Here is a 173,086-nt window from a genome sequence, read left to right as displayed (position 1 = left end):
ATCTTATAATCCATTCCGTCGTCGCCGCTTGCGGCGACCGGGTTTGCCATCAGATCGAATTCCAACGACCGGAGAGATCAATGAAAAAGCTTGCTACCGCCGCTGCAGTCGCTGCCCTCCTGGGTGCCTCCGCTTCCGCTTCTGCCTGGTGGGGGCCGGGCGGTGGTTACGGCCCGGGCTATGGTTCCGGCTTCGGCGACATGTTCAACGACATGTTCGGTGACGGCTGGGGCGACTTCAACATGAACATGAGCGGCGGTGGTCGCGGTTATGGTCGCGGTCGCGGCTATGGTCGTGGTTACGGCTATGGCTACGACAACCCCTACTACGGCGGCTACCCCTACTACGGTTACGGCGCGCCCTACTACGGCGGCCCCTACGCAGCGCCCTACGGCGCACCTTACGGTGCCCCCTATGGCGCTCCCATGCCGGCTCAGCCCGCGCAGCCGGCTCAGCCCGCCTCGAAGTAAGCAGGGTCAAGCCTGATCGCCCCCTTGGCGGGGCGAACGACAGGACGCCGGGCGCAAGCCCGGCGTCCTGTTTTGCGTTCTGGGGGGCGTGAGGCGCGGGCTAGCCGAGCAGCGCCAGGCTGGTGTCGGCGAGCAGCAGGCCGATGCCGGTGGCCACCAGCACGTCGCTCGGGTAGTGCAGCCCGAGGATCACCCGCGAGCCGGCCACCAGCAGGGTGAAGGGCACCAGGATCCAGGCGAGTTGGGGGAAGTAGTGGATCGCCACCATGGTGAAGACCACCGCGTGCAGGGTGTGCCCCGAGGGGAAGCTGTAGCGGTCGAGTGGCGGCACCAGTGCGACGATGTCGCTGGCATGGTTGCAGGGACGCTCGCGGCGAGTGAAACGCTTGAGCGACTTGTAGAGCGCCAGTGCCACCCCGCCGGTGAGCAGCATGTGCAGACTGGTCTGCAGCCCGTAGGCGCCGTGGGTCAGTGGCAGCAGTGCGATCAGGCTGTACCAGAAGATACCGTCGCCGAGCCGGCTGATCAGGGCGAAGCTGCGCTGGATCCACTGCCGCCGGCTCGGGCGGCTGCAGGCTCGGCAGAGCGTCGTCTCCAGGTCGTTCAGGTGTTGTAGCCACATCTGCATGACAAGTCTCCGCTGCGACGCTGTCGATGGATGACTTCGATCAGTCGCTCCTCGAGCCCTTCGAGGACGCGTTCCCAACTCATGCCCTCGGCGTCGTGACGGGCCGCCTCGCCGATCCGGCGCAGTCGCGCGCGATCGCTCGCCGCCTCGCGGGCGGCCCGGAGGTAGTCGTCGCGCTCGCCTAACGGCACTGTAACGCCGTTTCGCCAGGGGTCAATGTATGTGTGTGCGGCGGCATCGTCGTAGGCGATCACCGCCAGGCCGCTGGCCATCGCCTCGGTGACCACGTTGCCGAAGGTCTCGGTCTCGCTGGGGAACAGGAACAGGTCGCCCGAGGCATAGTGCGCCGAGAGCGCCTGGCCGGTCTTTGCCCCGGTGCAGACATAGTCGGGGGCGCTGCGGCGCAGCGGTGCCAGCTCCGGCCCGTCGCCGACGAGCACGAAGCGCGCGCTCGGGTGCTCGGTGCGGATCGCCTCGAAGGCGGCGCAGGCCAGCTCGAGGTTCTTCTCCGCGGCGATCCGTCCGACATAGAGCACCGCCAGGTCGTCCGTCTCGCAGCCCCAGGCGCGGCGCAGCGCCGGGTCGCGCCAGCGCGGCGAGAAGCGCTCGATGTCGACCCCGCGCCCGAACACATGGACATTGGTGAAACCGGAGACGGTGAGCGTCTCGCGCAGCGCCTCGGTGGGCACCAGGGTGGCCTGCGAGCGGTTGTGGAAGCGGCGCAGCGTGGCGACGATCGGGCGGGTGAGCATGCCCAGCCCATAGTGCTGGCTGTATTGGTGGAACTGGGTGTGGAAGCCGGTGACCGTCGCCACCCCGAGTGAGCGCGCCGCGGCGAGCGCGGCGTGTCCGAGTGGTCCCTGGGTGGCGATATAGACCAGGTCCGGGCGGGTGCGGCGCCACAATCGGCGCAGCCGCCAGTAGACCGGCAGACCGAAGCGCAGTCCGCGATAGCCGGGGATCGGCAGTCCGGGGACCACGATCTCGATCGGGGTTGCGCCCGACTCGTCGCGTTGGCGCGGACGCACCACCCTGACCCGGTGACCGCGCGCCGTCAGCCCCTCGGCGAGGTGACGCATGGTGTGCGCCACGCCGTTGATCTCCGGGGGGTAGGTCTCGGTGACGATGGCGACACTCAACACGGTGGGTCGGGGGGCGGTGGTGTTCATGGCTCAGGCGGCTTCGGGCTGCAGGTCCAGTGATCGGGCAATGGCCGTGCGGGTCTGCTCGGCCAGTTCATGACGTCTTGCGCTCGGCGCCGGCGCCAGTGGCGCCAGACACTCGATCCTGACCTGCAGCGCCGGGTGACGCACGATGCGCAGCAGGCTGAGGACCAGGTTGTCGTCGTCGGTGTAGGCGGCGGCGCGCTCGGGGGCCGGGTGGTCGGCGTGCTGGTAGCGGATGGCCACCGGCTGAACCCGGGTGCCGGGGATCTGGGCGAGCGCGAACAGCCGTGGGTGGAAACGGCGCAGTCCCTGGCCGTCGCTGGTGGTGCCCTCGGGGAAGATCACCACCGCGCGACCGCCGCGCAGGTCATCGGCGATGCCCTGCATCACCTGTTCGGTCTGGTGGGCGCCGCGGACGATGAAATGGGTGCCGGCGAGGCGCGCCAGCCAGCCGATCAGCGGCCAGCGCCGCACCTCGGACTTCGACAGGAAGCCCATCTCGCCCTGGGCGCCGAGCACCGGCACGTCGAGCCAGGAGACGTGATTGGCGACCACCAGCGCGCCCGGTGCGACCCGGCCGCTGACCTCCAGGGTGAGGCCGAGCACCCGGCACAGCCGCCGATTCCACCAGCGCACCGCGCGCGCGGTCCAGGCCGGTGGATGGCCGAGGCGATCGAGTAGATGGATCCAAAGACCGATCATGGTTCCGGTGATCAGGTGCTCGATCAGGCGCAGCAGGCGCCAGCCGGTCGTCAGCACGCCGGCCCGCTCAGGATTGCGCGGCGCGTTCGAGGAAGTGTCTGGAGTAGCTTGGGTTGAGTTCATCGACATTGAGCAGCATCAGTACGTCCGCGACGCCGAAGTCGGGGTCGCGACAGGGTTCGCCGCATGCCTTGGCGCCGAGCCTGACATAGGCGCGCAGCAGCGCCGGCAGCGGGGCGTCGAGGTTGTCGTCCGAGGCGTGTTCGGTGTGCAGCGGCGCGCGCGGGGTGACCCGCAGCGTCTCCGGCGCCAGCGCCTGGCGGCGCAGCCGGTTCATGATCGCCGCCGCCTGCAGATCGTGCTCGCCGAGCGGCACGCTGGCGCAGCCGAACAGATAGTCCACCCCATGGAGATGGATGAAGCCGGCCAGTCCCGACCACAACACCGCGATCGCCGGACCCTGGCGATAGGCCGGGTCGATGCAGGTGCGCCCGATCTCGAGCTTGCGCCCGGGCAGCGCCAACACCGGGTCGAGCCGGAACTCGCCCTCGGAGTAGAAGCGTCCGAGCCGGGCCGCCTGGTTGTCGAGCAACAGTCGGGTGCAGCCGATGATGCGTCCGGTGCGCCCCTCGCGGACCAGCAGATGCTGGCAATAGGCATCGAAGGCATCCTCGTCGAGCCCTGGGGTGAGGCTGTCGAGCGTCGCTCCCATCTCGCCGGCGAACACCCGATGACGCAGGGCCAGGGCCTCGCGGACTTCTGGTGTGGACGAGGCCAGTTCGACGTAGAGACGTTCGGTGCGCTTGACGACCGACGCAGACGCGGATGCGACCATTGCAGACCCTCTGCTGTTTCCCTGATTGACTGAGAGGGTGATGGTAGGTCGCGACTGTTGCGGGGCGGTGTGGGTGAGATGACGCCAGCATGAAGACCGCCGGACGACTTTGGTGGGTCAGTCGCGCAGCGAGATCACCGGCCAGCCGCGGGCCTCGGCGGTGGCGCGCAGTTGCGGGTCGGGATCGACCGCGACCGGGTGCTCGACCTGCTCGAGCAGCGGCAGGTCGTTGTGCGAGTCGCTGTAGAAGTGGCTGCCGGCGAGGTCGCGATCGTGCTCGGCGAGCCAGGCGGTGAGTCGCTCGACCTTGCCCTCGCGGAAGGTCGGGGTGCCCTCGACCTCGCCGGTATAGCGCCCGTCGCGCTCGGCCGGCAGGGTGGCGAGCAGGTGCGGGATGTCGAAGCGCGCGGCGATCGGCGCGGTGATGAATGCGTTGGTGGCGGTGATGATCATCGGGGTGTCGCCGGCGTTGCGGTGACGCGCGATCAGCGCATGCGCCTGCTCGAGCATGATCGGGGCGATGCAGGTGTCGAGAAAGTCGGCGCGCAGCGCCTCGAGGCGTTCGCGCGGCAGCTCGCTCAGTGGCCGCAGGGTGAAGCGCAGGAAGGCGTCGATGTCGAGCGTGCCGTTGCGGTAGTCGTGGTAGAAACGGGTATTCTCACGGGCGTAATGCTCGCCGTCGACGATGCCCTGGGAGACCAGGTACTCGCCCCAGAGGTGATCGGAGTCCCCGGCGAGCAGGGTGTTGTCGAGATCGAAGATCGCTAGTGGCATCGGGCGGTGAATCCTGATGGCTGTTGGTGTGGATGGGTTGGGCGGGCTGCGGGAGAGGGGACGCCCCTTGGGCGCGAGCCCGCCGCTCGATGGTCCGGGATTCCCCGGATGCTTGCAAGCACGCACCGCGCCAGTGCCGGGAGGCGGTGCGCGGTATACGGGAAAGCCCTTGGTTTGCAGACGCTTACTCGGGTCTTCGCTTGCCGCTATCAACGGGGTATGGAAGAATGCGAAGGCGCGATCCAGTGGGACAGAGTGACGTGATCGATCACGACGGCTTCAGACCGAACGTAGGCATCATCCTGAGCAATCGGGAGCGCCGTCTATTCTGGGGCCGGCGGATCGGACAGAACGCCTGGCAGTTCCCGCAGGGCGGCATCCGCTCCGACGAGACCCCCGAGCAGGCGATGTTCCGCGAACTCCAGGAGGAGGTCGGGCTCGACCACGACCAGGTCACCATCCTCGGCAGCACCCGCGGCTGGCTGCGCTATCACCTCCCCAAGCGCTATATCCGCCGTCATTGCGGCCCGACCTGCATCGGTCAGAAGCAGGTGTGGTTCATGCTCCGCGTCGACTGCGACGAGGGCGCCTTCCGCCTCGATCACTCCGACAAGCCCGAGTTCGACGCCTGGCGCTGGGTCCGTTACTGGCAGCCGCTCACCGAGGTCGTCTACTTCAAGCGCCACGTCTATCTGCAGGCGCTCGAGGAGCTTGCCCCCGCGCTCTACCCCGAGGGCGCGCCGACCCGCGAGCTGCGTCAGCGACCGCGCCAGTCGGCCGGCGGCGCGCTGCTGCGTCAGCGGCGCCGCTGAGTCGGCCGCGGCATGGCCGGAGGTCTCTGCAACCCCGGCCGACGGGTCTGCCGACCAGGATTCATCCATCCATCTCTCTAGAGTCCAGCTCCCTCTATGCTCGAAGCCCTGCGCCGTATCGTCCAGGAAGTCAACAACGCCCGGGATCTCGAACAGGCGCTGGGGATCATCGTACAGCGGGTCAAGCTGGCCGTCGGGGCCGACGTCTGCTCGGTCTATCTCAACGATTTCGACAAACGCCACCACGTGCTCCAGGCCAGCGACGGGCTGCGCGCCGCGGCGGTCGGTCGGGTGCGCCTGGAGATGGGCCGCGGGCTGATCGGTCTGGTCAGCGAGCGCGCCGAGCCGATCAACCTCGACGACGCCTTCAACCACCCGCGCTATCAGTGCATCACCGATACCGGCGAGACCAGCTATCACGGCTTCCTCGGCGCCCCGATCATCCAGAACCGCAAGGTGCTCGGGGTGCTGGTGCTGCGCCAGCGCGACAAGCGTCACTTCGACGACGCCGAGGTCACCTTCGTCGTCACCCTGGCCTCGCAGCTCGCCGGCGCCATCACCTTCGCCCGCACCAGCGGCGAACTGGCGCGGTTGCAGGACGACGGCATCCCGCAGCGCTTCCTGCCCGGGCTGGCCGCCTCGCCGGGGGTCGGGCTGGGGCAGGCGGTGGTGGTCTATCCACCGGCCGATCTCGACGCCGTGCCCGATCGCGTCCCCGAGGGCGTCGAGGGTGAGATCGACCACTTCCGCGAGGCGCTCGATCAGGTTGCGGCCGATCTCGACCGCTTCGCCAGCCACACCCACAGTCATCTCGGCGCCGAGGATATGGCGCTGTTCGATGCCTGGCGGCTGATGCTCGAGAGCGACACCCTGGTCGACGGCACCATTGGGCGCATCCGCGCCGGCAACTGGGCGCCGGGCGCGCTGCGCGAGACCATCGCCGAGCACACCCGGGTGTTCGACGCCATGGATGACGCCTATCTGCGCGAGCGCGCCTCGGACATCCGCGATCTCGGGCGCTGTATCCTCATGCACCTGCAGAACCGCACCGTCGACCCCTTGCGTTATGCCGAGCAGACCATCCTCGTCGGCGAGGAGATCAGCGCGCTGCAGATCGCCGAGGTGCCGCGCGAGCGCCTCGCCGGCATCGTCTCGACCAAGGGTTCGGGCTCGTCCCACGTCGGCATCCTCGCCCGCAGCATGGGCATCCCGGCGGCGATGGGGGTCTCCGACCTGCCGGTGAGCCGGGTCGAGGGGCGCGAGATGATCGTCGACGGCTATCGCGGTCGCGTCTATGTCTCGCCGACACCGGCGGTGCGCACCGAATACCTGCGTCTGGCCGAGGACGACGTCGCCCTCACCAATGAACTCAAGGCGCTCTGCCACCTCCCGGCCGAGACCACCGACGGTTATCAGGTGCCGCTCTATCTCAACACCGGTCTGGTCTCCGAGAGCCGTCCGCTGGGCATCGAGGAGTCGGCCGGGGTCGGGCTCTACCGCACCGAGCTGCCCTTCCTGGTGCGCGACAGCTTCCCCGGCGAGGCGGCGCAGATGGCCAACTACCGTCAGGTGCTGGAGCTGTTCGCGCCGCGCCCGGTGACCATCCGCACCCTCGACATCGGCGGCGACAAGCCGCTGCCCTATTTCCCGATGCAGGAGAGCAACCCCTTCCTCGGCTGGCGCGGGGTACGCATCACCCTCGATCACCCCGAGATCTTCCTCGCCCAGGTGCGCGCCATCCTGCGCGCCGCCGTGGGGCTCGACAACCTGCAGCTGCTGCTGCCGATGATCAGCACCATCACCGAGCTGGAGGATGCGCTGCAGCTCATCCATCGCGCCCACGACGAGCTGCGCGAGGAGGGCTACCAGGTGCACATGCCGCCGGTGGGGGTGATGATCGAGGTGCCGGCGGCGGTCTATCTGATCGATTCGCTGGCGCGTCGGGTCGACTTCCTTTCGGTCGGCACCAACGACCTCACCCAGTACCTGCTCGCGGTCGATCGCAACAACCCGCACGTGGCCGAGCTGTATGACGAATTCCACCCGGCGGTGCTGCGCGCGCTGATGCAGATCGTCTCCGGTGCGCGGGTGCACGGGCGCGAGGTCAGCGTCTGTGGCGAGATGGCCGGCGACCCGCTGGCGATCTTCCTGCTGCTCGGCATGGGCGTGCACAGCCTGAGCATGGGCGCGGGCAGTCTGTTGCGGGTCAAGCGGGTGATCCGCAGCATCAGTCGCGCCCGCGCGCGCGAGGTGCTGCAGATGACGCTGCAGTGCGAGGACGGCGCCTCGGTGCGCCGACTGCTGCTCGACGAACTCGAATCCATGGGGCTCGGCGCACTGGTGCGTCCGGGTCGGTAGCACGCATCCAAGGGGGAGATCAGATCATGGGGCTGTTGAGTGCCATCACCGGCAATGCCGCCAGTCGCGATGCCGAGGCCGTCGGCGAGGAGCTGGCGCCGATCCTCGCCGACGGGGAGCGGGTCGAGCTGGCCTTCCAGCTGGTGCGCGACCAGTTCGTCTTCACCGACGCGCGGTTGATCCTGATCGACAAGCAGGGACTGACCGGGCGCAAGGTCGAGTATCAGTCGATCCCCTATCGTTCGATCACCCGCTTCGCGGTCGAGACCGCCGGCCACTTCGACCTCGACGCCGAGTTCAAGCTGTGGATCGGCAGCGACCCCACGCCGCTGGTGCGCGAGATCCGCGGCGGCGAGAACGTCGCCGCCATTCAGCGCGCGCTGGCGACCATGGTGCTCGGCGGATGAGCGGCGCGGGCAACCTGCTCGAGGACCTGCGGGTTCCTGCCGAGGGCGAGCGTTTCGAGACCCTGTTCGCCCGTCCCGGCGCGCGTATCGAGCGTATCGTCAGCAGCGCCACCCCGGAGCCGGTCGACTACGATCAGCCGCATGACGAGTGGGTTTGCCTGCTCCAGGGCGAGGCCGTGCTGTGGATCGACGGCGAGCGGGTGCGGCTGCGCGCCGGTGATTATCGGCTGATCCCCGCCCACTCCCCGCACCGGGTCGAGTCCACCTCGACCGAGCCGGTCTGTGTGTGGTTGGCGGTGCATGTCGGGGAGACGGAGAGGGACGGGAGCTGAGACCGCTCCAGCGGTTTTTGGCGGTCTCTTTTCCCTGAAGGAGAGCAACGTGCCCCAGCGCGCGATTTCATCATGCTACAGCAGCAGCGCTGCGCGCTGGGGACGTTTTGTCAAAGGCGGTGATGGTTAGGGCTGTGCCTTAGTCGTTCCCTTCGTTCCCTTCGTTCCCTTCGTTCCCGCTGCTTGCGCCTGCTGCACTACAGCCTCTGGGCTTGAACTTGTTGTCGGTATCTTGGGTATTAGTATATTCGCAGGTCCATTCCCCATCTGCAGACCTTTTCCATGCGATCTCAGCATCGCTGATCTTGGGCGTGCCTTTTAGTGTGCAAGTAATGCTGGCTACACCTGTTTCCGCTGTAAGCGTTGCTTTATTTGCGCACGAGGTTGTCGTTTCCTTTAGACCAATACTAGTGACGTCTGCAAATGTGCGTCCCTCGTTAATGATCATCTCCATCTCGGTCTTCCCGGGCGTGATCTCCGCCAGGCCCGCTGCGACCTGTGACTTGGCGACATAGTTCTGATAGGCCGGGATCGAGATCGAGGCGAGGACGCCAATGATCGCCACGACGATCATCAGCTCGATGAGGGTGAAGCCGGACTGCTGAGGTTTCATCCATGTTCTCCGTTGCATGGGTTGAGAGCGATGTCGGGGCGCGGCCGCCGCGGCGGTCGTGCTCCTGCACCATGCATTACAAGTCTCGGGCCAATTGCACAGCCACTGCTAACCCCTTGATGCGTCGTCCGTCGCCCGCCGCTGTCCCGGTGCTCGGGTACGACAGGGCGTGGATGCGGGTGGGCGTACACGATGCTGGGGTGTGACAGCGCCGCCGCTGTCCTGGGTGATGGCCGTGACGACCGCTTGTGGCCTTGTCCATCGCCTTCCTTGTCGGGGGCATGCCCGACGGCCCTGTCGGCGTGGATGCGTGATGTGGACCGAGGCAGCGCGTCTGTGATGGCCTGGCACGCGGTTCCCTGAGCGGCGGTGCTGGCAATCCATGTCGCTGGATGGCCCTCGTCCTCGTTTATCTCATCAATGCCCTTCGTCGATGATCGATGAATCCGGATGGACTCGATGACTCATGGCGATTAATTGCGGCGCAGGCTGCTTCGTGAGTTGTGGTGCTGTGATTATAAGGTCATTGGTGAATGGGCGACCCGTCTGGGTTCATGGTGTCCATTCTATTGAGTGATTGGCGGTGTGGGTGGTGTCGTCTGGCGCTCATGGTGACCGCTGCGCCCTGGGTTGTCACAGCGCCGAGGTGTGACAGCCGGTCGCTGTCTCGGTGATGGGTTGTGACGCGTGGAATCATTCGCGTTGTTTCGTGATGACGATTTAGACTGATGGACCCTTGGTTTCGATGAAGGATTGGAGGAATTGGTGGCGTCGGTGTGTCTGGATACCGCGAGCGCCGTGACTGGACTGACCAAGCGCACCCTGTGGCGCTATATCCAGGATGGACGCTTGAGTGCGATTCGTGAGGGGCGGGGCAAGCGGACCTCGGTGCCCCTGGCCGAGGTGTTGGCCCTGATCGAGCGTTCGCTCGATGCCGAGGCCCAGGCGCTGGTGCTGGCCGCCGATCGCGGCGATGCCGAGGCGCAGTGCGACCTGGCGCTGCGGCTGCTCGAACTCGAGCGTCTGGGGAGCGCGCGCGACTGGTTCGCCCGCTCGGCGCGTGCCGGATATGCCGATGCGATGTGCTGGCTGGCGCGGGATCTGTTGGTCGGGCGCTGCGGCGAGCGCGATGACGCCGGCGGGGTGCTGTGGCTGAGTCAGGCCGCAGCCTGTGGTTCGCCGCTGGCCGAGGCACTGTTGATCGAGCTGCACGGTGCGGTCTGTCGCAAGGCGCGCGCCGCGGCCGATCTCGAGACCCTGGAGACGCGTCTCGATGCCGTCGAGCGCGAGGTGCTGTTGCGGGTCTTGAACGAGAGCGGCGGCGCGGCGGCCGCAGACGCGGACGGCGAGGGCGACATCGACCGTGTTGCGACCGCACCGATCGAGGAGGTCTGAGCGGTCTCGCTCAGTCGACGGGCGGCAGCCCCTTGTCGGGGTTGAGGATGCCGGCGGGGTCGAAGACCTGCTTGATCTCGCGCATCAGCGCGAGCGCCACCGGGTCGAGCTCGCGGTCGACGAAATCGCGCTTCTCCAGCCCCACCCCGTGCTCGCCCGAGAGGGTGCCGTCGAGCCCGATGACCAGCGCGAAGACCGCGTCCAGACAGGTTGCGGCGCGGGCGACCTCGTCGGGGTCGTCGGGATCGATCAGCAGGTTGACGTGGATGTTGCCGTTGCCGGCGTGGCCGAAGTTGACGATGGTGATGGCGTGCTCGCGCCCGAGCCGGTCGAGCCCGTCGATGAACGCGCCCATGCGCGAGACCGGCACCACCACGTCCTCGTTGATCTTCTTCGGCGCGACATGACGCAGCGCCGGCGACAGCGCCTTGCGCGTCTTCCACAGCGCGGCGACCTCGGCGGCGCTGTTGGCCCGGCGCAGCTCGATCGGCCCGCCCGCGCGCGCGGCCTCGGCCACCGCCGCGAGCGCGGCCTCGATCCCGGCCTCGGGGCCGTCGACCTCGATCATCAGCAGCGCGCCGGCGCCCGCCGGCAGTTCGAGTCCGGCGTAGCGGCTGACCATCTCCAGGGCGCGCGCGTCCATGAACTCCAGCGCGCAGGGCGTGATCGGCTGCGCCATGATCGCCGAGACCGCCGCCGCGGCGCCGTGGATGTCGCCGTAGGTGACGCGCAGGGTGCGCTTGGTCTCGGGCAGCGGGGTGAGACGCAGCGTCGCCTCGGTGATCAGCCCCAGGGTGCCCTCGGAGCCGATCAGCAGCCGGGTGAGGTCGTAGCCGACCACGCCCTTGGTGGTCTTGACCCCGGTGCGCAGCACCCGACCGCGACCGTCGACGGCGCGCAGTCCCAGGGTGTTGTCGCGCGGGGTGCCGTACTTGACCGCGCGCGGTCCGGCGGAGTTGTAGGCGAGGTTGCCGCCGATGGTGCAGGTGGCGGCGCTGGAGGGGTCCGGCGGCCAGAAGAAGCCGGACGCGGCGAGCGCCTGCTGCAGCGCGCCGTTGGTCACCCCGGGCTGGACCACCGCGAGGCGGTTGTCGGGGTCGATGCGCAGGATCTGGTCCATGCGCTCGAACGACAGCACCACGCCGCCATCATCGGGTACCGTGGCCCCGGAGGTGCCGGTGCCGCGCCCGCGCGCGGTCAGCACCGTGCCGGTGTCGTGACAGAGCCGGGCGAGTGCGGCGACCTGGTCCTCGTCGGTGGCGAACACCACCGCCTGGGGCAGGGCGTGGCGGCGGCTGTTGTCGTAGCCGTAGGGCCAGCAGTCGGCCGGGGCGGTGAGCAGGTTGCCGGGACCGGCGATCGCGGCGAGCCGTTCGCGCAGCGCGCGCGGCAGTTCAGTTGCCGGTGGGACGGTATTCAAAGAGCTTCACCACGCGCTTGACCCCGCGCACATAGCGCGCCTTCTCGGTCGCGGCATCGGCCTCGGCGGGGCTGACCAGCCCCATCAGATAGACTACGCCGTCCTCGCTGATCACCTTTACCCGGGTGGCGTCGAAGTCCTTGAGGTCGACCTTGGTCAGCGCCAGCTTGACCCGCGAGGTCAGGTAGGCGTCCTCGGACTTGCGCGCCAGGCTCACCCGCGGGCCGATGGTGATCTCGTCGACCACCCGCTGCACCTTGGCCAGACGACGGACCTTGTCGGCCGCGCGCTGGGCGAGTTCGGCGCGCTCGGCCTGACCGGTGAGCAGCACCGTGTAGTTGTAGCTGGTGACCGAGATGCGGGCGTGGTCCTGCAGCTCCCGGTCCTGCTGGATGGCGCTGATCGCGTTCATCTCGATCTGCTGGTCGTCGATGACCACGTAATAGGGCCGGCGGTCGTAGAGCGCGGCGGCGCCGACGGTGATGCCGCCGACCACCAGGGCACCACAGCCGCCGAGCAGGCTGCTGGCGAGAACGAGCGCTAGGGTTGCCGCGCGCCTCGTGCGCGCGCGCTCAGGCGTCGAGCGAGAAGGCATGTTTCACCCACTGGATCTGGTCCTGGCCGCTGATGGCGACCACATCGAAGCGGCAGCATAGCATGGTCGGATGACGCTGCAGGTAGTGCGCGGCCGCCGCCGCCAGACGGCGTTGCTTGCGCGCGTCGACGGTCGCCGCCGGGCTGCCGTAGCGCTCGCTGCGGCGATAGCGCACCTCGACGAAGACCAGGGTGTCGCCGTCGCGCATCACCAGGTCGATCTCACCGTAGCGGCAGCGATGGTTGCGCGCCTCGGTGGTGAGTCCGCGAGCGCGCAGATAGCGCTCGGCGAGCCGCTCCTTGGCCGCGCCGAGTCTGCCCGGGAGCAGCGCCATCGGGGACTCAGCGCGCCGCGCGCAGGGCCTCGACCTCGACCGGGCGCGGCCCGTCGACGGTGAAGCGCGCGAGGCTGAGACGACGGCGGATCTGTCCCGAGGCGTCGACCGAGAGCCCGCCGGTCTGGCCGGGATAGAGGCTGCCGGGATGACGGGCGAGGTCCTCCATGCGCGGCGCCAGGCGGTAGGCGTCGATGCCCATGGCATAGAGCCTGGCGAGCGGGTCCGGGGTGTTGTCGAGCCCGGCCATCATCCGATAGCGCGACAGCGGTCCCTGGCCGCCGACGCCGAGCATCCAGGGGATGTCGACGAAATAGAGCCCGACCAGGTCGCGGTCGCGCACCCGCTCGAAGCCGCCGGAGTAGACGTGCGAGGTGGCGATCACCGGCAACCGTCCGGCGCTGGCCTTGGTGATGAGCGGGTTGACCAGCCGCGCCAGATCCGGGGTGGCGATCAGGAACACCAGATCGGCGGCGGTGTTTTGGGTCAGCTCGGTGACCTGTCGGGCATAGCCGGCGTCGCTGGCGTCGACGGTGCGCTCGGCGACGAGGATGCCGCCGAGTCCCTGCCACTGATGGCTGAAGGCGCGCGCCAGACGCTCGCCCCAGCGTCCCTCGGGGCGTAGCACCAGGGCGCGTCTGAGACCGGCACCGCGCGCCTTGTGCGCGACCTCGGCGGCCTCGTCGTCGGGCGAGAGCGAGAACTGGTAGAGGCCGCTGGCATGGCCCTCGCGATGGGTGGTCTCGTTGAGCGCGAGGGTCGGCACGCTCAGCCGACCGCCGCGCGAGAGCGCGTCGACGCTCGCCTTCTGCAGCGGGCCGATGACATAGTCGGCGCCGCCCTTGGCGGCGCGGGCATGGAGCCTGCGCACCGCGCCGGGATCTGTGCTGTTGACGAAGCGCAGCGCCGGTCGGCGTCCGCTGGCATCGGCCGCGCGCGCCGCCTCGATGCCGTCGCGCACCGCCGTGGCCGCCCCGGCGAAGCGACCGCCGCGCGGCAGCAGCACGGTCAGCACGTCGTCCTTGGCATAGCCGCTGGCGAGCTGGCTGACGTAGGCGGTGGCCAGCTCGGGCAGTGCCGGGTGCTTGGGGTGCGCGGCGCGCCAGGCGCGGTACTCGCGGGCGAGCGCGGAGGCGTCGTTGCCCCAGCGCTCGCTCAGGCGCAGCACCTCGACCCAGCCGCGCATCCGGCCCTTGCCCTCGCGGGCGAGGGTGTCGAGCCGATCGGGGGCGGCTTGTGACAGGGTCGAGAGCAGCGAGACCTGGTTGACCAGCCGTGCCTGCGGTCGGTCGAGCAGGGTGTCGATCATGTCGAGCGCCCGTGCCGCGGCGATCGGGTGATCGAGCAGCCGCTCGGCCGAGGCCAGGATGCCGTAGTACTGCAGCTGCAGCGCCTCGGGCAGGGCACGGTGACGGACCCGTTCGAGCCGGGCGACGGCCTCGCGCGGTCGGCCCTCGAGCAGCTCCAGGTCGGCCTCGGTGAGCAGCAACAGCTCGCGCTGGGCGGCGCTCAGCTCGCTCTGGCGGATGGCTGCGAGCGCCTTGCGCGCGGCGCCGGTGTCGCCGGCGGCGAGGAGGATGCGCGCGGCCTTGAGACGCAGCTGGGCGCGGGCCGGCGGCTCGGACTCGGCGGCCAGCGCCAGATAGCGTTCGGCGGCCTGCGCCGAGCGCCCCGAGGCGGCCAGCGCCTTGGCCTGGCCGAGCTCGGTGGCGCTGACCTCGGAGAGCGTCTGCCCCTCTTCCCAGATCGGATCGACTGCACAGGCGGTGAGCAACAGTGGCAAGATCAGGAGGGTCAGGAAGCCAGGGGTGGACAGCAGGGAGGGGTGGGCGCGATTCTTGTTCTTTTGCATGATTCCGTTGCGCTCGGTGGCCGGCGGAGGTGGGGGGATATGGAACGAGGTCGCGGAGTACTATACGTGGTGGCGACGCCGATCGGCAATCTTGCCGACATCTCGGAGCGTGCGCGTAACACCTTGAATGCGGTCGATTTGATCGCCGCTGAGGATACCCGGGAGAGCGGGCGGCTGCTCGCTCATCTGGGGATCTCGGCACGCCTGGTGTCCTGTCACGAGCACAACGCCGAGGGCTGCTGCGCGCGGGTGCTCGAGGCCCTCGGCGAGGGCCGCGATGTCGCACTGGTCTCGGATGCTGGGACCCCATTGGTGAGCGATCCGGGCTACGAGCTGGTGAATGCGGCACGCGCGGCCGACTTCACGGTGGTGCCGGTGCCGGGACCGAGCGCACTGATCTGCGCGCTCTCGGCCGCCGGGCTGCCGAGCGATCGCTTCCTCTTCCTCGGTTTCCCGCCGCGTGGTCAGTCGCAGCGCGTGGCGCTGTTCGAGTCGCTCCTCGCCGAGCCCGGCACCCTGATCCTCTACGAGAGCGGCAAGCGCGCGGTGGCGACGCTGCGTGACCTGGCCGCGGTGCTCGGCGAGCGCCGGGCGGTGGTCGGGCGCGAGCTGACCAAGCGCTTCGAGACCTTCCTCTCGGCCACCCCGGCGGCCTTGGCCGAGCGTCTGGAGGACGATGCCGAGCAGCGTCTCGGCGAGCTGGTGATCCTGGTCGAGGGCCAGCGCGGCGAGGCCGCCCCGGATCGCGCCGAACAGGAGCGGGTACTGCGCATCCTCGCCGAGGCCCTGCCGCTGCGCCGCGCCGCCGCACTCGCCGCGCAGATCACCGGCGCCAAGACCAACGCCCTCTACCGTCTCGGCGTCGAACTGGAGCTGGGCGGGAAGGGGTAGGGGGCGGCTTTCAGCCGCCAGCCGCCAGCCGCCAGCCAACAGCCAACAGCCAACAGCCAACAGCCAACAGCCAACAGCGGATTGTCTTCGGCCCCCGATGGTGAGGGCAGGCGCCCACTGGGGGCTGGTGACTGATAGCTGGGGGCTGGCGGCTGATCGCTCGATCCCGCGCGACCTAAGGCATGGTTCTCGGGTATACTGCTTGCTTGGGAGTCGGCCAGACAGTCGCTTCCGTCCTGGTGACGGGGGAGGAAAGTCCGGGCTCCATAGGGCAGGGTGCCAGGTAACGCCTGGGGGGCGAGAGTCCACGGAAAGTGCCGCAGAAAAGATACCGCCGATCCCGTCCTCGGACGGGAGGTAAGGGTGAAATGGTGCGGTAAGAGCGCACCGCGCTGGTGGCAACATCAGTGGCAGGGTAAACCCCACCCGGAGCAAGACCAAATAGGGGAACTCGCGGCTTCGACCGCAGCGCGCGGCCCGCGCGTGTTCCCGGGTAGGTCGCTAGAGGCGTGCGGCGACGCGCGTCCCAGATGAATGACTGTCCACGACAGAACCCGGCTTATCGGCCGACTCCCTTCCTTCCATCGATCTACGTCTCCGTCCCCATTCAGTGCTCGCGCTCGACCTGGTCGAAAGGTAAAGCGTGATCTGAAGTTTATTCTCCAGCCTTTTGATATCAAAACCTTTCACCGGGTCTTCGGCGCTGGTCGAGCTTGCCGGCGTAAGTTGCTGACTGTCCAAGAATAAACTCCACCGTTTCCTTGACTGGCCCCAGACCCCTCTCTAACATGGGAGCCAAGTGGGGGGGAGTGGGGAATCAGGGAGCAGGAACCAGGCGGTTCGCCGCGGGGGCGCTCGGTGTTTCGGGGGGTCAGTCTCGTCAATCTCGATGCCAAGGGGCGTCTCGCGGTACCGGCCCGGTACCGTGAACGGCTGCGTGCTGCCTGTGATTCCCATCTGGTCGTGACGGTCGATCGTGACCGCTGTCTGTTGCTCTATCCGGAGCCCGAGTGGGAGACGATCGAGCACAAACTCGCCGCACTCCCCGCCTTCGATGCCACGGCACGCGCCATCCAGCGCCTCTATATCGGGAATGCACAAGACGTGGAAATGGATGCTCAGGGTCGAATCCTGTTGCCCCAGCATTTGCGTGATTTCGCCACGCTCGACAAACGGGTCGCCTTCGTCGGTCAGGGGGCCAAGTTCGAGCTGTGGGACGAGCACGCCTGGAACGCGCGTACCGCTGCGGCACTGAATGACACCGCGATCGACGAGCTGGCCGCCGCGGCCGGACTCGGGTCCTTCACCCTGTGAGCCCTCACATGCCCCTTGCACGCCCTGTCCCCGTGGACTCCCAGACCATTCATCGCTCGGTGCTGCTCGAGGAGGCGGTCAACGCGCTGGTGACCGAACCGGGCGGGCGCTATGTCGACGCCACCTTCGGGCGTGGCGGGCACAGTCGCGCCGTGCTCGCGCGCCTGGCTCCGACGGGTCGGCTGATCGGGCTCGACCGCGATCCCGAGGCGATCGCCGCCGCGCGCGCGCTCGACGACCCACGCTTTCGCATCCTCCACAGCGCCTTTGGCGGGATCGGTGCGGCGCTTGCCGAGGCCGGCGAGAGCGAACCGCTCAACGGCATCCTGCTCGATCTCGGCGTCTCCTCGCCGCAGCTCGATACCGCCGAGCGCGGCTTCAGCTTCAGCGCCGACGGGCCGCTCGACATGCGCATGGACCCGAGCCGGGGCGAGTCGGCCGCGGACTGGCTGATGCGTGCCGAACAGCAGGAGATCGCGCGCGTATTGCGCGAGTTCGGCGAGGAACGCTTCGCCAAGCGGATCGCGCGTGCGATCTGCGAGCGTCGCGCCGAGGCCCCGCTGCGCACCACCGCCGAGCTTGCCGCGCTGGTCGATCGCGCCCAGCCGGGGCGGCGCGAGCCGGGCAAGCACCCGGCCACCCGCACCTTTCAGGCGCTGCGCATCCAGGTCAACGACGAGCTCGGCGAGATCGAGCGCTGTCTCGACCAGGTCTGCGAGCTGCTCGCCCCCGGCGGGCGGCTGGTGGTGATCAGCTTCCACTCGCTGGAGGACCGCATCGTCAAGCACTTCATGCGTCGCGAGTCGCGCGGCGCGGTGTTGCCCAAGGGCGTGCCGGTGACCGGCGCCCCGGCCCCGGGGCGGCTGCGCCTGCTCGGCAAGGCGCAGCGTCCCTCGGCGATCGAGTCCGGGTCCAACCCGCGCGCGCGCAGCGCCATCATGCGGGTGGCCGAGCGGAGCCCAGCCGATGGCGCGAGCTGAGTTCTGGGTCGCCGCGGTGCTGGGGCTCATGGTGGTGGTCTCGGCCATCGCCGTGGTCCATACCAAGTATCTGACCCGGGTGCACTTCGCCCAGCTCCAGGACCTGCGCGCCCAGCGCGACGCCATCGACGTCGAGTGGAACCGGCTGCGACTCGAGGAGGCGGCGCTCTCCACCCATTCGCGGATCGAGCGGATCGTGCGCGAGCAGCTCGGCATGTTCTCGCCGCGCCCCGGCGACGTGCTGTTGCTCGAGGAGACCGGCCATGGCCAACCCTAGCCGTCGCCCCCGCCGCCCGCTCGAACCCGTCAAGCCCCGTCGTCCCGACATCGGGTTGCGCCGTCGGCTGTTGCTGATGGCACTGGTGGGGGCCTTCGTGCTGCTCGGCGCCGGGGTCTTCTATCGTCAGGTGGTCGAGACCGATTTCCTCCAGACCGAGGGCGAGCGGCGCTATCTGCGAGTGGCCGAGATCGCCGCGCGCCGCGGCATGATCAGCGACCGCAACGGCGAGCCGCTGGCCGTCAGCACCCCGGTCGAGACGGTGTGGGCCGATCCGCGCAAGCTCGTCGAGCGGCTCGACGTGCTCCCCGAGCTGGCGGCGTCGCTAGACCTTGATCCGCAGGCATTGCGTGAGCGGGTGCTGGCCAAATCCGATCGCGGTTTCATCTATCTCAAGCGTCGGGTCGACTTCGACGAGGCGCGTGCGGTGCGCGAGCTGATCGCACGCGAGCGTCTCGGCGGTGTCGACTTCGAGACCGAGTACCGGCGTTTCTATCCGGGCGCCGAGGTGTTCGGGCACGTCATCGGCTTCACCGACATCGAGGACCGCGGCCAGGAGGGCATCGAGTTCGCCTATGACGCCCAGCTCCAGTCCGAGCCGGGGCTGCGGCGGGTGATCCGCGACGGGCGCAAGCGCATCGTCCAGGAGGTCGAGCAGCTGCGCCCGCCGCGTCAGGGTACCGATCTGGTGCTGAGTCTCGATCGGCGGCTGCAGTTCCTCGCCTATCGCGAGTTGCTGGCGGCGGTGCGCGAGCACAAGGCCGTCGGCGGCACCCTGGTGGCGCTCGACGTCGACACCGGTGAGGTGCTGGCGATGGTCAATCAGCCCGGCTACAACCCCAATGCGTTGCGCGACGGTGGCAGCGAGCGCCGCCGCAACCGCTGTGTCACCGATGTGATCGAGCCCGGCTCCACGGTCAAGCCGCTGGTGGTGGCTGCGGCGCTCGAGCGCGGGCTGATCACCCCCACCACCGAGATCGACACCGAGCCGGGCTACTTCCGGGTCGGGCGCAACCTGGTGCGCGACGTCCACGACTACGGTCTGCTCGATGTCACCGGGGTGATCGCCAAGTCGAGCAACGTCGGCGTGGTCAAGATCGCGCAGATGATGGAGTACGCCGACCTCTGGAACCTCTACGACCATCTCGGCTTCGGTCGTGTCACTGGGGTCGGTTTCCCCGGCGAGAGCCCCGGCAACCTGCGCCACTACTCCGACTGGCGGGTCTTCGAGCACGCCACGCTCGCCTTCGGCTACGGCCTGTCGGTGACCACGCTGCAGCTGGCCCAGGCCTATGCCGCACTCGCCGCCGACGGCATCAAGCGCCCGGTCACCCTGCTCAGACGCGAGCCCGGAGCGGCGGTGCCGGGGACCCGGGTGCTCAGTGCCGAGACCGCGCGCATGGTGCGCGCGATGATGGAACAGGTGGTGTCCGAGAAGGGGACCGCCCGGCGCGCGGCGATCGCCGGCTATCGCGTGGCGGGCAAGACCGGGACGGCGAAGAAGGCCGGTCCCAACGGCTATGCGGGTCGGCGCTATCAGGCGGTGTTCGCCGGTTTCGCCCCGGTGGACCGACCAAGACTGGTGATGGTGGTGATGATCGATGAACCGGGCGGCAAGTCCTACTACGGTGGGGTCGTCGCCGCCCCGGTGTTCCAGAAGGTGATGGAGGGTGCGCTGCGGCTGTTCAACGTGCCGCCGGATAATCCGCCTCCATCGATGTTGCTGAGTGGACGAGGAGGGCTGGGGCTGTGATCGCGCTCTCCTCGACGGCCTGCGCCTGGCGCCTGGGTGATCTCATCGACGGGTTTGCCGAGGCCGGTGATGCCGCCGATCGCCCGGTGTGCTCGATCGCCCTCGACAGCCGGTTGCTGTCGCAGGGCGGGCTCTTCCTCGCCTGCCAGGGTGGCAGCCTGCACGGGCTGGCCTTCGCCCAGGAGGCCAAGCATCGTGGTGCGACGGCGATCCTCGCCGAGGTCTCGGCCGACTGGCCGGTCGATGCCATCCTCGATCTCGGCGCCTGTCTCGGCTTGCCGGTGATCCCGGTCGAGGGGCTCGCGGCGCGCGCCAGCGCGCTGGCCGCGCGTTTCTACGGTGCGCCCAGCGAGCGTCTCGAACTGTTCGGCGTCACCGGCACCAACGGCAAGACCAGCGTCAGCCACTTCCTCGCCCAGGCGCTCGCTCCGGAGCTCGACTGTGCGGTGATCGGCACCCTCGGCAACGGCTTCCCGGGGGCGCTGCGCTCGCCGACCCACACCACCCCGGATGCGATCTCGCTGCAGGCGCTGCTCGAGTCGCTGCGCGCCCAGGGCGCGCGTGCGGTGGCGATGGAGGTCTCCTCGCACGCGCTCGCTCAGGGGCGCACCAGCGCCGCGCGTTTCAGCCATGCCGTCTTCACCAACCTCAGTCGCGACCATCTCGACTATCACGGCGACATGACCGCCTATGGCGAGGCCAAGCGCCGGCTCTTCCTCAGCCCGGGGCTGCAGTGGGCGGTGCTCAATCTCGACGATCCGTTCAGCGCACGTCTGCTCGAGACCCTGGCCCCGCAGGTCCAGGTCGCCGGTTACGGCACCGACCCCGAGGGTCCGACCCCGTCGCGCTGTGCGCTGCGGCTGCGCGCCCTGGCCATCGAGCCGCGTCCGCACAGCCTCTATCTGCATGTCGAGTCGCGCACCACCCGACGCACCGAGCGCGCCGAGCTCGAGGTCGGGCTGATCGGTCGCTTCAACGCCGCCAACCTCCTTGCGGTGCTGGCGGTGATGTGCTCGCGCGGGCTGCCGCTGGAGCGCGCGGTGCGCGAGCTGGCGCGCATCCGCGGGGTGCCGGGGCGGATGGAGTGCTTCGGCGGCGGGGATGCGCCGCTGGTGGTGGTCGACTACGCCCATACCCCGGACGCGCTCGAGAAGGCGTTGGTCAACGTCCGCGAACACATCAGTGGTCGGCTGATCACGGTGTTTGGTTGCGGCGGCGATCGCGATCGCGGCAAGCGCCCGCTGATGGGGTCGATCGCCGAGAGTCTCAGCGACGGCCTGATCCTCACCGATGACAATCCGCGCACCGAGTCGCCCGAGGCCATCGTCGCCGACATCCTCGAGGGCGTTGGCGAGCGCGAGCGGGTGCGCGTCGAGCACCAGCGAGGGTTGGCGATCCGGCTGGCGATCGCGCTCGCCGGTCGCGGCGACGCGGTGCTGGTCGCGGGCAAGGGACACGAGACCTATCAGGACATGGGTGACTTGAAGAGACGATTCAGCGATCGCGCACAGGCCGTCGAGGCGTTGCGCGAGTGGCGGGAGGGACATCACTGATGTGGACGCTAGGCGAGGCCGTGGCCAAGGCCGGGGGCCGACTCCAGGGCGCTGACTGCCGTTTCGACGGGGTTGGGACCGATAGCCGGGTCGACTGCAGCGGCCAGCTGTTCGTGGCCCTGCGCGGGCCGCGCTTCGACGGTCATGAACACGTCGAGGCGGCGCGTCGTGCCGGCGCGGTGGCGGCGCTGGTCGATCATCCGGTGGCGGTCGATCTGCCGCAGTGGGTGGTCGACGACACCCGCCTCGGGCTGGGCCGGCTGGCGCATGCCTGGCGGGCGCGGTTGCGCGCCCGGGTGGTGGCGATCACCGGCAGCAACGGCAAGACCACCGCCAAGGAGATGGTCGCGGCGATCCTCGGCCAGGCCGGGCGGGTGCACGCCACCCGCGGCAACCTCAACAACGACATCGGCATGCCGCTGACCCTGCTCGGGGCGCGCGACGAGGATTTCCTGGTGCTCGAGATGGGCGCCAATCACCCCGGCGAGATCGGTTACATGACCGATCTCGCTCGCCCCGACGTGGCGCTGATCACCAATGCCGGTCGCGCCCATCTCGAGGGTTTCGGCTCGCTCGAGGGGGTCGCCCGCGCCAAGGGCGAGATCGCCCGCGGGCTGCTCCCGCACGGCATCCTGGTGGTGCCCGAGGACTCGCCCTACACCGGGTTGTGGCGTGAGCTGGCGTTTGCCCAGCGGGTCTCGACCTTCGCCATCGACGACGGACCGCGTACCGCGGCGACGGTGCGCCCGGCGCTTCGCGCCGAGCGTCCCGAGATCACCGCCGAATGGGACGCGCGGGGATTCCGCACCCGCTTCGTCGCGCACTACGGTGGCGAGAGGCATGCACTCGCGCTGCCGCTCGCCGGCGAGCACAACGTGCGCAATGCCCTGGCGGCGATCGCCGTGGCGCTCGCCCTCGGGGTCGAGGGCGAGGCGATCCGCGACGGGCTGGCCGCGCTGCGCCCGGTCCCCGGCCGACTCTGCCCGCGGCTGTGCGGGGCGGGGCGGTTGCATCTGATCGACGACACCTACAACGCCAACCCCGACTCGATTGCCGCGGCGATCGCGGTGCTGAGGGCCTTTGCCGGACGGCGCTGGCTGGTGCTCGGGGATCTCGGCGAGCTCGGTCCCGAGGCCGAGTCGCTGCACCGCGAGATCGGCGAGCAGGCGCGCGCCGCCGGCATCGAGCGCCTCGCCGCGGTGGGCCCGCTGAGCGCCGCGGCGGTCGACGGCTTCGGCGCCGGGGGCGAGCACTTCGCCGATCAGGCGGCGCTGATCGCCGCGTTGCGCGCCGAGTTGGGGGAGGATGACCGGGTCTTGATCAAGGGTTCGCGCACCGCGCGAATGGAATGCATCGTAGAGGCGCTCTGCGCCGCTGGAGGAGACGAGTTTGCTGCTGTATCTGACTGACTGGCTCGCCGGGCTCGATAGCGGGTTCAGCGTATTCCGCTATCTCACCCTGCGCGCCATCCTCGGGGTGTTGACCGCGCTGGCGATCGCCTTGCTGGTGGGGCGGCCGATGATCCGTCGGCTGCGCGCCTACAAGATCGGCCAGACGGTGCGCGACGACGGCCCGCAGAGCCATCTGTCGAAGTCCGGCACCCCGACCATGGGCGGCGCGCTGATCCTGGTGGCGGTGGCCATCAGCACCCTGCTGTGGGCCGATCTCGGCAACCACTACGTCTGGATCGTGCTGCTCACCACCCTGGCCTTCGGCGCCATCGGCCTGGTCGACGACTACAAGAAGCTGGTGCAGCGCGACCCGCGCGGGCTGCCGGCGCGCTGGAAGTATCTGTGGCAGACGGTGTTCGGCTTCATCGCCGCCGTCGCCCTCTATGTCAGCGCCGCCACCCCGGCCGAGACTGCGTTGCTGATCCCCTATCTCAAGAACGTCTCGATCCAGCTCGGTCCCTGGTTCATCCTGCTGACCTATTTCGTCATCGTCGGCTCGAGCAACGCGGTCAACCTCACCGACGGGCTCGACGGGCTGGCGATCATGCCGACGGTGCTGGTGGCCGGGGCGCTGGGTCTCTTCGTCTACGCCAGTGGTCATGCCGAGATCGCCGACTATCTGCTGATCCCCTATGTCGCCGACGTCGGCGAGCTGGTGATCTTCTGCGCCGCGCTGGTCGGCGCCGGGCTCGGTTTCCTCTGGTTCAACGCCTATCCGGCCCAGGTGTTCATGGGGGATGTCGGCGCGCTCGCGCTCGGCGCCGCGCTCGGCACCGTGGCGGTGGCGGTGCGTCAGGAGCTGGTGCTGTTCGTGATGGGCGGGGTGTTCGTGGTCGAGACCATCTCGGTGATGCTCCAGGTGATGTCGTTCAAGCTCACCGGCAAGCGCATCTTCCGCATGGCGCCGCTGCACCATCACTTCGAGCTGCAGGGCTGGCCCGAGCCGCGGGTGATCGTGCGCTTCTGGATCGTCACCGTGGTGCTGGTGCTGATCGGACTGGCGAGCCTGAAGATCCGTTGACATGACTGAGCGACTCACCCAGCCCCCAGCCCCCAAGACCCTGGTCGTCGGCCTCGGCAAGACCGGGCTGTCCTGCGCGCGCTACCTGCATGCCCAGGGCGTGCCGACGGCGGTGACCGACTCGCGCGCCCAGCCCCCCGGGCTCGATGCGCTGCGCGAGTCGCTGCCGGAGCTGGCGGTGTTCGTCGGCGGTTTCGAGCGCGAGGTGTTCGAGGCCGCCGAGCAGCTGGTGGTCAGCCCCGGGGTGGCGCTCGCCGAGCCGCTGATCGCCGCGGCGATCGCCCGCGGGGTCGAGGTGGTCGGCGACATCGAACTGTTCGCCCGCGCCGCGCGCGCGCCGATCTGCGCCATCACCGGCTCCAACGGCAAGAGCACGGTGACCTCGCTGGTCGGGCTGATGGCGCGGCTGGCCGGGCGGCGCGCGGCGGCCGGCGGCAACCTCGGCGAGCCGGCGCTGGAGCTGCTCGATGCGCGCGCCGAGCTCTATGTGCTCGAACTCTCGAGCTTCCAGCTCGAGACCACCCACAGCCTTGGCGCCGAGGTCGCGGTGGTGCTCAACCTCTCGCCCGATCACATGGACCGCTACCCGGATCTCGCCGGCTATGCCGCGGCCAAGGCGCGGATCTACCGCGGCGCGCGGGTGGCGGTGGTCAACCGCGACGACCCCGAGGTGATGGCGATGGTCGCCGCCGAGCCGGCGCGCGCGCTGATCGGCTTCACCCTCGGCGAGCCCGGTGCGGACGACTACGGGGTGCGCCGTCATCGCGGCGAGGACTGGATCTGTCGCGGCGACACGCCACTGCTCGAGTGCGCGCGCCTCGCCCTGGCCGGACGCCACAACCTCGCCAACGCGCTCGCCGCGCTGGCGCTCGCCGAGGCCTGCGGGCTGCCGCGCGAGGCCTGCTGCAAGGCGCTGACCAACTTCCCCGGGCTGGCGCACCGCTGCGAACTGGTGCGCGAGCGTGACGGGGTGCGCTGGTACGACGATTCCAAGGGCACCAACCCGGGCGCCACCGTGGCCGCGCTCGACGGGCTGGTCGGCGCGGGTGACCCCGCTCGGGTGGTGCTGATTGCCGGCGGCGACGGCAAGGGTGCGGACTTCACGCCGCTGCGCCCGGCGGTGGCGCGCGCCGCGCGCGCGGCGGTGCTGCTCGGGCGCGACGCGCCGCTGATCGAGACGGTGCTCGCCGGCGTGGTGCCGGTGTGCCATGCCGCCGACATGGCCGAGGCGGTGCGACTGGCCGCCGAGCTGGCGCAGCCGGGGGATCGGGTGCTGCTCTCGCCGGCCTGTGCGAGCTTCGACATGTTCGAGGGCTATGCCCATCGTGGCCGGGTCTTCGCCGCGGCGGTGCGGGGGTTGTCGCAATGAGCGTCGCCGCCCGTCCAGTGCGCAACCCGCGTCGTCGCCGCGAGCGGCTGCCCGCATTCGACCACGCGTTGCTGATCTGCGTGCTCGCGCTGCTCGGCTTCGGTCTGGTGATGGTCGCCTCGGCGTCGATGTCGATCGCCGAGAGCTGCTGCGGCACGCCCTTCTATTACGTGATCCGTCACACCATCGCGCTCGTGCTCGGGCTGATCGGCGGGGTCGCCGCCTATCGCCTGCCGCTGCTGTGGTGGGAGCGCTACGGGGTCTGGCTGTTCCTGTTCGGCATGGCCTCGCTGATGTTGGTCCTGTTGCCGGGGATCGGCTACTCGGTCAATGGTGCGACGCGCTGGATCCCGCTCGGTCCCTTCAATCTCCAGCCCTCCGAGTTCATGAAACTGTTCGCGGTGGTCTATGTCGCCGGCTATCTGGTGCGTCACGCCGATGCCGTGGCCAACCGGATCTCGGGCTTCATCCATCCGATGATCCTGGTCGGGGTGGCCGGTGCGATGATCCTGATGCAGCCCGACTTCGGCACCACTGCGGTGATGCTCGCCACGGTGATGGGGATGCTCTTCCTCGGCGGGGTGAGCGTGCTGCCCTTCGTGCTGCTGATCGCGGTGGTCGGTGCCGGGCTGATCACCCTGGTGCTCGTCTCCCCCTATCGGATGCAGCGCGTCACCTCCTTCCTCGATCCTTTCGATGACCCCTTCAACAGCGGCTACCAGCTCAGCCAGGCGTTGATCGCCTTCGGTCGCGGCGAGTGGCTGGGGGTCGGCCTCGGCAACGGCATCCAGAAGCAGTTCTTCCTGCCCGAGGCGCACACCGACTTCCTCGCCTCGGTGATCGGCGAGGAGTTCGGTCTGCTCGGCACCCTGCTGCTGGTGGCCGCCTTTGCCTTCGTCACCTGGCGCGCCTTCGCCATCGGCGCCCGCGCCCAGGCGCTGGGCAAGGCCTTTGCCGCTCATGCCGCGCAGGGCATCGGGTTGTGGATCGGGATGCAGGCATTCGTCAACATCGGGGTCAATGTGGGGCTGCTCCCGACCAAGGGGCTGACCCTGCCGTTTCTCAGTTACGGCAGCAACAGCCTGATCGTCGCCTGTATGGCGGTGGGGCTGCTGCTGCGCATCGATGCCACGGTGCGTCAGACGCAGTCCGAGGCGGGACCAAGACGGGGGTTGAAATGGGTCCGTGCATAGGCGTCATGGCCGGCGGTACCGGTGGGCACGTGTTTCCCGCGCTGGCGGTGGCCGAGCGGCTGCGCGCCGAGGGCGCGCGGGTGTTCTGGATCGGTACCCGGCGCGGCATGGAGTCGCGGCTGGTGCCCGAGCACGGCTTCGAGATCGAGTGGCTCGGCATCGAGGGGGTGCGCGGCAAGGGCTGGCGCTCCCGCGTGCTCGCCCCCTGGCGGCTGGCGCGGGCCTCGTGGCAGGCCGCGCGCATCCTGCGCCGGCGGCGCCCGGCGCTGGTGCTCGGCATGGGCGGCTTCGTCTCGGGTCCCGGCGGGGTGATGGCGCGCGTGCTCGGCATCCCGTTGGTGGTACAGGAGCAGAACCGGGTGCCGGGGCTGACCAACCAGTGGTTGTCGCGGATCGCGCGCCGGGTCTTTGAGGGCTTCCCGGGGAGCTTCGCCCCCGGTCGCGCCGAGGTCAGTGGCAATCCGGTGCGCGCCGAGATCGCCGCGCTGCCGACCCCGGCCGCGCGCTGGCGCGAGCGTGACGGCGCGGCGCGGCTGCTGGTGCTTGGCGGTTCGCTCGGGGCGCTCGCGCTCAATCGCACGCTGGCCCCGGCGCTCGCCCGGCTCGCCCCCGAGACGCGTCCGCTGGTCCGCCATCAGGCCGGCGCGCGCACCCTGGAGGAGGCGCGCGCGGCCTATCGCGAGGCCGGTGTCGAGGCCGAGGTGGTGCCCTTCATCGACGACATGGCCGCGGCCTATGCCTGGGCCGACCTGGTGGTCTGTCGCGCCGGCGCGCTGACCGTCTCGGAGCTCGCCGCCGCCGGCGTGGGCGCGGTGCTGGTGCCCTATCCGCACGCCGTCGACGACCACCAGCGGGCCAATGCCGGTTATCTGGTCGAGGCCGGCGCGGCGCGGCTGCTGCCGCAGACCGAGCTCACCGCTGAACGCCTCGGCGAGCTGCTCGCCGAGCTGCTCGGTGATCGCGCCGCGCTGCTGGCGATGGCCGAGGCCGCGCGCGAGCACGCCCGACCGGAGGCGGCGGCGCGGATCGCCGCCCGGTGTCTCGAGGAGATCGGTCGATGAACGCACATCTGCAACATACCGCCGCTAACATGGGGCGGGTCCGGCGTCTGCACTTCATCGGTATCGGTGGGGCGGGGATGAGCGGGATCGCCGAGCTGATGGCCAACCTCGGCTACGAGGTCAGCGGCTCGGACCTGCGCGAGAGCGAGGTCACCCGCCGGCTCGCCGGGCTCGGCGTCGAGATCCATGTCGGCCATCGCGCCGAGCAGGTCGTCGACGTCGACGCGGTGGTGGTCTCGACGGCGATCGATGAGGACAACCCCGAGATCCGCGCCGCCCGTGCCGCGCGCATCCCGATCGTGCGCCGTGCCGAGATGCTCGCCGAGCTGATGCGCTTCTACTACGGCGTGGCGGTGGCCGGGACCCACGGCAAGACCACCACCACCAGTCTGGTGGCGAGCATCCTCGCCGAGGGCGGGCTCGACCCGACCTTCGTCATCGGCGGGCGGCTCAACAGCGCCGGGGCCAACGCCAAGCTCGGCACCACCAAGTATCTGGTGGCCGAGGCCGACGAGAGTGACGCATCCTTCCTGTATCTGCAGCCGATGGTGTCGATCGTCACCAATATCGACGCCGATCACATGCACACCTACGGTAACGACTTCTCGCGGCTGCGCAGCACCTTCGTCGAGTTCCTCCATCACCTGCCCTTCTACGGTCTGGCGGTGCTCTGTATCGACGACCCGGTGGTACGCGAGCTGGTCTCGACCATCCCTCGGCCGGTGCGGACCTATGGCACCCACCCCGAGGCCGATGTGCGCGCCAGCGCGCTGCGCCAGTGCGGCATGCGCACCAGCTTCCGCGTCGAGAGCGACGCGCTCGACGGACCGCTCGAGCTGACCCTCAACCTGCCGGGCAGACACAATGTGCTCAACGCCCTGGCGGCGATCACCGTGGCGCTCGAGCTCGGCGTCGAGGAGCCGGCGATCGCGCGCGCGCTGTCGCGCTTCGAGGGGGTGGGGCGGCGCTTCGTCTCCCACGAGCTGCGCGACGCCTGGGGGCGCGACCTGCTGGTGGTCGACGACTATGGCCATCACCCGCGCGAACTCGCCGCGACCCTGGAGGCGGCGCGTGCGGGCTGGCCGGGGCGGCGGCTGGTGCTGGTGTTCCAGCCGCATCGCTATTCACGGACCCAGGAGCAGTTCGATGATTTCGTTGCGGTGCTCTCGGGGGTCGATGCCCTGGTGCTCTGCGAGGTCTATCCGGCCGGCGAGCAGCCGATCCCCGGTGCCGACGGGCGTGCACTGAGCCGCGCCATCCGTACCCGGGGCGAGTGCGACCCGGTGTTCGTCGAGGGCCCCGAGGCCGTGCCCGAGCTGCTGCCCAACCTGCTCGAGGACGGCGATATCGTGCTGGTGGCCGGGGCCGGCGACATCGGTCGGCTGGCCGCGCGACTGCCGCAGCTGCTGGAGCAGGGCCGATGAGCGAGACGACGACACCCTGGCGCGGCACCCTGCTCGAACACGAGCCGCTGGCCCGCTACACCAGCTGGCGGGTCGGCGGTCCGGCGCGAAGGCTCTACCGTCCCGCCGATCTCGACGACCTCGCCGTCTTCCTCGCCGCGCTCGACCCCGACGAGCCGCTGCTGTGGCTGGGGCTGGGGAGCAATGTGTTGATCGACGATGCCGGGTTCCCCGGCACCGTGATCCACACCCTGGGCTGTCTCGACGGGCTCGAGCGTCTCGGCGAGCACGGCCTGCGGGTCGGCGCCGGGGTCGCCTGCGCCAAGCTCGCCCGCGTCGCCGCGCGCGCCGACCTGGTCGGGATCGAGTTCCTCGCCGGTATCCCCGGCACCCTCGGCGGCGCCCTGGCGATGAACGCCGGGGCCTGGGGCGGCGAGACCTGGCCGTGGGTGGCGCGCGTGCGCACCATCGATCGCCGGGGGCGGGTCCGCGAGCGCCCGGCGAGCGACTTCACCCCGGGCTATCGCGAGGTGCGCGGGCCGGCGGGCGAGTGGTTCGTCGGCGCCGATCTGGCGCTCGAACCCGGCGACGGCGCCGCGGCGATGGCGCGGATTCGCGCCCTGCTCGATCGTCGCGCCGCCACCCAGCCGATCGGTCAGCCGAGCTGCGGCTCGGTGTTCCGCAATCCGCCGGGGGACCATGCCGCGCGACTGATCGAGGCCAACGGGCTCAAGGGGCGACGACTCGGCGGGGCCCAGGTCTCGGAGCGTCACGCCAACTTCATCATCAACACGGGCGATGCCACCGCCCGGGACATCGCCGAGCTGATCGCGCTGGTGCAGACCACGGTCGAACGCGCCAGCGGGGTCCGGCTGATGCCCGAGGTGCGGCGGGTCGTCGGGGGGGAGTCATGACCAGGCATCGGGTTCAGGACGCGGCCGAGTTCGGCCGGGTCGCGGTGTTGCTCGGTGGCGAGGCGGCCGAGCGCGAGATCTCGCTGAGGAGCGGGCGTGCGGTGCTCGAGGCGCTGCGCCGTCAGGGCGTCGACGCCGAGCCGCTCGACCCCGGCGCCGACGTGCTCGAGCGCTTGCGGGTCGGGGGCTTCGCGCGCGCCTTCGTGGTGCTCCACGGACGTGGCGGCGAGGACGGCCAGATCCAGGGCGCGCTCGAGCGCATCGGCATGCCCTACACCGGCTCCGGGGTGCTCGGTTCGGCGCTGGGCATGGACAAGCATCGCTGCAAGCTGCTGTGGTCGGGGGGCGGTCTGCCCACCGCAGACGCCGTGCTGCTGCGCGACGAGGACGACCTGCCGGCGGCCGCGGCGCTCGGTTTCCCGTTGATGGTCAAGCCGGTGCACGAGGGTTCGAGCATCGGCATGGCCAAGGTCGAGGACGTCGCCGGGCTCGCCGCCGCCTGGCGTGCGGCGAGTGCCTTCGACGCCCTGGTGCTCGCCGAGCGCTGGATCGCCGGGGCGGAGTACACCTGTGCCATCCTCGGCGAGGAGGCGCTGCCGCTGATCCGGCTGGAGACGCCCAACGTCTTCTACGACTACGAGGCCAAGTACAGCGCCGACACCACCCGCTATTTCTGCCCCTGCGGACTGGAGCCGGCGCGCGAGCACGCGCTGCAGTCGCTCGCGCTCGACGCCTTCGAACAGGCCGGGGCGAGCGGTTGGGGGCGGGTCGACCTGATGCTCGACGCCGCAGGAGACCCCTTCCTGCTGGAGATCAATACGGTGCCGGGGATGACCGATCACAGCCTGGTGCCGATGGCGGCGCGGGCGGCGGGGATGGACTTCGATCGGCTGGTGTGGCGCATCCTGGAGACGAGTTTCGACCGTGGCTGAACGACGCCGTCGCGGGGCTACCAGGAAGCGTCCGCTGTCGCAGCGGCTGGGGCGCTCGCGCTGGCGCACGCTGCTCGGGGTGTTGTTGCTGCTGGCGATGCCGGTCGGCGGCTGGCTGTTCCTGCGCTGGGAGCCCTTTCTGCTGCCGGTGCGGGTGGTCGAGGTCGAGGGCGAGCTGCACCATCACTCCTCGGCGCTGCTCAGCCAGACCCTGACCGAGCGGCTCGACGGCGGCATCCTGACCGCCAACCTGGTCGAGCTCAAGCGCGCGGCCGAGTCGCTGGCCTGGGTCGGTCACGCCAGTCTGCGTCGGGTGTGGCCCGATCGGTTGCTGGTGCTGGTCGAGGAGCATCGACCGATCGCGCGCTGGAACGACGACGGTCTGGTGACCGCCGAGGGGGTGGTGTTCCGGCCGCGTGCCGCGACCCTGCCGGCGGGGTTGCCGGTGCTCGTGGGTGAGGAGGCGCGTGCCGCCGAGCTGGCGAGTCGCTATCAGGATTGGCGCGACCGGCTGATGCTGGTCGGTCATCTGATCCAGACCCTGGCGGTCGATCCGCGCGGCGACTGGCGCGTCGAGCTGGTCATGGGCACCGAGCTGCGGCTCGGTTCCGAGCAGGTCGAGGAGCGGCTCGCCCGTTTCATCGCCAACGCCCCGCAGCTCGAGGCGGTTGGACAACTGTTGGTCGTGGATCTGCGCTACAGCAACGGGTTCGCCGTGCGCTGGGCGGACGAGAGACAGGCGCAGGTCCGCGCGAACTCGGGTCGCCCGGAGTGGCCCGACAATCGAGGATAGAACCGGATGTCGCGACGTAACGACAAGAATCTTTTGGTGGGCCTGGACATCGGGACCTCTAAGGTCGCCGCCCTGATCGGCGAGCTCAAGGATGATGACCAGATCGAGATCATCGGTATCGGCGCCCATCCCTCGCGCGGACTCAAGCGCGGGGTGGTGGTCGATATCGAATCGACGGTGCAGTCGATCCAGCGTGCGGTGGAGGAGGCCGAGCTGATGGCCGGCTGCGAGATCCACTCGGTGCACGCCGGGATCGCCGGCAGCCATGTGCGCAGCTTCAACTCCGACGGTGTCGCCAAGGTCAACGAGGGCGAGGTCACCCAGGCCGATGTCGATCAGGTGATCGACTCGGCGCGCGCGGTGGCGATCCCGGCCGATCAGAAGACCCTGCACATCCTGCCGCAGGAGTTCATCATCGACGAGCAGGGCGGGGTGCGCGAGCCGATCGGCATGTGCGGGGTGCGGCTCGAGGCCAAGGTGCATATCGTCACCGGCGCGGCGAGCGCGGCGCAGAATCTCACCCGATGCATCCGCCGCTGCGGACTCGATGTCGACGATCTGGTGCTCTCGCAGCTGAGCTCGAGCTACTCGGTGCTCGGCGAGGACGAGAAGGAGCTCGGCGTCTGTCTGGTCGACATCGGTGCCGGCACGACCGATATGGCGGTGTTCACCAATGGCGCCATCCGTCACACCTCGGTGATCCCGATCGCCGGCGACCAGGTCACCAACGACATCGCCGTGGCCCTGCGCACGCCCACCCAGTACGCCGAGCAGATCAAGGTCGAGCATGCCTGCGCGCTTGCCCAGCTCGCCACCGACAGCGAGGCGATCGAGGTGCCGAGCATCGGCGATCGGCCGCCGCGCCGGCTCTCGCGGCAGATGCTCGCCGAGGTCGCCGAGCCGCGTTACGAGGAGCTGCTGACCCTGCTGAAGAACGAGCTGCGGCGCAGCGGGCTGGAAGAGGTGGTCGCCGGCGGCGTGGTGCTCACCGGCGGCGGGGCCAAGATGGAGGGCCTGGTCGAGCTGGCCGAGTCGGTGTTCGACATGCCGGTGCGTCTCGGTGTGCCGCAGCACGTCGTCGGCATGCCCGAGGTGGTCGACAACCCGGCCTATGCGACCGGGGTGGGGCTGCTGATGTATGCGCGCCAGCACCGCTTCGCCCGTGCCCCCGAGATGGCCGAGGGGCCGGGGTTGCAGGGGATGTGGTCGCGCATGCGCGGCTGGTTCCAGGGCACGTTCTAGAGGGACGATGCCGCCGCTTCGGTCGCTCCGGGGCGGTGGTGTCGGCAGGGCGGTGTCGCGAGCGGCACCGTAGTCGGGATGGACCGCGGCCTGCGGTCTCAGGGCCCGGTGTCCGGAGGACGCCGGGGATGTCGGGGGGCGGTGCCGCCTGGAGCGCGGCACCGACGAGGTTTCAGGTTTTTGCGCACTGCAACAAGAGAGGAGATTTCACATGTTCGAACTGATGGACACCCATAGCCAGAACGCGGTCATCAAGGTCATCGGCGTCGGCGGTGGCGGCGGCAACGCGGTCAACCACATGGTCGCCTCGACCATCGAGGGGGTTGACTTCATCTGCGCCAACACCGACGCCCAGGCGCTGAAGAATTCCAACGTCAAGACCATCCTGCAGCTCGGCGCGGGCATCACCAAGGGGCTGGGTGCGGGCGCCGACCCCGAGGTCGGGCGCAACGCCGCGATGGAGGACCGTGATCGCATCCAGGACGCGCTCGAGGGCGCCGACATGGTCTTCATCACCGCCGGCATGGGCGGCGGTACCGGTACCGGCGCCGCGCCGGTGGTCGCCCAGGTGGCCAAGGAGCTGGGCATCCTCACCGTCGCCGTGGTCACCAAGCCCTTCCCCTTCGAGGGCGGCAAGCGCAGTCGCGTGGCCGAGGCGGGCATCGCCGAGCTGGCGACCAATGTCGATTCGCTGATCACCATCCCCAACGAGAAGCTGCTGGCGGTGCTCGGTAAGGAGATGAGCCTGCTCGATGCCTTCCGTGCAGCCAACGACGTGCTGTTCAACGCCACCCAGGGCATCGCCGAGCTGATCACCCGTCCGGGGCTGATCAACGTCGACTTCGCCGACGTCAAGACGGTGATGTCGGAGATGGGCGTGGCGATGATGGGCACCGGCGCGGCCCAGGGCGAGAACCGCGCCCGCGAGGCGGCCGAGGCGGCGATCCGCAGCCCGCTGCTGGAGGACATCGATCTCGCCGGCGCTCGCGGCATCCTGGTCAACATCACCGCTGGGATGAGCCTCACCATCGGCGAGTTCGACGAGGTCGGCAGCACGGTGCGCGAGTTCGCCGACGATGACGCCACCGTGGTGGTCGGGACCGTGGTCGACCCCGAGCTTGAGGACGAGCTGCGGGTGACCGTGGTCGCTACCGGACTCGGCGGCAATCGCGCCAAGGCCCGCCGCCCCGGGCTGCAGGAGCCGGCGATGCGTCTGGTCAGCGGTGACGGCGGTGAGGGTGCGCCCGACTATCGCGAGCTCGATCGCCGTCCGGCGGTTGCGCGCAAGGCGGGTGCCCAGGCGGCCTCGGAGTCGGTCGGGGAGAGCGACCTGGACTATCTCGACATCCCCGCGTTCCTGCGTCGTCAGGCCGACTGATCAGGGGTTTCCCTGTATCTGAAAGGCGTTTTAAAACAGGGGGGTCGTGTCTTGTCGCGTGCGAAACTTGATAAATCTTCGGGAAAACCCTAAGCTATCCGAAACCGCACCCGTCGTGATGACGCGCGTGCACATGAATCGAGCACAGGACGAACGGCGCGGGATCGGTTGAACCGGTCCCGCGCGGTACTCGAACGGCAACCGGCAGGGATCGCCGTCGGCCGCCGTGGATAGCGAGGGGTAACCCGGGCGATGATCAAGCAACGCACCTTGAAGACCGTGATCCAGACCACCGGCGTGGGACTCCACACCGGTGAGAAGGTCGCGCTCACCCTGCGTCCGGCCGCCCCGGATACCGGTATCGTGTTCCGGCGGGTGGATCTCGACACCCCGGTCGAGATCCAGGCCACGCCCTTCAATGTCGGCGACACCCGGCTCTCCACCACCCTGGTGCGCGGCGACGTGCGGGTCTCCACCGTCGAGCATCTGCTCGCCGCCTTCGCCGGCTTCGGCATCGACAACGCCTATGTCGACCTCGGTGCCGCCGAGGTACCGATCATGGACGGCAGCGCCGCGCCCTTCGTCTTCCTCATCCAGTCGGCCGGTGTCGAGGAGCAGCCCAGGGCCAAGCGCTTCATCCGCATCAAGCGCCCGGTCGAGGTGCGTGACGGTGACAAGTTCGCCCGCTTCACGCCTTATCACGGCTTCCGGGTCGATTTCTCCATCGATTTCGATCATCCGGCCTTCCACGCCCGGGTCAATCGCGCCAGTATCGACCTCTCGACCCACTCCTTCGTGCGCGAGGTCAGCCGCGCCCGGACCTTCGGTTTCCTCAAGGAGATCGAGGCGCTGCGTCAGCAGAATCTCGCCCTCGGCGGCAGTCTCGACAACGCCGTGGTGGTCGACGAGTACCGGGTGCTCAACGAGGAAGGCCTGCGCTACGACGACGAGTTCGTGCGTCACAAGATGCTCGACGCCATCGGTGACCTGTACCTGCTCGGCCACTCGCTGGTCGGCGCCTTCTGCGGTCACAAGTCCGGACACGCACTCAACAACATGCTGGTCCGCGCCCTGGTTGCCGACACCGCCGCCTGGGAGGAGGTCAGCTTCGAGGACGGTGAGTGCGCTCCCATCGGTTATGGTCAGCCGGTGGCCGCGATCTGAGTCGCCGGGTCGGGGCGGGGCGACGATGATGACCGTGCCCCGCCCAAGCCAATCCACTGCAGCAACGACCGATCGATGCCGAGGCATCGATCGGTCGTTTGCGTGCGCCCGTGCCCCTGCGCTCAGTCGCTCGAGGTGTCGTCCTCGGCATGATGCTCGGCGAGCCGTCTGAGCGTGGCGGCGAGCTCGGGGTCGTCGAGGTGTTCGGCGGCGGTGCGCAGGTGTTCGACGGTTGCCGCTGAGAGTCGACGCGGAGTACCGACCTGGGCCTTGGGAGCGTGCTGGCGCTGAGGTTGCGGCGGCCGGGTCTGGATGCGCACCGCGGTGAGGTCGCGCGCGGCCAGCGCGGCGCCGAGATCGCGGGCGAGAAAGCGCGCGCGGGTGGCCCACGCCGGCGAGTCGAGTACCAGCACCAGGGTGGTGTCCTCGAGGTGGGCGTCGATGCAGTGACGCTGCAACCCACCGGGGACGCGTTGACGAGCGGCCTCGAGCAGCTCGAGCTCACGCTGTCGCCGGGCGAGCCGGTCGCGCACCATGGGGTTGTTCCAGAGCAGGTCGTGGATCGTCTTGGGCCGGTCGGGCATCACTGCGGGCTGTCGCTGTGTCGAGGATGAGGCGTGCACTGGTGCCCGATGATATCCATGAGGCGTAGGTATTCAATCATCGGGCGTTTCCGGTCGATCGCCAATGGGGCCGTCTCGGCAAAGCCATGATCAAATCACGTCGCCATAGTATAAACTCGCGCCCTCTGGCGTGAGCCCAACCGTAGAGAGAAGCGATGCATCATCTCGATCGAAGCAAGGCCCTGCGCGGCCAGGTGATCCTGCTGGCCCTCGGGGCCTGCGCCCTCGGTGGCGGCGGGATCGGATTCCTGACCGGTCAGTCCCTCACCCGCATCGAGCCGCCTGCTCCACCGCCCGCCTCCGCATCCACCCTCTCGATCCCCGCCAACCCCTCCACCGATGAAATCAACGCGCTCGCCGCCCGTCTCGGTGAGATGCAGGCCGAACTGCTGCGACTCAATGCGCTCGGCGCGCGGCTGGTGCAGATGTCCGGGCTCGACGCCGAGGAGTTCGACTTCGATCGACCGCCGCCGCAGGGTGGACCCGCCGAGGGACCGGTGCGCGACTACACCATCAAGGAGCTGGTCAGCGAACTCGGCAGCGTCGCCAGCCTCATCGATGATCGCCAGCGCAAGCTCGGGGTGATCGAGGGCGTGGTGATGGAGCAGGGGCTCAAGGCGCAGGCGTTGCCGACCAACTGGCCGGTCGCCTCCGGTTATATCACCTCCAACTTCGGCTATCGCATCCATCCGACACGCAAGGTGCGGTTGTTCCACAGCGGTGTCGACTTCGCCAGTCCGCGCGGCACCCCGATCGCTGCGGCTGCCGATGGCGTGGTCGAGTTCAGCGGCCGGCGCAATGGCTACGGTTGGGTGGTCGATATCCGTCACATGGACGGGCTGATCACCCGCTACGCCCATAACAGCAAGAACCTGGTCGAGGTCGGGCAGATGGTGCGCCGGGGCCAGAAGATCGCCACCGTCGGCTCGTCGGGCGTCGCTACCGGTCCGCACGTGCACTTCGAGGTGCTCAAGGACGGCGAGCCGGTCGACCCCATGGCCTATCTCGGCAAGACGCCCAAGCGCACCCTGGCCGACGCCGGTGCCGATCAGTCGGGCGGCTGAGCGTCGTCTGCAGCTTCACCGGGGCGTGTCACGCGTCCCTCGTCATGCCGTGCGCCCTGCGGGGGCCTCGTTCGCTCCGCCCCCGGCGGTCCCGCAAGGGTCAAGTAAATCCGGTACAATTTCCCGATTTTCCCAGGACAGGTTTCAGTCAATTCGATGGTCACTCAACTGCTCAAGAAGGTCTTCGGCAGCCGCAACGATCGCCTGGTCAAGTCGCTGCTGAAATCGGTCGCGAAGATCAATGCACTCGAACCCGAACTCGAGCGGTTGTCGGACGAGGCGCTCGCGGCCAAGACGCCCGAGTTTCGCCAGCGGCTGGCCGGCGGCGAAGCCCTCGAGGCGCTGCTCCCCGAGGCCTTCGCGGTGGTGCGCGAGGCCGGACGACGGGTGCTCGGCATGCGTCACTTCGACGTCCAGATGGTCGGCGCCATGGTGCTCAACGACGGCAAGATCGCCGAGATGCGCACCGGTGAGGGCAAGACCCTGGTCGCGACCCTCGCCGCCTATCTCAATGCGCTGCCCGGCAAGGGCGTGCACGTGGTGACCGTCAACGACTATCTGGCGCGTCGCGACGCGGCCTGGATGGGACGTCTCTATCACTTCCTCGGGCTCTCGGTCGGCGTCATCAACTCCTCCGGCGGCATGGGGCCGGACGCCGCCTCCTACCGCTTCGATCCCGACTACGTGCCCAGCGGGGACGCCGGCTACCGTCACCTGCGCCCGGTCACCCGGCGCGAGACCTATGCCGCCGACATCACCTACGGCACCAACAACGAATACGGCTTCGACTACCTGCGCGACAACATGGCCTTCTCGGCCGAGCAGCGGGTGCAGCGCGATCCCTTCTACGCCATCGTCGACGAGGTCGACTCGATCCTCATCGACGAGGCGCGCACGCCGCTGATCATCTCCGGTCCCTCGGACGGCAACACCGAGCTCTACAACCAGGTCAACGCGCTGATCCCGCGGCTGACCCGTCAGGAGCCGACCACCAACGAGGACGGTCAGCCCGATTTCGGTCCCGGTGATTACTCGGTCGACGAGAAGATGCGCCAGGTCTATCTCAGCGAGGAGGGCCACGAGCGCGTCGAGCAGATGCTGCTCGAGGCCGGACTGCTCGAGGCCGGCGCGAGCCTCTACGACCCCGGCAACATCGCGCTGATGCACCATGTCTACGCGGCGCTGCGTGCGCACGCCCTGTTCCAGAAGAACGTCGACTATATCGTGCGTGACGGTCAGGTGATCATCGTCGACGAGTTCACCGGCCGTACCATGCCGGGGCGGCGCTGGTCGGAGGGGCTGCATCAGGCGGTCGAGGCGAAGGAGGGCGTGGACATCCAGCCCGAAAACCAGACGATGGCCTCGATCACCTTCCAGAACCTGTTCCGGCTCTACCCCAAGCTCTCGGGCATGACCGGCACCGCCGACACCGAGGCCTACGAGTTCCAGCAGATCTATGGCCTCGAGGTGGTGGTGATCCCCACCAACCAGCCGATGATCCGCGACGACCGTGGCGACCTGGTCTATCTCACCCAGGACGAGAAGTATCAGGCGATCATCGAGGACGTGCGTGACTGCGTTGCGCGCGGTCAGCCGGTGCTGGTCGGCACCGCCTCGATCGAGACCTCCGAGCTGGTCGACCGGCTGCTCACCAAGGAGGGACTCGGCCACGAGGTGCTCAACGCCAAGCAGCACGAGCGCGAGGCCGGCATCATCGCCCAGGCCGGTCGCCCCGGCGCGGTGACCATCGCCACCAACATGGCCGGTCGAGGGACCGACATCGTCCTCGGCGGCAACCTCGAGGCCGAACTCGAGGCCGCCGGCCCCGATGCCGACGTCGAGGCGCTGCGCGCCGACTGGGAGCAGCGCCATGCGGCGGTGCGCGAGGCCGGCGGTCTGCACGTGATCGGCACCGAGCGTCACGAGTCGCGGCGCATCGACAACCAGCTGCGCGGCCGCTCCGGGCGTCAGGGCGATCCGGGCTCGACCCGCTTCTATCTCTCGCTCGAAGACAATCTGATGCGCATCTTCGCCTCCGAGCGGGTCGGCGCGCTGATGAAGCGCCTCGGCATGCAGAAGGGCGAGGCGATCGAGCACCCCTGGGTGACCCGCGCGATCGAGAACGCCCAGCGCAAGGTCGAGGGACGCAACTTCGACATCCGCAAGCAGCTGCTCGAGTACGACGACGTCGCCAACGATCAGCGCAAGGTGATCTATCGCCAGCGTCGCGAGCTGATGGACGTCAACGACGTCAGCGCGACCGTCGCCGCGATGCGCGCCGACGTCCTCACCGAGGTGATCAACGGCTACATCCCGCCGGAGAGCTTCGAGGAGCAGTGGGACCTGCCCGGTCTCGAGGAGGCCCTGGCCGAGCACTTCGGCGGTGATTGGCCGCTGCGCCGTTGGCTCGAGGAGGACGACTCGCTCCATGAGGAGACGCTGCGCGCGCGCATCGCCCAGACCCTGGAGACGCGCAACGGCGAGAAGGAGCAGCTCATCGGCGCCGACAACATGCGCCAGCTCGAGAAGGCGGTGATGCTGCAGACGCTCGACGCGCAGTGGAAGGACCACCTCGCCGCGATGGACTATCTGCGCCAGGGCATCCATCTGCGCGGCTATGCGCAGAAGAACCCCAAGCAGGAGTACAAGCGCGAGGCCTTCGAGATGTTCTCGGCGATGCTCGAGGCGATCAAGCAGGAGGTGATCGGCACCCTCGCCAAGCTGCAGATCCAGACCGCCGCCGACCTGCCCGAGCGCCAGTCCGCGCCGAGCGCCGACTTCGAGTTCAAGCACGAGACCTTCACCGGACTCGACACCGACCAGGCCGAGCCCAAGCCCGACGCCGACCCGGCGGCACGCGCCGCGCAACCCGAGGGTGATGCGCCCTATGTCCGCGACGGTCGCAAGATCGGGCGCAACGAGCCCTGTCCCTGTGGCTCGGGCAAGAAATACAAGCAGTGTCACGGCAAGGCGAACTGAGACCATGACCAGCACCGACACGATCGACTTCCTGCCGGTCTCCGGCATCCGTCTCGGCGCCTGTGCCGCCGGTATCCGCTACCAGGGGCGTGACGACCTGGTGGCGATGGAACTGGCCGAGGGGACGACCTGCGCCGCGGTGTTCACCCGCAACGCCTTCTGTGCCGCACCGGTGACCCTGGCGCGCCGCCATCTCGCGAGCGCCGCGCCGCGCTATCTGCTGATCAACGCCGGCAATGCCAACGCCGGCACCGGTCGACAGGGGCTGGAGGCGGCGCAGGCGAGCTGCAGCGCGCTGGCCGGCCTGGCCGGCTGCGCTTCGGAGCAGGTGCTGCCCTTCTCCACCGGGGTGATCGGCGAGCACCTGCCGGTCGAGCGCTTCAGCGCCGCGCTGCCGGGGCTGCTGCCGGTGCTCGCCGCCGACGCCTGGCCGGCGGCGGCACGCGCGATCATGACCACCGACACCTTCCCCAAGCTCGCCTCGCGTCGCTTCCAGTGCGGCGGACAGACCGCGACCCTCACCGGGATGGCCAAGGGCTCGGGGATGATCTGCCCCGACATGGCGACCATGCTCGCCTTTATCGCCACCGACGCCGCCATCGCCCCCGAGGTGCTGCAGCAGGCGTTGCAGACGGCCAGTGATCGCTCCTTCAATGCCGTCAGCGTCGACGGCGACACCTCGACCAACGACGCCTGCGTGCTCGCCGCCACCGGCGCGCTCGGCAATGCGCCGGTCAGCGATCCGGCGAGCGCCGACGCGACGGCCCTGCAGGAGGCGCTGGAGTCGCTCTGCACCGAGCTGGCGCGGGCCATCGTCAAGGACGGCGAGGGCGCGACCAAACTGGTCACCATCGCCGTCGAGGGCGCGCGCGACTGGCACGAGGCGCGTCGGGTCGGCTATACCATCGCCCACTCGCCGCTGGTCAAGACCGCGCTCTTCGCCTCCGATCCCAACTGGGGCCGGATCCTCGCCGCGATCGGTCGCGCCGGGGTCGAGTCGCTCGACATCGACCGGGTGCAGGTGTGGCTCGGTGATGTGGCGATCGTGCGCGACGGCGGGCGTGCCGCCGACTACGAGGAGGCCGCCGGCGCTGCGGTGATGGCCGAGTCCGAGATCCTCATCCGTGTCGATCTCGGCCGCGGTGAGGCCGAGGCCCAGGTACTCACCTGCGATCTGTCCTACGACTATGTCCGCATCAACGCCGAATACCGCAGCTGATCGCGATCCCGCCGAGATCCATGTCATGGTCGGCGCCATCGCCGACCACGAGGGCCGGATCCTCATCGCCCGCCGTCCCGAGGGCGTGCACCAGGGCGGGCTGTGGGAGTTCCCCGGCGGCAAGCTCGAGACGGGCGAGTCGCCCATCGCCGGGCTCGCCCGTGAACTCGACGAGGAACTCGGTATCCGTGTCGAGCACAGCCGACCGCTGATCCGGGTGCGTCATCACTACGGCGACCGGCGGGTGCTGCTCGACGTCCACCGGGTCGAGCGCTATGCCGGCACGCCCGAGGGGCGCGAGGGCCAACCGCTCGACTGGGTACACCCCGAGACGATGGACCCCGACGACTTCCCCGCCGCCGACCGGCCGATCATCACCGCGCTGCGCCTGCCCCCGCTGATGCTGATCACCGGGGCCGATCCCGAGCACACCGGGCAGTTCCTGCGCCGGCTCGAGCGCGCCCTGGAGGACGGGGTGCGACTGGTGCAGCTGCGCGCGCATGCGCTCGGCGCCGCCGCCTATCGCGCGCTGGCCGAGCAGGCGTTCGAGCGCTGCGAGCGTCATGGTGCCAGGCTGCTCCTCAATCGCGCCCCGGAGGAGGTCGTCGGGGTGCCGCGTCACGGGCTGCACCTGGGCTCGAGCCTGCTCGCGCGGCTGGGCGCGCGTCCCGGCGCGCCCGGCGAGCTGGTCGGCGCCGCCTGTCACGATGCCGCCGAGCTCGATCGTATCGCCACCCTCGGGCTCGACTACGCGCTGCTCTCACCGGTCAAGACGACCGCCACCCACCCCGGCGCCGCGGCCCTCGGCTGGTCGCGTTTCGCCGCCATCGCCGCCACCGCCAATGTTCCGGTCTACGCCCTCGGCGGCATGACCCGCGACGACCTCGACACCGCCTGGGACCTCGGCGCCCAGGGCATCGCCGCCATCCGCGGGCTGTGGCCCGGCGACTAGCTTTCAGCGGCCAGCCGCCAGCCATCAGCTACCGGCCACCAGCCACTTGCCGCCAGCGTCGTAGGATGGGCAAAGCGCAGCGTGCCCATCGAGGCGCACGCAGGCGCCGGGCACGCTGCGCTTTGCCCGGGACGGGTCGCTGTTGGCCGGGAATCGACCGTCATCCACGCCCAAAACCCCTTCGTGTCCTTGGTGTCTTCGCGGTTCGAGTCAGCTTCCAGCGACCAGCCGCCAGCGGGTTGAACCGCAAAGCCGCAAAGGGCGCGAAGAGAAGAAGGGCTTCCAGCTGCCAGCCTCCAGTGAGGAGGCTGGATCGTCTTGTGCGCCGCAGTTGACTGCAAACCTAGACTTCAGGCCGCTCGCTGAAGGTCGGTCAGTGTCTTTGCGTCCTTGGCGGCTTTGCGGTTCAATCCCGCTGGCCGCTGGCCGCTGGCCGCTGGCCGCTGGCCGCTGGCCGCTGGCCTGGGCCGACTCAATGCTCCGGCGATGTCTGCTGGGGCGGGATCTCGGGGTCGGTCGGTTCGCTGATGCGGTGGTTCTCGTTGAACCACTCGCCGAGGTCGATGAGGCGGCAGCGCTCGCTGCAGAAGGGGCGCCAGGGCGAGTGCTCGCTCCATTCGACGGGGGCGGCGCAGTTGGGGCAGGGGACGGTGATGGACATGGATCAGAAAAGACAGCAGGTCAGTCGGAAGGGGATGTCGTCGCTGGTCTGGGCCGGGCGCTCTTCACTCTCGATGGTCATGAAGCGGATGCTGAAGCGGTTCTTGTGACCGCTGACCTCGGGGTAGAGTCCGCTGTTGGCATCGACGCCGATGCGCACCAGTTGTGGCGGCACCTGGGTCTCCAGCGCCTCCTGATAGAAGCCCGCCTCGGCCATGGCCTGACGCGGCGGGGCGCTGGCGCGTACCAGCGAGAGTGTCAGCGCGATCGCCTGGTGGGCCGGGCGCAGGTCCTCGAGCCAGTCGGCCAGACGCTGTTGACGCTGTTCGGGCGGTTGCAGCAGCCAGTGGTGGAGTTGCGGCAGATCGAAGCTGCAGCTGCCGCCGGGGATGCTGTTGCGCTGGGCGACGCCCTTGAGGAAGTCGTCCTCGCGGGCGATCTGGCCGATTGGAACATCGATGGCGAGGATGGCGTTACGCGAGCGCTCCAGGTCGCTGAGCACGCGCTCCAGGGCGCCGGGGTCGACGCCGGGCCGCGAGGCGATGCGGCGCAGGGTCTCGAGCGTGCGTTCGAGTTCCTTGAGCAGCTCGTTGCGCACATCGGCGCGGGCGGTGATGGCGACGATCTCGATCAGGCTCTCGAGCGCGGCGCGCGTCGCCCAATCCTCGGGCTGGGGCGCGAAGTGATCGAAGCGCTCGAACAGGTGTTCGAGCCGGAGGAAGGTCCGGGTGCGCTCGTTGAGCGGATGTTCGAAGGTCAGGACTGTCGGCACGGCGGATGTCTCGGGATCAATTCGACCCTTGGCTCTCGGTGGCTGGCGCGGTGCGCGGCCCCCGGCTGACATTGACCGCCGACGCCCGACGGGCGTCGGCCCCTCGCTCGATTGTGCGGCTTTTGTTCACAGAAGTCACGGGGGGATCGGGCTATGGCCGCCAGCCGCCAGCCGCCAGCCGCCAGCCGCCAGCCGCCAGCTGCCAGCTGCCAGCCGCCAGTCACCAGCTACCAGCCACCAGTCACCAACTACCAGCGGGCGTGTGCATTCAGCCGCAGCGATGAGTGAAGGCCGACCTTTCCCTACTGGAGGCTGACCGCTGGTGGCTGACCGCTGATCCCCCTTTCTCAACCCAGCCGCAACGCCTGCTTGTAGAACCTGGGCACGGCGTCGGGGTCGCTGGTCATGAGGATGTCGTCGAGCAGCCAGTGCGGCATCCGGCCCTGGTCGGCCATGTGCGCGAGCTGGGTCTGCAGGCCCTCCCAGTAGAAGCCGTCGCCGCAGCCGTCGAAGAACACCAGGGGGCCGGACTCGATCACCCCGAGCTTCATGTCGGTGAGGGTCAGGCCGATCTCCTCGAGGGTGCCGACGCCGCCGGTGAGGAAGATGTGGAAGCTGGCGATCTCGAACCAGCGCTGGCGCGACTGTCGGCTGCGGCTCTGGAAGGTCTGGTAGAAGTCGGCGCTGTCGTTGGGCTTCTGATCGATGGTCTCGATGAAGCTCGAGCCGACCATCAGCCCCATCTCGTGGGCCACGTCGGTGACCTGCTGCATGGCCCCGGGGCCGCCGCCGGTGAGGATGCTGATGTCGTTGCCGAAGAGTCCGCGCAGGTTGGTGAGCAGGCGCTCGACCTGGGCGATGCCGTGGTCGTTGAGCGGTCTGGTCGAGCCGTAGATGGCGAACACCAGGGTGTCGTGGAAGCGCGAGACGTTCTCCGGTGCGGTGAAGTAGCCGCGCAGCCCGCGGAAGACGTGCTTGACCACGTGCCCCCGTGCGTCGTTGCACCAGAACACCTCGATCCCCAGTCCCTCGTAGTCGGCCAGCCGGCCATGATCGCGTGCCGAGAGGAAGTGTCCGTGCTCGAACGAGGCGCGGCGGAAGATGATCCGGCCGATGCGTTGCTGCAGCGCGGCGGCGCAGATCTCGGTGTGCTCGACCAGGTTGGGGAAGTAGCCCAGCAGCAGGGTGGCGCGCGCGCCGTCGGGGAGTTCGGAGAGCACCGAGGTGCCGCACTCGGGGCGGGTGTCGAGCCTCAGTCCCTCGGCCACCAGCCCGGCGGCGAGCTCGGTGCCGCGACGCGGATCCGGCGGGGTCTGCGGCTGGGTCCAGATGTGCTCGGGCTCGTCGCCGACGCGCAGTCGCGCGGGGGCGTGGCTGATCGCCATCATCCGGTGGGAGTAGTGGTCGCGGTTGGCGCCGCTCTCGAGCCGGTCGAACACCGCCTTGAGGGTCTCGAACTCCGGGTCGGGCTGGTTGCCCGGCTCGCCCTGACGCTCGGGGCCGCCGTGCCAGTAGCGACGACGGGGTTCGAGTGCGATCGCCTCGTGGACGGTGGCGGCGACGCTGGGGTTGATGATGAGCTGGTCGGAGCGGTTGATGAACTCGAGATAGATGTTGGTGCCTCGGGTGGTGATCGGATCGAGCACCGTGGCCTGCAGGTGCAGCCCCAGCGCCTCGTCGAGGTTGCGCAGCACCACGTAGTGACGATGGAGGAACATCGAGCAGGCGGTGACCAGCCCGTCGCGCGGGGGCAGCTCGATGTGCTCGACCGGCTCGCGGATCTGCAACCGGTTGAGCAGGTCCTTGCCGTCGGCATGAGTGGCGATGGCGGTGACCTGCTCGATACCGAGCGGCTGGGCGAAATGGAAGATCTGGCGCTGCGGGCGCAGGATCAGATAGCCGTTGCTGTCGATCGAGAAGCCGGAGGGTACCTGGATGGCGTTGTCGCGGATCAGTCGGTGGATCTCGGTCGAGTCGAGTCGGGTGTCCTCGGGACAGAACACCAGTCGCCCGACGCGCAGTCCGGGGACGACGATGCGCTCGAGATGCTCGCCGATGCCGTAGGAGGCGATGGCGGCGACGATCTGCAGGCGCAGGTCGCAATAGGTGTGGTCGAAGGTCGGGGCCGGCGCGGCGGGGACGATGTTGATCCCCAGTCGCGCCAGTCGGCTGCGCGCGGCGAACAGCAGCTCGGACTCACGCCCGGCGACGCGGGAGCGGAACTCGGGGCCGAGTGCGAAACGGGCCTCGACCAGGAATCCCTCGTCGGTGCGCTCGACGACCTTGGTGATCCAGCCGTCGCTGGTCTGTGGAGTGGCGTACATGGCAGCATCCTGAAACGATGGTGTCAGGGAAGGCGACCCGATCGATGGTACGCCTCCATCCCCGCTCGCGCGACCAGGGGGTGTTGGCCTGGGCGTGACGATTGCGTGACCGGTCTGCGGCGTGGCTCAGGCCGCGGGCTGCTCCAGTGTCTCCATGAACTGGGGGCCGAACAGTCGGCGCAGCTCCTCGCGACTGGTCTGACCGGTGCGCAGTCGCTGCAGCGCGACCTCGCGCATCGCCACATAGCGTCCGGGTCGCTCCAGCATCTCCACGCCGCCGCGCGGTGCGCCCTCGCCGATCCAGTGCGCCAGGGTCTCGTCGATCAGCAGGAGTTCATAGACCAGCACCCGGCCGTGATAGCCGGTGTGGCGGCACCGTGGGCAGCCGACGCCGCGATACAGCGGCTCGCCGCGCTCGGCCAGGTCGCGGGCGAGGTCGTCGCCGAGGTCGGGCTGGCGACAGTGCTCGCAGAGCCGTCGGGCGAGACGTTGGTTGACCACGCCGATCAGTGCCTCGGCGATGGTCGCGGCGGGGATCTTGAGGGTGCGCAGCCGGTTGACCACCGCAAACACGCCGTTGACGTGCAGGGTGGAGAGCACCAGGTGGCCGGTCTCGGCCGCGCGCATCGCCGCCTCGGCCGTCTCGCCGTCGCGGATCTCGCCGACCAGCATGATGTCGGGGTCGTGGCGCAGGAAATGGGTGATGGCCTGGTCGAAGCCGTAGCCGGCGCGGCGGTTGACCTGGGTCTGGGTGGCGAAGGGCAGGGAGTACTCGATCGGGTCCTCGACGGTGATGATGTTCTTGCCCGTGAGCCCCTGGGCGCGCAGTCCGGCATAGAGGGTGGTGGTCTTGCCCGAGCCGGTGGGACCGGTCATCAGGATGATGCCGTGGGGTTGTTCGAAGAGCGCCTGGAGCAGCGGCAGGTGCGCGGGCAGGAAGCCGAGTTCGTCGAGCCCGCTGATATAGGCCCCGGTGGGCAGCAGACGCAGCACCACGTTCTCGCCGTGCGGGGTGACCACGGTGGAGACGCGGACGTCGTAGGTGTCGTCATTGACGGTGGTGGTGAAGCGACCGTCCTGCGGCAGCAGGCTGTCGGCGATGTCCATGCCGGCACGCACCTTGATCGCGGCGGTCAGCCGCGCCAGCACCGGCTCCATGCAGTAGACCGGCAGCAGTACCCCGTCGATGCGGAAGGAGAGATGGATCGAGCGCGACTCGGGCTGGATGTGGATGTCGGTGGCGCGTTCGGCCACGGCATAGTGGAGGATGCGCGCGAGCAGGGTGTCGGTCGAGAGGGTGTTCTGCTGGTCGAGCCGGAGCTTCTCGTACTCCTGCACGAAGGCGCGCTCGAGGGCGCTCGACTCGTCCCCGCCGAGCTGTGCGATCAGCTTGGGGACGGCGGAGAACTCGGTCTGCAGCAGCCGGACCCGCATCCCGGTGCGCCGGTCGATCAACGCCATCAGTCGCTGCGGGTCGGCGTTGCCCATCGCCACCCGCAGCTCGCCGTCGACCACGTCGATGGGACACATCCCGTGGTTGATGCAGAGCTCGCGACGGAACAGCTCGCGGACCTCCTCGTGTGGTGGCGGCAACTGCTCGAAGGGGCAGTAGGGCAGGTCGTACTGCACCGCCAGACAGCGCGCCACCTCCTGCTCGGTGACCAGCCCGAGCCGGATCAGCAGGGCGCCGAGCGGCTCACCGCTGACGCGCTGTTTCTGCAGCGCATAGACGATCTGCGAGCGGTTGACCGCGCCGCTGGCGAGGAGCTGCTCGCCGAGCAGCGGACGCTTGTGCTGGATGGGGCCTGGCGGGGTGCTGGGGGCGATATCGGCGGGCATGATGCGGGCTCGGCTCTCGTACGGTTCGGGTTCGGGGCGGGTCAGTTGCAGTCCATCGAGACATGGACGGTGAGCACGTCGATCTGCGACTCGTCGGTCGCCGCGCCGCCGCCCCAGGCCTGTGCGTTGGTCATGCTCCACGTCCGGCTGCTGGTGATGTCGGCGCGGTCGGCGTACTGCTCTTCGCGTACGCAGCCGAAACGGGCATCGACCAGTCCATCCTTCTGGGCGTCGATCATCCGTGCCAGGTCGGGGGTGACCCGTGTCAGGATCATCACGTTGTGCGTGTCCTTGCGATAGCTGCCGATCGCGCCGTCGGGGACGGCCCAGTCGAGGGCCTGGAAGCAGACCTCCATGTCCTGCGGGTTGCCGTTGCTGTCCTGATAGCCGTAGTGGGTCTCGAACCCGACCCCCCGCCCCGAGGGCAGGCTGACGCCGGCGGCGAGCATGGCGTTGACCAGGTCATTGTCGCAGACCGCGTTCTCTTCCTTTCTCTCGCCCTTGCCCTCGTTGACCAGCCCGGTGGGGCTGGCCGGGTTGTCGAGCAGCACGTGGCCCTGGCCGACGGTGTAGCTGCCGTAGGCGTTGTGCCAGCCGCCGATGAAGATGAAGTCGTTGATCAGCTTGACATAGGTCGACTGGCGCATCAGATCGCCGCCGACCTTGGCCATGCTGATCAGCATGCCGATCACGATCAGCGCGATCGACAGCTCGAGCAGGGTGAAGCCGGCGGCGCGGCGTGGCGGGGTGGTTGGTCGGTTCATCGCGGGGTCACGGGTGCTGGTCATCGAAGACGCCCAGTGCGTCCTGGGCGCGGACATTGTTCCTGACGGAGTCGTAGAGCGGGTCGAGCTGGTTGTCGATGAGATCGTCGAGCTCGTCGAGCCGGCCCTTGACCTCGTCCTCGATCTCGACCTTCTCGACCAGCGCCAGGGCGGCGAACACCGCCCCGCCGGCGGCGGCGGCGACGCCGCTGGTGGCCACCACGACGGCGCCCGACTTGGCGCCGTAGCTGTTCATGGTGGCGGCGATGGCCACGGTCAGCGAGGCGCTGGCGCTGGCGATCCCGGAGGCGGCGGCGGCGACGTCGGAGGCGCCGCCGAGGACGTCGGCGCTGGCCATCTCCTTGACCACCTTGAGCTGCTCGCGATAGTCGCGTGCGGCCTGGCGGAAGATCGCCAGCGTGGTCTCGACGTTGGGGTGAGCGTGTCCGCTCGCCGCGATCACCCCGGTGCAGCCCATGCGCTCGCGCAGCTCGTTGAAATAGCGCACGTGTACCCGGTCGTCGTTGCTCGCCGAGATCGGGCTGGTGGGGTGCTCGAAGGCGGTGCGGGTGGCGGTGTTGGGCGAGTTGCGCCCGTCGAACAGCGAGCCGTCGGCGTCGCGATCGGCGGTCCCGGGGTCGACCAGCAGATAGGCGACGTGCTCCTGCGCCGTACTCGAGGCGATGTGCACATGGTCGGTCGAGAAGGTCTGGTCCTGTGCGGTGCCGAGCGCCTGACAGAGATCGAGGCTGTTGGCCACGCCGAGCGCGCGCGGCGCGCCGGTCGGCGGCAGGCCCGCGGCGAGATAGGGGTGGAGGCGGTCGCGCCGGACGGTCAGCGCGGTATCGAGGCGCGGGTCGGCGCTGTCCGGGCGGACATAGACGGCATAGAGGAAGTCGTAGTCGCTGGCATTGCGCAGCGGCGCGCCGAGCCCGAGATCGACATAGGGCAGCAGGCCGATGACGGTGTCCTCGTCCTCGTGACCGTCGCCGTCGGCGTCCGCCCAGGGCAGACGGGCATGAACGAAGGCGAAGCCCTCGAGCGCGGCATGGGTGCTGACGACGCGTGGCGCGACCTCGGACTCGCGCACCGCCTCGCGGGTTGCCGGCAGCAGCTTGACCGCGAGCATCGCCACCGCGCCGAGCGCGAGCATCGCCACCGACAGCTCGATCAGGCTCAGGCCCTTTTGTTGATAAGCGTTCATTGGTACCAGCCGCGTCGTTCCAGGGTCATGGTGTTGTTGACCCGTGTGTTGCGATCGTCGATCACCTCCAGCAGGTTGTCGCGCGCGTTGCGCGCCTGCTCCAGCGCGGTCGCCTTCTCCTCCTTCTTCTCCTCGATGTCCTGCGCGCCGGTGGTGATCGAGTAGGCGGCCATGCCCATCGCATAGGCACTCAACGCGATCGCGCCGCCCTTGGCCGCGGCGCCGGTGGCCGTGGCCAAGGCATCACCGGTGCCGATGAGGTTGCCGACGACGTCGAACACCGCGCTGCCGATGGCGTGCTCCTGTGCCGTCTCGGCGTGGTCGAGGTTGTCGTGACGGATCTCGTAACCGAGGCGGCGGAAGTCCTCGAACCATTGCTGGGCGCGGGCGAGGTCGTCGGCGGCATAGGCGTCGCGCGCCGAGGCGTTGACCCGTGCGATCAGTCGGGGGCAGTCGAGCAGCGCGGCCAGCGTGGTGAAGCCGAGCGCCTCGACGCGGTCGTCGTAGACCGGCGGGGCGTCGCGTTCGCGCCGTCCGGGCGAGGCGAATGGCGTGGCCCGGTTGTCGCTGTCGACCACTCCGTCGGCGCCGGGGTCGACCAGCACCACCGCCATCCGCACCCGGGTGTCGGGCCGGTCGAGGGCGCGCACCGCGAGCATCTCCGCCGGCGTCTCGCGGGCGCCCTCGACCAGCGCCACGCAGAGATCGAGACCGTTGATCCCCGGCGTCGGCGGGCTGTAGGTCGGTGGCGCGCTGCCCGAGGGCTGGGTGATCCCGCTTTCGTTGGTGCTCGGGTTCCACGGGCCGGGGGCGGTCCAGCCGGCGGCGGCGGGGAGTTGCGGGTGGAAGTGTTCGGTCGGCTCGGTGAGCAGGCCGGCGACGGCGTAGCGCAACGCGAAGCCCTGGGGGTTGCGCGGCGGTTCGGTCAGCCCGAGGGTGCGATAGGGCACGAACCCGCTCGCCACCTCGCCGCCACAGGCGGCTGCGGCCTCGCCGCTGGCCGCGCTCGTCGCCGGACAGGGCAGTCGGTCGTGACTGACGAGATGGCCGATCAGCGCCTCACGCACCCGCTCGAGATCGCCCCCCGGGCGCTCGGCGCGATTGAGTTCGCCGAGCGCCTCGAGCAGTGGCGGCATGGCCATGAAGGTCAGTCCGCCGACCAGCAGTGCCACCGACATCTCGACCAGGGTGAAGCCGCGCTGCTTGGTGTTCATCGTCCCGTCCCCAGTTCGTCGGCGGTGCCCAGGATCTCGAGTCCGGCCTCTTGCTCGAAGCGATCGGGCAGCGCGCTGGGGGCCTCGACGTCGTCGAACTCGTCGGGCAGGTCCGGGTTGGGGTCGGCGCCGATCGCGCCCGGGTCCGGCTCGACCCGGGCGATGCACTGGCCGCTGTCCGGGTCGTACTGCTTGCCCTGCTCGCCGCAGCGATAGCCCTCGATCTCCTGCTCCAGGTTGGTGACCTCGTCGGTCAGGCGATCGACCTCGATCTGTGCCTGGCTCAGCTCGATCTGGGCATTGCCGAGCGCGAGATAGCGGTCGTAGAGGGTCTGGATGTGCTGCGCGAGGTCACAGGGCTGGGCGTCGTCGCACATGCCGCCGTCGCCGAAGCCGTCGGTCTTCGGCGGCTCGAGCGCGAGACCGGCGCTCTTGAGTGCGTTGAGCGCGCTGATCCAGGTCTGCTGGGTGGTGCTGGCGTTGGGCCGGAGCGCGGCGGCGTCCTTGACCTTCTGACAGTCGCCGCAGGCGCCCTTGAGGTTGGTGAGCGCGGTGCCGATGGCGGTGTAGTCGGTGCTCTCGGGCGCGGCGTTGATCTGGTTGCGCAGGGTGTCGCAGTCGGTGCTCGAGGCGCCGCTGCAGATACCGCTGTCGGCGAGCACCGTCTGGATCGCCGTGTTCAGCGCGGCGCGGGCGGTGAAGTGGGGCTGACGCGCGGCGTACTCGGCGATCAGCGCGGCGTCATAGGTCTTGAATTTGTCGGCCTCCTGCTCGAGCCAGGTCTTCTGGGCATCGGCCTGGGCGAGCGTCTCGGTCTGCTGGGCGCGGGCGTCGGCCCTGGCGTCGCGTCCGGCGGCAAGCGTCGAGCAGAAGCTGTCGCGGGCGTCGCTGTCGAGCGTCGCGCCATTGGCCTTGCCGGTGTCGCACGGCTCCTGGCTGATGTCGATCATGCGCTGGGCGCTGATCTCGGCCTCCAGCGCCGTGACATGGCCGTTGAGCGCGATGACCATGCCCGGCTCGCCGGGGTTCTCCTCCAGGCTGATGCCGCAGGCGGCGCGGGCGTCCTCCAGCGTGGCGCCGCCCTCGATCTGTTGCTGCATGCAGGCCTCGACGGCGGGGTCGGCGCCGAGGTCGGGGTCGAGGTCGCCGAGGCGTTCGAGCCAGGGCGCCATCTGCTCGGGGATGCGCGCGTTCATGGCGTCGAGCTTGGGCTGGATCGCGGCGGTGGCCGCGTCCCACTCGCCCTGTCGTTCGGTCACCCTGGCCTGTGCGGCATCGCGGGGGATGCGCGCCGCGGCGAGGTCGGCGCGCGCCTGGACGAGGTCGTCACCGAGCTCGGCGATCTTGTCGCTGAAGTCGGGCGCAGGGGCCTCCGGCGGGTTGAAGTCGGCATCGCAGCCGGCCTTGATCTTGTCGTAGATGAGCCCGTACTGGACGGTGTAGACGCCCGCCGCAGCGGTGGTGACCGAGGACAGACCCAGCGCGACCGAGGCCAGGCCGGTCCCGGTCGAGGCGAGCACCAGGGCGGCGGTGTGGATCGGCAGGGTGACGCAGCCGGGCAGCACGAAGGGCGGGATGCAGGTCGCCGCCGAGCGGGCGATCTGCACGCCGGACTCGGTGACCTGTTCGGTGGCCGCGCCGATCCCGGTCCCGGTGGAGTAGATGTCGACGGCGCTGCGCGCGGTGCCGACACCGGCGAGGATGGTGCCGAGGAAGGCCGATTCGACGTTCGAGTTGGTGAAGTCGCAGACCTCCTGCTGGACGGCGAGCGCGTCGGCCATCAGGTTGAGGCTGCGGCGCACGATGTCGCAGGTGAGCACCCCCTCGACCTCGGCGAAGCCGCGCACCAGGGTCGAGTCGTCGTAGCGGTTGCGGGTGAGCGGGGTACCGGGGGCGTGGAACACCGGGCGGTCGAGAGCCTGGTTGAGCCCGTCGTAGAGCCCGAGGGTGCCGCTGCCCTGGCCGTCGGCGTTGAGCCGGCCGGGGACGGCGAGCGCATAGGCGACGTTGTGTTGCGCCCCGTCGCTTGCCTCGGTGTGCAGCAGCGCGGTGTCGAGCGCCTTGCCGGCGGCGGTGTCGAGCGCCATGCAGTAGTCGAGCAGATTGATGTGCCCGGCGCCGTCGGTGAAAGGGTACTCGGTGCCGTCGCTGTTGCGCGGGTGGAAGAAGTGATCGTGACGGGTGAGGTCGATGCCGGCGCTGTCGCGATAGACGCCGTAGAGCAGCGGCACCTCGCCGGCGGAGTAGGTGCCGGCGGCCATCCCCAGGGTGCGGTAGGGCAGATAGCCCTTGTCGACGGCGCAGTCCTCGTGGCCGTCGCCGTCGCCGTCGGGACAGGGCAGGCGGCGTTCGCGCACCATGAACTGCAGCAATTGACGATCGGCCAGCTCGAGCAGCGCCTGCCCCTTGATCTCGGCGTTGCGGTCGCGGGTCTGCTGGGTGAGATACATCACCCCCCAGATGGCGCTGGCGGTGAAGGTCAGGATCAGCAGCATCTCGATCAGCCCGAAGCCGCGCTCGGGTGGTCGCGGTCGGGGAGGTTGGGGGCTGGGGTGCGAGTGTGCTGGGATCATGGTGCGGCCTGGGGCGAGACTCAGTACATGGTGGTCTGCGAGATCAACTGGTAGACCGGGAGCAGGAACACGGCCACCACGAAGATGAAGAAGACGCCGGCGATCGAGATCATCAGCGGCTTGAGGATCTCGGCCAGGGAGTCGACGGTGTGATGCAGCCGGCGGCGGTACTCGACGGCGAGATAGTCGAGCTGCTCGTCGAGGTTGCCCGACTGCTCGCCGACGCTCACCAGACGGATCATCAGCCGCGGGAAGACGCCGGTAGCCTGGAGTTCGTCGCTGAGCCGGCTGCCGTTGCGGATGCCCTCGCGTACCCGCTGCAGGTGGCCGCGATAGTGCGGGTTGCGCATCGCCTCCTCGAGCACCGCCAGCGCCTCGCTGAGGTTGACCCCGGCGCGGATCAGCAGGCTCAGGTATTCGGTCATGAAGGCCAGCGCCGAGTCGCGGATCAGCCGCCCCGAGATCGGCAACCGCCACAGCAGCGCGTAGAGCCGCTGGCGCAGCCAGGTGGTGCGGGTGATGAGCAGGATGGTCAGCGCCAGGCCCGCGAGCAGCGCCCAGAACCAGTCCTCGATCAGCCGCTGCAGCCAGCCGGCGACCGCCATCGCCTTGATCGTCAGTGGTGGCAGATGGGCGTTCATCTGCAGGAACATCTGCTGGATGTTGGGCAGCACGTAGTCGATCCAGAACAGCGCCGCGAGCAGCACCACCAGGGTGACGAAGACCGGATAGATCAGCGCCTTCTGCACGTCCTGACGGATGCCGCGCACCCGGTTGAGGTGCGCCGCGCCGTCGAGCAGCACCCGGTCGAGGTTGCCCGACTGCTCGCCGATGGCGATCAGCGACAGCACGGTGCCGGGGATGATCTCGCGATGGCGCTCCATCACCGCGCTCAGCGCGCTGCCGCCGCTGACCCCGATGTGGAGTTCGTTGATCACCCGCGCCATCGGGCTGCGTCGGTTCTCCTCGCGCAGCTCGACCAGCGCCTGGTCGATCGGCAGGCCGCAGCGCAGCATCACCCCGAGGTTGTGGAGGAACTCGGCGAGCACCTCGGTGGGCACCGGGCGGCGGGTCAGGCCGATCATCAGGTCGATCAGTCCGCTGGCCGGCCCGGGCAGGCGCCACAGCCGCAGCACGGTGTCGTCGTGACGCTGCTCGATCATCGCGCGCGCGGTCAGGGTGTCGCTGAACTGGAACTTCTCCAGCCGCCATCCGGGGCGGCCGAGGTCGTCGGCATAGCGATAGAGGAAATAATGCATGGCGCGACTCAGGGTGAGGGACAGCTCAGCCGGTACCGGGTCGGCGGATCGACCACCCCGCTCGCGGCCAGGCCCTGCGCGGACTGGAAGGCGCGCAGCGCCGCCAGGGTCGAGCTGCCCATGATGCCGTCGACGGCGTCGGGCGCGAGGTGGCCGAGCGCGGCGAGCCGCTCCTGGAGCAGGCGCGCGGCGTGCGAGCGCTCGCCGAAGGTCGGCTGGGTGGCGGCAATCGCGGTGCGATAGAAGGACAGCCGCTCGCCCTCGCCGAGATCGAGCGCGGGCCGTCCCTGACAGTTCTCGGTGATCGTCTCGCGGCTGCGCCAGGCGACCCACATCGCCCCGTCGTCAGGCTCATCGGTGGCGCCGTCGTCGAGACCGAACAGCCTCGGGTAGGCGGCCATCAGGGTCGCGAGGTCGGCGCCCGTCGCGCCGGCGCCGGCGGGCGCGCTCGGCGGTGCGCCGCTGTCGGCGGGGCTGGTCGGAGGTTCGCGCATGCTCATTGGGGCGTCGGCGTCGGCGTCGGCGTCGGCCGTCGGTCTCGCGTCGGTCGTGGCGCTCTGTTGCGCCGTCGCCTCGGTGTCTGCGCTGGGCTGGTGCGCGCCGAGCGCCGCGAGCTGTGTCTCCAGCCAGGGACGGAGTTGTTGCTGACGGCTCCAGCCGAGGCTGACGAGCGCGGCGAGCAGCAGTGTCAGCAGCAGCGCGAGACGCCAGCGCGGCGCGCTGGTGGTGCGCGTCGGCAGGGTCCGCAGCCCGGTATCGGCCTCGGCGACGGCCAGCCGCATCAGTCGTTGGTCGATGCGCAGACGCGGCTGGTGGAGCAGACCGTAGAGACAGCGATCCATGATCAGGTTGATGCGTCTGGGCAGACCACCGCTGGCCCGGTGCAGCAGGCGCAGCGCCGCGCGATCGAGACCGATGCGCTGGGCCGCGCCGGCCTGATCGAGCCGATTGAGCACATAGCCCCGGGTCTCGGCGCGGCTGAGCGGGGCGAGATGGACGTGCAGGGTGATGCGGCTGTTGAGCGGTCGCATCTCGAAGCGTCCGAGCAGGCCGAGGATCTCGGGCTGGGCGACCAGTACCACCTGCACCAGCTTGGTGTCGCTGGTCTCGAGGTTGGAGAGCTGGCGCACCAGCTCGAGGGTCGCGGCGTCGAGGTTCTGGGCGTCGTCGAGGATCAGCACGCAGTTGCGCCCGGCCGCCTGCTCGGCGCGGAAGAAGTGGTGCAGGGCCTCGAAGTAGGGCTGGATACCGAGCTGCGGCGGCGGCAGCTCGGCGAGCCCGAAGCCGCGGTGGATCGCGGCGATCAGCTCGCGCTCCTGGGGGACGCCGTGGAGGATCAGCGCGACCCGCTCGCCGGCGGCCTCGAGCTCGCGCATCAGCCGCCGCATCAGCGTGGTCTTGCCGATCCCGACCTCGCCGGTGACCAGCATGAAGCCCTTGCGTCGCTCGATCAGGTGCAGCAGCTCGCGATAGCCCTGATAGGTCCGCCGGCTGGGGAAGAAGCGGGTCTCGGTCGGCGTCACCGGGAAGGGGTCGCGACTCAGTCCCAGCTCGTCGAGATAGGGCGGCGCGCCGCCGGGGACGGTATCGCGCTCAGTGGCTGTAGGCATCGTGGTGCTGTCTGACATCGGGGTTGTTCGGGTGGCGGCTGTAGAGACGCGCGACCCGCTGTCTCGCCTCGGCGAGCGCGCCCTCGCGCCAGTCGATGGCGGCGAGGTTGAGGTTGGCCTCGAGGTCGTCGGCGTCGTAGCCGAGCACCTCCTGGTAGGCCTGACGCGCGGCCTCCAGCTCGCCGCGGCGCAGCTGCAGGAAGGCGCGCATGCGCACCACCGCCAGGCTGTCCGGGCCGATCATCGCCTCGGCCTGGGCGAGCAGCTGGTCGGCCTCGTCGAGCCGATCGGCCGCGCAGGCGCGCGCGAAGTCGGCGGCGATCTGGCGCATCGCCAGCAGCGCCGGATCGGGCGCGTCGAACAGCGGTGACTCGATCGTCCCGCTGTCCGGCGTCGGCACGGGGTCGATCGCCGGCGTCTGCTCGGGCGCCGCCAGGGGGGCGGGGGACGGTCCGCGCGGCGCGCGCGTCTCCGTCGACGGTGCCGGCGCCGGGGTCGCGATCGCCAGTGACGGCGGTGGCTCGGGGCCTGTCGGTTGGCTGCCGGCCAGTGGCCACAGCAGTACGCCGGCGCCGACCAGCGCTCCGCCGGCGATGCCGAGCGGCCAGCCGTGTCGGCGCCGTGCGGTATCGCCCAGGGCGCTCAGGTGCGGGGCCTCGCGTGCGCGCAGACTGGTGAAGATCAGGCTCACAGCAGGGTGACGCGCAGCGCGATGACCAGCTCGCGGGCGGTGGTGGAGTGACCGCGCCCGCCGAACAGATACTCGACCCCGGGGATCTCGGTGAACGGCGGGATGCCGTCCTTCGAGCGGCTGCCGGTCTCGCTGATCATGCCGCCGAGGATCACCAGATCGCCGTCGCGCATGTTCAGCGAGGTGGTCATGCCCTTGAAGCTGACCTTGGGCAGCGAGATCGACTGGTCGTTGCCGATGTCGACGGGGTCGGTGCTGCCCGGCTCGACCTGGGTCTGCATCGGGTTGATCACCAGGCTGATGGTGCCGTCGTCGGCGATGAAGGGGATGACCCCGAGCAGTACGCCGTCGAAGACGTTGCCGGTCTTGGTCTCCCAGGTGCTCTCGGGGTTGTCGGCGGTGCCCAGCGAGGTGCGCGAGACCTCCTTGAGGAAGCTCGAGTTGCTGCCGACGCTGACCAGCGCCGGCTGGGTGTTCTTGACCCGCAGCGAGGGGTTGGAGAGCACGTGGACGTTGCCGAAGGTGCGCAGCAGGTTGACCGCGACGCTGTAGTTGTCGTTGCCGGCGACCAGTCCCAGCCCCGGGTTGCCGCTGTCGCCGATGCTGGTGCCGGGGATGGTGATGGCGCGTCCGATGCCGCCCTCGTTGGGCAGGGCCGAGTCGATCGAGCCGAGCCCGATGGCCTCGGGGCCGTAGAGCGCGGCGATGTTGCTCTCGAGCTGCGACCAGTTGACGCCGAAGCGGAACTTGTCGCTGAGTTCGACATCGATCAGCTGCGCCTCGATCAGCACCTGACGCTGCATCACCCGCTTGTAGCGCGAGATCAGGTCGTCGATGGCCTCGAGCTGTGAGGGGCGGGCGCGGACGAAGAGCACCCCGGTGTTGCGGTTGAGGGTGTAGTTCGACCCCTGGGCGGTGGCCGGGTCGACGACGCCGGGGGTGGTGCCGAGGATCACCCCGAGCATCGCCTCGATCTGGTCGTAGGGGTCGGCGGTGTTGGTATTGCGCCCGTCGAGCTGGAAGCTGCTGGTGATCCCCGAGGAGCCGCTGCTGCCGCTGTTGCTGCTGCTGCCGATGTCGTTCATGGCGCTGGCGCCGAAGACGTCGCCGCCGGCGTTGAAGCTGGCCGTCGAGACGGTCTGCAGGAAGCCGAGGTGGAACACCCGGCTCTCGTGCTCGTAGACCTCGATCAAGCGGTCGTTGACCCGCGCCGACATGTCGATCTTGTCGAGCACCACCTGCAGCACCTTGGAGGCGGGCATGTCGCGCAGCTCCAGGGTGAGATAGCGCGGCTGGCTGCCGAGCGAGTCGGGCAGCGCCAGGCTGAGCTCGGCCTGGCGCGCCACCGCCTGGAGGATGCTGCGCGCGTCGGTGTCCTCGACCACCAGGGTCACGCGGATGGCGTCGAGCGGGTTGTAGCGCGGTGCGATCGGTTGCGGCGGCGGGGCGACCGAGCGCTCCTCGACCCGCTCCTGCAGCGCACGCTGCAAGGTGCTGAGCTTGCGCGACTCGGCCACCAGGCGCTCCTGCAGCGCGCGCTGGGACTCCTCGTCGATGTCGACGGTGCGGTCGAGGTCGACCTTGGCCGGCCCGGAGCAGCCGGTGAGGAGGATGAGCGCGAGGGCGATCAGGGGCGCCGTGTTGTTGATCATGTGCATGGTTTTCCAGGGCAGAACGATTCGTTGCGGGGTCTCTTGGACCGGGTCAGCGACGCCCCACCGTCAGCAGCTCGCCGGCCAGCCGGTCGAAGCCGATCGCGATCACGGTGTCGTCATAGTGTTCGGTCGTCGGGGTGCCGGGGGCGGCGAAGCAGCGCGAGTTGATGGTCAGCGGGGTGTGCGGGCCGTCGAACAGATCACCGTCGAGGTCGGCGTCGCGCGTCCCGGCGCTGAGCACCAGGAAGGCGACGTTGGGCCGCTTGTTGCCGACACAGTCGAGCGTGCCCAGCGGGCCGTCGTCACCGGTCAGGTAGGGGTTGGTGTCGTCGCGCGGCTGGGCGGCGGCGAGGCGCAGTGCGCGCAGGAAGGCGCCGCGTCCGGCATAGGGGCCGTCGCCGGGGAGCATGCGCGGGGCGGCGTCCTGTTGCCACGACGGCGGCTGGGCGCTGGTCAGGTCGACCGCGCCACTGCGATAGACGGCGTAACGCAGTCGGGTGTAGAGCCGGGTCTCATCGGCGCTGGGGGCATCCAGCCCGAGGGTGCGGAAGGGGACATGGCCGAGCCGGTTGGCGGAGACGTCGCCGCAACCGAGCTCGCCCGCGCCCTCGCGCCCGTCGGGGTCGAGCCCTGCGCCGATGTTGCCATCGGCGCAGGGCAGGCGGTGATAGCGCCGCGCGTATTCAAGCACGGCGTCGAAGACCTCGCGCTGCAGCGCGGCGAGCGCCTGGGCGTCGCTGCCGTCGCGCGGATAGCTCGGCAGCGAGGCGCGCCCGACGCTGATCGCCACCAGCAGACCGGTGATCACCAGCACGAAGGCCATCTCCAGGGTGGAGAGACCGCGGTTGCGGTGCGGGCTAGTCATGGTCCCGGCTCCGTAGCGAGGAGAGATCGACCACCGGGCGGTTGAGCTGTGGGGCCAGGGATTCGAGCTCGCTGGTGTACTGGCGCAGCCGCGCGATGTCGGCCTGCTCGCCGCGGGCCGCCTCGCGTTGGATCAGTCCGTTGAGCTCGACCATGCGCTCGGAGGTGCGCAGTATCCCGGCCAGCGCCGCGAGGTCGAGCACGCTGTCGCGCCCCCGCTCGCGCAGACCGTCGTCGAGCGCCTCGATCATCCCGGCGAGCTCGCCGAGCGCCGGGGGCTCGCCCGAGAGTCCGCGCTGACTGTAGGCGATGAGTTCGTCGCGCAGCCTCGCCACCCGTGTCTCGGTGTCATCGTCCGGCGTTGCGGGGCGCGCGGCGGCAGGCGGTGTGCTCGTCGTCGTGCTCGGCTGTCCGATCGCCGGGTCGGCCGCGAGACTGGCCGCCTGTTGCTGGGTCTGCTGTGCCTGGCGCCCGGCGTCGCTGAGCGCGCGATAGCGCGCCATCAGCGCCTCGAGCTGCGGCGGCGCGTCCTCGGGCAGGGGTGGCGGCGGGGGTGGTTCGGGGATCCGCCTCACCACCGTCTCGGGCGCGCGCGGCGGCACCACCGCGATTGCCGGTGGCGGTGCGCGATGGAGCGCCTCGAGCGCCTCGAGGTCGCGCGGTGGGGTGAAGATCCACCACAGCGCGAGGCCGGTGGCCACACCGAGCACGATCGCCAGTGCCAGTCGGGACCACTGATAGGTACTGTTCATGCGCGCCCCCGGATCGGGCGGCGCGGTGGCCGGTCGATCATCGCACCTCCGCGTCCGGCGCGATCGCCGGGCGGGTCAGCATCTCCTCGGCCAGGCGCAGCTCGATGCGCCGGCGCTGGCCGTCGCGATCGAGCCACACCACCGCCGACTCGATGGCGACGAGCCGCACCCGCGCGTCGACCGCCTCGCCCGGGGCGAGCAGCCGGCCATTGACCAGTGCATGGCTGTTGTGTCGCGCGGCGTAGATCAGCCCGACCTCGTAGTCCAGCCACCAGGGCTCGACATCCTCGGGCAGTGGCGGCGTCATGGTGCGGCTGGCGGGGCGTGCGGTGGTCTCGCTCGTCAGTAGCCTGGAGCGCTCGCTGGTGCCCGCGGCGGCGAGGGTGGCGCTGTCGCCGAGCCGTGGCGCCGGGGGCTGCGATCGCGACCCCGGGCTCGCCAGCAGGGCTTGCGTGGTCGCCGCCGGGGGCGGGGTCAGGCCGGTTGCGGCGAGCCGCGCCTCGAGTTGCTCGAGCAGTCGCAGGTGTGCGGCGAGTTCACGCTCCATGCGCGCGAGCTGCTGCGCCGAGCCGCGCTGGATGAACGCCTGGCGCGAGTGGTCGAGGTGCGGCACGATCGCCGCCACCAGCGCGGCGCCGATCAGCCCGATGAAGACTCGGGTGGTGGGCTTGTTCATGGTCGTGCCCCCGTTGTCGCCGGCGTGTCGTCGCTGTCCTCTCCGCGCGCGCCGCGCCAGATCGCGGCGAGGCTGAAGGTGTTCTCGCCGCTGTTGCCGGCCTGGATCGTCTGGTCGACGACCCGATAGCCACGCTGGCCGAGCGCCTCGACCAGGTGACGCTCCTTCTCCATGGTCGGGTAGAAGGCCGCGCTGCTTCCGGTGAGCACCACCATCGCCACGCCGTCCTCGACCACCACCGAGAGCTCCTGCAGTGCCAGCCCCTCGGGGAGGCTGCGCTGGACATCGCGGACCAGCCGCGGCAGCGGCGGGACGCGATCGCGCAGCGACTGCAGCTCGAGCAGCGCGAGCACGTCGGCGGCCTGCTCGGCGGTGGCGATCGAGCCCTGGTGGGTGCGCTGCAGTCGCGCCTCGACCTCGTCGAGGTCGGCGACGGCGATGCGCTGCTCGGCGAGCCGTTGCTCGAGCGTCCGCGCCTGTTCGCTCCAGCGCGTCCCCTGCCAGGCGAGCGCCGCGGCCAGCACCAGGAAGCTCAGCCCCATCCACGGCAGCAGCGACAGCAGCAACAGTTGCGCGCGCTGCGCCGGGGTGGCATCGGCGATCGCCTCGCTGCTGGTCTCGAGCAGCGCCGGCAGCGCGCTCTGGAAGTCGGGGTCGTGATCGATGGTGCAGGCGGCGCCCAGGCGGCCCCAGTCCATCCCCGGGAAGCGTCGCTGCAGCGCGTCGAGCAGCCGCGTCCCGGTCTCCTCGGTGAATTCGCCGTGACCGATCAGGGTGGCGTGGGGAGGCAGCGGATAGGCGCGACCGAAGCCCTGGTCGTTGAGCTGGCGATAGAGCCGCTCGGCGACCAGGGTCGGGTCGGAGCCGGCGAGCACCGGCATGCGCTCGGCGAGCATCACCTGTTTGTCGATCACCACCATGAAGCTGATGTCGTCGGGCTGGAGCAGCACCAGCAGATGGCTCGCGCGCCCGCGTCTCAGCGCCCAGGCGAGCATCGCCGCGCCCAGCGGGATCAGCACCTGATGCTGGTCGCTGGTCTTGACACGCTTCTGGTAGCGGGTCCAGACATCGAGCGGCACCACGGTGTAGAACACCCGGTAGGCATCGCGCAGACGGGTGCGCTGATGGACGATCACCCGCGAATAGGCGTCGATCTCGCCTTGATCTCGCAGGCGCTTCTCGATGATCGGTGCGATGTCGGCGACCCGGCTGTTGACCAGCATCACCCCGAAGGCGGCGCCCTGGTAGTCGGTGAGCAGCCACAGCGGGGCGGTCGGCGGGGCGTCGAGGTCGAGTGGCTGTGCCCGATCGCCGGCGATGCGCAGTGCGCGGCCACCGAGATCGATTGCCTTGGTCCAGTTGATGACGGCGGACTCCTGGTCGGGGTTAGCGGGAGTAGTAGGTGCCGAGCAGGGTGAACTGCAGCGCCTGGGGGCCGTCGTCGTCCTGATCCTGGGTGAACAGCCCCGGCTCGCCACCATTGGCGCGGATACTCAGCGCGTCGGTGATGAAGAAGCCGTCGGCGTCGGGCGCGGTGCTCAGCAGATAGGCGTCGACCTGCTGGCGTGAGAGCATCCGGCTCTCTACCCGCAACTGGCGCTCGCTCCAGTCGGCGCGGCGCAGTGACTGCGCCTCGATCATCGGGCGCCAGCGCTCGAAGCCGGCAGCCGCCTGCGTCCAGCGCTCCAGCGTGGCCAGTCCGCCGGCGGCGCTGGAGAGTGTCTGGCTTGCGCTCTGGTAATCGTATCTGGCCTGTTGCAGTCGCTGCTGGGCGTCGCTCGCGTACCAGGAGCCGGCTGCCAGCAGCAGGGCCGCGCCGAGGGTGAAGGCGGCCTGGGTGGTGCCGTTGATCGAGCCGCGGATCATTGGTCCATCCGCCAGTGCGCGGTCAGCAGCATCACCGCATCCTCGTCACGGTTCTCGCCGATGTCCTCGGCGGTGGCGTTGAGGCCGCTGTCACGACGGAAGGTGTTGTTGCCGCCCCATTCGTAGCCGGGCTCGCGGACATTGGTCTGGGCATGGTTGCTCAGGGTGGTCTGCTCGCGGAAGCGGCCCTCGCGCGCGTCCGGCGCGCCGTCGATCATCTGGTCGAGGCTGCGCGCCAGATCCGGGGTGAGCCCGCGCAGCACCATCACGTTGCCCGAGCCGCTGGCGGTGGTGTCGGGGTTCCACTGGAAGCAGATCTGCAGCTCCACCGGGTTGCCGTTGCTGTCGGTGTAGAGATAACGATCCTCCTGCCCCTCGGCGCGTCCGGCCGGCATGGCGATGCCGGCGCGCTCCATCAGGTGGTGGAGGTTCTGCTCGGAGAGTGCGGCGGGGTCGCCGAGCCCGACCGAGTTGGCCGGGTAGCCCTGCCCATGACACAGCCGCTGGCCGGTGCGGCTGTAGTTGGCGGGGATACCGGCGACCTGGCCGTAGCGGTTGTTGAGCCGGGCGTCGGCGCCGCTGACCATGTAGGTCGGGGCGATCTGGCTGTCGCCGACCACCACGCCGGTGCGCTGGAAGTGGATGTCGTAGGCGCGCTTCCAGCCGCTGACGAACTGGAAGATGCGTTTCGACTGGGCCTCGCGGACGATGTCCTTGGAGATGGCGATGCCGCCGAGGATCATGCCGATGACCACCAGCACCACGGTCAGCTCGACCAGGGTGAAGCCGCCCTGTGCGCGACGGGCGGCGGGGGTGCGCTGCTGCATTGCGTTACTCCACCGAGGTACGCCGGGACGCGTCACTGGTTCATCTTGTAGTGGGCGACCAGGGTCATCACCTGATCCTCGTCCTCGCGGTCGCCCTCGCTGACCCCGTCGGGGTTCGCGGCGGCGATCTCGAAGGTGTTGTTGCCCTGCCACTCGCTCTGCGGTACCCGCGAGCCGTCAGTGCGTGCGCCGATGTTCTCCTGGCGGAACACCCCTTCGCGGGCGTCGGCCTTGCCGTCGATCATCTGGTCGAGCGCGCGCGCCAGGTCCGGGGTCAGTCCGGTGATCACCATGACGTTGCCCGAGGGCTCGCCGCTGGCGGCACCGGGCGGGTTCCACTGGAAGCAGACCTGGATCTCCTGCGGGTTGCCGTTGGTGTCGAGATAGACGTAGCGATCCTCGAAGCCCTCGGCACGGCCAGGGGGCAGCTGGATACCGTGGCGCAGCATCTGCTGGTGCAGCGAGACGTTGCTGTCGGCGGCCTGTCCGGCGCCGGCCGCGGCCTGGGTGGTCGGTCGCGCACCCTCGCAGATGGCGCCGGGGGCGGTGACGCCCGACATGTCGCCGCCCGAGATCGTCGAGCCCGAGGTCGCGCCGCTGTTGTAGTTGGCGCCATTGACCATATAGCGCGGCGCGGTCTGGTCGTCGCCGACCACCACCCCGGTGCGCGAGTAGTGGTTGTTGTAGGCCGAGACCCACTGGTCGACGAACTTCTGCTTGATCTTCACGTACTCGGCGCTGCGCTGCATGTCGCGCCCGATGGATACGGCGCCGAGGATCAGCCCGATCACCACCAGCACCAGCGACATCTCCACCAGGGTGAAGCCGCGCATCGAGGATCTGGAACCCGACATCTTCGTTCTCGCTGTCGTTATCGTTGTTGGGAATGGCCGGGGAGACCCGGTCCGGCATCCTTCGGACGGTGCGTCAGTCGTCCGGCAGCAGATGACGTGTACCCGCTGCGGTGACGAGCGGGGCCTTCCTGGCGTTGAGTCGCACGTCTGGCGAGAGACGGGCATGAGGCATGGGAGCGTGGGCTGGGAATGACCCGGCAGGGGAGAACGACGAAGGGTCGTCTGTCTGATTCCGGCGTGCGTGCATCACGTCATCCTGTGGCAAGGATCTGATTGCCCTCGCTCTCTTTGTCGGCAAGCAACGGGTCAGGGCCTCGACCCCGCAAGGTCGTGAGCCATGTCTCGAGCGGAGGCGCATGACCCCGCCGCGCTGGCCGCGGCCAGCTGGTTGCGCGTCCGAGTATAGCTAAGTCAAAAATGTTTTATCGTGCACGATTCGTGCCTGTGTGGCGGGGTGATTCCCGTTCTTCGTGCGGCACTCGAACAGGGCCTCGCAGAGGGGCGCTTAACGTCCGATCGGCGCCGAATGTTAGAATATCGGCCCAGTATTCAGCTTCAGGAGCAACCCAATCGATGGCAGGTCATAGTAAGTGGGCCAATATCAAGCATCGCAAGGCCGCGCAGGACAAGCGTCGCGGCAAGATCTGGACCAAACTGATCCGCGAGGTCACGGTCGCGGCGCGTGAGGGGGGCGGTGATCCGGCGGCCAACCCGCGGCTGCGTCTGGCGATGGACAAGGCCTTCGGCGCCAACATGCCGCGCGACACCGTCGAGCGTGCGATCAAGCGCGGCGCCGGCGGCACCGAGGGCGACAACTACGAGGAGATCCGCTACGAGGGCTATGGCCCGGGCGGCGTGGCGGTGATGGTCGACTGCATGTCCGACAACCGCAACCGCACCGCCTCCGAGGTCCGTCACGCCTTCACCAAGCACGGCGGCAACCTCGGCACCGACGGCTCGGTGGCCTATCTGTTCACCAAGCAGGGGATCATCAGCTTCCAGCCCGGGAGCGACGAGGATGCGGTGATGGAGGCGGCGATCGAGGCCGGCGCCGATGACGTGGTCACCAACGACGACACCTCGCTCGACGTGATCACCACCCCCGAGGCCTTCTCCGAGGTCAAGGACGCGCTGATCGCCGCCGGTTTCGACACCGAGGCCGCCGAGGTCACCTTCAACGCCTCGACCTCCGCCGAACTCGACCGCGACACCGCCGAGAAGCTGTTGAAGATGATCGACGCGCTCGAGGACCTCGACGACGTCCAGGAGGTCTATCACAACGCCGACATCGCCGACGAGATCATGGCGGCGCTCGATGCCTGATCCGGCACGCGTCCGGGGGCGCTGACGCGATGGCCCGTGCCCCCCGCTCGGCCCCGCCACGCCTGGCGCATCGTATCCTCGGTATCGATCCGGGCTCGCGCTTCACCGGCTACGGCATCATCGACACCGACGGTCATCACAGCCGCCGCGTGGCCAGTGGCTGTATCCGCGTCGACAAGGCCCCCTGGCCGGACCGGCTGCGGCTGATCTTCGACGAGGTCGAGCAGCTGGTGCTCGATCACCGTCCGCACGAGCTGGCCGTCGAGCAGCTGATCTTCGCCCGTGACCCCAGCGCCGCGCTCAAGCTCGGTCAGGCGCGCGGTGCGGCGCTGTGCGCGGCGCTGCGCGGCGAGCTGTCGGTGCACGAATACAGCCCCAAGTCGGTCAAGCTGGCGGTGGTCGGCACCGGCGGGGCGCAGAAGTCGCAGGTCCAGCACATGGTGCAGATCCTGCTGACCATGGACACCCCGCCCGGCGAGGACGAGGCCGACGCGCTCGCCATCGCGCTCTGTCACGCCCACTCGATGGGCATCCCCGGGCGCAAGCGCATGGCCGCCTCCTGGCGCGACTGGAGACCCTGAACCCATGATCGGACGTTTGCGTGGACAGCTGGTCCACAAGCAGCCGCCTCGGCTGATGCTCGACGTCGGTGGCGTCGGCTATGAACTCGAGGCGCCGATGTCGACCTTCTACGAGCTGCCGGCGGTGGGCGAGACGGTCACCCTGATCACCCATCTGGCGGTGCGCGAGGACGCCCAGGTGCTCTACGGCTTCATCCGCGAGTCGGACCGTGCACTGTTTCGCAACCTGCTCAAGGTCACCGGGGTGGGCGCGCGGATGGCGCTGGCGATCCTCTCGGGGATGGACGCGGCGCGCTTCGCCCAGTGTGTCGAGTACGAGGACGTCGCCGCCCTCACCAAACTCCCCGGAATCGGCAAGAAGACCGCCCAGCGCCTGGTGGTGGAGATGCGCGATCGGCTCGAGGCGACCCTCACCCCGGCCCTCGCCGGGGCTGCGAGCGAGAGCGCTCCCGGTACCGACCAGGCGCTCGCCGATGCGGTCAGCGCCCTGGTCGCGCTCGGCTTCCGTCCGGCCGATGCGACGCGCATGGCGCGCGCCGCCGACGACGGCGCCAAGACCTCCGAGGAGATCATCCGCCTGGCATTGCGATCGGTGAATCCGGCCTGATCTAAGGGGGCATCGTCGATCGGGTGCGGTCAACGCGCCCGATCCCATCGTCGCTCGTCGCGACGACGACCAGGGATGCGCGAGGCCCCCGGATGAGCCAGGACCTGACCGCCGAGCTGTGCGCCAGCGTGACTGCGGCGATCGCCGCCACCACGCCGCTGTGTCTGCGTGGCGGCGGCACCAAGGACTTTCTCGGTCGGCGCTGCGCGGGCCGTCCGCTCGCGCTCGCCGGGCATCGCGGCATCCTCGACCACCAGCCGCGCGAACTCACCCTCACCGCCCGCGCCGGCACCCCGCTGCGTGAGATCGAGACGGCGCTCGCCGAGGCCGGGCAGTGTCTCCCCTTCGAGCCGCCGCACTTCGGCCCCGGCGCCACCCTCGGCGGCACCATCGCCTGTGGCCTCTCAGGGCCGGCGCGCCCCCATGCCGGGGCGGCGCGCGATCTGGTGCTCGGCGCGCGGGTGCTCACCGGGCGCGGCGAGGTGCTGCGCTTCGGCGGCGCGGTGATGAAGAACGTCGCCGGTTACGACATCGCCCGGCTGATGACCGGCGCCTTCGGCACCCTCGGCATCCTTCTCGACATCAGCCTCAAGGTGCTGCCGCGCCCCGAGGCGGTGCGCACCCAGGTGCTCGACTGCGACGGTGACGAGGCGCTCGCCCGGCTGCGCGCGCTGGCGCGTCGGCCGTTGCCGTTGAGCGCGAGCTGTCACGACGGCGAGCGGCTGTGGCTGCGACTCTCCGGAGCCGAGCGCGCGCTCGCGCCCGCCGCCGCCGGGATCGGTGGCGAGCGCGTCGAGCCGGAGCGGGCCGAGGACTTCTGGGACACGCTGATCCGCGAGCAGCGCCACCCCTTCTTCACCGCGCCGGGCGCGCCGCTGTGGCGGCTCTCGCTGCCGCCGCACGCCCCGGCGCTGGCGCTCGACGCCCCCCAGCTGATCGAGTGGGGTGGGGCGCAGCGCTGGCTGCGCGCGGCCCACCCCGCGGAGGTGGTGCGCGCCGAGGCCGCGCGGCTCGGCGGGCACGCGACCTGTTTCCGCGGCGGCGAGGCGATGCGCTCCCCCTTCACCCCGTTGTCGCCGCCGCTGCTCGCCCTGCATCGCAACCTCAAGCAGGCCTTCGATCCCCACGGCATCCTCAATCCGGGGCGCTTCCATGCCGAGTTCTAGCGGGGCGCCGCCGCCTTGACCCGGAGTCCGCATGCGTACCGATCTGCTCCCCGAGCTGCTCGACACCGCCGCCGGTCGCGAGGCCGACGCCATCCTTCGCGCCTGCGTCCACTGCGGCTTCTGTACCGCCACCTGTCCGACCTATCAGCTGCTCGGCGACGAGCTCGACGGGCCGCGCGGGCGCATCTACCAGATCAAGCGGGTGATGGAGGGTGCGCCGGCCACCGCCGTGGTGCAGCAGCACCTCGATCGCTGTCTCGGCTGTCGCGCCTGCGAGCGCACCTGTCCCTCCGGGGTGCGCTACGCGCGTCTGGCCGAGATCGGTCGCGGTCTGGTCGCTGCCCAGGTGCGCCGCCCCTGGCGCCAGCGCCTGTTGCGGCGGGCGCTGATCCTCGGTCTCTCGGGGGCGGGGCGGGTGCGCGCGCTGCTCGCCCTCGGGCGGCTGGCGCGCCCGTTGTTGCCGGCGCGACTGGCCGCGCGGATCCCGCCGCGGGTCGCGCCGGGTGCGGCGCCGGCCTCGCGCGGCCTGGGGCGGCGGATGCTGGTGCTCGATGGTTGCGTGCAGGGGGGCGCGACCCCGCGCACCAACGCCGCCGCGGCGCGGGTGTTCGCGCGTCTCGGCATCGAGCTGGTGCGCGCGCCCGCGGCGGTCTGTTGCGGTGCGCTGGCGTATCATCTCGACGATCAGGCCGGCGGGCGGGCGCGGATGCGCCGGGCGATCGACGCCTGGTGGCCGGAGATCGAGGCCGGCTGCGAGGCGATCCTGGTGACCGCCAGCGGTTGTGCGAGCATGGTGCGCGAGTACGGTGAGGCGTTGGCCGACGACCCGGACTATGCCGGGCGGGCGGCGCGGGTCGCCGCGCTCGCCCGCGACCCGGCCGAGGTGCTCGCCGCCGCCGACCTGACCGCGTTGGGTCGGCCCGGTGCCGGGCGGCGGGTGGCCTATCACGCGCCCTGCAGCCAACAGCACGTGCTGCGGCTCGACGGCGTGGTCGAGGGCGTGCTCGAGCGTCTCGGCTTCACCCTCACCGCGGTGCCCGAGGCGCACCTGTGCTGCGGTTCGGCCGGGACCTATTCGATCACCCAGCCGGTGCTCTCGCGCCGCCTGCTGGAGAACAAGCTCGGCGCCCTGGAGGGCGGCCGGCCCGCGCTCATCGCCACCGCCAACGTCGGCTGCCAGCTCCAGCTCGCCGCCGGCGCCTCGGTGGCGGTGGTGCACTGGCTGGAGCTGCTCGACCCGGCGCCCCCCGAGGAGACCCCTGAGAGATGACAGAGCGGATTGGATTCATCGGCCTCGGCCTGATGGGTGCGCCGATGGCGCTGAACCTGTTGCGCGCCGGTCACCGGCTGGCGGTGTATGCGCGTCGCGAGACGGCGCTGGCGCCGTTGCGCGAGGCCGGCGTCGAGGTCTGTGCGAGCCCGGCGGCGCTGGCGCGCGCGGTCGACGTGGTGTTCACCATCGTCTCCGACACCGAGGATGTCGAGCAGGTACTGCTCGGCCCCGACGGGGTGATCGAGGGGGCGCGACCGGGGAGCGTGGTGGTCGACATGAGCACCATCTCGGCCTCGGCCACCCGCGCCATCGCCGCGCGGCTGGCCGGGCGCGGGGTGGCGATGCTCGACGCCCCGGTCTCGGGGGGCGACGTCGGCGCGCGCGAGGGGCGGCTGTCGATCATGGTCGGCGGCGACCCGGAGGTGTTCGCGCGGGTGCGCCCGCTGTTCGAGGTGCTGGGCACCAACATCGTCCATATCGGCGAGCATGGCGCCGGACAGGTGTGCAAGGCGTGCAATCAGGTGGTGGTCGGCGGCACCATCGCCGCGGTGGCCGAGGCGCTGCTGCTGGCGCGTGCCTCGGGGGTGGACGCGGCGCGGGTGCGCGAGGCGCTGCTCGGCGGCTTCGCCGCCAGTCGGGTGCTCGAGCTGCACGGCCAGCGCATGCTCGATGGCGACTACCGGCCCGGCTTCAAGGCGCGGCTGCACCGCAAGGACATGCGTCTGGTCGAGGAGGGGGCGCGCGAGCAGGGGCTCGAGCTGCCGCTGGCCGCACAGGTCGCCGCCCATCTCGAGACGCTGCTCGCCGCCGACGGCGGTGAGCTCGACTCGGCGGCGATCCTCAGCGCCCTGGAGCGGATGCAGCAGGGCGCTGGCTGAGTTCGGGGCCGGGGCGGCGCCCCGGCTGTGGGATCATTCGAAGGTGACGAAGCCGTCGATGGCGGTGATATAGGTGGCCACCACCCCGTCGCCCGGGGCGACGCTATCGAGCAGCGCCTGGTCCTCGACGGTGAACGCCAGGGTGCGGTTGGGGCCGCGCACGGTGACGGTCGCGGCCTCGCGGTCGACCGCCTCGATCTTGCCGTAGAGGGTGAGGGTGTCGACGATGGCGCCGGCGGGCTTGGCGCCCGGGTCGCGCGCCACCTCGCGCTCCTTGGTCATGCCGACGGTGCCGGCGTCCGAGCCCTTCTGCAGGTCGATCAGCACCGCCTCGGTCTTGCTGACGTTGAGGGTGTTGCCGATCTTGACCTCGTCGAGCCGGGTCACCTCGTCGGGGACGTGCAGTACCACGAACTCGCCCTCGGGGGTGCGGATGGTGAGCATGCGCTTGTCGAGATTGACCACCTCGACGGTGCCGGTCAGCTCGGTGGTGACCGCGGCGCCGGTCACCGGCACGTCGCGCAGCTCGGCCAGCGCGACCGGAGAGAGGCCGGCGGAGGCGAGTGCAATGGCCGAGGCGAGGGTCAGGCTGGCGGGTCTGATCTTCATCGTGAAGCGATCTCCTTTGGTGTCGGTGAGCATGATCCGGGCGCTGTGTCCCCATGTCCCGGGTGCAGTGCAAGGATTGGTGCGAAACCTCGTCGACGCAAGGGTGGTCGGCATCGGGCGGTCCCCGCCTCTTGCCGCCAGGGCACGCCCTGGGCGGTCTCAAGAGGGGCCGGGCGCTGCTTCCTTAACGATCGTTAATCTTGTCGCAAGGCGCTGGCAAGCCGACCCTGGCGATACTCATCGTCGAACCATCCAGTCTCGTCGGTGAGGTCCCGGTACCTGTTACGGGACGGGCCGGCAGCGGTATTGAGGAGGAGTCGACAGGTATGCGTGCAATCAGCGATCCACAGGTCCCGATCAGACGCGGCGCGCTCGCCGTGGCCTTGAGCATGGCGCTGCTCGGTGGTGGTGGTGCGACGACGCTCGCCGTGACGCCGGCGCTGGCCGGCCCCGCCGCCATGCAGGGCCTGCCGAGCTTTGCCGATGTCGCCGAGCGGGTGGTCCCGGCGGTGGTCAACGTCACCGTGGTCGCCGAAACCGGCACGCGGCTGCAGGGGCTGCCGCAGTGGCCCGAGGAGATGCCGGTGCCGGAGTTCTTCCGGCGCTTCTTCGAGTCCCCCGGGCTCGCCCAGCCGCGCCGGGTGCGCGGTCAGGGCTCGGGTTTCCTGATCGACCCCGAGGGTCATATCGTCACCAACAATCATGTCATCGACGGTGCCACCGAGGTCACCGTGGTGCTCAACGACGGCAGCAGCCACGAGGCCCGGGTGGTGGGGCGCGACGACAAGACCGATCTGGCGCTGCTCAAGATCGAGACCGACGGGCCGCTGCCCCATGTCGAGCTGGGCGATTCGGCGCAGGCGCGCGTCGGCGACTGGGTGCTGGCGGTGGGCAACCCCTTCGGGCTCGGCGGCTCGGTCAATGCCGGGATCATCTCGGCGCGCGGGCGTGATATCCACTCCGGCCCCTATGACGACTATCTGCAGATCGACGCGGCGATCAACCGCGGCAACTCCGGCGGTCCGCTGTTCGATGCCAGTGGCCGGGTGATCGGGGTCAACACCGCGATCTACTCGCCCTCCGGGGGCAACGTCGGCATCGGCTTCGCCATCCCCGCCGAGATGGTGCGTCGAGTGGTCGAGGATCTGCGTGACAAGGGTCATGTCGAGCGCGGCTGGCTCGGGGTGCGGATCCAGGCGGTGACCCCGGAGTTGGCCGCCGCGCTTGGGCGCGCGGCGGACGATGGCGTGCTGGTGGCCGAGGTGCTTGACGGTACGCCGGCGGCGGCGAGCGCGCTGCGCGCCGGCGACCTGATCCTCAGCGCCGGCGGTACGCCGATCACGGACTATCGCGACCTGCCCCGGCTGGTGGCGGCGACCCCGGCGGGCAGCACCCTCGAACTGGAGGTGTGGCGCGAGGGGCGCCGCCAGCGCCTCGATGTCGAGATCGGGCGGATGCCCGCCTCGAACCCGCAGGTGGCCGCGGCCGCGCCGGGCGCGCCGCTCGAACTCGAGCACCTGGGGCTGCGGGTCCGGGCACTGAGCCCGGAGCTGCGCGCCGAGCTCGGCATCGGCCCCGAGCGTGCCGGGGTGGTGGTGAGCGAGGTGGTGCCGGGAGGACCTGCGGCGCGTGCCGGGGTGCGACCCGGGGCCTTGATCTCGATGTTCGGCAACGCGCCGGTCGACTCGCCGGCGGCGCTGCGCGCGGCCCTGGAGACCGCGCTCGAGGCCGGGCGCGAATCGGTGGTGGTGCGCCTCGAGCGCGACGGTGCGGCGCTGTTCGTCGCCCTGCCGGTGGCCGACTGAGCGGCGGGCGCGGGGATGCGGATCCTGCTGATCGAGGATGATGCGCAGATGGCCGATTATCTGCGCAAGGCGCTGGGCGAGATCGGCGCCCTGGTCGACCATGCCGATGATGGTCGCGAGGGGTTGCTGCAGGCGGCCGGCGGCGGCTATGACGCGCTGATCGTCGATCGCATGCTCCCCGGGCTCGACGGACTGGCGATCGTGCGCACCCTGCGCGCCGCCGACGATCACACCCCGGCGCTGATCCTCAGCGCCCTCGGTGAGGTCGACGACCGCGTCGAGGGGCTGCGCGCCGGCGGCGATGACTATCTGACCAAGCCCTTTGCCTTCTCCGAGCTGCACGCCCGGCTCGAGGCGCTGTTGCGGCGCGGTGGCGGCGAGGCGCCGGAGACGCGGCTGCGGGTGGGCGATCTGGAGATGGACCTGCTCGCGCGCGAGGTGACCCGTGGCGGACGCGCGATCGTGCTGCAGCCGCGCGAGTTCCGCCTGCTCGAGTACCTGCTGCGCCATGCCGGTCAGGTGGTGACCCGGACCATGCTGCTCGAGCATGTCTGGGACTATCACTTCGACCCCCAGACCAATGTCATCGACGTCCATGTCAGCCGGCTGCGGGCGAAGATCGACAAGGACTTCCCGACCCCGTTGCTGCACACGGTGCGCGGCGCCGGCTACATGATCCGCGCCGCATGAGCCCGATGCGTCTGGCGCAGGCGACCTGGTCGCGGGCGCGGCGCCGGGTCGGGCGTATCCTCCACAGCTCGATCTTTCGCCTCGCGCTGCTCCACGTCCTGCTCGCCTGCGCCTCGGCGGCGATCCTGCTCGGCTTCATCTACTGGTCGACGGCCGGGTACATGGACCGCCAGACCGACGCCACCATCGCCGCCGAGGTGCGGGGGCTGGCCGAGCAGTACCGCCAGCGCGGGCTGGCCGGTCTGCGCACACTGATCGAGGAGCGCATCCGTCGCGATCCCAGCGGCGCGAGCGTCTATCTGCTGGTCGATGCCCGGCGCCAGTGGATCCTCGGCAACCTCGACCGCTGGCCGGCCGATACCCCGGATGAGTCGGGCTGGGTGCGCTTCCGGCTGCGCGAGCGCGGTCCCGATGATGTCGGTGCGGCGCACGCCGCGCGGGCGCGGGTGTTTCGGCTGCGCGGCGGGCTGCGGCTGCTGGTCGGGCGCGACATCCGCGAGCTGGAGGCGACGCGCACCCTGATCGAGCGGGCGCTCTACTGGGGGGTGGCGATGACCGCCGCGCTGGCGCTGCTCGGCGGCTGGCTGATGAGCGCCGGGGTGGTGCGCCGGCTCGAGGCGATCAACCACACCAGTCGCGAGATCATGGCCGGCGATCTGGCCCGGCGCATCCCGCTCGGCGGCAGCGACGACGATTTCGATCAGCTCGCGCGCAACCTCAACCAGATGCTCGATCGTATCGAGGGGCTGATGGCCGGGGTGCGGCAGGTCTCGGACAACATCGCCCACGACCTGCGCACCCCGCTGACCCGGCTGCGCACCCGGCTGGAGCTGCTCGCCGCCGCGCTCGACGACCCCGAGGCGGCGCGGGCGCTGGCCGAGACCGCGATCGCCGACGCCGACGAGCTGCTGGCGACCTTCAATGCGCTGTTGCGCATCGCCCGGATCGAGTCGGGCGGACGCCGCGCGGCCTTCGCCCCGGTGGCGCTGGCGGCGCTGCTGGAGGATCTGCGCGAGCTCTACGAGCCGGTGGCCGCCGAGCGCGGTCAGCGCCTGACCCTGGAGATCGCCGTCCCGGCGACGCTCGCCGGCGATCGTGACCTGCTGTTCCAGGCGCTCGCCAATCTGGTCGACAACGCCATCAAGTACGGTCCGCCCGAGGGCGCCATCGTGATCCGTCTCGACACCCGCGATGGCGCCCCCTGCATCGGTGTCGCCGACGACGGGCCGGGCATCCCGGAGGCGCTGCGCGAGGCGGTGTTCCGCCGCTTCTTCCGCGCCGACGACAGCCGCTCGACCCTGGGCAGCGGGTTGGGGCTGAGTCTGGTGCGGGCGGTGGCCGAGCTGCATCGGGCGCGGGTGGTGCTCGAGGACAACCGGCCCGGGCTGCGCGCGCTGCTGTACTTCGCCGCGCCGCCCCAGGGTTAGTGGATCAGCGCCCGGTTCCAGGGACGACCGAGGAACAGATAGAGGGCGTCGTTGCCGCCGTCGGCATAGCCGTAGCCGAGATAGAGCGGGCCGATCGGGGTGTCGGCGCCGAGAAACAGGCTGCTGCCCAGACGCAGGCTGTCGGCGCCGATGTCGCCGCGCCGCGCCCAGGTGTTGCCGACCTCGAGCGAGGCGCCGGCATAGGTCGGCACCAGCCCGGTGTCGAAGGCGTGAAGATAGATCGCGCGCGCCAGCCCGAGGTTGGCCCCGGAGAGTTCGAGCTGGTTGAAGCCGGAGAGGTTGAGGAAGCCGCCGAGCCGGTAGTAGGCGTGCAGCGGGGTCTCGCCGCCGAAGTTGCCGGCCAGGGTCAGCGCGGTGATCAGGCGGTGACGACCGCGCCCCAGGGCGTGCACCAGCTCGATCCCGGCCTGGTCGTAGTTGCTGGTGGCGCCGAGTGCGGTGCGCGAGTGTTCGCCGAAGGCGCTCGCGGCCCAGCCGCTGGCGGGGAAGTTGGCGCTGTCGAGGGTGTCGATGTCGAACCTGAACTCGAGTGCGCCGACGTCGAAGTTGTAGCCGCCGAAGCCGGGATCGCCGACGCGCAGGTCGGCGTCGCCGCGATAGTGGGCGTAGCCGAGCGCGATCCGGCCCCAGTCGCCGAGATTGCGCCCGAGCTTGACGTTGGCGCCGAACCGGTTGAGCTGGTACTCGGCGAGCGGCGCGTCCTGGGCGCTGGGGTCGAACAGGGTCAGGCTCTCGGAGAGATAGCCGACGCCCAGCCCGGCGAACCAGCGCTCGGCGGGGTCGAGCGGCAGATAGAGGTTGGAGAGGATGCCCGGCTCCTCGCCGAGCCGGATCTCGGTGCGCCACTCGCCGTTGAGATCGGTGAGCGGGGCCTTGGTATAGGCCGCGCCGAGGTTGAAGCGGGAGTTGCCGCCGCCGCTCGAACTCAGCTCCAGCCCACCCTGCAGCGAGCTAGTGCCCCAGCGCTTCTCGCGCGCGCTGATGTGCAGCGCGGCGCGTTCGTCGTCGCCCGGTTCGGGCTCGATGCGGTAGCGCACCGTCTCGAACACGTCCTGGTCGTAGACCCGCTCGATCTGTTCGGCGAGCGTCTCGGGGTCGAACCGCTCGCCGGGGGTGACCTGGATGCGCCGGGCGAGCACCGCGTCGTCGAGCCCGGAGTCGTTGTCGATGCCGAGCCGAGTGATCACTGGCGCCTGGTAGTCGGCGCGGCGGTGGGCTTGGCGGTAGGCGGCATAGCGCGCCGCGGGCAGGGCGAGGGCGTCGAGCGGCGCCCCGGTGGCGCGCGCGGCCTGCTCGCCGATGGCGATCGCCTCGAGCATCTTGTCGAAGTCGCTGGCCAGCACCCGGCGCCCGAGCGGCGGGGTGAGCAGCAGGTCGCGCGGGCCCAGGGTGGCGATCTCGGCCTGGGTGTTGCGCCAGGTCACCAGGCTGGCGACCTGATCGAGCATCTCCAGCACGTCGGTGATCGACTCGCGATCGCGGCGCGGGCCACCGATGTCGACGGCAATGACGATCTCGGCGCCCATCTCGCGCACCACCCCGATCGGCAGGTTCATCGCCAGCCCGCCGTCGACCAGCAGTCGCTCGCCGATCTCGACCGGGGCGAACACCGCGGGGACGGCCATGCTGGCGCGGATCGCGGTGGCCAGATCACCGCCGCCGAGCACCACCGCCTCGCCGCTGACGACATCGGTGGCGATGGCGCGGAAGGGGATGCGCAGACGGTCGAAGTCGTGAATCGCGGTGGCCGGCAGGGTATACTCGCGCAGCGCCAGTTCCAGCCGCTGGCCCTGGATCAGCGCCGGTACCAGGTTGACCCGCCCGGCCTCCTCGTCGACCCCGGGGCGGCTCTTGATCAGAAAGCTCCGGTCCTCGAGCTTGCGCTGCATCCGTCGCGTGGCACGGGCCGGCTCGTCCTGAAAGATCGCCGTCCAGTCGATGTCCTCGATCGTCCGCTCGATCTCGTCGGGCGACATCCCCATGGCATAGAGTCCACCGACGACCGCGCCCATCGAGGTGCCGGCGATGTAGTCGATGGGGATGCGGCGGCGTTCGAGCTCGCGCAGCACGCCGACATGGGCGGCGCCGCGCGCGCCGCCGCCGGAGAGCGCCAGGCCGATCGCCGGTCGTGTCTCGGCGAGCGCCGGGGCGGCGAGGCCCAGCAGGGTCAGCAGGATGGCGACGGTGGTGCGCACACGGGGCTCCTCCCGGGGTCAGGGGTAGATCAGCAGCGGCTCGATCTGCTCGCGCCAGGCGTGCTCGTCGGCGCTCAGGCGCCGTTCGAGATCGGCGGGGGTGGCCGCGGGGTCGTCGACCCATTCGCGCAGCAGCGGGCCGCCGCAGATCAGGTCGATGGCCAGGCGCTCGTGCTCGTACTCATAGGCGAAGTGACGCCACAGCGGATAGTCGGGGGACTCCAGACGCAGCGCCTTGAACAACAGCGCGATCAGCCGGTAGGGGCGGAACGCGCCGTGATCGTAGCCGGCCTGATCGGTGTGGATCTGCACCCCGGCGCAGCGCGCGCCCTGGTGCTTGTGGAAGGTCGGCTCGAACCAGCAGGGACGCAGCAGTGCGCCGCGGGTCCAGGCCGGGCACAGCGCCTCCATCCGCGCGAGGATGCGGTTGAAGTCGAGGTCCGGGGCGCCGACCAGTTCCAGCGGGGTGGTGGTGCCGCGTCCCTCGGAGAGGGTGGTGCCCTCGAGCATCACGGTGCCGGGATAGCAGCGCGCCATGTTGAGGCTGGCGGCGTTGGGGCTGGGGTTGACCCAGGGGCGCTGGTGCAACGGCCAGCCGAACCCGGGCCCCTGCTCGGGCCGATAGCCCTGCATCTCGACCACCTCGAGCTCGAGGTCGTGCCCGCCGCGCGCGGCGAACCAGCGCGCCAGCTCGCCGAGGGTGAGACCGTGGCGCATGATCAGTGCCCCGGCGCCGACGAAGCTCTCCCAGCCCGGTTCGAGGATGCTGCCCTCGATCGGGCGCCCGGCGGGGTTGGGGCGATCGAGCACCCACAGCGCCTTGCCATGGCGGGCGCAGGCCTCGATCAGATAGGCCAGGGTGGTGATGTAGGTGTAGATGCGGGTGCCGACGTCCTGCAGGTCGACCAGCAGCACGTCGAAACTCTCGAGCATCCGCGCGGTCGGATAGCGCGCCTCGCCATAGAGGCTGTAGACCGGGATGCCGTGGCGCGGATCGCGCTCGTCCGGGGTCTCGACCATGTTGTCCTGCTTGTCGCCGCGCATCCCGTGCTGGGGGCCGAAGGCGGCCACCAGGTCGAGGTCGGGGAGCGCCATCAGGGCGTCGAGGCTGTGCTGGCCGCTGGCGCTCAGCGAGGCGGCGTGGCCGAGCAGGGCGAGGCGCCGGCCGTGCAGTGGGCGGCGCAGCTCGGGCTCGGCGAGCAGGCGGTCGATTCCGTAGCTGATCATCTCGGTGCTGTGATGCCGGTTGCGATGGAGCGGGCATGTTAGACCAGAGTCCGGGCCATCGCCTATGGAGCCTGGTCCGCTTGGTGCTGGATTGATCCCGGCCAAGGACAAGTGCGCGCCGATCGGCGACAATGATCCGTTTTCGTCGCGCCGAGTTCCTGGCGGCGCAGCCCGGTCGCGACCAGACGTCGTGCGCTGACCGCAAGGATGTCGTCGGCCCGATCGGGCGTGACGGCGGTCCCCATGCTTTCGTATTCGTGCGAGATGCCGTGTTCGCGGCGTCTCGTGCCCCTGTTTCCCGGTCGGTGGCTATCCGTCGACCCTCGATCTCTTTTGCACTGTCAAGCGATGCGCCGTTCAGACTTCCATTTCGAGCTTCCCGACGAGTTGATCGCGCAGTATCCGCTTGCCGAGCGTGCCGCCTCGCGCCTGCTGGTGCTCGAGGCCGGGGCCGAGCGGCCGAGTGACCGACGCTTTCTCGACCTGCCCGCACTGCTGCGACCGAACGATCTGCTGGTGTTCAACAACACCCGGGTGATGCGCGCGCGTCTGTTCGCCATCAAGGAGACCGGCGGGCGGGTGGAGCTGCTGATCGAGCGGGTGGTCGAGCCCGGGGTGGCGCTGGCGCATCTGCGCGCGAGCAAGTCGCCCAAGCCCGGCGCCCGGCTCTCGATCGACGGCGTGCCGCGCATCGAGGTGATCGGACGTGATGATGACCTGTTCCGGCTGCGCGCACTCGATGACGACTTCGCGGTATTGATGGAGCGCTTCGGGCACATGCCGCTACCGCCGTATATCACCCGCGCCGACGAGGCCGCCGACGAGTCGCGCTATCAGACCGTCTATGCGCGCAATGCCGGCGCGGTGGCGGCGCCGACGGCCGGGTTGCACTTCGATGAGGCGTTGCTCGATCGGCTCGATGCGCGCGGCGTCGAGCGTGCCGAGATCACCCTGCATGTCGGTGCCGGGACCTTCCGCCCGGTACGGGTCGATGATCTCGACCAGCACCACATGCACTCGGAGTGGTTGGAGGTCGACGAGGCGCTGTGCGCGCGGGTGGCCGAGACCCGCGCCCGTGGCGCTCGGGTGATCGCCGTCGGCACCACCAGTGTGCGAGCGCTGGAGACCGCAGCGGCCGGCGGCGAGCTGCGTCCTTATCGCGGCGAGAGCCGGTTGTTCATTCGTCCGGGTTATCGCTTCCGCGTGGTCGATGCCATGGTCACCAATTTCCATCTGCCCGAGTCGACCCTGCTGATGCTGGTGTGCGCCTTTGCCGGGTATCAGCGGATGATGGCGGCCTACCGTCATGCCGTGGCCGAACGTTATCGCTTCTTCAGCTATGGCGATGCCATGTTTCTTGCCGCCATGCGCGAGGATCCGAGTCGCCAGCCTCCACTCATTGAATGAGTCGGTGTCGTTCGGGGGAGCTGGATGTCTTCTTTCGTGTACGACATCGCCCCGGCGGCATCATCTTTTCCTGCCAAATCAACCCGCCTTTCGTCAATGTGCGATGGCAATCCCCTTGTGAGATTGCCGGGATGCCGCATTTGCTGGAGGAGGGGGTTCTTTATCGTTCACTCTATGGCCGGTTAGGCGCATGAGCGGATGTCGTGGTTGTTTTTTTATAGTTAAAAAGGCCGGTCAATAAAAGGTCTTTGCTTGACTTTTGTAATAAATCGAATAAATTACGCGGTGCGCGCAGATTCTGTCTTTTGCGTCCATCAAAGAAAAACACCCTAACCCCATTGGAGGTAGACCACGTGGAGTACGCTAACCTTAGCGTCGAGGAAATCCGGCGCCAGCTGGAAGAGGCCGAGAGCAAGCAGTCCGAGCTCAAGCGCGCACTCGAGATCCGTCGTCGCGAGGCGAAGAAGGAAGTGGCCCAGGAGGTCCGCGACCTGATTCAGCAGCGCGGCTATGATCTCGCCGAGATCGTCGAGCTGCTCGATGGGAAGAAGCCCCGCCGCACTGGTGCCCGCAAGTCCTCCGGCTCGCGCCAGTACACCGAGTACTTCGACCCGGAGAACCCGGAAAACGTCTATGTCCGTGGCGTGCTGCCGCGCTGGATGAAGGACAAGATGACGGAAAAGGGTCTCGACCACAGCTCCAAGGAAGATCGCGACACCTTCAAAAAGACCTATCTGCAGGTCAAGAACGGTTGATCCATCGCTTCGCCTCCGTCCTTCCGCGCCGCTGGATATCATCCGCGCAGGCCGCGGACGATGCGGAGGCGGGTTCGACGTGTTTTCAGCTCATGGATGAGATCATTGCAATGGATCGCTGGCTTTCGTCTTGCCGAGCGCGTAGACTGCATCCATCGCATCAACCGGTCGATGCGTCGTCTCGCGGCTGAACCGACCTTGCCATCAAGGCCTCACCCTCGAACGTCCTCCCTCTTTTTTGCCTAGACCGGCCCCAGCATTCAAGACTTGGGTTAGGCTGGTTTCAGGAGTCTTCATGTCCTTCGATTCGCTCGGCCTGCGGGCCGATCTGCTGCGTGCCGTGGCAGGTCAGGGCTATGCACGCCCGACCCCGATCCAAGAGCAGGCCATCCCTGCGGTCCTGGCGGGCCATGATCTGCTCGCCGGCGCCCAGACCGGCACCGGCAAGACGGCGGCCTTCGCGCTTCCCGTACTGCAGCTGCTCGCGGCCCGCAAGAGCAATGGTGGACGACGCCTGCCCCGTGCGTTGGTGCTGTCGCCGACTCGCGAACTGGCGGCACAGATCGGCGAGCGCTTCCAGGCCTATGGTCGTGAGGTGTCGCTGCGCTCGACGGTGATCTTCGGTGGTGTCGGCATGCAGCCGCAGGTCGACCGACTGCGGCGCGGCGTCGACATCCTGGTGGCCACGCCGGGGCGACTGCTCGATCATGCCGCGCGCCGCACCCTGGACCTGTCCGCGGTCGAGATCCTGGTCCTCGACGAGGCCGATCGGATGCTCGACATGGGCTTCATCCACGATATCCGCAAGGTGCTCGCGCTGCTGCCCAAGCAACGTCAGAACCTGCTGTTCTCGGCGACCTATTCCGACGAGATCCGGCGCCTCGCCGACGGCATCCTCCATCAGCCCAAGCTGGTCGAGGTCGCCCGGCGCAATACCGCCGCCGAGACCGTGGAGCAGGGTGCGCACCCGGTCGACAAGTCGCGCAAGCGTGAGCTGCTGGCCCATCTCTTCCACCGTGAGGGTTGGGAGCAGGCGCTGGTGTTCACCCGGACCAAGGCCGGTGCCAACCGCTTGGCCGAGTATCTGGGGCGCGAGGGGATTGCCGCAGCGGCGATCCATGGCAACAAGAGTCAGTCGGCGCGCACTCGAGCGCTGAGCGAGTTCAAGCAGGGGCGGGTGCGGGCGCTGGTGGCGACCGACATCGCCGCGCGCGGCATCGACATCGCCAACCTGCCCCAGGTGGTGAACTTCGAGCTGCCCGCCGTTGCCGAAGACTACGTTCACCGCATCGGACGCACGGGTCGCGCCGGTGCCGGTGGTCGGGCGCTGTCGCTGGTCAGCCATGACGAGCGCAAGCTGCTCAATGGCATCCAGCGTCTGATCAAGCGTGAGATCGTGCTCCAGCCGGTTGCCGGTTTCGAGCCCTCGGCCGAGGCGCCGGCGAGCGAGACCCTCGATCATGGTCGGGGCGGTCGTCACCGTCGTTCGGGCGGTCGCAATGGCGGCCGGGGTAACGGCGGCAATGCACAGCGGGAGCGCTCCGGGCGTCCTGCATCCAAGTCGCGGTCCGGTCAGGGCGCCAAGCGCGCCCGGCTCGGCCAAGGCGGCTCGACACGGGCCTGATCGGTCCGTATCGGCGGGTGGTGCGTCCATCCGCCTTGGCCCCAATGCAGCGCTTCCGTGCGCTGCCGTCAGGTCGTCGTCCGTTGATCGGACGCGCCGGACATCGGACGCCGGCCTCGTGACAATCGCTCCGGATCACCATTCCGGATGCCCCGTTGCCGGTACCGAAGACGTGGGCCTGGTCTCCAACGGTGGAGACAAAAACTGTCGAATCAGTTGCGCGTTGATTTTTCGGCTGTTCTCTTTCTCTTCAATGCGCGCTCGTATGGATATCCCGAATATGAATATTTATGTTGGCAATCTCGCTTACGGCGTGACTCAGGAAGAACTTCAGGCCGTGTTCGCCGCCTACGGTGAGATCTCCAGCGTGAACTTGATCACCGACAAGTTCACCGGTGAGTCGAAGGGTTTCGGCTTCGTCGAGATGCCTAACAACTCCGAGGCCGATACCGCCATCAAGGCCCTCAACGACACCCCGCTCAAGGGGCGCAACATGAAGGTCAACCAGGCCAAGCCCCGTGGTGAGCGTCCGTCTCGCGGACCGCGCTGGTAAGGCGTCGCCTCAGGGGGAGGGGCGCTGCCGCCGCTCCCCCGCGGTGTCCTGCCGAGGTGTCGGCGGGACGCCCGGCGGACCATCCCCGGTCCGCCATCAGGCGGGGTCGTCCGACCCCGACCTGCTCCTCCCCAACATGACCCGCTTGCCGAGGCTCCACCTCCACCCGTCAGTCGGGCTGGTGTCACGACGGGCCTCCCCCGGCATCCCGGACGCTGCGTGCACCCTGGGCATCTGCTACCGTAGCGGCGTCTTCATCCGCTGCAATCCTTCGGACCATGCCTGAAACCCGCAATCAACCGGTCGATCTGACCTATCGTGTTCATCCTGTCGACCCCGAGGCCCATCTCTTCGAGGTCGAGTTGTTGCTGTCCCGCGCTGCGCCCGCCATGTTGCGCCTGAGTCTGCCGGCGTGGATCCCGGGCAGCTATATGATCCGCGACTTCGCCCGCAATCTCGTCGAGATCGCCGCCAGCGATGGCGAGGGTGCGCCGCTCGCGCTGGAGAAACACGACAAGCAGACCTGGGTCGCCGACCGGCCGGTCGCCACGGCGCGGGTACGCTATCGGGTCCATGCCTGGGATCGCTCGGTGCGCGGCTGTCATCTCGATGCCACCCATGCCTATTTCAACGGTCCCGGGCTGTTGCTGCGGGTCGACGGCGCCGATGAGCGCCCCTGCGCGCTCGAGCTGCTGCCGCCGCCGGGCGAGGGGCGCGCCGACTGGCGCCTGGCCTGCGCCTGCCGGCCCGAGTCGGTCGATGCGCGCGGCTTCGGGCGCTATCTCGCCGATGACTATGCCGACCTGATCGACCATCCGGTGGAGATGGGGCGGTTTACCGAGATCCCCTTCGATGTCGACGGCGTACCCCATCGCATGGTGCTCAGCGGGCAGCATCGCGCCGACGGTGAGCGGCTGGTCGAGGACCTCGAGCACATCTGCCGCGAGCATGCGGCGCTGTTCGGCGAACTGCCGCTCGACCGCTATCTGTTCCTCACCAGCGTCACCGGCGCCGGTTACGGTGGGCTCGAACACCGCTTCTCGACCAGCCTGATGTGCGCCCGCGCCGATCTGCCGCGACGCGCCGAGCGCGACCGTCCGCCGCGCGAGGGCTATGTCCGCTTCCTCGGGCTGTGCAGTCACGAATACTTCCATCTCTGGAACGTCAAGCGCATCCGTCCCCAGGCGCTGATCGACGGCGGTCTGGAGCACGAGGTCCACACCCGTCTGCTGTGGGCCTTCGAGGGCATCACCTCCTACTACGACGAGCTGGCGCTGGTGCGCAGCGGTCGTATCGACACCGCGACCTATCTCGGCCTGCTCGCCAACGCCATCACCCGCTTGCAGCGCAACCCGGGACGGCATCTGCAGACCCTGGCCGGGTCGAGCTTCGATGCCTGGACCCGCTTCTACAAGCAGGACGAGAGTGCGCCCAACGTCATCGTCAGCTATTACCTCAAGGGCGCGCTGGTGGCGCTGGCGCTCGATCTGACGCTGCGCCAGCGCAGCGCCGGGGCCTGTTCGCTCGATACGGTGATGCGCGCGCTCTGGACCCGCCACGGACGGACTGGGGTCGGTGTCGCCGAGCGCGGTATCGAGGCCCTGGCCGAGGAGGTCAGCGGGCTCGAGCTGGGCGATTTCTTCGCCACCGCGCTCGATTCCACCGACGAGCTCGATCTCGCGCCGCTGTTCGCCTCCCTGGGGATCGAGATGCGGTTGCGCCCGGCGCGCGATGGCAAGGATCTCGGCGGTTGTGTCGAGCGCTTCGACCCGGTCGAGGCCCCGGCCACCCTTGGGGTGCGCCTGGCGCCGGGTGCGCCCGAGGGGGTGGTGCGCCATGTCCTCGCCGGCTCGCCGGGCGAGCGCGCCGGGCTTGCCCCCGGCGACCGGCTGGTCGCGCTCGATGGGCTGCGGGTCGGCGCCGATGACTTCGAGCGCGCGGTGGCCGCGCTCGGTGCGCTGGATGCGCCGGTGTCGCTGCACGTCTTCCGCGACGACGAGCTGCTCGAACTCGCCGTGCGTCCGCAGCCGGCCCCGGCCGACACCTGCGAGCTGCGTCTGCTGCCCGAGGCCGATGCCGCTGCGCAGGCAGCGCGCGCGGCCTGGCTGGCCAGTCATGTCTGAGGGGGCGGGGATGGATCGTCAGATCGCGTTGATCCGGCTGCTCGCCGACGGCGAGGTGCACTCGGGCGAGGCCGTCGCCGCGCACCTCGGCATCACCCGCGCGGCGGTGTGGAAGGCGTTGCGCAAGGCCGCCGAGCGCTTCGGCCTGGCGCTCGAATCGGTGCGCGGGCGCGGCTACCGTCTCGCTCAGCCGCTGGAGCTGCTCGAGCGCGAGCGCCTGCTCGCGGCGATGTCCGAACAGGGGCGCGCGCGGCTCGCCCGGCTCGACATCCATGACCAGATCGACTCGACCAACGCCTGGCTGATGCGCGAGGCCGCCGCCGGGGCGCCCTCGGCGACCCTGTGTCTGGCCGAGCAGCAGAGCGCCGGGCGCGGGCGGCGGGGGCGGACCTGGGTCTCGCCCTTCGGGGTCAATCTCTATGGCTCGTTGCTGTGGCGCTCGCCGCTGGCGCCGGCCGCGCTCGGGGCATCGAGCCTGGTCGCCGGGGTGGTGGTGGCCGAGCAGCTCGCCGCGCTTGGGGTCGAAGGGGTGGCGCTGAAGTGGCCCAACGACGTGCTCTGGCAGCGACGCAAGCTCGCCGGGCTGTTGCTCGAGGTCGCCGGCGAGTCGCAGGGGCCGAGCCATCTGGTGGTCGGCATCGGCATCAATCTGCGTATGGCGGCTGACCAGGGGGCGGCGATCGACCAGCCCTGGGTGACGCTCGCCGAGGCCTTGCCCGCCGAGGTCGAGGGCGTGCGCAATGCGCTGGCCGGGCGGCTCGCCGAGGCCTTGCTCGAGGCCCTGGCAGACTACGAGCGCGTCGGTCTCGCCCCCTTCCTCGCGCGCTGGGGGCGGTTCGACAGCTTGCTCGGCCAGCCGGTGGCGTTGCACCTCGGCGAGCGGGTGATCCGTGGTCGCTATGCCGGGATCGAGAGCGATGGCGCGCTGCGACTGGAGACCGCCGAGGGGGTGCGCCGCTTCCAGGCCGGCGAGGTCAGTCTGCGGCCGGTCGCGGAGGAGGGCCGATGATGTTGCTGCTCGATATCGGCAATACCAATCTGCGCTGGACCCTGGCTGACGAGCAGGGGCTCGGCGAGGTCGGGGTGGTGCGCCACGACGGCGGCATCCCGCTCGATCTGTTGGCGAGTTGGGAGCGGTTGGCGCCGCGCCCCGAGCGCGTGCTGGTGAGCAATGTCGGCGGCGCGGCGGTGGCCGAGGCGCTGAGTCGGGTGAGTCGTGCCTATTGGGCGCTCGAGCCGGAGTTCGTCGCCACGCGCGCGACCTGGGGGCGGCTGCGCATCGCCTATGACGAGCCGAGCCGGCTCGGCGTCGATCGCTGGCTGGGACTGGTCGCGGCCGAGGCCGAGGGGGAGGGCGCCAAGCTCGTTCTCGATGCCGGTACCGCGGTGACCTTCGATCTGCTCGCCGCCGACGGCGAGCATCTCGGCGGGGTGATCCTGCCGGGGATCGAGATGATGCGCGCGAGTCTGCTCGCCGGCACCGCGATCCCGCGGATCACCGCCGAGCCGAGCGGTGAGTCCTGGGCGCGCGATACCGGTGCGGCGGTGGCCGCCGGCAGCCTGCAAGCGGTATTGGGCGTTGCCACCCGGCTCTACGACCAGTTCGTCTCGCAGACCGGCGAGATGCCTCGGCTGTTGCTGACCGGGGGGGATGCGCCGCGGCTCGCCGGGCAGCTCGATCGTCCCTGGGAGGCGGTGCCCGACCTGGTGCTGCGCGGGCTGGCGCGGGTCGGAGCCCGGCAGGCATAGTCGGGCATGGCGGCGCGCGGTCGCAGGCGGCGCGGGCCACGGCCGGGGTGTCGGCGGGGGGCTGGTATACTGGCCGCCGGCGAGATGTCCCGGTGCCTGGGGGATGGTGCCCTCGACAGGATTCGAACCTGTGACCTATCGCTTAGGAGGCGATTGCTCTATCCGGCTGAGCTACGAGGGCGGGTCAGTCGATTATGGTAACTCAGGCGCGACGGAGGGTCACGTCGACCGTGCTCCCGCTGGTATGCCTGGGGTCGCTCACGTACCATCGTCTGAGATGTCCGGGCCCGGGGCGCCCTTGCTGACCCTCGGCGCCCGGTTGCGAATCCCGGTCGTGCGCCGTCGGCGCCGACATCGGGCGGATGTTCGGGGCGGCGGTTCGTCCGCCCAGTCCCGCACCGCCTGCAGGCCCTGCCCCGCCGTCCGTGGCCACGGGCAGGCGCCGAGCACGGAGGTTTACCGTCTGTGAGTGTCAGTTTCTCCGCCTTGACCAGGTTCACGATCGCCGGGTCGGAGGGTCGTGACCCCGAATCACTGCATTCGATCCAGACCATCCAGCCCCATGGTGCCCTGATCAGCGTGCGCGAGCAGGATCTCGAGATCCTGCAGGCGAGCACCAATGCGCGGCGGATGCTGGGGCTCGACGATGCGCTGCCCGGGCACCGGCTCGGCTGGCTGGGGGAGGATCTGGTCGAGCGGTTGCGCCCCCATCTGGACGCGCCGCTCAACCCGGTGGCGCTGGCGCTGCGCTGCCGCCTGGGTGCCGGCGCGACCGAGTTCGACGTGCTGGTACACCGACCGGGCAGCGGTCTGCTGGTGCTCGAACTCGAACCCGCCGGTCCGTCGCTCCAACTCTCCGGGCGGGTCGAGGAGGCGCTGCAGCGGATCATCGCCGCGCCCTCGGTGCGGGCGCTCGGCGAGGAGGTCGTCGCGACCCTCAAGCGGCTCACCGGCTACGACCGGGTGATGCTCTACCGGCTCGACGAGGCCGGTCACGGCGAGGTCTTCGCCGAGGCGCGCGAGCCGGCGCTGCCGGCCTATCTCGGCCAGTGTTATCCCGAGGCCTGCGTGCCGCGGATGGCGCGCCAGCCGGGGCGCCGCCCACGGGTGCGGCTGCTGGTCGATGTCGACAGCGTGCCGGTGCCGCTGCAGCCGATGCATCCTCTGGGTGAGCCGCTCGACCTGTCGCTGTGCACCCTGCGCAGTGTCTCGCCGCTGCACATCCAGATCCTCAAGATGATGGACGTGCGCGCCACCCTGGTCGTCTCCCTGGTGGTGGGCGGACGGCTGTGGGGTCTGATCGCCTGTCACCATCGCACGCCGCGCTTCGTCCACTACGAGATCCGCGCGCTCTGCGAGCTGCTCGCCGAGACCGTGGCCACGCGTATCGCGGCACTGGAGAGCTTCATCCAGGAGCAGGCGGAGCTGGCGGTGCGGCGCCTCGAGCGGGGGATGATCGAGGCGATCTCGTGCAGCGGCGACTGGCGCTCGGCGCTGGTCACCGATGGTGATGCCCTGCTCGCGAGCCTCGAGGCGAGCGGCGCGGCGCTGTTCTGTGACGGTGAGCTGCAGACCCTGGGCCGGGTCCCGGAGCAGGGTGGACTGTTGCGCATCCGCGCCTGGCTCGATCGCCAGCCGCGCGCGGCGGTGATCGCCACCTCCTCGCTGATGCGCGAGGACCCGCGCTTCGCCACGCTCAAGGAGACCGCCAGCGGGGTGCTGGCGGTGCCGCTGTCGAGCGGCTGCGGCGAGTACCTGGTGTGGTTTCGCCCCGAGCGGGTGCGGACCCTGATCCTCGGCGCCAGCCCGCTGCTCTGTGCCGATGGGGCTGAACTCAACCGCGCCCCGGCGCTCGCCGGTGAGCAGCGCGAGGTGCGCGGCCGGGCGGTGCCCTGGAACTCGGGGCAGACGGCCATCGCCCGGTTGCTGGGTGAATCGGTGACCGACGTGCTCCAGCAGTTCCGCTCGGTACGGTTGCTGATCGCCCAGGCGCAGCTCGCCGAGGCCCAGGCGCGGGTGCGGATCTCCGATCAGCCGATGCTGATCACCGACCCCGAGGGGCGGCTGGTACTGGCCACCCGCTCGCTCGAGCGGCTGTTCGGCGCCGGACGTCTGGAGTCTCTCGACGCGTTGCCCGGACTGGTGAGCGATCCTGCAACGGTGCGTGCCGCGCTGGCCGCGCTCCGCGACGACTACCAGCCCTGGCACGCCGAGCTCGAGGTGTGTGGCGCCGATGGGCGCAAGACCCCGGTGCTGTTACGCGCCGACCCGGTGTTCTCGGCGCCGGGGCGGGTGCTCGGCTTCATGTTCCTGTTCACCGACCTCACCGGTATCAAGGCCGCCGAGGATGCCCGCCAGCGGCTCCATGCCGGGATCGCCGCGCGCCAACACCGTACCAGCGCGCCGCTGTGCGGCGGCGACGGCGAACGCTATCGCGAACTGTTCGCCGCGATCATCGGCAACGCCCGACTCGCCGCCGAGGAGGTCGCCGACGGGGTCGATCTGGAGCGTGTGCCTGCGGTGTTCGAGGGCTTCGAGCATTCGGTGAGCCACACCACCACGCTGCTCGAGCGGCTGCTGTGGTATGCCGCCCAGCGCCAGGACGGCGAGGGGCGTGACGAGGGTGACGGGACGCCGGGTCACTGAGACACCGCTCGGGCGCGCTTCAGTGGTCGCGCCAGCGTCGGATCAGATCGAACAGGTGGGCGAACAGCGAGGCGGTCAGCCACAGCCCCACCCAGCCCCACCAGGCATCGGTCAGGGCTGCGCGCAGCGCCAGCATCAGGAAGGCCCCGGAGAGCAGGAAGCCGATCACCTCCGCCGGCGGCAGTCCCTTGCCGGACCAGCGGTGGATGAGCGCGAGCGCGAGCGCCTCGAGCGCGATCAACCCGAGGATCAGGTCGATCACCAATGCGCTGGTGAACAGCGACTCCACGACGCCCGGCCCCTGGTTCAGCGCGGCGAGACGACGCCGAGCAGGTGGGCGAGGTCCTTGAAGAAGATACGGATGTGCGCCGTCGGCTTGGCGCGCACCAGACGCTTGTTCATGTACGCCTCCCAGGTCAGGTACTGCACGTCGGGGTCGGCGCAGATGCTGACGAAGCGCTCGCGGCGCTTGTCGTTGGCGTACCAGAAGCGCTGCATGATGCCGAGGATCCAGAACACCCGGCCGTGATCCTTCATGAAGCGTTTGCGTGCGAGCTTGAGCGCCGAGGCCTTGCCGGTGGCCAGCATCTCCTCGACCGCCTCGCCGGCCAGACGTCCGCCGAGCAGGGCGTAGTAGATGCCCTCGCCGGAGGCCGGTGCGACCACGCCCGCGGCATCGCCGGCGAGCACCACGTCACGACCGTTGTCCCAGCAGCGCAGCGGCTCGAGCGGGATCGGCGCGCCCTCGCAGCGCAGCGTCTCGACCTCGGCCAGTCCGGCGCGCTTGCGCAGCTCGGTGCAGGCCGAGCGCAGCGAGAAACCGCTGATCTCGGTGCCGACGCCGACGCTGATGGTGTCGCCGTGGGGGAAGACCCAGCCGTAGAAGTCGGGGGAGATGTCGCCCTGGTAGTAGACGTCGCAGCGGGTGCCGTCGAAGCCCTCCGGGGTGCGTACGATCTCGTGATAGGCGGCGACGTACTTCATCTTCTCGGCGCCGGGCACGCACTGCTTGGCCACCGCCGAGTGGGCGCCGTCGGCACCGATCACCGCACGCGCGCGCACCTGCAGCGGCTCGCCCGAATCGCGGCCCTGACCGGGGCGGTAGCGCACCAGGGCGGTGCCGTCGGCATCGCGCTCGATCGCCTCGAAGGTGGCGTCGAGACGGGTGGCGCCGTGCTCGGCGGCGCGCTCGCGCAGCCACTCGTCGAAGTCCTTGCGGTCGACCATGCCGACATAGCCGCCGTCGATCGGCATGTCGACGGTGCGGTTGGAGGGCGCGACCATGCGTGCGGAATAGACCCGGGTGGCCAGCTGGGCCTCGGGGATGTCGAATTCGCGCATCGCCTGCGGCGGGATGGCGCCGCCACAGGGCTTGATTCGCCCGGGACGGTCGAGCAGCAGCACGGAACGGCCGCGCTTGGCCAGGTCGGTGGCGGCGGTGGCGCCGGCGGGGCCGCCGCCGATCACCACCACGTCGAAGGTTTCGAGCTCAGTCATGAGGGTCCTACCCTGGTTGGGAGGCGCCTGTGCCCGCCGCTCGCGGTACACCGGCGCCCCGGGTTGAGGTTGCTGCGCGGGGCGGGCGGCGGCGCCGGATCAGCCGGCCAGCGCGCGCACCGCGAAGGCGCTGATCATCATCCCGGTGACATAGACGCTGACACCGAGTCCGCTGAACCAGGTGGCGCGGGCGCGCGGGTCGCCGAGGAAGCGGATCATCAGTCCGACCTGGATCAGCAGCACCACGCCGACGGCGATGGCGTGCGCCGGCTTGTCCCAGGAGAACAGCAGCGCGATCACGATCGCCTGCGGCAGCCCCATGACCACGCAGGCGAGCTGAGCGGCGCGGTCGACGCCGAGCTGTACCGGCAGGGTGCGCACGTTCATCTTGATGTCGCCCTCGATCGCCTTGAAGTCGTTGAGGGTCATGATGCCGTGGGCGCCGATGCTGTAGAGCAGGGCGAGCACGAGGATCTGCCAGTCGGGCATGGCGCCGCCGATCATCACCGCCGCGCCGGTCACCCAGGCCAGTCCCTCGTAGGAGATGCCGACGGCGAGGTTGCCCCACCAGCCGTTCCCCTTGAGGCGGAAGGGCGGGGCGCTGTAGGCCCAGGCCAGGGCCATGCCGACCAGCGAGGCGCCGAACACCCAGGGGCCGAGCGCGTAGGCGAGCAGCAGCGAGGCGGCGGTCCAGATCAGCGACAGATAGAAGCCCCAATTGCCGGGGATGCGCCCGGAGGGGATGGGGCGATCGGGCTCGTTGATGGCGTCGACATGACGGTCGTACCAGTCGTTGACCACCTGGCTGGTGCCGCACATCAGCGGCCCGGCGAGCAGGATACCGGCGAACACCACCAGCAGCTGATCGAGGATCGGCGCGCCGGAGGAGACCACGCCGCAGGCGAAGGCCCACATCGGCGGGAACCAGGTGATGGGGTGAAGGACCTCGAGTACCGCGGGCAAGGCGGGGCGCTTGGGGGTGGCGGACAGCGTCGATTGATTCATGCCGGAAACCTAAAGCCTATCAGGGGGCGCGGCGGCGATCCGGCCGGGGATGCCGCCATGCGGTCGTGGGTGGAACTGGGTGCGCGTCTCGGCCCGGGGCAGGGGTGCAGGCGCCGCCGGGAGGCGCCGACGCTGCGCGCGGTGATGATCGGGTCGGGCTGCATGGGTGTCGAGGTCGGCGCTATTTCTTGTCCGGCGCCGTGGCCTCGGACGCTTGATCGGTGATGCCGTAGCGGTCGATTTTGACGTACAGGCTTTGGCGGCTCAAGCCGAGCAACTCGGCGGCCGAGGCGCGGTTGTCCCCGGTCAGCTTGAGCGCCGCCTCGATGCAGAGTCGCTCGATGGTGTCGGTCGACTCGCGCACCAGCTCCTTGAGCGGCACCCGACCGACGCGTTCGGTGAGTTGCTCGAGCCAGCGTGGCTGTTCCGGGGTGGGGGCCGGCTCGGCGCCGAGTCGGCGACCGACGTCGCGGATGAAAAAGCCGAAATAGGGGCGCTCGCCGTTGCGGATGGCCGCCGCCGAGATCTCGACCTCGGTGGTCGAGCCGTACTCGCCGCACAGGGTGGTGGCGAACAGCCGCACCGTGCCGTGTTGGCGCAGGTTGGCCATCAGCACGTTGAGATCGACACCGGGGCGGCCCAGCCAGCGGTCGAGCGACTCGCCGCGGGCCTGCTGCTCGGTGGCCACCTCGGCGAGATTGAGGAAGGTGCCGTTGGCGGTGAGGATGCGCCCATCGCCATCGGTGATGACGACGCAATCGGGGGCGTTCTCGAGTACCCGCAGATAGCGCGAGCTGGTCTCCGGGTGGGCTGTGCCCGAGCTGCTGTCGGCCGGTAGCGGCGAGAGTCTGACGAGCAGGAAGGAGACGTTCTCCTGGCGCAGCAGCGAGGCCGAGACCAGGAACTCCTGACCGCTGTCGAGCAGCCGGGCGCGCACGTCGTCGGCCCGCCCGGCGGCGCGCACGCCGGCGAGCAGGCCGTTGATGGCCTGGGTGCTGTCGGCGTCGAAGCCCTCGGGGAAGGGGCGACCGATCACCCGTGCGGGCGCCTCGCCGAGCAGCTGGCCCGAGGCCGGGTTGGCCTCGACCACGCGCTGGGTCGGCGCGTCGATGATGAGGATGGCCTCGGAGACCATGCGAAACAGCAGCCGGTAGCGGGTCTCGACCTGGCGGAAGCGCCAGTAGTCGCGCTCGAGCGCCTGCTGGGCGTCGACCAGTTGCTGCTGCAGTGCGGCGATCCCCTGGAGGTTGCGTCCGAGCGCCACCACCGAACCGTCCTCGCCGAGACGCATCGCGCGATACTGCACCGGGATGTCGGTGCCGCGCGCGGTGGGGTGGGTGACCTGGCGCCAGTGGGTGATGGCATCGTGCTCGGCCTCGGCGAGCAGCGCCTCGAGGTTGGGGCGGCTCTCCGGGAGGACGGTCGCCAGCCACGGCTGGCCGATCCACTCGTCGCTGAACTCCGAGGAGAGATCGTCACTCCCGTATGCGATATCGCTCACTACGCCTTGGTCGTCGATCACGATGGCGATGTCCGCTGTGCCTTCGATTAACAGCGCCGCTGTTTCGGCGTTGAGGACGCCCAGGGATTCCCTTGGGTCTCTGAACGGACTCACGGCGACCAGACCCTCCACTGCCTATGGGCGCGTTTAGCAGGTTCCACGTCAGGGCCGCAGTGGCAGGCTCACCGAACGAGATCCCATATGAATCAACAAGCCTCCCGGCACCCCGGGCGCTGAAGCCCGTTTGCCACGCACCGAGACCTCCAGAAGTCGCCCGGCGCGCGCACGCGGGGGGTGACAAATCAGGCCCGGATGCGCGATGCTCGCTGCCGAAATCAGGTGTTTCGACGGAAACCAAGCCAAGGCGCGACGCGCGGGCTCGTCTCCGTATTCGATACTGCGAATGGATCGAGGCCCGCCCTCTCAACTCTCGAGCTCAATGAGGAGGCGGTCGCCGGTCTGGACGGGCCATGCCGAACGTACCGTGCACGCTGATGCCGGGGCATCGCGAGCGGCCTCGTTGGACTCGCAACCCTATTGTGGTGGCTTGTGCCGGGTTGTCAAGTCAGGTTTACGTAAAGTTTGGTTGACGCATCCTGGAAAGCGGACTAGATTCCTCATGCATGACATAACGACTAAGGATCGAAGCGAGCCCGGCCAACGATGAGTCTCCGTCAATCAAAGCAAATCCCGCGCCCGCCGCTTTATACCCCAGAAGAGCGCAGGCGCCGGGACGAATCGCCTTGGACGCTGGTTCAGGGGATTCTTGCGCCCGTTCAATTCGTGGTCTTTCTGGTTAGTCTGTACCTGGTGCTGCGTTACCTGTCAACCGGCGAGGGTGCGCTGGCGGCGACGGTCTCCATCGTTATCAAGACCCTGATCCTCTATACCATCATGATTACCGGCGCGATCTGGGAGAAGGTCGTGTTCGGGCGTTATCTGTTCGCGCGCGCCTTCTTCTGGGAAGACGTCTTCAGCATGCTGGTGCTGGCGCTGCACACCGCCTATCTGGTCGCCCTGGCCACCAACTGGGTCGATGTGACCGGACAGATGTGGATCGCGCTCGCCGCCTATGCCACCTACGTGATCAATGCCGGGCAGTTCCTGATCAAGCTGCGCGCGGCGCGGCTCGAGGGGAATCGTAACGCCAAGCTCGCCGAGGTGGCCGAATGAGCCTGGTCAGCGAACCCAAGCAGGGCGGTTGCGCGCTGCCCGAGATCACCCGCGAGCGTGGTCAGCGCCAGGTCTTCTGCGGTCTGGCCGGTATCGTCTGGCTGCATCGCAAGATCCAGGACGCCTTCTTCCTGGTGGTGGGTTCGCGCACCTGCGCGCACCTGCTGCAGTCGGCCGCCGGGGTGATGATCTTCGCCGAGCCGCGCTTTGCCACCGCCATCCTCCAGGAGCGCGATCTCGCCGGTATGGCCGATTGCAACCAGGAACTCGACCGGGTGGTCGCCGACGTGCTCGAGCGTCGTCCCGACATCAAGACCCTGTTTCTGGTCGGCTCCTGTCCCTCGGAGGTGATCAAGCTCGACCTGGGCAAGGCCGCCGAGCGTCTCTCCGAGCGCTACAGTGACCGCGTCCAGGTCATCGACTACTCGGCCAGCGGCCTCGAGACCACCTTCACCCAGGGTGAGGACGCCTGTCTTGGCGCGCTGGTGCCGCGCCTGCCGGCACTGCCCAGCATCGAGCGTTCGCTGCTGGTGCTCGGCACCCTGCCCGACGTGGTCGAGGACCAGTTTCGCCGGCTGTTCGAGGCCCTCGAGATCGGCCCGGTGCACTTCCTGCCGCCGCGTCAGGCCAGCGAGCTGCCCCCGGTCGGCCCCGGCACCTCGGTGCTGCTCGCCCAGCCCTTCCTCGGCGAGACCGCGCGCGCGCTGCACAAGCGCGGCGCGGCGCTGCTCTCGGCCCCTTATCCCTTCGGCGTCGAGGGGACGCTGGCCTGGCTCAAGGCCGCCGCCGCCGCCTGGGGCGTGACCCCCGAGCGCGTCGACGAGGTTGCCGCGCCGGCGGTGGCCCGTGCCCGCCGCGGGCTCGAGCATTATCGCGAGCAGCTCGCCGGCAAGCGCATCTATTTCATGCCCGACTCCCAGCTCGAGATCCCGCTCGCGCGCTTCCTCCAGCGCGAGCTCGGCATGGAGCTGGTCGAGGTCGCCTCGCCCTTCATCGATCGTCAGCTGATGGAACCCGAGCTGGCGCTGCTGCCCGAGGGCGTGCGGGTCACCGAGGGCCAGGACCTCGAGACCCAGCTCGACCGCGTGCGCGCCGCGCGTCCCGACCTCACCGTCTGTGGACTGGGGCTGGCCAACCCGCTCGAGGCCGAAGGGTTGCGTACCAAGTGGTCGATCGAGCTGGTGTTCTCGCCGGTGCACGGATTCGACCAAGCGGCGGATCTCGCAGAATTGTTCGCGCGCCCGCTCACCCGCGGTGCGCTGTTACAGGTTTGACATCATGCAGCTGACGCTCTGGTCCTACGAGGGGCCGCCTCATATCGGCGCGATGCGCGTCGCCGCCTCGATGAAAGGCGTGCATCTGGTGCTGCACGCGCCCCAGGGAGATACCTATTCCGATCTCCTGTTCACCATGATCGAGCGGCGCGACTCGCGCCCGCCGGTGACCTATACCACCTTCCAGGCCCGCGAACTCGGCGCCGATACCGCCGAGCTGGTCAAGGACACCATCCAGGCCTGCTACGACCGCTTCTCGCCCGAGGTGCTGTTGATCGGCGAGTCCTGCACCGCCGAGCTGATCCAGGATCAGCCCGGCGCGCTCGCCCAGGGCATGGGGCTGCCGATCCCGGTGCTGCCGCTGGAGTTGCCGGCCTATACCCGCAAGGAGTCGTGGGGCGCCAACGAGACCTTCTACCAGTTGGTCCGTGGCCTGCTGCACGAGCGTCGTCCGGCACCCGGTGAGTCGCGTCCGCCGCGCCCCGAGGGGCAGCGCCCGCGCGCCAACCTGCTCGGGCCGATCTCGCTCGGTTTCCGCTGTCGCGACGACGTCACCGAGATCACCCGGCTGCTCGACATGATCGGCGTCGACGTCAACGTGGTCGCGCCGCTCGGCGCTGCGCCGGCCGACCTGCTGCGTCTGCCCGAGGCCGATTTCAACATCTGTCTCTATCCCGAGACCGCGGACCAGACCTGTCTCTGGCTCGAACGCATGTTCGGTCAGCCGACGGTCAAGACGGTGCCGCTCGGCATCGGTGCCACCCGCGACTTCATCGCCGAGGTCGGTCGGGTCGCCGGGATCGATACGGGCAGCATTCCGATGCCCGACTGGTCTAGAATGCCGTGGTACTCACGCTCGGTCGACTCGACCTATCTGACCGGCAAGCGGGTCTTCATCTTCGGCGACGCCACCCATGCGGTGGCCGCGGCGCGGGTGGCCAGCGAGGAACTCGGGTTCACCGTGGTCGGGCTCGGCACCTATGCGCGCGAGTTCGCCCGCGAGGTCCGCGCCGCGGCCAAGCAGTATGGTGTCGAGCCGCTGATCACGGACGATTATCTCGAGGTCGAGGCGCGGGTGGCCGAGGCGCACCCGGAACTGGTGCTCGGCACCCAGATGGAGCGCCATATCGCCAAGCGTCTGGGGGTGCCGTGCGCGGTGATCTCGGCGCCGGTGCACGTGCAGGACTTCCCTGCGCGCTATGCCCCGCAGATGGGCTTCGAGGGCGCGAACGTCCTCTTCGACACTTGGGTCCACCCGCTGATGATGGGTCTCGAGGAGCACCTGATCACCATGTTCAGGGAGGACTTCGAGTTCAACGACGCGTCGACCCCGTCGCATCTGGGACATGGCGCGAGCCCCGGACGGGCCCCTGAAGCCGCCGCGTCCGCACAGCCGGAGGAGACGCCCGCCGCCGCGGCTGGCGACCCCGCTGCAATGGCTTGGGCACCGGAAGCCGAGCAGGAACTGAAAAAGATCCCGTTCTTCGTGCGCGGCAAGGCCAAGCGCAACACCGAGCGCTATGCCACGGAGCGCGGGATCCAGACCATTACTGTGGAGACGCTCTACGATGCCAAAGCGCATTTCGGCCGCTGATCAGCGCGCCAAGAAACCCGATGAGACTCCGGTTCGCGTCGTCATCATCAACCTTGACGGGCATCTGGCGGGAACCACCGAGCGCGCACTGCCGGAGGTGCGGCGCGACCTCCCGGGTCTGGAGCTGAGTCTGCACGCGGCGACCGACTGGGCCGGTGACGCCGAGTCGCTCGAGCGTTGCCACGCCGACATCGCCCGGGGTGACATCATCATGGTCACCATGCTGGTGATGGAGGAGCACTTCCGCCCCATCCTGCCGGCGCTGCAGGCGCGTCGCGACGACTGCGACGCGATGATCGTGTGCATGTCGGCCAGCGAGCTGATGCGCCTGACCAAGCTCGGCGGCTTCACCATGGACGGCAGCGCCCAGGGCGGCCCGATGGCGCTGCTCAAGCGTCTGCGCGGCAACAAGGAGCGCAAGCAGCAGAGCGCCGGCGCCCAGCAGATGTCGATGCTGCGCCGCATCCCCAAGCTGCTGCGCTTCATCCCCGGCACCGCGCAGGACGTGCGCGCCTATTTCCTCACCCTGCAGTACTGGCTCGCCGGCTCCGCCGACAACCTCGGCAACATGATCCGTTTCCTGGTCGACCGCTACGCCGACGGCGAGCGGCGCCATCTGCGCGGCACCCTCAAGGTCGGCGCGCCCATCGAATATCCCGAGGTCGGGCTCTTCCACCCCGCCGTCAAGGGTCGCATCACCGAGCAGCTCGCCCAGCTCCCCAATCCCGGCAAGGGTGGCTTCAAGGGACGTGTCGGCCTGTTGCTGATGCGCTCCTACGTACTCGCCGGCAACTCCGGGCACTATGAGGGCGTGATCAAGGCGATCGAGGCCCACGGTCTGCAGGTGGTCCCGGCCTTCGCCAGTGGGCTCGACGCCCGTCCGGCGATCGAGAAGTTCTTCATGAAGGACGGCAAGGCGACGGTCGATGCGGTGGTCTCGCTTACCGGCTTCTCGCTGGTCGGCGGTCCCGCCTACAACGACTCCAAGGCCGCCGAGGAGATGCTCGAGAAGCTCGACGTGCCCTACATGTCGACCCTCGCCGTGGAGTTCCAGACCCTCGATCAGTGGCAGGACTCCGACCAGGGCCTGATGCCGGTCGAGTCGACCATGATGGTGGCCATCCCCGAGCTCGACGGCGCCACCAACCCGATGGTCTTCGGTGGTCGTACCGGCGACGGCAGCGGCGATGCCAACCGCGACATGAACGCCAAGGACGATCGCGCCGCGATGCTCGCCGCCCGTGTCGCCAAGCTGGTGCGGCTGCGTCGCGCCGAGCGCGCCGAGCGCAAGGTCGCGGTGGTGCTGTTCAACTTCCCGCCGAACGCCGGCAACACCGGTACCGCGGCCTATCTGTCGGTGTTCTCCTCGCTCTATCACACCCTGGTGTCGATGAAGGAGGCCGGCTATGGCGTCGAGCTGCCCGAGAGCGTCGATGACCTGCGCGAGCGTGTGGTCAACGGCAACGCCTCGCGCTTCGGTGCTCACGCCAACGTCCACACCCGCATCGCCACCGACGACCACGTCCGTCGCGAGCCGCATCTCGCCGAGATCGAGGCCCACTGGGGTCCGGCCCCGGGTCGTCAGCAGAGCGACGGCGCCTCGATCTTCGTGCTCGGTGCCCAGTTCGGCAACGTCTTCGTCGGCATCCAGCCCTCGTTCGGCTACGAGGGCGACCCGATGCGCTTGCTGTTCGAGAAGGGCTTCGCCCCGACCCACGCCTTCTCGGCCTTCTATCGCTATATCCGCGAGGACTTCGGCGCTCACGCGGTGTTGCACTTCGGCACCCACGGCGCGCTCGAGTTCATGCCGGGCAAGCAGGCCGGTCTGTCCGGCGCCTGCTGGCCGGATCGTCTCATCAACGATCTGCCCAACGTCTATCTCTACGCCTCCAACAACCCCTCCGAGGGCGTCATCGCCAAGCGTCGCGCGGCCGCGACCCTGGTGAGCTATCTCACCCCGCCGATCGCGCATGCCGGTCTCTACAAGGGGTTGGTCGAGTTGAAGTCGTCGATGGAGCGGTGGCGCTCGCTGCCGCCGAGCGAGACCGACGAGCGCGCTCAGCTCGCCGAGGTGATCCAGGCCCAGGCCGCCGAGCTGGAGCTCGCCGAGCTCGAGCCGCAGTGGGCCGGCACCGAGATCGACTCGCGCATCACCCGCCTCAACGAGGAGGTGCTCGAGCTCGAGTACACCCTGATCCCGCACGGTCTGCACGTGGTCGGCGAGGCGCCGACCGACGAGGAGCGCATCGACACCCTGGTGGCGGTGGCCGAGTCGACCCGCGACATCCGCCCGGAGCGCGACGCGGTCGCGGCACTGGTCGCCGGCAAGTCGCCGGAGAAGGCGCTCAAGGCCGCCAAGATGGCGACCTCCGAGGAGAACGTCGAGCTGTTCCGCGAGCTGGCCAAGATCAACCTGCAGCTGCAGCAGGACACCGAGACCCCGGCGATCCTCGCCGCGCTCGACGGACGCTTCATCCCGCCGGCGCCCGGCGGCGATCTGCTGCGCACCCCGGAGATCCTGCCCACCGGTCGCAACCTGCACGGCTTCGACCCCTTCCGCATGCCCAGCCGCTTCGCCCAGCGCGACGGCGCGCTGCAGGCCAAGCTGCTGATCGAGCGTCACCAGGCCGAGGGCAACGGCTTCCCCGAGAGCATCGCGCTGGTGCTCTGGGGCACCGACAACCTCAAGACCGAGGGTGGCCCGATCGGTCAGGCCCTGGCGCTGATGGGTGCGCGCCCGCGCTTCGACAACTACGGCCGACTGTGCGGCGCCGAGCTGATCCCGCTCGAGGAGCTGGGACGCCCGCGCATCGACGTGGTGATGACCCTCTCGGGCATCTTCCGCGACCTGCTGCCGCTGCAGACCAAGCTCCTCGCCGAGGCCGCCTTCCTCGCCGCCGAGGCCGACGAGCCGGTCGAGCAGAACTTCATCCGCAAGCACGTGCTCGAGTACATGGAAGCGCACGACTGCGACCTCGAGACCGCCGCGCTGCGGGTGTTCAGCAACGCCGACGGGGCCTACGGCGCCAACGTCAACAACCTCATCGACAGCAGCAGCTGGGACGAGGACGGTGAGCTCGCCGAGACCTATACCCGGCGCAAGAGCTTCGCCTACGGCCGCTCCGGCAAGCCGATGCAGCAGACCGAGCTGCTCAAGGACGTGCTCGGCAAGGTGCAGCTGGCCTATCAGAACCTCGACTCGGTCGAGCTCGGCGTCACCACCGTCGACCACTACTTCGACACCCTCGGCGGCATCGCCAAGAGCGTCGGTCAGTTCAAGGGCGACGAGGTGCCGGTCTACATCGGCGACCAGACCCGTGGCGACGGCGTGGTGCGGACCCTGGCCGAGCAGGTCGCGCTCGAGACCCGCACCCGCATGCTTAACCCCAAGTGGTACGAGGGCATGCTCAAGCACGGCTACGAGGGCGTGCGCCAGATCGAGGTCCATGTGACCAACACCATGGGTTGGTCGGCCACCACCGGTCAGGTCGCCCCCTGGGTCTACCAGCAGCTCACCGAGACCTTCGTGCTCGACGATGAGATGCGCAACCGGCTGGCCCAGTTGAACCCCACCGCCTCGGCGAAGGTCGCCAACCGACTGATCGAGGCGCACGAACGTAACTATTGGTCGCCCGACGAGGCGACGCTCGAGGCCCTGCGCAAGGCGGGCGAAGAGCTTGAAGATCGCCTTGAAGGCGTCGTCGAGGAGGCTGCCGCGTGACGAAGTACCTGGACGGAGAGGGCAGCATGCAGGTGCAGCTCGATCCCAACCTGCAGATCGAGTCGGCCAAGGTCTTTGCCGTCTACGGCAAGGGCGGGATCGGCAAGAGCACCACCTCGTCGAACCTGTCGGTCGCCTTCTCGAAGCTCGGCAAGCGGGTGCTGCAGATCGGCTGCGATCCCAAGCACGACTCGACCTTCACCCTGACCAAGTGCCTGGTGCCGACGGTCATCGACGTGCTCGAGTCGGTCGACTTCCACGCCGAGGAGCTGCGCCCCTCCGATTATGTCTACGAGGGCTACAACGGGGTGATGTGCGTCGAGGCCGGCGGCCCGCCCGCCGGCACCGGTTGCGGCGGCTACGTGGTCGGTCAGACGGTGAAGCTGCTCAAGCAGCATCATCTGCTCGAGGACACCGACGTGGTGGTCTTCGACGTGCTCGGCGACGTGGTTTGCGGCGGTTTCGCCGCGCCGCTGCAGCATGCCGATCGCGCGCTGATCGTCACCGCCAACGACTTCGACTCGATCTTCGCGATGAACCGCATCGCCGCGGCCATCCAGGCCAAGGCCAAGCACTACAAGGTGCGTCTCGGCGGCGTGGTGGCCAATCGCAGCCGTCAGACCGACGAGATCGATCGTTTCATCGAGGCCGTCGGTCTCGAGCGTCTGGCACACCTGCCCGACCTCGACATCATCCGTCGCAGCCGACTGAAGAAGTCGACCGTGTTCGAGATGCAGCCGGAGCCGGACTCCGGGCTGGAGGCCGCGCAGCAGCAGTATCTGCAGCTCGCCCAGCAGCTCTGGAACGGGGTCGAGCCGCTGGACGCGCGACCGATGCGCGATCGCGACATCTTCGATTTTCTGGGGTTTGACTGATGACCGAGGGTTCCTATCAACAGCGTCGGAGTCAGATCAAGACCTACTTCGACCGCACCGCCTCCGAGGCCTGGTCGAAGCTGACCTCGGATGCCAAGGTCTCGCGTATCCGCGAGACGGTGCGCGCCGGGCGCGACGACATGCGCAACACCCTGCTCAGCTGGCTGCCGGGCGATCTCGCCGGCAAGCGTCTGCTCGACGCCGGGTGCGGGACCGGGATGCTCTCGGTCGAGGCGGCGCGCCGCGGTGCCGAGGTCTGCGCCATCGATGTGGCGCCGAGTCTGATCGAGGTGGCGCGTGAGCGCCTGCCGGCCGATCTCGGGCCCGGTGTGGTCCACTTCGAGGCCGGTGACATGCTCGACCCGGCCCACGGTCGCTTCGATTACGTGGTGGCCATGGACTCGCTGATCCACTACAGCCCCGAGGATGTGGTGGATGTGCTCGCCGGGATCGCCGAGCGCACCAGCGGATCGATCCTGTTCACCTTTGCGCCACGGACGCCCTTGCTGGCACTGATGCACGCCGTCGGCAAGTGGTTCCCGCGCAGCGATCGCTCGCCGGCGATCGTGCCGGTGAGCCTGGAGCGACTGCAGGCGCTGATCGCCGCCGAGCCCAGGCTCAGTGGCTGGAAGCCAGGGCGCACCCACCGGGTGATGGTCGGCTTCTACACCTCTCAGGCCCTGGAGCTGGTGCCGGCATGAGTGCCTGCCCCAGGGTGCAGTGCGCACTGTCCACGCCGCGCGTGGCTGTGTTCGGGTCGCGCCACGGGGCGGAGAGGGGTCCGGTCGAGACCGGTTTGTCGGCCGGTTATGGAGTTGTCACATCACGCGAGTTCGTTTTTTCATCTGCCACGTTGGTCGTCACTGGTGCGCTTGCGGGTCTGGCCCATCGACCCGGTCCAAGGCGGTCATCGCGCTTCGGTCTGGCCGGTTAGCCGGCTGGCCATTTGTCCTACGGAGGTCACAACATGAATGCTGCCATCACTGAATACATCGATGTCGCCCAGCTCACGATCTGGGCTTTCTGGTTCTTCTTCGCCGGTCTGATCTACTACCTGCGTCAGGAAGACAAGCGCGAGGGTTATCCGCTCGACTCCGATCGCACCGAGCGCTCGGGTGGTCGCGTCAAGGTTGTCGGTTTCCCCGGCATGCCCGCGCCCAAGACCTTCATCCTGCCGCACAACGGCGGTACCGTGCAGGCGCCGAACCCGAAGGCACCGGAGACCAACCTCAAGGCCAAGCCGATCGCGCCCTTCCTCGGTGCCCCGATCGAGCCGATCGGCGATCCGATGACCGCTGGCGTCGGCCCGGGCTCCTCGCCCAACCGTGAGAAGCACCCCGACCTCACCGAGGACGGTCGTCCGAAGATCGTGCCGCTGCGCGTGGCCACCGACTTCTCCATCTCCAGCAAGGATCCCGATCCGCGCGGCATGACCGTGGTCGGTCTCGACGGCGCCAACGGCGGCACCATCACCGACGTCTGGGTCGATCGCTCCGAGCCGCAGATCCGTTACCTCGAGATGAAGACCGCTCAGGGTGGCAAGCAGGTGCTGCTGCCGATCAACTTCTGCCGCTTCAACAAGAAGGAAGGCAAGGTCAAGGTGGTGTCGCTGCGCGGCGAGCACTTCGCCAAGGTGCCGACCCTGGCCAGCCCGGATCAGGTCACCCTCTATGAAGAGGACAAGGTCTGCGCCTTCTATGCCGCGGGCAAACTCTACGCCACCGAAGAGCGTGCAGAGCCCCTGCTGTGAAGGAATACGACTTCGAGCCTATTCGGGGTTTGCCCGAGCAGCTTCCTCCTGGTGAGGAGCTGCTCTGGCAGGGCGCGCCGCGCTGGAACGTCCTGGCGCGGCGCGTCTTCCACGTCAGGAAGATCGCCGTCTACTTCCTGTTGCTGGCAGTGCTGCTGGCATTCGGGTGGGCGGATCAGGGCGGCGTTGCCGCCGTGGTGCAGGGAACGCTGTGGATCGCCATGCTGGCGGCGCTGGCCATCGGCGCCCTCGTGTTGCTGGCCTGGGGGATGGCGCGGACCACCGTCTACACCATCACCTCGCGTCGGGTGGTGATGCGGATCGGTGTGGCGCTGCCGATGATGATGAATCTGCCCTTCGCGCAGATCCGCACCGCTGATCTGCGTCGCTACGCCGATGGCTGTGGCGACATCCCCCTGCTGCTCGCTGAGTCCGCGCGTCCTTCCTACGTGCTCTTCTGGCCCCATGTCCGCCCCTGGACCTTCTCGCCTCCACGCCCGATGCTGCGGGCGATCCCGGACGTCGACCGGGTCGCCGGAATCCTGGCCGATGCCCTCAAGGCCTTCGCCGAGAGCGGCGAGGAGCAGGATTCCGCGAGCGACAGCGAGGCCGAGTCCAGTCCCGCAGCCGCTTCCTGACGAGGTCTCATCTTGAGTGATCCATTTGGTGAACGCCCGTTTCCGCGGGGCGTGCTGATCGCAGTCGCGATCCTGCTCGGCTCGATCATCCTGATGATCAGCATCGCGCGTCTCACCGGCATGTCGCCGGAGCAGATCCCGGTGGCCCCGGCGGTCGAGACCAGGGATCTGCGTTTCGAGTCGCAGCCCGAGGACGTGCTCGCCGTCTACGACGACACCACCGGCGAACTGATCGAGACCTTCGCGCCCGTCGAGGGCGGTTTCGTGCGTGGCGTGCTGCGCAGCATGGGGCGCGAGCGCATGCTGCACCAGGCCGAGGCCGGGGCACCCTTCCAGGTGGCGCGTCGCGCCGACGGTGCGATCACCCTGGAGGATCCGGAAACCGAGATCCTGATCCGGTTGCGCGCCTTTGGCGAGAGCAACGAAGGCGTGTTCGCCGAACTCCTGGACGCCGAGCCGGTCTCCCAGTGAGCCCATTCGTGGCGCGTCCCCGCGGGGACGCGCCTGCTCGCGCGTATCGACCCTGATGCGACCGGGCAGCGGATGGTCTCGGTGATATCGGCGAGCCCTGCGGCTCGCCTCAGCAGCAGAATGGGTCGCATCGCATGACCGACTTCGGTTTCCCAGTCCTCTTCGCGCTCGGGCTGTGGTGGTTGGGCACCGGCGTGGTGCTCTATCTCGACAATCTGCCGCGTCGCACCTTCCGCTGGACCATGCTCGGCGGCATCGTGGTGCTGGCGGTGGCAATCTTCGGTTTCGCCCTGAGCAGCCTGCACGACGGCCGTCTCGCCGCCTATGCCGGTTTCACCTGTGGTCTGGTGATCTGGGGGGTGTTGGAGATGAGCTATTTCACCGGCTTTCTCACCGGTCCGCGCAAGCTTGCCTGCCCCCGGGACTGTCGTGGCTGGCGTCGCTTCTGGCTGGCGGTGCTCACCAGCCTCTATCATGAGCTGGCGATCATCGCCACCGCCGTGTTCCTCATCCTGATTGCCTGGGAGCAGCCCAACCAGGTCGGGGTCTGGACCTTCATGGTGCTGTGGCTGATGCGCTGGAGCGCCAAGCTCAATCTCTTCTTCGGTGTGCCCAACCTCAACGAGGATTGGCTCCCCGAGCATCTGCGCTATCTCAAGAGCTACATGCCCAATCGCGGCATGAACCTGCTCTTCCCGATCTCGATCACCGTCTCCACCGTGGTGGTGGTGCTGATGGTGCTCGAGGCGATTGCGCCACACTCGGCCGGCGCCGCCGCGGTGCGCCTGAGCCTGGCCACCACACTGCTCGCGCTGGCGCTGCTCGAGCACTGGCTGCTGGTGCTGCCGCTGCCCGACGAGGCGCTCTGGTCCTGGGCGTTGCCGAATCGCCAGGATGCGGCCAAGGATGATCAGGGTGGCTCGGGTGCGGACGGTGGCGCGCTGCGCTCGGCGGTTTCGCGCACCCGCCCGCAGGGCGGCGAGGGCGGTGATTATGCCGCCCCCGCCTGTGGCCGACGAACCGGATGGGCCTCCGGGCTCTGAGGGTTTCGGCCTACCTGTGCAAGGTGTCGAGCGGGGTGGTCGGCATCGCGCCGCATGGGTGCCGGGAACTTTTTCGTCGGTCACCGTGACAAGGTAGAGCTTCGTCTGCAGTCGACGTATAATCCTCGGTGCCAGCCATGGCGAGCGCGGCGCGGTCGCATGGAGTCCTGAGCGCAGATCGACGAGACCGTCGGTGTGCTCGATCCATTCGGAAAATCCCGCTTGGACAAGCGCTTGCAAGATGCCTTCGGCGGCCCGACGGGGTGCCGAGACATCCTGAGCCAGGTTCTTCGCGGAGAGATTCATTGAGTCGTGCTGGCCGTCCAGCGCTCGCGCGCCCTCGTCCACGAGGTCCGTGAATCCGCCGGACATTCCGAGTCGGATATGGATGGATTCGAGACTGCGACACTTTGGGGTGGCCACGGCCTGGTCCGTCGCGTCGGTACCCGGATGTTCGCGGCACAACCTGAAGACAGGTTTGACACATGGCGCCTCTCTCTACCAGTGTGCCGTTCGAGTTGCTCGACCGGTATGGCCAATCCTCGAGCGGATGTCCGTTCTCCCCCTCGGGTCTGGTCTCCGACCGATCCTTCTGCGAAACCCTCTACCGAGAAGCACTCGCCGAGCTGGCAAGTGCCCCGGATGATGATCTCGCGCTCTACGTCCACGTGCCCTTCTGTCACGTGCGCTGTCTCTACTGCGCCTGTGATACCACCATCACGCATAGCGAGGAGAAGGTCGACGGCTATCTCGACGCCCTCGAGCGTGAGTTCGGGCGGGTCGCCGAGCTGATCGGGCGGGGACGCCGGGTGGTGCAGCTGCATGTCGGCGGTGGGACCCCCAATCATCTCAACGAGCCCCAGCTCGCCCGGTTGATGGAGATCGTCGAGCATCACTTCACACTCGCCCCCGATGCCTGCACCTCGATCGAGTGCAACCCCCGTCGGGCCTCGGCCGGCCAGCTCGATCTGCTCTACGGGCTCGGCTTCAAGCGCGTCAGCTTCGGGGTGCAGGACCTCAACACCGATGTGCAGCGCGCCATCGGCCGCTTGCAGTCGCTGGGGATGGTGCGCGATGTCTACCATACCGCGCGCGACACCGGCTTCGAGAACATCAGCTTCGACCTGATCTATGGTCTGCCCTTCCAGACCGCCGAGGGTTTCCGCACCACCCTCGATCAGGTGATCGATCTCGCCCCCGACCGCATCTCCTGCTTCAGTTACAATCACGATCCGGTTCGCCGTCCCCACCAGCACGCCATCGACGCCGCGATGCTGCCGAGCGCCGAGCAGAAGCTGGCACTGTTCCGCCAGGCCGTCGAGGCCTTCACCAAGGCCGGTTATCGCTGGGTCGGTCTCGACCTGTTCGTGCGCGAGGGCGATGAGCTGGCCGTCGCCCAGCGTGCTGGTCAGCTTCACCGCACCGCCATCGGCTATACCCCGTTGCCGGCCTCGCGGGTCCTCGCCTTCGGCCCCAGCGGTGTCGGTGAGCTGGGTGAGGTGCTGGTGCAGAACGAGTCCGATCTGCGTGCCTGGCGGGGACGGCTCGATGCCGGTCAACTGCCGGTCGCCGCGGGACGGCGACTGGGTGAGCGGGAGCGTCGGCGCCGTGATGCGCTGGTCTCCCTGATGTGTAACATGCGTCTGCCCGCCGCGTCGGCCGCCGCGCTCAAGGAGGACCAGGATCGTCTGCTGTGCGATGGCGACGGTGGGCTGGTCGAGGTCAGCCAGGATGGTATCCGGGTCACCCCCGAGGGGCGCTATCTGCTCCACGGACTCTGTGTCGAGCGGGGCGGTTCGAGTGGCTGGGGCAGTACGCAGTGGCGATCGATCCTAGTCCAATGAATCAACCAGTCAATACCACCGTCCCGGCCCCGGGGCGAGTCGGTCCCAACGCCATCATTCGCATCGCCGAGGCGCTCGAGTCCTTCGAAGGACGCGAGCGCGTCGAGGCGCTGCTCGAGGCCGCGGGCCTTGCGCACTATCTCGATGCCATGCCCGAGACCATGGTCGACGAGCGCGAGGTGACCCGGCTCCATGTCGCGCTGCGCGAGCTGATCGGGGTCGAGGGCGCCAAGGCGGTCTCGCGCGATGCCGGCGTGCGCACCGGCGACTATCTGCTCGCCCGGCGCATCCCGCGCCCGGCGCAACGTCTGCTCAAGATCCTGCCCGCGCCCCTGGCCAGCCGCGTGCTGATGACCGCGATCCGGCGCAACGCCTGGACCTTCGCCGGCTCCGGTCGGTTCGAGGCGCTGCCGGCTTATCCGCCGCGCTTCATCATCGAGGACGGCCCGATCTGTGCCGGCGCCCGCGCCGAGCATCCCCTCTGCGACTTCTACGCCGGGACCTTCGAGCGTCTCTACCGCAAGCTGGTGCAGCGCGAGGCGCGGGTCACCGAGACCGCCTGCCAGGCCAAGGGCGCAGAGACCTGCGTCTTCGAGGTCCGCTGGTAGACCGATGTCCGATGCACTTTCGCATGCCCCGCGGGGCATGCCGGTGCGCACTCGCTCCCCCGACTTCTCCGCCGCCCCCTGGTGCTCGGGCACCGGGCTGGCGCTGGTCTGTGGTGATCAGCGCTGGGACTACGATCGGCTCGGCGTCGAGGTCGCAGCGCGTGCCCGGCTGCTCCGCGATCAGGGGCTGGCCGCCGGTGAGCTGGTGCTCGCCCCCGATGCCCCGGTGCTCGATCTGCTGCTAATGCAGCACGCCCTGGCGCGGCTCGGTGCCGCGCTCTTCCCCTATCGTGCCGGGCTCGACCGCGAGGCCCGCGCCGACCTGGCGCGGTTGGCCGCGGTCGAGTGGCACTGGGATCCGCTCGGCGCCCGGCTCGAACGGCTCGGCCCGGGGCCCGGGACGCCCCCGGCGCGCCCCCCGGCGCTGCTGATCCGTACCAGCGGCAGCAGCGGTGGGCGCATCAAGGCGGCGATGCTCGGCGCCGATGCCGTGCTCGCCTCGGCGCTCGGCTGCAACCACAGCCTCGGGCTCGGGGGCGGCGATCGCTGGCTGTGCTGTCTGCGCACCAGTCATGTCGGCGGTCTCGCCATCGCCTATCGCTGCGCCCTGGCCGGCGCGACCCTGGTGTTGCACCAGGGGTTCGCCGTCGAGCAGGTGGCGCACGATCTCGATGCGCACGCCATCACCCATCTCTCGCTGGTACCGCCGATGTTGGCGCGTCTGCTCGATCACGGCGTGCGGCCACCGGCCTCGCTGCGGGTGGTGATGGTCGGTGGTCAGGCGTTGAGCCCGGCGCTCGCCGCGCGCGCACTCGAGGCCGGCTGGCCGCTGCACGTCACCTACGGGATGACCGAGACCGGCTCGCAGATCGCCACCTCGGCGCGGCTGCACGCGGCGCCGTCGCCCGGACGGATCGGGCCGCTGCTACCCGGTTGTGCGGCGCGCGGTGGCAAGGCCGAGGCGCCGGCGCGGCTGTGGCTGCGTGGGCCGGTGCTGATGCAGGGTTATGCCAACCCCGACAGGCGCCCCGGCGAGGGGCTGCGCGATGGCTGGTTCGAGACCTCCGACCTCGGCTGGGTCGCCGACGCGGGCGCGCTCTGGGTGCAGGGACGCGCCGATGATCTGCGGGTGATCGCCGGCAACAACGTCTCGCTCGCCCGCGTCGAGGCGGTGCTGGCCGGGGCGCCCGGGGTCACGGCGCTCGCCGTGGTCGCGCTCGAGGACCCGGTGTGGGGGCATCGGCTGGTGGCCGTCTACAGTGGCGAGGCGAGTGCCGATGAGCTGGCGGTGTGGTGCGCGGGGCCGCTGTCGGGCTCGGAGCGTCCGCGGAGCTGGCTGCGGGTGGCGGCGCTGCCGTTGCTCGACTCGGGCAAGTACGATCGGGTGGCGATCGGTTCGCTGGCGCGGACGGGGTCGGGCTGAGTCGGGTGCCGTGGCCGGCGCGCGCCGGCCACGGGGCGCGGATCACTGCGCCGGCGGGTGTCCGGCTGGGGGCGCCATGCCCATGCCGATCTCCTTGAGCTGATAGTCGTCGGGGACGGTGAAGAAGTCGTCGGCGATCGTCTCCTGGCGTACCGCGGTGACCTCGGTCTCGGTCCGCACCTCGGTGCCCATCATGTTCATGGTGCTGATGGTGAGGATCGGGAAGCCCTTGATCTTGTCGAGCTCGGCCATCTGCTCGGCGCCGCCGGGGATGTCGCCGGCGCCGGCCATGCGCATCATCCGGGTGTAGGGACGGACGTCGAGATCGATCTCCTCGGTCGCCCACACCTCCTGCTCGACCTGCATCATGCCCTGCTTGGTGACCGCGTACTTGCGGCACTCCCAGTCGCCGATCTGGCGGGTCTCGCCGGTGTCCTCGACGCTCACCTTGGTCTCGCTGATCATCGCGCGCATCTGCGCCATGCTCGGGTCGGCCATCGCCTTGGCGACGTCGTCGACGTTGATGGTGAAGTACTGCTGCAGACCGTCGTTGAGGAAGGTGATCACCCCGGACTCGGGGTCGAGGATCATGCTGTCGGCGTTCTCGCCGCTGTTGACCACCTTCATCTTGCCCGCGGCGATGTAGGTCTTGGTGAGGCTCTCCTGCGGCCCCTCGGTCATCACCGCCGAGCCGCGATTGACGGTCTCGATATAGTAGCCGTCGCCGGCGACGGCGAGCAGCGGCAGCAGCAGGGCGGCGAGCAGCAGCCCGGCCGGGAGTCGGGTTCGGCGCGCGGTATGGATCATGGTCATGCTCTCTCCTGGGATGTGGCCCTTGGGTCAGTCGTTGAGCCGGCGCTTGTCGAGTACGCGCCGGGCCTTGCCGACGAAACGCTCGATCGATCTCGGCTCGACCAGGTCGACATGGGCACGGATGCCGGCGACGGTCTGGATCTCGCGGCTGATGTGCTCGCACAGCCCCTGCATCCGGTCCATGCGATCGGAGAAGATCTCCGGGCGCATCTCGACCTTGACGTGGACCTCGTCGAGGGTGCCCGGGCGGTCGACCTCGATCAGATAGTGCGGGGTGGTGCCCTCGACGCGCAACAGCGCCTCCTCGATCTGCGAGGGGAAGACGTTGACGCCGCGGATGATCAGCATGTCGTCGGTGCGCCCGGTCACCCGGCTCATCCGCATGGTGGTGCGGCCGCAGGCGCAGGGCTCGCGATAGAGCCGGGCGATGTCGCGGGTGCGGTAGCGGATCAGCGGGGTGGCCTCGCGGGTGAGGTTGGTGATCACCAGCTCGCCCGGCTCGCCCTCGGCGACCGGCTCCAGGGTCTCGGGGTCGAGACACTCGACGATGAAGTGATCCTCCTGGATGTGCATGCCGTCGTGCAGCGGGCACTCGCCGGCGACCCCGGGGCCGAACACCTCCGAGAGCCCGTAGTTGTTGAACGCCTGCAGCCCGAGCTGGTCCTCGATCTCGCGGCGCATGTCCTCGGTCCAGGGCTCGCCGCCGAAGTGGCCGTAGCGCATCGGCAGGGTGGCCGGATCCATGCCGAGTTCGCGCGCGCTATCGGCGATGGTCAGCGCATAGCTCGGGGTGCAGATCAGCACCTCGGGGGTGAGCTCGCGCATGATGTCGATCTGGCGTCGGGTGTTGCCCGCCGCCGCCGGGATCACCGCCGCGCCGACCCGCTCGATGCCGTAGTGCAGGCCGAACCCGCCGGTGAACAGGCCATAGCCGAAGGCGACCTGGGCGGTGTGCGCCGGGCGCAGCCCGCCGGCGACGAGAAAGCGCGCGCACAGCTCCGACCAGGTGCGCAGGTCCTGCGCGGTGTAGGCGACGAAGGTGGGCACGCCGGTGGTGCCCGAGGAGCCGTGGATGCGCGCCAGCTCCTTGCGCGGCACGGCGAGGAAGCCGAGCGGCTGGTGGCGGCGCAGGTCGTCCTTGGTGGTGAAGGGCAGGCGCCGCAGATCGGCCAGCGAGCGGATGCTCTGCGGGCCGATCTCGGCGTGCTTGAACTGATCGCGGTAGAAGGGCACCTGGGCCACGCGCTCGACCATGGCGCGCAGTCGTTCGAGTTGCAGCGCCGCGATCTCCTCGCGCGGGAGGGTCTCGGCGCTGCGGTTCCAGATACGGTTCTCGCTCGACCAGTCGGGGTCTTGGTTGGACATTGGCATTGGGTCTGTGGTTGGCGTCAGCCGACGTGACGCATCAGTTCCTCGGCCTCGACCACGTGCAGCCCGTGCTCGAGCAGGACCTCGATGGCGCGGTCGGGGTCCTCGAAACGGAAGATCAGGATCGCCTTGTCGTCGCGGCGCAGCGAGAAGGCATACATGTACTCGATGTTGAGTTCGGCGGCCTCGAGCACCGCCAGCGCGCCGGCCAGGCCGCCCGGGCGGTCGAGCACGTCGACGGCGACCACCTCGGTCTGCTTCACCACCCAGCCGCCTTGCTCGAAGATCTGCTTGGCCTGCTCCCACTCGCGCACGATCAGACGCAGGATGCCGAACTGGGCGGTGTCGGCGAGCGACAGGGTGAGGATGTTGATGTCCTCGGCCGCGATCGCCTCCAGCGGTGCCCCGAGCTGGCCGGGACGGTTCTCGAGAAAGAGTGACAGTTGTTGCAGTTTCATGGGTTCGACTCCCCTTTGTGCATCTTCCTGGCCGTCGTCACCGACGACGGGGCCGCTCAGTCGTGGCGGCGATCGATCACGCGCTTGGCCTTGCCCTGACTGCGCTCGATGGTGCGCGGCTCGACCAGACGGAGCATGACACGGATGCCGATGATGCGCTCGATCGACTGTGCCAGACGGGCGCGCACCTCCTCGAGTGCGCGCACCTTGTCGCTGAACACCTCGGCGGTGACCTCGACCTCGACAGCCATCTGATCGAGACCGTGATCGCGGGTGAGGATGATCTGGTAGTGCGGCAGGGTGCCCTCGACGGCGAGCAGCGCGGCCTCGACCTGCGAGGGGAAGACGTTGACGCCGCGGATGATGAACATGTCGTCGGAGCGGCGCTCGATGCGGCGCATCCGTCGCAGGGTACGACCGCAGGCGCAGCGCTCGGGGATGATCGAGGTGATGTCGCGGGTGCGATAGCGGATCATCGGCATCGCCCGCTTGCTCAGCGTGGTGATGACCAGCTCTCCCTCCTCGCCGTCGGGTAGCGGCTCGCCGCTCTCGGGGTCGATGATCTCGGGGTAGAAGTGGTCCTCGAACAAGTGCAGGCCGTGCTGTTCGGTACACTCGCTCGCCACCCCGGGGCCGACGATCTCGGAGAGCCCGTAGATGTCGTAGGCGCGGATCCCGGCGGCCTCCTCGATGTGACGGCGCATCGCGTCGCTCCAGGGCTCGGCGCCGAACACGCCGACGCGCAGCGGCGAGGCCGGCAGGTCGACGCCGAGCTCCTCGGCGCGCTCGAGCATGTGGGCGAAGTAGCTCGGCGTGCAGCACAGCGCCGAGACGCCGAAGTCGCGGATCACCATCAGCTGGCGGTCGGTGTTGCCGCCGGAGATCGGCACCACGGTCGCGCCCAGGGTCTCGGCGCCATAGTGCACGCCGAGCCCGCCGGTGAACAGACCGTAGCCGAAGGCGTTCTGGATGATGTCGCCGCGGTGCAGGCCGTAGCAGGCCAGCGCGCGGGCCATCACCTCCGACCACACCTGGATGTCCTCGCGGGTGTAGGAGACCACGATCGGCTTGCCGGTGGTGCCGGAGGAGGCGTGCAGCCGCACCACGTCGCCCATGGGCACGGCGAACAGCCCCGAGGGATAGGTGTCGCGCAGGTCGGCCTTGACGGTGAAGGGCAGCTTGGCGATGTCGGCGAGGCTCTGGACCGATTCCGGGGTGAGACCACGCTCCTCCATCCGACTGCGGAACAGCGCCACGTTCTTGTAGGCATGCTCGACCACGGCGCGCAGTCGGCGCAGCTGCACCTCGCGCAGTGCCTGCTCGGGCAGGTAGTCGGGGGCGCTCGCGGGGTGGAAGCCACCGGCGGCGTCGTTCCAAAGCTCTTTAAACATGGGTGTCCTCTTGATCCGGATCGACCGTGGGCGTGCCCGGTCGACCCATGCTGGCGGATGGCGGGGCGCGGCGCGCCCCTGCCGATCGTTATTGACCGAGGTGGCGCGCCGCGCCCTCGCGACCGAGCGCGAAGGCCTGTTCGTTGATGGCGTGGAGCTTCTCGGCGAGGTTGGCGTGGAGCGCCGCCTCCCAGTGTGCCTGATCGATCTCGAGCGCGGTGGAGAGCGCGCCGAGCAGGGCGACGTTGAGGCTCTTGCGGTTGCGCAGCGCGCCGGGCTCGATGACATCCGGGCCGATCAGCAGTCCGCCGGCGCGCAGGGTGGGGCGGTTGATCTCGACCTGGGTGGCCTCGAGCACCAGCAGCACGTCGGCCTCGCCGGGCGGTACCATCGGGCTGAGCACGCCCTCGCCGTAGCGCACGTCGCTGCTCACCGAGCCGCCGCGCTGGCTCATCCCGTGCAGCTCGCTCTTCTTGACGTCGAAGCCGGCGCGGAAGGCCGCGTCGGCGAGGATGTCGGAGGCCTTGATGACCCCCTGGCCGCCGAGTCCGGCGATCACGATGTTCTTGACCTGTTGCATCGAATCTTCTCGCTCAAGGTGCGGGCGCGTGCCGTGGCGCGCGCCCCGGGTTCGGGGCGGCGTCGGCGCCGGGTGGGCGCCGACGACCGGGTTCAGTCCTGGGTCGCGGCGGCGCACTCGGCCTGTTCGGCCGCGGCCTTCTCGTAGAGCCGGATCTTCGGCGCGGCGAGCACGCAGGGCTGACGGGTGATCACCACCGAGGTCTCGTCGCGGGCGAGCAGCTCCTCGAGCAGCGGGCGCAGCCCGTCGGCGTTGCGGTGCAGGTCGAGCACGTGGACGTTGTCGACGCCCATCGACTCGCACACCGACTCGAAGCTGATGCGCTTGGTCGGGCTGTGGTCGAGCAGGCGACCGGTGCCCGGGTGCTCCTGCTGGCCGGTCATCGCGGTGGTGGCGTTGTCGAGGATCAGCACCACGTGGCCGGTGGCCGGCGGGTTGTAGACCATCTCGGCGATGCCGGTGAGCCCGGAGTGGACGAAGGTCGAGTCGCCGATCACGCTGACCACCCGGCGTGCCTCGTCCTCGGGGAGGACGTGACGCAGCCCGAGCCCGACGCCGACGCTCGCGCCCATGCACACGCAGGTGTCCATGGCGGAGAAGGGCGGCAGTACGCCGAGGGTGTAGCAGCCGATGTCGCCCGAGACGATGCAGTCGAGATCACGCAGGGTCTCGAACACCGCGCGGTGCGAGCAGCCGGGACAGAGCTCCGGCGGCTTGCCCGCCGGCGGCTCGCTCTCGGGGCTGGTGTCGCGGGCGAGGATGCGGCGCACGCGCGCGACATTGAGTTCACCGAAGCGATACTGCTCGGCCTTGCCTTCGGCATCGATGCCGGCGGCGCGCAGGCTGTCGACCAGCACCGGGTCGCCCTCCTCGATCACCACCAGACGGTCGACGCTGGCGGCGAAGGCACGGATGCGCTCGAGCGGCAGCGGGTAGGTCAGGCCGATGGTCAGCTGGCAGGCATCGGGCGCGGCCTCGCGGGCGTGCACGGCGGCCACGCCGGTGGCGACGATGCCGAGTTCACGGTTGCCCCGGTGCTCCTCGATCGGCCCCTCGGCCTCGTTCCAGGCGGTGATCTCGGCGAGCTTCTGGCGCAGCCGACGATGTGCCGGCTTGGCGAAGGCGGGGATCATCACCCGCGCCGGGACGTCGCGGCGGAAACGCAGTGCGCTGTCGTCCTGATGCGGTGCGCGCGGACGCACCACCGTCTTGGCGTGACAGACGCGGGTGGTCAGACGCAGGATCACCGGGATCTTCCAGCGCTCGGAGAGTTCGAGCCCGAGCCAGGTGAAGTCGTAGGCCTGCTGCGAGTCGATCGGCTCGAGCACCGGCGCGGCGGCGGCGCGACCGTAGTGACGGTTGTCCTGCTCGTTCTGGCTCGAGGCCATGCCCGGGTCGTCGGCCGAGACGATCACCAGTCCGCCGTCGACATCGGTGTGGGTGGCGGTGAACAGGGCATCGGCGGCGACGTTGAGGCCGACGTGCTTCATGGTGACGATGGTGCGCGCGCCGGCGAAGGCCGAGCCGCAGGCGACCTCGAGCGCGACCTTCTCGTTGGGCGACCACTGGGCGCGGCCGCCGATGCGATCGAAGGTCTCGAGGATCTCGGTCGAGGGCGTGCCGGGATAGCCGGTGCCCAGCCGCACGCCAGCGTGCAGTGCTCCCAGGGCGACCGCGTCGTCGCCGCTCAACAAAAGCCGTTCTCCAGTCATGGTCTCGGTTTCGCTCTCGTAGTGCAGAAGGATTCTGGTTGCATTATCGGTCCCCTTGTTGCGTCGCAGCAACCAAGGGGACCGCGGCCCCTACCAGCTCAGGGTGAGCTCGGCGCGGACGAAGTAGCCGTTGTCGCGGCGGTGGGCGGCGTAGTAATCGCCCGGTTGCAGGTATTCGGCCATCAGGTGGCCGGCGAGATGGTCATTGAATCGGGTCTTGATCCAGGCGGTGAACAGATGACCGCGGAAGTCGCCCGCGCCGCTGATGTTGGCCAGCTGCGCGGCGCTGCGGGTGCTGTGCTGATCGGCCCAGAGGGCGTGGTAGTCGAGGGTGAGGCGGGTCGAGGGCAGCAGCTGGGCGATCCAGCCGAGGTTGGCGCGGTGCAGGTTGCTCGCCTCGCCCACCCGGGTCTCGAGCGGCCACTGATAGATCATCAGCTCGCTCCACTGCGGCCAGCGTCCCCACAGCGGGTCGAAGGCCTGGTCGCCGGCGCTGTCGGGGTCGTCGCCGGAGAGATACTCGTAGTCGAGATGGAGCTTGCTGTCGAGCCCGCCGCCGAGGTTCAGCGTCAGCCGGCTGTTGAAGCCGAGGGCGTCGAGATCGCGCCCGTTACGGGTGCCCCATTCGTAAACGCCCTCGGCGCGCAGCCGCCAGCGCTCGGCGAGGGGGGTGTCGATGCGCGCGCCGGCGGCATAGACGTCGCCGTGCTCGGTGGGCGAGGTGAAGGGATAGCCGTTGTTGAAGCGCAGGTTGTCGGGCGTCTCGTTGGGGCGTGCGTGCTTGTAGATGAAGTAGCCGTCGAGATCGGCGCCGGGGATCAGCGCGCGGTTGCGGGCATAGAGGATGACGCCGCTCTCGTGTTGCTCGACCTGATCCTCGAGCTCGCCGTTGAGCGCCTGCGGGAAGCGTCCGGTGTCGGCGCTCTGGTCGATGTAGACCAGGTCGAGCTGGGTGTCGCCGGGGAGGTCGAGGGTGGCGCGGGCGGCGTCGAAATAGATCGAGCGCGAGCCGTCGAAGGGGCTGCTCTCGAGCACCAGCCAGCCGTTGCCGAAGATCAGGTCCTGACGACCGAGCTTGAGGGTGAGCGGCAGCCCGCCCGGCTCCTCGAGGGTGAACACCAGCCGGTCGAAGAGCACCCCGCCGCTGTAGTTGCGCTCGAACCCCGGCAACGGCCAGCCGCCCGGGGTCGGCAGCACATAGTGACGCCCCTCCCAGATCAGCCGGGCGTCGAGGCGCACGCCGGGGTCGATCTCATAGCCGCCCCAGAGCCGGGCGCGATAACGCTGGAAGTTGCGTTCGGCGGTGGGGCTGTCGCTGTTGAAGCCGACGTTGCCGATGGAGACATGGCGCAGTCTGAGATCGGCGCCCCAGTCGAAGGCGTCGTCGGCGGCCTGGGTCGGGGCCGCGAGCAGCAGCGCCGAGAGCGCGATGAGGGGACGGGTGAGCCTAGCGCAGCGCATCTTCCACCTGCTGTTCTTCGAGTGCCCAGAGTCGGTCCGCGGCGCTGGGTTCGTCGTCCGCGGTGTTGCGTCGGATCCATCCATAGAGCAGACAGATCAGGGTCACCAGGATGCTGCCGAGATAGGCGAGCCATACCCAGGGGTCTTCGATGCCGAGCATGCGTCTTCTCCTGCTGGGGCCCGGTCGGGCCGGGCGTCGTTGCGTCGTCCGGGGCGCCGGCTGGTGATGGCGACCGGTGTTTCAGTCTCGGGCGGCGCGCTCCGGGAAGCAGCGGGCCAGGTGTTCGGGCTCGGGCGGGCGGGTGATCGCGCTCACTAGGATCAGCGTCAGGGTGGCCGCCGGCAGTGCGATCAGCACCGGGTCGACCATCGGCCAGTTGGGGTGATCGGCCAGCAGGCTGGTCTCGCCGCCGGTGAGGTGCTGTACCAGACCGATGGCGGCGGCCTCCTTGGACTTGATCAGCACCAGCCAGAACAGCGACACGCCCATCCCCACCAGCATCGAGGCGAGCGCCCCGGCGCGGGTGACCCGGCGCGAGAACAGCGCGCCGAAATAGGCCGGCAGGAAGCTCGCCGCGCACAGCCCGAAGAAGATCGCGGTGAAGCGCGCGACCACGTACTCCTGACGCACCGCGTAGCTGATGGTGACGGCGATCAGCAGTCCCAGCATCACCGCCAGACGCATCACCATGAGGCTCGGTTCGCGCTGGCGGCCGCGGCTGATGCGCTCGTAGAGGTCGCGCCCGGCGGCGGTGCCGATGGTGTGGAACTGGCTCGACATGGTGCTCATCGCCGCGGCCAGCAGCGCGAGCAGGAAGACCACGCCGAACCAGCGCGGCAGCGCCGCGCCGATATAGGCCGGGATGATGCGGTCGGCATCGCCGCCGACGGCGGTGATCGCGGTGGAGCGCCCGCCGAGCAGGGTGAAGGTGGCGCCGCTGGCATCGCGTGCGGGATCGCGGCTGGCGACGATCAGCGGCACCGGGCCGCGCGCCGGGTCGACCGACCAGTGGCCGGCGGCGTCCTGCACCATCGGCTGGACCAGGGCGTGGTCGTGCTCGCCGTCGAGCGTCTCGACCAGCTGGCCGTGGATCTCGGGGCCGTTCTTGGCGAACCAGACGTTCGACAGGCTGCCGACCAGATAGGGGGTGCCGACCATCAGCAGGATGAACACCGCGCCGATCGGGACCGCGCGATCGAGCTCGCGGCGGCTGCGTACGGTCATGAAGCGCACCGCCAGCTGCGGTTGGGCGAGCACGCCGATGCTGACCCCGAGGATGATGCCGCTGACCACGATCCACCACAGATCGTATTGGTGCGAACCCCAGCCGAACTCGGGCATCGCCGTCCAACCGCGGTGGCCGATCTCCTGCAGGGGTGCCGGCACCAGGTCGGCCATGTCGGTGAGCGCCTGGTGGGCCTCGCCGATGCCGCCGAGGGAGGAATAGGTGAACACCAGCAGGAATAGCATCGCCCCCATCATCACCAGCCCCTGCAGGGTGTCGGTGTACATCACCGCCTTGAGCCCGCCGGGGATGACATAGGCGGCGGTGATCAGCGCGAAGACCAGCAGCGCGACCTCGAAGTCGATACCGAATTGGGTGGCGGCGAAGACGCTGCCGCCGGTCATCACCGCGGCGGCGTAGAGCGGCATGAAGAGGAAGATCAGCCCGCCGGAGAAGAGCTGGATGGCGCGGCTCTGGTAACGCTTGCCGAGCAGCTCGGGGAAGGTGTGGGCGCCGAGCTGATGGCCGAGTCGACGGGTCGGCTCGCCGAGCAGCGCGAAGGCGAGCAGGATGCCGACGGCGATGTTGGTGAACACCAGCCACAACAGGCTCATGCCGAACAACCCGGCCACTCCGCCGAAACCGACGATGGCGGCGGTGGAGATGAAGGTGGCGCCATAGGAAATGGCCATCACCACCGGATGGGTGCCACGCCCGCCGACGAGGAAATCGGCCGCCGAGCGAGTGCCGCGATAACCGAGCCAGCCGAGATAGGCGGTCGTCAACAGATAGGTCAGAATGACGACGATGTCGATCCAGCCCAGGGCCGCGGTGTCGGGCATGTTTCCCCCTCGATCAGGTCGTTAGCGAATGCGGGGGCGAAAAATACCCAAGTCGTGCGGGGCTTTATATAGATCCAGCGCAGTTAAACGCGGTTTTTTGAAGGTTTTGTTGCATCGAGGGACACTTATGGAAAACTACAAGGTCGTCAGACCCGGACATCTCAACCACTATGGTTATCTGTTCGGTGGTTTCTTGCTGCAGTGGGTCGATGAGATCGGCTGGATCGCCGCCAGTCGCGACAATCCCGGTTGTCGCCTGGTCACCGTCGGGATGGATCGGGTCGAGTTCCATCACAGCGTGCGCGAAGGGGCGGTGCTGCGCTTCGAGGCCGTCGAGTCGTGCCGTGGCACCAGCTCGCTGACCTATGCGGTGAGTGTCTTCGCCGACGACCTCGAGACCGGCGCCGAACAGGAGATCTTCTCGACCTGCATCACCTTCGTGCGGGTCGACGAGGATGGGCACAAATGCCCGTTGCCGGGGCGCTGAGGTCAGTCGTCAGCCGCCAGCCGCCAGCCACCAGCCGCCAGCCACCAGCCACCAGCCACCAGCCTTCGGCTTCCCGCCGCCAGTGGAGGTTTCGGTCGATCACGGCGGTTGAAGGCAAGCCACCGATCCTTCCTTGCTGGGGGCTGATGGCCGGGGGCTGGTGACTCTTCGGCGTCTTTGCAGTTCAATCTCGCTGGCCGCTGGCCGCTGGCCGCTGGCCGCTGGCCGCTGGCCGCTGGCCGCTGGCGTCGCGGGTCCTCACTCGGTCGGCGCGGTGGCGAGGTGGGGTTCGAGGGCCGCGCGCAGTTCGGGGGCGAGGCTGCGCGCGCTCCCCGGCTCCAGGGCGATCTGTACGTGGACCGTGCGCGCCCGCGCGGCGAGGCGGCCGGCGGCGTCGAGGAACCGATAGCCGAGGCTGAAGGCGCGCTGGCGCAGCTCCAGCACCTCGACCTCGACGCAGATCCGCTCGCCGTGCTGCATCGGTTGCAGATAGTCGGCCTCGGCGTGGGTGAGTGGCAGCAGCAGCGTCTGCGCGGCGATCATCGGCGGTAGCGGCTGGCCGATCTCGCGCATCAGCGCCTCGTAGGCGTCGTGTGCATGACGAAACAGATGGGCGAAGAACAGGCGTCCGGCGGCATCGGTGTCGTGTAGCTGGACGGTGAAGCGGTATTCGAAGGGGCGGGGGATCATGACGCGCTCTGGCTGCGGCTGGACCTGGGCGTCGATGATAGCAGCGCGGCGCGACGGGCGGTTACACTCGGAGGTTTCAGCGAGTCGACGCACCTCGTGTCGCGTGCGTCATGGATCGGAGCGTCAGGATGCGCAACCATTTCGAGAGCCCCTTCGCCGGCAAGTCACTGCGCGAGCAGGTCAGCAACCCCAATATCGAGGTCGGCGAATACAGCTACTACTCGGGCTACTATCACCATCACTCCTTCGATGAGTGTGTGCGCTATCTCGATCCCGATCGCGACGATGTCGACCGCCTGATCATCGGGCGCTTCTGCTCGATCGGCAGTGGTGCGGTGTTCATGATGGCCGGCAACCAGGGCCATCGCAGCGACTGGATCAGCACCCATCCCTTCTTCTATCGCGACGACACCCCCTTCGCCGGCGCCCTCGATGGCTATGTCCCGGCCGGCGACACCGTCATCGGCAACGATGTCTGGATCGGCAGCGAGGCGATGCTGATGCCCGGCGTGCGGGTCGGCGACGGGGCCATCGTCGCCAGCCGCGCCCTGGTCAGCCGCGATGTGCCGCCCTATACCGTCGTCGCCGGCAATCCGGCGCGTCCGATCCGGGTCCGCTTCACCGCCGAGGAGATCGAGCGGCTGCTCGAGATCGCCTGGTGGGACTGGGAACCCGAGCAGCTCGAGGCGGCGATGCCGCTGCTCTGCGCCCAGAATGTCGCGGCCCTGCATCGTTTCTGGTTGCAGCATCACCTCCCCGCCTGATCCTTCCGCCTGGTTGAATCCTTGCCCTCTGCGCCCAGTGTCGCGGGTGAGTCGGGAGATTCCGACTCACCCTGACGAGGACATGTCTCGTCTGCAGGTTTGCAACCAGCCGATCAAGGGAGGTCAGAGATGATGTCTGCAACGCATGTGTCTGCCGTGCGCATCCTCGGCGCCGCGCTCCTCGCGCTGCTGTTCGCCATGCCGGTGCCGGCCGAGGAGGGAGAGGCGGTCCCGGCGACCACACCGATGCCGATGGGAGGCCCGGGGCCGATGCCGCCCGCGGGCATGTCCCCGGGTGCGATGGGCATGGGCCCCGGCATGCCGCCGCCGATGATGCGCTCGCGCTGGGAGATGCAGCAGGCGCACATGGAGCGCATGGAGCGTCACATGGCCAATATCGAACGTCTGCTCGAGGCGCTGGTCGAAGCACAGCGTAAGGGCGACTGAGCCCAGGCCGGCGCGCCCACGGGCGCGCCCGTTCCATGCGGCCAGCACCGAGGTCGGTCATGCGGTCTGCCAGCGATGCCGCGACGGGTCTGCGCTGTGGCATGAGCGTTGCCCACGACACGACCCGTGTCCACCGTCATCGCGGCATTGTCCATCGATTCTGCAGCGCCTTTCCGCGCCGATCCGGATCCTCGCCTTCGTCTACAACGCGCTCGGTGTCGCGGTTGCGGCTGGGGTGTTGTATCCGGCCCTTGGCCTGCTGCGCTCGCCGATCGTCGCCGCCGCCGCGATGGGCCTCAGTTCGGTCTCGGTGATCGCCAACGCGCTGCGGCTCAAATCCCTGAAACTCTGACTTCTGGAGCAACGAACGATGCATCATGGCTGGATACCCGGTGGGTTGGGTTGGATCTTCTGGGTCCTGGTGATCCTGGGGGTGGTCTGGGCACTGCGCGCCGGGCGGCGCGATGGGCGCGGCCGCGAGGGATGTGCCAGCGAGGAGGCGCTGCGCATCCTCGAGTCGCGCTATGCGCGCGGCGAGATCGAGCACGATGAGTTCGAGCGTCGACGCGAGGATCTGTTGCGCTGAGCGGTGATGCGGCGCTCAGCGTGGACGACAGCCGCCGCTCTCCGACCAGAGCCCGTCGAGTTCGTCGACGAGTTGCGCGCGCACTCTGGTGAAGGCGGGCGAGTCGTGCTCGGGGTGGGGCGGTGGCGCCGGGGCGAGCGCGCCGATCCGTGCGCTGAGCTGGGCGCTGGCGCCGTGTCCCTGTTGCAGACAGACGAGCACCCCGGCCATGGCGCCGGGGTCGAGCCCGGCGCGTGCGAGCAGCGTCTCGGCGGCCCGGTCGGCGGCGATCTCGCGCTGCAGGTCGAAGTGCTGGACGACGGCGCCGAGATCGATGCGCTGATCGGCCGAGTCGGGGGCGGCGCAGAAGTGACCGAGCCGCTGGTGGGAGATCTCGTGGGCGAGTACCGCGGCGAGCTGGGCCTCGTCGCCGACCAGTGCGATCAGACCGTCGCTGACCAGGAACTGGCCGCCGCCGAGGGCGAAGGCGAGCGGCTCGAGGTTGCGTACCAGGTGGATTCGCACCGCGGTGTCGAGCCCGGCGATCGCGCCGAGTCGGGCGCCGAGGGCCTGGACGTGACGGCGCAGCGGATCGCCCGAGGCGCGCAGCGGCCAGTCGCGCTCGATGCGCTGCATGGTCCGCTCGGCGGTGGCGCAGCCCTGGTCCGCGCCGCCGCCGAACAGCCCACCGAACAGCGCCAGTCCGAGCAGCCAGTGGAGCGGCATCGTCCGGTCGGTGCCGCGCTCAGCCGCGCACCACGAAGGTCGACTCGTCGGTGTCGTAGCTCGACCCGGCCTTGACGCGGTGCTCGATCACATAGGTCCCCGGTGGCACGTCGCTGGGGATGGTGATCTCGGCCTGGGCGGCCCAGCCACCGGCGGAGCGGGTGCTGGTCTTGGCCGGCAGGCGTGCTACCGAGCGGCCATCCTTCTTCAGCGTCCAACTCTCGGTGACCGAGGTGCGCGAGACGCTCGGGGGCAGCATCACCGAGTAGTCGGTGACCAGATCGACCGACTGGCCGCGGCCGACCGTACGCGGCGAGTTGGAGCCGCGGCGGATCTTGACCTGGGTGCGCTCGACCGGTTTGCTCAGACCGTAGACCCGGCTGTCGGCGGCGCTCGAGCGCACCTGACGCGACTGGTACTGATTGAGTGCGACCACGCTCCAGCCGAGCGCGCCACCGATGGCTGCGCCCGCCGCCGCGCCGCGCGCATCACCGGTGACCAGCGCGCCGATGCCGGCGCCGACCAGCGCACCGATGCCGGCGCCGGCAGCCTGATCCTGGGTATCGCCGGTGGTTTGGCAACCGCTCACCGCCACCGTGGTGGCGAGCGCCGCCGCGGTCAGGCCCTTACGATATGGTGCTTTCATCATCTGCTTCCTCGCGATGCTGTCGATTCGGTGTCGGGGTGCCGACCGGCCCGGGGCTGGCCCCGGGCCGGCGCGCCTCACTGCGGCATGCCCGGGGCCGCCTCGGGGGCCGCTGCGGGGTCATCCCAATAGGGGGTCTGACCCGCCGGGAGCTTGGGGATGGCCTGCTCGAACTTGGTGATGGCCGAGCGGATCGCCGGGATCGGCGGCGGCTGGATCGCCTCGAAGCTGGTGTCGTCATAGACGTACTTGCCGCTGCCGCTCGGGTACTCGACGCCGAGCTTGAGGCTGTGGCTCTCGCCGTCGACCGGGATGTAGGAGCGGAAGGTGACCACGTAGTCGCTCTGGAGGATGTTCTGGATCTCCTCGACGATGCGCTGCATGCGTGCGGTGGTCTCGCCGACCAGGTAGTAGACGCCGAAGGAGTTCTTCGACAGCGCCTCGAGGTTCTGGAAGTGGCTCGGGTCGATGCGTGAATAGGCGAGCGAGTAGATCGGGATCGGCACGCTGAGGTTGGAGATACGGGTCATCAGCTCGTTGCGGGTGATCGAGCTGCCCTCGTCCTTGCCGTCGGAGAACACCACCAGCGAGCAGGAGACCACGTAGTTGCCGCCGGCCACCGAGCCCTGGGCGCTCATCGCGCACATCTGCATGCCGGCACCGATGGTGTCGTAGAGCCGGGTCTTCATGCCGTCGGGCTGGATGTCGGCGATGCGCCGGGCGAGCACCCGCTCGTCACGCTCGAACTGCGAGACCAGCTCGTAGCCCTGCTTGGTGTCGCGTACCGCCAGCACCGCGATCTCGTCCTGCGGACGCTTGCTCTCGATATAGCCGATGGCGGCGCGCAGGGTCTCCTCGAAGGGTGCGCCGGACATGGTCTTGCTCGCGTCGATGACCAGCACGCTGCGGGTGGCCTCCTCGCGCTGACGGATCGACTGGATGCCGTACTGACGCTTCATCGGGTTGTAGGGACGGCCCTTGACCATCAGCCCGATGTTGAGCTCGTTGAGGTTGATCAGCGGCTGCATGTCCGAGTCGAAGGTGCGCAGATAGACCTGGACGAAGGGGTAGAGCGTATAGTCGGTGCGGTAGATCTTGAGGCCGTAACCGCCGGGTGCGGCGAAGCCGTAGCCGCTCTGGGCCAGCGCGGCGCCGCTGCCGGTCAGGGCGAGGATCAGGGTGGTGAGGGCCAGGAGCGCGTGGCGCAGCCACGGACGGCGGGTGGTTCGGGGACGAGCTGATTGCATGGGCGATTCCTCGATGTATCACACGATGGGCCGAACGCCACGCCGGGCGTGGCGTCACTCGTGCCGCCGCCCGGTCCCTCGACGCGGGCGACGAACGATCCCTGTCCGGGGCGGGCGAGGTCAGTAGCTGCGCTCCGCCCCCTTGTACTTGAATCCCCACCCCGAGCTACCGCCACTCGATGGGGCTGGCTTGGGCGTGGGCTTGGGCGCGGGCCGGGGCCGCGCCTTGGGCGGTTCGGGTGGTGGCTTGGCGACCACCACCGGTTCGCGCCTGGGTTGCGGCTTGGGCTCGACGGCTGGTGCCGGCTCCTCTGCCGCCTTGGTCTCGGGCTTGGGGGTCGAGACCACCGGCTGCGAGAGGTTGGGCGCGCGCTGCTGCTCGAAGAGGTCCTGCAGCGATCCGGGGCGGCGGGTCGAGGTGCTCGGGGCGTCGGGCTGCTGATCGGAGAAGATGCTCGGCAGCGGGCCGCTGGGGATGCTGGCGGTCTGTGGCGGTGGTGTGGGGCGCTCGCTGCGGGGCGCGACCAGCGCGGCACCCGCGCCGGCCGCTGCTGCGGCCGCAGCAGCGGCCGTTGCCGCGGACCCCTCGCTCGTCGGGGAGGTGGCGGGCTCGGATTGAGCCTCTGTCTTGGTTGACGTGGCGTCCTGTTGTGCGGTGTCCGGGGCGGCCTCGTCCTCGTGGCCGGGCAACCCGTCCAGCACCAGCCAGGTCCCGGCCCCAGCGCCGGCCAGCAGCAGCAGACCGACCACCAGGGCCAGCGGTGATCTGCGGCCCGGCTGCTTGGTCGGGGGGGGCGCGGCTGTGGCGCCGACCTGGCCGGTTGCGGCGGTGGCATGGGTCGGCAGCGGTAAGGAGTGGATCTGCGCACCGGTCTGCGTGGCCGCGGTCGGGTTGAAGCCGCCGGGTGATTGCGGGAGCACGGTGGTGGCGGCCACGGTCGGCGAACTGGTGCCGTTGCCGCCGGCCAGTCGCTCGAAGACCTCGGCGAACTCGGCGATCGACTGCTGGCGCTGGTTGATGTTGAGCTCCAGCGCCTGGAGCACGGCGGCGTCGACCGCCGGCGGGATCTCCGGGAGGAATTGCGACAGCGGTACCAGGGTTGCGCCGGTGACCCGCTCGTAGGCCGCCGCCGGCATCTTGCCGCTGAGCAGGTTGTAGACGATGGCGCCGAGCGCATAGACGTCCGAGCGCTGATCGGTGCCGGTGCCGAGCACCTGTTCGGGGGGGCTGAAGCCCTGGCTGGCGGCGCGCCCGAGGGTACGGGTGGCGGTGTCCGGCGCCGCCTCCTTGGCGATGCCGAAGTCGATCAGCATGATCCGCCCGCTGTCGTCGAGCAGGATGTTGTCGGGCTTGAGGTCGCGATGCACCACCGGCGGGTCCTGGTCGTGCAGATAGCCGATCGCGGCGCACAGCTGGTTGATCCAGGGCAGCAGCACGAACAGCGGGATGCGCCCGCCGCGCTGCTCCTGCTCGCCGCGCAGGGTGCGATCGCCGCCGAACTCCAGTACCAGACAGACCATCTCGCTGTCGGTGAAGCGGTCGGTGATGTCGGGAACGGCGGGGTGGCTGAGACGTCCGAGCAGGCGCGTCTCGTGTTCGTCGAAGAGGATCTCGGGGATCTCCTTCAACGCTCGGTGCTTGCCGTGCAGGCGCAGGTCGTCGACCAGGTAGGTGACGCCGAAGCCGCCCTTGCCGAGCACCGAGTTGACCCGGTAGCGCTCGTTGATGATCTCGCCGGGCTCGCGCAACCAGCGGATGACGCCGCGGATCACCCCCTGCGCCGTGGTATCGAGGTGGGCCAGTTCGAGTCCGCAGTCGCCGCAGCGGTAGTCGCGTCCCGGCAGCTCGGCGGTCAGGTTCTGGGCGCCGCACTTGGGGCAGGTCTTCAGCTCTTGGTCTTCCACGGCGCGTCTCGCTCGTTGCTGGGGGCGTGCGGGGTTATGCGTTGCGTGTTCAGTGCCTCACTCTAACCCCAGGATCCGTGTTCGCCAAGCCTCACAGTCGCCGGTCCTTGAGCTTGAGAGACAGGGTGGTGAGCACGAGGAAGCCGAGCGCCAGGCCGCCGAGCGCGAGCATCGAGTCGTCCCAGCTCGCCTGCACCTCGATCAACGCCCTCTCGCTGCCCGGCAGCGGGGTGCGCAGCGTCTCGTCGAGGGTCGCGCGCATCGCGTCCAGCCCCCAGTAGGCGATCACCGAGAAGCGGGCGACCTGCTCGGTCACCCCGGAGAGCGCGACCACCGAGTTGGAGAGGATGAACTGCGGGATCAGCAGCAGCGGCAGTGCGGCGATCGCCTTGTCGTTGGAGTTGACCAGGGCGCTCACCGCCAGCCCCATGCAGGTGGCCGCGAGTCCGGCGAGGAAGAGGGTGGCGAGACGCTCGAGGAAGGGCCCCTCGAAGCCGAGCATCAGAGTGACGATGGCGAGGAAGCTGGCGCACTGGAGCAGACAGAGCAGCGCCAGCGGCACCAGCTTGCTGGTCAGGTAGGCGGGGATGCGCACCGTCACCGAGCGCTCGCGCAGATAGACCGGCAGCTCCTTGACGATCTCGCGCGCCGAGTTGATACAGCCGAACCAGATCGCCGAGAGCACCAGCACGAAGGTCACCTGCCCCTCGGCGGCGGCGCGCTCGGGCAGGGTGCCGCCGATGTCGAACACCGCCCCCACCACCAGCGCGATCAGGGGCGCTTGCAGCAGCAGCACCAGCAGATTGAGCCGGTCGGAGAGCAGCAGGTCGGCATAACGGGTGGTGAGGGTGAGCATCTGGCGCAGCCCGGCGCGCAGCGAGGTGCCGGGGCGCTTGGCGCGCGCGCTCTTGGCCTGCTGCGGGGCCTCGATCGGGGCCGGGGTGGCGGCGCGGCGCGCGGTGATATAGGTCTGGTAGAGCGGTGAGGCGCGATAGCGCGCGCGCCACTGCTCGGCCTCACCCTGCTCGAGCAGTTCGTAGACGTCGGAGAGACGCTCGACGCCGAAGTAGGCGGCCGCCTCGCCGGGCGGGCCGTAATAGACCAGACAGCCGCGATGGAGCAGGGCGACGAGATTGCAGCAGTCGATGTTCTCGAGCGAGTGGGTGACGCAGACCACCGTCTTGCCGTCGGCGGCGAGGCGCGCGAACAGCCGCATCATCTTCTTGTCGGTGCCGGCGTCGAGCCCGCTGGTGGCCTCGTCGAGGAAGAGGATGTTGGGGTTGGCCACCAGCTCGACGGCGAGACTGACGCGCTTGAGCTGGCCGCCGCTGAGCGGCTCCGGGGTGTCGACGGCGAGCTGGGCCTTCTCGCTGAGACCGACGCGCTCGAGCACCCGTTCGCTGAGCGTGGCGATCTCCTCGCGCGAGGTGTCCGGCGGCAGTCGCAGCCGCGCGGTGTAGCCGAGTGCGCTGATCACCCGGATCTTGCGATGGACGATGTCCTGCTGGGGGACATAGCCGATACCGGAGCGGAACTGGTCGAAGGCGCCGTAGAGGTCGACGCCGTTGTAGGCGACCTGCCCGGAGGTGGCCGGACGGCGACCGTTGAGGGCGTCGAGCAGGGTCGACTTGCCCGAGCCGCTGGTGCCGAAGATGACCACGAACTCGCCGGGGTCGATCACCAGGTCGATCTCGTCGAGCAGGCGCCGCGGGGCGCCGGTGGTGCGGTCCGTGACCTCCTTGGTGAGGGCGTTGACCTCGACCCGCACCATGTTGCCGATCTCGGCCGGCTCGAGCGCGGCGCCGGTGAACACGAACACGAAGCTGGCGAAGGCGACGCGATCGCCGGGGGTGAGGGTGACCGGGCTGCGGATCGGCGCGCCGTTGACCGAGGTGCCGTTGGTGCTGCGCAGGTCCTCGAGCCAGACCTGATCGTCGACGATCGACACCCGGGCGTGATGACGTGAGATCTGGGGCGAGTCGATCACCAGCCCGCAGTCGCCCTGACGTCCGACCAGGATCTCGATGCGCTCGGCGCTCTCGGGCGCCGGCGCCAGTGGCGCGACCGTGTCGGTCGAGAGCTGGACCAGTACCCCGGCGAGCGCGATCCAGTCGCCCTGACCGACCCCGACGGCGCCCTGCACGGGGCGGCCATTGACCATCAGCGGTGCCCCATCGATCGGCTCGGCGAAGAGCGCGCCGCGCTGCATGAACAGACGGGCGTGACGGGGGCGGACCTCGGCGCCCTGGATCTCGACATCGCACTCCGGCGCGCTGCCGAGCACGCAGTCGGCGGTGGGCTGGAGACGCAGCTGTGCGATCACGTGTCGCGCCGTCTTCAGCTCGATCTGCTGCGCCGCCTCTTCCATCGCCCGGTCCTCGTTTCGTGGATGACTGCTGTAGCGAAATCTACCCCATTGTTCGCGTCGATAAAACCGTGTGCGCGGCATGAGGCGGCGCTGGCGGCGGGGCGCGGCACGGTTCTGGTCTATGCTCGAAGCCGGGCCGAGGTGACGCGATGAGCACGGAGACGAGCCATGTGGATGGTGCGGACGATGGTCGGGGTGCTGTTGGTCGGGGCGCTGACCGGCGGCTGCGCCGGCAAGGCGCGCGAGTTGATGCCGACTCCGCTGCTCTATCAGTCGCCAGGGCAGCCGCCAGGGCAGTCGCCAGGGCAGCCGTCAATGCAGCAGGTGCTGTTCACCCGCGCGCCGCGCGACCCTCATGATCTTGAGCTGCTTTATGTCACCGACCGTGCTGGCGGCGATACCGATGCTGCTGTGCCCTATGGTGAGGGACGGTTGCGCGGGCTGGTCTATGGCAGCGCGCGGGTGCGGATCGGCCCCGGACTCGACGGCGATGGGGTGTTGCGCCAGAGCCTGCTGGCGCGGCGCACCCGACCGGTGACCCTGGAGCTGGGGCGGGTCGAGGAGCTCGGGCGCTTTCCCGAGGAGCCCTATGCCATCGTCCGCGACGCCGCCGATCGGGTCCGTCTCGATCCGGCCGGGCTGCGTCGCTTCGCCCGCGCCCGCGCCGATCTCCAGCAGCAGTTGCGGGTGCGTCTGGCCGCCACGCCGCGCAAGGAGCTGCTGCTCTATGTCCACGGCTTCAACGAGACCTTCGCCAGTGCCGCCTACACCGCCGCCGAGCTGTGTCACTTTCTCGGCCGCGAGCCGGTCTGCGCCATCTTCACCTGGCCGGCGGCGGCGAGCGGCAATCTGCTGACCTCCTACACCGCCACCACCGAGTCGGCCGAGTACGCCGTCGAGCACCTCAAGAAGACGCTGCGCATGCTCGCCGCCACCCCGGGGCTCGAGCGCATCCAGCTGCTCGCCCACAGTCGCGGCACCCTGGTGCTGGTCGATGCGTTGCGCGAGCTGGTCGTCGAGGCGCTGATCCAGGGGCAGGATCCGCGCGCACGCTATCGCATCGACAACCTGGTGCTGATGTCACCGGACATCGATATCGATCTGGCCGCGCAGAAGATCACCGGCTTCGTCTCCGATCCCGACCTGCTCGGCGCGCGTGCCGCCCGGCCGCTGCCCCGACTGCTCTCCGGGCGCTTGACCGTCTATGCCTCGCCGCGCGATCGCGCCCTGCTGATCTCGCGCATCCTGTTCCGCAGTCGCGACCGGGTGGGACAGATCGCCCTCGAGGACATCCGCCCGGGCGCGCAGCGTTATCTTGCGACCCTCGGTCGGATCGATCTGGTCAGTTACGAGGGGCGGCGCACCGACTTCTTCGGACACGGCTACTTCACCACCAATCCGCGGGTGAGCGCCGATCTGGTCGCCCTGCTGCGCTATGGCCGGGGGCCGGACGACCCGTTGCGCGCGCTCGAACGTACCGGGCCGGCGACCTGGCGCTTTCCCGACGCCGAGGACGGGGTCAGTCTCCGGTGACCAGGACCCGCGCCATCCCCGGCCCCAGCTCGAAGTCGAAGGGTGTGGGCAGATAGTCCATCGCCCACTGGAAGGAGCAGTCGCGCAGCGGCGCCGGGCGTTCGAGGTGGCGGTAGAGGTCGTCGACGTGCAGCCACTGGCGTTGCTCGATGTCCTTGTTGAGTGCGATCAGCGCCTCGCCGGCGCCGTCCTCGGCGCGCTTGTGCAGCAACAGCACCGCCGGGTTGTCGAGCGGGATGATGCGCACCGGCCCCTCGCCCTGGAACACCGGGTGGGCGTCCTTGATCGCGTTGACGTGGCGGATGAAGTCACCGAGATCGAGGTTGGGCGTCTCCCAGTGCGTCGGCCGGGTGGCGACCACGTCGAGCCGTCGGGCGAAGCCGAACTCGTAGCCGATCGGCATCAGCACCCCGCCGGAGAACAGCGCGGCGAACAGATAGCGCTGTTCTAGGGCGTGAGGGTTGCCGCCGGACTCGGCATAGAGTCGCGCGGTGTCGTGGCTCTCGGGGAAGCCGATCGAGGGCACCAGGGCGCGGGTGGCGTCGTACTGCTCGAGCAGCCAGGGCGAGGCGAGGTCCCACCACTTGCCGCTGTTGAAGATGGCGTCGAAGCCCGCGGCGGCGGTCTCGCGGGTCTGGTCGGGCGAACAGCCGAGGGTCTCGGCGACGAATACCACCTCGGGGTGATCGCGCTGGACGTGCTCGATCAGTCGGTGCCAGACCGCCGCCGGGACCTGATAGGCGGCGTCGCAGCGGAAGCCGCGAAAGCCGAGCGCGATCAGGTGCTCGACCACCTCCAGACAGTAGCCGAACAGCCCCTCGCGATCGCTGGTGTTATGCCAGTCGAACTGCGCCAGATCCTCCCACACCACCCGGGTGCCGTCGGCCTCGATGCAGGCGGCGTTGGCCACTCGCTGTCCCTCGCGCACGAACCACTCCGGGTGATTGCGCACCAGTCTGGAGTCGATCGCGCAGTGGTTGATCACCAGATCGATCATCACCCGCATGCCGAGGTGCTCGGCCTCGCTGATCATGGCGCGGACCTGACGCTTGTGCGGGGTGCGCGAGCCGGGACGGAGGAAGTCGCGGCTGATGGCGAAGTAGTCGGTGATCGAGTAGAGACTGTCGGAGCGGCCGCGTTTCTGGATGGGGTTGACGAACACCCAGTCGAAGCCGAGGTCGGCGGCACGCTCGAGATGGGGCGTCCATTCATCGAGAGGGCCACAGAGCCGGGGGAAGAGGTTGTAGAGCTTCATCGCATGATCCTTACTCGCCACAGGCTGCTGATGGCCGCCGACCTCAGCCGTTACGAATGTAGTCGTAGATGTTGAGATAGTCCTGGCCGGGACGGTTCCAGGAATAGTCGGTACGCATCGCGTTGTGCATCAGCGCGCGGAAGTCACCGGGATAGTCGTGGTAACAGGCGATCGCCCGGCCCAGGGCCGATTCCAGCCCGGCGTGGTCGTAGTCGTTGAACACATAGCCGTTGCGCTCGTGCAGCGGGCGGGCGGCGTGATCCTTGTCGAACACGGTATCGGCCAGTCCGCCGACGGCGCGCACCACCGGGATGGTGCCGTAGCGCAGCGCGATCATCTGGGTCAGCCCGCAGGGCTCGAAGCGGCTGGGCACCAGCATCATGTCGGCGCCGGCATAGATCAGGTGCGCCAACTCCTCGTCGAAGCCGATCTCGAGATGACAGTCGGGGCTGTCGTTGAGCATCCGCTTGAGCCCCCAGAAGTCGGCATTGATCGCCGGGTCCGGACTGGAGCCGAGGAGCACGAACTGGGCGCCGCGCTCGAGGGTGTAGAAGATCGCGTGACGCACCAGCTCGAGCCCCTTCTGCGGGTCGAGCCGGCCGATGAAGGCGACGATCGCCTTCTCGTTGTCGGCGAGCATCAGCCGTTGGCGCAGCGCGCGCTTGTCGTCGTACTTGGTCTCGATGGTCTCGATGCAGTAGCGCGCCGGGATGTGGCGGTCGATCTCGGGGTTCCAGAGGTCGTAGTCGATGCCGTTGACCACCCCGCCGTACTTGATCTGGTGGGCGTGGAGCACGCCTTCGAGACCGAAGCCCTGTCCCTGGTCCTTGGTCTCGAAGGCATAGCGCGGCGAGACCGTGGTGACGAAGTTGGAATAGACGATGCCGCCCTTGAGCAGGTTGAGCATGCCCGGGTAGCGCGGGTCGCCGAGACGGTCGTGGTGATGGAAGCGCGCGGGGTGCTGCAGCCCGGTGGCGCGCAGCAGCTCGCCGTCGACCACGCCCTGATGGGCGAAGTTGTGGATGGTCAAACAGACCCGGGGGTGAGTCATCCCCAGACGCTGATAGAACTCGTAGAGATAGACCGGCAACAGCGCGGTTTGCCAGTCGTGGCAGTGGATCACGTCGGGGTGCTTGCCGCTCTGCCAGAGGAACTCGATGGCCGCGCGCGAGAAGAAGGCATAGCGCAGCACGTCGTCGGGATAGCCGTAGATCGCCGGACGATCGAAGAAGTCGTCGCCCGAGTGCGGCTCGATGAAGAAGCACTTGCGGTCGTGGACGAAGCCGAAATAGACGCTGCAATGGATCGCCCCGTCGTACCAGGGCACCCACAGGTCGCGGTGGACCTCGTGCAGGTCGTAGATCTGGTCGTAGCGCATCGAGGCGTACTTCGGCAGCACGATCTCGACATGGTTGCCGCGGATCGCCAACTCGCGGCTGAGTCCGAAGACCACGTCGGCCAGCCCGCCGACCTTGGCCACGGTGGCCAGCTCCGGGGTGACATGGACCACGAACAGCCCGGGGCGCGCCGGCGCGGCCGGGGGAGGGGGCTCGGACTCGGGATACGGCGCGGGAGCCTCACGGGCTGGCGGCTGCGCCACCACCGGGCTAGCCTCCGGCTGCTCCGGCTGCTCCGGCTGCTCCGGCTGCTCCGGCTCGAGTCTTGATTGCGTGGTGGGACGCTCCTGGGGGACAGGCGCAGCGCTGGCCGTCTCCGACGAGATCGGTGACTCGGTGGTCTGCGGCGTCGGCGGCGGGTTGGTCCCGACCGTGTCCTTGGCCGCGCTGCGGCGCCGCCGGGTGCTGGGCTTGGTTTTCGATCCCGTGGGCTGTTTCGCCATCGACTCGGTTCCTGCTGCTGTCGTTGCGCGCGGTTCGCGACCCTGGGGCGCGACGCATCCAGTGTACCCCTTATCGTCTCGGGTGCGGGTGGCGCCTAACGCCGGGTGTGGCGACCGCGGGTATCGAAGGCCACCGCCCAGCGCTCATCGCCACCGCCGCTCGGCAGTGCGGTCAGCTCCAGGGTGCCGGTCTCGGTCACTGCCGCCTGCAGTCGCACCGCGACCACCTCGCCGGGGCGGTGGCGGTGCGCAGTGAGGGTGACCTGGACCTCCTCGAGTTCGCTCAATTCATCCGGCGACCATTCCTCGAGCAGGTCGCCGACGCGGTCATCGCCTCTGAGGTCGGCGCCGAAGAAGCGAAAGCGCACCGGCTCGCCGACCACCAGGCCGAACTCCTGATCTGGCGCCGCTGCGGGCGAGCCCTCCTCCAGCCCGAGCGGGACCAGACAGAGCGCGGCAAGCTCCGGCTCGATCCCGGGTACCGCCGGGGCCGCGCCCTCGACACCGACATAGTAGGCATGTGAGGTCCCGCCGCGGATCCGCACCCCGCCGTGGCGACGGGCATGGGCGTGGAAGGCGGCGCCACGGGCGACGGCGAGATCGAGATCGGTGGCGGTGAGCTGGCGCGGTGGCGGCGCGCCGGTCGGCGCCAACCAGGCGGCAAGCACGGCCATCACCCGCTCGCGCAACGCCTCGGCCTTGAACACCCCGCCGTTGAACAGCACCGCCGTCGGTCGCGCGAGCGTCGCGGCGGGCGCTGCAGCCTCGCGGTGGCGGGTGAGGAAGGCGGCCAGGTGACGGGTGATCGCCGGGTCCTGCGCATAGGGCAGCCCGACCCGGGTGAGCGCGGCGCGGGCGCGACCCTGGGGGTGGCTGTCGGCCGCGACCTCGGGGAAGAAGCCCTCGACCAGGGTCTCCTCGAGCTCTGCGCGGGTCAGCTCGGTGCGGATGCTGGCGCCGACCAGGCGCGCGCCGCGGCTGGCCAGGACTACCGGCAGGCGCTCCAGCGCGGGGTCGCCGAACAGTGCCTCCTTGGCGTCGCGACAGCCGTGGGTGAGCTGCTGGAGCTGCCAGCGGTCGAGTTCGACCCCGGCGGCGGCGAGCTTGGCGCGCAGCCGGTGGGCGAGCGCGAGGTCCATGTTGTCGCCGCCGAGCAGGATGTGCTCGCCGACCGCGACCCGGGTCAGTTCGAGCGCGCCCTCGCGCGCGTCGACGGCGATCAGCGAGAGATCGGTGGTGCCGCCGCCGACGTCGATCACCAGGATCAGGTCGCCGACCGCGACCTGCTCGCGCCAGCCGCCGGCGCTTGCCGCGATCCAGCTGTAGAGTGCCGCCTGCGGCTCCTCGAGCAGGGTGAAGTCGTCGAGTCCGACGGCGCGCGCCGCGGCGGCGGTGAGCTCGCGCGCGGCCGGATCGAAGGAGGCGGGGACGGTGATGGTCAGCGCCTGGGCGGCGAGCGGGTCCCTGGGGTGGGCGCTGTCCCAGGCCGCCTGCAGATGGGCGAGATACTGCATGGTCGCGGCCAGCGGCGAGATCCGCTCGACCTCGTCCGGGGCCTCGAGCGGCAGGATCGGCGCCTCGCGATCGACCTCGGGGTGACACAACCAGCTCTTCGCGCTCGCCACCAGCCGGATCGGGGTGGCGAGGCCGAGCGCACGGGCCAGCGCGCCGGCGATCGGGCTCGGCGCGGCCGGCCAGGGCAGGGTGAGCGCGCCGGCGGCGAGCTCGTCGCGGTGCGGCAGATAGAGGAAGGCGGGCAGCAGCGCGCCTGCCTCCAGGGTGCCGGGGGCGGTCAGTTGCGGGATCGTCAGCTGGTGCTGCGCGATCCGCTCGCCTTCGCTGTTGTCGGCGTCGATCCAGGAGAGGGCGCAATGGGTGGTGCCGAGATCGATGCCGACGGCATGGCGCGGGGTGCTCACAGCTCCACCTCCGCCGCGGCGATGATGCGTGGGTCGTGACCCGCGACGGGCTCGGGCAGGCGGACTGCGCGCACCTCCCAGCCGGGGTGTATCAGGGTGCCGGTGAAGGGTGGGCTGCCGAGCAGCGCACCGCTCGGGTGCAGCCGGTTGGCGTCGAAGCCGGGCTCGAGGGTGATGCGGGCGCCCTCGGGCGCTTGGCAGATCGGGGCGAGCGGCAGGTGCTCGTCGAGCACTCGGCGACACCCTGTGTGCACGATTCGCGCTGCGGCGCCAAGCGTCGCGTCGTCGCTGGCGGTGATGTCCTGCTGCAGGAAATCGACCAGACGACCCTCGCGCTGGAACAGTGCGAGCAGCTGTAGCGCGGCCTCTTGCGCATCTCGCCGATCGCCTTCATCGTGCTTGCGCTGTGCGTCTGGTTCGGCGACGGGTTGCGAGTCGCCGAGGGTGCGCCAGGCCTGCTTCAGGGCGAGTCGGATGCGACGTGACAGGGAGAGCTTGGGGGCGGCCATGTCGGTCCTCTGCAAGAGTGTGGATGGCGTTATTTGCTTCGTTTCGTGTATGAAGCATCGCGCCGTCACGACGGCGCTGCAAGCGGCTTGGCCCGCCGGTCGTCATCCCGTCGAGACGGTGTCGAGGCAGGATTGTGCCGTGCAGGTGTTACCGAACCGATGCGAGGAGGCATGCGATGCAAGAGGTTGCAGGGGAGGGTGCGGCGCGGAGACGGCGGATGATCGCCGAGGCGGCCTACTATCTGGCCGAGCGGCGCGGGTTCGCGCCGGGTGGTGCCGAGCGCGACTGGCTCGCCGCCGAACGCACGATCGATGTGCTGCTGGTCGGTGCCCGGGTCGATCCCGGCGAGTTGCCGCATGGGCTGCGGTTGCTGGCCGGGCGCGAGACATAAAAAAAGCGCGGCGGTGAGCCGCGCTTCAAATCATTACCACCAAAGGAGGTTGAAGGATGCACCAAAGCCCCAGCTTTAGTACATCATAAGTTTCTTAATTAATGTTTTTCTTGTCAAGGCCGCTCTGGGGCCTAATCTGGCGCCAGCCACGTCTTTTTTGACCGATAGCGAGATGTCGAGGTCAAGCATGCGGTCATGAGGTAGTGGCGGCGCATTGATATCCATCAGTCGGCAACCGACCGGCGGGCAGGGGGCGGTCGCGTTCGGGGTGGCGCCGGCCTTGTCCATCCACCCGGTCGTCGCAATCTCTGGGCCGAGAGCCCGGTCCCTGCCGGGAAGGCTCAACGACATGGCGATCGCCGGAGGAGACAGCATGCAGCACGAGACGGCGACACTGGGAGGCGGTTGCTTCTGGTGTCTGGAGGCGGGATTCGAGCGGCTGCGCGGCGTGGAGACGGTGGTCTCCGGCTATGCCGGCGGTGCGCTGGAGCAACCGAGTTACCGCGATGTCTGTCGTGGCGATACCGGTCATGCGGAGGTGGTGCAGGTGCGATTCGATCCGACGGTGATCGGCTACGAGACCCTGCTCGAGGTGTTCTTCACCCTCCATGACCCGACCACGCGCAACCGTCAGGGCGCCGATGTCGGCACCCAGTACCGCTCGGTGATCTTCCATCACGGCGAGGCGCAGCGCGAGCAGGCCGCGGCGATGATCGCCCGGCTCGATGCCGCCGGACTCTGGCCCAATCCCATCGTCACCGAACTCACCCCGGCGCCGACCTTCCACCCGGCCGAACCCGAGCACCAGGGCTACTTCCGCCGCCACCCCCGGCAGCCCTACTGCCAGGCGGTGATCGACCCCAAGCTCGCCAAGCTGCGTCAACGCCATCGCGCGCTGCTCGCGTAGGGCGTCGCCAGCCGCCAGGAAGTTTGAACCGCAAAGGCCCAAAGGGCGCGAAGAAGAGAAGGGCTTCCAGCCGCCAGCCGCCAGCCGCCAGCCGCCAGCCGCCAGCCGCCAGCCGCCAGCCGCCAGCCGCCAGCCGCCAGCCGCCAGGAAGTTTGAACCGCAAAGGCCCAAAGGGCGCAAAGAGTGAGAAGGGCTTCCAGCGATCAGCCGCCAGCCGCCAGCTGACAGCCTCCAGTGATGCCCCGCGTCGGCGTTGGAGTCTTGCCTATCCAAACCCCTTTGCGCGCTTCGCGCCTTCGCGGTGCAATCTTCTGGCCGCTGGCCGCTGGCCGCTGGCCGCTGGCCGCTGGCCGCTGGCCGCTGGCCGCGGCGTCTGGAGCGCGCTGTCGATTACGGGCACAATGGAGCTTTAGGATCGCCGGTCACCGCATGTCCGTTCCGCCGCTGCGTCTCATCACCCTGGATCTCGACGATACCCTCTGGCCCTGCAAGCCGGTGATCGAGGGGGCCGAGCGCGCGCTCCACGATTGGTTGCGTGCGGTGGCGCCACGCCTGGCCGAGGCCCACGACATCACCGCGCTGCGCCGTCATCGCCAGCGGCTCGCCGAGCGCCTGCCGCATCACGCCCATGATCTCGGCGAGATCCGGTTGCGCTCGCTGCGTCTGCTGCTCGCCCGTCACGGCTATCGGGTGGGGCTGGCCGAGGCCGGACTGCGTCTGTTCCTCGATCATCGCAACCGGGTCACGCCCTATCCCGACGTGATCCCGGCGCTGCGTATGCTCGGACGGCACTATCGGTTGATCTCGTTGACCAACGGCAATGCCGAGGTGCAGGCCACCCCGTTGCGCGGGCTGTTCGCGCACTCGCTCAATGCCGTCGACGTCGGCGCGGCCAAGCCCGATCCGGCGCTCTTCGAGCGTGCTCTGGCGCTTGCCGGCTGTCGTCCCGAGGAGGCGCTGCACCTCGGCGACGACCCCGAGCGCGACGTCGCCGCGGCGCGCGCCTGCGGGCTGCGCGCGGCCTGGATCGATCGCGACCTGCGTCCCTGGCCCGAGGGCCTGGCGCCGCCGGGCTGGCGCGCGACCGATCTGGCCGAGGTGGTGGGCCGGCTCGTCCCCTGACAATCCCGAGGAGAACCTGATGGAATTCGAACTGCTCGCCCGCGACGGGCTGGCGCGGCGTGCCCGGCTGCACTTCCCCCGTGGCACGGTCGAGACCCCGGCGTTCATGCCGGTGGGCACCTATGGCACGGTCAAGGCGATGAGCCCGGAGGAGCTGCGCGAGCTCGGCGCCGAGATCGTGCTCGGCAACACCTTCCACCTGATGCTGCGCCCCGGCACCGAGGTGATCCGCCGTCATGGCGACCTGCACGACTTCATGCACTGGGAGCGACCCATCCTCACCGACTCGGGCGGCTTCCAGGTGTTCAGCCTCGGCGAGCTGCGCAAGATCACCGAGGAGGGGGTGCACTTCCGCTCCCCGGTCGATGGCAGTCGGGTGTTCATGAGCCCTGAGGTGTCGATGCAGGTGCAGCGCGAGCTCGGCTCGGATATCGTGATGATCTTCGACGAGTGCACCCCGTATCCGGCCGACGAGGCCCAGGCGCGCGCCTCGATGGAGCTGTCGCTGCGCTGGGCGGCGCGCTCGCGCGAGGCCCACGGCGACAACCCCGCGGCACTGTTCGGTATCGTCCAGGGCGGCATGCACGAGGGGCCGCGCGCCGACTCGCTCGAAGGCCTGATGCGCATCGGCTTCGACGGCTATGCCATCGGCGGACTGTCGGTCGGCGAGCCCGAGGCCGACCGGCTGCGGGTGCTCGACTTCCTCTCCGACAAGCTGCCGGTCGATCACCCGCGCTATCTGATGGGGGTCGGCACCCCGGAGGATATCGTCGCCGCGGTCTGTCGCGGGGTCGACATGTTCGACTGCGTGATGCCGACACGCAACGCGCGCAACGGCTATCTGTTCACCCGGCACGGCACCATCAAGATCCGCAATGCCGCGCACCGCACCGACGAGCGCCCGCTCGATCCCGAGTGCAGCTGCTACACCTGTCGCCACTACAGTCGCGCCTATCTCCACCATCTCGATCGCTGCAAGGAGATCCTCGGCTCGCGTCTGGCCACGATCCACAATCTGCACTACTACCAGGAGCTGATGGCCGGGCTGCGTGCGGCCATCGCCGCTGGACGGCTGGCCGAGTTCGTCGCCGAATTCAAGGCGCTGCGCGGCCTGGCGGATTGATGGCGTGCCGCGCCATCGTGCACACGCCTCGCCGGTGCGGTCGGTGGCGACGCTGTATCTTGGCCGGCGCTGTGCGATAATCGCGCGCTGGAATTCCCGCGATCGCGCGGTCCAGGCCGCGTCGGTCCGTTTCCACATCCACTGGATCGGGTGAGATCGATCCAAACGCCGAAGGAACCGATATGAGCTTCTTTATCTCCGACGCCTTCGCCCAGGGCGAAGCGGCCGCTGCTGGCGGCGACCCCTTCATGGCCCTGCTGCCTCTGGTGCTGTTCGCCGTCGTCTTCTACTTCCTGCTGATCCGTCCGCAGGCGAAGCGACAGAAGGAACACCGCAAGATGGTCGAGGCCCTGGCCAAGGGCGATGAGATCGTGACCCTCGGCGGCATCGCCGGGCGCATCGCCGATCTCGGCGAGAACTTCATCCTGATCGAGATCGCCGATGGCGTTCAGATCAAGGCGCGTCGCCAGGCCGTCGAGTCGGTGATGCCCAAGGGCACGCTGAAGGATCTCTAAGATCGTGCGGACGCCCGAGGCCGGTCGCGGCCTCGGGCGTCATCGTGTCCGACCCATCTCGCGGATCACACCCCCAGCCCTGGATCGGTGTCCGATCCGCGTCCCCGTTTTTCCGTTGCGCGCAGTGGCATCCCCAATGCCCTTGCACTTGGACATGCAATGAACCGATACCCCCTGTGGAAGAATCTACTGATCCTGGGCGTGGTCCTGCTCGGCCTGTTGTTGGCGATGCCGAACCTGTTCTCCCAGGACCCTTCGATCGAGATCACCGCCGCGCGCGGCGCCGAGGTGACCGAGACGAGCGTCGACGAGGTGCGCGCCGTGCTCGACAACGCCGGGGTGCCCTACAAGGACGTCGAGCTGAGCGAGGACGGTCGGCTGCTCGCGCGCTTCGCCCTCTCCGGTGAACAGCTGGCCGGTCAGGAGGCGATCGAGCGCACCCTCGCCGAGCAGTATCGCACCGCCTTGACCCTCTCGGCCGATCTGCCGGGGTGGATGCGCGCGCTCGGGCTCAACCCGATGTCGCTCGGACTCGACCTGCGTGGCGGTATCCATGTGGTCATCGACGTCGACATGGAGAGCGCGCTCGATCAGGCGCTCGAGCGCTATGTCGGCGATATCCGCGCCCAGTTGCGCGAGCACAAGGTGCGTTACCTGACCGTGCTGCGCGACGGTGGCGAGATCCTCGTCAAGTTCAAGGACGAGGAGGCGCGTGCCGCGGCCGACAAGCTGCTCGGGCGTGAATTCCGCGCCCTCGCGCTCTCCAGCGCCGAGCAGGGCGGCACCTATCTGATCCGTGCCGTGCTGCAGCCGGCCGAGCAGGAGCAGATCAAGGACTTCGCCCTCAAGCAGAACATCACCACCCTGCGCAACCGCGTCAACGCCCTCGGCGTGGCCGAGCCGAGCATCGCCCGTCAGGGCGAGCGGCGCATCGTCGTGCAGCTCCCCGGCGCCCAGGACCCGGGTCGGCTCAAGGAGATCCTCGGCGCCACCGCGACCCTCGAGTACCGTCTGGTCGACACCGAGCACAGCGTCGCCGATGCCGTCTCCGGGCGGGTGCCGGTGGGTAGCCGGCTCTATCGCGATCGCGACGGCGTGCCGATCCTGCTCAAGCGCCGGGTGATCGTCACCGGTGACCAGATCACCGACGCCTCTGCAGGCTTCGACGGTCAGAGCGGCTCCCCGGCGGTGTTCGTCAACCTCGACGGCCAGGGCGCGCGGCGGATGCGCGATGTGACCACCGAGAACGTCGGCAAGCCGATGGCGGTGGTGTTCATCGAGAACCGCACCACCACCGAGATGGTCGACGGCGAGCCGGTCAAGCGCACCCACAAGGTCGAGGAGGTGATCAGCGTCGCCACCATCCGCGAACCCTTCGGGCGCCGCTTCCAGACCACCGGGCTCGACAGCAGCGAGGAGGCGCACAACACCGCGCTGCTGCTGCGCTCGGGCGCGCTGGCCGCGCCGATCCAGATCGTCGAGGAGCGCACCATCGGTCCCAGCCTGGGTCAGGACAACATCGACCAGGGCTTCCGCTCGGTGATGATCGGTCTCGGTCTGGTGGCGCTGTTCATGGCGCTCTACTACCGGGTGTTCGGTCTGGTCGCCGACCTGGTGCTGGTGGTCAACCTGGTGATGATCGTGGCGGTGCTCTCGCTGCTGCAGGCGACCCTGACCCTGCCGGGCATCGCCGGCATCGTGCTCACCGTGGGCATGGCGGTCGATGCCAACGTGCTGATCTTCGAGCGTATCCGCGAGGAGATCCGCAACGGCAGCACGCCGCAGGCGAGCATCCGCGCCGGCTACGACAAGGCGCTCTCGACCATCGTCGATGCCAATGTCACCACCCTGATCGCCGCCGTGGTGCTGTTCAGCTTCGGTACCGGCCCGGTCAAGGGCTTCGCCGTGACCCTGTTCATCGGTATCGTCACCTCGATGTTCACGGCCATCCTCGGCTCGCGCGCCATGATCAACCTGATCTATGGCCGTCGTAACGTCAAGAAACTGGCCATCTGAGGAGATCGGCATGCGCAACAAGGCTATGGCCAAGACCCTGAACATCGACTTCATGGGCATGCGGCGTGCAGCCGCGATCGTCTCCGGCGCGGTGCTGGTGATCGCACTGCTGTCGATGCTGCTACGCGGCTTCGACTTCGGGCTGGACTTCACCGGCGGTACCGTGATCGAGGTCGGCTACGAGACCCCGACCGAACTCGCTGAGGTCACCGGGGCGCTCGAGGCCGGCGGTTTCGTCGGCGCCACGGTGCAGCACTTCGGCTCGCGTCAGGACGTGCTGATCCGGCTCGCGCCGGGGAGCGACGACGAGGGGACGAGCGCCCAACTCAGCGATCGCGTCTTCCAGGCGTTGAGCGCCGCCGCCGCAGGCGAAGTGGATCTGCGACGGGTGGAGTTCGTCGGACCCCAGGTCGGCGAGGAGCTGCGCGAGCAGGGTGGACTGGCGGTGCTGTTCTCGCTGATCGGCATCCTCATCTATGTCGCGCTGCGTTTCGAGTGGCGCTTCGCCGTCGGCTCGGTGGTGGCGCTGGTGCACGATGTGATCGTCGTGCTCGGCGTGTTCTCGCTGTTCCAGATCAGCTTCGACCTGACGGTGCTGGCGGCGGTGCTGGCGGTGATCGGCTACTCGCTCAACGACACCATCGTGGTCTTCGACCGGGTGCGCGAGAACTTCCGCAAGATGCGCAAGGGCACGGTGACCGAGATCATCAACGCCTCGATCGGTCAGACGCTCTCGCGCACCGTGGTCACCTCCTGCACCACGCTGCTGGTGCTGGTCGCGCTCTACATGCTCGGTGGCGAGGTGATCAGCGGCTTCTCGCTGGCGCTGATCATCGGCGTGGTGGTCGGTACCTACTCCTCGATCTATGTCGCCACCGCGGCGGTGGTGTGGATGGGGTTGAACAAGACCGACCTGCTGCCGCCCGAGAAGGAGGGCGCCGGGGCCGAGGTGCGGCCCTGAACGCGACGGGGCCGGCATGTGCCGGCCCCGTGTTCCTCAGCTGATCCCTTCCGGCGCCGTTCCCCCGGCGCCCGTCGCCCTCAACGGAAGCGGCGCAGATAGTTCCACTCGAAGAAGCGCTTGAGCCAGTGGAAGATCCGCAGGCTCGGTAGCACCAGGTTGAAGCGCTCGTTACGCGCCACCAGCATGCCGTCGCGATTGGCGTCGACGATGCAGAGCAGCTCGACGCGGAAGGTCTCGGTCGGTGTCTGACCGGCGAACTCGGCGAGCAGGTTGCGCGCCGCGGTGCGCGCCTGCAGGTCGGCCATGTGCGCCTGCTTGGGCATCCACTCAGGTCCCGGGAAGCTGCCCGAGTCGCCGGCGACATAGACCCGGTCGTAACCCGGCACGCGACAGGTGCGCTCGGCCTCGATCAGTCCGCCGGGCGAGCGCGGCAGCTCGGTGTTGTCGAACCAGGTGTTGCCGGTCATCCCCGGCATGAACAGGATCAGGTCGGCGGCGAAGTCGCCGCCCTCGGTGCTCACCCCGTGCTCGGAGAAGCCCTTGAGCTTGTGACCGAGATGGGTGCGGATGTCACGGCGGCGCATCTCCGCGAGCAGCCCCTCGACCGCCTTGGGACCGAGCCGGTTGCCGGGGCGCGGCGCCGGGGTGAAGAACACCAGCTCGAAGCGTTCGCGCCGGCCCTCCTGGCGCAGCTGGTTGTCGAGTCCGAAGAGGAATTCGAACATCGGCCCGCCGCGCATCGCGCTCGGCTCCTTGGGGTTGCCGGCGAAGCCCAGGGCGATGGTGCCGCCGTCCATGGCGCGGATGCGCTCGCGGATGCGCTCGGCCGCGGCGATGCCCTCGCAGGGCGTGATGGCGTGCTCGATGCCGGGCAGCTTCTTGAGGAAGCGTCCGCCGCTGGCGATGATCAGCCCGTCGTTGTTGATCGGTGCCTGGGTGGTCTCCAGGGTGCGCCCGCAGTGGCTCAGGCCGGTGGCCTCGGCGGCGACGTGGCGCACCCGCATGCGTTGCAGGAAGCGGGTCAGGTCGATGCGCAGGTCTTCGCCCCGACGCAGCCCCGGCGGCACCCAGATCAGGCCGGGCAGATAGACGAACTCGGCCGCGGGGCTGACCAGGGTGATCTCGACATCGGGGTTCGACTTGCGCAACTGCTGGATGGCGGTCAGGGCGGCGAAGCCCGACCCGACGATGGTGACGCGATGCATGGCGCTCTCCTGGTCTTGAAAGAAGGGTGATGAATGGCGCTGGCCCTTCGGGATCAGTGTCGCGGCGGGACGAGCAGCGGGTGTAACGTCGGCCAGACGTTGTCGAGGATGCGCGCCTGGGCGGCGGCCGTGGGGTGCAGTCCGTCGGCCTGCATCAGCGCGCGATCCTCGGCGATGCCGCGCAGCATCTCCGCCACCAGCGGGACCGCGTGTGCGGCGGCGGCCTCGCGGAACACCGCTTGAAAGCGATCGGTGTAGACCGCACCGTAGTTCGGCGGCAGTCGCACGCCGAGCAACAGTACGCGGCTGCCGCTCGCCTGCGTCTGGGTGATGAGCGCGTCGAGATTGGCGTGCAGTCGCTCCAGGCTCAACCCACGCAACCCGTCATTGGCGCCGAGCTCGATGATCACCACCGCCGGGCGGTGGCGTTCGAGCAGTGCCGGCAACCGCGTCAGGCCGCCCGCCGTCGTCTCCCCGGACACGCTCGCGTTGACCGTACGATAGGCCAGCGCCTCCTGCTCGAGACGTTGTTCGAGCAGCCGCACCCAGCTCCGCTCGCGGTCGATGCCATAACCGGCGCTCAGGCTGTCGCCGAGCACCAGCAGGGTCGGCGTGGCGGCCAGGGTGAGGGGGGCACACAGCGACAGAGCAGCAATCAGGAGTAGACGGATCATGTCAGTGCAACGGAGTCAGACCGTATCCAAGGCGGTGGGACTGGATAAACATGTTACCGGCCCCGCTGGTGGCTTGACCATCCTCGAGGGGCTGGAGCTTGAGGTCGGCGCCGGCGAGGCGCTGGCCATCCTCGGCGCCTCGGGGTCGGGCAAGTCGACCCTGCTCGGGCTGCTCGCCGGGCTCGACCGCGCCAGCAGCGGCGAGGTGTGGCTGTGCGGCGAGCCGCTCGGCGCGCTCGACGAGGACGGTCGCGCCGAGCTGCGCAGCGGCCGGGTCGGCTTCGTGTTCCAGAACTTCCAGCTGCTGCCGACGCTCACCGCGCGCGAGAACGTGCTGCTGCCGCTGGAGCTGACCGATACCCCGGATGCCGCCGCGCGCGCCGACGAGGCGTTGGCGCGGGTCGGGCTGGGCGCGCGCGCCGGTCACTATCCGCGCCAGCTCTCCGGCGGCGAGCAGCAGCGGGTGGCGATCGCCCGCGCCTATGCACCGCGCCCGGCGGTGCTGTTCGCCGACGAGCCGACCGGCAATCTCGACCAGGCCACCGGCGAGCAGATCATCGAGCTGCTGTTCGAGCTGCGCGCCGAGGCCGGTGCCGCGCTGGTGCTGGTCACCCACGATCCGGGGCTGGCCGCACGCTGCGATCGCCGCCTGGCGATGCGCGAGGGCCGCCTGGAGGCCCTGGCATGAAGGCCTGGCGGATCGGACTGCGGCTGTTGCGCCAGGACTGGCGCAGCGGCGAACTCTACCTGCTCACCGCCGCGCTGGTGCTGACGGTGGCGGCGGTGACCGCCGTCGGCTTCTTCGCCAGTCGCATCGAGGCGGGCATGGCGCGTCAGGGCGGCGAGCTGTTGGCCGCCGATCTGGTACTCGAGGGCAGTGATGCGCCACCCGCGGCCTGGCGCGATCGCGCCGAGTCGCAGGGATTGGTCAGTGCCGCGACCGTCGAGTTCCGCTCGGTGGTGCTGGGGTCCGACGGGCCGCAGCTGGTGCAGGCCAAGGCGGTCGAGCCGGGTTATCCGCTGCGCGGCCAGTTGCGGGTGCGCGCCGATTTCGCCGCCGCCGAGCAGCCGCGCGAGCAGGGACCGCCGGCCGGCGAGCTGTGGATCGAGTCGCGCCTGCTGCGCCTGCTCGAGCTGCAGGTCGGCGACCCTCTCACGCTCGGCGAGACGGACCTGCGCATCGGCGCCATCCTCGCCTATGAGCCGGATGCCGGCGGTCGGCTGTTCAATCTCGCCCCGCGGGTGCTGCTCAACGCTGCCGACCTGCCCGCCACCGGGCTGCTCGGCCCGGCCAGTCGCGCCACCCATCGGCTGTTGCTCGCCGGCCCCGAGGACGCGGTCGCCGACTATGCCGCCTGGGCCGGATCGCGTGCCGAGACCGCGGGGTTCGAGCTGCTCACCGCGAGCGCGGCGCGACCCGAGTTCGCCAATGCCGTCGAGCGTGCCTCGCGCTTCCTCCACCTCGCCAGCCTCAGCACCCTGCTGGTGGCCGGGGCGGCGATCGCCCTGGCCAGTCACCGCCTGGTCGGACGCCAGATCGATGCGGTGGCGGTGATGCGCTGTCTCGGCGCCCGCCGACACCTGCTGATGCGGGTATTCGTGTTGCGGTTGGTGATGTTCGGGCTGGCCGCGAGTCTGCTCGGCACCGCCCTCGGCTGGATCGCCCAGGCCGGGCTGCTGGCGGTGTTCAGCGACTGGTTCGGCACCGCGCTGCCGGCCGCCTCCTGGTCGCCGCTGCTGGTGGGCCTGGGCACCGGGCTGGTGACCCTGCTCGGCTTCGCGCTGCCGCCGCTGCTGCAGCTCGCCCAGGTCTCGCCGCTGCGCGCGCTGCGTCGTGACCTCGGCGCGCCGCGCGGCTCGGTGGCGCTGGCCGTGGTGCTGGCGGCGCTGGCGCTCTCGGCCCTGGTGTTGTGGCAGGCCGGCGAGTTCGCGCTCGCCTGGAAGTTGCTCGCCGGGCTGGCCGCGGCGCTGGTCTGTCTGGTGGTCGCGGTGCTCGCGCTGGTGCGGCTGGCGGCGCTGCTCGCCGGGCGCAGCCGCGGGCTGTGGCGGCTCGGGCTGGCGGCGCTGACCCGCCGTCCCGGCGGCGCGGTGCTGCAGATCACCGGGTTCGGGGTCGGCATCCTCGCGCTGCTGCTGCTCGCGGTGGTGCGGGTCGATCTGTTGCAGGGCTGGCGCGAGAGTCTGCCGCCGGGGGCGCCGAACCAGTTCGCGATCAACATCCAGCCGCAGCAGGTCGAGCCGATGCGGACGTTGCTCGCCGCGCAGGGCATCGAGGACGTCGCCTTCGACCCGATGATCCGGGGCCGGCTGGTGCGGATCAACGATCGCGCGGTGGCGCCCTCGGACTATGCCGATCCGCGCGCCGAGCGGCTCGCCACGCGCGAGTTCAACCTCAGCTACGGTACCCGGCTGGGCGCGGACAATCGTATCGTCGCCGGTGCCTGGTGGCAGGATGCCGCTGCGCCGCCGCAGTTCTCGGTCGAGCGCGATCTGGCCGAGACCCTGGGCATTTCGCTCGGCGACGAGATCGCCTTCATGGTCGCGGGGCGCGAGGTCGCGGCCCCGGTGACCAGCCTGCGCGAGGTGCAGTGGGACAGCTTCAACGTCAACTTCTTCGTCATCGCCTCGCCGGCGTTGCTCGGTGACGAGCCGGCAAGCCATATCACCAGCTTCCATGTCCCGGCGAGCGACGAGTCGCTGCTCGTCGAGCTGGTGCGCCGCTTCCCCAACCTCACCCTGCTCGATGTCGACGCGCTGCTCCAGCAGGTGCGTCAGGTGGTCGATCGCGGGGTGCTGGCGGTGGAGTACGTGTTCCTCTTCACCCTCGCCGCGGGGCTGCTGGTGATGTATGCGGGGATCCAGGCGAGCCTGGAGGACCGTCGTGTCGAGCACGCCATCCTGCGCACCCTCGGGGTGGGACGGGCGCGGCTGCTCGGTGCGCTGGCGGTGGAGTTCGTCGTCGCCGGTCTGCTCGCCGGTCTGCTCGCCTCGGTGTTCGCCGAGGGCATCGGCTGGCTGCTCGCCGAGCAGCTCTTCGGCATCGCGTTCGTCTTCAACCCCTGGTTGTGGACGGTCGGGGTGCTGGGTTCGGGGCTGCTGATCGGCGTGGCCGGGGTGGTGGCGACCTATCCGCTGCTGGTGCGCCCGCCACTGCACACCCTGCGTCATCACTGAGAGGTCCGGGGCGCGCTGGCGCCCCGGACCGGGGTCACTCCCTGACCCAGTTGGCGAAGTTCTCGGCGTTCTTCTCCTCGCCGTCGTCGTAGCCCGCGGCATAGGCCTCGGTCAGGCGCTGTTCCTCGCGCTTGGGGTTCTGCAGGAAGCCGCACTGCCAGCCCTGGATGTATTCGTCATCGACGCCGAGCTGTTCCATCTTGGTGACCGCGTCGTAGTAGAACTGATTCATGTCCGAGTCTCTCCGCGCTAGTTCGTGATGGCGCCCGGCCGGGACGCTCGCCCGGCCGGGTCTCGATGCCGGCCGCCGGTGTCGTCCGCGCGGCCTCGTCCTCTCCATAGAGACGTTGATCCCCGTCGCTGCGGGGCTTGCGGGGCGGGTGGGCAGCGGTTGGCGCCGCGTCCTCACCCGTCACCACCCCGGCCAGCGGCTGGCGCGCATGGTATACGCAGCGTTGGCGCGCGGTGGGTGGTTAAGAATACAGCGGTTTTCTAATAGTTGACAACGCAGTTGGGTTTGTCGGGGCAATGAGGATTCTCAATCGTCGCCGGGCGTCGACATGACGCGCGATGTCGGCGAGGATGGGGCGGAAACCTCGCCGTCTCCTTCTGATCTGATTCGTCGGTTATGTGATGAAGCGATCCATGTGTCGACTGCCACGCCTCCGCCGCCTGCTCGCCTCGGCGCTGCTCCCGGCCCTGCTCGGTGCCGGAGCGGTGCAGGCCCAGCACTTCGAGTTGCCCGATCTCTCGAGTTCGGCCGATGCGGTGATGACCCAGGGCGCGGAGACCCGTCTCGGCAAGGCCTTCATGCAGCACGTGCGCGAGCGTCTGGCGGTGCTCGACGATCCGTTGCTGGCGAGCTATATCGAGTCGCTCGGACGCTCGCTGGTGCTCGCCGACCCGGATGCCGAGGGGCGGCGTTTCACCTTCTTTCTGATCGACGAACCGGTGGTCAACGCCTTCGCCGGTCCGGGCGGTTATATCGGTGTCTATGCCGGACTGGTGCTCGCCGCCCAGACCGAGAGCGAGCTGGCGGCGGTGATCGCCCACGAGATCGCCCACGTCACCCAGCGCCACCTGATGCGCGGGGTCGAGGACCAGAGCCGGCTCAGCGTCCCGGCGACGGCGCTGCTGGTGGCCGCGGCCATCCTCGGCGCCCAGGTCTCGAGCGATGCCGGGATGGCGGCGATCGTCGGTATCCAGGCCGCGGCGATCCAGCACCAGATCAATTTCACCCGCGAGAACGAGAAGGAGGCCGATCGCATCGGTATCTCCACCCTGGTGCGCGCCGGGCACGATCCCTACGCCATGGCCGGATTCTTCGAGCGGCTCTCGCGCGCCGGGCAGATCCACGACAGCGCCGCCCCCGAGTTCCTCCGCACCCACCCGGTGACCAGCAATCGCATCGCCGAGGCGCTGCAGCGCGCCGAGCGCTTCGGCGCCCGCCAGCGTCCCGATAGTCTGCGTTTCCATCTCACCCGCGCGCGGTTGCGCGAGCGCGCCTATGACCGCGCCGAGCAGGCGGTGGCGCACTTCGGCGCGACCCTGCGCGAGGGGCGCTACCGCAACGCGCTGGCCGAGCGTTACGGCTATGCGTTGGCGCTGTTGCGCGCGCGTGATTACGGCGGCGCCGAGCGTGAACTCGCCCGGCTGCTCGCGGCCCAGCCCAGCCAACCCGAGTTCGTGGTGCTCGAGGCCGAGCTGGCGCAGCGGCGCGGGCGTTCGGACGAGGCGCTGAGCATACTCACCCAGTCGCTGGCGCTCTCGCCGAACGACTGGGTGCTCGGCACCGTGCGGGCACGACTGCTGCTCGAGCAGGGCCGCGCGCGCCAGGCGCTCGACGCGCTCGAGGACCTGGCGCGGCTGCGCCCCGACGACGTCATGCTCTACGACCTGCTCGAACAGGCGGCGCTCAAGTCCGGCAACCGTGCCGCGACCCATCGCTATCGGGCCGAGCGGCTCTATCTGCTCGGCGACCTGGAGCCGGCGATCCGCCAGCTTGAGATCGCCCTGCGGCAACGCGATATCCCTTATCACGACGCCGCCCAGATCCAGGCGCGGCTCGATGCGTTGCGCGAGGAGGAGCGCGACCGGCGCGAGCGCGACGACCCGCTGGGCTGAGCGTCGCGCCTGCTCCTCACGATATCCGCTGTCCCGCGACCCGCTCGCTCGAGGCGCCGGGATGGCGACGCACGACAACAACAACGCCCGATGGACTCGGGCACCCAGGTTCCGCGCGCCGCTGTCGTGAACACCGGCAGCGGTCCTCCTCCAGCGGATCCGCAGACCATCCACCCATGCTCGATAGGAGAGAGTTGATGATCGATGCAAAACGCAGAATCCTGCTCAAGGGCTCGCTGAGTGCAGGCTCGATCGGGATCGCGGTGAGTGCCGGGTTGCTGTCGCCCCGGCTGGTACTCGCCGACTGGAACGAGGCGGCCTTCAAGGCCAGGGAGATGCCCGAGGCGCTCACGGCGCTGGTCGGCAGCGAGAGCGCCGAGCGCGACGAGCGCATCCGCATCAAGGCCCCGGACATCGCCGAGAACGGCGCCGTGGTGCCGGTGACGGTCGAGGCCGATATCGAGGGTGTCACCTCGATCGCGATCTTCGCCGAGAAGAATCAGACCCCGTTGATCGCCTCCTTCGAGCTCGCACCCAACGCCATGCCCTTCGTCTCCACCCGGATCAAGATGGCCGAGACCGCCGATGTCACCGCCGTGGTCAAGGTCGGCGATCAGGTCTTCAAGAACAGCAAGAGCGTGAAGGTGACCATCGGTGGTTGCGGCGGGTGACAGGACGCCATCGCAGCGAGCTCAACGGATAACCTGAGGTAGAGAGCCAATGTCTGATATCAAGATCCGCGCCAAGACCAAGAACGACGTGACCACGGTCAAGTGTCTGATGAGTCACCCGATGGAGACCGGGCTGCGCAAGGACAGCAAGACCGGCGAGCCGATCCCGGCGCACTTCATCCAGGAGGTGGTGTGCAAGGCCAAGGGGGAGGTGGTGATGACCGCCTCGTGGAGCGGCGGGGTGTCGAAGAACCCCTATCTGTCGTTCAAGTTTGCCGGGGGCGCCGAGGGCGATCCGATCGAGATCACCTGGACCGACAACCAGGGGCAGACGCAGAGCGCCTCGACCACCATCTCGTCCTGATCTCGCGCGGCCGGCGGTCTGCCGCCGGCCGCGCCTCCGCTCAGCTCGGCGGCGCGTCCTCGGCGAGCGCCGCGTGCCGCTCGCGCAGCCGCGCCACCTGCTCCAGCGCCTCGGCGTCGGAGAGCCCGCCACTGTAGATCTTCGGCCAGCCCTCGGGGCGACGTCTGAGCCGCTTGTAGGGCCAGATGTACTGGTTCGGGCAGGTGCGCACACACTGCTCGATGCCCTGGTTGAGGGCGCGCGCGGCGACCTCGTCGTCGGCGCTGTCGATGCCCTCGGGGGCGCGGATGCAGTGGATGCGGAAGCCGCTCTGGTCGTCGAGCCGTTCGGCGAACATGAAGATCACCGGCGCCCCGGTGCGCCGCGCCAGGCGGTTGACCAGCAGCATGGTGAAGGCGGGGATGCCGAACAGCGGCGCGAACACCGCCCCCTTGTCGGCCTTGGGCTCCTGGTCGGGCAGGACGCCGACATAGTCGCCGCGCTCGAGCGCCTGCACCAATACGCGGATGCCCTTGCCGGTGATCGGTGCCAGGGTCGCGCCGCTGCGCCCGCGGGCGCGCCGGATCAGGTCGTCGAGATACTTCTGCGGCTTGTAGAAGATCGCCGTCGGTCCCTGCTCGGCGAGATAGAGTCCGGCCAGCTCCCAGGCGCCGATGTGCGGCGAGAGCACGATCAGCCCCTTGCCGTCGCGCCGCTCGAGCAGCTCCGCCCCGCGCACCTCACGGACCAGCGAGAGGGTCTGCTCGACGGGGCGCAGCCACAGATGGGCGATCTCGCAATAGGTCTTGGCGACCTCGCGCAGGGTGTCGTCGCGCAGTGCGAGCAGTTGCTCGCGGTCGCGCTCGGGGAAGTTGAGCGCGAGGTTGATCAGGGCGTTGCGGCGCTGACGGTTGGGCCAGCGCGCAACCAGCCAGCCGAGGCCGTTGCCGAGACGGTGAGCGAAGGCCAGCGGCAGACGTGCCATCAGTCGCATCAGCGCCCGTGCCAGCGCGTCCTTGATGCGTACGTCCAGCGGGGGTCGTGGATCTCGATGTGTCGCCAATACTGTCTCCCGATGCTTGCGCTGGGCGGTGATGCCCGAGGGCGCTAGGATAGCCGGACGCGCCTCCGCGCGCGGCACAATAACAAGAGCGATCCCACCACCAACGAGGAATCCCCATGCACGACGCTGCTCCGCAGAGTCTGACGCCGCAGCAGGCGCAGGCGATGCTCGACTCCCACCCCCAGGCGATCCTGGTCGATATCCGCTCGTCGATGGAGTATCTGTTCGTCGGTCACCCCAAGGGCGCGGTGCACGTACCCTGGATCGACGAGCCGGACTGGACCGTCAACCCGGACTTCGAGACCGAGATCCGCAAGCTCCTGCTCGGCGGCGCGAGCTGCGAGTCCGACACCGAGCAGTGCCCGCCGGTGATCCTCATCTGTCGCAGCGGCAAGCGTTCGCACGAGGCGGGCAAGGCGCTGCTCCAGGCCGGGCTCAAGCGTGTCTATCACGTCGGCGAGGGGTTCGAGGGCGAACTCGACGAGCACCATCACCGCAGCAGCCTCGGCGGCTGGCGCTTCCACGGTCTCCCCTGGGAGCAGTGCTGAGCCCGCGGGTCGGGCTCAGCCCCGGCGCTGGAGCGCGTCGCGGCGCTGCTCGGCGTCGCGCCGGCACAGCGCGATGAACTCGAGCTGGTGCACCAGGTCGTGCGCCAGTTCGAGATTGTCCGTCGAGGGATCCTCGAACAGGGTCCGCAGCTCCTTGGCCAGTACCGCGCTCTGCTCGGCCAGATCGGTGAGCACGCTGGAGACGGCGAGCGCGGTGCGGGTGCGGTTGCTCACCTCCTGGAGCTGCTCGCGCAGCTCGAGCTGCTCGACCAGCAGCCCGGCATTGCCCCGTCCGCGCCCCAGCTCACGCCCGTGCAGGCGCAGCAGATAGCGCGCGCGCGCCAGTGGGTCGAGCAGCGTGCGGTAGGCCTCGTCGAGTTGCGACGGCGAGGCGGCGGCGAGGGCGGTGTCGGCGCGGGCCTGGGCGCTCAGCGCACGATAGCGCTCCGCCAGGCGGTTGGTGTCGACCGTGAAGCTCGTCGGCAATCCGAAGAGCTCGAAGTGGTTCTTGGCTGCGTCCAACTCGGCGAAGACAGTTGGGTGGATCTCGGGCATCCCGCCGCCCGGGGTCATCCGCACGGCTCACCCAGATCCTAGGCCCTCGGAGCGCGTGCTGGCAAGGCGTTTGCGCGCCTGCTCAGGTGTTGGCGGCGACCCGCGAGACGTCGAGCTTGACGTCGACGGTGGCGCAGGAGGTCGGTGGGTGCGGCTGGGTGGCCTCGCGCTTGTCGACGAGCTGCTGCAGGGTGATGGCGTTGAGATAGTCGAAGATGTGGTCGCTGAGGTCGTTCCACAGGTCGTGGGTCAGGCAGGGACCATTGTTCTGACAGTTGTGGGCGCCGCCGCAGCGGGTGGTGTCGACGTTCTCGTCGACCGCGGCGATCACCTCGGCAACGCGGATCTCGGCGGCGGTACGGGCGAGGTTGTAGCCGCCGCCCGGGCCGCGCACGCTGGTCACCAGCGCACGCTTGCGCAGCTTGGCGAAGAGCTGTTCCAGGTAGGACAGCGAGATGCCCTGGCGCTGGGCGATGTCGGCCAACGCGATCGGTCCCCGGCCCTGGTGGATGGCCAGGTCGAGCATCGCGGTGACCGCGTAGCGGCCTTTGGTAGTCAGTCTCACGTTGCACCCAAGGGAAAATACAGCGAACAAGTGTAGGGTTATTCTACGTTACCCGACCGTTACGATCAATTAATCCGCACCACGCCAGGGCACTGCGCTCAGCGCTGGCGTGCATCCTCGGGTCGGCGCTGACCCGAGTCGGCGTCCGTCTCGCCGTCGGTGGCCGGGGGGATGCTCATCGCGTCGAGATCGCACTCGTGCTCGAAGCGGCGCATGATGCCGTGGCCCTCGAGTGCCTGCGACATCAACTCCATGCGACTGTCCATCTGGTGGATATGATCGAGCATGCGGTTGATGGCGTTGGCCACCGGGTCGGGGACATCGCGGGTGGCGCCATAGGCGTCGAAGCCGATGCGTCGGGCGGTGTCGGCGCGGCGCTTGCTCGCCGCATCACGCGCCGGCTCGATGACCCGGCCCGGCACCCCGACCGCGGTCGCTCCGGCCGGCACCGACTTCACCACCACGGCGTTGGAGCCGATGCGCGCGCCGTCGCCGATATCGATCGGACCGAGCACCTTGGCCCCGGCACCGACCACCACGTCGCGCCCGAGGGTGGGATGACGTTTGCCCTTCTCCCAGGTGGTGCCACCGAGCGTCACCCCGTGATAGAGGGTGCAGTCGTCGCCGATCACCGCCGTCTCGCCGATCACCACGCCCATGCCGTGGTCGATGAAGAAGCGCCGGCCGATCACCGCGCCGGGGTGGATCTCGATCCCGGTGAACAACCGCGCGATGTTCGAGAGCAGGCGTGCGGCCCACTTGAACTCGCGCCGCCACAGACCGTGGGCGATGCGATGGACCACCACCGCGTGGATGCCGGGATAGGTGGTGAGCACCTCGAAGGTGGTACGCGCCGCCGGGTCGCGGTCGAAGACGCAGGCGATATCCTCTCTCAGTCGTCTGAACATGTGGTGTCCTTGGCGGTGGGGGCGGGTTCCGTTGGCGCCGGGTCGTCGCGCCCGGGGCGCTTGCGACCCTGGGCGGCGCTGAGGATGCCGCGCAGGATGTTGATCTCGGTGCGGTCGGGGCGGGCGCGGTTGAACAGCCGGCGCAGACGGATCTGCAGGGTGCGCGACTGCTCGATGTCGCCGAAGCCGACCGCGCGCATGGTCGCTGCGAGATGGCCGTGGAGGCCCTCGAGGTCGGCGGCGTCGGCCAGATCGGGGCGCTCGTCGACGTGCTCGCTGAGGCGGCCGACGAGGGCGTGGCGACGCAGTTCGTAGGCGAGCACCTGGACCGCGGCGGCGAGGTTGAGCGAGCTGAACTCGGGGTTGGTGGGGATGTGCACCAGATAGTGACAGCGCGACAGCTCGGCGTTGGTCAACCCCGAGCTCTCGCGCCCGAACAGCATCGCCACCTCGCCGTGGGCGGCCTCGGCGAGCAGTCGGCCGGCGGCCTCGGCGGGGTCGAGCACCGGCCATTCGATGCTGCGCAGCCGGGCGCTGGCGCCGATCACCAGACGACAGCCCTCGAGCGCGCTGTCGAGGTCGTCGTGGATGCCGGCGCGCTCGATCAGGTCATCGGCGCCGGCGGCGCGGGCCAGGGTCTCGGCGTCCGGGCGTTGACGCGGCGCGACCAGCTCCAGACGCGACAGGCCCATGGTCTTGAGCGCACGCGCCGCGGCGCCGATGTTGCCGGGGTGGCTGGTCTCGATCAGCACGGCGCGGATGCGCCCGAGGTTTTCTTCGCTGGTTTGGGTCATGGATGGGGCGTTCTCTCAAGACGCTGATAGGGTTCTCAATCTATGATACGCGGACCACATCCGTTATCTTTCATCCTTATGCATCCAAGCCTCAACATCGCCATCCGTGCCGCGCGCAGCGCCGGCAAGATCCTCCTGCGTTATCTCGATCACGTCGACCACATCAAGGCCGAGACCAAGGGACGCAACGATTTCGTCAGCGACGTCGATCGTCTCGCCGAGGCGACCATCATCAAGGAGCTGCAGGCACGTTTCCCGGGCCACGCGATCCTTGCCGAGGAGAGCGGTCTCCACGGCAAGGGCGACTATCAGTGGATCATCGATCCGCTCGACGGCACCACCAACTATCTCCACGGCTTTCCGCAGTTCTCGGTGTCGATCGCGCTCAAGCACAAGGGGCAGCTCGAGTGCGGCGTGGTCTACGATCCGCTGCGCGAGGAGATGTTCACCGCCGCGCGCGGCGAGGGCGCCCAGCTCAACGACCGCAAGATCCGGGTCGCCAAGCGCCCCTCGCTCAACGGTGCACTGATCGGCACCGGCTTCCCGTTCCGTGACCAGCGCCATATCGACGCCTACATGGGCATGTTCAAGGCCATGACCCTGGCCACCGCCGGGCTGCGTCGTCCGGGCTCGGCGGCGCTCGATCTCGCCTATGTCGCCGCCGGACGCACCGACGGTTTCTGGGAGCTCGGCCTGTCCGAGTGGGACTGCGCTGCCGGCGCCCTGCTGGTGCAGGAGGCGGGCGGTACGGTCAGCGACCTCGGCGGTGGCAATCGCTTCCTCGAGACCGGCAATCTGGTCGCCGGTAACGTCAAGGTCCACAAGGCGATCCTCGAGACCGTCGCGCCCTTCCGCTCCGAGCAGCTCCAGGCCTGATCCCGACCGGCCCGCGCGGCGGGTCCGGTCGCCCTCCATCGAAACGCCCCTCGACTGTGCCAGATCAACCGGGACGCTCGGCGTCGCGGCTATGATCGGTGCACGGGGGTGTGTCGTGGTGTCCCCGAAACCGCTTCGCACCCCATCCCCGCGCCGCCGATCCGAGTGCGGCGCACCGGCCTGGGAGGAGTGCCCGCGATGCCGTGCAATCGCGACCCCGTCGCCCCCGAGGGCATGCTGGCGATCACCGGTGCAGGTGGTCACGGCGCCCTCACCACTGCCCAGATCCTGCTTGCCGCGCTCGGTCGCGCCGGTGTCCACGGGTTGCTGACGCGCGCCGCCGGTCCGCAGATCCGCGGCGGCGAGTCGGCCGCCACCCTCCGCTTCGCCTCGCGCCCGGTCGCCTGCATGGCCGATCGGCTCGACTTGTTGCTCGGGCTCGACTGGGCCAATGTCGAGCGCTTCGTCGACGAGCTGCCGGTCGACGCCGACACCCTCATCCTCCAGGACGTCGCCAGCGCGCCGCCGCCGCCCTGTCTGACCGGGTGCGGCGCACGGGTGCGGGCGCTGCCGCTCGCCGCGCGCGCCGCCGAGATCCCCGGGGGGCGCGCCAACATGGTCGCCCTGGGCGCGCTCGGCGGCTGGCTGGGGTTGTCTCATGCGGCGCTGAGCGCGGCCAGCGAACGGGTGCTGGCGAGCAAGGACGCCGCCACCCGCGCTGCGGCCATCGCCTGTCTGGAAGCGGGGCTGGGGCTGGTGGAGCAGGGTGGGTGTAGGCCCGTTGGCGACGCTGCCGGGCTGTGGAACCTCAGCGGTAACGAGGCCGCCGGTCTCGGCGCGCTGCGCGCCGGGGTGCGCTTCGTCGCCGCCTACCCGATCACCCCGGCGACCGAGCTGCTCGAATGGCTGGCGCCGCGGTTGCCGCAACGCGACGGTCAGCTGCTCCAGGCCGAGGACGAACTGGCGGCGGTGAACATGGTCATCGGCGCGTCCTTCGGCGGGGTGGCGGCGCTGACCGCCACCTCCGGCCCCGGACTGAGCCTGATGGTCGAGGGGCTGGGACTGGCGGTGGCCAGCGAGACCCCGCTGGTGGTGGTCGACGTGCAGCGCGGCGGTCCCTCGACCGGGATTCCCACCAAGACCGAGCAGTCCGATCTCGGTCTGGCGCTCTACGGGCTCCACGGCGATGCCCCGCACCTGGTGCTCGCGCCCCTCGGTATCGCCGATTGTTGCTTCACCCTGGAATGGGCGGTGGGGCTCGCCGAACACCTGCAGACGGTGGCCATCGTGCTCTCCGACCAGGCGCTCGGCCAGTCGCGCGCCATCGTCGATCCGCCGCCACGGGCCCCGCTGCTGCCGCCCCGACTGGTGCCCGACGGGCCCCTCGATGCGCCCTTCCAGCGTTATGCACCGAGCGTCGACGGACGCTCGCCGATGCCCGCACCCGGCCGGTCGGGCTGCCGCTATGTCGCCGAGGGACTGGAGCACGACGCCTCGGGGACGCCCTCGAGCCTGGCCGCCGATCATCGCCAGCAGCTCGACAAGCGCGCGCGCAAGCTCGACGGTCTCGATCCGGGGCCCGATTGGGCCGAGATCCGTGGTCGGGGTACGCGTTGTCTCGTCACCTGGGGGAGCAGCGCCGGGGCGGTGTTCGAGGCCGCCGCGCGGCTCACCGCAGCGGGGCATCCGACCCGGGTGATCGCGCTGCGGCTGATCGCCCCGCTGGCGCGCGCTGCGCTGCGCGAGGCGCTCGATGGCGCGGCGTGGATATGGGTGGTCGAACTCAATCAGGACGGCCAGCTGTTTGCCCATCTCCATGCCCAGCGGGTGCTGCCGCCACAGGCGCGCGCGCTGGCCCGGCCCGGCCCCCTGGCGTGGCGACCGGGCGAGATCGTCGCCGCGGTGCTGGATGCGGAGGAGACCGATGACTGAGTCGCAATCACCGACCACCTCGACCCTGCGTGCCCGTGACTACAAGTCCGGGGTGACACCGGTGTGGTGTCCGGGCTGCGGACATCACGGCGTGCTCGCGGCGCTGACCCGGGCGCTGGCCCATCTCGAGTTGCCGCGCGAGCGCCTGGCGCTGATCTCCGGCATCGGTTGCTCCTCGCGGCTGCCGGCCTATGTCGCCGCCTACGGCTTCCACGGCGTGCACGGTCGCGCCCTGGCGCTCGCCGGCGGTCTCAAGGCGGCGCGCCCCGAACTCACCGTGCTGGTGCTCGGGGGCGACGGCGACGGTTTCTCGATCGGCGGCAATCACTTCCTGCATGCCTGTCGGCGCAACCAGGACCTCACCTATGTGGTGATGGACAACGAGGTCTACGGCATGACCAAGGGACAGGCCTCGCCGACCACCGCGCCCGACTGGCAGCAGGCCAAGCTCACGCCGCACGGCACCGGGATGCCGCGCTTCCTGCCCACCGCGATCGCTCTGGCCGCCGGCGCCGGATTCATCGCCCGGGGCTTCTCCGGCGATCCCGCGGGCTTGAGCCGGTTGCTGGTCGAGGCGATCGAGTATCCCGGATTCGCCCTGGTGCACGTGCTCACCCCCTGTCCCACCTTCAGGCCCGAGCATCGCGACTGGAAGGGGCGGGTGCATGTCGATGACACGGGGCCGAGCACCGATCCGGTGGCGGCGGCGCGCCGGATCCAGGCCGATGACGGCAAGACCCTGGGGCTGCTGTTTCGCCGCGCCCTCACGCCCTGGCGGGCCGAGCAGGCTCCCGCGTGCACGCTCGAAGAGATCGAGTCGGGGCTGCTGGCATGAGCGCGGGCCCGGGGTCGGTGGATTCTCTCGCGGCGCTGCTCGCCCACGCGTTCGAACTCGAACACGCCAGCCACGAGCGCTATACCGAACTCGCCGCCGGGATGGCGCTGCACCACAATGCGCCCGCGGCGGCTGCGTTCGATCGACTGGCCGGGCTCAGCGAGGCCACCGTGGCCCGGGTCGAGCACCGCGCGCGTGGGCTGTGTCTGCCGCGCATCGCGCCCTGGGACTTCGCTTGGTGTGGTGACGGTGCGCCGGCGCCCGATGTCGGCGGGGAGGGCGTCGACTATCTGATGAGCGTGGCCGAGGTGCTGGAGCTGGGCATGCGCGATGCCCGGTGTCGTCGTGACTTCTATGCCGGGTTGGTCGATCAGGCGGCGCCCGAGGTTCGCGAACTCGCCGTGTTACTGGCCGCCGCGAGCCGCGCTCAGTTCGAGCGGCTCGCGGCGTGGCGCGCGGCCTGTGCCTCGGGGGCGCGACTCGATGACTGGGATCCGCCCAACCTGCCCGAGTAGTCCTCAGTCATCGCTGTCGGTGCGCCGTGGCGCGAAGGCGTCGAGCAGTCGGCTCATGTGCGAGCGGAAGTCGTCCTGCTGCTGCTTCTCGGCGCTGACGAAGCGCTCATCCTGCTCGACCAGGCCCTGCATCAGCTCGGCACCGCTGGCGCGGGCGTCCTCGAGGAAGCCGAGCGCAGGCTGCGAGAAGCGCTCCTGCATCTGATCCATCAGCTGACCGATCCGACGACCGGGGCGCTCGCTCTGCGAGTCGTTGCCGAGTTGCTGGGTCTCCTGATAGCGCTGGGCCTGAGCGACCGAGTAGCTGGTACTCGAACTCATGTTCAGCTCCATGCGCGAGAGCTGCCCGGCGTCGAACGAGAGACTGCCGGCCTGGGAAAAGGCCGCCTGCACGTCGCCCTGGAAGAAGCTGTTGGCCAGCTCGCTGGTGTCCTGTACCAGGTTGCGGATGGCGTCGAGCTCTTCGGTGTCGAGATCACCCTTGACGCTGAAGCTGTAGTTGCTGGAGGCGCTGCGCGAGACGTCGAACTGCGCCACCTGATTGCCCTCGCTGTCGCGTGCGAGTGCTGCAGTGGCGCTGTAGTCGAGCTGCTGGCCGAAGTCGATACGCACGCTGTCGCCGTCGCGGGTGCGCACCTCGAGCGAGAAGGACTCGGCGTGCTGGAAGCGCTCGGCGACGCCGATGGCGGTAGTGGCGCTGCTCGCCGTGCTCTGGCCGCCGGGGGCCAGGCCGTCGAGCGCGGCGAAGGTCAGTTGCTCGGTCTCGTCGAGCTGTTCGGCGACCTTGCCCTGGAGCATGTCGAGGTTGGAGAGGATCTCGCGCGCCTCCTCGAAGCCCTTGCGTGCGCCCTCGACGGCCTGCTGATAGAGCTGTTCGACCTCGGCCTCGGAGCGGCCACGGGCGCGGGCGCTCTCCAGCCCGGTGGCCACCGCATCGGCGATGCGGTTGGCGACCTTCTCCGGGGTGAAGTTCTCGGCGTCGAGCTTGCGCACGGCATTGGCGTCCATGCCGGGGATGTGCGCGGCGAGTCGCTCGAGCACCTGCTGCTGTGGCGCCGCTGCGCTGCCGTCGCGGGTCGCTGTCGTCGGCGAGCCCGATGCGCCGGCACCCGAGCGCAGGGTCGTGAGCGATTGGAGCTGCGAGACGGATGAGTGGAGCGAGATCATCTCTGGGCCTCCGGGGCGAGTCTGTTCCATCCCTGAGTAACGGCCGCGGCAAGAGGTTCTTGAATCTTAGCTATCAGCGATCAGCCTCCAGCTGCCAGTCATGGCTGCCAGCCTTCGGCGCTGGCAGCTGGTCGCTGGTGGCTGAACCACCAACGGCGAGTCTCCAGCTCTCGGCCTTAGTCATGGGCGCTAGCCTTCCCTGGCGGCTGGCGGCTGGCGGCTGGCGGCTGGCGGCTGGCGGCTGGCGGCTCAGATATGGAAACGCCCGAGCAGGGTCTGGAGTTCGAGGGCGAGCGCGGCCAGGGCCTCGCTGGCGTGGGCGATCTGGCCGGAGGTGGTGGCGGCGTGCGCGGTGCCGTCGTTGATGTTGGAGACGCTGCGGTTGACCTCCTCGGCGACCGCGGACTGCTCCTCGGCAGCGCTGGCGATCTGGGCATTCATGTCGGTGATGGTGCTGATCGACTGGGTGATGGTCTGAAAGGACCCGGCGGCGTGCGTGGTCTGGGCGACGCCTTCGCCGGCCTTGGCGCGACCGCGCTCCATTGCCTCGACCGCGCCGAGCGCGCCGCCCTGCAATCGTTCGATCATCTCCTGCACCTCGGTGGTCGAGGCCTGGGTGCGACTGGCAAGGTTGCGCACCTCGTCGGCGACCACCGCGAAGCCGCGCCCGTGCTCACCGGCGCGTGCCGCCTCGATCGCGGCGTTGAGCGCGAGCAGATTGGTCTGGTCGGCGATGGCGCGGATCACGTCGAGCACCTTGCCGATCTCCTCGCTGTCGGCGGCGAGGCGCGAGATCGCCTCGGCCGCGCTCTCGACCTCGAGGGCCAGCGCATCGATGGTGGTGTTGGCCTCGCCGACCACGGCGCTGCCGGCCTCGGCCTCGTTGTCGGTGTTCTGAGCCGCCTGCGCGGCCTCGGCGGCGTTGCGTGCGACCTCGGCCACGGTCGAGGCCATCTCGTGCATCGCGGTGGCGACCTGCTCGACCTCGCGCTGTTGCTGGGCGACGTGTTCGCGGCTCTCGGTGCTGGTCCCGGAGAGCTGCTCGGCGGCGGCCGAGAGTTGGCTGGCGGCGCCGGCGACCTGGCTGACCAGCGTGTGAATGCGCGCGATGAAGGCATTGAAGGCGTGCGAGAGATCGGCGATCTCGTCGTTGCCGTGGACCTCGAGACGCTGGGTCAGGTCGCCCTCGCCCTCGGCGATGTCACGCAGTCGCGCGGTGGTGGCGCGCACCGGTCGGACCACCAGGCGGGTGAGCAGCACGCCGAGCAGGGCCGCGAGCACCAGTGCGACGCTGGCCGCGCCCAGCATGCTCCAGCGTGCCAGCTGGCTGGTCTCTGCGGAGATGGCGATGCTCTCCTGCTGCTGGGCCTGGAGCGATTCCTCGAGCACCCCGAACAGATGGCGCAGGGTCTGCAGGTAGGCGAGGGTCTCGTTGCGATAGATGCGCAGCGCCTGATCGTGATCGCCGCGCTGTAGTGCGGTGTTGATCCGCTTGGCCGACTCGTGGACGGCGCGATGCGGGACCGCGATGGTGTCGAAGGCGGCGCGGAACGCTTCGGGGTAGCGCGCATAGCCCGGGTCGTTGCGCAGGCTGTCGTACCACTTGCCGAAGTCACACCGGTGCGGGTCGAGTTCGCCGGTGAAGGGTTGGTCGAGCAGCAGACTGAGCCCGAGATCGTTGACCCAGGCCAGGTGGTCGATCTCCTTGACCAGCTGGAAGTTGGATTGCTCGAAGCTCTTGATCAGCGCCTGCTGGACCTTGTCGGTGCGTTGCAGTCCACTCCAGCCGATCAGCGCGATCAGCAGCATGAAGACGAGTATGACGGTGAGGGCCAGGCCGATCTTGCGGCCGAGGCTGAGATGGATGCGGGACATGTTGGCTCGGTTGTTCTTGACTGTGCGTGTGGACCGGGGCGGTCCTGGTCGTTGTCTTGCCGAGCGGCGATGCGGGCGGGGTCGGACGTGATGAGTGCGGGCGCCCGGATGGGCGGGCCACGTCAAGACCGGGCGTGATCCGTGCGCTCGGGCGATTGGATCCTCGGGCGAGCGATCCCTGCTTCGCGAACTCCTTCAGACCATGCGCCCGGGGCGATTGCCACGCGATTGTAACCTGATCGTCACCGGGTGTCCGGGGTTCAGGTCACGGAAACCCGGTGACTTTTGTACGCCGGGTGTCCGTGTTGCCGGCGAAGGTCGAGGCGGCCGTGGGGCGGTTCGGGCCGCGCGACGACGGGCCGATCAGGCCTGGGGTTCGGCGCCGCCCTGCGGGCTGGGTTCGCCGTCGCCGAGCAGTGCCCAGAATAGCACCGCGACCCAGCCGACGAGGGTCCAGCCGAAGAGCACATTGATGAGAGTGATGCGCAGACGTCTGGTCAGTCCGCGGTCATGGGCGATCAGCCCGGGCAGCACATAGAGGGTGAGGAAGACCGCGGAGAGGAAGAGACCGCTGACGTCGATCGGGTAGAGCGCGTTGATCCCGACCAGCACGACCAGCCAGCCGAGCAGCAGCGCGGTGACGCTGAGACGCAGCCCGAGCGCCTGGGCGAGCCGCATCGGTGCGGACGAGGCGATGCGGTCGATGGTGTCGCGCCAGTCGGTGCGGGTCTCCGGGGTGGGGTGTTCCTGGGCCATGCTCGATGTCTCCAAAGTGCGAGAAGGGGGCAGCATAGTCCAGAACCCGGGCGAGTCGGAAGCGAGCCGGCGGGTCAGCCGGGCAGGGGCGGGGCGGCGTGCGCTCGGTAGCGGCTGGGGGCGACCCCATAGCGCGCCTGGAAGCGGCGCGAGAAGTGGCTCGGGCTCTGGAAGCCGACCTCGTAGGCGACGCGGGTGACGGCCATCCCTAGGTCGAGCAGCTCGGCGGCACGGCGCAGCCGACGCTCGAGCAGATAGGCGTTGGGGGTGCAGCCGAGCAGGGCGGCGAAGCGGGCATAGAATCGGGTGCGCGACATGCAGCTCAGTCGGCACAGCCGCTCGATGTCGAGCGGCTGGGCGAGATGACGCTCGATATGGTCGAGCACCGCGCTGAAGGGGTCGTGATCGGGCTCGGCGGCGGCGCAGGCGAGCAGGAACTCGCGCCCCTGCTGGCGCAACAGCCGGCCCAACAGCTCGTCGACGCCGTGATCGAGTACCAGGTCGTTGTCGGCGTCGGCCTGGAGAAAGCTCCCGGCGATGCGTTCGAGCAGGCGCTGGGTGGCCTCCGAGTGATGGCCGTGCCAGCTGTGCCGAGACACCGTCTGCCAGCTCCCGCGCCCGCGCGGCAGCGGCGCGTGGCGATCGAGCCGGTCGCACAGTCGGCGCAGTCGCTCGCGCTCGACGGCGATGGTCAGGCAGCGCGTCGGTCGTTGCAGCGTCGCCTCGGGGAAGTCGATCAGCACCTGCTCGCCGGGGGCGAGCACATAGGACTGGTGCGGCAGGAAGTCGTGCGCCGGGTGCGGGCCGTGCATCCGCTTGCGGCCCTGGGTCATCGCGCAGTAGAGCAGCTCCTCGGCGCGCAGCGGCACGTCGCGGGCCGGGGCGAAAGTGTCGTAGATCGACAGCTCGGCCGCGTGACGCGCGAACAGCGTGCGGTTCTCGATCAGGTCCACCGGCGGTTGCGATGGCAAGGCGGTGTTCAACGACATCGGTACGCTTGGCGACATGCTGTTCCCTCCGTGGTCCCCGGGCCTGGACTGTCAGGCCAGTCTTGGGGACTGCGGGGCAAGTATTCGATGGTCATGCCCCGTTAACGTCCTGTTGCCGGCACGGCGCGTGTCTTGCCGCCCAAGCGATGACGACAACAGGAGGATCTGAGCCATGATCTATGCCAACCCTGGTGATCCCGGCGCCGTGGTGCGCTTCGCCGAGCGCTATGAGAACTTCATCGGTGGCGAGTGGGTCGCCCCGGTCAATGGTCGCTACCTGGACAACGTCAGCCCGGTCAACGGCCAGGTGTTCTGTCAGGTGGCTCGCTCGGACGCCGCCGACATCGCCCTGGCGCTCGACGCCGCCCATGCCGCCGCCCCGGCCTGGGGGCGGACCTCGGTGACCGAGCGCTCCAACCTGTTGCTCAAGGTCGCCGATCGGATCGAGGCCAACCTGGAGCGGCTGGCGGTGGCCGAGAGCTGGGACAACGGCAAGGCGGTGCGCGAGACCCTGGCCGCCGACATCCCGCTCGCCGCCGACCACTTCCGCTACTTCGCCGGCTGTATCCGCGCCCAGGAAGGCTCGATGGCCGAGATCGACGAGCACACCGTCGCCTATCACGTCCACGAGCCGCTGGGCGTGGTCGGGCAGATCATCCCCTGGAACTTCCCGCTGCTGATGGCCGCCTGGAAGCTCGCCCCGGCGCTGGCCGCGGGCAACTGCTCGGTGCTCAAGCCCGCCGAGCAGACCCCGGCCTCGATCATGCTCTTCATGGAGCTGATCGCCGACCTGCTGCCGCCCGGGGTGATCAACGTCGTCAACGGTCTCGGCGAGGAGGCCGGGCAGGCGCTGGCCACCAGCGAGCGCATCGCCAAGATCGCCTTCACCGGCTCGACCCCGGTCGGCCAGCACATCCTGCGCTGTGCCGCCGACAAGCTCATCCCCTCGACCGTCGAGCTCGGCGGCAAGTCGCCCAACATCTATTTCAGCGACATCCTCCGTCACGAGGACGACTATCTCGACAAGTGCGTCGAGGGACTGGTGCTGGCCTTCTTCAACCAGGGAGAGGTCTGCACCTGTCCGTCGCGGGCGCTGATCCAGGAGGACATCTACGAGGACTTCATCGGCCGGGTGATCGAGCGCGCGGCGCGTATCAAACGCGGCAACCCGCTCGACACCGACACCCAGGTCGGCGCCCAGGCCTCGCAGGAGCAGTTCGAACGCATCATGTCCTATCTCGACATCGGTCGCGAGGAGGGCGCCGAGGTGCTGATCGGCGGCGGTGCCGAGTGTCTCGACGGCTGTCTGAGCACCGGCTACTACGTGCAGCCGACCCTGCTCAAGGGGCGCAACGACATGAAGGTCTTCCAGGAGGAGATCTTCGGCCCGGTGGTCGGCGTGACCACCTTTCGCGACGAGGCCGAGGCTATCGCCATCGCCAACGACACCGAGTTCGGGCTCGGCGCCGGGGTCTGGACCCGCGACACCAACCGCGCCTACCGCGCCAGCCGCGCGATCCAGGCCGGGCGCGTCTGGGTCAATTGCTATCACGCCTATCCCGCGCACTCGGCCTTCGGCGGCTACAAGAAGTCGGGGATCGGCCGCGAGACCCACAAGAAGGCGCTCGACCACTACCAGCAGACCAAGAACATGCTGGTGAGCTACAGCACCAGCCCGCTGGGCTTCTTCTGAGCGCACGGGGCCGCCCCCGGGGTGCGAGCCCCGGGGCGGTCCGTCGGACGATTAATTGAACATCTGGCAGGAGATGCTGCACGAGGACCTGGTGAAGACGGTGCCCGGCGGGCAGGGCATGCGCTGCGGGACGTCCTCGGGTACGCAGACCGTCGTCTGGTGCGGCTCGAAGCTGCCGACCGAGGTCGTCCAGCCGGGCGGGCACTGATAGCGGATCTCGAGCGGCGGGCGGGCGACGTGCAGGTCATCCGGGTCCGGGTGTTGCTGGACCTCGACCTCCCTCGGGTCGGGTTTGGTGAACTGATCCCTGGGCTCGGCCTGGGTGGTCGGCGCCAGTCCGGTGAGCAGGGCCAGGGAGAGGCCGAGTGCGGTCACGGTAGGTCTCATGCGCGGATACCTCGCTAGTCCATTGATCGAGATGATGTCCTTGCGCGCGCTCCTGGCACCGATCTGCAGGGATGCGATCGGTGAGGCGCTCGCCTCACCGACCGAGCCGTGCCACCGGACCGCGTGTCTATTGAGCCGGGTCCTGTCGTCACGGGTCAGCGTCTCAGCTGTTTCTTCACCGACTTGAGGTATTTGCCGAAGTCGCGGTCCTTCTTGCGCCGCTCGGCATGGGAGCGCTGGTGGAAGGCGGATTCCTCCCGGAGCTTCAGGTAGCTGTCGAGCTGTGCCCGACCGATCGTCCCGACCTCCACCGCCTGCAGGATAGCGCATCCGGGCTCGTCGGTATGGGTGCAGTCGCGGTAGCGGCAGTGCTGCGCGAGCGCGGTGATCTCGCCATAGCTGGCGTCGAGACCGCCCTCGGCGCCGATGACGCCGAACTCGCGCATCCCGGGGTTGTCGATGACCAGCGCGCCGCCGGCGAGCCGCATCAGCTCGCGTCGTACCGTGGTGTGACGTCCCTCGCCGGTGCCGCTGACGCCGCCGGTCTCCTGACGTGCCATCGGTCAGCAGCTCGATCTGGGGACGCTTGCCGAGGCCGGATGAGCCGACGAGACAATGGGGCCTGCGTGGGCGAGCAGCAGTTCGAGCGTCTCCAGCCCCTCCCGGGTCACGCGGCTCAGTGTCAGCTCAGGGTTGGGTTCGAGTCGAGCCACTCGGACAGGCGTCAAGCGTCTTCCATTCGGTCTGCATCGCAAACCAGGCGTGTCAGTCCGGTGATTCCCCTTAACAGGCGCATTTTCTGCGCGACTCTGCGGTACCCTCCTGCGAACGCAACCCATCATCGTCGCCATAGGGGGGACTCGATGTCTCGTTCAGGACACCCGGTGCTTGCTGCCCGCGAGAACTCCGATGCGCATCTCGGTCCCCCGGCCTTGGCGCCCTTGACCGCGCTCTTCGTCGTCCTCGCCGTGCTGCTCCTGCCGGCGACGACGCTCGCCCAATCGGCGCCAGAGGTTGTGTCTCCGGGCCAGGAGACGACATCGGGCGCGATGATCGAGGGGCAAGCGCTCGATCAGGTGGAGGACTGGCGGCTCACCGGCGTTCCTGCCGAGCTGCAGGCATGGGTCCCGTGGGCGCTGCGAGACCAGGCCGCCGCGCTCGGCTGCACCCCCGCGCTGGCCGCCGGCGCCGCCCTCGATCCCGTGTGTGCCTGGCCGGGACCGCTCGTCCTGTCGATCGGGCGCGAGGCCATGAGCTTCCGACAACCCTGGACCTTGCTCGAGCGGGGCTGGCTGCCGCTCCCCGGTCAACGCGGGGCCTGGCCGACCGAGGTGACGCTCGACGGCGCGCCCGCGACCGTGGTCGATCGGGACGGGAAGCCGTTCCTGTTCCTGGATGGCCCCCGCGCATCCGCCCGCGTCGAGGGCGAGATCGCGTGGCTCCGCCGCCCGACGCAGCTGTCCATCCCCGAGCAGGTCGGGGTGGTGCTGGCGGCCGACGGCACGCCGCTCCGGCTCGACGACAACGGCGATCTCTGGCTCCAGCGCCCTCGCGAGGCGACGCCGGCGGCGCCCCAGGACTCGCTGTCGATCAAGGTCTTCCGGCGCTTCACCGATGGCAACCCGATGGTCGTCGTCACCCGGCTGCTGATCTCCGTGACCGGGCGCGAGCGATCCCTGACGTTCGCGGACTTCCTGCCCGAGGGCTTCGTCTCCCATCAGGTCGAGAGCGCGCTCCCGGTGGGCATCGATCAGGCGGGGCGGCTCGAGATCCAGGTCGGGCAGGGCTCGCACTCGGTCGACGTCCTGGCGCACGCCACCGGCGACATCCTCAGCATCCCGGTTCCCGATGTCGCCGGCGAGGGCTGGCCCGGCAGGGAGCTGTGGTCGTTCCAGGTGGTGCCGGAGCTTCGTTCTCTCGGCTTCACCGGGCTGGATCAGATCGACCCCAGCCAGACCGAGATCCCCGAGCCGTGGCGCGGCGATCGCGCCTTCCTGGCCGAGGCCGGCAAGGCCGGATCACTCGATGTGCAGTTGCTCGCCGATATCGGCTCGGGCGTCGGGCGTGTGGACCTGCGCCGCGAGGCGTGGCTCGACTTCTCCGGTCGCGGGCTGACGTTCCGCGACAGCATCACCGGCGAGCTGTTCGCGCCGGGCCGCTTCTCGTCGCCCCTGGACATCGGCCGTCTCGAGCTGAACGGCACACCGTGGGTGCTCTCGGAGATCGCCGCGGACGACGCGGCGGCGTCGCTGGACGGGATCGAGGTGCCGGCGGGGCGACTCGCGCTCACCGCGGAGGGGCGTCTGGAGACCGATCCCGAGCAGTCCGGCACCTTCCCCCTGCGGCTCGCGAGCAATGGCTGGATGGCCGAGAGCGCGGTGTTCGACTCGGTCAACACCACCATCAACCTGCCGGCGGGGTGGCTCGCCGTCGCCGCCTTCGGCACCGACAACCTCCCGCAGACCTGGCTCACCAAGTGGAACCTGCTCGATCTGTTCCTGCTCATCCTGGTCGCCGCGCTCTTCGTCAAGGCCCTGGGCCTTTGGGCCGGGGTGCTGTGGGTGATCGTCGGGGCGCTGACCTGGCAGTTGCCCTTCGGCGGCGGGTCGCTGTGGATCGCCGTCATCCTCCTCGGCATCCTGACGCGGGCGTGCTACCAGCGCGACATCCCGCGTCTCGGCAACCTCGTCGGCGGGATCGCCGCGGTGCTGTTCGTCGTGCTCGCCGTGTTCGTCGCCTCCTACACGGTCTATGCGGTCAAGACGTCGCTGTTTCCGCAGCTTGATCGCAACTTCGCCAACCGCTACGACGCGGCGTTGTCCAGCCCGAACCGCGCGATGGGGTTCGCCGAGGCCGAGATGGCGATGCCGTCATCCGCGCCCATGCGAGGCAAGGCCGCCGCGCCTTCTGACTATCTGGGCCTCGATCAGGACGGTGGTCGCCTGCAGGTGATCGTCGATGCCGAGGCCAAGATCGGCACCGGGCCGGGACTGCCCACCTGGCGCGGCAACCAGACCACCCTTGCCTGGCAGGTCCCGAACGTTCCGGATGCCTTCGAGTCCGCCTCGCTCTATCTGCTCACGCCGATGATGTTCGGCGCCGCGAAGCTGATCGGCGCGGGCGGTCTCATCGTGTTGCTGGTGGCATTGGCCTTCCGCGGCTACCGGACCTATCGCGACCGGCCCGCGGCATCGGACGAGGAGGCGATGACGCTCGACGTCGACGCCGCCCGGTCCTCGTCGCCCGCCGTTGCGCTGATCGCCGTGGCGGTGCTGTCGAGCCCCGCGCTCTTCGTCAGCGACGAGGCGCTCGCCCAGTCCGCCGGCTATCCCTCGGACACGCTGATCGAGGCGCTGCGTTCGCATGTGCTCCGCTCCCCCGAGTGCGCGCCCAACTGTGCGTCCTCGGGCGACATGCGGGTGATGATCTCCCGCGCCGACGACCAGCAGGGGTGGACGCTGCGGCTGCTCCTGGACGTCTCCGCCCTGCACGAGACCGCCTATCCGCTCCCCGCGCGACGCTCCGAGTGGCAGCCACGGGCGGTCCTGCTCGACGGCGAGACGACGCCGGTGCGCGCGGATGCCGCATCGCGGATCAGGTACGTCCGCGTGCCCGCCGGGCGACACACCCTCGAGCTGTCCGGCGCCATCCCGCCCGGCGGGCTGACCCTGACGCTCAACGCCCCGCCGCAGCGAATCCGGGTCGACGCCCCGGACATCTGGCGCGTCGATGGCGTCTCCGCGCTCGGGCTGTCCAACGGCAGTCTCAGCATCGCGCCCCGGCAGCGCGCTGAGGCCGGGGACGCGAGCGCGCCCGATACCGCGGGACTCGAACCCTTCACCCGGGTGCTCAGGACCATCTCCTTCGGTCCCAAGTGGACGGTCTCGACGCGGGTGCAGCGCCTGTCGAGCAGCAGCGACAGCGCCGTCGTGCTGGTGCCCCTGCTCGATGGCGAGCGCGTCGTCTCCTCGGGCCTGTCCGTTCGGGACGGCCGCATCGAGATCCCGTTCCGCGCCGGCCAGACCGAGCGTCGGTGGAGCAGCGAGCTGGAGTTCGCCGATCGCATTCGTCTGGAGAGCCCGGGCGGGGGCGCGTTCAGCGAGACCTGGGCGATCGCGGAATCCCCCTTGTGGCGCGTCGAGGCGGTCGAGGACGAGGGCGTCGCAACCCTCCAGCAGGGGGCGCTGCGGACCTGGAAGCCCTGGCCGGGACAGCGCCTCGAACTCAACGTGACCCGGCCCAAGCCGGTGCCGGCCGCAACCATGACGGTGCGCGCCTCGACCCTGACCGTCATGCCGCGGGCCAAGGGCTCCCGATACACACTGGAGGTCAGCATCCAGTCCAGTCAGGGGGATGTGCTGCCGATCAGGCTGGCGGCCGGGTCGCGCTTCGAGGCGCTCGAGGTGGATGGCTCCAGACGGCACGTCCGAGAGACCGCGCTGGAGGATGGCCGGGTGGAGCTTCAGGTCCCGATCGATCCCGGTCTCCATAGGGTCCTGGTGAGCTGGGATGCCGAGGCGGCGATCGCGACGCGCTACCGGGTCGAGCCGGTCGAGCTTGGCGTGACCGCCGCGACGAATCTCAGCGTCAAGGTGATGCCCGCCGAGGATCGATGGGTGGTCTGGACCGCCGGTCCCTCCATGGGGCCTGCCGTGACCTTCTGGGCGCTGCTGATCGCCGTTGTCGTCGCGGCCCTGGTGTTCGGGGCGATTCGCGGGATCCCGCTCAAGCGTCTCGATTGGTTCGTGCTCCTCGTCGGGCTGACGCAATCGCTCCTTGCCGCGGTGGTCGTGGTGGTCTGGGTGCTCGCCTTCCATGCGCGCGGTTGGTTGTCACCGAAGGCCTCGGCGTGGCGACACAACCTCGTGCAACTGGTGCTGGCGCTGCTGACCGTCGCGGCCTTCGCCACGCTGCTCGACTCGATCCCGTCGAGCTTGCTCGGCCAGCCCGAGATGCATATCGCCGGCAACGGATCGAGCGCCGATGCGTTGCAGTGGTATCAGGACCGGGTCGAGGGTGAGGCGTGGGTGGCACTGCCGCAGCCCGAGATGATCTCCGCCTGGGTGATCGTCTACCGGGCATTGATGCTGCTGTGGGCGCTGCTGGTCGTGCGCCTGGTCGTCCGGCTGGCAAGCTGGGCCTGGGCGCGGTTCGTCGCCCCCGTGGCGTTCAAGCCGATCGGGAGAGGGGCACGGCGGGCGCAGCCGAAGGTCTAGCGTGCAGGGGCTGGCGCGGCCAGGGACAGGCCATGCGCACTATCGGCCAGGAACGGGCGAGGGCGATGCGGTCGCTGCCGGACGATCCGTCGGCGTGGTCGGGCCGAAGAGGACCATGGCGCGGCGCACGCCGCGTAGATAACGACACTCTCGCCGTGCCGCGAGCGCGGTCAGTCGCTCCGGCGCACCGATCGCCGCGCCGAACCCCTTGAGCAGGAAACCCGCGTGCTCGACGAAGCGCTCCGGCGCGATGCCGAGTCGGGTGAGAATCTCGGGCAAGTCCGACGGGATCGCCCCGCGCTTGCGCGGATGCAGGGCGCGGCCGAGCGAGTCGACCAGGGTCAGATAGCCGTCGAAGGTGAAGGGGATTGCCGCGGGGACCTCGGCGGGGTTGCCGAAGGGCAGTAGTGGGGCAGGGGGCAGGCGGTTGAGCGCAGCTTCCCAAAGATTGGCGCCGCGAGCATCTGGTGAGCTGTCGGCGTGGTCGGTCCCGGGCGCTGCGGCGGTGCACGCCGTTGGTGGGGCGTCGACAACCTCAGGTGTCGATCGCTCTATGACAGCGAACGATCGTCCTGCCGTGTCACCTTCGTCCGCGCGCAAGTCAGCGATCCGTGCCGCAATCCCGGTATGCGCGCTCTCCTCCGGCGTCTCCGCGATCCCCGCCCGAATCGGGTTGAGATCGACATAGGCCATCACCGCCAGCAGCGCCGTCTCGTCGAGGATCGCCTGTG

The 173,086-nt window shown here is 69.3% G+C and carries 152 protein-coding genes, 1 tRNA gene, 1 other RNA gene and 1 pseudogene; 83 read left to right on the top strand and 72 right to left on the bottom strand.

Going from position 1 to position 173,086, the window contains the following annotated elements; genetic code table 11:
• The first annotated feature begins 80 nt into the window (after positions 1–80).
• Entirely contained in the window at positions 81–470 is a 390-nt protein-coding gene (locus tag EBL84_RS06305) for a sulfur globule family protein (RefSeq protein WP_062277246.1), read from the top strand.
• 100 nt (positions 471–570) lie between these two features.
• Here EBL84_RS06305 and EBL84_RS06300 read toward each other — a convergent pair whose 3' ends face one another.
• The 5 genes from EBL84_RS06300 to EBL84_RS06280 all read right to left on the bottom strand — a co-directional run bounded on the left by EBL84_RS06300 (position 571) and on the right by EBL84_RS06280 (position 4,575).
• Positions 571–1,098 (bottom strand): phosphatase PAP2 family protein, encoded by a 528-nt coding sequence (locus tag EBL84_RS06300; RefSeq protein ID WP_123140039.1) that lies wholly within the window; start codon positions 1,096–1,098, stop codon positions 571–573.
• Positions 1,074–2,267: a glycosyltransferase family 1 protein gene (locus tag EBL84_RS06295; protein ID WP_123140038.1), complete on the bottom strand. Its 1,194-nt coding sequence runs from the start codon at positions 2,265–2,267 to the stop codon at positions 1,074–1,076. Before EBL84_RS06295 ends, EBL84_RS06300 begins: the two co-directional genes overlap by 25 nt.
• Before the next feature lie 3 nt (positions 2,268–2,270).
• Entirely contained in the window at positions 2,271–3,023 is a 753-nt protein-coding gene (locus EBL84_RS06290; protein WP_223806016.1) for a 1-acyl-sn-glycerol-3-phosphate acyltransferase, read from the bottom strand.
• A gap of 10 nt (positions 3,024–3,033) precedes the next feature.
• Complete coding sequence (locus EBL84_RS06285; protein WP_123140036.1) at positions 3,034–3,801, bottom strand: GNAT family N-acetyltransferase; 768 nt, start codon at positions 3,799–3,801, stop codon at positions 3,034–3,036.
• Positions 3,802–3,918: 117 nt separating this feature from the next.
• Positions 3,919–4,575, bottom strand: coding sequence for an HAD family phosphatase (locus EBL84_RS06280; protein WP_123140035.1), 657 nt, complete (start codon positions 4,573–4,575; stop codon positions 3,919–3,921).
• A 260-nt stretch (positions 4,576–4,835) separates the two neighbouring features.
• On the opposite strand from EBL84_RS06280, the gene EBL84_RS06275 reads away from it, so the two are divergent.
• The 4 genes from EBL84_RS06275 (at position 4,836) to EBL84_RS06260 (ending at position 8,484) form a co-directional block, all read left to right on the top strand.
• Positions 4,836–5,387, top strand: coding sequence for an RNA pyrophosphohydrolase (locus tag EBL84_RS06275; RefSeq protein ID WP_123140034.1), 552 nt, complete (start codon positions 4,836–4,838; stop codon positions 5,385–5,387).
• Between the two features lie 96 nt (positions 5,388–5,483).
• Entirely contained in the window at positions 5,484–7,745 is a 2,262-nt protein-coding gene (gene ptsP, locus EBL84_RS06270; protein WP_123140033.1) for a phosphoenolpyruvate--protein phosphotransferase, read from the top strand.
• Between the two features lie 26 nt (positions 7,746–7,771).
• The gene (locus tag EBL84_RS06265; protein WP_123140032.1) at positions 7,772–8,152 is read left to right on the top strand and encodes a PH domain-containing protein; all 381 of its coding nucleotides are present in this window, start codon (positions 7,772–7,774) and stop codon (positions 8,150–8,152) included.
• Positions 8,149–8,484: a cupin domain-containing protein gene (locus EBL84_RS06260; RefSeq protein WP_123140031.1), complete on the top strand. Its 336-nt coding sequence runs from the start codon at positions 8,149–8,151 to the stop codon at positions 8,482–8,484. Before EBL84_RS06265 ends, EBL84_RS06260 begins: the two co-directional genes overlap by 4 nt.
• A gap of 139 nt (positions 8,485–8,623) precedes the next feature.
• Here EBL84_RS06260 and EBL84_RS06255 read toward each other — a convergent pair whose 3' ends face one another.
• Complete coding sequence (locus tag EBL84_RS06255; RefSeq protein ID WP_123140030.1) at positions 8,624–9,097, bottom strand: pilin; 474 nt, start codon at positions 9,095–9,097, stop codon at positions 8,624–8,626.
• Positions 9,098–9,895: 798 nt separating this feature from the next.
• On the opposite strand from EBL84_RS06255, the gene EBL84_RS06250 reads away from it, so the two are divergent.
• The gene (locus EBL84_RS06250; RefSeq protein ID WP_148040271.1) at positions 9,896–10,492 is read left to right on the top strand and encodes a hypothetical protein; all 597 of its coding nucleotides are present in this window, start codon (positions 9,896–9,898) and stop codon (positions 10,490–10,492) included.
• Positions 10,493–10,502: 10 nt separating this feature from the next.
• Here EBL84_RS06250 and EBL84_RS06245 read toward each other — a convergent pair whose 3' ends face one another.
• The 4 genes from EBL84_RS06245 to EBL84_RS06230 are packed head-to-tail and all read right to left on the bottom strand — an operon-like array spanning position 10,503 to position 14,693.
• Entirely contained in the window at positions 10,503–11,912 is a 1,410-nt protein-coding gene (locus EBL84_RS06245; protein ID WP_223806962.1) for an FAD-binding oxidoreductase, read from the bottom strand.
• On the bottom strand, positions 11,887–12,507 hold the full coding sequence (locus EBL84_RS06240) for a BON domain-containing protein (RefSeq protein ID WP_123140028.1): 621 nt from the start codon (positions 12,505–12,507) through the stop codon (positions 11,887–11,889). Before EBL84_RS06240 ends, EBL84_RS06245 begins: the two co-directional genes overlap by 26 nt.
• The gene (locus tag EBL84_RS06235) at positions 12,485–12,841 is read right to left on the bottom strand and encodes a YraN family protein (RefSeq protein ID WP_123140027.1); all 357 of its coding nucleotides are present in this window, start codon (positions 12,839–12,841) and stop codon (positions 12,485–12,487) included. Before EBL84_RS06235 ends, EBL84_RS06240 begins: the two co-directional genes overlap by 23 nt.
• A gap of 7 nt (positions 12,842–12,848) precedes the next feature.
• Positions 12,849–14,693, bottom strand: a complete 1,845-nt coding sequence (locus EBL84_RS06230) for a penicillin-binding protein activator (protein WP_123140026.1) — start codon at positions 14,691–14,693, stop codon at positions 12,849–12,851.
• A 39-nt stretch (positions 14,694–14,732) separates the two neighbouring features.
• Between EBL84_RS06230 and rsmI the strand changes: the two genes are divergently transcribed.
• The 19 genes from rsmI (at position 14,733) to lpxC (ending at position 35,382) form a co-directional block, all read left to right on the top strand.
• The gene (gene rsmI / locus EBL84_RS06225) at positions 14,733–15,584 is read left to right on the top strand and encodes a 16S rRNA (cytidine(1402)-2'-O)-methyltransferase (protein ID WP_123140025.1); all 852 of its coding nucleotides are present in this window, start codon (positions 14,733–14,735) and stop codon (positions 15,582–15,584) included.
• A 209-nt stretch (positions 15,585–15,793) separates the two neighbouring features.
• An RNA gene (gene rnpB, locus EBL84_RS06220) (RNase P RNA component class A) lies at positions 15,794–16,162 on the top strand.
• Positions 16,163–16,442: 280 nt separating this feature from the next.
• Positions 16,443–16,898, top strand: coding sequence for a division/cell wall cluster transcriptional repressor MraZ (gene mraZ / locus EBL84_RS06215; protein WP_062277283.1), 456 nt, complete (start codon positions 16,443–16,445; stop codon positions 16,896–16,898).
• An 8-nt stretch (positions 16,899–16,906) separates the two neighbouring features.
• On the top strand, positions 16,907–17,878 hold the full coding sequence (gene rsmH, locus EBL84_RS06210; RefSeq protein ID WP_123140024.1) for a 16S rRNA (cytosine(1402)-N(4))-methyltransferase RsmH: 972 nt from the start codon (positions 16,907–16,909) through the stop codon (positions 17,876–17,878).
• The gene (gene ftsL, locus EBL84_RS06205) at positions 17,865–18,155 is read left to right on the top strand and encodes a cell division protein FtsL (protein WP_123140023.1); all 291 of its coding nucleotides are present in this window, start codon (positions 17,865–17,867) and stop codon (positions 18,153–18,155) included. Before rsmH ends, ftsL begins: the two co-directional genes overlap by 14 nt.
• Entirely contained in the window at positions 18,142–19,908 is a 1,767-nt protein-coding gene (locus EBL84_RS06200; RefSeq protein WP_123140022.1) for a penicillin-binding protein 2, read from the top strand. Before ftsL ends, EBL84_RS06200 begins: the two co-directional genes overlap by 14 nt.
• Positions 19,905–21,461: a UDP-N-acetylmuramoyl-L-alanyl-D-glutamate--2,6-diaminopimelate ligase gene (locus EBL84_RS06195; RefSeq protein ID WP_190287898.1), complete on the top strand. Its 1,557-nt coding sequence runs from the start codon at positions 19,905–19,907 to the stop codon at positions 21,459–21,461. The genes EBL84_RS06200 and EBL84_RS06195 overlap by 4 nt, the downstream gene beginning before the upstream one ends.
• Positions 21,461–22,870, top strand: coding sequence for a UDP-N-acetylmuramoyl-tripeptide--D-alanyl-D-alanine ligase (gene murF / locus EBL84_RS06190; protein ID WP_123140021.1), 1,410 nt, complete (start codon positions 21,461–21,463; stop codon positions 22,868–22,870). The genes EBL84_RS06195 and murF overlap by 1 nt, the downstream gene beginning before the upstream one ends.
• Positions 22,851–23,933 carry a phospho-N-acetylmuramoyl-pentapeptide-transferase gene (gene mraY, locus EBL84_RS06185; protein ID WP_123140020.1) on the top strand — a complete coding sequence of 361 codons (1,083 nt, stop codon included), beginning with the start codon at positions 22,851–22,853 and terminating at the stop codon, positions 23,931–23,933. Before murF ends, mraY begins: the two co-directional genes overlap by 20 nt.
• 1 nt (position 23,934) lies before the next feature.
• Positions 23,935–25,302 carry a UDP-N-acetylmuramoyl-L-alanine--D-glutamate ligase gene (murD, locus tag EBL84_RS06180; RefSeq protein ID WP_123140019.1) on the top strand — a complete coding sequence of 456 codons (1,368 nt, stop codon included), beginning with the start codon at positions 23,935–23,937 and terminating at the stop codon, positions 25,300–25,302.
• Complete coding sequence (gene ftsW, locus EBL84_RS06175; protein WP_123140018.1) at positions 25,299–26,495, top strand: putative lipid II flippase FtsW; 1,197 nt, start codon at positions 25,299–25,301, stop codon at positions 26,493–26,495. Before murD ends, ftsW begins: the two co-directional genes overlap by 4 nt.
• The gene (gene murG / locus EBL84_RS06170) at positions 26,480–27,556 is read left to right on the top strand and encodes an undecaprenyldiphospho-muramoylpentapeptide beta-N-acetylglucosaminyltransferase (RefSeq protein WP_123140017.1); all 1,077 of its coding nucleotides are present in this window, start codon (positions 26,480–26,482) and stop codon (positions 27,554–27,556) included. The genes ftsW and murG overlap by 16 nt, the downstream gene beginning before the upstream one ends.
• Positions 27,553–28,980, top strand: a complete 1,428-nt coding sequence (gene murC, locus EBL84_RS06165; protein ID WP_123140016.1) for a UDP-N-acetylmuramate--L-alanine ligase — start codon at positions 27,553–27,555, stop codon at positions 28,978–28,980. The genes murG and murC overlap by 4 nt, the downstream gene beginning before the upstream one ends.
• Positions 28,977–29,873 carry a UDP-N-acetylmuramate dehydrogenase gene (murB, locus tag EBL84_RS06160; protein WP_123140015.1) on the top strand — a complete coding sequence of 299 codons (897 nt, stop codon included), beginning with the start codon at positions 28,977–28,979 and terminating at the stop codon, positions 29,871–29,873. The genes murC and murB overlap by 4 nt, the downstream gene beginning before the upstream one ends.
• Positions 29,870–30,805, top strand: a complete 936-nt coding sequence (locus EBL84_RS06155) for a D-alanine--D-alanine ligase (RefSeq protein ID WP_123140014.1) — start codon at positions 29,870–29,872, stop codon at positions 30,803–30,805. Before murB ends, EBL84_RS06155 begins: the two co-directional genes overlap by 4 nt.
• Positions 30,798–31,598, top strand: coding sequence for a cell division protein FtsQ/DivIB (locus EBL84_RS06150; protein WP_223806021.1), 801 nt, complete (start codon positions 30,798–30,800; stop codon positions 31,596–31,598). The genes EBL84_RS06155 and EBL84_RS06150 overlap by 8 nt, the downstream gene beginning before the upstream one ends.
• A gap of 6 nt (positions 31,599–31,604) precedes the next feature.
• Complete coding sequence (gene ftsA, locus EBL84_RS06145; protein WP_123140013.1) at positions 31,605–32,840, top strand: cell division protein FtsA; 1,236 nt, start codon at positions 31,605–31,607, stop codon at positions 32,838–32,840.
• 211 nt (positions 32,841–33,051) lie between these two features.
• Positions 33,052–34,218 (top strand): cell division protein FtsZ, encoded by a 1,167-nt coding sequence (gene ftsZ, locus EBL84_RS06140; RefSeq protein ID WP_123140012.1) that lies wholly within the window; start codon positions 33,052–33,054, stop codon positions 34,216–34,218.
• Positions 34,219–34,470: 252 nt separating this feature from the next.
• Positions 34,471–35,382, top strand: coding sequence for a UDP-3-O-acyl-N-acetylglucosamine deacetylase (gene lpxC, locus EBL84_RS06135; protein WP_062277320.1), 912 nt, complete (start codon positions 34,471–34,473; stop codon positions 35,380–35,382).
• Positions 35,383–35,504: 122 nt separating this feature from the next.
• Here lpxC and EBL84_RS06130 read toward each other — a convergent pair whose 3' ends face one another.
• Positions 35,505–35,966 (bottom strand): DciA family protein, encoded by a 462-nt coding sequence (locus EBL84_RS06130; RefSeq protein ID WP_123140011.1) that lies wholly within the window; start codon positions 35,964–35,966, stop codon positions 35,505–35,507.
• Between the two features lie 194 nt (positions 35,967–36,160).
• Here EBL84_RS06130 and EBL84_RS06125 point away from each other — a divergent pair, with 194 nt between their 5' ends.
• The 4 genes from EBL84_RS06125 to EBL84_RS06110 all read left to right on the top strand — a co-directional run bounded on the left by EBL84_RS06125 (position 36,161) and on the right by EBL84_RS06110 (position 42,219).
• On the top strand, positions 36,161–37,069 hold the full coding sequence (locus EBL84_RS06125) for a M23 family metallopeptidase (protein ID WP_123140010.1): 909 nt from the start codon (positions 36,161–36,163) through the stop codon (positions 37,067–37,069).
• 156 nt (positions 37,070–37,225) lie between these two features.
• Entirely contained in the window at positions 37,226–40,048 is a 2,823-nt protein-coding gene (gene secA, locus EBL84_RS06120; RefSeq protein WP_123140009.1) for a preprotein translocase subunit SecA, read from the top strand.
• 4 nt (positions 40,049–40,052) lie between these two features.
• Positions 40,053–41,267 (top strand): bifunctional glutamate N-acetyltransferase/amino-acid acetyltransferase ArgJ, encoded by a 1,215-nt coding sequence (gene argJ, locus EBL84_RS06115; protein ID WP_123140008.1) that lies wholly within the window; start codon positions 40,053–40,055, stop codon positions 41,265–41,267.
• Positions 41,268–41,292: 25 nt separating this feature from the next.
• Positions 41,293–42,219 (top strand): Nudix family hydrolase, encoded by a 927-nt coding sequence (locus tag EBL84_RS06110; RefSeq protein WP_123140007.1) that lies wholly within the window; start codon positions 41,293–41,295, stop codon positions 42,217–42,219.
• Positions 42,220–42,691: 472 nt separating this feature from the next.
• On the opposite strand, the gene EBL84_RS06105 is transcribed toward EBL84_RS06110, so the two are convergent.
• The 19 genes from EBL84_RS06105 to EBL84_RS06010 all read right to left on the bottom strand — a co-directional run bounded on the left by EBL84_RS06105 (position 42,692) and on the right by EBL84_RS06010 (position 64,623).
• The gene (locus EBL84_RS06105; protein WP_123140006.1) at positions 42,692–42,880 is read right to left on the bottom strand and encodes a DNA gyrase inhibitor YacG; all 189 of its coding nucleotides are present in this window, start codon (positions 42,878–42,880) and stop codon (positions 42,692–42,694) included.
• A 3-nt stretch (positions 42,881–42,883) separates the two neighbouring features.
• On the bottom strand, positions 42,884–43,651 hold the full coding sequence (gene zapD / locus EBL84_RS06100) for a cell division protein ZapD (RefSeq protein ID WP_123140005.1): 768 nt from the start codon (positions 43,649–43,651) through the stop codon (positions 42,884–42,886).
• A 347-nt stretch (positions 43,652–43,998) separates the two neighbouring features.
• Positions 43,999–45,975, bottom strand: coding sequence for an LOG family protein (locus tag EBL84_RS06090; protein WP_123140004.1), 1,977 nt, complete (start codon positions 45,973–45,975; stop codon positions 43,999–44,001).
• Positions 45,976–46,101: 126 nt separating this feature from the next.
• Complete coding sequence (locus EBL84_RS06085; protein WP_123140003.1) at positions 46,102–47,814, bottom strand: GspE/PulE family protein; 1,713 nt, start codon at positions 47,812–47,814, stop codon at positions 46,102–46,104.
• A gap of 41 nt (positions 47,815–47,855) precedes the next feature.
• Positions 47,856–48,578 carry a type II secretion system protein gene (locus tag EBL84_RS06080; RefSeq protein ID WP_190287897.1) on the bottom strand — a complete coding sequence of 241 codons (723 nt, stop codon included), beginning with the start codon at positions 48,576–48,578 and terminating at the stop codon, positions 47,856–47,858.
• A 7-nt stretch (positions 48,579–48,585) separates the two neighbouring features.
• On the bottom strand, positions 48,586–49,782 hold the full coding sequence (locus EBL84_RS06075) for a type II secretion system protein (RefSeq protein WP_123140001.1): 1,197 nt from the start codon (positions 49,780–49,782) through the stop codon (positions 48,586–48,588).
• Positions 49,779–50,996, bottom strand: a complete 1,218-nt coding sequence (locus tag EBL84_RS06070) for a type II secretion system protein (protein ID WP_123140000.1) — start codon at positions 50,994–50,996, stop codon at positions 49,779–49,781. Before EBL84_RS06070 ends, EBL84_RS06075 begins: the two co-directional genes overlap by 4 nt.
• The gene (locus EBL84_RS06065; RefSeq protein WP_148040270.1) at positions 50,993–53,569 is read right to left on the bottom strand and encodes a type II secretion system protein; all 2,577 of its coding nucleotides are present in this window, start codon (positions 53,567–53,569) and stop codon (positions 50,993–50,995) included. The genes EBL84_RS06070 and EBL84_RS06065 overlap by 4 nt, the downstream gene beginning before the upstream one ends.
• A gap of 20 nt (positions 53,570–53,589) precedes the next feature.
• A complete protein-coding gene (locus tag EBL84_RS06060) occupies positions 53,590–54,828 on the bottom strand; it encodes a type II secretion system F family protein (RefSeq protein ID WP_123139998.1) in 1,239 nt (412 codons plus the stop codon).
• Positions 54,829–54,836: 8 nt separating this feature from the next.
• A complete protein-coding gene (locus EBL84_RS06055; protein WP_190287896.1) occupies positions 54,837–56,438 on the bottom strand; it encodes an ExeA family protein in 1,602 nt (533 codons plus the stop codon).
• Entirely contained in the window at positions 56,422–57,129 is a 708-nt protein-coding gene (locus EBL84_RS06050; protein ID WP_123139996.1) for a tetratricopeptide repeat protein, read from the bottom strand. Before EBL84_RS06050 ends, EBL84_RS06055 begins: the two co-directional genes overlap by 17 nt.
• Positions 57,126–58,781, bottom strand: a complete 1,656-nt coding sequence (gene mshL, locus EBL84_RS06045; protein WP_190287895.1) for a pilus (MSHA type) biogenesis protein MshL — start codon at positions 58,779–58,781, stop codon at positions 57,126–57,128. Before mshL ends, EBL84_RS06050 begins: the two co-directional genes overlap by 4 nt.
• A gap of 52 nt (positions 58,782–58,833) precedes the next feature.
• Complete coding sequence (locus EBL84_RS06040; protein WP_132228610.1) at positions 58,834–59,649, bottom strand: Tfp pilus assembly protein FimT/FimU; 816 nt, start codon at positions 59,647–59,649, stop codon at positions 58,834–58,836.
• Positions 59,642–60,400 carry a hypothetical protein gene (locus tag EBL84_RS06035; protein WP_123139993.1) on the bottom strand — a complete coding sequence of 253 codons (759 nt, stop codon included), beginning with the start codon at positions 60,398–60,400 and terminating at the stop codon, positions 59,642–59,644. Before EBL84_RS06035 ends, EBL84_RS06040 begins: the two co-directional genes overlap by 8 nt.
• 37 nt (positions 60,401–60,437) lie before the next feature.
• The gene (locus tag EBL84_RS06030) at positions 60,438–61,076 is read right to left on the bottom strand and encodes a hypothetical protein (RefSeq protein ID WP_123139992.1); all 639 of its coding nucleotides are present in this window, start codon (positions 61,074–61,076) and stop codon (positions 60,438–60,440) included.
• Positions 61,073–62,557 (bottom strand): hypothetical protein, encoded by a 1,485-nt coding sequence (locus tag EBL84_RS06025; RefSeq protein ID WP_148040269.1) that lies wholly within the window; start codon positions 62,555–62,557, stop codon positions 61,073–61,075. Before EBL84_RS06025 ends, EBL84_RS06030 begins: the two co-directional genes overlap by 4 nt.
• A complete protein-coding gene (locus EBL84_RS06020; protein WP_123139990.1) occupies positions 62,463–62,942 on the bottom strand; it encodes a hypothetical protein in 480 nt (159 codons plus the stop codon). The genes EBL84_RS06025 and EBL84_RS06020 overlap by 95 nt, the downstream gene beginning before the upstream one ends.
• Positions 62,939–63,769: a prepilin-type N-terminal cleavage/methylation domain-containing protein gene (locus EBL84_RS06015; protein WP_123139989.1), complete on the bottom strand. Its 831-nt coding sequence runs from the start codon at positions 63,767–63,769 to the stop codon at positions 62,939–62,941. The genes EBL84_RS06020 and EBL84_RS06015 overlap by 4 nt, the downstream gene beginning before the upstream one ends.
• A 32-nt stretch (positions 63,770–63,801) precedes the next feature.
• Positions 63,802–64,623, bottom strand: a complete 822-nt coding sequence (locus EBL84_RS06010; protein WP_123139988.1) for a type II secretion system protein — start codon at positions 64,621–64,623, stop codon at positions 63,802–63,804.
• Positions 64,624–65,196: 573 nt separating this feature from the next.
• Here EBL84_RS06010 and EBL84_RS06005 point away from each other — a divergent pair.
• From EBL84_RS06005 to EBL84_RS05980, 6 genes are all read left to right on the top strand, one after another.
• On the top strand, positions 65,197–65,946 hold the full coding sequence (locus EBL84_RS06005) for a YebC/PmpR family DNA-binding transcriptional regulator (RefSeq protein WP_123139987.1): 750 nt from the start codon (positions 65,197–65,199) through the stop codon (positions 65,944–65,946).
• 29 nt (positions 65,947–65,975) lie between these two features.
• The gene (ruvC, locus tag EBL84_RS06000; RefSeq protein WP_123139986.1) at positions 65,976–66,527 is read left to right on the top strand and encodes a crossover junction endodeoxyribonuclease RuvC; all 552 of its coding nucleotides are present in this window, start codon (positions 65,976–65,978) and stop codon (positions 66,525–66,527) included.
• Between the two features lie 4 nt (positions 66,528–66,531).
• Positions 66,532–67,134 (top strand): Holliday junction branch migration protein RuvA, encoded by a 603-nt coding sequence (ruvA, locus tag EBL84_RS05995; protein ID WP_123139985.1) that lies wholly within the window; start codon positions 66,532–66,534, stop codon positions 67,132–67,134.
• 92 nt (positions 67,135–67,226) lie between these two features.
• Entirely contained in the window at positions 67,227–68,300 is a 1,074-nt protein-coding gene (gene glcE, locus EBL84_RS05990; protein WP_123139984.1) for a glycolate oxidase subunit GlcE, read from the top strand.
• Positions 68,301–68,331: 31 nt separating this feature from the next.
• Positions 68,332–69,570 carry a glycolate oxidase subunit GlcF gene (glcF, locus tag EBL84_RS05985; protein WP_123139983.1) on the top strand — a complete coding sequence of 413 codons (1,239 nt, stop codon included), beginning with the start codon at positions 68,332–68,334 and terminating at the stop codon, positions 69,568–69,570.
• A complete protein-coding gene (locus tag EBL84_RS05980; RefSeq protein WP_123139982.1) occupies positions 69,567–70,451 on the top strand; it encodes an NAD(P)-dependent oxidoreductase in 885 nt (294 codons plus the stop codon). Before glcF ends, EBL84_RS05980 begins: the two co-directional genes overlap by 4 nt.
• A 33-nt stretch (positions 70,452–70,484) precedes the next feature.
• On the opposite strand, the gene EBL84_RS05975 is transcribed toward EBL84_RS05980, so the two are convergent.
• Positions 70,485–71,060 carry a hypothetical protein gene (locus tag EBL84_RS05975; protein WP_123139981.1) on the bottom strand — a complete coding sequence of 192 codons (576 nt, stop codon included), beginning with the start codon at positions 71,058–71,060 and terminating at the stop codon, positions 70,485–70,487.
• Between the two features lie 326 nt (positions 71,061–71,386).
• Here EBL84_RS05975 and EBL84_RS05970 point away from each other — a divergent pair, with 326 nt between their 5' ends.
• Genes EBL84_RS05970 through EBL84_RS05960 form a run of 3 tightly spaced genes read left to right on the top strand, consistent with a single transcriptional unit; the run spans position 71,387 to position 74,982 of the window.
• Complete coding sequence (locus EBL84_RS05970; RefSeq protein WP_123139980.1) at positions 71,387–72,865, top strand: Do family serine endopeptidase; 1,479 nt, start codon at positions 71,387–71,389, stop codon at positions 72,863–72,865.
• A gap of 15 nt (positions 72,866–72,880) precedes the next feature.
• On the top strand, positions 72,881–73,555 hold the full coding sequence (locus EBL84_RS05965; RefSeq protein WP_062272425.1) for a response regulator transcription factor: 675 nt from the start codon (positions 72,881–72,883) through the stop codon (positions 73,553–73,555).
• Entirely contained in the window at positions 73,552–74,982 is a 1,431-nt protein-coding gene (locus EBL84_RS05960) for an ATP-binding protein (protein WP_369957701.1), read from the top strand. Before EBL84_RS05965 ends, EBL84_RS05960 begins: the two co-directional genes overlap by 4 nt.
• On the opposite strand, the gene EBL84_RS05955 is transcribed toward EBL84_RS05960, so the two are convergent.
• Together EBL84_RS05955 and EBL84_RS05950 are read right to left on the bottom strand one after the other, a co-directional pair.
• Positions 74,979–77,198 (bottom strand): patatin-like phospholipase family protein, encoded by a 2,220-nt coding sequence (locus EBL84_RS05955; RefSeq protein ID WP_123139979.1) that lies wholly within the window; start codon positions 77,196–77,198, stop codon positions 74,979–74,981. The two genes, EBL84_RS05960 and EBL84_RS05955, sit on opposite strands and share 4 nt — an antisense overlap.
• Before the next feature lie 18 nt (positions 77,199–77,216).
• Positions 77,217–78,425, bottom strand: coding sequence for an exo-beta-N-acetylmuramidase NamZ domain-containing protein (locus EBL84_RS05950; protein ID WP_123139978.1), 1,209 nt, complete (start codon positions 78,423–78,425; stop codon positions 77,217–77,219).
• A 348-nt stretch (positions 78,426–78,773) separates the two neighbouring features.
• On the opposite strand from EBL84_RS05950, the gene queA reads away from it, so the two are divergent.
• The 7 genes from queA (at position 78,774) to EBL84_RS05915 (ending at position 86,636) form a co-directional block, all read left to right on the top strand.
• Positions 78,774–79,832 (top strand): tRNA preQ1(34) S-adenosylmethionine ribosyltransferase-isomerase QueA, encoded by a 1,059-nt coding sequence (gene queA / locus EBL84_RS05945; protein WP_123139977.1) that lies wholly within the window; start codon positions 78,774–78,776, stop codon positions 79,830–79,832.
• Between the two features lie 353 nt (positions 79,833–80,185).
• Positions 80,186–80,587 carry an H-NS histone family protein gene (locus tag EBL84_RS05940; RefSeq protein WP_123139976.1) on the top strand — a complete coding sequence of 134 codons (402 nt, stop codon included), beginning with the start codon at positions 80,186–80,188 and terminating at the stop codon, positions 80,585–80,587.
• A gap of 295 nt (positions 80,588–80,882) precedes the next feature.
• A complete protein-coding gene (locus EBL84_RS05935; protein WP_123139975.1) occupies positions 80,883–82,211 on the top strand; it encodes a DEAD/DEAH box helicase in 1,329 nt (442 codons plus the stop codon).
• Between the two features lie 280 nt (positions 82,212–82,491).
• Positions 82,492–82,764: an RNA-binding protein gene (locus tag EBL84_RS05930; protein WP_005221201.1), complete on the top strand. Its 273-nt coding sequence runs from the start codon at positions 82,492–82,494 to the stop codon at positions 82,762–82,764.
• A gap of 278 nt (positions 82,765–83,042) precedes the next feature.
• On the top strand, positions 83,043–84,887 hold the full coding sequence (locus EBL84_RS05925; protein ID WP_123139974.1) for a M61 family metallopeptidase: 1,845 nt from the start codon (positions 83,043–83,045) through the stop codon (positions 84,885–84,887).
• Positions 84,888–84,897: 10 nt separating this feature from the next.
• Positions 84,898–85,896: a bifunctional biotin--[acetyl-CoA-carboxylase] ligase/biotin operon repressor BirA gene (birA, locus tag EBL84_RS05920; protein ID WP_123139973.1), complete on the top strand. Its 999-nt coding sequence runs from the start codon at positions 84,898–84,900 to the stop codon at positions 85,894–85,896.
• A complete protein-coding gene (locus EBL84_RS05915) occupies positions 85,896–86,636 on the top strand; it encodes a type III pantothenate kinase (protein WP_341777148.1) in 741 nt (246 codons plus the stop codon). The genes birA and EBL84_RS05915 overlap by 1 nt, the downstream gene beginning before the upstream one ends.
• Positions 86,637–86,740: 104 nt before the next feature.
• On the opposite strand, the gene EBL84_RS05910 is transcribed toward EBL84_RS05915, so the two are convergent.
• Positions 86,741–86,817, bottom strand: a tRNA-Arg gene (locus tag EBL84_RS05910).
• Between the two features lie 305 nt (positions 86,818–87,122).
• Here EBL84_RS05910 and EBL84_RS05905 point away from each other — a divergent pair.
• On the top strand, positions 87,123–89,282 hold the full coding sequence (locus tag EBL84_RS05905; protein ID WP_223806960.1) for a GAF domain-containing protein: 2,160 nt from the start codon (positions 87,123–87,125) through the stop codon (positions 89,280–89,282).
• Positions 89,283–89,301: 19 nt separating this feature from the next.
• Here EBL84_RS05905 and EBL84_RS05900 read toward each other — a convergent pair whose 3' ends face one another.
• The 4 genes from EBL84_RS05900 to ppsR all read right to left on the bottom strand — a co-directional run bounded on the left by EBL84_RS05900 (position 89,302) and on the right by ppsR (position 93,399).
• Positions 89,302–89,571 (bottom strand): hypothetical protein, encoded by a 270-nt coding sequence (locus EBL84_RS05900; protein ID WP_123139970.1) that lies wholly within the window; start codon positions 89,569–89,571, stop codon positions 89,302–89,304.
• A 17-nt stretch (positions 89,572–89,588) separates the two neighbouring features.
• Positions 89,589–90,779, bottom strand: a complete 1,191-nt coding sequence (locus EBL84_RS05895) for a geranylgeranyl diphosphate reductase (protein WP_062272407.1) — start codon at positions 90,777–90,779, stop codon at positions 89,589–89,591.
• Between the two features lie 99 nt (positions 90,780–90,878).
• Complete coding sequence (gene chlG / locus EBL84_RS05890) at positions 90,879–91,784, bottom strand: chlorophyll synthase ChlG (RefSeq protein ID WP_123139969.1); 906 nt, start codon at positions 91,782–91,784, stop codon at positions 90,879–90,881.
• 181 nt (positions 91,785–91,965) lie between these two features.
• Positions 91,966–93,399: a transcriptional regulator PpsR gene (gene ppsR / locus EBL84_RS05885; RefSeq protein ID WP_123140041.1), complete on the bottom strand. Its 1,434-nt coding sequence runs from the start codon at positions 93,397–93,399 to the stop codon at positions 91,966–91,968.
• Positions 93,400–93,948: 549 nt separating this feature from the next.
• On the opposite strand from ppsR, the gene bchF reads away from it, so the two are divergent.
• From bchF to EBL84_RS05820, 13 genes are all read left to right on the top strand, one after another.
• Positions 93,949–94,458, top strand: coding sequence for a 2-vinyl bacteriochlorophyllide hydratase (bchF, locus tag EBL84_RS05880; RefSeq protein WP_062272403.1), 510 nt, complete (start codon positions 93,949–93,951; stop codon positions 94,456–94,458).
• Positions 94,455–95,732 (top strand): ferredoxin:protochlorophyllide reductase (ATP-dependent) subunit N, encoded by a 1,278-nt coding sequence (locus tag EBL84_RS05875; protein ID WP_123139968.1) that lies wholly within the window; start codon positions 94,455–94,457, stop codon positions 95,730–95,732. Before bchF ends, EBL84_RS05875 begins: the two co-directional genes overlap by 4 nt.
• 4 nt (positions 95,733–95,736) lie before the next feature.
• Entirely contained in the window at positions 95,737–97,326 is a 1,590-nt protein-coding gene (gene bchB / locus EBL84_RS05870; RefSeq protein WP_123139967.1) for a ferredoxin:protochlorophyllide reductase (ATP-dependent) subunit B, read from the top strand.
• Positions 97,301–101,047 carry a magnesium chelatase subunit H gene (locus EBL84_RS05865; RefSeq protein ID WP_123139966.1) on the top strand — a complete coding sequence of 1,249 codons (3,747 nt, stop codon included), beginning with the start codon at positions 97,301–97,303 and terminating at the stop codon, positions 101,045–101,047. The genes bchB and EBL84_RS05865 overlap by 26 nt, the downstream gene beginning before the upstream one ends.
• Before the next feature lie 26 nt (positions 101,048–101,073).
• Entirely contained in the window at positions 101,074–101,922 is an 849-nt protein-coding gene (gene bchL, locus EBL84_RS05860; protein WP_207301277.1) for a ferredoxin:protochlorophyllide reductase (ATP-dependent) iron-sulfur ATP-binding protein, read from the top strand.
• Positions 101,922–102,623, top strand: coding sequence for a magnesium protoporphyrin IX methyltransferase (gene bchM, locus EBL84_RS05855; RefSeq protein ID WP_123139964.1), 702 nt, complete (start codon positions 101,922–101,924; stop codon positions 102,621–102,623). Before bchL ends, bchM begins: the two co-directional genes overlap by 1 nt.
• Positions 102,624–102,889: 266 nt before the next feature.
• Positions 102,890–103,672 carry a photosynthetic reaction center subunit H gene (puhA, locus tag EBL84_RS05850; protein WP_123139963.1) on the top strand — a complete coding sequence of 261 codons (783 nt, stop codon included), beginning with the start codon at positions 102,890–102,892 and terminating at the stop codon, positions 103,670–103,672.
• Positions 103,669–104,310, top strand: a complete 642-nt coding sequence (puhB, locus tag EBL84_RS05845) for a photosynthetic complex putative assembly protein PuhB (protein ID WP_123139962.1) — start codon at positions 103,669–103,671, stop codon at positions 104,308–104,310. Before puhA ends, puhB begins: the two co-directional genes overlap by 4 nt.
• A 51-nt stretch (positions 104,311–104,361) precedes the next feature.
• Positions 104,362–104,781: a photosynthetic complex assembly protein PuhC gene (gene puhC, locus EBL84_RS05840; RefSeq protein ID WP_223806025.1), complete on the top strand. Its 420-nt coding sequence runs from the start codon at positions 104,362–104,364 to the stop codon at positions 104,779–104,781.
• Positions 104,782–104,915: 134 nt separating this feature from the next.
• The gene (puhE, locus tag EBL84_RS05835) at positions 104,916–105,824 is read left to right on the top strand and encodes a putative photosynthetic complex assembly protein PuhE (RefSeq protein WP_123139960.1); all 909 of its coding nucleotides are present in this window, start codon (positions 104,916–104,918) and stop codon (positions 105,822–105,824) included.
• Positions 105,825–106,309: 485 nt separating this feature from the next.
• The gene (hemN, locus tag EBL84_RS05830) at positions 106,310–107,668 is read left to right on the top strand and encodes an oxygen-independent coproporphyrinogen III oxidase (RefSeq protein WP_123139959.1); all 1,359 of its coding nucleotides are present in this window, start codon (positions 106,310–106,312) and stop codon (positions 107,666–107,668) included.
• Positions 107,665–108,276, top strand: a complete 612-nt coding sequence (gene bchJ / locus EBL84_RS05825; protein ID WP_123139958.1) for a bacteriochlorophyll 4-vinyl reductase — start codon at positions 107,665–107,667, stop codon at positions 108,274–108,276. Before hemN ends, bchJ begins: the two co-directional genes overlap by 4 nt.
• Positions 108,277–108,280: 4 nt before the next feature.
• Positions 108,281–109,699, top strand: coding sequence for an AMP-binding protein (locus EBL84_RS05820; RefSeq protein ID WP_123139957.1), 1,419 nt, complete (start codon positions 108,281–108,283; stop codon positions 109,697–109,699).
• 42 nt (positions 109,700–109,741) lie between these two features.
• Here the strand turns inward: EBL84_RS05820 and EBL84_RS05815 are convergent, their stop codons facing one another.
• From EBL84_RS05815 to EBL84_RS05780, 9 genes are all read right to left on the bottom strand, one after another.
• A complete protein-coding gene (locus tag EBL84_RS05815) occupies positions 109,742–110,512 on the bottom strand; it encodes a DUF4412 domain-containing protein (protein WP_123139956.1) in 771 nt (256 codons plus the stop codon).
• Positions 110,513–110,539: 27 nt separating this feature from the next.
• The gene (locus EBL84_RS05810; protein ID WP_082805914.1) at positions 110,540–111,877 is read right to left on the bottom strand and encodes a phenylacetate--CoA ligase family protein; all 1,338 of its coding nucleotides are present in this window, start codon (positions 111,875–111,877) and stop codon (positions 110,540–110,542) included.
• Between the two features lie 23 nt (positions 111,878–111,900).
• Positions 111,901–112,338, bottom strand: a complete 438-nt coding sequence (locus EBL84_RS05805) for a hypothetical protein (RefSeq protein ID WP_005221249.1) — start codon at positions 112,336–112,338, stop codon at positions 111,901–111,903.
• A gap of 56 nt (positions 112,339–112,394) precedes the next feature.
• On the bottom strand, positions 112,395–113,729 hold the full coding sequence (locus tag EBL84_RS05800) for a phenylacetate--CoA ligase family protein (RefSeq protein WP_123139955.1): 1,335 nt from the start codon (positions 113,727–113,729) through the stop codon (positions 112,395–112,397).
• An 88-nt stretch (positions 113,730–113,817) separates the two neighbouring features.
• Positions 113,818–114,309: an indolepyruvate oxidoreductase subunit beta gene (locus tag EBL84_RS05795; RefSeq protein ID WP_062272373.1), complete on the bottom strand. Its 492-nt coding sequence runs from the start codon at positions 114,307–114,309 to the stop codon at positions 113,818–113,820.
• Positions 114,310–114,401: 92 nt separating this feature from the next.
• Complete coding sequence (locus tag EBL84_RS05790) at positions 114,402–116,021, bottom strand: thiamine pyrophosphate-dependent enzyme (RefSeq protein ID WP_062272371.1); 1,620 nt, start codon at positions 116,019–116,021, stop codon at positions 114,402–114,404.
• 90 nt (positions 116,022–116,111) lie between these two features.
• Entirely contained in the window at positions 116,112–117,482 is a 1,371-nt protein-coding gene (locus EBL84_RS05785; RefSeq protein WP_123139954.1) for an alginate export family protein, read from the bottom strand.
• On the bottom strand, positions 117,469–117,642 hold the full coding sequence (locus tag EBL84_RS17050; RefSeq protein WP_165913431.1) for a symporter small accessory protein: 174 nt from the start codon (positions 117,640–117,642) through the stop codon (positions 117,469–117,471). The genes EBL84_RS05785 and EBL84_RS17050 overlap by 14 nt, the downstream gene beginning before the upstream one ends.
• Before the next feature lie 81 nt (positions 117,643–117,723).
• Complete coding sequence (locus tag EBL84_RS05780; RefSeq protein ID WP_123139953.1) at positions 117,724–119,550, bottom strand: sodium:solute symporter; 1,827 nt, start codon at positions 119,548–119,550, stop codon at positions 117,724–117,726.
• A 127-nt stretch (positions 119,551–119,677) separates the two neighbouring features.
• On the opposite strand from EBL84_RS05780, the gene EBL84_RS05775 reads away from it, so the two are divergent.
• Entirely contained in the window at positions 119,678–120,037 is a 360-nt protein-coding gene (locus EBL84_RS05775) for an acyl-CoA thioesterase (protein WP_123139952.1), read from the top strand.
• 258 nt (positions 120,038–120,295) lie between these two features.
• Here the strand turns inward: EBL84_RS05775 and EBL84_RS05770 are convergent, their stop codons facing one another.
• A complete protein-coding gene (locus tag EBL84_RS05770; RefSeq protein WP_123139951.1) occupies positions 120,296–120,727 on the bottom strand; it encodes a thioesterase family protein in 432 nt (143 codons plus the stop codon).
• A gap of 128 nt (positions 120,728–120,855) precedes the next feature.
• Here EBL84_RS05770 and catB point away from each other — a divergent pair, with 128 nt between their 5' ends.
• The 3 genes from catB (at position 120,856) to EBL84_RS05755 (ending at position 122,524) form a co-directional block, all read left to right on the top strand.
• Positions 120,856–121,491, top strand: coding sequence for a type B chloramphenicol O-acetyltransferase (gene catB / locus EBL84_RS05765; protein WP_123139950.1), 636 nt, complete (start codon positions 120,856–120,858; stop codon positions 121,489–121,491).
• Between the two features lie 132 nt (positions 121,492–121,623).
• Complete coding sequence (locus EBL84_RS05760) at positions 121,624–121,938, top strand: hypothetical protein (RefSeq protein WP_148040268.1); 315 nt, start codon at positions 121,624–121,626, stop codon at positions 121,936–121,938.
• Positions 121,939–122,308: 370 nt separating this feature from the next.
• Positions 122,309–122,524, top strand: coding sequence for an SHOCT domain-containing protein (locus EBL84_RS05755; RefSeq protein WP_123139948.1), 216 nt, complete (start codon positions 122,309–122,311; stop codon positions 122,522–122,524).
• 15 nt (positions 122,525–122,539) lie between these two features.
• Here EBL84_RS05755 and EBL84_RS05750 read toward each other — a convergent pair whose 3' ends face one another.
• From EBL84_RS05750 to EBL84_RS05730, 5 genes are all read right to left on the bottom strand, one after another.
• Complete coding sequence (locus EBL84_RS05750) at positions 122,540–123,229, bottom strand: M48 family metallopeptidase (RefSeq protein ID WP_123139947.1); 690 nt, start codon at positions 123,227–123,229, stop codon at positions 122,540–122,542.
• A 19-nt stretch (positions 123,230–123,248) separates the two neighbouring features.
• Complete coding sequence (locus tag EBL84_RS05745; RefSeq protein WP_123139946.1) at positions 123,249–123,878, bottom strand: glycine zipper domain-containing protein; 630 nt, start codon at positions 123,876–123,878, stop codon at positions 123,249–123,251.
• A gap of 74 nt (positions 123,879–123,952) precedes the next feature.
• Positions 123,953–125,122: a VWA domain-containing protein gene (locus tag EBL84_RS05740; protein ID WP_123139945.1), complete on the bottom strand. Its 1,170-nt coding sequence runs from the start codon at positions 125,120–125,122 to the stop codon at positions 123,953–123,955.
• A 120-nt stretch (positions 125,123–125,242) separates the two neighbouring features.
• Positions 125,243–127,027, bottom strand: coding sequence for a serine/threonine-protein kinase (locus EBL84_RS05735; protein ID WP_123139944.1), 1,785 nt, complete (start codon positions 127,025–127,027; stop codon positions 125,243–125,245).
• A 91-nt stretch (positions 127,028–127,118) separates the two neighbouring features.
• A complete protein-coding gene (locus EBL84_RS05730; RefSeq protein ID WP_123139943.1) occupies positions 127,119–129,395 on the bottom strand; it encodes an FHA domain-containing protein in 2,277 nt (758 codons plus the stop codon).
• 174 nt (positions 129,396–129,569) lie between these two features.
• On the opposite strand from EBL84_RS05730, the gene EBL84_RS05725 reads away from it, so the two are divergent.
• Positions 129,570–130,928, top strand: a complete 1,359-nt coding sequence (locus tag EBL84_RS05725) for an alpha/beta hydrolase (protein ID WP_369957694.1) — start codon at positions 129,570–129,572, stop codon at positions 130,926–130,928.
• Here the strand turns inward: EBL84_RS05725 and EBL84_RS05720 are convergent.
• From EBL84_RS05720 to EBL84_RS05705, 4 genes are all read right to left on the bottom strand, one after another.
• Complete coding sequence (locus EBL84_RS05720) at positions 130,915–132,183, bottom strand: alpha-amylase family glycosyl hydrolase (RefSeq protein WP_123139941.1); 1,269 nt, start codon at positions 132,181–132,183, stop codon at positions 130,915–130,917. The two genes, EBL84_RS05725 and EBL84_RS05720, sit on opposite strands and share 14 nt — an antisense overlap.
• 43 nt (positions 132,184–132,226) lie before the next feature.
• Complete coding sequence (locus EBL84_RS05715; RefSeq protein WP_123139940.1) at positions 132,227–134,023, bottom strand: glycogen synthase; 1,797 nt, start codon at positions 134,021–134,023, stop codon at positions 132,227–132,229.
• Between the two features lie 95 nt (positions 134,024–134,118).
• Complete coding sequence (locus EBL84_RS05710) at positions 134,119–135,942, bottom strand: Hsp70 family protein (protein ID WP_123139939.1); 1,824 nt, start codon at positions 135,940–135,942, stop codon at positions 134,119–134,121.
• The gene (locus EBL84_RS05705; protein ID WP_123139938.1) at positions 135,939–136,451 is read right to left on the bottom strand and encodes a DUF2760 domain-containing protein; all 513 of its coding nucleotides are present in this window, start codon (positions 136,449–136,451) and stop codon (positions 135,939–135,941) included. Before EBL84_RS05705 ends, EBL84_RS05710 begins: the two co-directional genes overlap by 4 nt.
• Positions 136,452–136,627: 176 nt before the next feature.
• Here EBL84_RS05705 and EBL84_RS05700 point away from each other — a divergent pair, with 176 nt between their 5' ends.
• The 7 genes from EBL84_RS05700 (at position 136,628) to secF (ending at position 143,487) form a co-directional block, all read left to right on the top strand.
• Positions 136,628–136,843: a DUF2934 domain-containing protein gene (locus EBL84_RS05700; protein WP_123139937.1), complete on the top strand. Its 216-nt coding sequence runs from the start codon at positions 136,628–136,630 to the stop codon at positions 136,841–136,843.
• Between the two features lie 373 nt (positions 136,844–137,216).
• Positions 137,217–137,750 carry a peptide-methionine (S)-S-oxide reductase MsrA gene (gene msrA, locus EBL84_RS05695; protein ID WP_123139936.1) on the top strand — a complete coding sequence of 178 codons (534 nt, stop codon included), beginning with the start codon at positions 137,217–137,219 and terminating at the stop codon, positions 137,748–137,750.
• Between the two features lie 429 nt (positions 137,751–138,179).
• Entirely contained in the window at positions 138,180–138,872 is a 693-nt protein-coding gene (locus tag EBL84_RS05690; RefSeq protein ID WP_123139935.1) for an HAD family hydrolase, read from the top strand.
• A gap of 19 nt (positions 138,873–138,891) precedes the next feature.
• Positions 138,892–139,995, top strand: a complete 1,104-nt coding sequence (gene tgt / locus EBL84_RS05685) for a tRNA guanosine(34) transglycosylase Tgt (RefSeq protein ID WP_123139934.1) — start codon at positions 138,892–138,894, stop codon at positions 139,993–139,995.
• A gap of 182 nt (positions 139,996–140,177) precedes the next feature.
• Complete coding sequence (yajC, locus tag EBL84_RS05680) at positions 140,178–140,510, top strand: preprotein translocase subunit YajC (RefSeq protein WP_123139933.1); 333 nt, start codon at positions 140,178–140,180, stop codon at positions 140,508–140,510.
• Positions 140,511–140,669: 159 nt separating this feature from the next.
• Positions 140,670–142,526 carry a protein translocase subunit SecD gene (secD, locus tag EBL84_RS05675; protein WP_123139932.1) on the top strand — a complete coding sequence of 619 codons (1,857 nt, stop codon included), beginning with the start codon at positions 140,670–140,672 and terminating at the stop codon, positions 142,524–142,526.
• A 10-nt stretch (positions 142,527–142,536) separates the two neighbouring features.
• Positions 142,537–143,487 carry a protein translocase subunit SecF gene (gene secF, locus EBL84_RS05670; RefSeq protein ID WP_123139931.1) on the top strand — a complete coding sequence of 317 codons (951 nt, stop codon included), beginning with the start codon at positions 142,537–142,539 and terminating at the stop codon, positions 143,485–143,487.
• Positions 143,488–143,567: 80 nt separating this feature from the next.
• Here the strand turns inward: secF and EBL84_RS05665 are convergent, their stop codons facing one another.
• Together EBL84_RS05665 and EBL84_RS05660 are read right to left on the bottom strand one after the other, a co-directional pair.
• Positions 143,568–144,695 carry an NAD(P)/FAD-dependent oxidoreductase gene (locus EBL84_RS05665; protein ID WP_123139930.1) on the bottom strand — a complete coding sequence of 376 codons (1,128 nt, stop codon included), beginning with the start codon at positions 144,693–144,695 and terminating at the stop codon, positions 143,568–143,570.
• A gap of 53 nt (positions 144,696–144,748) precedes the next feature.
• Entirely contained in the window at positions 144,749–145,369 is a 621-nt protein-coding gene (locus tag EBL84_RS05660) for an arylesterase (protein ID WP_123139929.1), read from the bottom strand.
• Here EBL84_RS05660 and EBL84_RS05655 point away from each other — a divergent pair.
• Both EBL84_RS05655 and EBL84_RS05650 read left to right on the top strand, forming a co-directional pair.
• Entirely contained in the window at positions 145,368–146,057 is a 690-nt protein-coding gene (locus EBL84_RS05655) for an ABC transporter ATP-binding protein (RefSeq protein ID WP_123139928.1), read from the top strand. The two genes, EBL84_RS05660 and EBL84_RS05655, sit on opposite strands and share 2 nt — an antisense overlap.
• Positions 146,054–148,543 (top strand): ABC transporter permease, encoded by a 2,490-nt coding sequence (locus EBL84_RS05650; protein WP_123139927.1) that lies wholly within the window; start codon positions 146,054–146,056, stop codon positions 148,541–148,543. Before EBL84_RS05655 ends, EBL84_RS05650 begins: the two co-directional genes overlap by 4 nt.
• 34 nt (positions 148,544–148,577) lie before the next feature.
• Here EBL84_RS05650 and EBL84_RS05645 read toward each other — a convergent pair whose 3' ends face one another.
• Positions 148,578–148,775 (bottom strand): hypothetical protein, encoded by a 198-nt coding sequence (locus EBL84_RS05645; RefSeq protein ID WP_005221303.1) that lies wholly within the window; start codon positions 148,773–148,775, stop codon positions 148,578–148,580.
• Between the two features lie 413 nt (positions 148,776–149,188).
• On the opposite strand from EBL84_RS05645, the gene EBL84_RS05640 reads away from it, so the two are divergent.
• From EBL84_RS05640 to soxZ, 3 genes are all read left to right on the top strand, one after another.
• On the top strand, positions 149,189–150,667 hold the full coding sequence (locus tag EBL84_RS05640) for a M48 family metalloprotease (RefSeq protein ID WP_123139926.1): 1,479 nt from the start codon (positions 149,189–149,191) through the stop codon (positions 150,665–150,667).
• A 197-nt stretch (positions 150,668–150,864) separates the two neighbouring features.
• Complete coding sequence (soxY, locus tag EBL84_RS05635) at positions 150,865–151,338, top strand: thiosulfate oxidation carrier protein SoxY (protein ID WP_123139925.1); 474 nt, start codon at positions 150,865–150,867, stop codon at positions 151,336–151,338.
• 49 nt (positions 151,339–151,387) lie between these two features.
• Positions 151,388–151,702, top strand: coding sequence for a thiosulfate oxidation carrier complex protein SoxZ (gene soxZ / locus EBL84_RS05630; RefSeq protein ID WP_123139924.1), 315 nt, complete (start codon positions 151,388–151,390; stop codon positions 151,700–151,702).
• A gap of 40 nt (positions 151,703–151,742) precedes the next feature.
• Here the strand turns inward: soxZ and EBL84_RS05625 are convergent, their stop codons facing one another.
• Positions 151,743–152,744 carry a lysophospholipid acyltransferase family protein gene (locus tag EBL84_RS05625; RefSeq protein WP_255419406.1) on the bottom strand — a complete coding sequence of 334 codons (1,002 nt, stop codon included), beginning with the start codon at positions 152,742–152,744 and terminating at the stop codon, positions 151,743–151,745.
• 116 nt (positions 152,745–152,860) lie between these two features.
• On the opposite strand from EBL84_RS05625, the gene EBL84_RS05620 reads away from it, so the two are divergent.
• A complete protein-coding gene (locus EBL84_RS05620) occupies positions 152,861–153,292 on the top strand; it encodes a rhodanese-like domain-containing protein (RefSeq protein WP_123139922.1) in 432 nt (143 codons plus the stop codon).
• Positions 153,293–153,307: 15 nt separating this feature from the next.
• Here EBL84_RS05620 and hscB read toward each other — a convergent pair whose 3' ends face one another.
• The 4 genes from hscB to EBL84_RS05600 form a co-directional block, all read right to left on the bottom strand.
• The gene (hscB, locus tag EBL84_RS05615) at positions 153,308–153,865 is read right to left on the bottom strand and encodes a Fe-S protein assembly co-chaperone HscB (protein WP_223806177.1); all 558 of its coding nucleotides are present in this window, start codon (positions 153,863–153,865) and stop codon (positions 153,308–153,310) included.
• Between the two features lie 64 nt (positions 153,866–153,929).
• A complete protein-coding gene (gene iscR, locus EBL84_RS05610) occupies positions 153,930–154,412 on the bottom strand; it encodes a Fe-S cluster assembly transcriptional regulator IscR (protein WP_123139921.1) in 483 nt (160 codons plus the stop codon).
• 98 nt (positions 154,413–154,510) lie between these two features.
• A complete protein-coding gene (gene cysE, locus EBL84_RS05605) occupies positions 154,511–155,320 on the bottom strand; it encodes a serine O-acetyltransferase (RefSeq protein WP_123139920.1) in 810 nt (269 codons plus the stop codon).
• Complete coding sequence (locus tag EBL84_RS05600) at positions 155,305–156,114, bottom strand: RNA methyltransferase (RefSeq protein WP_123139919.1); 810 nt, start codon at positions 156,112–156,114, stop codon at positions 155,305–155,307. The genes cysE and EBL84_RS05600 overlap by 16 nt, the downstream gene beginning before the upstream one ends.
• A 78-nt stretch (positions 156,115–156,192) precedes the next feature.
• On the opposite strand from EBL84_RS05600, the gene EBL84_RS05595 reads away from it, so the two are divergent.
• The 4 genes from EBL84_RS05595 to EBL84_RS05580 all read left to right on the top strand — a co-directional run bounded on the left by EBL84_RS05595 (position 156,193) and on the right by EBL84_RS05580 (position 160,272).
• Positions 156,193–156,990, top strand: coding sequence for an inositol monophosphatase family protein (locus EBL84_RS05595; protein ID WP_123139918.1), 798 nt, complete (start codon positions 156,193–156,195; stop codon positions 156,988–156,990).
• 198 nt (positions 156,991–157,188) lie between these two features.
• Positions 157,189–158,922 carry a 2-oxoacid:acceptor oxidoreductase family protein gene (locus EBL84_RS05590; protein ID WP_123139917.1) on the top strand — a complete coding sequence of 578 codons (1,734 nt, stop codon included), beginning with the start codon at positions 157,189–157,191 and terminating at the stop codon, positions 158,920–158,922.
• Positions 158,915–159,757, top strand: a complete 843-nt coding sequence (locus tag EBL84_RS05585; protein WP_123139916.1) for a 2-oxoacid:ferredoxin oxidoreductase subunit beta — start codon at positions 158,915–158,917, stop codon at positions 159,755–159,757. The genes EBL84_RS05590 and EBL84_RS05585 overlap by 8 nt, the downstream gene beginning before the upstream one ends.
• Entirely contained in the window at positions 159,754–160,272 is a 519-nt protein-coding gene (locus EBL84_RS05580) for a rubrerythrin (protein WP_123139915.1), read from the top strand. Before EBL84_RS05585 ends, EBL84_RS05580 begins: the two co-directional genes overlap by 4 nt.
• Positions 160,273–160,275: 3 nt before the next feature.
• On the opposite strand, the gene EBL84_RS05575 is transcribed toward EBL84_RS05580, so the two are convergent.
• The 4 genes from EBL84_RS05575 to EBL84_RS05560 form a co-directional block, all read right to left on the bottom strand.
• Positions 160,276–161,439, bottom strand: a complete 1,164-nt coding sequence (locus tag EBL84_RS05575) for a DUF5610 domain-containing protein (protein WP_123139914.1) — start codon at positions 161,437–161,439, stop codon at positions 160,276–160,278.
• Positions 161,440–161,688: 249 nt separating this feature from the next.
• The gene (locus EBL84_RS05570) at positions 161,689–163,314 is read right to left on the bottom strand and encodes a methyl-accepting chemotaxis protein (protein WP_123139913.1); all 1,626 of its coding nucleotides are present in this window, start codon (positions 163,312–163,314) and stop codon (positions 161,689–161,691) included.
• A gap of 363 nt (positions 163,315–163,677) precedes the next feature.
• Positions 163,678–164,070 carry a superinfection immunity protein gene (locus tag EBL84_RS05565; RefSeq protein WP_190287894.1) on the bottom strand — a complete coding sequence of 131 codons (393 nt, stop codon included), beginning with the start codon at positions 164,068–164,070 and terminating at the stop codon, positions 163,678–163,680.
• Positions 164,071–164,144: 74 nt separating this feature from the next.
• Positions 164,145–165,077, bottom strand: coding sequence for an AraC family transcriptional regulator (locus EBL84_RS05560; RefSeq protein WP_123139911.1), 933 nt, complete (start codon positions 165,075–165,077; stop codon positions 164,145–164,147).
• A gap of 154 nt (positions 165,078–165,231) precedes the next feature.
• Between EBL84_RS05560 and EBL84_RS05555 the strand changes: the two genes are divergently transcribed.
• Positions 165,232–166,752 carry an aldehyde dehydrogenase family protein gene (locus tag EBL84_RS05555; protein ID WP_123139910.1) on the top strand — a complete coding sequence of 507 codons (1,521 nt, stop codon included), beginning with the start codon at positions 165,232–165,234 and terminating at the stop codon, positions 166,750–166,752.
• A 51-nt stretch (positions 166,753–166,803) separates the two neighbouring features.
• Here EBL84_RS05555 and EBL84_RS05550 read toward each other — a convergent pair whose 3' ends face one another.
• Both EBL84_RS05550 and rsgA read right to left on the bottom strand, forming a co-directional pair.
• Positions 166,804–167,139 (bottom strand): hypothetical protein, encoded by a 336-nt coding sequence (locus tag EBL84_RS05550; RefSeq protein WP_123139909.1) that lies wholly within the window; start codon positions 167,137–167,139, stop codon positions 166,804–166,806.
• A gap of 155 nt (positions 167,140–167,294) precedes the next feature.
• Complete coding sequence (rsgA, locus tag EBL84_RS05545) at positions 167,295–167,699, bottom strand: GTPase RsgA (RefSeq protein ID WP_223806959.1); 405 nt, start codon at positions 167,697–167,699, stop codon at positions 167,295–167,297.
• A 324-nt stretch (positions 167,700–168,023) separates the two neighbouring features.
• On the opposite strand from rsgA, the gene EBL84_RS05540 reads away from it, so the two are divergent.
• Entirely contained in the window at positions 168,024–172,355 is a 4,332-nt protein-coding gene (locus EBL84_RS05540) for a hypothetical protein (protein WP_148040267.1), read from the top strand.
• 39 nt (positions 172,356–172,394) lie between these two features.
• On the opposite strand, the pseudogene EBL84_RS05535 reads toward EBL84_RS05540, so the two are convergent.
• A pseudogene (locus tag EBL84_RS05535) lies at positions 172,395–173,086 on the bottom strand (transposase); the annotation flags it as partial.

Source organism: Marichromatium sp. AB31, assembly GCF_003718685.1.
Taxonomy (GTDB): domain Bacteria; phylum Pseudomonadota; class Gammaproteobacteria; order Chromatiales; family Chromatiaceae; genus Marichromatium; species Marichromatium gracile.
The sequence above is the reverse complement of the archived record's forward strand: the minus strand, read 5'-3'. Positions and strand labels throughout refer to the sequence as shown.

What these genes read in the sequence shown, in the direction of transcription:
- ftsZ (WP_123140012.1), top strand. Translation starts at nt 33,052, where the DNA reads ATGTTCGAACTGATGGACACCCATAGCCAGAACGCGGTCATCAAGGTC.
- EBL84_RS06105 (WP_123140006.1), bottom strand. Translation starts at nt 42,880, where the DNA reads ATGTCCATCACCGTCCCCTGCCCCAACTGCGCCGCCCCCGTCGAATGG.
- EBL84_RS05800 (WP_123139955.1), bottom strand. Translation starts at nt 113,729, where the DNA reads ATGTTTAAAGAGCTTTGGAACGACGCCGCCGGTGGCTTCCACCCCGCG.
- EBL84_RS05895 (WP_062272407.1), bottom strand. Translation starts at nt 90,779, where the DNA reads ATGACTGAGCTCGAAACCTTCGACGTGGTGGTGATCGGCGGCGGCCCC.
- EBL84_RS06030 (WP_123139992.1), bottom strand. Translation starts at nt 61,076, where the DNA reads ATGAACAAGCCCACCACCCGAGTCTTCATCGGGCTGATCGGCGCCGCG.
- ruvC (WP_123139986.1), top strand. Translation starts at nt 65,976, where the DNA reads ATGGCCCGTGCCCCCCGCTCGGCCCCGCCACGCCTGGCGCATCGTATC.
- EBL84_RS05725 (WP_369957694.1), top strand. Translation starts at nt 129,570, where the DNA reads ATGGTGCGGACGATGGTCGGGGTGCTGTTGGTCGGGGCGCTGACCGGC.
- EBL84_RS05705 (WP_123139938.1), bottom strand. Translation starts at nt 136,451, where the DNA reads ATGGCCGCCCCCAAGCTCTCCCTGTCACGTCGCATCCGACTCGCCCTG.
- EBL84_RS06125 (WP_123140010.1), top strand. Translation starts at nt 36,161, where the DNA reads ATGCATCATCTCGATCGAAGCAAGGCCCTGCGCGGCCAGGTGATCCTG.
- EBL84_RS06280 (WP_123140035.1), bottom strand. Translation starts at nt 4,575, where the DNA reads ATGCCACTAGCGATCTTCGATCTCGACAACACCCTGCTCGCCGGGGAC.
- EBL84_RS06060 (WP_123139998.1), bottom strand. Translation starts at nt 54,828, where the DNA reads ATGCATTATTTCCTCTATCGCTATGCCGACGACCTCGGCCGCCCCGGA.
- bchB (WP_123139967.1), top strand. Translation starts at nt 95,737, where the DNA reads ATGCAGCTGACGCTCTGGTCCTACGAGGGGCCGCCTCATATCGGCGCG.
- EBL84_RS06305 (WP_062277246.1), top strand. Translation starts at nt 81, where the DNA reads ATGAAAAAGCTTGCTACCGCCGCTGCAGTCGCTGCCCTCCTGGGTGCC.
- catB (WP_123139950.1), top strand. Translation starts at nt 120,856, where the DNA reads ATGCGCAACCATTTCGAGAGCCCCTTCGCCGGCAAGTCACTGCGCGAG.
- ftsL (WP_123140023.1), top strand. Translation starts at nt 17,865, where the DNA reads ATGGCGCGAGCTGAGTTCTGGGTCGCCGCGGTGCTGGGGCTCATGGTG.
- EBL84_RS05720 (WP_123139941.1), bottom strand. Translation starts at nt 132,183, where the DNA reads ATGAAGCTCTACAACCTCTTCCCCCGGCTCTGTGGCCCTCTCGATGAA.
- birA (WP_123139973.1), top strand. Translation starts at nt 84,898, where the DNA reads ATGGATCGTCAGATCGCGTTGATCCGGCTGCTCGCCGACGGCGAGGTG.
- EBL84_RS05950 (WP_123139978.1), bottom strand. Translation starts at nt 78,425, where the DNA reads ATGATCAGCTACGGAATCGACCGCCTGCTCGCCGAGCCCGAGCTGCGC.
- EBL84_RS06110 (WP_123140007.1), top strand. Translation starts at nt 41,293, where the DNA reads ATGGTCGGCGCCATCGCCGACCACGAGGGCCGGATCCTCATCGCCCGC.
- EBL84_RS05970 (WP_123139980.1), top strand. Translation starts at nt 71,387, where the DNA reads ATGCGTGCAATCAGCGATCCACAGGTCCCGATCAGACGCGGCGCGCTC.
- EBL84_RS05700 (WP_123139937.1), top strand. Translation starts at nt 136,628, where the DNA reads ATGCAAGAGGTTGCAGGGGAGGGTGCGGCGCGGAGACGGCGGATGATC.
- EBL84_RS05595 (WP_123139918.1), top strand. Translation starts at nt 156,193, where the DNA reads ATGCATCCAAGCCTCAACATCGCCATCCGTGCCGCGCGCAGCGCCGGC.
- EBL84_RS05750 (WP_123139947.1), bottom strand. Translation starts at nt 123,229, where the DNA reads ATGCCGCTCCACTGGCTGCTCGGACTGGCGCTGTTCGGTGGGCTGTTC.
- EBL84_RS05760 (WP_148040268.1), top strand. Translation starts at nt 121,624, where the DNA reads ATGTCTGCAACGCATGTGTCTGCCGTGCGCATCCTCGGCGCCGCGCTC.
- msrA (WP_123139936.1), top strand. Translation starts at nt 137,217, where the DNA reads ATGCAGCACGAGACGGCGACACTGGGAGGCGGTTGCTTCTGGTGTCTG.
- EBL84_RS06075 (WP_123140001.1), bottom strand. Translation starts at nt 49,782, where the DNA reads ATGAACGCTTATCAACAAAAGGGCCTGAGCCTGATCGAGCTGTCGGTG.
- ftsA (WP_123140013.1), top strand. Translation starts at nt 31,605, where the DNA reads ATGTCGCGACGTAACGACAAGAATCTTTTGGTGGGCCTGGACATCGGG.
- bchM (WP_123139964.1), top strand. Translation starts at nt 101,922, where the DNA reads ATGACCGAGGGTTCCTATCAACAGCGTCGGAGTCAGATCAAGACCTAC.
- EBL84_RS05960 (WP_369957701.1), top strand. Translation starts at nt 73,552, where the DNA reads ATGAGCCCGATGCGTCTGGCGCAGGCGACCTGGTCGCGGGCGCGGCGC.
- EBL84_RS05650 (WP_123139927.1), top strand. Translation starts at nt 146,054, where the DNA reads ATGAAGGCCTGGCGGATCGGACTGCGGCTGTTGCGCCAGGACTGGCGC.
- mshL (WP_190287895.1), bottom strand. Translation starts at nt 58,781, where the DNA reads ATGATCAACAACACGGCGCCCCTGATCGCCCTCGCGCTCATCCTCCTC.
- EBL84_RS06230 (WP_123140026.1), bottom strand. Translation starts at nt 14,693, where the DNA reads ATGCAAAAGAACAAGAATCGCGCCCACCCCTCCCTGCTGTCCACCCCT.
- EBL84_RS05645 (WP_005221303.1), bottom strand. Translation starts at nt 148,775, where the DNA reads ATGAATCAGTTCTACTACGACGCGGTCACCAAGATGGAACAGCTCGGC.
- EBL84_RS05565 (WP_190287894.1), bottom strand. Translation starts at nt 164,070, where the DNA reads ATGGCCCAGGAACACCCCACCCCGGAGACCCGCACCGACTGGCGCGAC.
- EBL84_RS06155 (WP_123140014.1), top strand. Translation starts at nt 29,870, where the DNA reads ATGACCAGGCATCGGGTTCAGGACGCGGCCGAGTTCGGCCGGGTCGCG.
- EBL84_RS06005 (WP_123139987.1), top strand. Translation starts at nt 65,197, where the DNA reads ATGGCAGGTCATAGTAAGTGGGCCAATATCAAGCATCGCAAGGCCGCG.
- EBL84_RS06260 (WP_123140031.1), top strand. Translation starts at nt 8,149, where the DNA reads ATGAGCGGCGCGGGCAACCTGCTCGAGGACCTGCGGGTTCCTGCCGAG.
- EBL84_RS06065 (WP_148040270.1), bottom strand. Translation starts at nt 53,569, where the DNA reads ATGATCCCAGCACACTCGCACCCCAGCCCCCAACCTCCCCGACCGCGA.
- EBL84_RS06200 (WP_123140022.1), top strand. Translation starts at nt 18,142, where the DNA reads ATGGCCAACCCTAGCCGTCGCCCCCGCCGCCCGCTCGAACCCGTCAAG.
- secA (WP_123140009.1), top strand. Translation starts at nt 37,226, where the DNA reads ATGGTCACTCAACTGCTCAAGAAGGTCTTCGGCAGCCGCAACGATCGC.
- cysE (WP_123139920.1), bottom strand. Translation starts at nt 155,320, where the DNA reads ATGTTCAGACGACTGAGAGAGGATATCGCCTGCGTCTTCGACCGCGAC.
- murF (WP_123140021.1), top strand. Translation starts at nt 21,461, where the DNA reads ATGTGGACGCTAGGCGAGGCCGTGGCCAAGGCCGGGGGCCGACTCCAG.
- murG (WP_123140017.1), top strand. Translation starts at nt 26,480, where the DNA reads ATGGGTCCGTGCATAGGCGTCATGGCCGGCGGTACCGGTGGGCACGTG.
- EBL84_RS05795 (WP_062272373.1), bottom strand. Translation starts at nt 114,309, where the DNA reads ATGCAACAGGTCAAGAACATCGTGATCGCCGGACTCGGCGGCCAGGGG.
- ptsP (WP_123140033.1), top strand. Translation starts at nt 5,484, where the DNA reads ATGCTCGAAGCCCTGCGCCGTATCGTCCAGGAAGTCAACAACGCCCGG.
- murC (WP_123140016.1), top strand. Translation starts at nt 27,553, where the DNA reads ATGAACGCACATCTGCAACATACCGCCGCTAACATGGGGCGGGTCCGG.
- EBL84_RS05745 (WP_123139946.1), bottom strand. Translation starts at nt 123,878, where the DNA reads ATGATGAAAGCACCATATCGTAAGGGCCTGACCGCGGCGGCGCTCGCC.
- EBL84_RS05785 (WP_123139954.1), bottom strand. Translation starts at nt 117,482, where the DNA reads ATGCGCTGCGCTAGGCTCACCCGTCCCCTCATCGCGCTCTCGGCGCTG.
- EBL84_RS06235 (WP_123140027.1), bottom strand. Translation starts at nt 12,841, where the DNA reads ATGGCGCTGCTCCCGGGCAGACTCGGCGCGGCCAAGGAGCGGCTCGCC.
- EBL84_RS05640 (WP_123139926.1), top strand. Translation starts at nt 149,189, where the DNA reads ATGTGTCGACTGCCACGCCTCCGCCGCCTGCTCGCCTCGGCGCTGCTC.
- EBL84_RS05570 (WP_123139913.1), bottom strand. Translation starts at nt 163,314, where the DNA reads ATGTCCCGCATCCATCTCAGCCTCGGCCGCAAGATCGGCCTGGCCCTC.
- hscB (WP_223806177.1), bottom strand. Translation starts at nt 153,865, where the DNA reads ATGACCCCGGGCGGCGGGATGCCCGAGATCCACCCAACTGTCTTCGCC.
- EBL84_RS06040 (WP_132228610.1), bottom strand. Translation starts at nt 59,649, where the DNA reads ATGACTAGCCCGCACCGCAACCGCGGTCTCTCCACCCTGGAGATGGCC.
- hemN (WP_123139959.1), top strand. Translation starts at nt 106,310, where the DNA reads ATGGCGCCTCTCTCTACCAGTGTGCCGTTCGAGTTGCTCGACCGGTAT.
- tgt (WP_123139934.1), top strand. Translation starts at nt 138,892, where the DNA reads ATGGAATTCGAACTGCTCGCCCGCGACGGGCTGGCGCGGCGTGCCCGG.
- argJ (WP_123140008.1), top strand. Translation starts at nt 40,053, where the DNA reads ATGACCAGCACCGACACGATCGACTTCCTGCCGGTCTCCGGCATCCGT.
- puhA (WP_123139963.1), top strand. Translation starts at nt 102,890, where the DNA reads ATGAATGCTGCCATCACTGAATACATCGATGTCGCCCAGCTCACGATC.
- EBL84_RS05655 (WP_123139928.1), top strand. Translation starts at nt 145,368, where the DNA reads ATGTCAGTGCAACGGAGTCAGACCGTATCCAAGGCGGTGGGACTGGAT.
- EBL84_RS06010 (WP_123139988.1), bottom strand. Translation starts at nt 64,623, where the DNA reads ATGTCGGGTTCCAGATCCTCGATGCGCGGCTTCACCCTGGTGGAGATG.
- EBL84_RS05740 (WP_123139945.1), bottom strand. Translation starts at nt 125,122, where the DNA reads ATGCAATCAGCTCGTCCCCGAACCACCCGCCGTCCGTGGCTGCGCCAC.
- EBL84_RS06255 (WP_123140030.1), bottom strand. Translation starts at nt 9,097, where the DNA reads ATGAAACCTCAGCAGTCCGGCTTCACCCTCATCGAGCTGATGATCGTC.
- EBL84_RS05775 (WP_123139952.1), top strand. Translation starts at nt 119,678, where the DNA reads ATGGAAAACTACAAGGTCGTCAGACCCGGACATCTCAACCACTATGGT.
- EBL84_RS05550 (WP_123139909.1), bottom strand. Translation starts at nt 167,139, where the DNA reads ATGAGACCTACCGTGACCGCACTCGGCCTCTCCCTGGCCCTGCTCACC.
- EBL84_RS06240 (WP_123140028.1), bottom strand. Translation starts at nt 12,507, where the DNA reads ATGCCTTCTCGCTCGACGCCTGAGCGCGCGCGCACGAGGCGCGCGGCA.
- EBL84_RS06015 (WP_123139989.1), bottom strand. Translation starts at nt 63,769, where the DNA reads ATGCAGCAGCGCACCCCCGCCGCCCGTCGCGCACAGGGCGGCTTCACC.
- EBL84_RS05620 (WP_123139922.1), top strand. Translation starts at nt 152,861, where the DNA reads ATGCACGACGCTGCTCCGCAGAGTCTGACGCCGCAGCAGGCGCAGGCG.
- EBL84_RS17050 (WP_165913431.1), bottom strand. Translation starts at nt 117,642, where the DNA reads ATGCTCGGCATCGAAGACCCCTGGGTATGGCTCGCCTATCTCGGCAGC.
- bchJ (WP_123139958.1), top strand. Translation starts at nt 107,665, where the DNA reads ATGAATCAACCAGTCAATACCACCGTCCCGGCCCCGGGGCGAGTCGGT.
- EBL84_RS06265 (WP_123140032.1), top strand. Translation starts at nt 7,772, where the DNA reads ATGGGGCTGTTGAGTGCCATCACCGGCAATGCCGCCAGTCGCGATGCC.
- EBL84_RS05815 (WP_123139956.1), bottom strand. Translation starts at nt 110,512, where the DNA reads ATGACCATGATCCATACCGCGCGCCGAACCCGACTCCCGGCCGGGCTG.
- ftsW (WP_123140018.1), top strand. Translation starts at nt 25,299, where the DNA reads ATGAGCGTCGCCGCCCGTCCAGTGCGCAACCCGCGTCGTCGCCGCGAG.
- EBL84_RS05715 (WP_123139940.1), bottom strand. Translation starts at nt 134,023, where the DNA reads ATGGCGAAACAGCCCACGGGATCGAAAACCAAGCCCAGCACCCGGCGG.
- soxY (WP_123139925.1), top strand. Translation starts at nt 150,865, where the DNA reads ATGATCGATGCAAAACGCAGAATCCTGCTCAAGGGCTCGCTGAGTGCA.
- ruvA (WP_123139985.1), top strand. Translation starts at nt 66,532, where the DNA reads ATGATCGGACGTTTGCGTGGACAGCTGGTCCACAAGCAGCCGCCTCGG.
- EBL84_RS05975 (WP_123139981.1), bottom strand. Translation starts at nt 71,060, where the DNA reads ATGAAGATCAGACCCGCCAGCCTGACCCTCGCCTCGGCCATTGCACTC.
- EBL84_RS06085 (WP_123140003.1), bottom strand. Translation starts at nt 47,814, where the DNA reads ATGCCCGCCGATATCGCCCCCAGCACCCCGCCAGGCCCCATCCAGCAC.
- secD (WP_123139932.1), top strand. Translation starts at nt 140,670, where the DNA reads ATGAACCGATACCCCCTGTGGAAGAATCTACTGATCCTGGGCGTGGTC.
- EBL84_RS06130 (WP_123140011.1), bottom strand. Translation starts at nt 35,966, where the DNA reads ATGCCCGACCGGCCCAAGACGATCCACGACCTGCTCTGGAACAACCCC.
- queA (WP_123139977.1), top strand. Translation starts at nt 78,774, where the DNA reads ATGCGCCGTTCAGACTTCCATTTCGAGCTTCCCGACGAGTTGATCGCG.
- EBL84_RS05600 (WP_123139919.1), bottom strand. Translation starts at nt 156,114, where the DNA reads ATGACCCAAACCAGCGAAGAAAACCTCGGGCGCATCCGCGCCGTGCTG.
- EBL84_RS06300 (WP_123140039.1), bottom strand. Translation starts at nt 1,098, where the DNA reads ATGCAGATGTGGCTACAACACCTGAACGACCTGGAGACGACGCTCTGC.
- EBL84_RS05780 (WP_123139953.1), bottom strand. Translation starts at nt 119,550, where the DNA reads ATGCCCGACACCGCGGCCCTGGGCTGGATCGACATCGTCGTCATTCTG.
- EBL84_RS05865 (WP_123139966.1), top strand. Translation starts at nt 97,301, where the DNA reads ATGCCAAAGCGCATTTCGGCCGCTGATCAGCGCGCCAAGAAACCCGAT.
- bchF (WP_062272403.1), top strand. Translation starts at nt 93,949, where the DNA reads ATGAGTCTCCGTCAATCAAAGCAAATCCCGCGCCCGCCGCTTTATACC.
- rsgA (WP_223806959.1), bottom strand. Translation starts at nt 167,699, where the DNA reads ATGGCACGTCAGGAGACCGGCGGCGTCAGCGGCACCGGCGAGGGACGT.
- EBL84_RS06055 (WP_190287896.1), bottom strand. Translation starts at nt 56,438, where the DNA reads ATGCCTACAGCCACTGAGCGCGATACCGTCCCCGGCGGCGCGCCGCCC.
- EBL84_RS05810 (WP_082805914.1), bottom strand. Translation starts at nt 111,877, where the DNA reads ATGTCCAACCAAGACCCCGACTGGTCGAGCGAGAACCGTATCTGGAAC.
- glcF (WP_123139983.1), top strand. Translation starts at nt 68,332, where the DNA reads ATGCGTACCGATCTGCTCCCCGAGCTGCTCGACACCGCCGCCGGTCGC.
- yajC (WP_123139933.1), top strand. Translation starts at nt 140,178, where the DNA reads ATGAGCTTCTTTATCTCCGACGCCTTCGCCCAGGGCGAAGCGGCCGCT.
- bchL (WP_207301277.1), top strand. Translation starts at nt 101,074, where the DNA reads ATGCAGGTGCAGCTCGATCCCAACCTGCAGATCGAGTCGGCCAAGGTC.
- EBL84_RS06035 (WP_123139993.1), bottom strand. Translation starts at nt 60,400, where the DNA reads ATGAACAGTACCTATCAGTGGTCCCGACTGGCACTGGCGATCGTGCTC.
- EBL84_RS05770 (WP_123139951.1), bottom strand. Translation starts at nt 120,727, where the DNA reads ATGATCCCCCGCCCCTTCGAATACCGCTTCACCGTCCAGCTACACGAC.
- EBL84_RS05555 (WP_123139910.1), top strand. Translation starts at nt 165,232, where the DNA reads ATGATCTATGCCAACCCTGGTGATCCCGGCGCCGTGGTGCGCTTCGCC.
- EBL84_RS05915 (WP_341777148.1), top strand. Translation starts at nt 85,896, where the DNA reads ATGTTGCTGCTCGATATCGGCAATACCAATCTGCGCTGGACCCTGGCT.
- chlG (WP_123139969.1), bottom strand. Translation starts at nt 91,784, where the DNA reads ATGAATCAATCGACGCTGTCCGCCACCCCCAAGCGCCCCGCCTTGCCC.
- rsmI (WP_123140025.1), top strand. Translation starts at nt 14,733, where the DNA reads ATGGAACGAGGTCGCGGAGTACTATACGTGGTGGCGACGCCGATCGGC.
- EBL84_RS06285 (WP_123140036.1), bottom strand. Translation starts at nt 3,801, where the DNA reads ATGGTCGCATCCGCGTCTGCGTCGGTCGTCAAGCGCACCGAACGTCTC.
- EBL84_RS05690 (WP_123139935.1), top strand. Translation starts at nt 138,180, where the DNA reads ATGTCCGTTCCGCCGCTGCGTCTCATCACCCTGGATCTCGACGATACC.
- EBL84_RS05805 (WP_005221249.1), bottom strand. Translation starts at nt 112,338, where the DNA reads ATGAAACTGCAACAACTGTCACTCTTTCTCGAGAACCGTCCCGGCCAG.
- EBL84_RS06080 (WP_190287897.1), bottom strand. Translation starts at nt 48,578, where the DNA reads ATGAACCGACCAACCACCCCGCCACGCCGCGCCGCCGGCTTCACCCTG.
- EBL84_RS05875 (WP_123139968.1), top strand. Translation starts at nt 94,455, where the DNA reads ATGAGCCTGGTCAGCGAACCCAAGCAGGGCGGTTGCGCGCTGCCCGAG.
- EBL84_RS05665 (WP_123139930.1), bottom strand. Translation starts at nt 144,695, where the DNA reads ATGCATCGCGTCACCATCGTCGGGTCGGGCTTCGCCGCCCTGACCGCC.
- lpxC (WP_062277320.1), top strand. Translation starts at nt 34,471, where the DNA reads ATGATCAAGCAACGCACCTTGAAGACCGTGATCCAGACCACCGGCGTG.
- murD (WP_123140019.1), top strand. Translation starts at nt 23,935, where the DNA reads ATGACTGAGCGACTCACCCAGCCCCCAGCCCCCAAGACCCTGGTCGTC.
- EBL84_RS05820 (WP_123139957.1), top strand. Translation starts at nt 108,281, where the DNA reads ATGTCCGATGCACTTTCGCATGCCCCGCGGGGCATGCCGGTGCGCACT.
- EBL84_RS05660 (WP_123139929.1), bottom strand. Translation starts at nt 145,369, where the DNA reads ATGATCCGTCTACTCCTGATTGCTGCTCTGTCGCTGTGTGCCCCCCTC.
- EBL84_RS05980 (WP_123139982.1), top strand. Translation starts at nt 69,567, where the DNA reads ATGACAGAGCGGATTGGATTCATCGGCCTCGGCCTGATGGGTGCGCCG.
- EBL84_RS06070 (WP_123140000.1), bottom strand. Translation starts at nt 50,996, where the DNA reads ATGAACACCAAGCAGCGCGGCTTCACCCTGGTCGAGATGTCGGTGGCA.
- EBL84_RS06025 (WP_148040269.1), bottom strand. Translation starts at nt 62,557, where the DNA reads ATGGTGGCGAGCCGGGGCTGTTCACCCAGGATCAGGACGACGACGGCC.
- EBL84_RS05580 (WP_123139915.1), top strand. Translation starts at nt 159,754, where the DNA reads ATGAGCGCGGGCCCGGGGTCGGTGGATTCTCTCGCGGCGCTGCTCGCC.
- soxZ (WP_123139924.1), top strand. Translation starts at nt 151,388, where the DNA reads ATGTCTGATATCAAGATCCGCGCCAAGACCAAGAACGACGTGACCACG.
- EBL84_RS05965 (WP_062272425.1), top strand. Translation starts at nt 72,881, where the DNA reads ATGCGGATCCTGCTGATCGAGGATGATGCGCAGATGGCCGATTATCTG.
- EBL84_RS05790 (WP_062272371.1), bottom strand. Translation starts at nt 116,021, where the DNA reads ATGACTGGAGAACGGCTTTTGTTGAGCGGCGACGACGCGGTCGCCCTG.
- EBL84_RS05925 (WP_123139974.1), top strand. Translation starts at nt 83,043, where the DNA reads ATGCCTGAAACCCGCAATCAACCGGTCGATCTGACCTATCGTGTTCAT.
- rsmH (WP_123140024.1), top strand. Translation starts at nt 16,907, where the DNA reads ATGCCCCTTGCACGCCCTGTCCCCGTGGACTCCCAGACCATTCATCGC.
- secF (WP_123139931.1), top strand. Translation starts at nt 142,537, where the DNA reads ATGCGCAACAAGGCTATGGCCAAGACCCTGAACATCGACTTCATGGGC.
- EBL84_RS05935 (WP_123139975.1), top strand. Translation starts at nt 80,883, where the DNA reads ATGTCCTTCGATTCGCTCGGCCTGCGGGCCGATCTGCTGCGTGCCGTG.
- glcE (WP_123139984.1), top strand. Translation starts at nt 67,227, where the DNA reads ATGAGCCAGGACCTGACCGCCGAGCTGTGCGCCAGCGTGACTGCGGCG.
- EBL84_RS05730 (WP_123139943.1), bottom strand. Translation starts at nt 129,395, where the DNA reads ATGGAAGAGGCGGCGCAGCAGATCGAGCTGAAGACGGCGCGACACGTG.
- EBL84_RS06090 (WP_123140004.1), bottom strand. Translation starts at nt 45,975, where the DNA reads ATGTACGCCACTCCACAGACCAGCGACGGCTGGATCACCAAGGTCGTC.
- EBL84_RS05930 (WP_005221201.1), top strand. Translation starts at nt 82,492, where the DNA reads ATGAATATTTATGTTGGCAATCTCGCTTACGGCGTGACTCAGGAAGAA.
- EBL84_RS05585 (WP_123139916.1), top strand. Translation starts at nt 158,915, where the DNA reads ATGACTGAGTCGCAATCACCGACCACCTCGACCCTGCGTGCCCGTGAC.
- EBL84_RS06295 (WP_123140038.1), bottom strand. Translation starts at nt 2,267, where the DNA reads ATGAACACCACCGCCCCCCGACCCACCGTGTTGAGTGTCGCCATCGTC.
- murB (WP_123140015.1), top strand. Translation starts at nt 28,977, where the DNA reads ATGAGCGAGACGACGACACCCTGGCGCGGCACCCTGCTCGAACACGAG.
- EBL84_RS05575 (WP_123139914.1), bottom strand. Translation starts at nt 161,439, where the DNA reads ATGATCTCGCTCCACTCATCCGTCTCGCAGCTCCAATCGCTCACGACC.
- EBL84_RS06020 (WP_123139990.1), bottom strand. Translation starts at nt 62,942, where the DNA reads ATGATCCGCGGCTCGATCAACGGCACCACCCAGGCCGCCTTCACCCTC.
- puhE (WP_123139960.1), top strand. Translation starts at nt 104,916, where the DNA reads ATGACCGACTTCGGTTTCCCAGTCCTCTTCGCGCTCGGGCTGTGGTGG.
- EBL84_RS05590 (WP_123139917.1), top strand. Translation starts at nt 157,189, where the DNA reads ATGCCGTGCAATCGCGACCCCGTCGCCCCCGAGGGCATGCTGGCGATC.
- EBL84_RS05755 (WP_123139948.1), top strand. Translation starts at nt 122,309, where the DNA reads ATGCATCATGGCTGGATACCCGGTGGGTTGGGTTGGATCTTCTGGGTC.
- EBL84_RS05560 (WP_123139911.1), bottom strand. Translation starts at nt 165,077, where the DNA reads ATGTCGCCAAGCGTACCGATGTCGTTGAACACCGCCTTGCCATCGCAA.